The organism is Vibrio sp. QJM3NY_21, from assembly GCF_057785975.1.
In genome coordinates, this window is record NZ_CM173513.1 from 1,153,427 (window position 1) to 1,384,112 (window position 230,686).

The following is a 230,686-nucleotide window of genomic DNA, read 5'->3' on the forward strand; positions in this document are numbered from 1 at the left end:
CAAGCCTAACTAATTGAGTTAATTCACTCTATATTTTCAATTAACCCCTACACAGTAACGGCAATACCCGTTACATTAACCCGCATCTCCTTTAGATGGTTCAAAGTATGTTTCATCCTATTTCATTGTTTGTTGGCCTGCGTTATTTGAAAGGTCGTTCAGGTGATCGCTTTAGCCGTTTTGTTTCTTATATGTCGACGGCCGGAATCACCATTGGTGTGCTGTCTTTGGTTACTGTTTTATCGGTAATGAATGGATTCGAAGCGCAGTTAAAAGACCGAATTCTTGGTGTGCTTCCTCAAGCCGTTGTTTACGAGCAAGGAGGCACAACGTCACTTTCTGCTCAAGCGCCTAGCTTTGCGGAGCAAATGTCGCTCAATGGCCACGTTGAACCTATTGTTCGCAGTGAAGCGGTGATTCAAAGCCCTGCTCAGTTATCTGCGGGCCTGTTAATCGGTATTGAGCCCAATTCCGATGACCCCCTCCAGAATCATTTAATTGCTGGCAGACTGTCTTCACTCCAAGCCGGTCAGTATCAGCTTTTCCTTGGTCATACCTTGGCAAGAAACTTGAAAGTGTCTATAGGGGACAAAGTTCGCTTAATGGTCACCAGTGCCAGTCAATACACACCACTAGGTCGCATACCTAGCCAGCGAAATTTCACCGTAGCCGGTATTTTTAATACGGGTTCGGATATTGATGCTCAGTTGATGGTCACACACATTCAAGATGCAGGACGTTTGATGCGTTATAAGTCTGATACGATTTCAGGCTGGAGACTGTTTTTTGATGACCCATTTGAAGTCGCAGATTTATCGAACACCCCTTTACCGGAAGGTTGGGTGTGGAGTGATTGGCGTGACCAGCGTGGCGAGCTTTTCCAAGCTGTTCGTATGGAAAAAAATATGATGGGCTTGATGCTGGGGCTGATTATCGGTGTTGCGGCGTTTAATATTATTTCTGCGCTGATCATGGTGGTGATGGAGAAGCAATCCGAAGTCGCTATCTTAAAAACACAAGGCATGCGTGATGGCCAAGTCATGGGTATCTTCATGGTTCAAGGTGCAAGTAGCGGTGTGATCGGCGCCTTATCTGGCGGCATTCTTGGCGTGATCTTAGCTTCGAACCTCAATACTATTTTAGAGGCGATGGGTGTTGCTCTGTTCTCATTTGGTGGACAACTGCCAATATTGATTAACCCAATCCAAATTGCGGTTGTTGTGGTTTTGGCTATTGCACTTAGCCTTGTTGCGACTGTATTTCCTTCTTATCGTGCATCTTCTGTGAAACCTGCTGAGGCCCTTCGTTATGAGTAATTTTCTTCAATGTAATGATATCCGTAAAACGTACCGTGAAGGCTCGTTAGATACTGAGGTTCTCAAGGGGGTCAGCTTTGAAGTCGAAAAGGGTGAGCTAGTCGCTATCATTGGTACCTCTGGTTCCGGTAAGAGTACGTTATTGCATATTTTAGGGGCATTGGATGATGCGTCTGACGGCAGCGTGAGCTTTCTCGGGCAAGACTTAGCATCTTTGAGCTCGAATAAGCAGGCCAAGCTTCGTAATCAGCATCTTGGTTTTGTTTATCAATTTCATCATCTTCTTTCTGATTTCTCAGCGTTAGAAAACGTAGCGATGCCTCTGCTTATTGGCGGTGAAAAACCAGCGAAAGCAAAACAAGAAGCACAAAGTCTGTTGGATAAAGTTGGATTAAGTCATCGTGTTGACCACCGACCTTCAGAACTTTCAGGTGGTGAGAGGCAACGAGTGGCAATTGCTCGTGCATTGGTGAACAAGCCTGCGCTAGTGTTGGCGGATGAACCGACTGGTAACCTAGACCACAATACAGCACTGTCTATTTACGATTTAATGCGTGAACTAAACCGTGAGTACGATACCGCCTTTTTGGTTGTGACTCACGATGGTGAACTTGCAGGTAAGATGGATCGCCAGCTTCACATGCAAGACGGTTTGCTGGTTAACGTAGAAAAAGAGGAGAGCTAGGTGTTTTCTTCTTTATCTCTATTGATCGGTGGCCGATTTAGCCGAGCGAAACAACGAGACAAAATGGTGTCGTTCATCTCTTTGTCTTCGACGATCGGTATTGCCGTTGGTGTGGCCGTGATCATCATTGGTTTGTCTGCGATGAATGGCTTTGAGCGAGAGCTTGAGTCGCGTGTACTTTCCGTTATTCCACATGGTGAATTCGAGGGTGTCAATGAACCAGTTACTCGCTGGGAGCATGTGATTGAGCAATCGGTGAAAAATGACAAAGTCGTCGCGGCTGCGCCTTATGTCAAAATTACTGCGCTTGCTGAAAAGGGCAAAGAGCTAAAAGCGATTGAAGTCAGAGGCGTTGATCCTCAACTTGAGAAGCAGGTATCTAGCCTTTCTAGTTTCATAGACAAACAAGCTTGGAGTGAATTTAAAGCTGGGCAACAACAGATCATTTTGGGTTCTGGTGTGGCGAATGTGCTTGGCGCGAAAGTCGGTGACTATCTGACTTTGATGATTCCCACTGTTAATGGTTCAGTGAAGGTGCAAGCACCGAAGCGTGTACGCGTTAAAGTGGTCGGTTTGTTGACGCTTAATGGCCAGATAGACCACAGCTTGGCGCTAATCCCGATTGGCGATGCTCAAGCTTATGCAAACCTAGGCGAGGCAGTAACTGGAGTTTCTTTAAAAGTGACCGATGTGCTGAACGCGAACTCTATTGTGCGTGAAGTGGGTAACCAGCTTGATGTGTATGTGTATCTACGAAGCTGGCAACAGAAGTTTGGCTTCTTGTACCGAGATATTCAGTTGGTTCGCACCATTATGTATCTGGTGATGGTACTGGTTATTGGTGTTGCTTGTTTCAATATTGTCTCGACCTTAATGATGGCAGTAAAAGACAGAGCATCGGAGATCGCGATCTTAAGAACCATGGGCGCATCAGACGGCCTTGTTAAACGCATCTTTGTTTGGCAGGGCGTATTCTCGGGTGTGTTAGGCAGCTTAGTCGGGAGTGCGATAGGTGTCTTGGTGGCGCTTAATCTCACTACGCTTATCAAAGGGCTCGAAAAGTTGGTCGATCACCAGTTTTTGTCCGGTGATATCTACTTTGTCGACTTCTTGCCATCACAACTTGATATGACGGATGTTGTTGTGGTTTCCGGTACCGCGATTGTGTTGAGCTTACTGGCTACATGGTATCCAGCCTCACGAGCGGCTAAGCTAAACCCGGCCTCGGTGCTTAGCTCGAAGTGATTTTCGAAGTAATGCGCTAAGTAAACGTCACGTTGCGCGATAGACTAACGGCATAAACAAAAAAAGGATCCCTGATGGGATCCTTTTTTATTGAATTCAATTCGTGTTCTTTACGACTTTCGTTACATGTCAATCTTGCAGAGTTCAGTGGCTCATCTGATTTTAACTTGTGTACGTTTTAAGTGAAGCGCATACAAGGATAGATTGAATAACAGGGTACGGTCGTTCAGTACCTTGCTTGTCGCTTCTTCCAGCTTCTTACTACTGAGTAACGCCATAACCCGCGAATACCAAAGTAGCCAACCATTGCAGAAACCACACCACAAATCAGACAACCCAGCAGGAACGGAGGTCCTATGGTGCTCATTTGCGCCAAGATGAAATCCCAAGACAGTTCGAAATGAAAGGCTTGAGGCGGCACATGCATCACAAACGCGCCTACTTTATAAGCAAAGTAGAACAGCACCGGCATAGTCACAGGATTACTGATCCAAACCAGTGCGACAGACAGTGGTAGGTTAACACCACATGCGACCGCAAGACCTGCAGACATAATCATTTGACTTGGTAAAGGGACAAACGCCATGAATAACCCAACAGCGAACGCACCAGCCGCAGAGCGACGATTAAGGCACCATAAGTTGGGGTTGTACAAAACATTGCCAAAAACTTTCAATGCTTTCTGACGTTTGATTAGCTCATGGTCAGGCATAAATCGTTTGATAAACTTTCTTGGCATAGGAGGAAGCTACTCTCTTGTTTAACACTTGGTTCTTGATTTCATTTGCTGCGACAGTTGTGTCTGCCAGCTTCTGGCCTGTGATGCCACATTGGGTTTGGGCACCATTGATGCTGTTGTTACTGCTAGCATCAACAAAGTATAGCGTTTTCCGGAGAGCAAGAGGTCTAGCAACAGCATTGATACTAGTTATCTGCCTAGGGAATGCGATTGAAATACAAACGAGTCGCTTATTCCAATCAGGGCAGAATACTACCATAAATGCTTCGGTTGTTAGCCTTTTTAGTGAAAATAGCCACGGTTTTGAAAGCGTAATAGTAGCCAGATCAATTGGCGGCGAAAAATTAATCTTTCCCCAATTGATAAAATTGCGTTTGTTTACTCCTTTTAAGTTGACGCTCGGGGATGATGTCTATTTATCTGTCTCAATAAAACCAGTGTGGGGTAAACTTAATGAAGCAGGCTTTGATCTAGAAAAGTATTTGTTTAGCACCGGTGTGGTTGCCAATGCAACTTACAGGGCCGATACCAAATATCGAATTCACACCAATACTAACATGCGGTCTCATTGGTTTGAAAACCGTCTTGAAAGGTTAAGTGAGTTAGCAAATCAAGACCTCATTATGGCTTTGAGTTTTGGTTATCGAGACCTTATCCATCCTCAGCGTTGGGATTTGCTTAAAAGCAGTGGTTTGATTCACTTGATGGCTATCTCGGGGCTACATATTGGGATTGCCTTTGGTATCGGCTATCAGGTAGGAAAGATATTCAGGTTACTCTCACCTTCATTTCTTTGGTTTCCCACAATATTCGGTCTCGGCTTAGCCTATTTCTACAGTTGGTTTGCCGGATTCACGCTGCCAACCTTGAGAGCTTTAGTGATGTGTATTATCGCGAGCTATTTCTTGTGGCGTGGGCAAAATATTAGTGTGCTTCGGTATGTCGTCTTAAGCCTGTGCGTGGTTCTGCTGATTTGGCCGTTTTCAGCATTGTCGAGTAGCTTTTGGCTATCCTTTGGTGCGTTGGGTGCCGTTATTTATATCGCCTTGAATAGTCGGCCATCATCTTCAAATGCCACTCTTATCGATCGATGGCGGCAGCTCATCAAGATTCAGCTGATGCTGACATTTCTTATTGCTCCCTTTTCGATACTGTTTTTTAAAGGGGTGAGTCTAGTCTCTGTTCTCTACAACTTGATCCTTTTGCCTTGGGTATCAATGGTGACGATCCCGCTACTGTTTCTTGCGATGTTACTTAGCTTAATATTGGAGTCAGTGCCGGAGGTGATTAGTTTAACAGCGTTAAGTCATGGTTTTTCTGAACAGCTATGGATGTTGGTCGACTTGTCGCTTGATCCTCTCGTATTTAGCCTTCCTTTCTCTGAACGATTTTGGATTCAAGTTGATAATCACAGTATGGCGTTGTCTGTATTCCTCATCTTATTTTTCGGGTTCGTCAGTCGATATCTCAAACGAACACTATCAATATTGGTCATTGCAGTGTTTGTATTGTGGTGGGAGTTCGGTAAGCAGCAAAACAAATTAACAATCGATATCTTGGATGTAGGGCATGGGTTGTCTTTAGTTTTGGAAAAGAACAATCAGGTCGTTGTTTACGATCTCGGCAACGCGTGGCAGGGAGGTTCGATTGTTGAATCCTTGCTGATTCCCTCCTTGAGTCAGAGAGGAGTTCATGAGGTGGAAGGTGTGATAGTGAGTCATTTCGATTCTGACCATGCTGGTGGCTATCCGGCGTTACTTAAAAACTACAATCCTAAGTGGATAAGAGCCAGTCAGAACATCAATCAACAAACAAAATCTACTGTTCAAGTTCAGTCGAATATCCAAACATGTACTTTTGGAGAGGTGTGGAACTGGCAGGGTCTAGAGTTTGAGGTTTTATGGCCACCTCAAAGAGTAAAGAGGGCGTACAACCCACATTCGTGTGTGGTCAGGATTTTTGAGCCCAATTCTGAGTTCTCGATGTTGCTAACTGGTGATATTGAACGGGTAAGTGAGTGGCTACTTGCTCGTGAAGGTCAGCGGCTCAAGAGCGACGTGATGCTTGTCCCGCATCATGGTAGTAATTCGTCGTCGATTAAGCCGTTCATTGAGGCAGTTTCACCTCAGCTAGCAATTGCTTCTTTGGCCAAAGGTAATCAGTGGGGAATGCCCAGCAAATCTGTGATTGAACGTTATCATGAAACGGGTAGTGCTTGGCTTGATACCGGAGAAAGCGGACAAATAACCATCACTATCAGTAAGGAAGGTTGGAAATATCATACGATTAGAGAACAACAAGGCAGGCAGTGGTATAGGCAGATGCTTCGTAAGGGAGTAGAATAGATAGATTATTGTGAGAAAATTAAGCGATTCTATGTCAACACAAACAGATGAAACTACCTGGGTCACATTTAAAAGACTTTGGACTTATATTCGACTGTATAAGGCCGGCCTTGGTGTTGCGGTTATTGCGCTTATTATAAATGCCGTCTCTGATACCTATATGATTTCCTTACTAAAGCCTTTACTTGATGAAGGCTTTGGTAACGCTGAGTCTGATTTTTTACGCACTCTCCCTATTATTATTTTTGCCATGATGTTCATTCGTGGTGTGAGTGGCTTCGTCTCAACCTACTGCTTGAGTTGGGTCTCTGGCAACGTGGTGATGGAGATTCGTCGTAAAATATTCAGTCACTTTATGCACATGCCGGTATCTTTCTTTGATAAAGAGCAGACGGGCGCACTGCTATCTCGCATTACTTACGATTCAGAACAAGTTTCTGCAGCAACCAGTAAGGCTTTGGTCAGTATTGTGCGTGAAGGTGCCAGCATCATTGGCTTGTTGACGCTGATGTTCTGGAATAGCTGGCAGTTGTCTTTAGTTCTATTTGCTGTCGCTCCTTTTGTTGCTTGGGCAATTAGTATTGTATCAAAGCGATTCAGAAAAATTTCTAAGAACATGCAAACCAGCATGGGACATGTTGCTTCTTCAGCAGAACAAATGCTGAAAGGTCATAAAGTGGTTCTAACTTACGGTGGTCAAGAGCTAGAAAGAGGCCGTTTTGATACGGTTAGCAACCAGATGCGCCAACAAAGCATGAAGCTGGTGACGGCTCAAGCTGCCGCTAACCCAATTATTCAGATGATTGCCTCTATCGCGATTGTTGTTGTTCTTTATCTCGCGAGTGTTGATTCAATTAAAGCTGAGCTAACAGCAGGTACGTTTACCGTTGTGTTCTCCGCGATGTTTGGCTTACTACGTCCACTAAAAGCGTTAACCAATGTAACTTCGGAATTCCAACGAGGTATGGCGGCGAGTACCACTCTATTTGGTTTAATGGACTTAGATACTGAGCAAAACAAGGGTACGCTGAAACCTGAAACCGTAAATGGTGAAGTTGCGGTAAAAGATGTGACATTTACTTACCAAGGTGCTGAGAAACCAGCGCTTGATAAGGTCAGTTTTAATATACCGAAAGGCAAGACCGTTGCACTTGTCGGCCGATCAGGTTCGGGCAAGAGTACTATTGCGAACCTGTTTACTCGTTTTTATGATGTAGACTCAGGCTCTATCGAACTTGATGGCCACGACATTCGTGATTACGAATTGAGGAACCTACGTGAGCACTTTGCGCTTGTTTCTCAAAATGTACACCTGTTTAACGATACGGTAGCCAACAACATTGCTTACGCAGCAGAAGCTAAATATTCTCGCGAGCAGATCGAACACGCGGCTAAGCTTGCTCATGCTACTGAATTTATCGAAGGCATGGAAAACGGCATTGATACGATTGTTGGTGAGAATGGGGCAAGCCTATCTGGCGGCCAAAGACAACGTATCGCTATTGCAAGAGCGTTGTTAAGAGAGGCTCCAGTATTGATTCTTGATGAAGCTACATCGGCTTTGGATACTGAATCAGAGAGAGCGATCCAATCTGCGTTAGAAGAGCTGCAAAAGGACAAGACAGTATTGGTTATCGCGCACCGACTCTCTACTATTGAACAAGCCGATGAGATCTTAGTGGTTGATGATGGTCGTATTGTAGAAAGAGGTGCACACGCGGAGCTAATTGCGCATGATGGCGCTTATGCGCAACTACACCGAATTCAGTTCAGCGGATAAGATTAGGTCTTGTTGTGATCGAAAAGATTTGGTTTAACAATCATCCGTTAAAATACCTTCTTTGGCCGCTACTGTGGCCATTGAGTCTGCTTTTCAAAATGATCAGCGGTCAAAGACGTGACGCCTATCTATCCGGTAAAAAAGAGACCTACCGTCCGCCCTTACCAGTAATTGTTGTTGGTAATATTACCGCTGGTGGCAATGGTAAAACACCGGTTGTGATTTGGTTAGTTGAGGTGCTTCAAGCTAACGGCTTTAAACCTGGAGTGGTTTCTCGAGGTTATGGGGCAAAAGCGCCAAGCTACCCGTTAGTATTGGATAAAAACACGCCTGCTGAACACTCTGGCGATGAACCTCGTTTAATTCTAAAGCGAACTGGTGCACCTGTCGCAGTCGATCCTGTGCGTGCAAACGCGGTAAAGGCTTTGTTGAGCGAAGGGGTTGATGTCATCATCACGGATGATGGCCTTCAGCATTATGCACTTGAACGTGATATTGAATTTGCGGTTATCGACGGTGCAAGACGCTTTGGTAGCGAATGCCTAATTCCTTTAGGCCCGCTAAGAGAGCCTATATCTCGTTTAGATGACGTAGACTTTTTGGTTAACAATGGCGGTGAAGCGCAGGGGCGGGAATTCTCTATGTCTTTGCGACCAAGCCAAGCCGTTAACCTAAAGACTGGTCAGAAAATATCGGTAGCAGAACTACAGAAGTTGGTCGCTTTTGCTGGTATTGGTCATCCGCCACGCTTTTTTAAAACATTGGAAGATCTTGATGGTGATGTGGTTTTCACACAGGGCTTCGCCGACCATCAAGATTTCGATAAAGATGAACTTTATGCCTTAGCAAAGAAAGGCATGAATATGATTATGACAGAAAAAGACGCTGTAAAATGCGAAGAATATGCTCAAGACAACTGGTGGTATCTTCCAGTATCTGCGCAGTTTGATGAAGATTCGCAACAGCAAATTTTAAAAAGAATAAAAGAGGTTATGGAATACTATGGATCACCGTTTGCTTGAGATCGTTGCTTGCCCTGTATGTAAAGGTAAACTAACTTTTGACAAGGATAAGCAAGAGCTTGTTTGTAAAATTGATCGCCTTGCTTACCCAATTAAAGAGGGTATTCCTGTTCTTTTAGAACCTGAAGCTCGCACCGTTTCAATGGATGAGGGTAAGTAATGTCTTATACGGTTGTTATACCTGCGAGATACCAATCGAGCCGTTTACCTGGGAAGCCGCTTGCTGACATTGGTGGAAAGCCGATGATTCAATGGGTATACGAACAGTCAATGAAAGCGGGTGCCGATAACGTTATTATCGCTACCGACGACGCTCGAGTTGAAAAAGCGGCTAAAGCATTTGGCGCGACCGTTTGTATGACATCACCGAATCATGAGTCCGGTACCGAACGTCTAGCTGAAGTGATTAAAGCGATGAACATTCCTGATGACCATATTATCGTGAATGTTCAGGGGGACGAGCCACTTATTCCGCCTTCAATCATTAATCAGGTAGCAAATAACCTCGCGAACAGCACAGCACCAATGGCAACATTGGGTGTGGAAATCACTCATGCTGATGAAGTGTTTAATCCTAACGCCGTAAAAGTTGTGACGGACAAAGATGGGTATGCCCTGTACTTTAGCCGAGCTACTATTCCTTGGGATCGCGATGCTTACGCGAACAACGGTACAGCAGCGGAATCTCCACTGCTTCGTCACATTGGCATCTACGCTTACCGTGCGGGTTTTATCAATACCTACATCAATTGGGAACCAAGTACACTTGAGCGTATTGAGTGCCTAGAGCAGTTACGTGTACTTTGGTATGGTGAAAAAATCCATGTGGCAGTTGCAGAAGAGGCGCCTGCTGCTGGTGTTGATACGCCTGAAGACCTAGAAGCGGTTCGAGCTATTATTGGCTAAGCTTCTTGGAGCTACTTCTTCTTTGCTCTACAAAATGCAAATTCATGAGCCTTGCTAGTTGCAAGGCTTTTTTCTATCTATCGAAAAGTGCGCTATCGAAAAGCGCGTGCGTGTCTTATTGACCTAAGCAAACGGATATTGGGCTGGTTGCATTGGTTTATGCATCATCAACTCGGAATTATCTGAGATTTACCTCGCTCGACTTCCAATTTTTCTCTATAATATGCCGCCTATAAAGTAGTGGCGAATCGCTAGTACAGAATAAAACTTACGACAAAACGTGGAGTAAAAGATGCCTTCTCAAAGCCCAGTGATTACGGTTGATGGACCAAGTGGTGCAGGTAAAGGTACCCTGTGTATGTTGCTAGCAGATAAGCTAGGCTTTCATCTTCTAGACTCAGGCGCGATCTATCGCGTATTGGCTTTAGCGGCAATTCACCATGGTGTGGATACTGAATCAGAAGATGCTTTAGTACCGCTTGCGACACACTTAGACGTGCAGTTTATTGCTGAAGGCGACTTAGTTAAGGTTATCCTAGAAGGTGAAGATGTGTCTGGTGAACTTCGCAAAGAAGAAACCGGCATGGCAGCTTCAAAAGTAGCAGCTTTACCTCGCGTTCGTGAAGCACTGCTTCGTCGTCAACGCGCATTCAGCGCGGCACCTGGTTTGGTTGCTGATGGCCGTGACATGGGAACGGTTGTGTTTCCTGAAGCTGGAGCGAAAATATTTTTAGATGCAAGTGCTGAAGAGCGTGCGAGTCGCCGCCTTAAACAGTTGCAACAGAAGGGGTTAGATGTTAAATTTGACGACCTTTTGAGCGAGATCCAAGAGCGAGACGACCGAGATCGTAATCGTCCAGTGGCGCCACTTCGCCCTGCAGAGGATGCTCTAGTGCTTGATTCCACCTCAATGAATATTGAGCAGGTAGTAGAAAAAGCACTACACTATATTGAATCGAAACTGGCTGGGTAATTTCGCCGAGCTAGTACGAACGTTGGTCGCAAGGATGATGACCGGCGAATTTATCAACCCCATGCGGTAGGATACCCATGGACGTTTAATTATTGAAGATTAAATAATGACTGAATCTTTTGCTCAACTCTTTGAAGAGTTTCTATCTGAAACTGAATTCCAACAAGGCAGCATCGTTAAAGGTACTGTAGTAGCTATCGAGAACGGTTTCGTTCTTGTAGATGCTGGTCTTAAGTCTGAATCTGCTATCCCTGCTGAACAATTCAAGAACGCTGCTGGCGAACTTGAAGTTGAAGTTGGTGCTGAAGTAGACGTAGCTCTAGACGCTGTTGAAGATGGTTTCGGTGAGACTCAACTTTCTCGTGAGAAAGCTAAGCGTCATGAAGCTTGGATCGTACTTGAGAAAGCTTGTGAAGAAGCTGAAACTGTTGTTGGTATCATCAACGGTAAAGTTAAAGGCGGTTTCACTGTTGAACTTAACGGTATCCGTGCTTTCCTTCCTGGTTCTCTAGTAGACGTACGTCCTATCCGTGACACTGCTCACCTAGAAAACAAAGAGCTAGAGTTCAAAGTAATCAAGCTAGACCAGAAGCGTAACAACGTTGTTGTTTCTCGTCGTGCTGTTATCGAATCTGAAAACAGTGTTGAGCGTGACGAACTTCTTGAAACTCTACAAGAAGGTACTGAAGTTAAAGGTATCGTTAAGAACCTTACTGACTACGGTGCATTCGTTGATCTTGGCGGTGTTGACGGTCTTCTACATATCACAGATATGGCTTGGAAGCGTGTTAAGCACCCATCAGAGATCGTTAACGTTGGTGACGAAATCCTAGTTAAAGTTCTTAAGTTCGATCGTGAGCGCACTCGTGTTTCACTAGGTCTTAAGCAACTTGGCGAAGATCCATGGGTAGCAATCGCTAAGCGTTACCCAGAAGGTCACAAACTTTCTGGTCGTGTTACGAACCTAACTGACTACGGCTGCTTCGTTGAAATCGAAGAAGGCGTTGAAGGTCTAGTACACGTTTCTGAAATGGATTGGACTAACAAGAACATCCACCCTTCTAAAGTTGTTAATGTTGGCGACGAAGTTGAGGTTATGGTTCTTGATATCGACGAAGAACGTCGTCGTATCTCTCTAGGTCTGAAACAGTGTAAAGCTAACCCATGGCAGTCATTTGCAGAAATGCAAGCTAAGGGCGACAAAGTTACTGGTAAGATCAAGTCTATCACTGACTTTGGTATCTTCATCGGTCTAGAAGGCGGTATCGACGGTCTTGTACACCTATCTGACATTTCTTGGAACGCTGCCGGCGAAGAAGCTGTACGTGAATACAAGAAAGGCGACGAAATCTCTGCTGTTGTTCTAGCAGTAGATGCAGAGCGTGAGCGTATTTCTCTTGGCGTTAAGCAAATGGAAAACGACCCGTTCAACGCATACGTTGCTGACAACAAGAAAGGTGTTCTTGTAAACGGTACTGTAACTGCAGTTGACGCGAAAGGCGCTACTATCGAGCTAATCGAAGGCGTTGAGGGTTACCTACGCGCTTCTGAAGTTTCTCGTGACCGTATCGAAGATGCATCTCTAATCCTAAGCGTTGGCGACAGCGTTGAAGCGAAGTTCACTGGTGTAGACCGTAAGAACCGCGTAATCAACCTATCTATCAAAGCTAAAGATGAAGCTGATGAGCAAGAAGCAATGGCTTCACTGAACAAGTCTGATGAAGGCGCGTTCGGTAACGCAATGGCAGACGCATTCAAAGCTGCTAAAGGCGAATAATAGCTTCTCATTAAGAGAATTATAGCTATATAGCCAAGAAAGGAGCCGCAAGGCTCCTTTTTTTTTGCTTATTTTTCCGATAGGTCTATAATTTCTAAAAAGAAAACCAACGAGGGTAACTATGACTAAGTCTGAATTGATTGAAAGACTGTGCGCTGAGCAAACGCACCTTTCTGCAAAAGAAATTGAAGACGCTGTAAAAGACATTTTAGAGCACATGGCTTCAACACTAGAAAGTGGTGATCGAATCGAAATTCGCGGTTTTGGCAGTTTTTCTCTGCATTTCCGTGAACCTCGTGTTGGACGTAATCCTAAAACTGGTGACAAGGTTGAGTTGGAAGGCAAATACGTTCCTCACTTTAAACCAGGTAAAGAGCTACGCGAACGAGTAAACTCAGGACTGTAGACTACTTATCGGAATTAAGAAAAGCGGCATACTATAATGTATGCCGCTTTTTTATGACCATAATATGGTGGTCTGATTAGTAATTTTCCTGCATAATCGTACAGCTAACTAACCAATGAGTGATGAACTATGAAAATTATAAAAATAGTCGCCGTTATCGCACTTTTCCTAATTGCACTGGCTTTAGGCTCTCAAAACCAAACAAGTGTGAATTTCAACTATCTGCTAGCGCAAGGTGATTTCCACCTATCAAGCTTATTAGGTGTTGTCTTTGTTTCAGGTTTTGGTCTTGCTTGGTTAGTCTTCGGCAATATGCACATGCGATCTCAACTGAGAATTCATCGTTTGAAGAAACAACTCAATAAGCAATCAAAGCAGGTAGCTGCTGATACCAAAGCTTAAAGGTCTTATTTGATGTTAGAGTTACTGTTCTTGCTCTTACCTATTGCCGCCGCTTACGGTTGGTATATGGGTAATCGTAATGCTCAGCAAGAAAAACAGAAACAATCACACCAGATTTCCCGTCAATACGTGACGGGTTTGAACCTATTACTGTCAGATCAGTCTGACAAAGCGGTTGATCACTTCATTGAACTCCTTCAAGTCGACAATGAAACCATCGATACTCACTTAGCTTTGGGCAACTTGTTCCGCTCTAGAGGTGAAGTCGACCGTGCTATTCGTATCCACCAAAATCTTATCTCCCGTTCGGGGCTTACTCTCGATCAGAAAAACCTCGCACTACAACAATTAGCTAAAGATTATATGGTCTCTGGCTTTCTTGACCGCGCCGAAAAAATCTTTGAACAGCTTGTAGAAGAACCCGATCACAAAGAGGGTGCTCTACAGCAGTTGGTTGCTATTTATCAGCAAACTCGAGAGTGGAACAAGGCTATTCATTACGGAAATATCCTAGTTAAGCTCGGCAAGAAGAAAATGAAGATGCGCGCGACTGTTGCACATTTCTGGTGTGAACTTGCGATGCAAGAGCAAGCCGATGGTAATCGCTCTAAAGCGCTTCAGCATTTCAAAAAGGCACTTTCTGAAGACCCTAAATGTGTTCGTGCTAGCATTGCTCTAGGCAAGTTCCACTTAGCGAACGAAGACTACCAAAAGACAATCGATTGTTTGGAGTCGGTACTCGAGCAAGATATCGACTTTATTAGTGAGGTGTTGCCAACCCTTGCTGAGTGTTACCACAAGCTTGGGCAAGAGGCTCAATTGGTCGAGTTCCTTAAAGCTTGTATTCAGAATAAAGCTGGTGTATCCGCTGAACTGATGCTCGCTCAATTGGTTGCTCACCATGAAGATGTTGGTTCTGCTCAAGAGCTACTAACAAAGCAGCTAGTCAAAAATCCAACCATGAAGGGTTTTTATCGATTAATCGATTATCACCTAGCGGAAGCAGAAGAAGGTCGTGCGAAAGACAGCTTAACCACACTTCAATCTATGGTTGGTGAACAACTTAAGGTTAAGCCTCATTATCGTTGTCGTCAGTGTGGTTTCTCAACACACTCAATGTATTGGCACTGCCCTTCATGTAAGGGGTGGGGAACGATCAAGCCTATTCGTGGGCTTGATGGTGAATAGATTTGTGGTCATTTTAAGACCAAATTATTAATTGCAGCTTTCGGGCTGCATTTTTATGACTGTTATTTATGGCCTGATTGGTATAAATATTTTGTAGAAAGTTAACTGCGTTAGGAGATGAAATGAACGACCAAAAAATCATTGTAGCATTGGATTATGATAACCAAGCGGATGCGTTAGCCTTTGTTGATCGTATTGACCCAGCATCTTGCCGTCTAAAAGTGGGCAAAGAGATGTTTACCTTGTTTGGTCCTGAATTTGTTCGTGAATTGCATAAACGTGGTTTCTCAGTATTTTTGGATCTTAAATTCCACGACATCCCAAACACATGTTCAAAAGCTGTGAGAGCTGCCGCAGAACTAGGCGTTTGGATGGTGAACGTACATGCAAGTGGTGGTGAGCGCATGATGACGGCGTCTCGCGAAATTTTGGAACCGTATGGTAAAGATCGTCCATTGCTAATTGGCGTGACAGTACTGACCAGTATGGAGCAATCTGACTTGGCGGGTATTGGTTTGGATCTTGAGCCACAGCAGCAGGTGATGCGCTTGGCATCTCTGACTAAAAACTCTGGTTTAGACGGCGTTGTATGTTCGGCACAAGAGGCTTCTTTACTGAAAGGTGCACTTGGCCAAGAATTCAAGCTAGTAACTCCTGGTATTCGTCCTGTAGGTACTGATGTTGGTGACCAGAAGAGAATCATGACGCCTTCTAAAGCGATTGAGTCAGGTTCTGACTACCTTGTTATCGGTCGCCCTATCACTCAAGCGATAGACCCTGCCGCTGTACTTGCAGAGATCAACGGTACGCTAGCTTAGGTTTGCATCAGAAAGCTATGCGAATAAGAAGGCCAGCAAATTGCTGGCCTTCTTATTTGTGTACGAGATACCGAATTGGTCTGGACTTGAGTTATCTTGCCTAGTCTAAACCGGAGCGCCACTATGGAACTTAAAATCGCTGTCTTCTGAAGTAATAAGTTCCGCTTCTACTTGCGCGAAATGAGCAATACGCTCTGAGATATCTTTCCCTGCGATCTGCTCTGCTAACTCAAGGTAATCTTGGTAATGACGAGCCTCTGAGCGAAGCAGAGACACGTAAAACTTCTCCATATCTTCTTCCAAGAATGGAGCTAATTTAGCGAAACGCTCACAAGAGCGAGCTTCGATAAAAGCACCGATGATGAGCTTATCAACTAGAGCATCGGGTTCGTAAGTTTTGACTTGCTTGATTAAACCCTTAGCGTAGCGACCCGCTTCAATCGGTTGGTAAGTGACGCCTTTCTTTACCATCAATTCCATGACTTGGTAGAAATGATGCAGCTCTTCTTTGATCAGCAATACCATTTTATCGATCAGGTCAGCGCCGTAATTACAGCCTTCTTTCGCTGTAATTTGCTTTGATACGTTGCTTTTACCACGCAGAGACTCTAAGTCTCCGATACGACGGTAAGCAAATTGCTCGTAGGGCAAAATCCATTCATTCAGTTGTTTTGCGCTTTCTTTATCAACTGCGTACTTGCGAATAAGGAACAAAGCACTCTGTGCCGCCTTAAGTTCACAAAGCATGTGATCGCGTAGAATGATGTGAAGGTTTTCAGGCTTTTTGGCTTCATCGATCCATGAATCTGGCGTTTCAGCTTTAAGAAAAGAGTGGATTGGAGCTAATAATTCTTGATACATGGTCAGGGCAAGTTTGTTGATAATGCGGGATTTTATCACAGCTCAAGAGATCTCCCTATACAGAGAAAGGAAATTCAACAGCTACAAAAAAGGCCGCTAATTTAATGTAAATAGCAGCCTTTAAGTATTGCGTTAGACAGTTACCATTTCTTCTTCTGACCGAAGAGGGCGTCCATGTCTTCGTCACGCTCTTTAGATTCGATCTGTTGTAAATCTTGCGCGTTTTTATCTTGGCGCTTCTGATCAAGATCGTTAAGCATCTGCTGAAGCTTTTCTTTCGCTTGAGTAGAGTATGAATCGTTCTTAGTTGCTAATGCGTCGATACCTTTACGCAGTAACTGAATTGCTGTGCCTGGTTGTCCTCGAGAAATCGAGTCGTTTGCACGCTTGATAACATTTTCGATGTTGATACGAATTTGAATCGTCTCTAAACGAGCGTTTTCAACAACATAAGCTTGAGTCTCGAATCGGCCTTTATTGTGCTCGTTACGGACCGTATCACGTAGGCGCTTAACTAGCTTCAGCATCATGATCGCTTGTTTGTCACTGCTTGGAACGCGGAAGGTAGTACTTTCACCACCTTGGTAGTTCTCTTTAAGCTGAGTGATTTGTTGTTTTACGCTTTCAATACGTTGGGCAAGCTGCTTGTTTTTGGGATCGAGCTGATACATGTTTTCTAACGCATCAAGAATTCGATTGTTTAAGCATATAAGAAGATCTTGGCTAAACGGCATGTGATGAGCATTGCCAATCAACTCTTCTGTTCCGTCAATAATGGTTAGATAACGAGAAGCTTCCTGTTTCTTCGCTGTTTCTACCTTAACTTTGTATTGAAGCATGATGTTGTAGCCTAAAACCAACACCAAAAGAACGGCGACTAAGGCGATTATTAAACCAATATTCATATATTTGTGTCTGCTTGTTGTTTTCTATAGCTAACTTGAGAGGATACACGATTCCATTGTGTATCGGCACTCGTAAATTGCAATTTCTGATTATCTCTTGTTGAGCACAATCGGCAATCAAAACTTACCAACTAATGTATGAGAATGAGGTGTGGGTTGCAAAGCGTTAGTGATGTTTTTGTTTGTTAAGCTAGAAAAACTCATTATTTCTGTCATTTTGGTTCTCGAAGCGTTATAACTATTAATTATATTACACGAGACTATAAAGCTCTATTTGCAAATAAGTTAGCGCAGAAATGAGTAAAGGATTACGAGGTTAGATATGAAGTTACAGCAACTGAAGTACATTGTTGAGGTTCTAAACCATAACCTAAATGTTTCAGCGACAGCAGAGAGTTTGTATACATCTCAGCCCGGCATTAGTAAGCAAGTTAGGTTACTTGAAGACGAGCTAGGCATTCAGATTTTTGAACGTAGCGGTAAGCATTTAACCCAGGTTACACAAGCCGGTGAGGATATTATTCGTATCTCTCAAGAGATTTTAGCACGTGTAGAGAGTATTAAAGCAGTAGCGGGTGAGCATACTCATCCTGAGATGGGCACATTGAATATTTCAACCACTCATACTCAAGCTCGTTATGCGCTCCCTGATGTGATTAAAGGTTTCACGGCACGTTATCCAAAAGTGTCGCTTCACATGCACCAAGGTACACCAAGCCAGATGTCAGAAGCGGTCGCTAAAGGGACTGCGAACTTTGCGATTGCAACGGAAGCGCTGCACCTTTATCAAGATGCAATTATGCTGCCTTGTTATCACTGGAACCGTTCAATCGTTGTAACTAAAGATCATCCTCTTGCGCAAAAACGAACTATCTCGATTGAAGATCTTGCTGCTTATTCTCTCGTGACTTATGTATTTGGTTTTACTGGCCGTTCTGAGCTTGATACTGCATTCAACAAAGTAGGATTAACACCTCGAGTTGTGTTTACCGCAACGGATGCAGACGTAATTAAAACTTATGTTCGTATGGGGATCGGAGTTGGTGTAATCGCAAGTATGGCGATTGACCACGAGCAAGATACAGATTTGGTTGCTATTGATGCGAGTCACCTATTTGGTGCTAGCACCACAAGCATTGGCTTTAGAAAAGGCACTTTCCTGCGTTCTTACATGTTTGATTTTATGGAGCGTTTTGCACCACACCTAACTCGTCCTGTGGTTGAACAAGCTATTTCTTTGAAATCGAATGAAGAAATCGAAGAGATGTTTAAAGATATCGACCTACCTGTTCGCTAAGGGTCATAGTCTTACCTAGATTCCTAATTCGGCCTGTTTACAGGCCGTTTTCATTTAAGCTCATTTGTGGTTTGCTTGCTGGTGGGTTGTCTTTATACAACCTCAATTTGTATCCTTCCTTTCCATTTCGGCCTCTTACCCCTACAATCCTCGCACCATAGGGGGAAGCATGCATTCACGATTTACAATACTCGACTCATTCTTGTTAGAGCACCAAGTCTATTGGCGTTCGGAGCCTTTTCACCTATGCCAAACTCACCATCAACCATGGAAAGATGTGAATCGCCCACTTGTCGATTGGTTAGAAAGTTTGAGTATTGAGCGCATTCAAACGTTAAAAGAGCAGCCTCAGCTTTTGGTCGAGGAACTGACTCGCTTCCTCCCTCGATTAGATGCTGCTAACCAAAATATCCAGTTTGATAATACGGCTTTGGTTGGATTAGACCTCCCTCGTGGTGCTGCTGGTGGTATTCCCGGCAGAAAGCTGCAACAAATCGTGGCGATGGGAGAGGCTGCACTTGAACACCATCACGGTAAAGAGTGGCTTGAATGGTGCTCTGGCAAAGGCTTTCTCGGTCGAATCTTATCTCAGCAGTCAGATCAAAAGGTCACTAGCTTTGAGTGGCAACAGTCACTGTGTGAAAGCGGGCAAAAGATTGCAGATGCTCAACATCTAGATATGAACTTTGTTCAAGGTGACGCGTTTTCAAAAGATGCAGATCGGGTGTTTAACTCAAATCAACATGCTGTTGCTCTTCATGCTTGTGGCGACCTTCATGTTGAACTAGTGAAGAAATCTGTTTCACATGGGCTTCCTGCAGTGACCATTTCTCCTTGCTGCTACCATCTTATTCGTGGTGAAAACTACCAAGCCATGTCTTCCGTCGCGAAAAGCTCTGCATTAGCCCTAAGTAAAAGTGATTTAAGAATCCCGCTTCAAGAAACCGTCACTGGTGGTGAAAGAGTAAAGAGACACCGTCAGTTAGAAATGAGTTATCGTTTGGGCTTCAGCAAACTGCTCAAAGCTGAACGTCATATCGACGAATACATTCCGGTGCCAAGCATTAAAAAATCAGAGCTGTCTAAGGGTTTTGAATCATTCTGCCGCTGGGCATCTGAAGTTAAAAAAGTATCGCTGGGCTCAGACGTCGATTTTGATTTCTACTTAGCCCAAGGCAAGGCGCTTTTCTGGGAAATGGAGAAGTTGAGCTTAGTACAACAAGTCTTTAGACGCCCATTGGAGATATGGTTGGCCTTAGATCGTGTCATCTATCTGCAAGAACAAGGCTATGAAGCTTCGATTGAAGAGTTCTGTGAACGCAGTATTACGCCAAGAAACCTATTGATTCATGGGGTTAAAGTCGAGCGTTATCAGTAAACAGAACTGTGCGTGTTTTACGATCTAAACTCATAAACTCATAAACTCATAAACTCATAAACTCATAAAAGCAAAGCAAAGCCATAAATGAAAAATGAAGCTATAAATACAAGACGAAGCTATAAATGTAAAAAAGCCAGCGCGACATAATGTCGTACTGGCTTTTTGTTTAATGCGTATGAGTTAACTGAACGCTTCAACGAGAAGGTTATTGCGTTCAGTTAGCCATTACATCATTAGTTAAACATCGCGATTGCTTCTGCAGGCGCTACGTATTCTAGGTCAAAGCTTTCAGCAACTTCTTTACAAGTTACTTTACCGTGAATAACGTTAAGACCTTCTAGGAAGCCTTCATCAGATAGAAGTGCTTCGCGGTAGCCTTTGTTCGCTAGCTTAACAATGTAAGGAAGTGTTGCGTTGTTTAGCGCGTAAGTAGAAGTACGAGCAACGGCACCTGGCATGTTAGCAACACAGTAGTGAACGACATCATCAACAATGTAAGTTGGATCTGCGTGAGTGGTTGCGTGTGAAGTTTCGAAACAACCACCTTGGTCGATTGCAACGTCAACAACAGCTGAACCTGGCTTCATCTTAGCTATGTGATCTTTTGTAACCAATTTAGGCGCTGCTGCACCTGGGATCAGTACTGCACCAATCACTAGGTCTGCTTCTAGAACATGCTTCTCAATAGCGTCTTCAGTAGAATAAACCACTTTTGCGCGACCTTGGAATTCTTCATCCAGACGACGAAGTGTATCTACGTTGCGATCAAGAATGGTTACGTCTGCGCGAAGGCCAACAGCCATACGTGCTGCGTTAGCACCCACAACACCGCCGCCAACAACAACAACTTTCGCTGGTTCAACACCAGGAACGCCGCCAAGAAGAAGGCCACAACCACCGTTAGATTTTTCTAGTGTTTGTGCACCTGCTTGAATAGACATGCGACCAGCGACTTCAGACATTGGTGCTAATAGTGGCAAGCGACCCATATTATCTGTTACAGTCTCATAGGCTACGCAGACAGCTTTGCTCTTGATTAGCTCTTCCGTTTGTGGAAAATCTGGTGCAAGGTGTAAATAGGTAAATAATATTTGCCCTTCACGAAGCATAGCTCGCTCGACAGCTTGAGGTTCTTTAACCTTTACAATCATCTCTGCTTTCGCGAAAACGTCAGCAGCAGTAGGAAGAATGGATGCGCCTACAGCGATGTAATCATCGTCTGAAAAACCGATACCAGTACCGGCATTGGTTTCAACAAAAACTTGGTGGCTATGTGAGATTAGTTCTCTCACGCTAGCTGGGGTCATACCAACGCGGTATTCGTGGTTCTTGATTTCCTTCGGTACGCCAATGATCATCCTGACTCCTCATTATATTATGGTTGTTTTATCTATGTGTAGGGTAATTCTGTCGAATTAATATCTAGTATAGATAGGTTCAGATAGAATTTGATACCGAATATTAAAAAGTTGTAGTATATTTTTTTGCAAGGAAGTAATAAGGTGGAATAAAAAATGGCAGACAATTATAAGAAGCCGTCCAAGGAACTAGATCGTATTGACCGCAACATTCTTAATGAGTTGCAAAAAGACGGTCGTATCTCAAACGTTGAACTCTCAAAACGAGTAGGACTTTCTCCCACTCCATGTCTTGAGCGTGTTCGTCGTTTAGAACGTCAAGGTTACATTACTGGGTACACAGCGTTGCTGAACCCACAGTATCTTGATGCTTCACTTTTAGTGTTTGTTGAAATTACGTTGAACCGTGGTGCTCCAGATGTGTTCGAACAATTCAACACCGCTGTGCAGAAACTGGATGACATCCAAGAGTGTCATTTAGTGTCGGGTGATTTTGACTATCTTCTAAAAACACGTGTATCGGATATGGGTGCTTACCGTAAGCTACTGGGTGATACGTTACTTCGTCTACCGGGCGTAAACGACACTCGAACTTACGTTGTAATGGAAGAAGTTAAACAAACCAATCAACTTGTGATTAAAACTCGTTAGTCACAATTGGTGAAATGAAAGAAAGCGGACATTTGTTCCGCTTTCTTGCTTTCTGGAATTGGGTTTTTCTGTTTGATATGGTTAAATCAACAGTAGTTTCATTGAAACGGGCGACTTTGGTCGCTCGAGATGTTTTATTCCGTTTAATTATTAAGTTGGTTTATGTTCAAGCAGAGCAGTAATAAAGTAGAAACAATCATTAAAACGAGTGAAGAGCCTCAGTCTCCTCGTTTGAATGGTTCTCAACGTCTAAAAGAGTGCAGCCTAATTCTAGGTGTTCTCTTCTCTATTCTACTTGCCGTTGCGTTATTAACTTTTAGTCCTGCAGACCCATCATGGTCGCAAACGGCGTGGGGTGGTGACATTCAAAATGCGGGTGGCTACCTAGGTGCATGGTTGGCGGATACGCTTTTCTTTGTGTTTGGTTCTTTGGCTTACCCTTTACCTATCTTGGTAACGGTTGCTGCGTGGGTATTATTCCGTAAACGTAATGAAGACGAGCAGATCGATTTCATGCTGTGGGGTACTCGCTTACTTGGCCTTACTGTCCTTATTCTTACTAGTTGCGGTCTAGCAGATATCAACTTTGACGACATTTGGTACTTTTCGTCAGGTGGCGTCGTGGGTGACGTACTAACAAGCCTTGCGCTTCCCACGTTAAATGTTCTCGGTAGTACGCTAGTTCTTCTTTTCTTATGGGGAGCTGGCTTAACGCTATTAACCGGAATTTCTTGGTTAAGTATTGTGGAATGGCTAGGCGAATGTGCCATTAAATTTTTTACATCTGCTGTTAATAAGGCTCGTGGCCAAGATCAAGAGCTACTTGAGCCTGAATTGAAAGAATCGACAGACAGAGATTCTCTAACAGAACGTCATCAAAATCCGACTTTCCGTGATGTTCCTGCGTTAGAAGACAATCTTATCGAAGGTAAGGCTATAGAAGGGTATAAAGAAGTAGAACAAGATCAGCTCGACCCAGCGATGAGCTTCTCTGCGACCAACGACTCTTCAGACACTGGCGTCAATGCGTTGGACAACAGTGCAACGTCGAAGCGTCATTACAATATCCATATGCCAGTAGAGGCTCCTGCTAAGCCAGAGGTTTCTACTTATGAAGCACCGCAAGTTCAACCTGAAATTCAACCAGAGCAACCTATCTCTGTCGCTGCTGTTTACCACGCGCCAGAAGAACATTTAGAAGAAGGTATTGAGCGCTCGAAGCAGTTGAATGCGACGATAGAGCAGCTAGAAAATGCCGCTATGTATGAAGATGATCTTGCTGAGCAAGATCAGACTGATGCTCACGAATCTCAGGCTGCGTACCAACAATACATGCAGAACGACCAACCAGAAGTTGTCCCTACTGATATTGGCCTTGAAAGTGCTGAGTCAGTAGTCGATAGCACTTTAGAAGTTGATCGCACTCCAAAAGTTGAGAGCGAATTCGATACGGAAAATGTTCAACCTGAATCGTTATACGCTTCGCCAATGGGTGAACCAGAAGAACCAAGCGAAGACGATTTTTCTGTACAAGCATCACCGTTTGATGTGGCTGAAGAACAAAGTTATGAACAGTCTACAGAGTTCGAGTCTGTATCGGCTGAAGAAGATAATGCAGAGCAACCTGAGTCTTTAGTTAACCAACAAAATAATTCAGAATTTGAGCAATCAAACGAACAAACTCAAGAGCCAACGGTTGATCTTCCTTGGGAACAGGTAATAGAAGACGAGCCTCTTCACCCAGATCAAGATGTAGCAGCCTTCCAAAGCCTTGTCTCTGAAGCACAAGCGAACATGGCGGCGACACAAAACCCGTTCCTGGTACAGCAAGATGTTAACTTACCGAAACCGGCCGAACCATTGCCAACGCTTGAGTTGTTGTTCCACCCTGAAAAACGCGAAACCTTTATTGACCGCGATGCGCTAGAGGCGATCGCTCGTCTTGTTGAATCGAAGCTAGCGGACTACAAGATTAAAGCTGATGTGGTTGATATTTTCCCTGGTCCTGTCATCACTCGATTCGAACTCGATCTGGCTCCGGGCGTCAAAGTAAGCCGTATTTCTGGCCTTTCTATGGACTTAGCTCGTTCGCTTTCTGCATTGGCAGTGCGTGTCGTCGAGGTAATACCGGGTAAACCTTATGTTGGTTTAGAATTGCCGAACATGAGCCGTCAAACCGTATTCTTCTCCGATGTGGTGGGCAGCCCTCAGTTCCAAGAAGCGAAGTCACCAACGACCGTTGTTCTAGGGCAAGATATTGCTGGTGAAGCGGTTATCGCTGACCTATCGAAGATGCCACATGTTCTGGTTGCAGGTACAACCGGTTCTGGTAAGTCTGTCGGTGTAAACGTGATGATATTGAGTATGCTTTACAAGGCATCACCAGAAGATGTTCGCTTCATCATGATCGACCCGAAAATGTTGGAATTATCTATCTATGAAGGTATTCCACATCTGTTGTCTGAAGTTGTGACTGACATGAAAGATGCGTCTAACGCCCTTCGTTGGTGTGTAGGTGAAATGGAACGTCGTTACAAACTGATGTCGGCTCTAGGTGTTCGTAACATCAAAGGCTACAACGACAAATTGAAGATGGCCGCGGAAGCGGGTCACCCAATCCATGACCCACTATGGAAGCCGGGCGACAGCATGGACCCTGAAGCACCATTGTTGGAAAAACTGCCTTATATTGTGGTTGTCGTCGATGAATTCGCTGATTTAATTATGGTAGTCGGTAAGAAAGTGGAAGAACTGATTGCACGTTTGGCGCAGAAAGCGCGTGCGGCTGGTGTTCACTTGATCTTAGCCACTCAGCGTCCTTCGGTGGATGTTATTACTGGTCTTATTAAAGCAAACATCCCAACACGTGTTGCCTTTACGGTATCAACCAAAACAGATTCAAGAACTATTCTTGACCAAGGTGGTGCAGAATCATTATTGGGTATGGGTGATATGTTGTACTTACCACCGGGTTCAAGCCACACAACTCGTGTACACGGTGCGTTTGCATCTGATGATGATGTACACGCGGTAGTGAACAACTGGAAAGCTCGCGGTAAGCCAAACTATATTGAAGAGATTACGAACGGCGATCAAACCCCAGAAACACTATTGCCGGGTGAGAAGATGGAAGGAGATGAAGAAGTCGATCCTCTGTTTGATCAAGTGGTAGAACACGTTGTCCATTCACGTCGTGGTTCAGTTTCTGGCGTGCAACGTCGATTCAAGATTGGCTACAACCGCGCGGCACGGATTGTTGAGCAGCTTGAAGCTCAAGGCATTGTGAGTACTCCGGGCCATAACGGTAACCGCGAAGTCTTAGCGCCAGCGCCACCAAAAGATTAGTTCCATTCGGAACTCATAACTATTAAGTCGGTCAAATCGAAAATATGACCGACGTATGTTCTAACAGGATTATTGATGAAAAAAGTATTCGCACTTTTATTTATGAGCTTTTCAGTATTGGCTTCTCCGAAAGAAGAACTGAGTAGCCGCTTGTCATTGAATGCAGGTTTTAGCGCTGACTTTAAACAAGTCGTGACTAGCCCTGATGGTGATGTTGTTATGGAAGGCGAGGGCACGGTTGAGATTGCACGCCCAAGCTTATTCCGTTGGGAAACGACTTTCCCTGATGAAAACGTGTTGGTATCTGATGGTCAAAGTTTGTGGTACTACAGCCCGTTCATTGAGCAGGTTAGTATTTACTGGCAAGAGCAAGCAACATCACAAACACCTTTTGTCTTGCTAACTCGTAACCAAGAAAGCGATTGGGACAACTACAATGTCGCGCAAACGGGTAACCAATTTACGCTAACGCCGACAGCTGTGGATTCTAATCAGGGCGACTTCCAGATTAAGATCACTGAAAAGGGTATTGTTCAGGGCTTTAACGTGATTGAACAAGACGGTCAGAAAGGTGAGTTTACCTTTAGCAATGTTGATTTAGGTAAACCTGCAGCAGACCGCTTTACTTTTGTGGCACCGGAAGGTGTCGAGGTCGACGACCAAAGAAACTGATCTAATGAAGCAGATCATTTGGTAGTACGTCGATAGGCACAGATGCCATCAACGAATCAAGAGATTGCAATTGAGTAATTACAGCTTAGATTTTGCAGGGGACGAAGATTTTCGTCCCCTTGCTGCTCGTATGAGACCTGAAACTGTCGAACAGTACATCGGTCAGCAGCATATATTAGGCCCAGGTAAACCACTTCGTAGAGCGTTGGAAGCGGGCCATATTCACTCGATGATTTTATGGGGGCCTCCTGGCACCGGTAAAACCACGCTGGCGGAAGTGGCAGCAAACTATGCGAATGCTGAAGTTGAGCGCGTATCAGCGGTGACATCGGGTGTAAAAGACATTCGTATCGCCATTGAAAAAGCGCGTGAAAATAAACAAGCAGGGCGCAGAACGATCCTGTTTGTGGACGAAGTCCATCGCTTTAACAAAAGTCAGCAAGATGCGTTCTTACCTCATATCGAAGATGGCACCGTGACCTTTATTGGCGCGACCACAGAAAACCCATCCTTTGAACTGAACAACGCTTTGTTGTCACGTGCGCGTGTTTACAAGCTGACTTCGCTTAATACCGATGATATTTCCCTCGTCATCCGCCAAGCTATTGAAGATAAACAGCGCGGTCTGGGTGATGTGACGGCTGATTTTGCCGATAACGTCTTAGATCGCCTCGCTGAACTGGTCAACGGTGACGCACGTATGGCGCTCAACTATCTTGAGCTGCTGTATGACATGGCAGAAGACAACGACAAAGGCGAGAAAGCGATAACGTTACAGTTGCTGGCTGAGGTAGCAGGGGAGAAAGTCGCTCGCTTTGATAATAAGGGCGATATTTGGTACGACTTGATCTCCGCTGTTCACAAATCGATTCGCGGTTCAAACCCTGATGCAGCGTTGTATTGGTCAGCAAGAATGATTGCTGCGGGTTGTGATCCTTTGTATATCGTAAGACGTTTGCTGGCGATTGCTTCTGAAGATATTGGCAACGCTGACCCAAGAGCAATGCAGGTCGCAATGTCCGCTTGGGACTGCTTCACTCGAATTGGTCCTGCCGAAGGGGAGCGTGCTATTGCACAGGCGGTTGTTTATCTCGCGTGTGCACCAAAGAGTAACGCCGTTTACACCGCTTGGAAGCAAGCGTTAACGGATGCACACAATCTGCCTGAGTATGAAGTTCCTCATCACTTACGAAATGCACCCACAACTTTGATGAAGGACATGGGCTACGGGCAAGAATACCGTTATGCTCATGACGAACCTGGTGCCTACGCAGCTGGCGAAAAGTATTTGCCCCCTGAAATGGGAGAGAAGCAATACTATTTCCCAACAAAACGAGGCTTAGAGACTAAAATTGGCGAGAAGCTAGATTATCTGGCGGATTTGGACGCAAAAAGCCCACAAAAACGCTATGAAAAGTAGTCTTTTTTGGATATCGTTACCTAGTCATAAAAATTCAATTAAATCGTTTGAAATTGGTCGAAATAGCACCAATTTTAGGGGTTTAGCAGTGATTCAGTAGCAATCTACTGAATATTCAAATAACTAAAGCATAGGGTTAGCAATGCTGGATTCTAAATTACTTCGAGCTGAGCTGGATGAAACAGCGGCAAAATTAGCACGTCGAGGCTTCACCCTTGATGTAGAGACAATTCGTGAACTTGAAGAAAAACGTAAGTCCCTTCAGATGAAAACTGAAGAGCTGCAAGCGTTACGTAACTCTCGATCGAAGTCCATTGGTCAAGCGAAAGCAAAAGGCGACCATGAAGAAGCTGAGCGTATCCTTGCTGAAGTAGGCAACTTAGGCGCAGAACTAGACCAAGCTAAAGTAACATTGGCTGAGCTTCAATCTGAGCTAGAAACGATCACAATGTCGATTCCTAACTTACCTGACGCAGAAGTGCCAGACGGTAAAGATGAAGACGACAACGTAGAAGTTTCTCGTTGGGGTCAACCTAAGACTTACGACTTCGAAGTGAAAGATCACGTGGATCTAGGCGAAATGTCTGGCGGTCTTGATTTTGCTAGCGCAGTTAAAATTTCTGGTTCTCGTTTCATCGTGATGAAAGGCAAATTCGCACGTCTACACCGTGCTATTGCTCAGTTCATGCTGGACCTTCACACTGATGAACACGGCTACACAGAAATGTACGTACCGTACCTAGTGAACCACGATAGCCTATACGGTACTGGTCAACTTCCTAAGTTCGGCGAAGACTTGTTCCACACAAGCCCGCTAACTGAGCAAGTAAGTGATGTACCTCTTAAGACGCTATCGCTTATCCCTACTGCAGAAGTACCGGTAACGAACATGGTTCGTGACACGATTACTGATGAAGCTGAACTGCCACTTAAGATGACAGCTCACACTCCATGTTTCCGTTCTGAAGCGGGTTCTTACGGTCGTGACACTCGTGGTCTTATCCGTATGCACCAATTCGACAAAGTTGAATTAGTACAAATTACTAAGCCAGAAGACTCAATGGCAGCGCTTGAAGAGCTAACAGGTCACGCTGAGAAAGTACTTCAACTTCTAGAGCTTCCTTACCGTAAAGTGATTCTATGTACTGGTGACATGGGCTTCGGTTCTGCGAAAACTTACGACTTAGAAGTATGGGTTCCAGCACAAGAGACTTACCGTGAAATTTCTTCTTGTTCAAACATGTGGGATTTCCAAGCGCGTCGTATGCAAGCTCGTTTCCGTCGTAAAGGCGAGAAGAAACCTGAACTTGTACACACACTAAACGGTTCTGGTCTTGCTGTTGGTCGTACTATGGTTGCTATCCTTGAGAACAACCAAGAAGCTGACGGCCGTATTGCTATCCCAACAGTACTTCAACCATACATGGGCGGCGTAACGCACATCGGTTAATCAGTTAAACTGTTATACGAAAACCCAGTCAATCGGCTGGGTTTTTTATTATCTGTTGCACCGGAAAGTAGCGAGTCGAGGACCAATTTCATTACTCATTTGTAATAGTGTTTCTCTAATTTTGGTTATTATTACATCACTAAAAAATGGTTATAATGCGTTCTTACCGCGGTAGGTACAAATTTTCTCATGCAATTACAGAGGAGGACTTATGGCCGTAGGATGGGCAGGTGACGATAGCGTCAGTCAGCAAATTCAAAATACCATTGATGATGAGATCTCTCGTGTAAGAGGGAACATTCAAAGTGGGGAAAGCTTGCATTATTGTGACGAGTGCGGTGATGAGATATCAGAAAAGAGACGGCTAGCGATTAAAGGCGTGCGTTTCTGTATTGGATGCCAGTCCATGTTTGAACACGTTGCGCATCGTCACTCATTGTTCAATCGCAGAGCAAGTAAAGACAGCCAACTTCGTTAGAAGGCAGTCGCTCTCTATTGTCGATAATAATGAACCGACCTCTCCTTAACTTCAATATTGCAGATAGCAAATGAACCAGTAAGGAGAGGTAATAGCTTTGTCTTCTATTTAAAGCAGTGGCGATCTTTTAATGCGCAATTAATAGCGGAAACAAGTTTCTCGATGTGCTCAGGCTTGCTAATGAAGGGAGGCATCATATAAATCAATTTGCCAAACGGGCGTATCCAAACGCCTTGCTCTACAAAGTGAGCTTGGATGGTTTCCATATCCACAGGCGTGTGAGTCTCAACAACGCCAATAGCCCCTAACCAACGCACGTCTTTAACCAGTTCATGCTCTCGCAACGGTGGTAGCAACTCAGAAAAGAGTTGTTCAATCTGTTGAGTCTGAATTTTCCAATGGCCTTGCTCGATGATGGATAAACTTGCCGCACCGACTGCGCAAGCCAATGGGTTGCCCATAAAGGTTGGCCCATGCATAAAGCAACCTGCTTCACCGCCACATACGGTGTCTGCGACTTCTTTGCTCGCAAGCGTCGCTGACAGCGTCATATAGCCACCAGTTAGCGCTTTACCTACGCATAGAATGTCCGGTTGAACACCGGCATGCTCACAGGCAAACAGTTTCCCAGTGCGGCCAAACCCGGTCGCAATCTCATCCAAGATAAGTAATACGTTGAATTCATCACACAGTAAGCGAACCTGTTTTAAGAACTCAGGGTGGTATATGCGCATGCCGCCAGCACCTTGAACTATTGGCTCTAAGATCACGGCTGCAACCTCTTCATGATGGGTTGTGAGTTTCTCTCGAAAGCTATTGATGTCACTTGAATTCCACTCATCCCAAAAGCCAGTTTTTGGCGAATCAGCGAAAATATGCTCAGGCAAAAAGCCTTTGTAAAGGCTATGCATCGAGTTATCCGGATCGGTCACTGACATCGCCGCGAAGGTATCTCCGTGGTAACCATCTCTTAGCGTTAGGAACTTTGAACGAGGTTGCCCTTTAGCATGCCAGTACTGCAGTGCCATCTTAAGGCTAACTTCCACGGCCACTGAACCTGAATCGGCCAAGAATACGTGCTCTAGATTGCTTGGCGCTAAATTCAGCAGTTTCTTACATAAATCGATAGCGGGCTGGTGGGTGATACCGCCAAACATAACGTGTGAAACCTTATCGATTTGGCTGTGAGCCGCAGCATTGAGCTCTGGATGATTGTAGCCGTGGATGGTTGACCACCAAGATGACATACCATCAATAATTCGTTTTCCGCCTTCTAATTCTAAGTAAACACCGTCTGCGTTGGTGACTGGGTAGCAGGTCAGAGGTGTTAACGTTGATGTGTAAGGATGCCAGATATGCTGGCGATCAAAGGCGAGATCCATAGTAACTTCCATTTCAGGTGCGGTTAAAAAACAACCAGATGTAAACTTTTGATATTATCAATGTATTGACAGTCTAAAGCTTGTCGGTAGACTAGCCAAGCATAAATGCAATCTCTATTAATAGAGATGCAACATCAAATAATAAAAAAGGATCGACACGTGGAAGTTCGTCATGACTGGACAGTTGCTGAAGTAACAGCACTGCTTGAAAAACCGTTTATGGATTTAATGTTTGAAGCTCAAGTTGTTCATAGACGGTACCAAGAGCAAAACCACGTGCAAGTGAGTACGCTTTTATCGATAAAGACTGGTGCTTGTCCTGAAGATTGTAAGTACTGTCCTCAAAGTGCTCACTACCGAACGGATGTCGACAAAGAACGCTTAATGGAAGTTGAGCGTGTTTTGGATGCTGCGCTAAAAGCTAAGAATGCGGGCTCAACTCGCTTTTGTATGGGCGCTGCATGGAAAAACCCGAAAGAGCGCGATATGCCTCACCTAACTGACATGATCAAAGGTGTGAAAGGCATGGGTCTAGAAACGTGTATGACACTGGGTATGCTAACGCCAGATCAAGCAGGTGAGTTAGCGGACGCAGGTTTGGATTACTACAACCACAACCTTGATACGTCTCCTGAATTCTACGGCAGTATTATTACCACTCGTACTTACCAAGATCGTTTAGATACCTTATCTCACGTGCGTGATGCCGGTATGAAGATCTGTTCTGGTGGTATTATTGGTATGGGCGAAAGCACCAATGACCGTGCAGGTCTACTTGTCGAGCTAGCCAACCTTCCAGTACACCCTGAAAGTGTGCCAATCAACATGCTCGTAAAAGTGAAAGGCACACCGATGGAAAACGTCGATGATGTTGAATCTTTCGACTTTATTAAGTTGATTGCGATTGCTCGCATCATGATGCCAATGTCTGCGGTTCGTCTATCTGCAGGTCGTGAGAACATGAATGAACAGATGCAAGCGATGTGTTTCATGGCGGGTGCAAATTCTATCTTCTACGGCTGTAAGCTACTGACTACGCCAAACCCAGACGAAGACACGGATATGCAGTTGTTTAAGAAGCTGGGTATCAATAGCCAACAGGTGGCTCAAAAGCCTGACGAAATTCAAGAAAATGAACTGTTAGATCAAGTGGTGGAGCGCGTTGCTGCTCGTCCAACGAAAGATGACATGTTCTACGATGCCACTTTTTAAATCTCGCATCAAAAGTGCCCTTGCTCATCGTCGTGAGCAAGGGTTAACTCGTCAACTTAAGGTACTCGAAAACAGTAATAGCCCTTTGCTTAATAGTGAAGGTTCTCGCTTTATTAACTTTTCGAGTAATGATTACCTAGGCTTGGCAAACGATCCTGAACTGGTCGATGCATGGCAAACCGGACTTTCCCAATATGGTGCTGGCAGTGCGGCATCGCCATTGGTCACAGGTTTTAGTCCTGCTCATCGAAATTTAGAGGTTCAGTTGTGTGAATGGCTTGGCTTTGAACGCGCCATTCTCTTTAGTTCTGGTTTCAGTGCTAACCAAGCCTTGTTGTTTTCTCTGCTCGAGAAAGACGATTCTCTACTGCAAGACAAACTTAACCACGCCTCCTTGATGGAAGCGGGGATACTTTCACCTGCAACCATGAAACGCTTTAAGCACAACGACACGCAACACCTCGATTCTTTACTAAGCCGCTCTCCACAATCGTTAGTCGTGACTGAAGGTGTGTTTAGCATGGATGGCGACGAAGCGCCTCTTAGTCAGATATTTAACCTGACTAATCGATACGATAGTTGGTTGGCGGTTGATGATGCCCACGGTATTGGCGTATTAGGTGATAAAGGGGCTGGGAGCTGCAGTGCGGCACAAATCTCACCTGATATCTTGGTGGTGACTTTTGGTAAAGCATTTGGCCTTTCTGGTGCTGCGATTCTTTGTTCGTCAGAGGTGGGTGACTACTTAACTCAGTTTGCTCGTCATCATGTGTATTCGACAGCGATGCCACCTTCACAAGCGGTGGCTTTGTCTCATGCGTGTAAGATGATTCAGACGCAAGAGTGGCGTCGTGAGAAGTTGACAGAACTTGGCGCCCTTTATGCTGAGCAGGTGAGTGGCGTGAAAGGCTTTATTGATACTCAGACGCCGATCAAGCCATTTTTAATCGGCGAAGCCCAAGCTGCACTATCTATTGCTGAAGAGTTAAAGCGCAATCAAGTTTGGGTAACGGCAATAAGGCCACCAACGGTGCCTATTGGGACTGCTCGTTTACGAATTACGTTAACGGCCAATCACAGTCAGGAACAGATTCTTCAGTTAACTGACTCGTTGCTTCAAGCAATAGAGCGAAGCAACGACTCTGAAAGCCAACCAAGCATAGAATCAAGCTTTGAATTAAAGAAAGAGGCTCAGTAAATGTCACAAGAAGCAGTAGTGCATAATTACGTAGGCCAAGATAAGAGTGCTATTGCCGAAGCCTTCGGTAAAGCAGCGACAACGTATGACAAACACGCTGAATTTCAGCGCGATGTCGGCCACCGACTCCTAGACAAGCTACCGAGAGACCTCTCTGGCTTAAAGGTCCTTGATTTAGGTTGTGGCACTGGCTACTTCTCTGAACAGATGGTGAAGCGCGGTGCTGAAGTGGTGTGTGCTGATCTTTCTGTTGGAATGTTAGAAAGGGCAGAGCAGCGCTGTGGTGCATCGGTTTCTTTATATCAACAAGCCGATGCCGAACAATTGCCGTTTGAAGATGGGTGTTTTGACATCGTTTTTTCAAGCTTAGCGTTGCAATGGTGTGATGATTTATCCTCACCTTTAAAAGAGATGAAGCGCGTTGTAGCGGTTGGCGGACGTGTAATTTTCTCAACTTTGCTTGATGGGTCACTGTTTGAACTGGAAAAATCATGGTCCAAAATTGACGCACATCAACACGTTAACCATTTTATTACAATCAATCAGGTAAAAATTGCGTTAGCGCAATCTAGCTGTACTGCTCATCAACTAGACTTGCCCACCATCACCGTTTGGTACGACACTGCGTTTGAACTGATGCGCGACCTTAAAGGTATCGGCGCTAATCACGTAAGTGGTCGCTCACAAGGTTTAACAAGTCGCCGCATGTTGCAGCTTGTTGAACGGGAATATCGAGAGTTTAAAAACCATCAAGGTTTCTTACCAGCAACATATCAAGTTTGTTTAGGGGTTATTCAATTATGATTGATGCATTATTCATTGCAGGTACGGATACCGAAGTGGGAAAAACTGTGGTTTCAAAAGCGATTCTTCAAGCTTTGGCCGCACAGGATTTATCAACAATTGGTTATAAACCAGTTGCTGCAGGGTGTGAACAATACCCAGAAGGGTTACGTAACAGTGATGCATTGCACCTTCAGGAAGCTGCGACGCAAGATGTTGCTTACGAAGACGTTAACCCGTATGCATTGTTGCTACCATCATCGCCTCACATCGCGGCAAAGCATGACGGTGTCGTGGTTGATGAAGCGGTATTATCAGCGAAGCTAGAAGAGCATAAGCAAAACTCTGACATCGTTTTAGTTGAAGGTGCTGGTGGTTGGCGTGTACCCGTTTCAGATGACGAATATTTATCTAGTTGGGTTAAGAAAGAGCAGCTTCCAGTTGTCCTGACTGTTGGTATTAAGCTGGGTTGTTTGAGCCACGCTCTGTTAACTGCTGAAGCGATTCGTGCAGATGGTCTAAACCTAGTAGGTTGGGTAGCGAACCGCATTAATCCAGGCACTGAACATTATGCTGATATTATTGCGATGCTTGAAGACAAGCTAGGTGCGCCGAAGTTAGGTGAAATCCCTTACGTACCAAGAGCAAAGTCTAAGAACATTGGTAAGTACATTGATGTGCAGCCTTTGCTTGCGCTTTGATTCTCACCTTGTGTACTAAATAAGAAAAGGGCTGCGATTGCAGCCCTTTTGCTATGTTAAGCCTTTAGACCATACGTTTGTAAAAACGGGTCTTTTGAACAAGTTTGGGATTAATGTTCTTTTGTCAGTCCCATTAATGCTTGTTGCGTTTCTGTGATTTTTGTCTGTGCCGTTTGTGGTGTTAGGATCCCAATCTGCTTTTTTGCTTCTTCTTCAGTAATCCCTAGGTGACAGCACAGTAAATCGATAGCCATTTGAGTGTTAGTACCTTCAACCATGATCCTTCCCTTTTTGTACATGGACTAGCCAATAAATCATCTGAGGTCACTGTAAACGGATTGTTATATCGACACCATACGACTTAGGTCTAATAGACTGTGATTAACTCATCTACAATCTCGTAATCAAATGTTGCAATTTAATGCTTAACCTTGTTTTCTTAATCTAAGACTATATGTATAAGTAAGTATAAGTCTTCAAGGTTGGAATCTATTGCTGTCTGCCTTGTCTATAACAATAAGTTTTATAAAAACAGCTTTCATGCGGAGATAAGTAATGAAGCGAGTAATGTTGTTCCTTGCTACCAACCTTGCGGTTGTATTGGTACTAAGTGTTGTTCTTAATATTGTATATGCAGTCACAGGTATGCAACCAGGAAGCCTTTCAGGCTTGTTGTTAATGGCTGCGGTGTTTGGTTTTGGCGGCTCATTCATCTCATTAATGATGTCAAAGAAAATGGCGCTACGCTCAGTAGGCGGCATGGTAATTGAAAGCCCACGTAACGAAACAGAACATTGGTTGATGGAGACGGTAAACCGTCAATCTCAACAAGTTGGTATTGGTATGCCAACAGTGGCGATCTACGACTCGCCTGACATCAACGCATTCGCGACAGGTGCTAAGCGTGACGATTCATTGGTCGCAGTATCAACAGGCCTGCTGCACAACATGACGCGTGATGAAGCTGAAGCAGTATTAGCGCATGAAGTGAGCCACATCGCGAACGGTGATATGGTGACCATGACGTTAATGCAAGGTGTAGTGAACACGTTCGTTATCTTCCTATCTCGTTTCATCGCCAACATTGTTGCGTCGAATGACAACGAAGAAGAGGGTGGCAGCAACATGATGGTGTACTTCGGTGTGTCTATGGTGTTGGAATTGGTATTTGGTTTCTTAGCAAGCTTCATTACGATGTGGTACAGCCGTCATCGTGAATTCCATGCCGATGCAGGTGCAGCGAACCTAGTGGGTAAAGAGAAGATGATTGCAGCGCTAGAGCGTCTAAAGGTGAGCCATGAGCCACAACTAGAAGGTTCTATGATGGCATTTGGTATCAATGGTAAGAAGTCTCTAACAGAGCTTCTAATGAGCCACCCACCGCTAGATAAGCGTATTGCGTCTTTACGTAACATGTAATTTCTAGCACAAGCTGCTGTCGGTAAGCGGCAATATGTATTCTAAAGGCTTCCTTCGGGAGGTCTTTTTTGATCTTGGCGTTTAATACAGTAATACCAATTACAGTAAGTAAGTGTTCAGAAATAGCGCAGGAAAAAGGCTTGAGAACAAGGCGGCTCTTTTCAACAAGAAGTTTCGATAAGTAGTTATTCTACAATCAAAAATTATAACGCAGTTATCGAGCGTTTTAACCAGTTAGGGTCACCAGTTATTTACTACGATTGGTATCAGTATTCGAGGGGGATGTGTCTGGTGATAGAGGGTTACTGGTGATGAAGCGTTACGATATGGAATGGATTATATCGAACGGATTGAGATGAGTAGGGCAATGATACTGTGTTGCTTTGTATTATTTTGCTGACGACTCTTGTGCTCAATACACTTTGTTCCGTTCAACAAAAAGGCTTCCACATGGGAAGCCTTAGTCTATTCTGTGATTCGAATTTCGAATTCTACAGCTTGTCAGTTAGCTCGATTGCTTGACCGATGTAGTTCGCTGGCGTCATCTCTTTTAGACGTACTTTCTCGTCTTCAGGGATTTCAAGACCATCGATGAATGCACGCATGCCTTCGCCATCTACACGTTTACCACGAGTTAGCTCTTTTAGCTTCTCGTATGGCTTCTCGATGCCGTAACGACGCATTACTGTTTGTACTGGTTCAGCCAATACTTCCCAGTTCTTGTCTAGTTCAGCAAGTAGCGCAGCACGGTTAACTTCAAGCTTGCTAATACCTTTCAGAGTCGAAGTGTATGCAATGATTGCGTAGCCAACACCAACACCTAAGTTACGAAGAACTGTAGAGTCAGTAAGGTCACGCTGCCAGCGAGAAACTGGAAGTTTTTGTGCTAGGTGGCTAAATACTGCGTTCGCTAAACCAAGGTTGCCTTCAGAGTTTTCGAAGTCAATTGGGTTAACTTTATGCGGCATTGTAGAAGAACCGATTTCGCCAGCAATAGTCTTCTGCTTGAAGTGACCAAGAGCGATGTAGCCCCAAACGTCACGGTCGAAGTCAAGAAGGATAGTGTTGAAACGAGCAACAGCATCAAACAGCTCTGCGATGTAATCGTGAGGTTCGATTTGAGTTGTGTACGGGTTCCAAGTTACGCCAAGAGATTCAGTGATGAACTCTTCGCTGAACTGGTGCCATTCAACTTCTGGGTATGCAGAAAGGTGTGCGTTGTAGTTACCTACAGCACCGTTGATTTTCGCTAGGATTTCAACGTTTTCGATTTGCTTGTATTGACGTTCCATACGGTACGCAACGTTAGCCATCTCTTTACCCATAGTAGAAGGAGAAGCAGGCTGACCGTGTGTACGAGACAGTAATGGAATATCACGGTACTCGTTCGCAAGTGCTTTGATAGCATCAATTACGTTACGGATTTCTGGAAGAATCACTGTGTCACGAGCTTCTTTAAGCATAAGCGCGTGAGAGGTGTTGTTGATGTCTTCAGAAGTACATGCAAAGTGAATAAATTCGTTTACAGCGTGAAGTTCAGGAACGCCAGCAACTTTCTCTTTCAAGAAGTACTCAACCGCTTTAACGTCGTGGTTAGTCGTGCGCTCGATCTCTTTGATACGTAGAGCATCTTCTTCACTGAAGTTAGCTGCTAGTTCATCAAGAAACTGGTTAGCTTCTGCACTGAACGCTGGTACTTCTTTGATTGCATCTGTAGCTGCAAGCTTTTGTAACCAACGAACTTCAACGATAGAGCGGTACTTTAGTAGGCCAAACTCACTAAAGATGCTGCGTAATGCAACAGTCTTGCTTCCGTAACGGCCGTCTACTGGTGAAACAGCAGTCAATGCTGACAGTTCCATGGTGTTCTCCTGAATTGAGTTTTCTAAATTTTGAGAGGTTTATACCAGTAACAATCTCAATTGTCACGCATATTGCGCAATCGTTTGCGTGAGGATTGTATTGGTACAAAAAACAAGCTCGCGACGAGGCGCGAGCTAGTAAATTACATGCGAGCTAGCAGGATTTGAGCCTGCTCGATCATTTTTTTGCGACCGAAGATAAGGTGGCGACGTTTGCCGCCAACTTGACGCCATAACACAGCGCTTCGAATTCCTGATAGCAGCAGAGCACGAACCTTATGCTGGCTCGATGTCTGTTGAAGTACTGCTGGCGTACCAGAAACCTGAATACGAGGGCCAATAGGGCTCACTACATCTAAGTAGATGCTCGCAAGGTTGCTGATCATTTGCTCGTCAAACAGATCGAAGTGCTCAGTTTGACGCTCTGCAGTTTGAATACGATCGCCAAGCTGTGACATAGAGTCATTGCGAGCAGATAGTTTGCGTTCAAGCGCCATCAAGCTGATGATGTAGCGAGTAATGTCGCTACCAGCGGGAGTACTGTCGATACCTTTTACTAAGCACTCAAGGCCTAGCTTCAGGTTTGCCTCACGGCCAAATACACCCACAGTGTTCGCTGGGTTAGTATTTAAAATGGCATTGAGTGAAGCTTCGAAGGCATCTTTATCACAACGGCCGTCTTTCGCTACTTGTTGAACCAAAGCCACAGCTTGGCAAATTCCAGCGAAAGCAATAGTACGGTCATAAAGTGTATTAGCCACGTAGTAACTCCTAGTTGTTTTCTATCGTTTGTTGTTCGTTCGATTAGATTAGATGCGCTTTTCGATGATACCACCACCAAGACAGACTTCATCTAGGTAGAATACTGCCGATTGACCTGGGGTCACCGCAATTTGTGGTTCGTCAAAAATAACCTTAATGTTCTCATCATCAATTGGGATGATTGTACAAGGAATATCAGTCTGACGGTAACGTGTTTTTACCGTGCATGTCATAACTTCAGTAATTGGTGTGCGATTTACCCAATGAAGCTGAGAAGCGATCAAACCTTCTGATTTTAAAAGAGGGTGGTCTTTACCTTGTACCGCGATCAGAACATTACGCTTAAGGTCTTTTTCACCAACAAACCATGGGTCTTCATTACCGCCACCGCCTTTGGTGCCACCGATATGCAGGCCTTTACGTTGACCTAGCGTGTGGTACATCAAACCTTGGTGTTGACCAATAACTTGGCCTTCAGGTGTCTCGATGTTACCTGGTTGAGCCGGTAGATATTTGCCAAGGAATTCTGTGAACTTACGCTCACCAATAAAGCAGATACCTGTTGAGTCTTTTTTCTTCGCTGTGATCAAGTCTTGCTCTTCAGCAATGCGTCGCACTTCAGGCTTCTCTAACTCACCAACTGGGAATAGGCTGCGTGCCACTTGATCTGAACTTAGCGTGTATAGGAAATAGCTTTGGTCTTTGTTGCCGTCTAAGCCACGCAGCATTTCTGGTTTTACGCCAACATCGAGCTCTTCTTGTGTTGGGAAAGTACGACGAACATAGTGACCCATCGCGATGTAGTCTGCGTCTAATACTTCATCCGCAAACTCTAAGAATGCTTTGAATTTGATTTCTTTGTTACAAAGGATATCTGGGTTCGGTGTACGACCCGCTTTGTATTCTTCAAGAAAGTACTCGAATACATTATCCCAGTACTCTGCTGCAAAGTTGATAGTGTGAAGGTGGATACCTAGTTTGTCACATACCGCTTGAGCATCAGCAAGGTCTTCAGCTGCCGTGCAGTATTCTTCGTTATCGTCTTCTTCCCAGTTTTTCATGAAAAGGCCTTCTACCTGATAGCCTTGTTGCTGAAGAAGATACGCCGATACTGACGAATCTACACCGCCGGACATACCGACAATTACTTTCTTTTCGCTGTTTCCAGAGCTGATATCTGACATGTCTAAACACCGTTACTATTACTTGGTCGCAGATTCTAACAGAAAGAGAAACACCGCGACAGATCCGAGACCGGAATCACAGTTTCATTTGCACAAATATTGCGCTGAATTCGTTAGAGAATCGCATGAACGCGAGGAGACTCGCTAGGATGTCAGATCTATATGTGGCATAGTCGCTCGAAATCCAAGACCTGAGATGAAAAATGTCTGAACAAAATGAGTTTATGCAAGAAGAACAGTTGATCGAGATTATCGAGAACCAAATTGAAGATGGCCAACCTGTGAAAGTGAAAGAGACGCTGATGCGTTTAATGATGACAGGTACTCCTCGTGAAGAGGCGATTGCGGCTATGGCATGTGCACTGGCTATTGAAGTATTTGATGTAATGAAAAACGGCGCTGAGTTTAATCAAAAACGTTACGCCGAGCATTTGGGTATGCTACCTGACTTAAGCTTTATGGAAGGCGAATAAAAAAATAGCCTAGCAAACGTTTGCTATAGTTTGAAAGATTGCCGCGTTAAATATAGCGCGGTAGAATCCGCCACCTATTTCCCCTTGACTTAGACTAGCCTTATGAAATTCCCTGGACAACGTAAATCAAAGCACTATTTTCCGGTTCACGCTCGTGATCCTTTAGTAAGCCAAGCTCAAACTAGCAAAAGAATGTCACGTACTCATATTATCGGTATTGACCAAACTTTGGTGGATATTGAAGCGAAAGTGAGTTCTGAGCTAATCGAAAAATACGGGCTAAGTAAGGGACACTCACTGGTTATTGGTGATGAAGCTGCTGAATCCTTGTATCAAGAATTAAAAGAACAGTGCCTGATCACCAATGAATACGCTGGTGGCACTATTGGTAATACATTGCACAACTATTCAGTACTTGCGGATGACCGTTCAACGCTATTGGGTGTAATGAGCCAAGATATTAAAATTGGTAGTTACGGTTACCGCTATTTATGTAATACATCAAGCAGAATGGATCTGAACCATTTACAAGGGGTAGATGGCGCAATTGGTCGCTGCTTTGCATTAATTACAGAAGATGGTGAACGTACTTTCGCAATTAGCGAAGGACAAATGAACCAATTAAAACCAGAAAGCATCCCTGAGAAAATTTTCAAAAGTGCTTCTGCTTTAGTATTAACGGCATATTTAGTTCGTTGTAAACCAGGTGACCCTATGCCTGAAGCAACAATGAAAGCGATCGAATACGCGAAGAAATACGATGTGCCTGTTGTTTTAACACTTGGTACTAAATTCGTTATTCAAGATGATCCAGAGTTTTGGAAAGATTTCCTTGAACAGCACGTAACCGTTGTTGCAATGAATGAAGACGAAGCAGAAGCCTTAACAGGTGAAAGCGATCCTCTTGCTGCTTCAGACAAAGCATTAGAGTGGGTAGACTTGGTTCTGTGTACAGCAGGCCCTGTTGGCTTATTCATGGCGGGTTATACTGAAGACGCGGTGAAGCGTGAAACTTCATTGCCGTTGTTACCAGGCTCGATTGCAGAATTTAACCGCTATGAGTTTAGCCGTCCTGCACATAAAGAGTTATGTGACAACCCAACGAAAATCTATTCGCATATCGCGCCTTACATGGGTGGTCCAGAAAAGATCAAGAATACTAATGGTGCAGGGGATGCGGCGCTGTCGGCTTTATTACATGATATGGCAGCAAATAAATATCATAAAGAAAATGTACCGAATTCTAGCAAGCACCAACATGCATTTTTAACGTATTCATCTTTCTCACAAGTTTGTAAATATTCAAACCGTGCAAGTTATGAAGTGTTGGTTCAGCACTCTCCTCGCTTGTCTCGCGGCCTTCCTGAAAGAGAAGACAGTCTAGAAGAAGCATACTGGGAAAGATAAGATATTTTTATCTTTTTCATTTATATTTCTAATAGTGAAATATAAAAAAGGCTCCGAAAGGAGCCTTTTTTGTTTCTGAATATATTGAAGCCGTAAATAATACTTTAGTCGACTTAATATTAATTCTATTGCTTAGTGTTTTATTGATTATTCACTTAGCAAACAGGATGCCTTAAAGAGCAAACTCTTCTAGAGATTTACCAGCATCTAGTTGTTCTTGGATAGCTGAAGGCGTACGGCCTTGACCTGTCCAAGTTTTCTCGTCGCCGTTTGCGTCTACGTATTTGTATTTCGCTGGGCGAGGAGCACGTTTAGCTTTAGTTGTTTTAGATTTTGCTTCACCAGAAAGTGCAGCAATAAGATCTGCAACATCAATTCCGTCTTTTGCAATTTGTTCAGCAATAGCAGAAAGCTTAGCTTCTTGTTCTGCTTTAGCAGCGCGTTCTTCAGCTTCAGACTCTTGACGCTCTTGTACAACAATAGTCAGCTTGTCTAGCGCTTCTTCAAGTTGCTCAAGAGTTAATTCACGTGAGAACGCACGAAGGCTGCGGATATTTAATAGTGTTTTTGTTAATTCAGACATGATATTTCCCATCAAGGTAAACTAAATAATCCTCCTAATAATAAACAGTGCCTAGGAATAAAACAAATAGTATTTCTTGTATTGGTTATTTAAATATAAAAGTGAGATGAATAGTTGAAAAAGAAACGACTCACTTTTGATGAATTTATAATAATTATTAAGATTATCTTAAAAATCGATATGTGACTGGTGGAGTAATTGCTATATGTAGACTATTTTTTTATTGATTAGTTCATTAACAAAAAGACATTTTTGTCGGAATGATATGTTGCATTGTTGCTCTTGATGGGTACAATTGCGGCTACCTGATGCGATGCTTTGGTTAATTTGTTGTTAAACTCTGGTTTGCACAGTTAATAATGTTATCGCACGTAGAGGCGCAATTATAAAAAGTAGTTTTCGTTGGGGTGATGCCAATGAACGGGAATGAAAGGTGTAATTGCCGAAGTAAATTGTATATCTAAACAATTTGCTGGGGTTGTGCTCAATAGGTACAACACTGCCATAGTCTTAATTTTAAACTATGGAGCGCTACTGTAGGGTTGGGTGAAGTGTTCACTTCCCTTTCGCTTAGTTCAACATGAGCTTGATAAACCGTATCAAGTTTGTCTGCAGTAGATCTCTAGCCAAATAAAAAACTGGTTTTTGAAGATCATGAATTTAATAGATTTTGCAACATCGCCTTTATCGCTGCTTCCTCCTTTGGTTGCATTGACTCTAGCTATTGTTACCCGCCGTGTATTGGTTTCCTTAGGTGTTGGTATCGTTATGGGTGCGATTCTACTTGCTGACTACTCAGTAGGTAACGCAGCTAGTTACGTGTTCACTAAAGCATCTGGTGTTTTCATCGAAGATGGTGGCATTAACACTTGGAACATGAGCATCATCGCATTCCTAATTATTCTCGGAATGACAACTGCATTACTCACACTATCTGGTGGTACTCGCGCATTCGCTGAGTGGGCACAGTCTCGTGTGAAGAGCAAACGTGGTTCAAAACTACTTGCTGCCTTCTTAGGCGTATTCATCTTTGTCGATGATTACTTCAACAGCTTAGCGGTAGGTGCTATCTCTCGTCCTGTAACAGACCGCTTCTACGTATCTCGCGCTAAGCTAGCTTATATTCTAGATTCTACCGCTGCTCCAATGTGTGTGATTATGCCGGCTTCTAGTTGGGGTGCTTACATCATCACTATTATTGGTGGCATCTTAGTGACACACGGTGTGACTGAGTATTCTGCACTGGGTGCTTACGTTCGTCTTATCCCAATGAACTTCTACGCTGTGTTCGCACTATTAATGGTATTTGCCGTTGCATGGTTCGGTCTAGACGTTGGTAAGATGCGTGAACATGAGATCGAAGCCTCTCAAGGTCGTGGCTTTGAAGGCGACAACGATCAAAAGCAAGCTCACGATCTAAACGAAGAGCTAGACATTCAAGAGAGCGAAAACGGTTCTGTCTCTGATCTTGTTATGCCAATCGTATCGCTAATCGTAGCAACAGTTGCTGCTATGCTTTACACCGGTGGCCAAGCGCTGACTGCTGACGGTCAAGCATTTAACTTGCTTGGTGCGTTCGAAAATACAGATGTAGGTAAGTCTCTTGTTTACGGTGGCGTTCTAGGTCTGCTTGTTGCGCTAGCGACAGTGTTTAAGCAAAAGCTACCAATGTCTGATATCGCAAGAACAATGTGGATCGGTGCTAGCTCTATGTTTGGCGCTATCCTGATTCTTGTGTTCGCTTGGACTATCGGTTCTGTCATCGGTGACATGAAAACAGGTTCGTACCTATCATCTCTAGCAACTGGCAACATTGATTACCACTGGCTACCCGTTATTTTGTTCCTTCTTGCTGGCCTAATGGCGTTCTCGACAGGTACATCATGGGGTACGTTCGGTATCATGCTACCTATCGCGGGTGACATGGCTGCAGCCTCTGACATCGCGCTAATTCTGCCTATGTTAAGTGCGGTTCTTGCCGGTTCTGTATTTGGTGACCACTGTTCTCCAATCTCAGACACAACGATTCTGTCTTCTACCGGTGCTCGTTGTAACCACATTGACCACGTATCGACTCAGCTTCCTTATGCGCTGTCTGTGGCGTTCGTATCGTGTATCGGCTTCATCACTCTAGGTATGACATCATCAACTGGCATCGCGTTCGGCGCAGCGTCTCTAACGTTTGTGGCAGTATGTTTTGCATTGGCTTATTTCTCACGTTGTAAAATGTCGACGTGCAAAAGCTAATCATCACTTGATTGAATAATGAAAAGGGAGGCGTTTGCCTCCCTTTTTTTGTGCTCGTTAATTTAATTTTAAATTTCGTGAAAAAAGTTCGAATAAATGGTTGAAAAAGGGTGTCAGCTTAGTTAGTGTGGATACAAGACAGCAAACAACCTAAGAGCCGATAAGTATGCGTAAATTAGTAATGAACATTCATCACCATCATCACCCTATCTAGTCTTTCGGGGAGATTTACGTATACCCGGGAGCAAGAATTCTCCCGGAGGTTAAGTCAAAGAATTTAGATTTAAACCCTCGGGACGACAAAGTCTTCCGAGGGTTTTTTAGTTTTAGCACTTTTAAATAATCAATAAATTCAAATATTTGCACAGGGATACAGCAATGCAGACACAACGCCTAAGAATCGCAATTCAAAAGAAAGGTCGCTTAAGTAAAGAGTGCCAAGATCTACTTAAAAAATGTGGTGTTAAATTTAACATCATGGGTGAGCAGTTAGTTGTTCATTCACTAAATATGCCAATCGACTTGTTACTGGTTCGTGATGATGACATCCCAGGTCTTATCATGGACGGTGTAGTTGACCTAGGTTTCATTGGCGAGAATGAACTAGAAGAAGTTCGCCTAGACCGTATCGCTCTAAACGAGCCATCGCAATTCAGCACTCTACGCCGCTTAGATTTCGGTGGTTGCCGCCTTTCTATCGCTATCAACAAAGATCAAGAATACAACGGCCCACAAGATCTTGCGGGTAAACGTATTGCGACAACCTACCCACAACTACTTAAAGCCTACATGGACGAGCAGGGTGTTGAATTCAGCACTTGTATGCTAACAGGTTCGGTTGAAGTTGCTCCTCGTGCAGGTCTAGCTGACGCTATCGCAGATTTGGTTTCTACAGGCGCTACGCTAGAAGCGAACGGCCTGAAAGAAACGGAAGTTATCTTCCAATCTAAAGCAACTCTGATTCAACGCACTGGCGAATTTGATGCAGACAAAATAGCATTGATTGAAAAACTACTGACTCGTATGCAGGGTGTTCAACAAGCGAAAGAGTCTAAGTACATCATGCTTCACGCGCCAACGTCTCAGCTAGAGCAAATCAAAGCGCTATTACCTGGAGCTGAAGATCCTACTGTTCTTCCTCTATCTACAGACAAAGACAAAGTTGCCGTTCACCTAGTAAGTACTGAGAACTTGTTCTGGGAAACTATGGAACAGCTGAAGGAGTTGGGTGCAAGCTCGATTCTAGTATTACCAATCGAAAAAATGATGGGGTAGTGACGATGAGAACCGTTGTTTGGCAATCTTTAAGTGAATCACAGCAAGACTCGGTACTAGAGCGTCCAGCTATTACTGAAGGTGCAAACATCACTGCGACTGTTTCTGATGTTATTGCAAAAGTACGAAATGAAGGCGATACCGCACTTAAAGAGCTGACTGAAAAGTTCGATCGTGTGACTCCAGAATCCATTCGAGTCAGCTCGACTGAGATTGAAGAGGCATGTGCTCGTTTAACACCAGAAATGAAGCAAGCGTTAGAGCAAGCTTATAGCAATATTGCTAAGTTTCACGAAGCTCAGAAGCCGCAGCCAATTAAGGTTGAAACACAGCCAGGCGTTGTGTGTGAGCAAGTGACACGCGCTATTAATACTGTTGGGCTTTATATTCCGGGTGGCAGCGCGCCACTTCCGTCAACGGTTCTTATGTTAGGTGTACCCGCTCAAATCGCGGGTTGCCGCAAGGTTGTGCTTTGTTCACCTCCGCCAATCGCAGATGAAATCTTGTATGTCGCTAATCTTTGTAAAATCGATGAGGTTTACAATGTAGGTGGTGGTCAAGCCGTTGCTGCCATGGCTTACGGTACGGAGAGTGTCTCTAAAGTAGATAAAATTTTCGGTCCTGGTAATGCGTACGTAACGGAAGCTAAGCGCCAAGTGAGTAACGACTTCCGTGGTTCTGCGATTGATATGCCGGCAGGCCCATCGGAGGTGATGGTGATTGCAGACGAAACTGCGGATGCTGACTTCATTGCTGCGGATTTACTGAGCCAAGCTGAACACGGCCCAGATTCACAGGTTGTATTAGTAACACCATCGCCAGTTATTGCCGACCAAGTAACCGATGCGGTTCAGAAGCAACTGAAAGAACTGTCTCGTGCGAACATCGCTCAGCAAGCATTGGCTTCAAGCCTAATCATCATTGCTGAATCGATCACTCAAGCGATTGCGATTTCGAACTTCTACGGCCCGGAACACTTGATTGTTCAGACCAAGAATCCACGTGAACTGCTGCCATTGCTAGATAATGCAGGTTCAATTTTCCTTGGTGATTGGTCTCCTGAATCCGCGGGTGATTACGCTTCTGGTACAAACCACGTGTTACCGACTTACGGCTACACCAAAACCTATTCAAGTTTAGGTTTGGCTGATTTCTCTAAGCGCATGACGGTACAAGAGTTAACGGCTGATGGCTTGAAAGGTCTAGCGCCAACGGTAGTCACAATGGCGGAAGCCGAAGGTTTGGATGCGCACAAACGTGCTGTGACTATCCGAGTTGAAAAATTAAATCGATTTGAAAAGTTAAATAAAGCGAAATAAGGGTAGGGCATGGAAAAGTTAGCAAGAAAACAAGTTCAGGCTCTGACACCTTACTTGTCTGCAAGACGCATTGGTGGCAGCGGAGATGTGTGGTTAAACGCTAACGAGTCTCCGTTTGATAACGAGTACAACCTAAACTTGTCTCGTCTTAATCGCTACAGCGAGTGCCAGCCTAAAGAGCTGATCGATGCTTACGCTCAATATGCAGGCGTGAAATCAGAGCAAACGCTGACCACTCGTGGCGCTGACGAAGGTATCGAACTTTTGATTCGAGCTTTCTGCGAGCCGAACGAAGATTCGATTCTGTACTGCCCTCCGACTTACGGTATGTATGCTATCAGTGCCGAGACGATTGGTGTTGAGCGCAAGGTTGTGCCTTTAACGGCTGAATGGCAATTGGATCTTCCTGCTATTGAAGCTCAACTAGACAACGTGAAAGTAGTGTTTGTTTGTAGCCCAAACAACCCAACGGGTAACTTAGTTGATCGCAAAGACATCATCAAACTGCTTGAAATGACGCAAGACAAAGCGATTGTGGTGATGGATGAAGCGTATATCGATTTCTGTCCAGAAGCGTCAACTGTTGACTTGCTTGAGCAATACCCGAACCTTGCGATTCTGCGTACCTTGTCGAAAGCTTTTGCTCTGGCGGGTTTACGTTGTGGCTTTACGCTGGCGAACAAAGCGCTTATCGATGTACTGTTGAAAGTGATTGCGCCTTACCCGGTTCCAATTCCAGTTGCTGACATTGCCGTTCAAGCGCTTTCTGAACAAGGGCTTGCGCGAGCGAAGTTCCAAGTTCTGGATTTAAGTGCTAACCGAGCGTATTTGCAAGCTGGTTTGTTGGGTATGCCTCAAGTGACGGTATTTGATGGTTGGGGTAACTATCTGCTGGTCAAATTCCCGAACGGCGATGAGTTGTTTAAAGCGGCATGGGACACGGGCATCATCTTGCGTAATTCGCCAATTGAAGACTGTGTTCGTATTAGTATTGGTAACCGCGAAGAGTGCGAAAAGACACTTGGATTCATTCGTAACTTTTTTCAGTAACGAAAGGCTTACCATTAATAACATTTGTCAGTCTGAGTTGATTAAAAACAGACTGGCAAATGAAACCAATATTTTGGGTTAGCGTTTGATTTTAGCTAGGCCAGCAGATTTAAAATTAAAAGGAAGTTCAAGTGAGTAAACAACAGAAAATACTTTTTATAGACCGTGATGGCACCTTAATTGTTGAGCCGCCAGTCGACTTTCAAGTAGACCGTTTAGACAAACTAAAATTCGAACCGCTAGTGATCCCTAGCCTACTGGCATTGCAAGATGCGGGTTACCGTTTAGTGATGGTGACTAACCAAGATGGTCTAGGCACAGATAGCTACCCACAAGAAGAGTTCGATGCTCCACACAATATGATGATGGAGTTCTTTGAGTCTCAAGGCGTTAAGTTTGACGATGTGCTTATTTGCCCTCACTTTGACGAAGACAACTGCTCTTGCCGTAAGCCTAAACTGGGTATGGTTAAAGAATACCTACAAGGCGGCAAAGTCGACTTCCAACACTCTGTTGTGATTGGCGATCGAATGACGGATCTTCAACTTGCTGAGAACATGGCAATTCGTGGTATCCAATACGGCCCGGATGCAGAAACGGAAGGCACACTCAACTGGCCACAGATCGTTAAAGATTTAACGGTTAATGCTCGTGTTGCTGAAGTGGTTCGTACAACGAAAGAAACTGACATTAAGGTAGCCGTAAACCTTGATGAAACCGGTGGTAACAAGATCGATACTGGCATGGGTTTCTTCGATCACATGCTTGATCAAATCGCGACACACGGCGGTTTCCAAATGAACCTGACTGTGAAGGGCGACCTACACATTGATGATCACCACACAATCGAAGACACCGCTCTCGCTTTAGGCCAAGCACTTAAAGATGCATTAGGTGATAAACGTGGTATCGGCCGTTTCGGTTTCAGCCTGCCTATGGATGAGTGCTTAGCTCAGTGTGCTCTAGACCTATCTGGTCGTCCGTACCTAAAATTTGATGCTAAGTTTAGCCGCGAGCAAGTGGGTGACCTTTCTACGGAGATGGTGGTTCACTTCTTCCGTTCTTTAACCGATACACTGGCTTGTACATTGCATCTTTCTTCAGCTGGTAATAATGATCACCACATTATTGAGAGCCTGTTTAAAGCGTTTGGTCGTACTCTTCGCCAAGCAATCAAAGTTGAAGGTAATGAATTACCAAGCAGCAAAGGCGTTCTGTAAGGTTAACGTTAGCAAGGAAAAACAATGAAAGATCAAAAAGTTGTTATTATTGATACTGGTTGTGCCAACGTTTCCTCAGTGAAGTTTGCGATTGAACGTCTGGGCTACGCAGTTGAAATTTCGAAAGAACCAAAAGTTGTTCTAGCTGCGGACAAGCTGTTCCTACCCGGTGTAGGTACAGCAAGTGAGGCAATGAAGAACCTGCAAGAGCGTGACCTTGTTAGTCTTGTGAAGCAAGTAGAGAAGCCTCTGCTGGGTATCTGTTTAGGTATGCAGCTGTTAGGCAAACTGTCTCAAGAGAAAGGCCAAAAAGCTGACGAGTTAGTTGAATGCTTAGGATTGTGTGATGGTGAAGTTCGTTTACTTGAAACGGGTGATTTGCCATTACCACACATGGGTTGGAACACAGTTACCGCGACACCTAACCACCCTTTATTCAAAGACATTGAAGAGGGCGAGTACTTCTACTTTGTACACAGCTTCGCAATGCCAGTGGGTGACTACACAATTGCACAATGTGATTACGGAAATCCGTTCACTGCGGCAGTGCAAAGTGGCAATTATTATGGTGTTCAATTCCACCCAGAGCGATCTTCGAAAGCTGGCTCTAAGCTGATTCAGAACTTCTTGGAATTGTAATAAGGATTAGGCAGCGGCTACCGTTGCCAGATAAGGAATGTAAATGATTATTCCCGCGTTAGATTTAATTGAAGGCCAAGTTGTTCGCTTATTTCAAGGGGACTACGGGCAAGTAACAGAATACAAAGTCGATCCAGCAGAGCAGTTCAATCTGTATCACCAAGCTGGCGCAGGTTGGCTTCACCTTGTTGACTTAACGGGTGCAAAAGACACAACCGCTCGTCAACTTGACCTCATCGCCAAGCTACTTGCTAGTACGCCTGCCAATATCCAAATTGGTGGTGGCGTTCGTAATGAACAAGATGTCGTTGATCTGCTAGAAGCTGGCGCACAGCGCGTTGTGGTTGGTTCTACGGCAGTTAAGCAACCTGAGTTGGTTAAAGGTTGGATGGAGAAATACGGCGCTGAAAAAATCGTGCTGGCTCTGGACATCAATATTGACGAAAGCGGCACACGTAAAGTCGCGATTTCAGGTTGGCAAGAAGATTCAGGTGTGACGATTGAAGCGCTGATTGAAGACTACCTCACGGTTGGCCTTAAACACGTTCTGTGTACCGATATTTCACGTGATGGCACGCTAGAAGGATCAAACGTAGAGCTTTACGTTGATCTTTGTAAGCAGTACCCACAAGTACAATTCCAATCATCGGGCGGCATTGGCAGCTTAGCTGATATTGAAGCGCTTAAAGGCAGCGGTGTTGCTGGTGTGATTGTTGGTCGCGCACTGCTTGATGGCAAGTTCACAGCAGAGGAGGCATTTGCATGTTGGCAAAGCGAATAATCCCCTGTTTGGATGTCCGTGATGGGCAAGTGGTTAAGGGCGTTCAATTCCGCAACCACGAAATTATTGGTGACATTGTTCCGCTAGCACAACGCTACGCAGAAGAGGGCGCTGATGAATTAGTATTTTACGATATCACCGCATCAAGTGATGGCCGTGTGGTCGATAAAAGCTGGGTGAAACGCGTAGCAGAAGTGATTGATATTCCTTTCTGTGTGGCTGGTGGTATTAAGTCCGCGGAAGATGCAGCACGCATTCTTGAGTTTGGTGCAGATAAAGTATCAATCAACTCGCCTGCATTGGCTAACCCACAGCTGATCACTGACCTAGCTGATAAATTTGGCGTGCAGTGTATCGTTGTCGGTATCGATTCATACTTCGATAAAGAGACGGGTAAATATCAGGTTTACCAATTCACAGGCGATGAAGCGCGTACCAAAGCAACCAAGTGGGAAACCAAAGATTGGGTGCAGGAAGTACAGAAGCGTGGCGCAGGTGAGATTGTGTTGAACATGATGAACCAAGATGGCGTTCGCAACGGCTATGATATCGACCAGTTAAACATGGTACGTTCAGTGTGTAATGTACCCCTGATTGCATCAGGTGGCGCTGGTGCGATGGAGCACTTTGCTGAAGCCTATAAAAAAACCAACGTGGACGGAGCACTTGCGGCTTCGGTATTCCACAAGCAAGTCATCAATATTGGTGAACTTAAACAGTATTTGAAACAACAAGATGTAGAGGTGCGACTATGAGTTTTGAACCCGTAAGCTTATCAAAAACAGAAGTAGGCGCATTGTCAGAGCGTATTGATTGGGAAAAAGTAGATGGCTTAGTGCCGGCTATTGTTCAAGATTACCAATCTAGCCAAGTGCTGATGATGGGATACATGAACCCAGCAGCGCTCGAGAAAACAGGCGAAACTGGCCAAGTGACGTTTTTCTCTCGCACTAAAGAGCGCCTTTGGACCAAAGGTGAAACGTCGGGTAACGTATTGCAACTGCAAAACATGTCATTGGATTGTGACAACGACACCTTGCTGGTTAAGGTTAATCCCATTGGCCCAACGTGCCACACAGGTACAACAACGTGTTGGGATGGCGACAAGCAAGAAGAAACACAGATGGTGTGGCTTCATCAGCTTGAGCAGCTACTGGCTGCCCGCAAGGACGCAGACCCTGAGTCTTCTTATACTGCCAGTCTATATGCCCGTGGCACCAAGCGTATTTCGCAAAAAGTGGGCGAAGAAGGCGTTGAAGTCGCGCTTGCGGCGACGTCGGGCGATAAGGCGGAGTTAGTGTGTGAATCTGCGGATTTGATTTACCACTTGATGGTTCTTCTTCAAGACCAAGGCTTATCGATGAACGACGTGGTAAATAAACTAAAAGAGCGCCATAAGTAAGCCCTCTTTAGATTAATAAAACCACGTAAAAGACAAATAAAAGCCCCGTAAACAAACATGTTTACGGGGCTTTTTTAGCATTCAATTCTTGAGTACATCTCTTCACCTTTAGGCGTTGTCATTCCGAGGAGCCCAAGCGACATCAGGAATCTCTTCTCTTAATCTGACTTCCTAGATGTACGAGTTACCCACAGCACTTTTTATATTTCTTACCACTGCCACAAATGCATGGGTCGTTACGGCCAATTTTGAAGCTCTCAATGGTTTGGTTTAGACGCGGGTCAATCTCTGGCGCTGATCGTTCTTCTTGCTCAGGGAAGGTGCCATCAATGTAATACCAAAGACCGTCTTCACGAACAAAGCGCGAACGTTCTTGCATACAGAACTGCTCAGCCTCATCGTTGAAGTAAGCTTTAAACTCAACAAAGCCTTCGTTCTCATGTGAACCTGTGGCTGTACCGATGACTTCTAAACCCGCCCAATCACTATCTATGGATTCAGCAATACCTTCTCTCTGCGCTTCTGCATTACAAGTCGGGTGGTAAGTAGCAACCACATAATCAACTAAACCAAGTACATGTGCAGAATAACGTGAGCGCATTAATTGCTCGGGTGTTTCAACTGCACTGTGGTTAAGGTGTGCTGATTCGCAACATTGTTGGTAAGTATTTTTGCTACCGCATGGACATAAAGGCATAGTCAGATCCTGTAAAAATGGCCTCTATTAAGAGGCCATATATGAATGCGTTGGAGTTTACCAAGAAACGATCGCTCACCAAAGCTTAGTTTCTATTGAAGCAGCAATGTGAAGTGAATTATTTCAACGAAGGTGATAACAGCTCTTGAGCCCAAGTAGTCGCTTCATCATAAGCTTGACCAAGTTCCGCTTCACTTAGCTTGAGAAGTTTACGAATGCGCGTTGCTTCGTCCCAGCGAGCTTGTTCATAAGCGATAACCATCGCCAAAATTGCACCCAGCACACCTTTTCGTTGAATCAGAGCTTGCTTGATCTCTTCATCGATTGGTACTGAGTCCAAGACTTGCTGTAACGGTTGGTCAAAGAGTGAATCAAGTAGAGAGAACATACCGGTCAAAAAGGCTTGTCCGGGTTCTACTTTCACATTCATTTTTTCTACTAAGAGTTCACACTCACGTGCTCGTAACACGGCTAAACCATAGAGTGAATCCGGCTTATCTTCTTTCGCTGAGGCAATCGCTACCAGTGAAACGAACTTACGCAGCTTTTGCTCGCCAAGAAAAATAAGTGCTTGGCGGAATGAACGAATGGTCGTTGCTGAGCCGCCTGCGGAGTTCACGTAGGCAAGTAACTTGTAAGACAACGTGACATCTAGCGTAATTAAACGTTCTACTTCGCCAAAGTCGATAGGGTCGTGCGCAATCTCTTTTAACAGCTGAACAATCGTCAAAAACGCAGGGTTGAGAGCACGAGTTTGAATCATTTCCGGCTTGCTGAAGAAATAACCTTGGAAGTAGGTGAAGCCTGCTCGATTTGCTTCTTGATATTCATCGTAAGTCTCGACCTTTTCTGCGAGGAACTTAATATCCAACCCTTTGAGAGAGTTCATGAACATCGAAGCTTTCGCGATTGAGATCAAACGGATATCAAACTTGATAATTGAAACGTACGGTAAAAAGCGCTTCCATGCTTTGCTTGGGACAAAGTCGTCTAACGCGATGGTGTAACCCGCGTCATAGATAGCTTTTATTGCTTCAAGTAGTTCGTCTGTTGGTTCGCAGTCTTCAAGAACCTCAACAACGAGGCTTTCTTTGGGGAACAGAGTCGGGACTAAGTTGATTAGGCTTGCATAAGGGAAGTTCACGAACCCCAATTTATCACCCAACGTATTATAGTGAGTTGATAAAAAGTGATCGGAAAGCAAACGGCTAGTAGCGAGCTCCGGCTCTACTTCAGGGAAAGTGTTCTTAGGACCATCCCTGAATAGCAACTCGTAACCTATGGTTTTCTTGTCTGTATCGAGTATTGGTTGACGCGCTACGTATGAATATTTCAACTTGGTACTGTGTTCGGTTTATTTCTGGTAGAGAGATAATAGCTAATTCAGTAGAAATTACCATACACTTTCTATGAAAGTCTGACCGATAATAATAATCAAAGTGAAAGTTTAAGAGTGATGTTAAAAGCGGTTGCTAAACTCTCGATTCTGTAGTTCAAAACTTTGCGGAGTGAACACCAGCACTGAACCTTGCGTATACCAATCACCCAATACGATACGAGTTTTAGTGCAATCATTGACGTTAAAGGTGTGGATGTCAGGACGATGAGTATGGCCGTGGATCATAAGATCGACGCTGTTTCGTTCCATCACATCTTCCACTTCTTGTTGTGTCACATCCATGATGTCGAGAGATTTGGTCTGCTTGTCATCTTTGATGTCAGATTGAACCTTCGAGACAATTTTCTTCTTGATGAAAAATGGAATTCTGTTGAAGACCCATTGCAGCCATGGTTGATGCACTTTTTCACGGAAGGCGAGATATTTTACATCTTCGGTACACAGGGTATCACCATGCAACACCACCGCTTTTTGTCCGTAGATATCGATCGTTGATACTTCATCTAGAAGTTGCACGCCCGTTTGCTTGGCAAATTTCTTACCAACTAAAAAGTCGCGGTTACCTTGTGTGAAGTAGCAAGGTACGCCCGTTTTCACTAAGTCGATAAACGCTTGGCGGATAGAAGTCGCGAACTCACTCTTATCGTCGTCACCAATCCAGAACTCGAAAAGGTCGCCTAACACGTAAAGTGCATCCGCTTCTACGGCTTCTTTCTTCATAAAGGTTAAGAAGCAGTCAGTGATGTCTTGTCGTGACGGAGTAAGGTGCAGGTCTGATATAAAATATGTTTTCATAGGTCTAAAAAAAGGGAGCGATTCGCTCCCTATATCCTGATTTTATCGGCTCATCAATTATTAATACTAATCGAAAGCGATGAATTAAGCTTCGATTGTAGTACCAGTGATGATCACTTCTTCTAGAGGTACATCTTGGTGCATACCCATAGAACCAGTGCTAACACCTTTGATCTTGTTTACGATATCCATGCCTTCAACAACTTCTGCGAATACACAGTAGCCCCAACCGTCTAGGCTTTCGCTACGGAAGTTTAGGAAAGAGTTGTCGTTAACGTTGATGAAGAACTGAGAGCTCGCTGAATGCGGTTCCATAGTACGAGCCATTGCTAGCGTACCAACTTTGTTCGCTAGGCCGTTATTTGCTTCGTTCTTGATAGTTGCACGAGTTGTTTTTTCTTTAAGGCCAGAAGTCATGCCGCCGCCTTGAACCATGAAACCATCGATAACACGGTGGAATAGCGTGTTGTCGTAAAAACCGTCACGGCAATACTGTAGGAAGTTTGCGCTTGTTTCTGGTGCTTTTTCTTCGTTAAGTTGAACTTTGATGTCACCAAAATTTGTGTGAAGGATGATCATGATTGTTACCTTACTGTCTTTTTAATATGAAGTTCGAATTCTAGCGCATGTTGGCAGACTTTCAAATCACCAAATCATTAACTTAACTCGGATGTTTGAGGTAATACCAATCGTAGTAAATAACTGGCCATCCTAGCTTGTTAAAACACTTGATAACGTCGTTAGAAATTTTGAATGTAGAATAACTACTTATCGACAATTTCTTCCTTGTTCTCAAGCATTTTTTCTGCGCTATTTATGACCATCTACTTACTGTGATTGGTATAATTCCTGCTTTGGGGGATTACCTATTAAGGTATGACTTGTTATACTGCGAACTTATTTTTGATTAATCCATAAAATAGATAGAGATCATGCTGAAGATATATAACACGCTCACAAGACAGAAAGAGGAATTCAAACCAATTACAGCTGGCAAAGTCGGCATGTATGTCTGTGGGGTAACCATATACGATCTCTGTCACATTGGTCATGGCCGCACGTTTGTTTCTTTCGATGTAGTAACTCGTTACCTTCGTTACCTTGGTTACGATTTGAACTTCGTTCGTAACATCACTGATATCGATGATAAAATCATCAAGCGCGCCAATGAAAACGGTGAGTCTTGTGATTCTCTGACTGAGCGCCTGATTGGGGAAATGCACGCGGACTTCGATGCATTGAACATGAAGCGCCCTGATGTTGAGCCTCGTGCGACTGAATTCATTACTGAAATCGTTGAGCTTGTTGAAAAGTTAATTGAACGTGGTTTTGCTTATGTTGCAAGCAACGGCGACGTGATGTTCGAAGTTAAGAAATTTGACGAATACGGTAAGCTTTCAAAGCAAGACCTTGATCAGCTTCAAGCGGGTGCTCGTGTTGATGTCGATTCTGCAAAACGTAGCCCGTTAGATTTCGTTCTTTGGAAGATGTCTAAGCCCGGTGAACCTACGTGGGAATCACCATGGGGTCCAGGTCGTCCGGGTTGGCACATTGAGTGTTCAGCGATGAACTCTTCTATTCTTGGCAATCACTTCGATATCCACGGTGGCGGTTCAGATCTACAGTTCCCGCATCACGAGAACGAAATCGCACAATCTTGCTGCGCACACGGCACACAGTATGTGAATACTTGGATGCACAGTGGCATGGTGATGGTAGACAGAGAAAAAATGTCTAAGTCACTGGGTAACTTCTTCACTATCCGTGACGTGCTTCAGCATTACGATGCAGAAACAGTACGTTACTTCCTAATGTCTGGTCACTACCGCAGCCAACTGAACTACAGCGAAGATAACCTAAACCAAGCTCGTGCATCACTTGAGCGTCTCTACACATCACTTCGTGGCCTAGACGTTACAGCAGCTCCAGCTGGTGGTGAAGAGTACGTGACTCGTTTCTCTACAGCGATGAACGATGATTTCAACACTCCAGAAGCTTATTCAGTACTGTTTGAAATGGCTCGTGAAATCAACCGCATCAAAACTGAAAGTGTCGAAAAGGCAAGTGCACTAGGTGCATTGATGCGTGAACTAGCAGACATCATCGGTATTCTTCATCAAGATCCAGAGGCTTTCTTGCAAGGCGATGCGGCAGGCAACGATGACGAAGTGGCTGAAATCGAAGCGTTGATCAAACTGCGTAACGACTCTCGTGCTTCGAAAGATTGGGCGAATGCCGACCTTGCACGTGACAAGCTAAACGAGTTGGGTATTGTTCTGGAAGATGGTCCAGAAGGTACGACTTGGCGTCGTAAGTAAGTATTATAAAAAGGGCTGATTTTCAGCCCTTTTTTCTAGCAAAAATTCTCTAATTTCACCTTTTTATCTTCAACTTTTAATTAACAGGAATATTTCTGTGGCTCAGATGTATTTTTATTACTCGGCAATGAATGCGGGTAAATCAACAACGCTTCTTCAGTCTTCATTCAACTACCAAGAGCGTGGCATGACGCCAGTGATCTTCACGGCTGCATTGGATGATCGTTATGGTATCGGTAAAGTTAGCTCTCGAATTGGTTTGCAATCTGAAGCTCAACTTTTTAAAAATGACACCAATATGTTTGACGCAATCCAAAAACTCAATGAAGAAGAAAAGCGTCATTGCGTTTTGATTGATGAGTGTCAGTTCTTGTCGAAAGAGCAGGTGTACCAGTTAACAGAAGTGGTCGATAAACTGCATATCCCTGTACTTTGCTACGGTTTACGTACTGATTTCTTGGGTGAACTGTTTGAAGGTAGCCGTTACTTATTATCTTGGGCAGATAAACTGGTTGAGCTTAAAACCATTTGTCACTGCGGCCGTAAAGCTAATATGGTAATCCGTACCGACGAGCACGGTGTGGCGATTGCTGAAGGTGACCAAGTGGCTATTGGCGGTAATGATCAGTATGTTTCTGCTTGCCGTTTGCACTACAAAGAAGCGTTAGGTAAATAAGCCGATCTCAGAGTTCAGCTTGCTAAAACGAAAAACGGTGACCAAGTGTCACCGTTTTTGTTTATTGAGCCTGTGTTTTTGCTTTATTCCAAGTCGCGCCTTTGCTTTATTCGAAGTGGAGCTTTTGATTTATTCGAAGCCAAGCTGCTTCAAGGCTTGATAGGCATGATCAACGTCATCGGGGATTGGCATCTCAATTTGAAAGCCTTGGGCTGGGTAGAATTTGATTCGTTCATAATCAGCAATCAATGCGCCCAAAACCATGTCTAACGGCAACTCTTCATTAAAGTAATCATCCCAATTTTGCCATTGCGAAGTCACGGTAATTTCTACACTCTCTTCAGGCCATTGTTTACTAAACGTGGCGTAGGTACGTTTCTCCATAAAGGGCTTCTGTACTAAGGTTAGTTTTTTCGGTGACAACCCTTGCTCAGTCAGCAGCTCGTGGGTGAATCGTACATTTTCCCCAGTGTTTGTTGCGTGTTTCTCTATGATAATTGCAGAACCTGGCACACCACAATCTCGTGCGATAGAAGCGAAAGTCTCCGCTTCTGAACGCTCAAAGCTTCCTTCTGTAAAACGTCCTACACCACCAGAAAAAACGATGTATGGAGCAATCTTTTGATGATATAGCTCGGCAGCGTATTCAGCGACACGAGTATCATTACTGCACAGCACAAAGATGCAATCTGAAGGCGTAACCTTGTGGCCCATAGACATGAAGTTCCAAAGGATGTCGATCGAACGATGTAGCTTAGTCCTTGAGTTATTTGTTACAGATTGCTTAGCTATGGATTGATTAGTCATAAAGAGCGTCCAGCGTGGATTCAAATTTAAACGAGTAACCCAAGTCGAGAATCTTTTTCGAAGAGATCAGCTTGTCTGGTGTATCGACCACGAGGGGCAGCGGCTCACTGCTGTTGGCGCTTTTCAGTGCAGCGGCATAAAATTCCGCCTTACTCACCGTGTTCGGGGTCGTAACATTAACCACTTCGTTATGCAGTTGGTTGATAGCGAAGTTGACCGCGCCAATCGCGTCGTCAAGATGAAGCATGTTGGCAGGAGCTTGAGTGCTGACCTGTTTCAATTTACTTGCAAACCTAGATGGGTGGCGGCTAGGGCCGATTAACCCACTGAAGCGAAGGATGGTGTAGTCGATACCGGAATCAATGATGCACTGTTCTGCTTGTAGCATCACGCGTGCATTGTCCGAAAATGAGTTGGCTTGTTCATCACTCGACGTAGAAATCGCTAATGAGGCATCTTGCTCGTATAAGATCCCTGGCTTGGTCGGGTAGACCGTAGTCGAGCTAACCATGATCAGCTTTTTGACATTGGCTTTCTGACAAGCATTAGTTAGCTGTTGCCAGTATTCAGCATATTCTTGTCCCGCACCTTTTCTAAAGCCGGGAGGGAAGCTACCAATGACGATCTCTGCATTATTTTCGAGTAACAGTGAATAGAGTTGGCCGATAGTATGCTCAGGCTCCGATGAGTCAAAGCTGAAAACTTCACATGGGATACGTTTGTTACCAATGGTGTCTGCACCCGCTCGGGTCGTTTTTGTGACCACCACTTGGTTACCATGTTTTTCTAGATGTTTAGATAAAGGTGCACCGACCCATCCTGCACCAACAATAAATATAGAAGCCATGTGTTCCTCACAACTGCAAATGACGAATTTACAATAAGCCTAACAAACCTTTGCCCAAAAATGAAAAAACTCCACGGCCGAGGCGAGTGGAGTTTTTACTGGAACAATGGAGATTTAGTTTAGTACGCGAAGTAGTTTGTCTGCGCGCTCTGCCATCTGTATACCTTCATCTGTTAGGTAACCGCCGTCTGGCTGAGTACAAAGGTTCTTTTCGAATAGGCGCTTAACAGCGTCTTGAGTTTCTTGAGCTGCCTCTTGATGAACTTTAATTCCAGTAGCGGCACTACTTACATCAAATTGAAGAAGGAGGTTTAAATCAGCAATGTTTTCAGCGTTGTACTTCATAATTAACCTATATATTCATAACGTTCTCTACCTTCACCTTAGTGCGCATTCACGGCTCAGGCAATAGCAAATAAAGAGAATTGATAAGTGATACCAAATTGATTGATTAATCATCGAGTGATGAGTTTATTTTGGTTATATTGGGTGATTTGCATCCACTTAAATCATCAGTGATGTTTATTGCTAAGCGGTTGTAATATATTGTGACTAGAAATAATTTGCATTGAGCGAATATTGTATAAAAAGGATATGCATAAGTGAGAGCGAACAAAGTAGCATTAATGATCAGTATGCTATTTGCTATCGCAGGGTGTCAGAGTACACCTTCAGAGCAGACAGACGCGAACCAAACCACAAACAACAATAACCAATCTACAATCGAGGTCCGTTCATTTCAGTCTGTCCAAAGCGTTTACTCCGAATGGGAGGCTAAGCTCGCAGACCACGCTCAGTTGTCTCTCTATGCTCCAGAGAATTACAATGAACTATTAGACGCTTGGGACGACGCTGAAAGCATTTATGCGGATTTACTGAAAGACGAAACTCGGCTCACCAAGAGTTATTCAATTTTTTCGAGCCTGACTTACGCTGAAGCTTTTGATGAAAAAATTGCGTTGATCAAATCAAACTATGACTCGATATTAGTGCTAAAGAAGAAGGCTGACCGAGTACTAGCGGATTCGATTGTGCAAATGGATTACCTCAAGTTCCTTGGCGCAGATACCATGTTTACCTCGAGCTACAAACGCTTGTATTCAGAATACAGCGAGTTGTTTGAGTATGTGCTGGTCGATGAGCTTGAAGACGCTCAAGAAGCACAGGTGGAGTTTCTTAATAATGCTCGCTTATTGGAAGTTAAAGTGGCACATAAGAAATACATCGAACCATTGAAGGACGAGTTAGAGTTCTTGGAAGATGAAGATTTTGATGACGTTGCTCCACTGACTTTTGCTAAAGCAGCATCTCAAATTGCTTTGGCAGAAAGCCAAGTCAAAGCCAGTCCCCGTGAAAAGTCGATCATTGAAGATGCGGTCCACGCTGCGGAGTTTGAGTTGAACCACGTGCGCAGTGTCGCTCATGAAGTCAAAGTGCTCGCGAGTGTAAAGGGCGACAAATTCGAACAGTCGGTTTTGAATGCAGAGAATCAGTTGCTGAGCATTTCACAAGTCGTTAATGATGAAGATTACCGAGATGTTGGGTTGCGTCAGCAATCTCAGAAAATTGTATCGAGTGTGAAAGCGTTAAAAAGCTTAGATATGACAGCGTCATTAAAGTTAGAAATTGAAACTTTGACTGAACAACTCGCTAAGCTAGAGAGTGATAATCAGAAGCAGGCTCAACAATTGTCTGAGGCGACTAAGCATAGCAATCTTCTAGATGAGCAGATTACCAAGAGTGATGCGCATATTAAGAGTTTAGAAGAGCTAGTGGACAGTTTGAGAAATCTAGGTGGTAAAGTTGCCAATGAAAGTGATTCTGATGTAATCCCTTTGAGTACTGGATCGAATCTAGAGGGGTCTGCTCTAGAACAATCATCAGAAGAAGTGATTGAACCTTCGGTTTAGCATCACTAATTTCTTTATTTGTGATTCAGTTAAAAGCGCCTAAGGGCGCTTTTTTACGTTCTGTTGATCTATATCAAAATTTAGAGGCAACAGCGATCTGTGAGTCATTATAGTGTACGTTATTCCTTTGTTTTCTTTCTTAACTTATTGATATTTATAAGTGTGCCATTTTTTAAGTTGATAACCTTTCATTCAGCATAGTTTTCTTTTTACTACTAAAGTTGTATGAATTTTGAATAACTTGGGCTATTTCCTTTCCACAAGGTTGTGGGAGGTATTTTGAGTCTCAAATAGCTCTTGAATTCAGAAATGAAAGAGAGGATTATCTCGCTCCCGACAACATGTTTCAAAATGTAAATCATCATGAATCTGAACCAATTTGACTCATTATTACCGCCACAAATGGCTGAGCGCGCTGCAGATATTGGCGTAGGTAAAGCAACCAAAGATCCAACCAAATCTTTTCTCCTAGCGATTTCAGCTGGCATACATATCGGTATTGCGTTTGTGTTCTACACAATTGTAACCACTGGCGCTGGTGATTTACCTTGGGGTATTACTCGCGTCCTAGGTGGCCTTGCGTTTAGCTTGGGCTTAATCCTCGTTGTTGTTACTGGCGGCGAACTGTTTACCAGTTCGGTGCTCACTCTTGTTGCTCGCGCAAGTGGCAAGATTAGCTGGGGAACCCTAGTAAAGAACTGGGCGACCGTTTATATCGGTAACCTTATTGGTGCTTTATTGCTAGTGGCATGCATGCTTCTGACTAAACAGTACATGTTCGACCATGGGCAAGTGGGTTTGAATGCGATGGCCATCTCTCAGCACAAAATGCACCATGGTTTTATCCAAGCGGTCGCGCTTGGCATCATGTGTAACGTATTGGTTTGTATTGCGGTATGGATGACGTTTAGTGGACGAACATTGACTGACAAAATTGCAGTACTGATTTTACCTGTCGCGATGTTTGTATCATCGGGCTTTGAGCACTGTATTGCGAATATGTTCCAAGTTCCTTTAGCTATCGGTATAAAAACATTTGCTCCAGCTGAATTCTGGACAATGACAGGGGCTAATCCGGCAGACTATGTTGACCTAAACATGATGGACTTTCTGATGAACAACTTGCTGCCTGTTACTATCGGTAACATCATTGGCGGCGGTATCTTTGTTGGCATGTGGTATTGGTTGATTTATTTACGCGATTGATAAAGATGGCGGATCAACAAAGCTTGCGTGACAAGATTAGTTAAAACTCAGTGAAAACATTGAACTGACTTATGACATTTACAAGACGGCCTGCATTGCAGGCCGTTTTTTATTTGTGGAAAACTTACTCGTTGATTTCTTAAATTATCATCTGAACGCTTAACAACGCAGTTCTGCTCGTGTGTATATGTCTTTGAAATCACCCAAGGATCAATGGCGATGATCTTTGCTCGAGCCGAAATGGACAAAAAAGGATCTATATTGATTTGGTTATCCACAATTTCTGTGGATAACCTGTATCAAATTCAGTGAGTAACCAGATCTAAGAGGAGTCGGGAGGTTATTTTGAAGGCTGTATTTGAGCGAGAACTCGCCCTTCTTTGGTCAAAGAAGTCTTTAAAGAAAGGTGAAGTGCGAGCGCCAATGAACTACTCATCATCACGAAAATAGCCAACATGATCATCAGTTGATACTTAATTGCGATCATTGGTGAAGCTCCCCCTAAGATTTGTCCTGTCATCATTCCTGGTAGCGTTACCAAGCCTGTGGTTGCCATTGAGGCCATAATAGGAGACATCGCTTTCTGTATAGCATTACGTACAAAAGGCGCTGCAGCATAAGTAGGAGACGCGCCTAACGCGATTGCTGCTTCATATTCTGATTTCTGTGTTTCAAAAGCACCAAACAGGTTCTGCAATGCCACTATATTACTGCTTAAGCTATTACCCAATAACATCCCTGCGATCGGGATAAGGTACTGAGCGTTAAAAACCGGTGTTGGTTTAATGATAAATAAGCAGATGAACAAGACAATGGGTACACAGGTTACCGCTAGGCTCACAGCGACAGGCACTAACAAGAGGTTTCGGGGTAACTTGGACTTTTCAACAATCGAGCTTGCCCCAACGATAATCATCGTAAATAACCACAGTAAATTGACCCACAAGCTATTCAAAGTGAACAGGTATTCTAGGTAGAGGCCAACCAGAAACAGCTGAACAGTCATGCGAATGATGCTGATAGAAGCCTCTTTTCCAAGGCCAAGTTTTAGCTTGTGGTTGATTACAATTGGCAGCAAGAGAAGTGAACTGAAAAACAATAATTGCCACCAAGATATATCAATAACGTCTTGCATAATGCTTCCTTTTAATAAGGCTTCTATCATATCTGAAAGTGCCAAATGATGCATTTCGACTGCAAAATCATCGATTCTAAAAACGATCAATCATTTAACATTCAAAGTACAAAATAATGGTTATTTGAGGGTTTTTTGGCTACTACTTAGTAGGTAAAACGTTAAAATTGGTTACAATGTGGTTGCGCAAATGTTGGTTTTTAACATTTGTGAAATATACTTAATTCTTCACATTTGTTAATACTTTTTAATAACTTTGTTTAACTAAAAACAAGTTTGGATGACCTCAAAAAAGTATTGATTAGCAAGGGATATAACAGGAGATTTGATTGAACCCTACTTTGTGTATGGTCTAAAATTTGTTGTTAGATACTCAAGAACTTTAGCTCCTTAGAATGAGCTACTCGAAATTACTAAATACAAAATAGGCAAAATGTATGAGTGATGTTAATAAAATTGAAACTGGCGAAAAACGCTCGTTGGAGTGGAAGTCATTCCTCTTCATCGCAGTGGTTCTCTTTCCAATATTAAGTGTGGCTTTTGTAGGAGGCTACGGCTTTCTAGTTTGGGCACTGCAAGTGTTTGTATTAGGTCCTCCAGGTGCACACGGCGGCATGTAATGCCCTCTTGCTATCACATTTTTATTAGAACTAATTTTTAAGAGAGCTAAACATGAAATCATTTTTAGTTAAATTATGGCGCACAATGACTCGCCCAGCAGTACACATCAGTCTTGGTGTACTAACTATGGGTGGCTTTATCGCCGGTGTTATTTTCTGGGGCGGTTTTAATACAGCGCTAGAACATACAAACACAGAAGAGTTCTGTGTAAGCTGTCACACCATGCGTGACAACGTATACGTAGAACTACAAGAAACGGTTCACTGGAAAAACACTTCTGGTGTACGTGCTACTTGTCCTGACTGTCACGTTCCACATGAATGGACAGCAAAAATTGCTCGTAAGATGCAAGCATCTAAAGAAGTATTCGCTCAAGTATTTGGTGACCTAGATACGCCTGAGAAATTCGAAGCTCGTCGTATCGAGCTGGCTAAACACGAATGGGATCGTTTCTCTTCGAACAAATCTCTAGAGTGTAAAAACTGCCACAACTACGATTCAATGGATTTCGAAAACATGCGCCCAACAGCGCGTATCCAGATGAAGAATGCGGCAGAGCGTGATCAAAGCTGTGTTGACTGTCACAAAGGTATTGCTCACAACCTTCCATTAGATATGGCATCAGCGAGCGGCATTGTTGGCGAGCTAGAAAATGTAGCAAGCAGCACATCTTACGCAAATGGTTCTGACGTGATTTCTATTCGTCACCTACCAATGTACACAGATGAAACAGCAACAGTTGAAGCGGGTCTACTAAGCCCTGCAAGTAAAGTTGCGGTTATCGACGAAAAAGGCGACATGATCAAGATTCAAATCGACGGTTGGCGTAAAGCGAAAGGCTTCGGACGTGTAATCCAAGAAGACTTCGGTATGAACATCTCGACTGCAATCTTGACGAAAGAAGTATCTCAAAGTGACGTTATCACTGTTGGTGAGAAGAAAGAAGATGAGCTTACTGGCCTTCCATGGGAAGAAGTTAACCTAGCACTTTGGATGAAGAAAGAGTCTATGGTTGATAACTTCGATCCAATCTGGAACGCAGCGGGTCAAGCGTACCAATCTAACTGTTCAACGTGTCACTCACAGCCAGATGAAGCTCACTTCAGCGCCAACGGTTGGGTAGGCATGCTAGATGGTATGATTGCGTTTGTTAACTTCGATACAGATACAGAAGCACTTGTTCTTAAGTATCTACAGAAGCACTCATCAGATTTTTCTGAAGGCCATCACTAATAAGACGTCAATTGGAGTAACACAATGGCAATTACAAGAAGAAGTTTTCTGAAAGGTGTCGCTACTACAAGTGCGGCATCGGTTATCGGTCCAAGCTTATTGGCGTCGGCATCAGCGTCTGCTGCAGAAACAGACGGCGCGTGGAAAGTCTCTGGTTCTCACTGGGGTGCATTCCGAGCTCGCGTTTACGCGGGTAAAGTGCAAGAAATTAAACCTCTAGAAATCGATCAACACCCAACTGAGATGTTGAAAGGTATTAAAGGTATTATCTACAGCCCTTCACGTGTGCGTTACCCTATGGTTCGCCTAGATTGGTTGAAGAAGCATAAATACAGCGCAGACACGCGTGGTAACAACCGCTTTATTCGTGTGACTTGGGATGAGGCACTAGACCTTGTTTACCGCGAACTAGAGCGCGTACAGAAAGATTACGGTCCATGGGCACTTCACACCGGTCAAACTGGTTGGAGACAAACGGGTCAGTTCCACAGCTGTACTAACCATATGCAACGTGCAATGGCACTTCACGGTTACTCTGTGAAGAAAATCGGTGACTACTCAACAGGTGCTGGTCAAACGATCATGCCTTACGTGCTAGGTTCGACTGAAGTTTACGCACAAGGTACATCTTGGGAACTTATCCTAGAAAACAGTGACAACATTGTTCTTTGGGGTAACGATCCAGTTAAAAACCTTCAAGTAGGTTGGACATGTGAGACTCACGAGTCGTTCGCATACCTAGAACAGCTGAAAGAGAAAGTTGCTAAGAAAGAGATCAACGTTGTTTCTGTTGACCCTGTTCAAAACAAAACAGGCCGTTACCTAGAAAACGAGCAGATGTACATCAACCCACAAACTGATGTGGCGTTCATGCTTGGTGTTGCTCACGTTCTTTACAACGAAGGCCTGTACGACAAGAAGTTCATCGAAACTTACTGTCTAGGTTTTGAAGACTTCATCAAGTACGTTCAAGGTGAAACGAAAGATAAAGTTGAGAAGACACCAGAGTGGGCTTCGGCTATCTGTGGCGCAAGCGCGGACTCTATCCGTGAATTTGCTAAGATGCTGGTTAACGGTCGTACGCAGATTCTTGTTGGTTGGAGTATCCAACGTCAAGAACACGGTGAACAGCCTTACTGGATGTGCGCAGTTATCGCAGCAATGGTTGGCCAAATTGGTCTTCCGGGCGGTGGTATCTCTTACGGTCACCACTACTCAGGTATCGGTGTATCTTCAACTGGCTTCGCTGCTCCGGGTTCTTTCCCGTTGAACATCGACCAAGGTCAATCACCTAAACACACGAATACAGATTACAACGGTTACAGCCGCGTAATTCCAGTAGCTCGTTGGGTTGATAGCTTGCTTGAACCAGGTAAGAAGATCAAAGCGAACGGTTCTACTGTAACGCTACCAGACATTAAGATGATGGTATTCAGTGGTAACAACCCGTGGCACCACCACCAAGATCGCAACAAGATGCGTAAAGCATTCAAGAGTCTACAAACTGTAGTGGCTGTTGATTTCGCTTGGACTGCAACTTGTCGTCACTCTGATATCGTGCTTCCAGCATGTACTCAGTGGGAACGTAACGATATTGATGGCTATGGCGCGTACTCTGGCCGTGGTTTGATCGCAATGCACAAGCTAGTGGATCCTCTGTTCCAGTCTAAGACTGACTTCGAGATCATGTCTAGCCTAACTAAGCGTTGGGGTCGTTACGACGATTACACGCGTGGCATGGACGAAATGCAGTGGGTTAAATCTCTGTATGACGAATGTCGCGCATCAAACGAAGGCAGCTTCGAAATGCCTGAGTTTGCTGAGTTCTGGGAGAAAGGTTTCTTAGACTTCGGCAAAGGCAAGCCATGGACTCGTCACGCTTCATTCCGTGAAGATCCAGAGATCAACGCACTAGGTACACCTTCTGGTTTCATCGAAATCACAAGCCGTACTGTTGGCAACATGGGTTACGAGCACTGTCAAGAACACCCAATGTGGTTTGAGAAATCTGAACGTTCACATGGTGGTCCAGGCTCTGACAAACACCCGTACTGGCTACAATCTTGTCACCCAGACAAGCGTCTTCACTCTCAGATGTGTGAATCTGAAGAGTGGCGTGCGACTTACGCGGTACAAGGCCGTGAGCCTATCTACATCAACCCAGTCGATGCTAAGAAGAAAGGCATCAAAGATGGCGATGTAGTACGTGTGTTCAATGACCGTGGTCAACTACTAGCAGGTGCTGTTCTAATGGATAGCTACGCTCCTGGTGTTGTTCGTATCGAAGAAGGTGCTTGGTACGGCCCGATCAACGAGAAAGTGGGTGCGCTAGATACATACGGCGATCCAAACACACTAACTCAAGACATCGGTACGTCTGAACTTGCTCAAGCAACGTCAGCAAACACATGTTTGGTTAACTTCGAGAAGTTCCAAGGCAAACTGCCTCCAGTAACTTCATTCGGTGGCCCAATCGAAGTTTCTTAAGTCTTGTACTTAAGAACCAAGATTAAAGCTTAAATTAAAGCCCCTTTAAGTACTCTTACAGGGGCTTTTTGTTTTTCTAGTATACGTGTTGGGATTTCTAAATAAGCATTGTAACAGCGCCAGAGGAGCATTTTGGAGGCAGGCTGTAACGTGCTGTTTGAGGTAGGCTGTAGAAGAATGAAGAATGAAGCATGAAGAGAATGTACAAAGAACCTGTTATAAGGACTTAGGCAGACGGAAACAAAAAGGTCGATATAAAGTACCGACCTTACAGAAGCCTATGGAGTAAAGCTAAAACCTTGAATATAAACCTGAGCCTTGAATAAAAGCTTCAGCCTCGGATATAAACTTAAGCTTAAATTGTAAACCTAAGCTTCAATTATAAACCTAAGCTTCGAACGTAAGCCTAAAGTTCGAACATAAACCAGTAACCGTATGCACAAATCAAAGCGGGCACACTGGAATACAAGGTCGCGACAAGAGCGGCTTTCGGTGCCATCGCAATCGCAGGGAATAGCGCATCACCGTCATTAGAAATTGCGTTACCTACCTGAGCTGACAGTGGCAGAGCACCAGAAAGGTACAGGCTAGTGACCAGCAACTGCGGACCACACCCCGGTAGCAAGCCCATCAATACTCCCGCCAGGGGGAGCATCATGCCCCAGCTTGAGAATAGCGTCGCAAAATCGACATTTGCTATCACAGAGCCAAATTCGAAGAAAAGAAAAGCAACCACCACCCAAGCTGTCACGAAGTTAGTATCTTGAGCCGTTTTTTGTAGTGGATGAGAGCCTACACATTTCTCGTCTTCACTTACGGCTGATTTGTAATCTTCAATTTCACGGGTGAGACCCCATAGAAACATCGAGCTAATCAGCAAAATAGTGCCTGCCCATTCCATCGACATTTCGGGCAAAGCGAGCAACTCATTCACATCCACTTGAAAAGAGCCAAGTAGGGCAACCGCAGCACCTGGAATAATGAGTACAGACCATAGATAGCCTTGTAGGTTGATCGCTTTTTTCGATACTGCTTCTTTGTCTTGAGATTGAGAAGCACAGCTGCTCACCGCTTCATTTTTCTCTGCTTTTTTTGGGCGTAAGAAGTCGTCTGCGTGAAACAAGTTAATGATTCGACCTGACGCAGTTCCGACGATCACGCCCATCGCCATCATGGCTAAACCAGTCTTGGGTTCGCTTGCAATGAGCAGGAAGGCCGCATCACCCATGGTTGAGACGAGCACAGCAACAACTGCGCCGAATCCGAGTTTGCCCGAGATAAATTGTGTGGTAACCACGATCGCACCGCCACAGCCGGGTAGCGCCCCCATAAGTGCAGCGAATACAACTTGGTTTGAACGGGATTGATGGACGAGCTTGTTGAAGACGTTATCTTTGTTGATATACAGGCTTAACCCGTGGTAAATCGCTAAGGTCAAAGCAACATAACAAGACACTGCCCAAAAGGCGTCTGACAAGGTAGTGACCGTCAATTCTCGCGTGGCAGGCGCAATAACTAAAGCTGCAAGTGAGATAGGTAAAAGCAGGCGCTTAAATGACAGTGAAAACTGAGTTGTTTTCGCAGCGCTACTGCTTGGCAAAAAAGAGATTAGTCGATCCATAGGTGTTACTCAAAATTAGTGGCTTAAGATAAATATATACGAATGATAATAATTATCAATTGCATTTGTTGTTTTTTTATCTATTGTTACCATTGGCTAAACCTACGAAACATGACCAACCTGAAAAAATGAGGTAAAGTATGGCTAATAAAGAGAGACTCTAAAGGTAGAGTCATAATTGTTAGTGTAATAGGAAGAAACATGATTTTAGTTGTTGGTCACAAAAACCCTGATAGTGACAGTATTTGTAGTGCGTTAGTTGCAACAGAGCTTCTTAAAGCTCGTGGCGAGGAAGCGACACCAATTCGCCAAGGCGAGATCAACCGCGAAACTCAACACATTCTAGAAGTCGCTGGTGCTGAAAAACCAGAACTTCGTACTTCTGTTGCTGGTGAAAAAATCTGGCTAGTAGACTACTCAGATCTAGCACAAGCACCGGACGATGTTGCTGAAGCTGAGATCGTAGGTATTGTCGATCACCACCGTTTAGGTGACGCGATGACAGTTAACCCTATGGAAGCTTGGATCTGGCCTGTTGGTTGTACAAATACTGTACTTTTCAACATGTTCAAGATTGAAGGTCACGCTATCTCTCAACAAATCGCTAAACTTATGATGTCTGCAATTCTTTCAGACACGGTTGGTTTTGCTTCTCCAACATGTACTCAAAAAGACAAAGACGCGGTTGCTGAGCTTGCTGAAATCGCTGGCGTGACTGACATTGATGCATTCATCAAAGCGCTTCTAATCGCTAAGACAAACATCGAAGGCCTATCTGCTGCACAACTAGTAGAAAAAGACCTTAAAGGCTACCCATTCAACGGTCGTGATGTTGTTGTTGGTCAAGTTGAGCTTGCGACTCTTGAGCAAGTAGATGGCATGATTGAAGCGCTAGAAGCGGATCTTGAAGAACGTTGTAAGAAAGACGGTCTAGCATTTGCTGCGGTAATGCTAACAGACATCACTACTGCGCAAACTCACCTTCTATACAAAGGCGAGTGGGCTGATAAACTGGTTAAGCACGAGAAAGACGGCGTATTAATGATGGAAAATACATTAAGCCGTAAGAAGCAAGGCTGGCCTTGGTTACAGGGTGAGCTTGTTTAATCAAGTCGCTTAATTATAAACGCCTGCTAATTTAGCAGGCGTTTTTCTTTGAAGTGGATTTTCTTCTTCACCGAAAATGTTTGAAGTTAAAAGCTCTCGGCATAAAATAGCTTTAAGAGCAAAGTTACTGACTAAAGTAGGAAATTAAGATGACTACACAGCTAGACGATAAAAAAATCGCTGAAATCAATAAGTATACGGGTGAGCAACGCCTAAAGTACTGTGTGAAAGAAATCGTAGCGAACCGTGAAGTATGGATCTTAACCGATGAACACGGTTGTGTAATGCTGAACACAGAAGATGAAGACTGTGTTCCAGTATGGCCAAATCAAGAGTTTGCTGAATCTTGGGCTACGGGTGATTGGTCTGAGTGTAAAGCTGAGTCTATCTCGTTGAACAAATGGCACAGCCGTTGGACTAACGGTCTAGAAGACGACGAGCTTGCAGTGGTTGTGTTCCCGAACGAACAGGAAGAAGGTGTTATCTTGTTCCCGGATGAATTCGACTTCGAATTGAAAAAGCAAGCTGCTAAGCGCTAGTGCTTTCGTAACAGTGTTATATCGTTACATGGTAAGTCAGCGTTGCTTTTTTTAGGCAGCGCTATCATTCTATTTTCTCATCTAAGCTGTTCAGACAAACAAAGTAACGTCCCTACCTATTTCCGTTAGTACTCAATTCTTCCGTTAGCCCTCAATATTCCTGTTCGTGGTTAGTTATTCCGTTAGTACTCGATCATTCCGTTAGTATTCAATATTTCTGTTCGTAGCCAGTTATTCCATTAGTACCCAATTAACTGATACAACGGTGCTTGCTGCGCGGCTTTTGAAGCTTGTTGGAGCACGCCAGTTTCGCTGTATTGCTTTAGTATCTTTCGAACAATAGGTTTTACTTCAGATTTTGTCATTCCAGCTTTCAATTCCGGCTCATACAGTAGCTTTAGTAGCACTACATCTAAGGGTGACAATAAGTCTTCTGGCGTATGGTCATTAAAAATAGAAGGGTAGGCTTTATCTGAATCATTGGGCAGGCCTAGAACCTGTGTGATTTCTTCCACGATACAGGCGACGAGCTTACCTCGAGATCTTGCTTGATCAACGGGAATAACAATCCCAGCGTAAACAATCTCACCTTTAGAATTAGTTCGATAACCCGCCGTGCAAATAGCGTTGTTTAGATGCTGAGTTGATTTGAGTTTGAGCACCGATTTCGCCTCAGATACCCACTGACTTTGCCGCGTGTATATCCATTTTACGTTCGCTTCAGACTCTTTGTTGACGATTGTTATCGGGTGCTGAGTGACTTCGGATAAGTGTCGGATATGAAGCTCTGTGAGCTCTTGATGCAGTTCTTCATCACCCACTCGATGATCGATCCAAATCTTGATCGGTTGTTTCCATTTGGCTAGTGGCTTGTTGCCTTGGGAATATTCGTGTTGAAGTGCGACGTTATAAAAGGCAGTTTCGACGAAGCTTCTATCTAGCCAAGTGAGGGGTGTGCTTGCTGCGTTAAAGGAAAACAGCGCCAACAAAAGGGGAAGCATTGAAGCTCTTAATAACATACCTTTCCCCTTTGTTGAACGTAGCGTGATTCGAGGTTAGTGGTTCGGCGCTTTGGAGAAATGGCTCTCAACCAATCTTTGGGTGATTTGGTGAGTTGGATTGGTTAGCACTTGATCCGTTTCCCCACTCTCAACCACATTACCTTCGTGCATGACGATGATTTTGTCTGTAATGTGCTTAACAATACCGAGGTGTTGAGATACATAAACGAACGATACGCCCATCTCTTCTTGTAGCTCTAAGAACAAATTGATGATTTGCGAGCGCATTGCCATGTCCAAACCATTCAACGCTTCATCAGCAACGATGATCGATGGTTGAAGAATCAAGGCACGAGCCAAACAAACTCTTTGTTTCTGGCCAGCAGCCAGCATCTGCGGGTAGAAGTAAGCATGTTCCGGTAGAAGACCCACACGTAATAGGGTGTCTTTCACACGACGCATACGGGCTTCTGGTGGCATATTGGTGTTTCGCTTTAATGGACCTTCAAGAATTCGACCAATCTGAATGCGCGGGTTAAGCGATGTGTTCGGATCTTGGAAGATCATTCGAATCAGCTTACAGCGAGTCGAGTAGTCCTTGTGCTCTAGCTTTTCACCGTTCACGCGAATCTCGCCCGCAGTTGGCTCTACCATACCCGCTAGCATTCTTGCTAATGTCGACTTTCCTGAACCATTCTGACCGATAAAACCAATCGTCTGTCCCGCCTCAAGCGAAAAGCTTACTGGTTTCACTGCCTGATGAATCTTTTTACGGAAAAGACCAGAGCGAGTCGTAAAGTCTTTAGATAAATCAATGACTTCTAATAATGCACTCATGATTTCTTTTTCTTCTCCATATTAAGAGGGAAATGACAATTGAACTTATGGTTTTTGATTCGTTTGGTATAAGGAATCTCAACACATTGCCTTTGCGCATACGGGCAACGTGGTCCTAGTCGACAACCAATAGGAAGGTGCTGCAACGGAGGGATTGAACCTGGCAAAGACTGTAGCTTCTCTTTATGAGGAATCCAGTCGTTAAAGTCAGGCATCGCTTTCAGTAGAGCGACGGTATATGGGTGTTTAGGTGCATCTAACAGCTTCTGCGTATCCGCTGATTCTACAGACTGACCACAGTACATAACGGTAATGCGAGTTGCCCATTGGGTAATGGTGGTTAAGTCATGGCCGATCAGCACGATGGTCGTGTTATTGATCTGATTCATACGACTCAACAGACGCAATATTTGAGACTGTGTAATCGGATCTAGATCGTTGGTTGGTTCATCAGCGATCAAGACTTTTGGTTTGGCTGCGATCGCCATGGCGATCATAACTTTTTGACACTCACCATCGGTCAACTCATAAGAGTAACTGTCCATAAGACGAGAGTGATCTTTAATACCGACTTTGTGCAGTAGAGCGATGGCCTGCTTCTTACGCCATTTGAATCTCTGCCACCACCGACCTTCAAACGAATAGGAAGGAATCGCTTCAATCAGTTGATGGCCCACTTTTTCAGATGGATCAAGACAGGAGGATGGCTCTTGAAAGATCATCGCGATATCACGAGCAATAACTCGGCGTCGTTCTTTGGGTGTCAGTTGCAGGAGGTCGATATTGCCAAGGCGCATTCGGTCGGCAGATACTTTCCAGTTTTCTTTACAAACCCCAACGATCGCTTTTGCAACCAAGCTCTTGCCTGAGCCTGATTCACCTACTAAGCCGCGAATTTCCCCTTCATTGAGGGTAAGACTCATTCTGTCAACGGCTTTAACCATCCCTTGAGGGGTCTCAATCTCGATGGTTAGATGTCGAATATCAAGTAAAGGCATTATTCGATTCCTGCATTTAGCGCTTGGCGAACACCTTCACCGACGAGGTTAATCACGATCACTGTAAACATAATGGCTAAACCGGGTAGGGTTACTGTCCATGGTGCGAGGTAAATCAGCTCTACAGAGTCACCCAAGATTGAGCCCCATTCGGTACTTGGTGCTTGAGCGCCAAGCCCTAAGAAACCCAAAGCCGTGATATCAAGAATGGCGACTGACAATGCCAGTGTAATTTCAAGTGCCACCACGGTAAGAATATTAGGAAGGATTGAATTCCATAACAGGTAGAAGTCGTTCGCACCATCGAGGCGAGAAGCCAAAATATAGTCTTTTTCTACCTCAGCGTGCACGGCAATGTATACCGAACGAATAAAGCGTGGAATCAATGCTAAACATAAGGCAAGCAAGATATTAAACTCGCCAAAACCAAGAAACGCCACGAAGATAATGGCCAGTAACAGAGACGGAATCGACATAACGGTATCAAGCAGGTGGTTTAGCGTGCTTGATAGTAATCCACGAGTCATCCCCGCAAGTACGCCAATCAGGCAACCAATGACTGCTGCGATAAAGGTAATCACAACCGCGGCACCAAACGTCAGCTGAGAGCCGATAATCAGACGAGAAAGAATATCTCGGCCTAAGTCATCGGTACCTAAGAAATACTCAACTGTTCCTGAGGGATCCCAAGAGGGTGGGGTTAACAGGTGTCCCGTTTGTTCTTGAGCATCATGCGGAGCTAGCCATGGTGAAGTGACGGTGATTAGAATGATTAAGGCCAAACACCACAGTCCAAACATAGCGAGATTATTGCCACGGAAGCTGCGCCAGAAACGCTCGAACTGGGTTGGAATCTGCTCTTCTTGGTAGACGTTATTTGTTAGCATACCATTCCTTCCTTACCAGTGGATTGACCATCGCGCCCAATAGATCGGACAGAATGTTTGCGGTCAAAACCAAGGTTGCTACCACGATCACGCCCGCTTGAATTGAAACGTAATCTTGATTAGATAAAGCATCCAATAACCAGCGGCCAATACCCGGCCAGTTAAAGATAGACTCGGTAATAATAGCGAGCGTTAACATACTTGATAGTTGAACGCCGACCTTAGGAATAATCGGTGGTATCGCATTTCTTAACACGTGTTGCATCACGATCTCTCTGGTAGATAGACCTTTAATTCGCGCCGCGCGGATGTAGTTTTGCGTCATCACTTCAGCAACGGATGCTCTCATCAACCGGATAACTTGAGTCGTTGGGGCGAGTGCCAAAACTAGACAAGGCAACGCCATATGCTCGATGACACTTTGCAGTGCGTGTGCTCGGTATTTACCTTCAGCGAAAAAGGCATCAATGATGGCGAAACCAGTGACGTGTTCAATTTCGTAAAGCAGGTCGTATCTCCCACCAACTGGGAACATCTCAAAGTGCAACGAAAACACCATGATCATCAGTAGTGCGACCCAAAATATAGGTGCAGAGTAACCGGCCATTGAAGTAAACGATATGGTGGTATCGACAAACTTGCCCTGTCTCATGCCAGCAATAGTGCCGAAAGGGATGCCGATAAACAACGCAAGCACAAAAGCAAAGAAACACAGCTCTAACGTTGCAGGGAATACCACGACAAGCTCATCGATGATAGGCGCTCCGTGCTTGCTCAAGCCAAAGTTCAGCGTCGATAATTCTGTGATGTAGCTAAGCCAACCGGGCCAAAAATCTTGAATTGCCCAAGGTGAGGTTTGGTCTAGTCGAAGCAGAGCGAACCCCACTAACGTCAGGATCCCCAGTGTGATAATGAATAAGTTTACACGTCTTAATGTATACCAAAACATCACTGCACCTCTCTTCTGACTTGATCAAAAGGTTGAGCATTGAACGGGCTCTGCTTAAAGCCACTTAGCGAACGATCGTGCACGCGGAATTGCACGCCATGAGCGAGAGGAATCACAGGAACTTCTTCATTGAGAATGTTTTGGGCTTGTCGATACAAGTTCACACGGTGCCTTTGTTGATTGATCTCTAATGCTAAGTCGAGAAGGAAATCAAAGTCTGAATTACACCACATAGAGACGTTTAATCCTGCTCGTTCTGAGCTACATGAAAGAAGCGGACGTAAGAAGTTGTCCGGGTCGCCCGTATTGCCGATCCAACCTGTGAGCAACAAGTCTGTTGAGGAAATGGATGACAGCTGCGTACGATCAAATCGGTCGTCGGTATAGAGCTTAAGTTCGATACCAATATCAGCTAAATTTGCTTGGATTAATTCTGCCGTTTTCCTTGGGCTCGGATTGTAGGCTCTTGGCTCTAATGGCACCCACATTGAAAGCTCTAGCCCAGGTTCTACCCCGGCTTCTTTAAGAAGCGCAACTGCGTAGTTGCGGTCATAGCGAACTTGAACGCTGTCTTTTTGGTAAGCCCAAGAGGTCGGTGGCAAGAGAGTGTAGGCTTTCGTGCCCGTACCGTAATAAACAGAATCAAGAATGTTCTGACGATTGATAGCCAAGTTCAGTGCTTTGCGCACTCGTGAGTCACGCAGTGCAGGGTGCTCGGTGTTCAGTGCGATGAAAGAGACATTAACCGCAGGCGTGGCGGAAATCTTCAACTCTTCATGAGCTTGAATAATAGGAATCTGACTAGAAATCGGTGAGTTCAATACATCACACTCACTACGAAGTAGCTTGGCAAGAGTCCCTGTCCCACGTTGTGAAGTATCAAACACAACTTGGTCCATTTCTACGTCACCCTTCCAATAGTGCTTGTTCTTTTTCAAGCGAACTAGATCATTGATTTGGTATTCATCCAAGTAGAAAGGACCTGTGCCAACGGGCTTGGAGTCTATTTCATTCTTTTCATCCGTAGCAATGAGTTTATTGGCATATTCTTTAGAGTGAATGACCGCATAGCTGGTGGCGATATTGTTGAGGAATGAATTGTCTGGGCGACTTAATTGGAATTTCACTGTTAGGTCATCAACCGCAGTGATATTGACGATCAGGTTTTGGAAGTCGATACCAGCAAACCATGGGTATAGGCCGCCGCCCACATAATGAAATGGGTTTGAACTATCAATGATTCGCTCAAAACTAAAGACCACATCTTGTGCATTCATACTGCGAGTTGGGGTAAACCAGTCTGTGGTTTGAAACGCAACATTAGGGCGCAGTTTGAAAGTGTACTCTGTACCCGATTCATCGACAGACCAGCTTGTTGCCAAGTTCTGTTTTGGTCGATAAGTCATTGGATCAAGAGTGAGCAGTGTATCGAAAATTTGAGGGCTCAGCGATTCTGAGGTAATGCCACTATCAACCAGTTGTGGGTTGAAAGTACTAGGATTACCTTGGCCGCAATAAATGAAGCCTTTTTCACGGATTTGCTCGTGATTCACACTCTCACCACATCCAGCTAAAAAGCTCAGCGTGCAGATGCTCAGTGATAGTCTTATTAGTGCTTTCATAAAAAGAAATACTTTTCGAAACGAGGCGTTAGAGGAGCCTCAAGATCCGGACAATTTAACATTTTATTTATTCGGCTCCAAATAATAATCAAGTGCTGACAGCTATTTATCGTTAGCTTGTCCGACAATCGCGTACTTCCTCACCATTCCACGTAATTGGTTGTAGGTTAATCCAAGTAATTCTGCTGCTTGTTTCTGGTTGTACTTGCTTTGCTTTAGGGCTTGATTGAGCAGCTTGATGTCTTGCTGTTCTTGCCATGCTTTGTAATCAAGTGGCAAAGAAAACGAGCTCTCTGATGAAGTATGGCTGTTGGACGGCGCATTGCCAATTTCATGCGTGGAATCTTGATCTATTTTCCATGCGGGTTTGAATGGGTTAAACACCAAAGATTCAATAGGATATGGGTCTTTACCGTGCTGGTAGACTGCGCGCTCAATCACGTTCTTGAGTTCTCGCACATTCCCTGGCCATGAATAATCCAGTAGCGCCTCAACGGCAGACGGAGCAAAGCCAACAAACAACTCCAATTCTAATTCACGGCACATCTTAATGGCGTAGTATTCCGCCAGCAGCGTGATGTCTTCTTTTCGCTCTCGAAGAGGGGGAATAGTAATCACATCAAACGCTAGCCTGTCCAATAAGTCAGCTCTGAATTCGCCCCTTAATGCCATGTCTGGCAAGTCAGCGTTGGTCGCGCAAACCAGTCTTACGTTGGCACTTAAAGCTTTTTGTCCGCCGACACGTTCATACTGCCCGTATTCAATAACGCGCAATAGCTTCTCTTGAACGGCTAGGGGCGTAGTCGCGAGCTCATCAAGAAACAGTGTTCCACCTTCCGCTCTTTCAAATCGACCCTGATGACGACCTTTTGAACCAGTAAAGGAACCAGACTCATGACCAAACAACTCAGAATCAATCAAGCCTTCACTGAGCGTTGAGCAATTAAGTGAGATCAACGGCTGATCCCATCGCCTTGAAAGGTAATGCAGTCTTTGAGCTATGAGCTCTTTACCCGTACCACGCTCTCCAATGATCAGGATCGGTCTTTCGATTGGTGCGAGTTGAGATACTTTATCTAAAACGGAGAGAAAATTGGGTGATTCACCAATGAGGTTCTGCTGCATAGCGGGTCCTTGTGCGATTTGAGCGCCGATGGATGTGATTTAGAGAGCTTTATTTAAGTCACGTCATGTAAATAGCTTAAGTATAAGAGTCGTAGTGGTGAAAAATACCAATACTTGGCTAAATTCATCATAGCATGGTTCGGGTTAATCACCATTTTATTGTAAGTGTTTGATAATAAATGGCTTAAAAGTTGGCACGCTACTTGGATTACTTATGGTAGGTTTAACAACAAACGTAAATTTTTGAGCAAGTGGATTGAGAAATCGAATAACGCTTTAAAGCACATTTGCCATCATTGTAATTAAGGAGTTCCTCATGGGTATTTTTTCTCGCTTTGCAGACATTGTAAATTCGAACATCAGTGCACTTTTAGACAAGGCTGAAGATCCTGAAAAGATGATTCGCCTGATTATCCAAGAAATGGAAGATACGCTGGTTGAGGTTCGCACTAACTCCGCTAAAGCTATCGCAGATAAAAAAGAGTTAGCACGTAAAGTTGAAGCTATCGAAACTCAGATTCTAGATTGGCAAAACAAAGCGACACTAGCACTGACTAAACAACGTGAAGACTTAGCTAGAGCGGCGCTAATCGAAAAGCAAAAACTTGAAGATATCATCAAAAGCCTTCACACAGAGCAAACCTTGGTTCACGAAACCATCGAAAAACTGACCAGTGAAATTGGTAAGCTCGAAACTAAAATCGTAGAAACTCGCGCAAAGCAGCAAGCATTGATGATTCGTAATAATGCGGCAAGCAATCGTCGTGATGTTCAAAAACATCTGCATTCAAGCAAAACCAACGAAGCAATGGCGAAGTTTGAACAATTCTCGCGTAAAGTGGATGAATTAGAAGCCGAAGCGGACGTTTACGCGAAAACAGGTAACGCAAAATCTCTAGACCAAGAGTTTGCTGAGCTACAAGCTCAAGATGAAATTGAAAAAGAGCTGGCGAAACTGAAGCAACAAGTTGAAAACCGCGATAAATAATTTAGGAGTTGTCTATGTCAACATTTCTAATTGCAGGTCCACTGATTGTCTTTTTGATTTTCGTGGCACCGCTATGGTTATTCTTACATTACCGCAGCAAGAAGAAATCCAGTAATGGTCTTTCAGAAACCGATCTTGAGCGCTTGCATAAGCTTTCTGAGCAAGCTGAATCGATGCAAGACCGTGTAAAAACGCTAGAAAAAATACTGGATGCGGAGTCACCTAACTGGAGACGAAACTATGAGTAGAGAACTGTATCGCGATCCTATTAACGGTAAGCTGTCCGGTGTGTGTGCAGGGTTAGCGAACTACTTTGGCCTTGAAGTGTGGTTGGTTCGTATCTTGGTTATCTCTGCGGCCCTGCTTCTTGTTAGCTTTCCGGTGTTATTAGCGTATATAGCTTTGACATTTATGCTCGAAAAACAACCACCTCACTATGTTGATGAATTGAAAGCCAAGCAAGAGCACACGCTCAAGCAAAAGCCTTGGGAAAAAGGGCAAACAGCAGAGTCGTTACTGGGAACTATAGAGGGTGATTTCCAGAAGTTAGAGGCCAGTGTCCGCAACATGGAAGCTTATGTGACTTCGGATACTTTCAAAGTCGATCGCGCATTTAAGAACATGTAGTGGTAAACCTGAAAAACATTAGATAACGGTTTAGGGAAATTTATTCCAAGCCGTTATTTTTTTTAATAATTTTGTCTCAATAAATCTTACGATAACTGGTAAGTTACATGTGATTAATCTATGTTATAAAAATATTTATAGTTATGGATGATCACTAATGTATAGAGCCTCCGTTGTCCTATTGACAGCCTTAGCTGGGTTGTCTGGGTGTGGTAAGGAGCTTCCTCCCGTACCTGAACCTGATTCTAGACCCGCCAAACTCTTCACTGTCTCCGTCGGTAGTAATGCCTTTGAACGTAGCTTTCCAGCCACCACAGAAGCGGGTGACAAAGCAGTACTGGCATTTCGTGTTCCAGGGCTACTTCAGACTATCGATGTTACGTCTGGTCAACAGGTTACCAAAGGTGATGGGCTTGCAACGCTTAACCCTGACGAATATCAGTTGTTAGAGAAGCAAGCGAGAGCCAACTTTAAGCTTGCCGATGTTCAATACCAACGTTCAATTAAGTTGCGTAAAGATCGCGTCGTATCTGAGCAAGACTTCGACCAAGCGAAAGCTAATCATAATTCTGCTAAAGCGGTGCTTAACCAAGCAAAAGCCAACCTACGTTATACCACTTTGGTTGCGCCTTACGATGGTACTATCTCCATAATTCCTGCTGAAAATCATGAATATATCGCTGCCAAACAAGGCGTGATGAATATTCAAACTAATCAAATCCTCAAAGTCGTATTCTTATTACCCGACCAACTTATCACGCGCTTTTCTTCAGGGTTTGAGACGGATGCAACCATGGTTTTTGATGCTTTCCCGGGTAGCTCCTACGCTTTAGCATTCCAAGAAGTGGATACCGAAGCGGATCCCAAAACCGGGTCGTACAAAGTCACCATGGTAATGGAGAGACCAACCGATGTTGGTATTTTGCCGGGTATGTCAGGCACGGTTCATTTAGTTTCAGCGTTAGCGGCCGCCACAAAAATTCCCACATCAGCAATGATGACTGATGGGGATGATGTCTCTGTGTGGCGCGTGAATAGCGACGGTATTGTTGAAAATGTCGCAATCATCATCGATGAAAAACGCCATATTGTTTCAGGGTTGAACGATGGTGATCGCATCGTAACTTCTGGTGTTAATGGTCTTGAACCGGGCGTTAAAGTTCGAGAGTGGATCAAGGAAAGGGGGCTATAACATGAAAACACTTAAAGTGGCCGCTGGACTGTCGTGTTTGGCTTTACTTACGGCTTGTGAAGATAAACAAGTTGTAGAAGTGAATAACACACCCTTGGTTAAAGCTATCGAGATTTCAGTCATCGATTTTAGCGACAAACTCTATTTCCCTGCGGTTGCAAACGCTGCCGAGAAGGCTCACCTCAGCTTTCGAGTCGCTGGTGAAATCAATAAGCTTGATGTGAAAGAAGGTGAGCGTGTTTCACAAGGAGACATCATTGCAGAGCTTGACCCTACCGATTATCAACTGGATGTCGACAATGCTCAGGCACGTTACACGGTAATTAACAGCCAATACAGACGTTCAAGTCCGCTAGTGAAGAAAGGTTTATTGGCGAAGTCACAGTTTGATGAAATTGCTGCTCAACGCCAGATCGCTTATGCCGAGCTGGAACTCGCAAAACTGCGCTTGTCGTTCACTAAGCTTCGTGCCCCTGTTGATGGGATCATTTCTCGTGTCAGTGTCGATCAATATGAAAATATTCAGGTAGGCCAACAAGTGGTAAATATCCACAGTGTCGAAGATGTTGAGGTTGTTATTCAGCTGCCTGACCAAATCTACGTCAACCAACCGAGTGAACAACTGTTATCGAACGTTGAGGCTGTGGTTAGAGTGCCCAGTGGCAATGAATACACGGCGGCTATTAAGGAGTTCACCACTGAACCTGACCCAAGCACGGGCACGTTCACGGTTACGCTTGCTCTACCTATGCCGGAAGATGATTTGATTCTGGATGGTATGGCCGTTGAGGTGACGTCAAATGGGCGAGATATCGGCTTGGAGTTAAAAGCTGGGGTACTTATCCCAATCGAAGCTGTATTTAATGCGGATGGCGATGATTTAACGCGTCAGAACTCTTATGTATGGGTGCTCAATGACGACAATACCGTCTCGAAACAGCAAGTCGTATTAGGAAAAGCAAATCAGAAAACGTTGCAGGTCATGAAAGGATTGGAAATGGGGCAGCATGTCGTTGTTGCAGGCATATCGCGATTGCGAGATGGGATGACAGTGGAAGTATTGTCTCAGGAGACGAACAATGAGTGAAGTAAATAACAAGCCCCAGAATGACGATCAACAAGGTGATGATCAGATCACAGGTGTTGCTTCTTACTTTATACGTAACAAAGTCATTAGCTGGATGCTATCTCTGATCTTTCTTATTGGTGGTGTCTCTGCCTTTTTCGGCTTGGGTCGTTTAGAAGATCCTGCCTTTACCATCAAAGATGCGATGGTTGTGACCTCTTACCCAGGGGCCACACCTCAACAAGTCGAAGAAGAAGTTACTTACCCGCTAGAAAAAGCGATTCAACAACTTACCTATGTGGACGAAGTGAACTCTATCTCTAGCCGCGGCCTATCACAGGTAACGGTGACGATGAAGAACAACTACGGCCCAGATGATCTTCCGCAAATATGGGATGAACTTCGCCGAAAAGTGAATGATCTCAAGGTTGAACTGCCACCCGGCGTCAATGATCCTCAAGTCATCGATGACTTCGGTGATGTTTACGGTATTTTGCTGGCGGTGACGGGGGATGGCTATAGCTACAAAGAGTTGCTGGATTACATTGATTACCTAAGGCGAGAGCTAGAGTTGGTTGATGGGGTCAGTAAAGTCTCCGTTTCCGGCCAACAACAAGAGCAAGTGTTCATTGAGATATCGATGAAACGGATAAGCTCTCTGGGTCTGTCTCCAAGCACGGTATTTAACCTTTTATCGACTCAAAATATTGTATCCAGTGCAGGAGCGGTAAGGATTGGTGATGAATATATTCGAATCCATCCAACGGGTGAGTTCCAAAACGTTGAACAGCTTGGTGATTTGATTCTTACGGAAGGTGGTGCTCAAGGGCTTATCTATCTAAAAGATGTGGCGAATGTAACTCGTGGTTACGTTGAGGTACCGAGTAACATCATTGGTTATAACGGCGAACTCGCGCTTAACCTGGGTGTCTCTTTTGCGCAAGGCGTGAACGTGGTCGCAGTGGGTGAAGACTTTGATCGAAGACTCGCCGAGCTTAAATATCAACAACCCGTCGGTATCGACATCTCCGAGGTTTATAACCAACCTAAAGAGGTGAACAAGTCGGTAAGCGGATTTGTAGTGAGTTTAGGACAGGCGGTTGCGATCGTAATCGTGGTGTTACTGTTCTTCATGGGAGTACGATCGGGTCTGTTGATTGGTTTGATACTGCTATTGACCGTATTCGGCACCTTTATTTTCATGCAGTACTTCAAAATCGACCTTCAACGTATTTCACTGGGCGCGTTGGTTATTGCCTTGGGGATGCTGGTGGATAATGCCATTGTGGTGGTGGAGGGGATATTGATCGGCACGCAGAAGGGGCGAACCCGGATGCAGGCCGCCACTGATATCGTGACCCAAACCAAATGGCCACTGCTTGGCGCAACGGTGATTGCGGTCACCGCGTTTGCTCCAATAGGTTTGTCTGAAGATTCAACGGGCGAATACTGTGGCACCTTGTTTACGGTGCTATTGATTTCACTGATGCTGAGTTGGTTTACCGCCATCTCGATCACGCCGTTTTTTGCCGATATCTTCTTCAGAGGACAGAAAGTTGATCCCGATAACGAAGGTAAAGACCCATACAACGGGATGGTTTTTGTTATCTATAAAAACTTCCTTGAGTTCTGTATGAAACGCGCGTGGCTAACCATGATCGTTCTGGTGATTGGTTTAGGTGCGAGTGTGTACGGTTTTGGCTTTGTGAAACAAGCATTCTTCCCATCTTCAACTACTCCGATGTTCCAAGTGGATGTTTGGATGCCAGAAGGTACTGATATTCGAGCAACTAATACTAAGTTGAGAGTGCTTGAGAGTTGGTTGTCGGAACAAAGTGAAGTTGAACATATCACGACCACGGCCGGTAAAGGTCTGCAGCGTTTCATGTTGACCTACTCACCCGAGAAGAGTTATAGCGCGTATGGCGAAATTACGGTTCGTGTGAAAGATTATCAGGTACTTGAGGGGCTGATGCGTCGCTTCCGTGAACACGTTGACAGTCAGTTCCCTGAAATTGATTATAAACTTAAGCAAATTGAATTAGGCCCTGGTGGCGGTGCAAAAATTGAGGCTCGAATCGTCGGTTCAGATCCAACCGTGCTACGTTCAATCGCAGCTCAAGTTATGGACATCATGCGTGCCGATGACGGAGCGTTTAACGTTCGTCATGATTGGCGTGAAAGAACTAAGGTCTTAGAGCCTCAGTTCAATGAAAGCCAAGCGCGTCGTTATGGTATTACCAAGTCTGACGTTGATGATTTCCTAGCGATGTCTTTCTCTGGTAAGTCGATTGGTGTGTATCGTGATGGTACTACGCTGATGCCTATTGTGGCTCGTTTACCTGAAGATGAGCGAATTGATATTCGCAACATCGAAGGTATGAAGATTTGGAGCCCGGCATTAAGCGAATACATTCCGTTGCAACAAGTGACGCTTGGCTACGAATTGGAATGGGAAGATCCGCTTATCATCCGTAAGAACCGTAAGCGTATGCTGACGGTAATGGCCGACAACGACCTATTGGGTGAAGAAACGGCTTCGACGTTACAGAAACGCTTACAGCCACAAATTGAAGCGATTGAGATGCCACCGGGTTATTCGTTGGAGTGGGGTGGTGAATATGAGTCATCTGCTGATGCACAAGCGTCACTGTTTACCACTATGCCAATGGGTTACCTGTTCATGTTCTTGATTACCGTGTTCTTGTTCAACTCGGTCAAAGAGCCGCTGATAGTTTGGTTGACGGTTCCATTAGCACTAATTGGGGTAACGACAGGCTTATTAGCCTTGAATACACCATTTGGCTTTATGGCATTGCTAGGCTTCTTGAGTTTATCCGGGATGCTACTTAAGAACGGTATCGTATTACTTGATCAAATTGAGATTGAAATGAAATCAGGTAAAGACCCTTATGTTGCGGTAGTTGATGCAGCATTGAGTCGTGTTCGCCCAGTATGTATGGCAGCGATTACAACGATTCTAGGCATGATTCCGTTACTGCCTGACATCTTCTTCAAGCCAATGGCAGTAACCATTATGTTTGGTTTAGGCTTTGCGACTGTACTCACGCTAATCGTAGTACCTGTGCTGTATCGTTTATTCCATAAAATTGAAGTGGCTTAACGTCAACAAACCTTTGAAATAATGCCCCTATTTGGGGCATTATTTTTCTGTACGATTACTAAAAGAGACTATCGAAATGGAAGCGAATACAGTTGATAGAACGTGTGCATGGGCACTTAAGCACGAACTAGAAAGGGAATATCACGACGCAGAGTGGGGCGTGCCTGTTTATGATGACCAAGTTCTGTTTGAGTTCATTACTTTAGAAGGCGCTCAGGCTGGTCTTAGCTGGATTACTATCCTTAAAAAGCGCGAAGGCTATCGTGCTGCGTTTGATAACTATGATCTCAACAAGCTTGCAGCGATGAACGAAGACAACGTGCCTCATATCATTGAAAACTTCGATGTGGTTAAGCATAAGGGCAAGATCGCCTCTGTATACGGTAATGCTCGAGCAACGCTTGAACTCCAGAAAGAGTTTGGCTCTTTATCAAATGCTTTATGGCAATTTGCCGATAACAAGGTGATAGAGAACAACTGGACTGAGATGTCTCAAGTTCCCGCTTCTACCGAGCAATCTAAAGCGATGAGTAAGTTTTTGAAGAAGAGAGGCTTTAAGTTTGTAGGTGAAACAATCTGTTACGCGTTTATGCAAGCGACAGGTATGGTTAATGATCATCTAGAAGGTTGTCCACACAAATAAAAATGTCATTTCTCGTCGCGAAATAATTGCGTGAGAATTGGAAAATTTACTGGTCATTTGTAAACTATTCAATATCATATGCGACCGAATTCAAACCTAGAAGACGATAGTGAAACAACAAATCTACCAAATATGTGATGCTAGTTATGATCCCTTGCTTAGGCAGTTTGTGCGTGAAGATGGCCACGTAGAAACAATTGCGCCGTTAGAAGGTAAGGTGTTTCTATTCTTGCTTGAAAATGCTGGTGAGTGCATCGAGCGAGGTCTGATATTTGATAGGTGTTGGGGTAATGTAATTGTTTCAGAGCAAGCGCTGACTAACGTTATCTCAAAGATTCGAAAAACACTGTCTAGGGTAACTTGTGGTTGCGCGACGATTCGTACCGTTAGTAAGACGGGGTATTCTCTTGAAATCGACGAGTTGAGCCGGTCCACAGTAACTGAAGAGGTGCCTTCTCAAGCGAGTAAAGAAGTCTACGAACTAGGTGTCTCGCTTGCCGATTCTACGTTGAAGCAAAACGTACCTTTGTCCCAAGAAATGTCCCAAGAAATAACCCAAGACCCGTTAACAATAAATGAAGTCTTGATTGATGCAGATTCTGCGAAAGTTGTTTCTTCCGAGCTACCTAGTGACTCACATCTAGATCAGAGTGCAGTTAAGCAAGAACAGGCAAATGTTGTGTCTAATAGACACCTCGCTAAAGCCGGTTATTTACTCGCTTTGGCTTGTGTCGCAGTAACGGCGTTCAACCTTTTCCAAACCTACTATACGCCCCTGCCTTATTTTATTGATAAAGCGGAATATCGTGACAGTTACACCGACAATACCAACCACTACTTCTTCCATATTGCTCATAATGACTCCTATTCGTTGCCTGCGGTCACTCAAAAGCTTACAGCGGTGATACCGAGCCACTGTAACGTTGATGTCTTTGTCCGTATTTACTCATCAGTCGACCAACCCGAAGATGACGCGTTATACATGTTGATTCAAAGGAAAGATGGTGAGGCTCTGAATTATAGTGCTTCGGTTTTCAATGTAGAGTCGTCTTTTGATTCCTTTGCTCAGTATATGAAGAAGAGGAGTTACTTTTGCGACTAATTGGTTTACTCATTTTAGTGGTAATTGCTGCTGCAAGTTTTTTGCCAGAACAGAGCGTATTAGCGGGCACTCGATGGCATTGCAAAACGATTAAAACTGATTTTTTATCTCAGGCATTCCAACCATATCAATCGCTTTATGAGCGTATAAGCCTTACTTTTCAATCTGACCATACCTTTAGCATGAGAGAGTTTGTGACGATTACAGAGCAAGACGGTAAGGAGAGTACTATGGAAAATCTGTATTTCGGGCACTATGAGCTTGATGGGAATAATTTGTCGATGAGCATTATAGATGTGAGAACGGCGACCCCTTTCCATGATCCAATTATTAACAATGAATATAGTGAGTATAAAGGGGTGACGATTGATTACGCTATTGCAGTTAAGGATCAGTCTTTGTACTTGTTCAATGAACACCGCTCTGAAATTTTCAATTGGGTGTGCTTTGACGTTCAGTAGCTTTTTAAAGCGATGTGTCTAATGCGCTAATCTAAAAAAGGCAGGAATATCCTGCCTTTTTGGTCTGAGTCTGCTAACGCTTTAAATTAAACGAGCGCGTTGTAACGCTCCAATCCTGCCTCTAGGTCCGCAATCAGATCGTCAACGTCTTCTAAGCCGATATGAACACGTACCAAGGTTCCAGCGAAGTTAGGGTTCGCTGCTGTTCTTAGGCTATCAAAGCTGTTCGGTTCGTTCGCTAAAATCAAGCTTTCAAAACCACCCCATGAATAACCCATACTAAAGTGCGTCATACCATCAAGCAGCGCTGTGGTCGCTTTTGTATTTGAGTTCTTCAGCACGAAAGAGAACAAGCCATTACCACCAGTGAAATCTCGTTTGAAGAATTCATGGCCTGGGCAAGACTCAAGGGCAGGGTGACGAACATGATCAACCTCAGGTCGAGTCTCCAGCCATTTTGCGACTTTCAAGCTGCTCTCTGCATGTTGGCGTAGTCGAACGTCAAGAGTACGAATACCACGAAGGGCAAGGTAAGCGTCATCTGGTGATACACATTGCCCCATCAAATAGCTCTGTTCTCTTAGTTGATCCCAACACTTCTCGTTGGCAACAGCCGTACCTAACATCACATCAGAGTGACCAACAATGTATTTGGTCGCAGCTTGAATCGAGATATCAACGCCAAAATCAAACGGTGAGAAGTTCACACCAGCAGCCCATGTGTTATCGAGCATCACGATGATGTCGTGTTCATGAGCAATACGCGCTAGCGTTGGAATGTCTTGCACTTCCATGGTGACTGACCCAGGAGATTCGGTAAACAGCACCTTAGTGTTTGGCTTAATAAGGTCTTGGATGCCTTCACCGATCGTTGGCTCGTAGTAGGTCGTCTCTACACCCATCTTCTTCATGATGGTGTCACAGAAATCACGCGTCGGTTCGTAGCAGGTGTCGACCATCAGAATATGATCGCCTGTTTCTACAAAAGAAAGAATGGCATTTGAAATGGCCGCAGTACCACAAGGGTAAAGTGCACAGCCTGCGCCGCCCTCGACTTCAACCATGGCATCTTGGAAAGCGAAGTGAGTGTTGGTTCCACGGCGTCCGTAAAAAAGCGTTTTATTAGCGCGATTAATCGTAGCTTTACGCTTTTCTTCTACTGAGTTGAACACGACAGTAGAAGCGCGCTGTACTGGTGGGTTAACGACACCATTGGTCCACTTCTTATCACGACCTGCAGTGATCAGTTTAGTGGTTTTGTTCTCGGACATGCTGTGAATTCCTTATCAATCGGTTATGTCCTATTTAAAACATGCCAATAGCATTCAAAGCAAGAGCAGAGGGGGAGTTTTTATGCTTTTCTTTCGCTTTTTAACCTTTCACGTCGTTTATCGTGAAAGGTCAAAAATCTGATAAGCATAGAGATATGAGTCGCAGTGGGTCCATTGATTGGATTACAGCAGTGGATTGAACAAATAGAACAATCGTTCGAAGAAGCGGTTACGTAAATTTCTCTGCTCCCATTGCTCCAATTCCACTGGATGAGATGATTCAATATAGGATTGCTGTAAATCAAACAGTTGTTTGGTGAAGTGTACGTCATCAACGGCTAGTGTCACTTCGAAGTTTAGCCAAAGGCTACGCATGTCGATATTGACCGTTCCGATTAAGCAAAACTCTTCATCAATCACTACCGATTTGGTGTGAAGAAGGCCACCGTAAAACTCGTAAATCTTAACGCCAGCTTCAAGTAACTCTGTATAGAAAGCGCGAGAAGCCCATTTAACCATCAATGAATCGTTGTTGTGTGGAATGATCAGTTCGACGTTTACGCCCCTTTGCGCTGTCATTTTTAGCGTCTCTAACAAGTCGGCACTCGGGACAAAATAAGGTGTAGTGATGCGCACAGAACGATTGGCTTGATTAATGGCAATAGTCAGAACTTGTAGGATCAAATATTCCGGCATACCAGGACCAGACGGAACGACCTGAACCGGATGGTGCGTCATTATTTCTTCAATCGGGCATTCAGGTAAATCAGGAAGAATGCGCTCGCCTGTTTCTACTTCCCAATCCCAACCATGAATGGCCGAAAGCACGTTAACTGTTGGCCCAGTGACTCGAACCATTACGTCGATCCATTGACCAACGCCTGAACTCTGCTTGAAATACGCCGGATCCACCATGTTCATTGAACCGGTATAGGCGATGGATTCATCAATCACGATGATCTTACGGTGCTGTCTTAGATCTAGGCGACGTAAGAAAATACGCCATGGGCTTACTTCTAATGCTTGCACAACTTGCACACCAGCGTCTTTCATCATTGAACGCCAATGGCTTTTGAAAAAGCGTGGACTACCTGCTGAATCGAGTAAAACCTTAATATCTACGCCACGTTTGGCCGCTCGAATCAGTGCAGAGGCTACGGAGTCGGTTAGGCCACCTGGATGCCAAATGTAGAAAACCATTTTGATACTGGTTTGTGCGTTTTCTATATCTTCGATAATTGCGTGCAGGATCTCATTGGGTGAAGCTTGCAGTGAAAGTGTGTTTCCACTAAGTGCAGGAATACCCATTCGATTATTACAAAGCTCATCAATCTTGTGGATTGGGGAGCCAACTTTACCTGGAAGGTGAACCTGACAATCATTTAATTGGCGGAACCAATCACCGAACGGAGTAAACATGCGATGTGCGCGCTCAGCCCGCTTTCTACCTAGGTTTAGCTCGCCGAAAAGGAAGTAACAGGCCACGCCAACAATCGGGATAATGTAGATAACCATCAACCACGCGAGAGAAACGCTGACAGAGCGTCGTTTTAGTACGACACGAAAGGTCACACCGGCGACGAGAACCCAGTACAAAGCAACGGAAGCTAAAGTTAAAAAATGGTAGAGCTTTTCCACATTGAATACTCGAAAAAAGAGACACTTAGATAGTAATGCTATTTTGAGGATATGGGAATTTAAGGAATCAACTATTTACAAAATAGAGCAAAAGCTGTAAACAGGTTATAGTTGTTAAGTTTTGGTTAACTTAAGACGAAAACGATTGTTTTGTATAAAAAGACGGCATTTAACCATAAAAATTTACATTGGTAACGAAATATGTACGGTTCGGACTTCCAATTTTATTCTTAAACTGGTTTACTTGCCATACAACGAGCGTCAATCAAATCTTTTAAGTGTGTAAATCTTTTTATACACCTTATCTTTTAAAGACGCCACCCAAAGCAAAACACAACATCACACAACACAAAAGTTTGGAGTACACGTGGCTACTAGTAATACAACCACAACACCCCGTGATACCTGGGGTTCGAAGTTAGGATTCGTAATGGCTGCAGCAGGTTCTGCTGTTGGTCTAGGTAACATTTGGAAATTCCCTTACACAGCAGGCGAAAGTGGCGGCGGTGCATTCGTTGCAATTTACCTGTTTTTTGTAATCTTCATCGGTTTCAGTGTCATGCTGACTGAATTTGCGATTGGCCGTCATACGCAAAAATCAGCAGTAGGTGCATTTAAATCAACTGACCGTCGTTGGACGTTCGCCGGTGTTATCGGCGTAGTCAGTGGCCTACTTATCATGGGTTTCTATCCTGTAGTAGGTGGCTGGTCTATCGCATACATCGGTAAGATTGCTGGTGGTCTACTAGACGCACCTGAAGCAATCGGTGACAGCTTCGGTGGTTTTATCTCAAACCCAGTTCAACCACTTATGTGGATGGGCCTATACCTACTACTTAACGTTGTTATCGTTATGAAAGGTATCTCTGGCGGTATTGAGAAAGCGGGTAAGATCCTGATGCCACTTCTTTTCATTATCCTTATCGTGGTATCAATCAAAGGCATCATGCTTCCGGGCGCGATGGCTGGTCTTGAATTCCTATTCAGCCCTGACTTCTCTAAAGTAGATAGCAATGTAATCCTAGCAGCGCTAGGTCAAGCATTCTTCTCACTAAGTCTTGGTATGGGTTGTATGTTGACATACGGTTCTTACCTTAAGAAGAAAGAGAACCTAGTTCAAACTACGGCTATGGTTACGGCGATGGATACAGGCGTTGCTATCCTAGCTGGTGTAGCTATGTTCCCTGCAATGTTCGCATTCGGCATGGAGCCTGCCGCGGGTCCTGGTCTAGTATTCGTTGTTGTTCCTCAGCTATTCGCTGAAATGGGCGGCGTAGTTGGACTGCTATTTGCTCTAATGTTCTTCGTTGGTCTAAGTGTTGCGGCACTGACTTCTTCAGTATCTCTACTTGAAGTGGTGGTTTCGTACCTAATCGATGAGAAAGGCATGAAGCGTGTGACTGCAGTACTGTCTGCAAGTGTAGTAATGGCGATTCTATGCATCTTCGCTTCTCTATCACTTGGCGGCTTCGGTCCAACATTGTTTGGTACTGGTGCATTCGATATCTTCGACTTACTAACGGATAAAATCTTCCTAGCAGTTGGCGGTATGTTGGTATGTATCTTCGCTGGTTGGAGACTAAACCGTGCTGACCTAGAGAAAGAAATCACTAACGACGGTGAAGTATCTTTCCCACTATTCGGCCTATGGTACACACTTGTTAAGTACATCATCCCAGTAGCTATCGCTATTGTAGCGTTTATGGGTATCTCTTCTGGCTTCGACAGCGGTAAAGGTGCAATCATGCTACTAGGTATTGGTATTATTGCTGGCTCTGCGGTCATCTCTAAGAAGTTATAGTTCTAAGAAGCTATAGTTATTAGAAACCATAGCTCTTAGTAGCTACAATCGCGAGTTAAAGTAAGTTAAGAAACGGGAGCCATTGGCTCCCGTTTTTTTATGCTACTAACTTAATTATCAAAGAAAAATAAATACTTAAAGTTATTGGTCTGGTAGCCGATATAATGAAAAGTAATAGCTGATTGAGCTGTATTTTATTTAAGTAGGTGTTGTGTGAAATTGTCAGTTAGGAAGAAGTTGTACGCTGGGTTTGGCTCTATATTGGCGGTGCTTGTCACGTTAGTCGGTATTGTATGGATAGAAGTCATTGGAGCTCACAAGAGCGCTGATGAAATTAGAATGGATGATGTACCGGGAACGGTGACCTACCTTGTATTGATAGATGAAGCGGGGGATGTTTATCGCGATGCACTTGGTGCGATTACTCAGGCCGACAATGCGCTTAATGATTATCGAACCAACAAGAATGAATTTGCTCAGGCTATTAAAGAAGCAAAACGTTTAGAGAGTCGAGGCTCAGAAGACCATCGCCGTATTGAGCGAATTGAAGACCTGATGGGGCGCTTTACTCAAGAGTTTGAATCTAAGCTTGTACCTATGATCAACGACGAGTCTGCGCTGTTATCGAATATCCAGCAGCTTCGCTCCTTATATGAGAGCAATCTAATCTCGGTTGAAAACTTACTGGATCAAGCGTCTGCAAGTGAGCGTGCCGATACAGAACAATCGCTGCTTGTATTAACCGATTCGTTTACCACCATCGAACGCACTATCATGGTGTTGTCTGCCATTGCGATTGTGTTTGGTTGTGTGATTGCGTATGTATTGTCTAGCTCTATTACTAACCGTCTAACTCGTGTTGAACAAGTTGCGCGACGCGTGGCAAATGGCGACCTTACCGCTGGAGATATTGTTGATAATTCTGGCGATGAACTGGCCGATCTTGCTACGTCGATTAACCAGATGCAGAAATCTTTGGTCAACCTATTAGGTTCAATTTCTTCTGTGACGAACCAAGTTCAATCGGTGACAGGTGAGCTATCATCAATCAGTCAAGACATCGTTTCTGGTGCCTCTGCACAAGCTGATAAAGCTAACCTGATTGCGACTGCCGCAGAAGAGCTAAGCTTGACCATTTCTGAAGTCGCGCAACAAGGTACTTCTACTTATGAAGAGGCGCGTCGCTCAGAAACGTCAGCAGAAGATGGCCGTAACGTGATTGTTGAAATGGTGGCAAGTATCCAACAAGTGTCGACTCAAATGAGCGACATGTCGGTACAAATGAATACGCTAGGTTCACATGGCGAACAGATTGGCAGTGTTATTAAGGTAATCGAAGACATCGCTGGACAAACCAACCTACTGGCGCTGAATGCTGCGATTGAAGCGGCACGTGCTGGTGAGTTTGGACGTGGCTTTGCGGTGGTTGCTGATGAAGTACGAGCACTGGCAGAGAGAACGACCAAAGCGACTCAAGAAGTGTCTGGTATCATTCAGTCAATTCAATCTGGTACGCAAGAAGCGGTGACTTACACTCAAGATAACTGTCGTTTAGTTGAGATTGGTGTAGAGCAAAGCTCTGGCGCAGTTTCGGCGCTAGAAGCGATTGTAAGTGGTGCTGGCAATGTACAAAGCATGGTCAACTCTATCGCTACTGCGGCAGAAGAACAGACAGCGGTGACCAAAGAAATTGCAGCGGATATTACGGCGATCAGTGATATTTCTGAGCAGTCTTTGCAATTGGCGACTCGCAGCTCTGAAAATACCTCAGGCTTGAACGCTAAGGTTGCCGAGCTAGAAGCATTGGTGGGTAAGTTCAAACTTGCTTAGTGTGTGTGGCTTTGTTCTATTTGCCGAATGCTAATCGAGTAAAGACTAAGCACTGATCGCTACTTGCTGAAAAGAAGCCCAATGATTCAATATTTATTGAGTGAGTTGGGCTTTTTCGTAGCTGGAATCTGGGTTCAGACACGGTATACTCCACGTTCTACAATGGAGCTAGCCTTTAAATGTTCGACATTCTTCTGAACCACTCTGATTTTTTACTCATAAACAAACATCCTGGCGTCAGCGTCCATAAAGACGATGGCGATACCATGTTGTTGCAAGAAGTTGCTAAGGCAATCAACGAGCCGAAGTTATATCTCGTTCACCGCCTCGATAAAATGACCTCAGGTATTCTGCTGTTAGCAAAGAATGCCTCGGCAGCGAGTGAGCTTTCGCAGCTGTTCGCAAAGCGTGAAGTCGAGAAGTACTACCTTGCGATTGGTTCGAAGAAACCAAAGAAAAAGCAGGGGCTGATTTCAGGAGATATGGAGCGTTCACGACGCTCAAGCTGGAAGTTACTGACAAGCAAAGAAAATCCAGCGATTACCCAGTTTTTATCTGCAACGGCTGAACCCGGTGAGCGTCTATTTTTATGTAAACCCTATACGGGGCGAACTCACCAGATCCGTGTTGCGATGAAGTCGATCGGCTCAGCCATTGTTGGTGACCCTATTTATAATCCATCGAGTGAGGCCGACAGAGGTTATCTGCATGCCTTCGCGATTCGATTTACCTATCAATCACAAGCCTACGAATATGTCTGTGATCCAAGAAGCCTAAACTCCTTGGGCGAGAAGTGGCATCAAGAGATCGTGTCTAATGGTTTAGACAACTGGCTTGAACCTTGGTCATTAACTTGGCCAAAGCTAAACACTAAGTGAGTGAAATAATGGAAGCATCAGCTTTACCTCTGTTTTTTAGTCATATTGAACAGCAACTTAATGAAGTGCCGAATGAACTACGCCGTATTTTTCACGGTCGTGGTAAGTTTTGGCCTGGCCTAGATCAACTGACATGTGATTGGGTTGATGGGCAGTTATTGGTTAACGTATTCAAAGAAGTAGATGATGAGTTCTTATCATCTCTTAAAGCGGGACTGGTCGATCTCACCAATAAAGATATCTGGCAAGTAAAGCAGGGCACCAGTATTGTTCTGCAACATCGTTATGCCGATGGTGCGCCATCAGAGGTTTTATGGGGTGAACTTAATGACTCACCCATCGTGGTTGAGCACGGTCTTAAGTACCAACTAGACATTGGCCGTAATCAGAACTTTGGTTTGTTCCTCGACATGCGTAATGGTCGCCAGTGGGTACAAGACAATGCTAAGGATAAGAATGTTCTTAACCTGTTCGCATACACTTGTGGTTTCTCAGTAGCGGCTATAGCTGGTGGCGCTCGTCAATGCATGAACGTAGATATGTCGCGCGGCTCGCTAAACAAAGGCCGTGATAACCACCGTTTGAATGATCACGACATGCGCTCGGTTAACTTCCTTGGCTACGATATATTTAAGTCGTGGGGAAAAATCAAAAAGGGTGGCCCTTACGAGTTGGTTATCATCGACCCGCCTTCGTTCCAAAAAGGCAGCTTTGCTTTAACTAAAGATTACAAAAAGATCTTACGTCGCTTGCCTGATCTTCTGACAGAAGGCGGAGAAGTGATTGCTTGTGTTAACTCACCAGCAGTATCGCCAAACTTCCTAATTGAGACGATGGCAGAAGAAGCGCCTAGTGTTGAGTTTATCGAACGTTTAGACAACCCACCTGAGTTTGTCGATGTCGACCTTGATTCAAGCCTAAAGGTATTGAGATTTCAAATTAAAGCCTCTACTGACGCTTAATTGAATTTCAGAATCAGCTAAAAAACGCAGCTCATATGAGCTGCGTTTTTGTTTATGAGGAATGCAGAAATTCACATTAGTTGGTTTGATTCTTGAGTGTCTGAAACCCAAAATAAATACGCATAAACGTAGTCAGCCAACACGCAGCGCCAAAGGTATAAGCGATAACTGCAAAGTGTTGAGGCCAAATACAGAAAGCAATGAAACAAGCGATGGTTTCTGTGCCTTCGGTTAGTCCAGACATGTAATAGAGAGACTTATGTTTATAGACTGGGTTTTCAATGCCTCGCTTACCAGCCATAACCGCAAACGCTAGAAAGCTGCTGCCTGTGCCGATAAAAGAGAAAATCAAAAATGCACCGGCAATGGCGTTGTGTTCTGGGTTGGCGATAACAAAGCCAAAAGGGATTAACGAGTAGAAAAGAAAATCGAGGCTGATGTCTAGGAAACCGCCCGCATCACTAATGCCTTGAATTCGAGCTAAGGCTCCATCAAGCCCGTCGCAAACCCTGTTAAATACAATAAACCCTAACGCCCATTCGTATTGTTGAAATGCCAATGCTGGAAACGCTAAACATCCCACCACAAATCCGAATAACGTGGTTTGATTGGCCGTGATACCAAATTGGTTCAGTAACTTAGCCGACTGATTTAATGGCCACTTAATGACCTTGATGGAGTACTTATCCAGCATGGTTACTTCTCCACGGCCAAGACAGAACTTTTGCCCCTTGAGGCACATCAGCTTGGTCGTGCGTCACCATTAATGTCGGAATATTCGCTTTAGTGAGTTGCTCAAATACCCAGTCGCGAAACTGGGCTCTGAGTTCTTGGTCGAGCTTACTAAACGGCTCATCAAGCAACGCCAATTTCGGTTTCGCCAATAGCATACGAGTTAAGCTAATTCTCGCTCGCTGGCCGCCAGATATTTGGTCGGGAAACGACTCAGCCAAGCGGGTCAGTTCAATGTCTTTTAATGCTTCCATTGCTTGTTGTTGGCGATCTGAACCCTTAACCGAGTTTGGTAACGAAAAGGCCAAGTTCTCCCATACTTTTAGGTGTGGAAACAACAAGTCATCTTGAAACAGAATGCCGACTTCACGCTGATGTGATGGGATCTCGTCTAGCTGAATATCGTTCAAAATAACGGTGCCAGAGTATGAGAACTCGTCATTCAGGTGACCCGCGATGGCATCTAACAACGTCGATTTTCCGCAGCCGCTTGGCCCCATCAACGCCAATATTTGGCCTGATTCTAATGTTACGTTTAGCGCTGAAAACAGCGATTCGCCACCGTTTTTATGGATGGCGAGGTCGTTGAGGTGCAGACTCATTAGTAAGAAAACCTTTAAAAGTAAGACGGCGATATCTAAGTTGAAGTCGGCTGACTAATATCGCTAAAGAGAAAAAGAACAGAGGCAACAAGGCCTGCCAAATGGCATAAATTGCGGTTACCCTGCGGTCGAAACCACTGGTTAGGGCAACGGCTTCTGTGGTGATGGTGCTAATACGACCAGCACCGAGCATCAATGTCGGCAAGTACTGAGCCAAACTCACACTGATCCCAACCGCCCAAGCGAAGGCGATGGCGGGCAGTAATATAGGCAGCTTGATCGAATACCAGCTTTGAAATGGCGATTTACCCAAGCTCAGTGAAGCTTTTATCAGCCCATCGTTGAAGCTTTTCCATGGGCCGTCCAAAGACAAGTACACAAATGGAAAGGCGAAGAAAACATGCGCCCAAATAACCCAAAACTCATAGGCACTGCTGCCAATGTATAGGGTGGTGATTTGCATACCGAACAACACCGACAGTTGAGGTATCAACATTGGAATAGCGATAATAAAGCCTGGGACTTGCCACTTGTATTTGATTCTGTATTCGTGAGCAACCAGCGCAAGCAACAAAGCGATTGAAGCAGCAATCAGACCAATCCATAAGCTTTGACCAACGGTGCTCATGATGCCATCCCACTCGAACTCCCAGAAGCGCATGCTGTAGCGACTAGGCAGTAAGTCAGGGAAGCGCCAGCGCTGCGCAAAACTCCAGACAATCATCAATGGAATGATCATCAGTGACAAAGCTGCAAGAGCTGTGAATACCGTTTTCCCCGGAAGGTTTGCTCCTGTTCTTCCTGAATACTGCCAAGTTCGAAAGTACTTAAGAACTGCCCATTCAACTAAACGCGCCAAGGCGATGATCAACGAAGCCAAGCCAAACAAAACGATCGCACCAGCAGCAGCTCGTGGTAGTAGATTAAGATCTGGATCGTTGAACCATTGCCATACCAAAACGGCAAAGGTTGGTGGGTTGGTTGGGCCAATGATCAGAGCGATGTCGACAACCGATACGCTATAGGCGAGCACAGCCAGCATTGGGAAGCGAAGCTTAGTAAACCATTGCGGGAAAATACACTTCCACCAGATCTGAGCGCGGCTGTAACCGAGTGATGCACTCACCTTAGTGATACGTTCTACATCGATTTGTTGAAGTATCGATATGCTCATCAGCAACAAGAAAGGAACTTCTTTGAGTGCGAGCATAATGATTAGGCCAAACGCGTAAGGATCTTTTATCAGCAAAGCCAATTCAGAGCTTGTAGCCGATTCACCAAGTAAGTGATGCACGGCTCTTGCGCCAAGCCCTGTTGGGCTAAACAGAAAAGCAAAGCCGATAGCGAAAGCCACATGCGGAATGGCAAGCATTGGCGATAGCGTTAGCTCAATCTTTCTCCAAAACTTGTTTCCCCAAGAAGCCTGAAGAATACAAAAGGTCAGGAAGCAGGCAATGTAGCTGCTGGCGACCGCTGAACCTAGGCTTAAGCCAATAGAGTGCCAAGCCCCTTCCCATTGAAAGACTTGGCTAAACCCGTTGAGTGTTGGCTCCTCTAAACCTAGGGGCGGGATGAAACTCAGTGACGAAGCCACGACTCCTGCTACCCCAGGAATGGTTGGGATAATGCACACAGCTATAACAACAAAATATAGAGCGCGTAGCATGGAGGTTAGTTACCGTATCGCTTAAGCCACTCTTTCTCGAGCGCGTTTTGCCAGCTAGGGTGTGGTTCATCAACCGATTTAAATTGCTGGGTGTTTTTAGCGCTGCCAGTGAGGTACTTGCTGCTCAATACAGAAGGGTCACCCCAGACATTTAGGTCACCTTTGCGAGATTGTGCTTCTGGGCTCAGTAAGAAGTTAATGGTCACTTGAGCACCTGCGGTTGCATTGGCATTCCAAGGAATCGCAAGGAAGTGAATGTTAGATAGTGCGCCGCTTTCTAACGCATAAGCCTTGGTGGTTTCCGCTAGGCGGCCACTTGATTGTGCTGAATATACAGAGTTTGGATTGAACGTAATCGCGAGGTCGAGCTGTCCGTCATCCAGAAGTTGAATGCTTTCAGATGTACCTGCAGGAAATTGCTTTCCGCCTCTCCATGCCACTTTATGGAATTTATCTAAGTAAGCCCACAGTGGTTCCGTAACTTCTTGGAAGGTATCTTCTGAAACGGGTTTAGCAAGCGCAGGACTGTTGTTTGTCAGCTCAATCAGTAGAGACTTAATGAAGCTCGTACCGTGAAACTCTGGTGGGCGCGGGTAGCTTAAGCGATTCGGGAAAGCCTGAGCGTAGCTCAACATCTCTGAAAACGATTGTGGCGGATTGTGCAGTGTTTCTTGGTCGTGGATGAAGACAAGTTGCCCAACGCCCCAAGGTGCCTCCAAGCCTTCTGTTGGCTCCGAGAAATCGACATCGATCGGCAAAGACTTATCCACGTACTGCCAGTTTGGAAGTGTTTGAGTGAATGGTCCAAACAACAAGGCATTTTCTTTCATTGAACGGAAATTCTCGCCGTTAATCCAGACGATATCGACACTGCCTTCAGTGTTCTTTCCTGCCGCCTTTTCTGCGAGTAAGCGAGTGGTAGTTTCTGCAATATCGGTTACTTTCACATGTTTTAAGGTAACACCGTACTCACTTTGTAATTTCTTGCCCGCCCACTGTAGGTAACGATTGATTTCTTGGCTACCGCCCCAAGCGTGAAAGTAGACAGTTTGTCCCTCTGCCTGCTGTTCGATTTGGTTCCAGTTATTGGTTGATGTTGCTTCATCAGCATAAATGGTTGCGCTGTATGCAACGGTTGCCATGATTCCTAACGTACTTACTATCTTGTTCATAAACTTTTCCATTTGGTAGTGAACGGGTAAGAGCATTGTTATTTAGAACTTCCTAGGACGTGTTGACCTTTCGCGGCTAACAAAAGATCAACACGGCCTAATAGTTATTCTATCTGTTTCTGAAATAATTTCTAATTCAACAGTAAATTCAATCAATTACTAGGGCGTGCTGATCTTTTTTGGTTAAACTTTGTTCGATATGCGATCGTCTCGAAAGCTCGACAGACTCTAGGCTCTTACCATCCTAGCAATAGACCGATAAACCAGTGAATTTATTGCATCTAAATGAGAGATATTTGAGGTTTATTGGAGGTTGGTACGAAAAGTAGGCGATGAGTGTTAATTTTGAAGGTGTTGTGAGGGTAAGCAGGCAATAAAAAAGGAGCCATGAAGGCTCCTTTAATCAATATCTATTTCGAGAACGGATTAGTTTACCCAATCACGAATTGTGTACGTTAGCGTGTGTACATCGTTTTTCAGTACTAGCGTATCGTTTGTTAGGGTTACGTCGCTCCACTCGCTTAGAGTAGCTGAAACCGATTGTTCGATTTCCATTGCTGAACCGTGACACATTTTCATTGTCATGCCCATTTGCTTGATACGGAATTGACCGTCTTTCAGCTCGCCTTGACCGAAGAAGTTGTTACAACCAGCCATGCCGTTTGCAGTCATCTTTTCGCCGATCTCTAGACGAGGAGCTGCTTGGTCTTCGCTTTTCACAATGTCCTTGCCATCAATTTGCGCAAGTTCCCAATTATGGTGCTGTAGATCGGTTGGTGTTACTTGCATCGCGTTGTCACCTGTTGTTGTGCATGCTGCTAGCATCATAGGTAAAGCGGCTACTGCTAGTAATTTTTTTGAACTAAACTTCATATTATAAGGCTCCAAAGGAAAGAACGAAGTTACCGAATAAGTGTAACTTGATGGGTTCAAAGTATAGTTTACAAAACACTATATGTGTCAGTATAAGGTCATAGTTTAGTATGAATTTCACGAGCTAGGCGACAAATTAATCGCTTATTTTTTAATTAGTAAGCTCGATTTTGATGTGTAAGGAGGCATGGTGGAGCAGTTAGAGTTTTTCCAGGTTCCAAGCCCTTGCGTTGGGGTTTGCTCAAGCGATGATAAAGGCTATTGCAATGGTTGTATGCGCAAAAGAGAAGAACGCTTTAATTGGATGTCGATGACTCCGTCAGAACAATTGCACGTGATTAAGCTTTGTCGTCAGCGCTATCGAAGGAAGATAATGAAGCAAAAAAACTTGGTTGGTAAGTCGGTCGACGAAGAGGGAAATACAAGTCCCCAAAGAGATCTTTTCGGTTAAAGAGGAAGTATCAAGATTTTATTTAACTCCGAAGTAACTATTACTTTACATAATGGTTGGGGTGTAATATTAAGGTAGGTACCTTTGTACCAAAAGGAGTGATGTCGGTATGAATAAAAAGAGCGTAAAACTCAAAAAAGAACCGGTTAAAGCACTGGATCGAAAAAACATTGGGGCGAAAAATGACCCTGAAGAGAGCCCGCGTGATTGGCATTCGATGTCAGAAGAAGAACGAATGGAAATCCTTTCTCACCTTTCAGACATGCCTTTTCAATAACATCACTGATTCTTCAGAGTCTTTCTTAACCCCCTGTTTTCTTAAATAAACAGCTTTCTGAAATAAACATATTGCTAAACAAACATGTGATTCGCTTTCGTTACACCACGATGGTATGTACAAAATGTATCATCGGCCTCGGTGGTTTTACTATGAATCTTAATGTTGGTTATCACTTCTACAGCCCCAGCATCGTAACAAGCTTGCTCTGCCTTTTTAACGATATCGAGTAATTGATTGAGTTCACCTTTCATTGTGGTTTCCATCGCACCAACTTGGAAAGGCACATCGGCTGCTTTCACAACTTCAATGGCTTTATCAACTACTTCGAAGTTGTTGCCTTCTTTAACGCGAGGGATCACTTGGAAGGCAACCATCACTTCTTTTTCTCTTTTTAACTTAGACACTTTCTGCTTACTCAATGATAGGGATTTGTTGCAGATGATAGGTTAATGCGGAGATAAATTCTACAACGGTTACGCTGCTTTATTTATGACACGAGTGACTGGAGATATCGGACTACTTGCTACCCCAGTGGTCGCTAACCCAACCACCAATATGCTCATCAAAATGACTACCACTGAACCTCTGGTTGCGTTCCACCGAGGTATCACAGTCGTCTTTGTTGTCGATTAGGTTTTGTATGTAGTTTGCCATTGGGTCATTGGAACTCTGACGATCTCGGCGAGTAGCCACTTCCTTAATCAGTTGTAATCGATATGTAGAGCTTGCACGTTTCATTTCAATGACCTCCCGGTTTTTAGACACTAATAGAAAAATCTAGTTGCCAGATATAGGGGCGTCAACGTGATCAGAAAGTATTTTTTTTGAGCAACCAAGAATCAATACCTTGGCATCATAATTCACAAAAATGTCATTTAAATTGGCATTTTGTCTGAGTCGATAGGTTGCGATTTTACATCTGATTGCATATAAAAAGCCCAGTGCAAACTGGGCTAATCGATTTTCTATGGTTATTTTGAAGAACTGGTCATTTCGAAGAACTTGGCTTGCTCTTAAATTGCTTAGCACTTTTCTTCTTTGCGGTTCTTCGGTTAGCCATTTTGTCTTTAGGTGGACGTTTGCGAGCTGTCGCTTCAGATGCAGGTTTGTCTGTAACAGGGAAACCTTCTAATGCTTGTAGCACAAGAGGCTTATTGGTCAGAGTACGAATCGCATTCAGGTAGTCAGTTTCGCTATGGCTAACCAGAGAGATAGCGCAACCAGTGCTCCCTGCTCTTGCTGTGCGACCAACTCGGTGTACGTAAGTTGCGGAGTGTGTCGGTAAATCAAAGTTAATCACGACAGGCAGCTGATCAATATGGATGCCGCGAGCCATCACATCAGTCGCGATAAGCACACGGGTCTCGCCATTTTTGAAACTCTCTAATGCTTGCTCTCGTTCTTCTTGGCTCTTATTTCCGTGTAACGCACTCACATTGATTTTAGATTTATTCAATCGCTTGGTTAATGCGTCGGCATTGTCTTTCGCACCAATGAACACCAATACTTGCGGCCATGTGTGTTGGTTGAGTAGTGCGATGAGCGCTTGAGCCTTACTGCCTTTGTTCACTAAATACAGAGTTTCTTCAATAGTCGCGACCACGCTGTTTTCTTGGTGTGTCGTGACTTTAACTGGATTTGAAAGAAGCTCTTCAGCTTGCCCCACTAATTCGGGCGGAAGTGTCGCAGAGAACAACAGTGACTGACGTTTGCTTGGTAGTGCTGCGGTAATTGCTTGAATATCTGGCCAAAAGCCCATGTCGATTAGGCGATCGGCTTCATCAAGAACCAATGATGAACACTGAGCGACATCCAGTTCACCACTTTTGATTAAAGCAAGTAGACGCCCCGGAGTAGCGATTGCTAATTGTGGTTGGGTTAGTAATTGTTGCTGCTGATCATCAGTATTCACGCCACCGGTTAAGGTTACAAATTTGATATCGAGCGCTGTCGCCACCGGCTCTAAAGATTCAGTCACTTGAGATGCGAGTTCACGTGTCGGGACGATGATAAGCGCTTGAAGTCCATTCACATCATGGATGATGTTGTTCAGCAAGGGTAAGCCGAACGCCAATGTTTTTCCGCTACCCGTTTGAGCCAACGCAAGTACGTCTTTACCCGCAATAATTGATGGAATTACCGCTTGTTGTATCTCAGTCGGTTTGTCGAATTGAGAAGGGATCGCTGTGACGGTTTTTGCGTTAAGGGTGAGGATATCAAATGACATAAATGAACCAAGTATCAAAATAGAGGTGGAGTCTAACAGGGCTATAAATGTTAGAGAATGAGTTTTGCTGTGTTACAGGATAAACGGGTGAATTATACACGTTAAATTTAAGCGTTATCCATACAACTAAATTAAGGCAAGCGAACTAAACCAAGCTAATTAAACGTTTGGCATATTGTAATGGTATTGAATGGACGTACAATATCCGCCCTAAAACGATCAAGTATGATTAGGAAGCTTTAAGGAAATGAGAGCGAAATGAGTTGGGAAAGTATCTGGCTGTTTATTATCATCGTGTTTTTTATTGCCATCATTCCAGGCCCAAATGCTTTGTTGGTATTGAGTACGGCTTTAACTCAAAGAAAGTTGTTTGCGTTTATTAACGTGTTGGGTGTGTCATGCGGGTTCTTATTTCATGCGTTTGTTTCTGCGAATGGCATGAGCTTACTGTTATCTAAGACTCCAATGGCCTTTGAGGGACTGAAGTGGGCGGGTGTCTTGTACTTAGTCTGGCTTGGTTATAATCACTTTCGAGCGGCACTGCGAGCTCAAGAGGGCGTGCTTGCTATAGTGAGCGCATCGGGCAGTAAGCTTTATAACCAGTTTTTCAAAGGACTCTTCACTAACCTACTTAACCCTAAAATCGTTCTATTCTACCTTTCGATATTCCCTCAGTTTGTTTCTAAGGATCACATTGTGTCCGACAGTTTAATGCTGGGCGCGATACAGGCGACAGTGGTTGCTACATGGTTTTTGGTTGTCATTTTGATGGCTGATACGTTTAAGAAATTATTGACGCAAAAGCGCACGTCTCAATGGATGAACATTGTGTGCGGGTTGTTGTTTGTTGGCTTCAGTATTCAGTTGGCGCTGTTTCAGCTTTAGGGTTCATAGTTAATAATCGACCCCCTAGCATCTACGACTCATATCTCACTTTTTACTGAATACTCAACAATCCTTGTTTCTGTGCATAAATCTCTAAAGCATTAGCTCGTAAAGTCGATATAATGGTCAGATATCAATTCAGTGAATGTGTTCGTTCGAAATCCAATTGAAGCTAAAGGCTATTGCTTGACCGAATAAACAGAGACAGGGAGTCACAGATGAGTGAAGAGTCATTCACCCAGAAACGCAAATATTACCGCTTGAAGTACCCAAAAAAGGCACGTCCAGTGATGCGAATTAAGGATGAGCTTTTTCATGTGAGTGAAGTGTCTGAAAAGGGTGTGCGCTTGATGATGCGTAACATCATTCCTGTTTATCGAGGCTTCTCAATGGCGGGCAGTTTAAGACTGCACGATAACAACACCATTGATATTAGTGGTGCAGTGCTGCGACAAGAAGGCGATGAAGTGATCGTTCAGTTGTTAGAAGGACCAAGCTTCAAAGATATGGTGTCAGAACAAAGACACATTAGACAAAGATACCCAGTATTTTTTGCTAGCCTCAGAGTGGCTTAGAAAGCTTTTAAAGTTAGATGCCTTAAAGCCCAAGTCACTCATTTAGATCCGATATTAAAAAGCCCAGCACTTTCACAAGTGCTGGGCTTTGCTATATATGTAAGCAAACTAAATATACGGACAAACTAAGGCGCTTAGCCTGTCTATGGTTCGTTTTATAGCTCGTCTACTGTTGCCCAAACCGCTGCTAGCATGTCGTGACCAAATGCAACACTGCGCTCTGGAGACCAGCCGTAAAGTTCGTCAGCGTGGCTGATGTGATCTTTAAACGGCATCTCGACAGTGTAAGCCAGACATTTGAACTGCTCACCGATCCAGTTTGTGCCGACGGTCATATTTGCTTTGCCCGGTTCGTCTTTATCGTAACCAAATTCATCTTGGAATTCTGGCGTGATAGTCAGAAGCGCTTGCTTGAAGTGATTCTCCAGTTTTGCAATGCGCTCGTTGTATGAAGGTGTGCCTTCGCTACCTGCAACAAAGTTATATGGAATCGCTTCGTCGCCATGAATGTCTAGGCATAGATCAACGCCAGTTTGTAGCATGCGCTCGCGCACAAGGAAAACTTCAGGGCTGCGTTCTAGAGAAGGTGATTGCCATTCGCGGTTAAGGTTTACACCAATCGCATTAGTGCGCAGGTGACCACGGATGCTGCCATCTGGGTTCATGTTCGGTACAACACGGAACACAACGCTGTCTAGAAGAGAGCGACCGACCGTATCTGTTTCATCAAGCAGGCGTTGCAGCAAACCTTCGATCAACCATTCAGCCATAGTCTCGCCTGGGTGTTGGCGACCAATAACCCAGATGTTTTTCTTATCTTCACTTGGCTCACCAATGGTTAGCAAGGTGATGTCGTTGTTGTCTAGCGTGTGACCCAGAGTTTCAAGCTTACAAGCCGGGTGCGTTTGAGCACTGTGCAGAAGATCCTGGTGACGATCGTATGAGTACGGCGCGAAGTACGCGAAGTACATTGAATCGTGTTCAGGGATGATATCAAAGCTTAATGTATCGCCATCGAACTGAGATGGAATTCGGAACCACTCTTCACGGTCATAAGATGCTACAACATCATAATCTTTCCACCCATCAGGGTAAGCAGATGTTGCCAATTGGCCGATTTCAAAGTGGTGAGCTTGTTGAGCTTCGCTTTCTAAACGGAAGTGAAACCACTGAGAGATTTCAGTCTGGTTGTCTGCTGGGATAGTCAGTTGAATATTTTGTGGTGAATCTGCTGAAACGACGTGAATGTTGCCGCTTTCGAAATTGCTGAAAATTTTCATTGTAGTTTTTATCTCGTAGTTGAGTTGCCGTAAGACTAGCACACTTTTTTTCGAGCAAACCACTAACTAAATCGTAATGAGATGTTATTTCAATTCTCTATTTTTTGTTATCTACGTTTAAGCTTTCTGATTTTGAACTAGCGGCGTTGGCAAGTCGTACAGCCACGACAGGCTGATCGTGTGTAGCGATCCAGTTTACTGCGTTGAACCTTACAGTACGCGTTTTTCAGTGCTCTTCTTCCAGAAAACCAATCATCGGGTTTCGAGAGGATCAGATAACCATTAAAGCGCTTCACGAGCTCTATTCTATTTTGGTCGATAAACTTGCTATCAAAGCCAATTTCAAAGTAATCAAGCGCTTGTTCTATGGCGGTGAAACTCGCTATTTTTTGCTGGAATTCTGTTTGGTTCATGGGGATTAGTCTCTGAACTGGTGGCAGCTATTGTACCGAGTCTACGACTTGTTTTATTGACTTTAGTTATGACTTATCTGGATTTTAGTCGTGGGCTTTTTCAACTTAAAATGATCTTTTTAACTCTTTGAAGCTTATAGATAAAACATCAACCAACTGTGCAGGAAAGGATCATGAATCGAATTAACCCAACGAAACTGCTCCGCAGTAAATGGACCGCGGTTAGCCCAGTTAAGAAAGAAAAGCACTTTATGGTCACTGAGGTCGAGTTCGAAGAAGGGGAGGTGATTCGTTGCTTGATAGAAGCAGTGATGACCAAACGAGAGGAAGCCATTAATTGGCGAGATCTAACCGACAAGGAGCATTGGCTTCCAGGTTGGAAGTAAGGACGTGAAGTAACGAAGAGTATCTCAACTACACCCGTTTTAACTGCCCGCTACCGTTTGCAATTGCCAGTATTTGAGTCCTTCTAACACACCTTCAGCGTGTGTTGCTCTGCTAGTATACACATTGTCTCGATCAGACAAGTGAGCGACCTCAGGATAATGGTTAGCCACTAATATTGAGTTTACGCCCTTTATCGTCAGCATAGAGGTGTCGTTGGCAGAGTCACCGGCAACGCACACTTCTTCAACGCTCAACTCATGTTGTTTAAGTAGATGATGAATCGCTGTGGCCTTATTGACACCTTTAGGCGTGATATCTAGGTACCAATCGTGAGAGTAAGTGAGGTGTACATCTATCCCATGTAATTCTAAGCTCGATTCGATCAGTTCATGCTGAGGCTCTGAGAGCTTTCCTTCAAAAGTGATTTTGTAATCACCCTGATGGCTCTCTAAGCGTTCGCCCATGAAATCGAGTGGCGCCAGTGCTGACTCTACCTTTGATTTGTTCCAAGAAGCTTCTAATTGGTTGTGCCAAATATGATCAGGCTTTTGGGAGTGAACGTGATGAATTCTGGTACCCACATCGCTGATAATACTGTGTGGTTTCGGGTAGTTATTTGATGCCAAACCCACTCGGATTGAGGGCAGAGTTCTACCCGTCGCGATGATAAAGCGGATATCAGGTTGCTCCGCTAAGTAGTCAAATAACTGATTAACCCCATGAGATGAACCCCCATCAAGCGTACCGTCAAAGTCACACACCAGCATTTTTATCATTCGAGCGCCTTGTCCTTTTCTTTAATAATCGCGGAAAGTATGTCGATTTCTTCTATAAATAATGGCTCAGCAATGAGGACTCTACAAGTTGTCTTTCGGCTTAGATAATCGACACTCATTAGTTTGCAGTAAGCATCACACTTGGCGTTATGTTTTGGATACTGAAGATAATTCTATCAATTTGACCAGTGTCAAACTTGGTTTATTCCATCGGCTATTTCTATTTTCATATAGTGACCTTCTGGCCCTCTATTGGTTTAAATGAGCGGTTGTGAATACCTCTGCGTTCTTGCCGAAGCTATACCGATCTTCTTGTTACATCGATAAAGAAGAAGGGGGGAGGTTTTGCTCTCCGTAAAGCGCAAATTTCCAGTTTTTAGATATCGTTAAAACTACAATAAATAGTTTGTATTCGAATTATTTGTGCACGAAGTATTTGTGTTGAATCCTAGCCTGTTTCACCCATTAATTGTTTTAATGTGAAATAAATATTCAATAATCTATCAGTTAGTAATAGATAATCTCGAACGCATTTATATCTTTTTAATATCCTTTATTATCAGTGTTTTGGTGGTTTTCGTCTGGGTGTTGAAACTTAATTTTGGTTGGCGAAATGATTGTTTTTGATAATGGTTACCGAACGCAACCCCTTGATTTACAGCTCTACATTGCTTAGAGTGCTAATCGTTTTTCGAGCTTAAATAACCATTTTTAAGTTAAAATAGCTAAGAAAGGATTAGATTATATGGATCCCATACTGGAAGTTAAGGGACTGTACAAGGTGTTTGGTGAAGATACCGACCGTGCTTTTTCGATGATTAATGAAGGCGCGGATAAAGACAAAATTTTCGAAGAAACAGGGTTAACGATCGGTGTTAACGATGTTTCTCTTAGTATTCAAGAAGGCGAGATTTTCGTGATTATGGGATTGTCAGGATCTGGCAAATCAACCCTAGTACGCCTTCTTAACCGCTTAATCGAACCTACCAAAGGTAATGTGCTTCTTCGAGGCAAAGACATTGCCCACATCTCAGAAGATGAACTACGCGAAGTCCGCCGCAACAACATCTCCATGGTTTTCCAAAATTTCGCACTGATGCCACATATGACAGTTATCGAAAATGCTGCATTTGGCCTTGAGTTGGCAGGTGTTGAAGTAGATAAACGAAAACAGTCAGCATTTGAAGCGTTAGAGCGCGTAGGCCTTGGCGCATACTCAGAATCGTACCCAGATGAATTGTCTGGCGGTATGAAACAACGTGTTGGTCTAGCGCGAGCCTTGGCATGTGACCCAGATATCCTGTTAATGGACGAAGCGTTCTCGGCACTCGATCCTTTGATTCGTACTGAAATGCAAGATGAACTGATTCGTCTTCAAAATGACGATAAACGAACGATTGTATTCATCTCCCATGATTTGGATGAAGCGATGAGAATCGGTGACCGTATTGCCATTATGCAAAACGGTGAAGTGGTTCAAGTGGGCACACCAGACGAGATTCTTAACAACCCAGCGAACGACTATGTCGAAGCCTTTTTCCGTGGTGTGAATGTCGCAAGCGTACTTACTGTGAAAGACATTGCGCGTAAGAAACCGGCTGCGGTATTTAAAAAGTCAGAACACGACGGCCCAGCTTCCGCTCTGCAAATCCTAATGGATAACGACCGTGAATACGGCATCGTTGTTGAGAAGAGCAGTCTTTACTCCGGCATTGTTTCTATTGACTCTCTTCGCAAAGCTCACAAAGAGAACAAATCATTAGTGAGCGCGCAGCTCGATGATGGATTAACGCTGAACCCTGATTTACCAATCAATGACGTGCTTGGCCTTGTTGGTGGTGTGCCTTACTCAGTGCCTGTTGTGGATGAGCAAGGTAATTACTTTGGCGTGGTAACTAAGTCACGTTTGCTACAAACATTGGATAAGGGGTAGATCATGTCGTCTGAACAAACAAATAATGACCCATGGTCACAGTCTGCTCCTGCCGCTCAGCCATCAAGTGACCCTTGGGGTCAAGCCGCTGACACTTCACCATCGGCAGATTGGCTAAGCAGTGAAACCGTAGAAACCATTCCTTTTGATCCTCTTAATCCTTTTGCAGAGGCAGTTTTGCCTGTTGATACTTGGGTTGAGTCTGGATTGAATTGGCTAGTTGAACACGGACGACCATTGTTTCAAGCAATTCGTGTACCTATCGATTTCATTCTAAGTTCATTTGAAACGGCATTGGTGTCTACGCCAGCCCCATTTATGCTCATCATTTTGTTCTTGGTGGCATGGCAGTTTTCAAACCTGAAACTGGGTGTTGCTACGGCAGTATCTCTTACTATGATTGGTTTGATTGGCGCTTGGTCTGAAGCGATGACCACGCTTTCACTGGTGATGACATCTGTATTCTTCTGCCTGTTGATCGGTTTACCCATGGGGATATGGCTCGCCCGAAGTAACACGGCGGCTAAATTCGTTCGACCAATTCTGGACGCTATGCAAACCACGCCAGCCTTCGTTTACTTAGTACCCATCGTAATGTTGTTTGGTATCGGTAACGTTCCGGGTGTGGTGGTGACCATTATATTCGCACTGCCACCGGTGGTACGTTTAACTATCCTAGGTATTCAGCAAGTACCGGAAGATTTGATCGAAGCGGGTCATTCATTCGGTGCAAGCAAAAAGCAGATGCTTTACCGAATTCAACTGCCACTTGCATTACCAACCATTATGGCGGGCGTGAACCAAACACTGATGTTGTCGCTATCTATGGTGGTTATCGCATCAATGATCGCGGTAGGTGGTTTAGGTCAAATGGTACTGAGAGGTATCGGCCGTCTAGATATGGGACTGGCCGCTGTTGGTGGTCTCGGCATCGTTATTCTAGCAATACTGCTTGACCGCATTACCCAAGTTCTCGGGGTAAATGCAGGTAATACAAAATTACGCTGGTACCACATGGGCCCTGTTTCTCTTGTGCTCAATGCGATAAATCGCGGTAACAAATCAGAACTACAATTAAGGAAAAACACCAATGAATAATTCATGGAAGAGCAAACTTGCAGTTAGCATCGTTTCTACATTAGCAGTATCAACGAACGTGTGGGCAGCAAGCTTACCGGGTGAAGGTGTATCAGTTCAGCCAGTTCAATCGTCTGTAGCGGAAGAAACATTCCAAACGTTGATTGTTAATCGCGCCCTTGAAGAGCTTGGCTACGACGTGAAATCTACGCAAGAAGTGGACTACAACGTAGCTTACACCTCTATCGCAAAAGGTGACGCGACGTTCTTAACCGTAGGTTGGTTTCCGCTTCATGCTGATAAATACAAAATGGCGGGCGGCGATGATAAATTCTACCGTGAAGGCCAATATGTAAGCGGTGCCGCTCAAGGTTACCTAATTGATAAGAAAACGGCTGAGAAATACAACATTACTAACATTGGTCAACTGACGGATCCGAAAATCGCGAAGCTTTTTGATGCTGACGGTGATGGCAAAGCAGACCTTACAGGCTGTAACCCAGGTTGGGGTTGTGAGATGGTGATTGAACATCAACTTTCAGCGTTCAAACTGGACGATACGGTGACTCACAACCAAGGTAACTATGCGGCGATCATCGCAGATACCATTTCTCGTTACCAAAAGGGTGAATCAATTCTTTACTACACGTGGACACCTTACTGGGTAAGTGGCGTATTGGTGCCTAACGAAGATGTAGTTTGGTTAGAAGTACCTTTCTCAGCACTTCCTGGCGAGCGTTCGAATGTGGACACGACGTTATCTAACGGCAAAAACTACGGCTTCGAAATGAACTCAATGCGCATTATAGCGAACAAAGAGTTTGCTAAAAACAACCCAGCTGCGGCGAAGCTTTTCGAAATCATCAAACTTAACATCAACGATGTAAGTGCTCAGAACATGATGATGAGCAAAGGTAAAAACAGCTCTGCTGATATCGAAGCGCACGTAAACGGTTGGATCAAAGCGAACCAAAATACGTTTGATGCTTGGATTGCAGAATCGAAGAAAGCAGCACTTTAATAGCACCTATTTGTATTCGTCCAGGTAAGATCTGCACTTTAATTTGATATTATGAGCGTGTTCAGCGCCTGTGTAGAGTCGCTGAATCACTATCAAATTAAGTGAAGTGACGATAAGTGTTAATCACTAAAAAAAAGCCAGCAGTCTTATTTGGACTGTTGGCTTTTTGTTTTCTGTTTTTATTCTTGAGCTTCTAGCTTCTAGCTTCTAGCTTCTAATTATAGCTCTAGCGTTCGCCTTGAACTTCGAAGTCGTCGCTAACTAGGCGAGCGCAGCCATCAGCTTCTAATGCCCAATGTTCACGATGCACAACACCAAACGCTTTGTTCATTGTCCAGCTAGCCGTAAGAATGTAGCCACCTTCTGGGTGCTCTTCCCACTTAACATCGGTGTAATCAACGTCTTTGAAGCCTTGGTCGATGATGTTTTGCCAAAATGCTTGAATTGCTTCACGACCTTCAAAGGTACCAAATGGACGAGCTTCCATCACACATGCTTCAGTGTACTGATCTGCACAACCTTTCGCATCTTGGCTGTTGAATGCTTTCTGCCATGCGTTAATGCCTTGTTTACATGCTTCTAATACTTGGTTGTTTAACATTGTTTTTCTCCATAGCAGTCTTCTTTCAAACACTGTGTCTTTGATTTGGGTGTCTCGATAAGTTGGATTCAGTTTAGTCTTGGAAATTGATCTGAAAAACAGAGATAATAGAAAATACTGTATGTAAAAAGAGAACAATGGGATGAGCAAGCTAAAGCAGATGTCGATTTTCGCTCACATCGTAGAGCAGGGTTCAGTATCAGCTGCGGCTGAAAAGCTTGAGTTATCTAAATCTGTCGTCAGTCAGCACCTCAAAATTCTAGAACAAGAGTTAGGCGCTTCTCTTCTTAAGCGCACAACACGCAGGCAATCTCTTACCAGTATGGGTGAGCGTTTTTATTTGAGTTGCAAAGACATTAACGTGATTGCCGACTCGGCTTGGGATATGGCCAAAGCTGAGCTAGAAGAGCCACAAGGTCGGATTCGTATCACGGCTCCGAACGCGTTGATGGATTTATTGGTTGCGCCCGTTGTTGCGGAACTGATGAAGCAATACCCCAAGCTAAACCCGGAACTGATCAGCGATGATCAGCACTTAGATTTCATGGAACACGATATTGATCTCGCGGTACGTGTGGGAAGCTCGCGTGACAGTAATCTTAAGCAGAAACGCTTAGGTGAGTTTAAAGACGTGTTGTGTGGTGTTGAAAGCATGCGAGATAGAGAGCTTGAATCTATTCCTTATATTGCAAACTCTTGGCAGGGAAAACAGGTGACTCATCATTTTAGTTCTCAAAATGAGCAAGACTTTGTTTATCAACAACAAGCAAGCTGCACCACGAACTCTTTTCACAGTTGTCTTGCTTTGATCAAATCTGGCGTTGGTATCGGTGTGATTCCAGATTTTTGTCTTCCTCAGTTATCCAATGAAATTGTCGACGTGATGCCAACTTACCAATTACCGACCAATACGGTTTATGCGTTGAACCCATTCGCTTCAAATACACCCATCGCCATCAAACTTTGTGTTCAAGCGTTGGAAGATAAGCTGAAACAGAGCTTCATTTAGTTGATGTGAGGCTTTTAGCAAAAGAACCCGTCAACTAAGGCAATTAAGTCAACTAAGGTGAGATGGTCAATCGGCAATTTCATCTTCTCTCTCCCCACCTCTCATTTCTACCTTGTTGTGTTCGTTTAATTGTGTGGATATTGGCGAAAAATCAAACCCTTACTTATAGTTAGTCTTAGTGTCTAGTTGCTTATCAAACGCTAAGAGGTTTAGTTATTGTCTGATCTGTGTACCAAATCATGCATCGAGTGTGGGTTAGTCAGCCAGTTCCGTGAATTACCGCCGGGAAGTGAGGCATCGTGCCCTCGCTGTAAACATACTTTATGCAGTATTGGAGCGAGCAAAGGGCAGGGTGTGATGGCTTACGCATCGGCCAGTTTGATAACGCTGGTGATGAGCTTGATCTTCCCCTATATGTCTTTTAGCGTGCAAGGTATCAGTCAACAAATAACCCTGTATCAAGCCGTCGAAATGATGAATCGACTCGATAACACTTCGATTGCCGCGCTATTGTTTCTCGCTGTTATTTTCCTTCCTGCTTATTTTCTTATTAGTGTGTTCTGGTTTTATGCATTAACAGAAAGGAAATCAAAGCGCTCAAACGCGCCAAACCGTTTAGCTATCTTTGTATTAAAAACATTGAGCTGGGTTAAACCATGGTTGATGGTCGATGTATTTTTGATTTGTGTGCTTGTCAGTTTGATTAAAATTTCTGCTTTTGCCGATGTCTCGATGGGCATCTCTTTTTGGGCATTTGGCATCTACGCCATGTTAGTGGTTAAGACGATGTCATTAGTCGATTTTGATTGGATTTGGGATCAGTTAATACCACTAAAACCGTTGAATGGAACCGTCACTGGTAGCCTTTTCCAAAAGCATGAGCATTTGGTTTGTCATGTTTGTGGGCAGGTCCACTTGTATGATGACCAACTTAGTCAGTGCTCTCGTTGTCATGTTCACCTACACCGATTTAATCCAACCAAAAACCTTCAGATAGCGTGGGCTCTATTACTTACATCCATTATTTTTTACATCCCGGCAAACCTATACCCAATGATGTATACGTCTGCATTCGGGACGAGTGAAGGTTCAACCATCATCGAAGGTGTCATCATCCTGTGGAATATGGGGTCATACCCAGTCGCTTTTATCATCTTGCTTGCCAGTGTGTTTATACCGATGGCAAAAATGATTGCGCTCGCATACTTGTATTGGAATGCAAAAAGGGTTCAGGGTTTACCTGTTGATGAAGCGACTCGATTTCTCAAAATATACCGTGTTACTGAGTTTATTGGTCGGTGGTCCATGATAGATATTTTCGTTGTCGCTATTTTGGTTGCCTTGGTTCAACTCGACGGGATCATGGCCATTTACCCTGGTCCAGCCGCGTTGTCTTTCGCGTCGGTCGTCATCTTCACTATGTTGTCAGCGATGATTTTCGATTCTCGAATTATATGGAAATAATCTCTCGGTAGAGGTTTGGGGTATATGGAAAAACAAAGCGCGTCAGATGCGAAAGTATCAAAAAAAAATGAATTTTCTCCGGTCTGGATTGTGCCCATTATCGCGGTTCTGGTCGGCTGTTGGATGTTGTTTCAGTACTTCAATAATCGCGGGCCAGAGATCACTTTGATCTTGCCTGATGCTTCAGGTATCGAAGCGGGAAAGACAGCAATTAAGTCTAAAAATGTACATGTGGGCACTATTACGGATGTCGCGCTGAGTGAAAACTACGAATACATCATAGCCAAAGCTCAGATAGACAAGAAAGCTTCACGCATGATCAATAAAGAAACTCAATTTTGGGTGGTTGAGCCCCATGTCGGCACCGATGGCATTAGTGGGCTTGAGACCATTTTGTCGGGGTCGTACATTGAGTTGAAGCCGGGTAAATCGAGTGAGTCTCAATTGAAGTTCGATGTATTAGACACACCACCTGTCGCGGGACCAGATACCAAAGGAATACGGGTGGTTGTTTCACACAACAAGGCTAATCAACTCAATGTTGGTGAGCCTGTGTTGCACCATGGTTTTGTTGTAGGTCGTGTTGAAAAAACGAGTTTCGATTATCAAAAGAAAGAGGGCAAATACCAACTGTTTATCTTTGCGCCTTATGATGGACTGATTTTCGAAAAAACGCAGTTTTGGCTATCTTCTGGAATCGATGTGAAGTTTGGTGCGAATGGTTTAGACGTTAACTTTGCATCAATAGAAAGCATCCTGACTGGTGGTGTTAGCTTTGATGTAGCCGAGAGTATTAAGCCTGGATTGCAGATAAAAGAGAACCTTCAAGAGTATACACTGTACGACAATTACGACGCGGTTTTACAAGGTAAGTACACGACATCGATCGAGTATGTGTTGCTATTTGAAGAATCGGTTCGAGGTTTAAGGAAAGGGGCTCCAGTGGAGTATCGTGGTGTCAGGATTGGCACTGTGGGTACGGTGCCGTTACAAATTCGCATGGATAAAGATGGTAAGGTCTCGAACCGTATTCCTATCTTAATCAAGCTGGAAATAGAACGAGTTTCTGAAGTCTTTAGAGCCGTGAATGCCGAAGCCTTTGCTGAACGCGTCAAGCTGCAAATGGGCGAAGGGTTAAGAGCGACCTTGAAAACGGGTAACTTGCTTACAGGAGCACTGTTTGTCGACATTAATTTTTATGAAGATGAGGAGACTTATGAACCCAGAGAATTTGATGGTTACCCTGTGTTCCCGGTTGTCGCGGGTGGTCTAACCGAGATTCAAAATCAAATCACCGATTTCCTAACCAAGATTAACGAGCTACCGTTAGACGCGACTATCGCCAATTTAAACGGGTCGCTTGCATCATTAGACACTACCCTGAAGAGTGTCGATCAACTGATGGGTAGTGAGGGCGCAAAAGCGTTACCACAAGATCTGAGTGACACCATGAAGCAACTTGAGGCGACATTAGAAAGTTACGATGATGACTCCGACGCTTACAAGCAATTGATCAGTGCATCTGAAGAGTTAGAACATGTGTTAAAAGAGCTTCGCCCACTGATTAAAGTGCTGAATGACAAACCGAATGCGTTAGTGTTCGGTAGCGAAGTAGAAGAAGACCCGATTCCAGTTAAGGGAGTGGAATAATGAGAAAGCTATTTATATCACTGGTTGTGTCATTCGGGCTTTTGGGGTGCGCTGCGCCTACTGATGGTACTAACGCGTACCTCTTGCCTGAAAGTGCATTGGATAAGCCCATCTTTAAGGTCAAAACTAGTGTTGATTTGCCGGATTACCTCGACACGATAGGAATAGCTTATCGCAAGTCTGAAAATGAATTGGTATCTGCGCGTAAACACGTTTGGGCTGAGAACCTTGAAGGGTTGCTTGAAGAGCGGGTAAACAGTTCTAATGCTGCTGGCGCGGAAGATAAAGAATTAACACTCACTTTTGAACAGTTTAATGGTTCTTATACCGGAAACGCAGAAGTGAAAGGAACGTGGGTATTGAGCGACCAAGATACAGTACTTGCGCGTGCCGACTTCGAATCCAAAGTACCCTTGAAAGAAGCAGGTTATGAAGCACTTGTTGAAGCCCTAGGTGAGGGGTTAGATGAGGTTTTGTCTGAGATTCAGTCTAAGCTTCCTTAATGGACCATGTTTGTTTGAGGTGCGTAAGAAGAACATGAACCTTACCAGCTACTCCGCATTGATTTATAGCGGGTCCCGTAAAATATGGGCTTGATTATTAGTAAGCCCATATTAAGAGGGATCACTCAGAAGGCAGATTCTGTTTCAGTTCTAACAACATTTGATACGCACTTTCCCCAGACATTTCATATGGATTAAATTGATCAGAGGTTGAAAACTGTAAATTCAATAATGCGGTCAAACTAGATTGTGGAATGTCACCCATAGACCAATCACCAAACTGTCGGCTATCAATTTCTTTGTAATAAAGAATCGTCACGTTGCTGTGGCGTGGGTCATTGAGAATGTGATTATAGGTATTATTGACCGCATCTCTTGAACCTTCAATACACTGAAGAAAGTACTTTTGATTATGGCTCAGGAGCCCCGTTAGATGGCTTTGCTTATTGTGGTCACGGGAAATATCCAAAATATCGTCCAAAGCTTTAGAATCGCAACTTTCACAAAGCGTGCTGACATAAATCAACCGAGTTAGGAACATAAACACCACTTCACTTTTTGTTTAAAGGTTACTTACAAATATAAGCCAAGTTGATGGAATTGCTAATCTAACCCAAAATATTGAGCGTTCTGATGATTGATTAGTCAGTAATTATGAAAATCTAATTGGCATGTTACTGCGGAATTTTATGAGCAAGGAGCATTATAACAATACTCCTTGTTCACTTTTCACGATATTTAGACTGTATTTATTGTAATAGATACACTTATTGCGAAGGGGGATTTATTGCGATGGATAGACTAACGTTAATAGTGGTCAGGGAATGTCGGACTAAAAACAGGGTGGAGCGCTCTTAGCTCATCTTGGCTAAGGTAGCCACGTTGAGTCTTGATGACTTCTCCATTTTCTCGGTATACAGCCATTGCGCTTGAGTAGGTGCCTGTTTCTAACCAAGAGATCTTGAATTCAGCACAATAAGCGTCGATACAATTTCGTGGGTTTTGAGTAGCCCAACTGCCAAATCCAGTCTTCCAACCTAATAGTGTAGAGCCTTCACTTACGATTTTATCGTCATCTATATAATGAAAACTTGATGAAGAGTGTTCAATTTCGATTTCGGTATTTCCAATTAAATCACTGTAAAATACGTAAGTAGGCCATAAGTCAGCGTTGTTATGAGAAAGAGTGAAGGTCACTTTAGCTGAACCTTCCAATAATTGTGTTTCACGCTCTATAGTAAATGTGATTCTTTCTTGTATGTCCGCAAGGTTGCAGGTCCAAAGTTGACACGCATTGTACATCTCGTCGTAACTTGTTCCCCAGCGTTGGGCAGCTTCAACTATTAACGCGTCTCTAGATGGATTTAAGTCTGTATCTTCATCAGGATTGGTTTGATCGCCCGCAGAGCCATCGCCGCCTTCAGGTGGTAATATGGGTTTCTCAGGGTTATGAGGTGTTGAACCATCAATCGAATTAGAATCATTTGAGCTGTTGCATCCGGTCAGTAACGCCGCAATTAAAGTGGCAAATAAAGCTGTTCTTTTCATTTTGAAACTACTCTCTACTTTAGAAAAAAGTATCCTAACTATGTGACAAGCATTATCTTTCAATGATGGCTTATCGATAACTTTCCGTTGATAGAGGTATAGTATTTGCGATGTTTACAATTGGCTAACTAGTGGTTTGAATATGAATAATAAGTAGCGCTTATCACGAGAAGGCGGAAGCAGGTGAAGTGCAGAGTCATTCTTTTAGCTCCAATCAATAAACGGTGAGCTATATTATCTAAGCCCACCATCTAAGTAATTGAATCTAATATTTAGTTCTTCACTACCGAGATCGATTCAACGTTTGAAGACGCATCAAAACGAACATTGACCAACACACTCTCTCGTTCGAAAGTCACATCATCAAAGTCAGTAGCAGCGATCTTGAATCCATTTCTTGCGAATAAACTCGTCACTGTTGTTCGTTGTTTCTGTTCCATAGCGCATGTCAGTAGTTCATTCATCGTGATCTCCATTAGGTAACCGTGTGCATAACGCAAGCGTACAGTCTCTTTGTTATGAAATCAATTGCTTAATTGATAAGCTATGTTGATATGTTCAATTGAATGATTTTGGTATTCAAAAAATCAATGATCAAGAGGGAGGGTGGCTGTTCTGATTATGGAAGATGGAGCGTTATGTGACCGTGGTTCAGCATTCCTAGAGCGTGAGATTCATTGCAAAAATCTCTTTGAAATAAGTAGTTACAAAGCAGGGTGAACCATGCCCGCCGTTTAGTATGTTCGGTCGATTATCGGAATCACTATCGGCCTATATCTCACTTAACTAAAGTACACCGATTTATGATGAGTAGATTCCTTAATAAGCCTTCTTTGTATTGAAATTTGACATGTAAGATGGTGTTGTTATAAGTGTTATTAATTGCATAAGCTTGATTTTAATATTAGTTTGATTTATAAAATAAGCGCTCGTTCATTAACTTCATGATTATATTAGTTTTTACTAACCTTTAATAACATGGAGAAAGGCGATGAAAAAGAACCAAACACGCAACAGGTTAGCGAATTTAGTGCGACTCCGTAGGTCATACAAAGCATCAGATTTTCTGGTGAGCTCTAACGAACTCCGAGTGAAGAAAGATGTGTATAGCTTACGTAAAATCAAACAGTTAGAAATTCGTCAATTGGGTCTTAAAGAAAACGCAATCAATATTGTTTCGTTGGCTTTAGTTCTCTCGGCTGCGACTTGGGCATTTGTTCCTCAGTTCGGTTTACCGATGCTTGCACTGACCTTTATCTTGGCGTTTGTTACATGGCGAAGATATGAATTGCGTGCAGAGTTTAAAGGAGCCGATGAAACTGGCGACCATTGGGTTTCCGTGGCACGCGGTTGTACTCGCGAAGAGTTCAAAGTGTTGAAAAACGTTGAATTGGCTTTGCGCGATCAGGTGTCTTAATACTTTAGATTTCTTCGTATTTGGGCCTTGTTAATGCCAGGGTCTTATAACCGTTGAACTCCCATAATCAATAAAGCTCGTCATTGCATGGCGAGCTTTTTGTTTTCTGAAAAACACAGATAGTGCAGGTTACTTTGAGAGGCCAATGCTTATATGTGTAATGGTGATTGATATGAATCTTAAGTCACGGCATTTGTGATGCTTTTTGTGGTTTTGAATATAGGGAGAGGGTGGAAATGAATACACGAGTCAGTGAGAGTTCTTTTAAAAGGCTCATCCAGTTAGTTGGTTGTGTTTTGATTATAGTGTTGAGCAATAGTCGACTCTCCAATGCTCAAAGCATCGAGTTTCCTACTTGTGCACAGAGCGAGGTTTTGAATACAGAAATACACCTTTATGTTGATGAATCGGTGTTAGCCGAATATTCCAAAGCATTTATAGCCTCTAAGATAGCGACATGGGAAAGCTATTCGAATCTGGTATTGAAGAACTCCTGCATCCCTATGACGAGAAAAGTTACCAAGGTGACTTATACGCCAGAAATCGACAGCCTTTGGTTTCAAGATTTGGGCGCAGCAGAGAGGTTATTAAAACTCTCGATGGATGAGCCGATTCCAGAAACAACAGAAGACGGCGTCCCCATTTTTACTGGGATAGTATTTTCTAATTATAATTTTAGCTTTGAGTCTGATTATTGTGGTATGTCATCTTCAGTATCCTACTTTTTTTCTTTAGCGGTAAACTGCCCTGATTACTTAATGGAGCATGAAATTGGCCATTTAAGTGGTGCTAATCATGACTATAAAACGTTATTGAAAGATTTTGATAGTATCGAAAGTTACATTTCTGGAACGTATCCAAGAGCTCCTCAATATTCCTTCGGCGCAATTTGTGCTGACAGAGGGACTGTGATGTCTTATGAGAGAGATGTTATACCTGCTTATTCCAGCCCGGACATCAGAGTGGATGGCATAAAGTGCGGGGATAGCAAATACCACAACAATGCGAGAGTGCTTAGAGAGTTCGTACAAGCTTATTTAACCCCATGATTGCCTCGCTGCTAGCCTGTTGTTTTATCGAACTTTATAAGTCGTGGAGTTCAAAGTGGTCACCCTGTGATCTTTAAATCTAAGACGAGCGTATTTCTCCCAGTTTATAAAGGAAGAGTATGCATGATGTTATCTAAAGAGAATGAATCAAGAATTATTGAAATGGCGTGGGAAGACCGAACGCCGTTTGAAGCAATAGAACTGCAATTTGGTTTGAATGAATCGCAAGTGACTCGTTTTATGCGTAGCCATCTCAAGCTTGGCAGTTTTAAGCTGTGGCGCTCACGTGTTTCTGGGCGCTCGACCAAGCATGTAAAACTGCGCAGTTCGGACGTTTCGAGAGGTTATTGTCCGACTCAGTACAAGCATCGTTAAAAGATGGGATGCCCAGTCAGTATCCCAAATCAACACACAGATATGGGAAATGAAAGGAATGAAACAATTTTGCGCTCTACTTTTGGTGCTGCTTAGCTTCGGCATCAGTCATGTTCAAGCGAATGATACGCGACTTAAGCAAGCTTACGAAAATCATCAAAGCGACGTTCAGGTGCGCGGCTCGGGTACGGTGTATCGAGTACTTCCTGATGATAATAAAGGATCTCGACATCAGAAATTCATTTTGCGACTCGATAGCGGACAAACCTTGTTAGTCGCACATAATATTGACTTAGCGCCTCGTGTTCAGGGACTGGCAAAGGGCGATCGAATTGAATTTTATGGTGAATATGAGTGGAACAAGAAAGGTGGCGTAATGCACTGGACACACAAAGACCCTCGTAATCATCATACTCATGGTTGGTTAAAGCATAACGGGAAAGTATACGAGTAAACACCTTCGAGACTTTTCCCTTCAAGGCTATAAGATAAAAAGGAACTTTGATGTTTAAGCTGGAAACTGACAGGTTGATTCTTCGAGATATGAGTCTCGAAGACGAGTGTGCGTTTGTTGCGATGTCTCAAGACGTGAAGTATCAGCGTTTCTATGACGAAAGTGATTGTGAACCTAACAAATATCGAGAGCTAACTCAGTTGTTTGTTGCGCAGGCTTTGGAAGTTCCGCGCCGGTCTTTTCAATTAGTGGTTGAAAGCAAAGACTCGGGGAAGTTTATTGGAACCGTTTGTTTGCGCCTTGAGGGCGAGCGACAAGCTTCGATGGGCTGTGCTTTCTCAAGGGAAATTCAGGGAAAAGGGCTTTCTATAGAAGCTTCTGAAGCCCTCGCTGATTTTGGTTTCTCAGAGTTAGGCATACACCGTATCTACGCCGAAACCATCAGCAAGAACTTGGCTGCGATTAAATTATGTAAGTCAATGGGAATGAAACAAGAAGCGTGTTTTAAAGATCATCGATTCTTCAAAGGTCAATGGTGGGATACCGTTGTGTTGGCGGTTCTACGTTCTGATTGGAAAAAGGCTTGGTGATGGAAAGTGAAAGGCTCAAATTAACCCCTCCATCATTAAAATACAGCGAAGAGATGTTTGAGGTGATAAATGAGTGCAAGGCCGAGTTTTCCCCATTCTTACCTTGGGTTTCTGATTCTCTAACTAAAGAGCAGCTAGAACTTAACATTCAAGATGCTACCAATAATTTCGCCAACTTTACTGGCGAGTTCTGGTTCAATATTATTGAAAAGCAAACAGGGGTATTTATCGGGGCTATTGGTTTTATGATCAGAGACGATACTGTCCCTTACTTTGAAATCGGCTATTGGTTGCGAACATCAAAAACGGGCTTGGGTTACGTGAGTGAAGCTGTCCGAATTATCGAAGAATATGCATTCACTCAAAAAGGTGCGAAAAGAGTCGAAATTAGGATGGCAGGCTCGAATCTTAAAAGTCAGGCCGTGGCCAAACGATGTGGCTATCAACTTGAAGATCGCTTAGCCAATGATCGACGTTTGCCATCAGGAGATATGGACAGCACGCTTGTTTACGCCAAAATAAGTCAGTCTTAAATGTGTGCTGTTGATTCTTAATGTGTGGCACTTTTATTGAGAGAAACCGTAAATTCCCAAGTACTCTGAAAGACCAACATTTAGCGCTTAGTTATCTGGCTCATCGTCTACAGTGACGTCACCATTCATTGAGTTGTAGTTAATGGAAACTCCCGGCACGACTCGATAATGATAGATACACTGATCCGTCTGTATATATTCAGCAATGTAGTCGGTTTCTTCTGGTGAATTGAAACTTGAAATACTAGGTGGATCGAGGAGCAGTGCGCCCCATACCGAAATGCAGTCTTCAGCGTTATCTAATCTTGGGGACTCTTCGGGTAAGTGCCATTGTTGGGCCGGGTATCCCCATTCATTGAAATCGAGCTGACCTGTTGCAGAGTCATCATAGATAGGGACGTTCGTGGAAGCACCGCCACCGTTTGAGGTTAAATTTTTTGAATAGGCAAGATCGACCCCTGTTTTAAAAGAGGCTCCAGTGCCTTTTACAACTGCAATATGAGAATCAGTACTTACGTTGAGGAACCTTGGAGCAGCAGTTACGGCGAGTATTCCAAGGATCACAATAACGACAACAAGCTCAATAAGTGTAAAACCGTTCTTTTTCATTTAGCACCTCTTTTAAAGGCCGCTAGTATGCATTATAAGTTACTCTTACCAAAGGGAATATCCTTATTTTAGTGGTAATTTAAATGCTCAATAATGAATGTTGTGATTAAGGTAACTTATATTTTATAAATCCAATGCGTATGGTTTAAGTGCTGTGTATCTCACTTTGATATTAATTTTAGTTCTATGAAGGTTTGGCAATTAATGAATATCGTTGAAACGGTAAAGCTTCATCTTTCAGACGTTGGTTATCCAGAGGCTAGTGTTAAAACAGGGCAGGTTCGATCTATATCGGCGCTCGTTTTTAAAACCATCAAAAATAAAGATATCTCTAATGTTTTGTCCCTGTGTACTCAATTGCTTGAAGAAAGGGATTGGGCGTTAGGTGTTATTGCTTACGACTGGGCTTTTAGAGTAAGAAAACAATATTCTAAAGAAACGTTCTTCATATTTGAACATTGGTTACTCCACTACGTTACTGACTGGAATGATTGTGATGATTTCTGTACTCATGCGTTTGGTGAGTTACTGTCTCAGTACAATGATTTGTTCGAACTCACAACCAAATGGGTCGAGCATTCCAATTTTTCTGTACGTAGAGCTGCTGCTGTCACCTTAATTTATTCTATTAATAAGAATCGATATTCTGCGTTGGATCCGTTTCGTGTGTCGGATTTATTGTTAAAAGATGATCATGACCTCGTACAGAAAGGATATGGTTGGATGCTTAAAGTCCTCAGTAAAAAGGAACCTCAACAGGTTATTGGTTATTTAAACGCTAAGCATGCTGTAATACCAAGAGTTGCTTTTCGCTACGCGATTGAAAAGCTGGACGATAAAACTAAGCGAGAGTTAATGTTACTTTAACCACTGGCACTCCTCAAATCATCATCAGAATCCGGTGTGATTAATTATAACGATTAAAATAGGAACCCAAGGTGCAAGAACAAACTAGAGGACTCGATCGAGAAGGGTTCATTCAAAATCTTTATTCGCCAAAGAACATTGCGCCTGAATTTCAAGACGTGGTGTCAGCAGTCGTTGATTCGTTGCTAAGAGAGCTCCCAGGTCAAGTTGATGGTATCTACCTGTATGGGAGTGTGCCTAGAGGAACGGCCATTGTTGGTAGCTCTGATTTGGATGTTTCTATCGTACTGACTACGCCTATTGGCCCAAAAGAGAAGCGAGTATTTAAGCATCTCTCTGACACCATTCCCAAAGCATATTCTCAAGTGAGCAAGCTTGATATCGATCCTGGCTTCCTGCGGGATGTTCTGCTGCCTCAAGAAAAATACCATTGGCACTTTTGGCTCAAGCACTGTTGCAGTTGTGTTTGGGGTAATGATTTATCTGTTGAGTTTTCACGATACAAACCAAGCATTGAAATAGCTCAAGCTCTTAATGGTGATCTATCGATTTTTCTTGAACAAATGACCCCAAGCTTTGAAAGCCTGAGTGATGCAGACGTCGCCAAGGTTGTTGGCAAGAAGTTAGTAAGAGCAGCATATTACTTTGTTGCTGAGAAAGACGGCAGTTGGTACACAGATTTGTCTCAGTGCGCTGCAGTAGCCAAGTGCTATTACCCAAATCTAAACGATGATATTGAGTTAGCACATCAATACGCTCTCGGAAATTTGATATCGAAAACAGAAGCTTTTGAATTGTATGAAAGGCTGAGTAAAGAGCTTGTTGTAAATTAAGCATTAGCACAAGCTAGAACAGCAAACTTAACCACCGTGCAACGGTTCAAGGAAACCCCGATGGATGTATATGAGTGTGTCTCTTTTATCTTGTTGAACGAATCACAAGTATTGCTAGAAAAGCGTAGTGAGTCTAAGGAGACCGATCCCGGCTTAATCACTCTACCTGGCGGTCATATTGAACACGGTGAAAACCAAGTTCAGACACTATTTCGTGAGCTCGATGAAGAGCTTAATGTTGTTCCGATTGATTACCAATACTTGTGTTCGCTTTACCATCCTACGAAGGAACTTCAGTTGATTCATTATTTTATCGTGAGTGACTGGGAAGGAGATATCACCGCTCAAGAGGCTGATGATGTTAAGTGGTATTCACTAGGTTCAGCTCCTGTTGGTATAGCAGCCGATGGTATTGCTTTGAAAGAAGTAGAGCGCGTGGGTAGGTATCTTTAGTTTGGATTCGATAACATGTTTACGACGTTTTTGAGGGCTCAAAAACGGTGAAACCCCGATGTTGGTAGTAATCTTAGCTGTATGGTGTTGATTTATATGAATTTCATGTATTTAGAGCTGGTGGTTGAACTCTAATTGGCCTAAAAAACGGTTAAAAAGGCCAATGAAATAGTCAAATAAAATCAACAAATTAGCAACTCGGTACTACTGTATTAGTCCACCCTAAAGTGGGCTTGAAATCGATTCGTTGAATCGTTTTACGCTTCGGGAATCCTTTTCGTTAATTGCTGCGCAAATAGAATGTCACTGAAAAAATCGTGCATAGTTTTTCTACCAGTAGATGAAAAATCTTAATTTTCATGTAGTGAGAAAGGTAAGGAGAACGACATGGCGACGCGTAAAATCAGACCTAGACAATTTATTGATGAGTTTTACCCTGATTCAGGGATATGCAATACCACCATCATAAACTGGATTAAACATGGCAAGCTCGAGGGCACTAGAACGCCAACGGGCCGATATTTAGTCTGTGTTGACGACGAGATAGGGAACCCGGCAGACAGGGTGAGTGAACTTCTAAGATTCTTGGAGTCATAAATGGTTGGTAGAGCTAGAAGCAAAGAAACGGCTCATTACCCTCCATTCTTGGTGAAAATGAGCCATAGGGGTCAATCTCGGTTTCGGTTTACGACCGTAGATGGTGTGAAGAAGCTATTTCCTATCGGGACTGTAGAGCAAGAAGCGATACAAGCTGCGCATGTTTATAACTTGCAGTATCGTCCTGAGCTAGGAAGCGCATTTTCCCTTTCTGAGATGACCCCATTTCGCAAAGCTGTCTCCAAAGGCCGTAAGGACAAATTTAATCGGCCTTTAAAAGAGTGGCTTCCATTAGTGTTGTCTCGTGTGAAGAAAGAAGAACGGCTTTCCAAAGACGTTTATCGAAATTTGGAAAGGGACTGTTACCGCCTTGATGAGTTCATGGGGCGGTTGCCAACCAAATCGATCAAGTTACAGCACATCAATGAGTTCCTTTCGAAATACTATTCAGAGTTAAGTAATCGTCAGATCAACAATAAGATCAGTAACCTTAAAAAGGTATTTTCCTACCTTGCAGATGAGAGCGCTATTGAGAGTAATTTTGTACTCAATAAAAAACAGCGTCGATTGACCAGAGAAGATTACACAAAAGCTCGCCACGACCTAGATATCGAAAACTACCAAAAGGTCTACGATGCAGCGCCACTGTTTCTTAAGGTCGCAATGAGCTTAACACTTGAGACGACTCATGCTGTGAGAGAGATCTATAGGCTTCGTTATCGTATATACAAACCACGGGAAGGCGTTTGTGGGATTCTTTGGAACCCTGACAAAGAGGTGGAGTATGTGGATGGGCATGCAGTGTATGGAATGCTTTATGTTCATCGAGAAAAGGTGAAAAAGTCCGATGCTTCCACTGTAGCCATTCCTGTCACTCAGACGATTAAAGACATTGTCGATCTTTATAAAACATCGAGATTGATTTGTCCTTATATCGTTCATCGTAAACCCAAACAGCAGCAACGTGGCATTTCAAAAGAGACCGACCATCTTTACCAAGTGCATCACCACAATATAAGTAAAGAGTTCAGTAAGGTTCGAGACTCTTTAGGGCTTTATAGCCACCTAAAGAAATCGCTAAGGCCGACCTATCATGAAATTCGAGGGCTGGCTGCGCGAATGATTGAACAGCAAGGGCAGAGTGCTACCGAGCGAATGGCGCATGCGAACGCGAAAACAACAAAAATCTATACAGGCACAAGTGACATTGTTTGGCACCAAGTACCACCTGTTGAGGTTATGCCGAAAAGTGGCCAGAAGTGATTTGTGTTAGTTGTTTAGTTTGGAAGAATTCGGAATCCGAATCGCTTTAAACTGCGTTGTAATTCGGATTCCGAATTATTAGATTAAGGAAATATGACTTGAGTCCCTTCACCACAAGAGCATGCAATTGAGTACGTGTTCTTTTTCTTACTGACTTTAGCTGAATTAGATTGGCAAGAATGGCAACTAATACGCATTGCAGTATTCACCTTACATTGTGGGCAGTAGACGTAATACCCATACTTTCCATACCTCGGCTCGGTCTGCGGGCTTTGACACTTCTTACAATTAAAACCATGCCTTATTTGTGGAACTTTGGCCTCTTCTATTATTTCTTCGGCCGGAACCAAGTCTACCTTTTCAGTTTCGCTCAATTCTGCGATATGTACTTTGGGAGCCGGAGAGGACGTAGGCACATGTTGTTCGTTTAGAAAGTGAACTAGGCGGTACAGTTCATCACGATTAAACGTAGGATTCGGATTTAGTATTGAACCTACGCGGTGCTTTTTGATGAGACTCTTAACGCAGCTACCAATAGATTCGGCTTTAATGAGCTTCTTCGTTATATCTTTAGGGATAGAAGTTCGGTCGATTAGAGCGTCATTTGATGCGGCACAGAGTTGATCCCAACAGCGACCACCAAAGTACCCTTGTAAAAATGCAATCCGGTCTAGTAACGACTTAGCGTTGTCATTTAAAAGTGCTTTCAATAGTTTGGTTTGTAACTTAGCTTGTTCGATAGGCGAGGGCATTCCTGTCCATTTCCCTCGTACGGTTCGACTCCATTCGAGTTGATTGTTGACCTTAACCTCACCACGAATCGATTTCGACTCAATAATGATAAACCCTTTGTTATAAAGGACTAAGTGATCGATCTGAGCAGTTTCATTTTTAAACTGTATGCGTAGGTCATTAATAATGAAAACGTCATTTGTATCTCCAAACTCTCTGCGTAAGTAAAACGCGACATCTTGCTCTACTTTTGCACCAGCTTTCTGTTGAAGACTGTTGTCGATTTTTGAATCTCTATCCTTAGTAATCATTCTTTATTCCTGCTTTTTTATAAAAGCAGTTTACCATGCAGCCTTATTCATATTGATGGTGTGTATGTTTTTGAGACCTATGTTCTTTTTCGAACACTGTTATTGATGAAAATTGTGAAATATCTCTTTTCGAAAGCTCGAAGTAGAGAGTAGGAAACCTGCAACTCGCTGTTTAATAATGTGTTTGTTAGGCATCCCGTTATTGTGCGTGTTAGGGCGTTGTGAGCGCCATGAAAGTTGTAAATAGGTAATGGTGGCGCAACAATAAGAGGTGATACGTAGCCATTGCTGCAGAGAAAAACACACACATAAATTGTTATTGAGCTTTTGGAGTGACTAGAGGCCTCAGCCTTAAGAGCAGGTGATAGTGCCCTGTTTCGTGATTATGAAGTCATTTCAGAATTCGGAATCCGAATTTCATTTATTGGGAGCTTATTAGAGAAAGCCGGTAATAAGACATGGGTTGTGTACAGTAAACCTGTACTCCACGAGCCTACAGCAGTAGTGGGTTATCTATCTCGGTATTGCAAGCGTATTGGGTTAAATCCCAACCAATTAAGTTATAACGTGGATGGCCGTATCACGATGAGTTACAAAGACTACCGAACCAATGGGACGCAAAGAATGTGTTGTAATGCGGGCGAGTTACTTCGACGCTTACTTTTACATGTGTTGCCTAAAGGGCTAATGCGAATACGCTACTATGGCTTTTTAGCTAATGCTGTACGGGTAAAAGCGATAGCGGAAATTAGGCAAAGCTTACGAAAGCGACCCGCAGAGAAATCGGAAATGCTGAAAGAGAAACCTTGTTGTCCGAACTGCCATAGCAACAGCATGGTACTCGTGTGCATCAATATTAGACCTAGGATAGTCGTTTCAGAGCACCGACTGACCTAGTTGTCTGATTATAATGAATAAAATTATCGTTGTGTTATTACGAGAGAGGGGCATTGTTCGCTTTTAAAAAGATTATGCAACGGGTATAGTCGCTGTAGATAAATTGGCGGCTAGAAGTGGAAAATGGACGGCTGACGGGGTACCGGTCTTAATGATAAGAGTAGAACGCAAGTCAGTCCTAAAAAGCAAATTCCATAGATAGAAGCGGCCAAGTCCAACAGGTATTTATCCATTGTGCTACGACAACGGATAAATACTTAAGCGTTATGTTTTTTTGAGTTTAGAGGTTAGTAGTGGGATTTGTTTACATATTAACGAATGACAGTATGCCAGGGTTGATTAAAGTTGGTTTGACAACTAGAAGCCCAAAAGAACGGGCAAAAGAGTTGAATTCTACGGGCGTACCAACTTCATTTGAGGTGGCAGCATACTGGCGTGTAGACAAAAATCTAGGTTATATGGAAACTAAATGTCACCAGCTACTTAAAGAATTTCGCGTATCTTCAAATCGTGAGTTCTTTAGAATTCAGGCTGAGGATGCTAAAAAAATCTTGTCACCTATGTTTCTAACCGCTGAAGAAATAGACAGCGAAAAGTATAAAAAAGGTGCTCAACAAGAAAAAGAAATAGTACAAAGGCAAGAAGCTAATAAACAAAGAGAAAAACAAAACGAACAAGCATCTAAAGAACGATTGCTGAATAAAATTGAATGCCTTGAATACGATATAAACTCTGTTAGATCTCGGATAAAGCAAGCTCATGACCAACTGTTAAAGCCAGAGAGTACTACTTCACTAGCGATTTCGAAGCTTACTACAGCTTTTACATCGTTAGTTGCGCTTTTCTTTGCCAGAATAGCTCCGTTTGCACTTGCTCTCTTGGGACTAGTATCAGGTGAGGGGGCTTTGCAAAGTATACTGTTCACAGGTGGTTTTTATGTTATTGGTATCTTCGTATCTATGCTCTTGAGTGGTGTTTCAATGGTGTTAATCGCACAGATAGAAAACCTTAGAAGAGTAATTTATGGGGATAGCCATAAAGATATACGTGAGCAAGTTCTTGTTCTAGAAAACGATTTGACAGCAAAACTCTCTGAACTCAATCGTCTAAAATCATAACAAAGCGTTTAAGACAGATTCTGTAGTTGACCCGATCTAGTGGACACCTTCAATTGTAATTGGAGGTGTTTATGCCAGCTTATAAATCAGGTAAAAAAACTCAACAATATCTCACGGAATTTAAGGTAACTGCCGTCCGACTTTCGCTTCGAGAAGGAGCTACAGTTAAAAGCGTGGCGCTATCATTGGATATCCATCCTTATATGCTTTCTAAATGGCGAAAGGACTATAGAGAAGGGGTTATTTTGGAAGATAAACGTAAGAAAAGGACTAAGATCCCGAGTCAGAAAACTGAGTCTAGTCGGATTGCAGAGCTTGAACGTCAGAACGAACAACTTAAGCTCGAGAATGACTTGCTAAAAAAGTGGCAACGATTCGTTGCCCAAGAAAATCGACAAAATTCCGATTCATAGCCCATCACAAAACGCGTTATTCCATTGTATTGATGTGTCGTTTTTTATCTGTTTCTAAGTCGGGTTATTACGCATGGCTTGATAGAGAGCCAAGCCGCTACGATCAAGAAGAGCAGGCTTTGAAGAAGCGGATAACTAAAGTGTTTACCCAGAGTCGAGAGACTTACGGTAGTCCACGAGTTCATGCAGAGCTGAGGCGGCAAGGAGTTTTGGTTAGCCGCAAGCGTGTGGCTCGGATCATGAGAGAGCAAGGGCTAAGAGCGCGAAGTTATCGCATTTACATGAAAATGGCCAAGCTACATCGGTTCTATCAATCGATTAAGAATATTAAAAAAGACACACCAAAACCAACGGCAGTTAATCAACAATGGTCTGGAGATCTAACGTATATAAAGCAAGGTAAACGTTGGATGTATCTAGCGGTCGTTATCGATCTTTACTCGCGTAAAATCGTCGGTTGGTCGGTTGGTCGCTTGGTAGTAAGAAGAGTACACAGCTAACGATGAGTTCGTTGAGAATGGCAATTAGAAATCGAAAGCCACAAGAGCGCTTATTGTTTCATACCGACAGAGGCTCTGAATATCGAGCCCATGAAGTTCAAGCTTTATTATCAAAAAATGGAATTGTCCCAAGCATGAATCGTCCAGGTCACTGCACTGATAATGCGGAGGTGGAGTCGTTCTTCCATACGCTCAAAGGCGACATAATTAGGAAAAATAGTTTAAAAAGTGAGAAGCAGCTTAGAGATAAACTTGCCGGTTATATCCAGCATTTTTATAACCGTTATAGACTGCACTCAAGTCTTGGATATCGAACCCCGCATGAATATGAAGTAGCGACGGGTTAAAGATAATAGGGTGTCCATTTTATCGGGTGAAGATCATTCTCAACGCTTGGCGATTTCAGTCTAAGTCGGCTTTAGTGCTGAATGTGGCAAGGTTTAGGCTTGGGTGGTCGCGTTGTTCACCACTTAATGCGGCGTTAAATTGCAGGAGGAAGTATGGCATTTCAAAAAATGATGACTGACCATATAAAAGTTATCAAAACAAATGGTGAAGAGCATTCGGACTTGAAAGCCAGTGTTCAAGATAAGGGCATTTATCTAATGCAGTCAAATGTGCTAATCGAGCCAAATGATCTTATCCAAAGGATTATGTCTAACGGTGGTGAGGAAACGTTCAAGGTTATCGATCCTGGTTTCCACGAAAAGTTTCACAGTATACCTGCGCATTATCAAATGAAAGTTCAGAAATTAGGTATTCCAGAAGCTAAAAAAGCGGTACAAAGTATCACTTATAACTTCAACGGCGATAACGCTCGAGTGAACAACAACTCTGTAGATAACTCGACAAATATCGTTAATCATAATTCTGAAGTTACAGAGCATATTGAGCTACTTCGCAGCGAAATAGAAAGGCTGGTCAAAGACGTATCTGAAAAGCAAGAGGCACTTGAGGTTGTTGATGCAGTAGAAGCTCAATTCCAATCTGAAAAGCCTAGTAAAGCTGTAGTTAAGACACTATTGGGAGCTTTGCCTCATGCAGGAAGTATCGCATCTGTTGCTTCTTTCTTACTTTCGGCTATTGGTGGCTAGCAATTTAACAATCTGTTTAAGAGTGATTCGCAACGCGTGGCATTTTTACTATGCGTTAAGTTTAGTGTTTAAGGTGGTATGCGGCGGCTATTGTATTGCGTTGCTCACACCTTAACAGGGCGTTATGCCTACAAATCAAATTTTCAGATAATAGTAATGACTAAAGAAAACTATAAATTAATTGTGAGAGCATCAAAAATTGAAGATATTGGTGCGCCTTATATTTGGGGTGTAGGCTTTGACTACCCACATAAGGAAATTATTCGCATTAAAAACCCCGTTAGTGGTCGAAAAGTGTGGGTAGAATTTATGTTTGGCGATGAAAATTTCCGTAAAAGCTACAATGAACGGAAAACAAGAACCATTAACTTTAATGAACAAACTTTGATCATAAGCCAATGGTATCGAGAAATAATAGAAGTTCACAAGAATGAAAGTATTGAGTTAGAAGTAAAAAAGAGCCGGCTACCGCTATGGATTAAAACGATGCTTGCGGCAAGGAAGCATCCTGACTCTACAGTACGCTTAGCTACCTATTTAGCGGTTTTGTCAGTTGTATTGGGTGTTATAGGCTGTGCTCCGATAATTAGTGATATTATTCGAGCTATTGTTTCTTTGCCTGATTGGGTTGTAGCTCTTTGGAATTGTCTAAACAAGTAGGCATAACAAACTGTTTAAGAGTGATTCGCAACGCGTGGCATTTTTACTATGCGTTGTGTTTAGTGTTTAAGGTGGCATGCAGAAGCACCGGCATTGCGTTGCTCACACCTTAACAGGGCGTTATGTGCTTACCCAAAAACATATAGTATAATGTTCACTTTGTTGCTTAACTAAATTTACGATGAATATTGTTGTACATGTGCATGATGGTGTAGCAAATCACGGCTACGAAATGGGAACTCGACAAGCATGGAAATGTGGAGATAAAGCTCACGAAGTGTATCGAGTTCTAGGTGTCATCAAAGGTCAGGTAGTAAGTGTTATCGAGGACGTTACCGCTGAATTGTCTACGTTCGACAACAACCCAGAACACCATTCAGGTAGTGATGGTCGCTATATATTTTTAGGTGGGAAGTGCTGGAACGAAAAGGAAATCTTTGCTCCAGATATGCCAAAGTTTATGTTCAAAAAGATTAAAGGCTTAAACCAAGGACACCGTTATTTGAGTGATGCTGAACTTGAAGCGAGTTTGTCATAACTGGTTAGTACGCACATAACAAACTGCTTAAGAATGATTCGCAACGCGTGGCATTTTTACTATGCGTAGCGTTCAGTGTTTAAGGTGGTATGCGGCGGCTTTAGTATTGCGTTACTCACACCTTAACAGGGCGTTAACCCTCTCCTCAAAATACTGTATAAATACTCAACTAATTCCTTATCATTTAAATGGGATAAAATACGTAACAGTATGTTTTTTATGAGTCTATAAATGTCTAAGCTACAGCGCAGAGAGAGCGATCTCTGTATTAAAATTGATTTTGAGAAAAACTCTCGTAACCCTCAACGTGTCTTCAACTCTATGAGTCATTTGATTTCGTCAGTTGAAGAGTTTCATTCATGTTTACTCAACTCGGTTTCTGCTGAAACTAAATCAAGCTTCCTCCTTTCTGATATTAACGAGGGCTCTATAAAGTCATGGTTATGCCCTGAAATTGAGGGGGATGTGACAGAAGAGCAGAAAGGTCGTTTAACTAAATTCCTTAATTACTGTACTGATTTAGTTATATCGTTTATCGCTGAAAGAGACACGATTGAATCATTAGAGGTTTTAGTTGATTTAGAAGACGAAATAGCAACAGCAGCAGTGGAGTTCGAAGTTGAAGAGTTTCCTAATGTTTTCTCTCTGGATCGCTACAGGTTGTTAAAAGGTTACACGGAATTATCGCAGTCAACTACTGAGTTGAACGATGTTGATCAGGTTTACTTTAATTCTCGTGGTGAACCAAAAGTAATCAATAAGAAGTTTCACCTTACAAAAGATGATGTAGAAGCAATTCTAATCGAGAGAGTTGAAAAGAATACGACAACGGAAACTCTAGTAATTAAAAAAGCAGACTTTATTGGTAAATCAATGTGGGACTTCTTGCGCAAGAAATCTGCGATTTCTGCGCGTATCACTCACGAGGAGTGGTTAGATAAATTCCATTCTCGGATAGAAACTGTGGCTCCAGGTGATGGTTTACTATGTAATCTTGTAACAACAGCATATTTTGATAAATCTGATAGGCTAATTGATACTAAATATGAAGTGGTATTTGTGCATAAGAAAGTAGATGTATTGAACTTGCAGCAAGAGTTAAAGTATGACAACGAGTAAATCTAATCAAAATGCTTTGTTGATTTTACTGTCTGAGTACCTTTTTATTTTCTTACCTTTTCTCGTCATAGGGATTATAAAAATATACAAGGCTGACTTTTCGACTTTTTTCCAAGCTGCAGACTGGAGTTTTGCTGCCTCAATTCTATTTGGGCAGGTCATTGTTAAGTTAGTTTCTGGATCGGTTATTCATTCCAAAGCTAAGTGGCAACGGGTTGTTGTCTTGCTCTCATTTATTCTCGTACTGGGTCTAGTTCCAAGCTTGGTTGTGTTGGCTCTGATTCTTATCGACGGTGGTGTCTCAAGTTTCTTGGTGAAGACACAGCTCGTGCTTTTCTCGTTGGCATCCGTGGTCTTCTTTTGGGTGGGTTCAGCTGCACACGCGATGATAGAAGAGGGTTAACAATCTGTTTAAGAGTGATTCGCAACGCTTGGCATTTTTGCTATGCGTTGCGTTTAGTGTTTAAGGTGGTATGCGGGAGCTTCGGTACTGCGTTGCTCACACCTTAACAGGGCGTTAGGTTTTATAGGAAGTACAATGATAAATAATAGTGAAAACGGTACAAAAATAGTTACATATGGTGCATTGGGCACCTTTTTTGAAACAGTTTTAGATCAATATAAAACGTATTGTGATTTTGCATCTAAAAAATTTAGTACTGAGGGGTTAGAGGCAGAAGAAATTATAAGGCTTGGTAAGCGTCAAAGTGACACGATCGAAATTTCTAATATTTTTACAGGTATGTTTCTCGAAGCTTTTATATTTGACTATGCGGCTCGCAAGGAGAGTATCAACTATGCAGAGACATATTTAGATAAACTAGATCCAGTTTCAAAATGGGTTGTCATTACTAGACTGTTCAATAGTCAAGGTTTAAATGTTGGTGGAAAAGCTGTCCAAGGAATCAAGAAAGCTTTTAAAATAAGGAATAACCTTGCTCACAACAAAAGTAAAAAATTTCCTGATAGCACTGACGTAGATAAGGTTATGGAGTTTTTTGAGAAGCAAGCTCCGGAAAGATTAACTCCAACTGAGTGCGTCGAGATTATTAAATCAGTATTGGAAGAACTGGTTAATATTGATAAAAACGAAGTTTACGCATTACAACTATTGGATAAAATTAAAAAAACTTTGAAGTCTTATCCTATGCCAGCCCAAACCTAACAAAGCATTTAAGAGTGATTCTGTAGTTGACCCGATCTAATGGACACCTTCAATTGTAATTGGAGGTGTTTATGCCAGCTTATAAATCAGGTAAAAAAACTCAACAATATCTTACGGAATTTAAGGTAACTGCTGTCCGACTTTCGCTTCGAGAAGGAGCTACAGTTAAAAGCGTGGCGCTATCATTAGATATCCACCCTTATATGCTTTCTAAATGGCGAAAGGACTATAGAGAAGGGGGTATTATGGAAGATAAACGTAAGAAAAGGACTCAGATCCCGAGCCAGAAAACTGAGTCTAGTCGTATTGCAGAGCTTGAACGTCAGAACGAACAACTTAAGCTCGAGAATGACTTGCTAAAAAAGTGGCAACGATTCGTTGCCCAAGAAAATCGACAAAATTCCGATTCATAGCCCATTACAAAACGCGTTATTCCATTGTCTTGATGTGTCGTTTTCTATCTGTTTCTAAGTCGGGTTACTACGCATGGCTTGATAGAGAGCCAAGCCGCTACGATCAAGAAGAGCAGGCTTTGAAGAAGCGCATAATTAAAGTGTTTACCCAGAGTCGAGAGACTTACGGTAGTCCACGAGTTCATGCAGAGCTGAGGCGCCAAGGAGTTTTGGTTAGCCGCAAGCGTGTAGCTCGGATCATGAGAGAGCAAGGGCTAAGAGCGCGAAGTTATCGCATTTACATGAAAATGGCCAAGCTACATCGGTTCTATCAATCGATTAAGAATATTAAAAAAGACACACCAAAACCAACGGCAGTTAATCAACAATGGTCTGGAGATCTAACGTATATAAAGCAAGGTAAACGTTGGATGTATCTAGCGGTCGTTATCGATCTTTACTCGCGTAAAATCGTCGGTTGGTCGCTTGGTAGTAAGAAGAGTACACAACTAACGATGAGTTCGTTGAGAATGGCCATTAGAAATCGAAAGCCACAAGAGCGCTTATTGTTTCATACCGACAGAGGCTCTGAATATCGAGCACATGAAGTTCAAGCTTTATTATCAAAAAATGGAATTGTCCCAAGTATGAATTGTCCAGGTCATTGCACTGATAATGCGGAGGTGGAGTCATTCTTCCATACGCTCAAAGGCGACATAATTAGGAAAAATAGTTTTAAAAGTGAGAAGCAGCTTAGAGATAAACTTGCCGGTTATATCCAGCATTTTTATAACCGTTATAGACTGCACTCAAGTCTTGGATATCGAACCCCGCATGAATATGAAGGAGCGACGGGTTAAAGAGAGTAGGGTGTCTATTTTATCGGGTGAAGATCATTCACAACGCTTGGCACACTTTTGCTTCTACTTCAAATTTAGTGTTTATGGCACAATGCTTTAGGTTGGGTAGAGGCGTTGTTCACCCCTTAATTGGGCGTTATGTTTATAAATTACAGTATGGAGTATTAAGTGAAGATTACAGGAACGGGTGTAGTTGCAGTGTTTTCCATCGTATTGACCTGTTTTGGTTTTTTGCTGGGTACTACATCATTCGGTGAGTTCTTTTCAGGTATTAAGTGGACAGATATTGTTTCAGCTGTTGGCTCAATTTTAGCCGGTGTAGGTACTATAACTGGTGTTTTTGTCGCGTTTTATGTTGGTGGGCAGTGGCGCAAGCAAAATAAGGTTATCTCATTTACAGCTTACTACGAAACACTACTTAAGTTGCTAGATTGCACTGTAGAACAGAGTACGATTTTGACGAATCGAGTAATGGAAGATTATCCGCATGATCCTGAGTTTAGTGATTATGAGCGTGAGAGAATGTCGTACCTTCACCGTACGTTTGATGAATTGATGTCTGGAATAATTAATGAATATGCAAAATTAGAATTGTTATACCCAGCAGATGATGTCGCTCCTCTCAATCCAATACTACTACGAGAACAAATTGGTAAGTATCGCGCAGTGCAATATGTATATCGCCCGCATGAAGTTGACCACGCTGAATATGAACAAAACGTCACTCGAGAATTTCAAGCTTTGAAGTCTGTATTCAATAAATACAAACTTCAGGTGAAAACAGTGATAAATAAAACATAACAAACAATTTAAGAGTGATTCAGTATGCTTGGCATTTTTGGTTTGAGTTATGTTTAGTGATTACGGTGGTCAAGTTAAGTGTCGTGGTAGCGTGCTTCACACCTTAATTGGGCGTTAGCCCTAAAGCACATAATCTAACCTTGAATTCCTAGCCATGTGTCCTCATGTTCATATTAACTGTCGAAATTGAAAGGAATCGAAAAATGTATCAACTAGGACAAGTATTAAAAATCCAATACACAGGCTTTAAACATTACGGAATTTATGTTGGTAACAATACTGTTATCCATAATTCAAAAAAATTTCATCGTGTCGAAGAGATAGGCCTGGAGGCATTTGCTGATAACAGAACTGTACAAACGAGCTCAATTAAAGCTGAGAATCCAGCTTTAGCAGTGCAAACAGCAGGAAAATATCTTGGTATTCCTTACAGTTTGTTTTCTGAAAATTGTGAGCACTTTGTACGAACGGCGTGTGGGCTGGTAAAAGAAAGTACTCAGGTACAGAAATACTTAATTTCTGCTGTTGGTGTCGGGGCTTTGCTCAAGTCTGACAACACTGTGGTTCAAGCTGCAGGAGGTGCTGCTGCGGTTGCATCTATGCTGACTCCTACAGAGCAAAGTCCAGTTAAAAATGCAGCTGTAGCTGCCTGTCTAGTAGCAGGCATTGCGTTCTTGGCATCAAAATAGGGCTAACAAAGCATTTAAGAGTGATTCGCAACGCTTGGCAGTTTCGCTTCGCTCAAGTATAGCCAAGCGCCGCTCACACCTTAATGCGGCGTTAGGCTTTCTTATAGATTCGGTGTAATTATGGACAAAATAAAAGTTTTAGATTTAGACCCTAAACGTTTCAATGCACTTGCTGCTCAATCAAGGAGTCCAGCCGCTGCATATATGAGTGAAGAACTAGCATACTTTACTGATGAAAATGAAATTGTCTTAGGACTTGTTCTAAGAGATACGATAGATAACGATTTTGTTGGAGTCTTGTTCGGTAGAGATGAAGGGGGTAGGTTTAGGGCATTCGATGTTGAAGCGTCAATTGAAACTCAAGAAGAAGCAACCAATTGGGTGAAAGGTGGAATTAAATGGCACGTTGGAAAAGGTAATAAAGAGTTTCCTCAAGGAGATAAGCAAAAAAACGTAGATTTGTTTACTCCTGTTGTTCCTTTCCACAAACAACATTTATATTTCTCAAAATTATTGCAAGAAGAAGCATTTGTACCTGCTAAAACGGTTATTAATGAGCTGATGTCACATTTTGTTGATATTGATGGTAACTTTGTCGAACAATTTCAAAGTACAGGCTTTGATGCGAGATTGTGGGAGCTTTACCTAAATACTTACCTAAATGAGGAGCAGTTATTCTTTAATAGAGAATATAATGCGCCAGATTTCATTGTTGAGAAATATGGGAAAAAGGTAGCAATTGAAGCTGTCATAGTAGGTAGAAAGCCAGACAATCCAGTGTCTGCTTTTAAAGTCGAGCCTAAGTATCTAGATCCATCAGAGGTTAAAGAAAAACATAAAAATGAAATGCCAATTAAATTTGGAAGCCCTCTATACTCTAAACTAAAAAAGGAATATTGGAATCTTGAGCAGGTTAAAGGTCACCCTCTAGTTTTCGCTATCGCGGATTTTCATGATGATCAATCAATGCAGTGGAGTTCAACTGCGTTGATTAACTACCTTTATGGTGTTAAACATGACTTTGATTATGATGAAAACGGAAAGTTGGTAATTTCAGCTTTAAAAATTGATAAACATGAGCTTAATGGTAAAGAGATACCTTCTGGCTATTTCTTTCAACCAGATTCCGAAAATGTCAGTGCAATTATATTTTCTGCAAGTGGCACAATCTCAAAATTTAACCGTATCGGTAAACAGGCGGGCTTTGGTGATGATAACATAATCATGCATCGTTTCGGGACGTGCCATGATCATAACCCTAATGCTTCATTGCCAAAAACGTTCATGTATCAGGTGACTACTAAATCAACAGAAACATGGGCGGAAGGCTTATCAATGTTTCACAACCCAAATGCAAAATTTCCAGTGCCGGAAGAGCTTTTCCCCTCGATCGCCCACCATCACTTCGATGATGGACAAATAGTAAGTTTGTTACCTGAGTTTCACCCGTATTCTTCTACAACAATGAATATGAAATTGACGAAATAAAAGCCTAACAATCTGTTTAAGAGTGATTCGCAACGCTTGTCATTTTTGCTGTGCGTTGCGTTTAGTGTTTAGGTAGTATGCGGCGGCTTTGGTATTGCGTTGCTCACACCTTAACAGGGCGTTATAGCGCAGGACAGAATTTAGAGTATGAATGAGAAACTTATCCAAAAAGTTCTAGCTATGATTTGTAAAGACTTCAAGGCTAGAAAAAAGACAGAAGCTTTAACGATAGAGTCTTATCGTTTTGATGCTTTTTTGTTCGCTCAAGGCGAATTAGCCAGTTTCTTTGAAAAAAATGGTTTGCTAATGGAAATGGATTCGATTCTTCGGATTTTGGAAGGTAATCGTTATATTGCATATTCAAATCAGGAATTTTCATTAACTGAACTCGGTTATGACGTTGGAACTCAATCACGATTGGGGCGTTTGCTTAAGTGGCTAAATAGAAACCCAGGTTTGGCAATTATTATCTCAATGCTTTCATTAGTAGTGTCGGTAATTGCACTGATAGTTAGTATTAAATCTTAGGCTATAGCGCTATAACAAGAGACTATGGCGTCAATAGTTAATTTTTGACGCTATCTTTATCCCACATTGCGCCGTCTCTTAGCATTGAATTGAGTGTCACAACCATTTTTCTCATGCAGGCAACTATCGCTACTTTTTTAGGTTTTCCTGCCGCAAGTAATCGTTCATAAGTAGCCTTAAATACAGGGTTGCATTGTATGGCAGACATCATTGCCATATACATGACTGTTCTAACTTGAGGTCGACCTCCTTTTATCATCCGTTTGCCTTTGAAGCGTCCGCTCTCTCTTGTTATAGGTGCGACGCCAATGAGAGAAGAGGCTTGCTTGTTAGTGATAAAACCGAGTTCGGGTACATTGCTAATCAGGGAGGCGGCTAGGATCTTTCCTACGCCAGGCATGCTTTGAAGGATGGTGTTCTTAGCTTGATACTCAGGGCAGCTCTCAATCAGCTTTTCTATCTTTGCCTCTACTTTTTCAAGCTGATTTTTTAGAGCGGTTAGAATCGGAGTAATAGTCGATGAGATGTTTTTGGGTAATATTTGTAGTCGGTTTCTTTCCATGGTTTGCATGGTGAGTAGTTGGTTCCGCCTCGTGACTAAGTCACTCATAAGGCGTATGTTTTCGCTTTTTAGCATGGTAAGTTCGGGCTGAACTCGTTCGGCATAATGTGCGATGAGTTCGGCATCTAAACGGTCGTTCTTAGCTCGTTGACCAATGGCTTCAGCAAACCTTTTAATACGTAGTGGATTGGCAACGACATAAGGCAATTTGGCTTTGTCACAGGCGAGTATGAAGGGCATTTCTAATCTACCTGTAGCCTCGATGACGACGCGTTGAGGTTTGTGTTTCTTAATGATTTTAATGGCATCGCTGATGCCTTTATCGGTGTTTGGTACGGTGAAGTAAATGTTGAGTGGACGGACATAGATGTCTAATTGTGACTTACCAGTATCAACGCCAACATTAATGTTTTGAAGTGTGTTTGTATTCATAATAAGCTAACTCTTGCTTGCAAATGCGGGCTCGAGACCCAGAAGACTATTCGAGTGTGGTGCTTGGAGTTCTACCTGACGTTCGTACTTGTTATCGGTCTCTCAATAGAGGAGCCATCGTTTAATCGAACTATCAGATAGAAGAATTTTAGTTGCAGCTAAAGTCTGGGTCTCACCTTACCCGATTGGAGTGCTTATTATCCATACAAACTGTTTAAGAGTGATTCGCAACGCGTGGCATTTTTACTATGCGTTGGTTTTAGTGTTTAAGGTAGTATGCGGTGGCTTTTGTATTGCGTTACTCACACCTTGACAGGGCGTTATGTGCCTGATTAATCGCAATAAAATCTATTAAATAGAGAGTTCAATTTGAAATTTATAATTTTCATTGTGTTAACAGTGTTGCTTCTGTTTTTTGCAGGTAGTGCTGATCTTGAAAAGATAACCCCTTGGCTTATTGGAGTGAGCTTTACAGTATCGATTTTCTCAATAAACTTTACGTTTTTTGGATACCAGTTATCTAAATATAAGCCGATTTACGATCAAATTAGCAAAAGGCAGTGGTTTCATATTGTTTTTCTCATGGTCATCCCGTTTGCGCCACTACTAGCTTATTTAGCTACTCCCGACCTGTTTGCTTATGTTTCTTTGGGTAGCCTCCCGTTGCTGTTTTTATCATCATTAGACAATGCGGCTTTGACAATCAACTGTCTCAACCCAATCAAGTTTATAAGTGATAGAACGACGTCTTCTCAGGTAAATGCTTACAATAGTAAATTGGCAAATTGTATTAAACGAGAAGTAAAGGAACATGAAGAATTCCTTTTAAACAAAGATAAATTTCAAATTCCAATGCATGGATTTACATTTGAGTCAACGATATTGGGCTTAGAGGAAAGTGATATTTGGGATTCTTTATCATTGGTTAATGGCTTATCACTAGAAAACTCTGACCATCCAACTTTCAAATACAACCTTAATGTAGCACTTAAGACATTGCTAAAATCTTACGAATTTAAGAGTGGCAAAGATTCTGATTACAGAGTTGATTTCGGCATTAACCATGTTTCTCGGCAAAGATTCCGAGCGATCATCAGTCATGTAGTAGAAGAAGATAAGCAAGGTGTGTTTTTACATACTTTAGCCGGTGAGTTATGTAGCTATCTTATGCAACCTGAAATATTGAATAAACCATGTTCAGAGCTTACAAGAGCAATTGCATCTGAAGCCGTTTGGGTTGCTCAACGTCTGTTGACGGATACTTCGGTTGTTGAGCCAACAAAGGTACTAAATACTTTACATAGGGTAGCTGAACTAGGTATTTACAGGCTCGAAAATAATAAGCCGTCTGACACTGAAACAGATTTAGATAAACACAATATTGCGGTGTACGCACATGATATAAAATCCTTAGCAGTTAGTGCGTTAGAAAATGGTAATAATCATTTTGCATACCGTTGTATGGAGACTTTATCGTATCTAGGCTGTAATTCCGCGAAATTGCAAGCGAGAGAAATGGTGACGTCTGTATTTGAAGGAATTATCCATATTGGAAGGGTATCTCGTAATTTAAATATTGGGTGCTTTTGGTCACGTTGTTTAATACCAGCAGAGAGCCATGCAGAAGAGTTTTTAGGTCATATCGTTACGTGGTTAGTTTCGGATATCAAAGAAGATGGTTCTTTCTTTATGAAAGAATTTGCCGAACAAGCTTACTCAAGGTTAAGAGGTGTTCAATGTATACTCGAACCAAAGGGCGGGCGTCATCCCAAGTTTTGGGTGACAGAATTACAATGTGAATCAAAGGCGATTCCACATATAGAGCATGAGTCAGGGATGTTTGGTTATTGTGGAGAACTGGATTACTCAGATTTTAACAACTTGAAAGAATACAAATTGTATGGCATTAGCCCCAAGAGTTCAGGTGGAATTATTCGTTCCGATCCTATTCCCCTTGCTCTCTAGTCGGTTCAACGCGCAAGGCACATAACAAACTGTTTAAGAGTGATTCGCAACGCGTGGCATTTTTACTGTGCGTTGCGTTTAGCGTTTAAGGTGGTATGCGGAAACATCGGTATTGCGTAGCTCACACCTTAACAGGGCGTTATATGCTATTGACATAATAAACATTAATTCTGGTTGATTATTTGATCTTTCCCTCAACGCTCAGGATCTCGTTTGCATACTAGATATTATTGATAACTAATGAACTAGTTTGTATTGAACTACGTTAAGGGAACAATCTTGAACTTATACAATATATTATGGGTATTAGGTCTAGTTTTTAGTTATGCATTGTTTGAACTTGTTTGGGTGAAACATCCCCAAATGACTCAACGACTAAAGCTAATGACTCGTGTTCTTTTTGGTGTTGTGACACTGATTTATCTTAAGCAATGGATTTGACGGTTTCCTTGACCACGCATATAACAAAGCGTTTAAGGCAGATTTTCAACGCTTGGTATTTTCAATTCAAGTCAGTTTTTGTGTTCACGGGGCAATGGTTTAGGCTAGGTGGTATCGTTGCTCACTACTTAACGCGGCGTTATATGAATAAGGAGGATATATGTATATGTCTCAAGCAAGAAAGGAATTTGAGTTAGCCCTTTCAGATTCAGAAGAGTTAATAGCCTGTTATGACTCGATGAATCACTGTGATAGTGGTATGCGTCCACCAGAGGTGCTAAAACGAGCAACTTTGATCATGACTTTGACTGCTTGGGAGACGTATGTTGAAGATATAGCTTCCGAATTAATTAATGCTAAATATGGAATGGTTATGGGTTCTCAGGTTGGCAGCATAATAACAGGGCGATTGCATGATCATCTTAAAGTTTTCAATAATCCAGACTCTAAGAAAACTAAGGATCTATTCCAAGAGTTTTTCGGTATAGACGTTACTGAAAGTTGGGTTTGGGGTAACTTTCACACAGCAAAAGATTCAAGAACTGCGTTAAACTCTTGGCTTAGAAAGCGTGGTGAAGCGGTCCATAGAGCACAAATTGATAAACAGTCTTCTCATATAGTGAAGCGTGAGGAGCTAGACAAGTGCATACGTTTTTTTCGAGAGTTAGTTGAAGTAACCGATAGGAAACTATTGGCGATATAATTCATATAACAAACGACTATGGCGCCATGTCCTACCCTAAGAAGTAACACTTTATGGAGGTTGGTATGAATATCAAAGAGTCTGATTGGAAAATCTTTTGTGAAATAAAGAGTGAAGCAGCGAAAGTGTTTTGTGCTCGTCAACTAGATGAAGCTATCAAAACGATTACTGATGAATCAGTACCTGTAGGGGAAAGGTTCAACTTTATGTGTCAGCATTCCCAAGAATCTCAAAAGCAAATGAAGTCTATCTTTGATGGCCACTCTCGAAGCCGTGCATTTATCCAGCTCATGCAAATGTGTGCGGAAGGCTTGGTTGCACCAGAACAATTCGAACGTCTTTCAGACGAACTCAAAAAAGACATTACGAGTATTCTAGAAAGAAGAGCCTAAGGAAAGTTGGCTAATCAGGCCGCTTCTTTTTCATAGCTGCAACCATCTCAATATTCCTCCTTTTTATTCGCGAATTCGGATATCCGCTACAATTTGCCTCGGCAACCTCACTTATACGAGTTTTATTATACGAGTTGTATTGAAAATCGTAGAGTTACTCGTTTTTTTCTCCTTCAAAACGCCGTTGATTTTTAAGAATTAGCACTAGAATCTGGATTGAGGTTTCTTCCAAAAAAGTGTCAACATTACTTGGTCAATAAAATCTCTCGTTAGCCCTTTAAATCCGTGCGCTCTAGGTGAACTGAAAGTGTCACCTAGAGTGCGCGAGGGTGGGGGTTGCGGGAGTTTATGCTTGTGATGCGACCAGAGCCCCACCATCACAAATTCTTGGCCCCAAATGCTTTAATATTTATGGTTTTGTATGTGTGTTCGAGTTGTTATTCGGATTCCGAATTCGTGATTTGAGCCAGGGAAGTAGAGTGTCGTGTTTTGAAAAGTGAGTGTTGGGCTATGTGAATGCCTTTGAATTTTTTAATCTCTCAATACTGGATTAGTCGGTTATTTGCAGGATAGGAGTTTGGGTTTCTTATGGAGAGTTGCAGTGATTAGGTTGGAAGATGGTGTTAAGAATGAACGAAAGGCTAGAAGTGTTTTCTTGATCGCCTTTCAGTGTTGTTTGATTAGCCTGGAGTGTATTACGTGGTGGTAAAGCCCAATCCAATATACATGAATGTAAGTAGACGGCTCTCTGCGCTAGCGAGTTATGCCAAAGGAGTAGTTCTTATACTTGATTGCTCTATTCGTTTAGAAGTGCGTACAAAGCCATACAAGTAATATTCTAGATGCTAGTCGGTTTTGTTTTTTGTTTGATTCGTGTGTTGAACCTAGCGAAAAAGCGGTCTAGTCTTACTGTTAGAAAAACTACTGTATAAGTCCACCTTTCGTCCACCCTTAATCCACCCAAGCAAGAACGGGATAAAGTGGGGAAGAGGAAAGTTGATTATTTTCAGTGTATTGCGCGAGATTTACGACGTTTTTGAGGGCTCAAAAACGGTGAAACCCCGATGTTGGTAGCATCGGGGTTTCGAATTTCTAGATTTCTCGACTGGTAAGATCGATTATCTTTTCTATGCAGAAGGCTTGGATTAATCCAATCTTATTCCTTGGTAGGGAATTAGATACGGATGAAGTCCATGTGCTCAACTTTAGGCTTGAACGCGTGACGTTGAACGTCTTGCGGCTTAACCTTAACTTCTGCGCCGTCAATCAGTAGAGTGATTGCTTCGTAGAATTCAGGCTTATCCATTTGGTTGATCACTTCAGCGTGAACAAGTTCGATAGCTACAGCTGCTGCTTCGCCACCGTAGATTACAGCTGGGAATTTACCAGCGTGACGTAGGCGGCGGCTCGCACCTTTACCTAGTTCAGTACGTACTACTGCTTCAAATTTCATAGTTTTACTCTCAAATTAGTAAAAATTAACTTCACACCTCAATGCGACCTTGAGTATGTGGTAAAGCTTATGCATAAACGAGTTCATGCTTAAGCGAGCGCGGATACTAACATCACATTCAAATCTGAGCAAGTCAGAAGCCCATCTCAAAGTGAATTTCCTTCGATAAATGATTCGTTTGGAGATAAAACGTTCACTAACTCTTATTTACTCCATTTTATCGTCTTTTACATTACCAATAATATCTATTTATAGCGCTGCTAAATCATCAAGTTAATGAACGGAAAATGAATGTTTGCCTAAGACTTGGTTAAGGCTTGGTTGGTTAATCTTAGTGTTAATTAAACAACAGAATGAATAGGTGAAAATATGGAACCGGTAAGCATTGTCGTAATTACTCTAAACGAAGAGAAACGCATTAGCCGCTTAATGGAAGAGTTGAGTGTGCAAACCCACCAAGAGTTTGAAGTGATTGTTGTTGACTCCAACAGTGAAGACAACACAAGAGAAGTGGCACAAGCTTATGAAAACGCGTTACCAAAATTGACTGTTCATCATATGGAAAACCGTGGTGTGAGCTTGGGCAGAAATACGGGTGCTTCTTTGGCTCAGTACAACAGAATCCTTTTCTTGGATGCTGATGTGAGCTTACCTCGAAACTTCCTTGCGAAAGCACTTTATGAGTTGGACGAGAAGAAACTTGAAGTTGCAGGCGTATACATGAGCTCGAAAGGTTTGCCACTCGTGCACAAGTTTGGCTACGGGTTGTTTAACGCAGGCTTGTTCACTACACAGTTCTTTTTCCCGACGGCGATTGGTGCCTGTATTTTCTCGACTAAACGTGCGCATGATGAAATCGGCGGTTTCGATGAAGATATCGTCCTGTGTGAAGACTGTGACTACGTAAAACGTGCGAGCAAGACATGGCGATTTAGATTTCTGAATATGACCTTTGGCTTTGACCCACGCCGATTAGATCAAGATGGCGTTGTGAAGACAGGCTCAACTTACCTTAAGGCGAATATAAGACGTTTCTTTAAAGGCGAAATGCGTAACAACGAGATGAACTACAAGTTTGGTCACTACAAAGAACAGTAAGTATTGAGGTTGTTATGTTTGATGGACTAGGGCTGTTTCTGGGGGCATTGGGTGATGCTCTCATTGGTCCAAACCTATTTGTACCGGGAGAGCCCTTCTTTATCGCTGCGGGCTTTCAACTGTATTCAGGTGCATGGATGGCATTGGTTTTGGTGATGCTAGGTGGTTTTCTTGGTGACCAACTCAGTTATTTCATTGGTTATAAATACGGTGCTAAGGCGCAACGAAGGCTCATTAAGTTTCGTCCTAAAACCAAAAGATTAATTGCGCGCTGCCGCTATCTGGTTGCTCGCAAAGGCACATACATCATTCTTTTTGCTCGCTTATTAGGGCCTATCGCTTGGGTTGTGCCATTTATAGCTGGCTCGCATCGTGTACCGTGGCGTAATTTTAGTGTGTTGGCGTTGTTCGGCTTGGCTCTTGGTGGTGGACAGTTCATTGCTTGGGGCATGTTACTGGCGCACGGCGTTGAAAACTTTCCGTGGCTTAATCGTCTTAATATATTTATCTCTGAGCATAATAGCTTGATCGCCGGTGTGTTCACGGTATTGGTCTTCACCATTATTGGTTATCGAATGAAGTGGCGACGCTTGGTGCTTAAATCCAGTGCGCTGTTGTTGGCGTGGATATTGTTTGCAAACTACGCTCACTTTTTCTGGAAGGCCGATGATTTTCAGAATCAGCAAGAGACGGTTCAAATTGAAAAAGTCGACTGGAATTCGGTGACCTATAAAGCATTCCCAGGCAAATCTTCATTCTACTCGGCACAAGCGATCAACGTAATTTATGTTGGAGTCACTCCCAGAGATTTAATGAAGCAATTAGGCTGGATAGAGAATCAAACGTTCTCTCGAAACGAGATTGAATGGGCAGGTTACCTCGCATTGCTTAGAGACAAAACGCCACCAGTGTCTGATTTGTATTGGCGAGACAAGCCACAAGATATGGCGTTTCAATTGCCGGGTAACTTGATGAAGCGCAGCCATATTCGCTGGTGGCGTGCTGGTGTTGATATTAAAACTAACCAGTCTCAGTGGTTAGGCGCAATTAGCTATGATGATGGCCTTAAAGTCACCCCTTACTCGGGTATTGTTACCATACTTCATAACATCGACCCTAATGTTGATGAAGAACGAGATAGGCTCGCTAATCAGATACGAACGTCACTGCCAGACATCGAGTTAGTTAAACACCCATTAGCAACGGTGGAAGTGATCGATGAAGATCATGATTACTATACAGACGGCAATATTCTTGCGATTGGTTGGCAGAGTTAGGTTTTAATAATGCGTGCAAGTTTAAAACAATATATTAACTAGCATCGTTTAAGTATGCGATTTGTCCGAGCCATTGTTTTGCTGAACTATCAAACTCCCCACCGACTAAAGACGTCAGCAACGGTTTGGCTTCGTTATATTCGTGTAGTTCAAAGTGAGCGATGGCTTTTAATAGTTGCCATCGTTGATTTTCCGGTTGCTGAGTGATCAGTTCTGCTATCAGTGAAATCGCACGTTCCCATTTCTGCTCTGAATAGGCTAACTGAGCTCTTGTCGCCAATACATTTGTGTTAGAAAGTGATTTCAGAAGCAGCATTGCTTTATTTCGCTGTCGTGATCGCAGTAAAGCATGAAGCCTTAATTGATCAACCTTATCTCGGTATTCAGGTGAGGGTATGAAGTTATTGAGTGTTTGGTATGCGAGTGCTGGCGTCTCTGAACCGATCTGCAATTGTGCTAAAAGAATACGCTGTTGCTCCGTAAGTTTTCCTAACCTTTTTACGACAGAAAGTGCAGTGATCGCCTGTTGCTTTTCTCCGTGCTGCACACTTGCTTGAGCCAAGCGGGACCAATAGATATCTCTGCTGGGAAAAAGTTCGGTAACTTTAAGCAATAATGCGTGTTCTTTGTCAAAATCTTCCAAGCGTTGATAACTAGCAAGTAGAAGCTGATAACGTTGCTCTGTTCCATCCAATGCTATCGCCTCTTTTATAATCGATGCAGTTTGTTGCCATTGCTCAATTTGATAAGCACTGTGTCCGGCAATGGTGTAAACCTCAGAGGTTTGTGAGGCTGTGAGTTTGCTTTTTTTTATAAAGTTCTCAGATAAATGTAAGTCTCGCCATTCATTGAATTTATTTAACGCACTAAGGTGACGCTGGTTTTGATAGTTGAGCTGTACCGCGAGGCGTAAAAGTTGTTCTTTGTTAGCAAGGTTTTCTGTGAGCATCAATAGCTCATTAGTTCTATCAAGCGCACACTTGACCATTTCAAGCTTCAAACAAGCTTGTAAATAAAGACTCTTGGTGAGCACTTTAGTTTCTGAATTGGCAGCTTGATGATTGTCGTGAAATCGAGCAAAACTATCAATGCTGATGTCATTGCGCTCCAGAAAACGGCTGAGTTTTTGATAGCGTTCAAAAGTTTCTACGCTTACTTGAGCGTGTGTCATGCAGCTAAATAAAGCCAAGCAGAGCAGAGCGACTTTTTTCATGATGTTTAATCCTCTAGGCTGTAATTTACAGTGACTTGCTGCCATTGCTCTCCAGACTTTGGAGGCACAAACTTCCAACGCATGACAGAGCGTAGTGATGAACGCAGGAAGACGCCTTTCGGGGTTTCTTCAACAATCTCATACTGGGTTGGTTCGCCTTGTTGATTTATTAATAAGGAGAAGATGATGTGGCCTTCTATGCCGTTGCGTTTTGCTTTGGCTGGGTATGTCGGTGAGATTTGGTAAGTTGGCTTAGCTACGACCACTTTTGTTTGAAAGTCGCTTCCTTGTTGCACACCTTGTCCGGAGTACGAAAAATCAAACGTCAAGTGGACATCTAGCTCATCACTCGGCTTAAACGTTACTTCTGGTAGCGTCACTAAGCTCTCCATATCGGGTATAGAGAAGTCCACCAAAGCTGGGCGGCTAGGAGCTGATGTGGGTGCTGAGGCGGCAACAATTGGCTTGCTCACCTCTAGGTCCTCTTGTTTTTTATGAGCGGAAATCGTTTGAATATACGTTGGGTGTTTGATCCGAGCTGGACTCACATCATGTGTTGAGATCAGCAAGTGTAAAAGTGCAACCAGCAAAAGATTGATGATCATAGCCGCCAGCAAGATACCAACCCACTTAGGTTTACTGGTCTTGGGTAGCGATAGCAACATTGGTGATTCCTGATAAGCGCAGTGTGTCAATAATAGAGATAAGTGTACCGGTATCTAAACTTCGGTCGGCATTAACTATTGCATTGATTGTTTGGCTATTCGTTACTTGTGCTTTCACCTGGAACTGCAATTGACTTAGGCTGATGTTTTGTCCGTTAAACCAAATATTTTGGTCACGATCGACACTTACGGTCAGAATTTTTGACTCGGATTTTAGTGTAGAGCTGGATGCGCTGGGTCTATCCACTTCTATGGTAGACTCTTTTTGAAAATTGGCGGACAAAATGAAAAAGATAAGAAGAATAAACACCACGTCAATCAACGGAGTCAAGTCTACTTGAGGTGATTCTTCTCTGTCTGTGAAGGGTTTAATTTTCATAAAATTTCCATTGATGTGTGTAGTGGTCAATGAGTTTTTGTTGTTGTCTTTTTAGATTGTAAGCTAGGTACATGCCTGAGAGCGCCGCGAGTAAGCCTGCCAACGTTGTTAACATCGCCTGGCTAATACCATTAGATACTGCGCTTAATACGTCGTCACTATTAAGTTGTTTGAAACAGTCCATCATGCCGTCGACGGTACCAAGCAGCCCAAGCATAGGAAGAATACGGACAAATAGATGGATTTGACTTAGCCCTGTATTTAGGTGGAGTCTAATTTGACTTGTCCATCCTTGCTTCAAGTAGCGGCGCTGCGTCGAACTAATGTTGGTGTAATGAGCCAACATTAGTTCAATTTTTGAGGCTAAGTCCATACGTCTAAGTACATGGAAGCGTGAGTAGCATTGAATGATTAGCCCCCACATGATCAGCGATATCAAACCGATAGACCACATAATAGGATGGTCTATTGGTAGGCGAGCACTCAATAATTGTTCTAACATGCTTTGCGTTTTCCATAGCGTATATCGACAACTAAACTGATGACTTGATGCTCTAAAATTTCGGCAAGTTGCATTGCTTGGTTTTTAACTAAGCAATGAATTATCAATAAAGGAATAGCAACAAGGAGCCCAAGCTTGGTTGTGAGTAGCGCCTCTGCAATTCCACCAGAGAGTAAGTCACCATTTGTTACACCTTGAGCTGTGATCACTGAAAATGTTTCAATCATGCCGCCAACGGTACCTAGTAAACCCATGAGAGGCGCAATTGCAGCTAATACGGCGATTGTTCCCACCCCTTTATGTAGCCAAGGCATCTCGCGACTAATGTTTGCATCTACCACATCTTCCATTTCTTGGTCGGTAGCGCATTCTTTAAGTTGAATGAGGACACGACCTAAAATATTCTGATCAGAAAGATTATTTAGCTTGGCGGTTTGGTGAGTAACGGCTCTTTTTTCTTTGGTCAGTGTGACTAAACGAGTGAAACCGATTGTAAAACCAACCACAGCAAGCAAAGCGATGAGTAAGCCAATAATCCCAGCAGCCATATAGGACTCATACCACCTAGGTTGTTTTGCGATAGCCTCAAAGCCTAAACCAAAGTTTGGGTCGATGATCCACTGATTCGGGGTTAAGTCAATTTGGGGCGGGGGAGTAATTTGTCGCCATTGCTTACGGGCGCCATCAAAGGTCAGCCAACCATACTCCACAGAATATTGACTAAACGCTCCTGTTTGCTGAATGTTTACACGTTCTACTTTACCGCTAGGCATTAATAGTTCGCCAACATATTCTCTAGGTTGACTGGCCTCTGAGAATTGTTGAACCATGATGAGCCAAAGCGTTTTGATGTTCGTGATATTGAATTGACTTTCTTGTATCGGCTTTGGTTCCTTAACATCAAACCAAGTCGCTAGGGGGGTGTTGTTTGCAACAAAGTTCCTTTGTTGAGCTGCAGTGAGGTCGATGACTTCAACAATACCTGCTCGTGCTGCTTCAACTTGTTTTTGTTTGTCGCGTAGTTTTTGTTGAAGTTTAAGAAGTTCTTCTTCAAGTTGTCCATTGCTCTGATTGAGCATTTTAAGCTGATACCGCTGCGCGTTGACTTGGTCACTAACTTCAGACAACTTGCTTTGTTTACGTGACTTTAGCTGTTGATAGCGTTGCACATCATTTTTGTTATCGCGTTCGACACGTTCAAAGATAGCTTGGAGTGTATCATACTGAGCTGGCTTATCTGATGTAGTCGCTCCCGCCGCTGGTTCAATACCCAACACTGTCATTAAGCTGACTATTAACATCACATAACAATGAGTTTTCCAGCTGCTTTGTTTCATGATTCGTTCATTTTTCATGACTATAGCGCCTTTGGAAGTGTTAGGAGTGGATATGCACTACCACCATTAAGGGCAGTGATTGCTTGGCGAAGTTGCTCAGTTTCGTTGTTTGTTAAAATTACCCATCGGTGCTCTTTCGAGTGCCATACGCCTGCTTTTGAAGCATCGAGAGACAGATAGTAGTACCCCAAACGTCCTACTCTTAGGTATTGAACCTCTTGAATAGGGGATAATCGGCCAAACCATGATTTTACTTGAGTGCCGTATTGGATCTCTGTTTGATACGCGATCAGAATACGCTCAAGTTTTTCGGCGTCGCTCAATTGCGGGTTATCTAAATCAGAGTTGATTTGTGTAATTCGCTCAAGTCTTCGTTGTTTATCGAAAGGAAGGTCCGCCTTTACAAGCGCTTGGAGTGTGTTGGTCATTCGCTCCAATAGGGGGTATAGGTTGACCTTTGTTTGACGAATATTATCCATTTCTTGGTCTAACTCATCGACAACATCCTTTAGCTGCAGCAACTGTTTGCGCAGTTGCTGATCATATCGTATTTGTAATCGTATCTCGTGATCTAAGTTTCTCGTTATTTCGCGCTGAAGCTGAGTTTGATCGTCGATGGCTTCAATATGCTTCTGAGTAGTGGAAGATGATTCAATATAATCAATTTGCTTTTGAAGGTTTTGATTAGTGATTGATGCTGCAAAAGATGTGTTTTGTAGAAATATTAAGCAGATTGCTAATGGCGTAAATCGGATTTGAATCATCAGTATTCTTATTGTCTTTGGTTGCTGTTATTTAAAATAACGATGTTTAAACGAGGGGAATGATAATTGTTTTTATTTATAAGGGAAGGGTTATTTTTCCTTGTTTTCTTGGTTTTTTAATTTAAATATTTGATTTTAAATGAAAATAAATTTTATTTTATTAGATAAATCGGAATGTCTGATAGAAGAGGTACTAAGTTTTAATCTTTTCTATTTTATCGATTGCCTTAACAAAATTAGATTTCTATAAAAATAATTATGTTAAAAAATTGTATGCCATTAGAGATTTAGTAGAGTTTTATTCTAAATGGTATTAATTATCATCTTCGTTTGGTCATATAAAGGTTTCAGAAAGGTTCGGCAGGTTTTATAAGCTTGGTGAATGTTAATGTTTTGCTAACAAAAAACGTGTAGCAGTGAATTCTTCTTTGCTTATAGGTATGTGTAGTGGGATTTACTTACTGAATAACTTATTGTTAGTATTAATGATAATTATTATCACTTAGAACTTTTGAAATGCACCCTTTTAATAAAACCATACTTGCCGCGACCATTGCGTCACTCTGTTCTGTGTCCAGCGTTTATGCGGAAACAGAACAAACATCGAATACTCAAGCTGATCTTACCGTTAGTGTCACTGATACAAGAGATGATGATCTTTCAACTAAACAGACGCTTGATGCTGATGATATTAAAGATACACCGTCATCAAACGGGAACTTGGCCGATTATCTTAAAGACAATCCAAATGTACGATTTGCTGGCGGTGATTTGGATGGTTTCCAAGGTGGAGAAATTAAACCTGCTTCTGTGTCTATTCATGGCGCAGATCCATCACAAACGGCTTATCTTGTTGATGGCGTAAACGTCAATAATGATCTTGATCCAAGCGGTATTTTATCTGGTTTGTTTGATGGAACGGCTGGCACTATTCCTAGCGTTAGTTCTGGGCAGGCGTATTACTTTGATGCGAATTTATTAGGTGGCGTAGAGGTTTACACATCTAATGTTCCAGCACATTTAGGAGGCTTTACGGGTGGTGCTATTGATGCTCAAACGCGCAAGTATAGCGGTGAAGATCGTGTAAGGTTGAGCTATCGCACTACTCAATCAGATTGGGCTGAAATGCAAGTTGATAGCAATATTAAATCTGATTTAGAAAATGCGGCTCCAAATGGATATGGCGCAGATTATCAACCTGATTACAAGAAAGACTTCTTCAGCGTTATGGCTGAACAGTCTCTAACAGACGATATCGGCATGGTTGTTGGTTTTAGTCGTCGTGAGTCAGACATTAATCAGAAGCGTTTAATTAACAAAGCCGGAGAAACTGATTTTAGGGATCATACTCGTCAGTCAGATAACTTCCTCGCTAATTTTAATTGGATACCAAGTGTTGACCGCAGCCTTGAAGTTGGATTTCGTCTATCTGATTATGAAGAAGGGAAATACTATGCAACTAACTTGGACGGAAACGTAAAAGATACGCATTTGGCTTATGGTTCAACTATCAAGTGGAATCAACGTCTTGATTCTGGGGCAATATCAGCGACGGTTATCTACGATAAGTTTCAAGATGAGCGCGAATCAAATTCTACTTATGCTGTTGTAACAAGTGACTTAGATAATGAAATGGACTACGAGGAAGGTGGCTATGGAGATAGTCAACTGACTCAACAGAATGTCGAGTTGAAACTGGATTACGATTTCGATCGTATGGAGTTAGCTGGTACTTCTCACTTGCCTTCTATTGGTGCTAGCTATCGAAAAACGGACTTTGATTTTAACCGTGATGAGGATGCAACTCAGAGAATTGTGACTTACTTCTACGGTATGGTAATCGACGATCGCACGAGTACTGCGAGTAAAGGTACTGTCTCTACCGACTATCAAGATTACGCATTTTATGCTCAAGATATTATTAAATGGAATGACTTTACATTCCGACCTGGTATTCGTGTAGATCAAGATGACTACCTTGAAAATACCAATATTGCCTATCGCTTCAGCAGCTCTTGGACTGCAACAAAGGATACAACGGTGAATTTGGGAGCTAACCGTTACTATGGCCGCTCGTTTGCAATGATGAAACTTGCTGGCGAAATCTTAAAGTTGAATGGCGATGAAACGCGAGATTACGAGTCGATTAAAAATCTAGATACTCAGTATTCAGATGAAATCAGCTTTAGTGTTGATCAGGTGGCCGGGAATTTCCTTGTGTCAGCAGGCTATGTGTATCGAAACTTTAGAAACACGATAGAACATAATGAAACTAGGGACGGTAATAAGAGAATTTATTCTTATTACAACGGCTCAAGCTTCGCAACCGATACGTATACACTTCAAGCCACCAATATCCTTCCATGGGTACTTGGTCCTACCCAATGGTCCACAACCGTGGGCATTGATTATTTGGTTACAGATAGATCTGACATCGAGGATCCTAACCAAACGGTTATCTTTGATGGCAAGTTAACGACCAAAGCTCAAATGGAAAAAGAGGTAAATAGCAACACAGAAGAGTGGGTTGCCCGTTTTGGTCTTGATATGAGGATCCCTAGCTATGATGTGACTTGGGCGAACAAAGTCTACATAAAAGCACCTGTTGATAAATATGAGTATATGTCTACTGATAGCAACAATATTGATGCGTATCGTCACTATGAATATGGCACTCATACTCAATGGGATACCCGACTACGCTACCAACCAAGCCTATTTGGTACACACTCTGCGTACGTGCAAGTGGACGTACTAAATGTACTTAACCAAGTTCGTAAAGATGAAATAAAAGCGAATCGACAGGGCGATTACGGCATGTACTCCCCAGGTCGTGAGTTCTGGCTTGAGTTAGGTTACGAATTCTAATCACTTCTTTTTAATTTTTTTGATAATAAGTGACCAGTGGTTTTCAGCTACTGGTTGCCTTGTCATTTTTGGTGAAATATGTCTAACCCATCACCCTTGTCTCTAAAAGACAAATCCTTCCTTTCTCAAGTATGGTCGCTAGCACATCCATACTGGCGCAGCGACGAGAAACGTATTGCTTGGTTGCTGCTCAGCCTTGTTGTTGGCCTGAACTATTTGATTGTTGAAGTCGCGGTTCTATACAGCAACTGGAACCGTGATTTTTTTAACCTAATGCAAAATGAAGAGTGGAATAACTTCTGGAATATGCTCGGTCAGTTTGTGTTGATCATGATGGTTTACACAGTGGTTGACTTGGCTGAGGAATACTTGAGAAGAGCACTGCGTATCCGCTGGCGCCGTTGGCTTACCCATACGTTTTTGCAAGAGTGGTTGGGTGGTAAACGTTTATACCGCCACCAACTTAGCTATCCCGATAGTGACAACCCAGATCAGCGTATCTCTCAGGATGTGAAAGACTTCTGTGACAAGACACTATCCATGGGGCTAGGTTTACTTCGCACTGTCACCAGTTTATTTTCATTTGTGGTCATTCTTTGGAACCTCTCAGGCAGCCTAACTCTCGAGTTTGCAGGCAGTGAATGGGTTATTCCTGGGTACATGGTATGGGTTGCGATTGTTTATTCCATCATTGGCACTTGGTTGACACACAAAATTGCCAAACGTTTGGTACCACTGAACTTTGAACAAGAAAAAAGTGAAGCCGACTTTCGTTTCCATTTAATGCGAGTACGAGAGCATGCCGAATCTATTGCGCTGCAGCGTGGCGAATCCGCTGAAAACCACCGCACCCAAAATCTGTTTGGTAAGGTATGGGATAACTGGCAGCAACTTACTGGCATGAAGCTAAAATATGGCGCTTTTACCAGTGGTTATAACGAGGTTGCGCGAATTTTCCCTTACTTGGTTGCCTCACCGAGATTGATGAGTGGTGCGTTACAACTTGGCGATATGATGCAAACTGCGACCGGTTTTTATCGCGTTCAAGAAGCCTTCAGTTGGTTCGTCGACTCTTATGAATCACTTGCCGATTGGCGCGCAGTGACTGACCGTTTAATCACGTTTCACACTCAATTAGAAGCACTGCCGGCAGCGAATGTTATGCCGCATTCGCACCAACCTGAGTGGCGCGATCTCAATTTGTATTCACCGGAACAGCAGCCACTACTTACAGAGCAAAGCGGAAATATTTCGCAGAGTATTACCATTAAAGGCTTATCTGGTGGGGGTAAGAGTACTTTCATTCGTTCTTTGGCAGGGTTATGGCCTTATCAAAATGGTGAAGTCAGTATGCCAGATGACAGAGAATGCATGTTCATTCCTCAGAAGCCTTATCTGCCGAATGCTAGTTTGCGCGACATCTTGTTGTATCCAAACAGCGAATCGACGTCTGATTCAGATCTAGTGGATGCATTAACGCTTGCTGGAGTATGCAAGTTTGGCGATAAGCTCGATTTCAATAGCAACTGGCAACAGAGTGTGTCAGGCGGTGAGCTTCAGAAAATCATGCTGGCACGCAGTTTGGTTCAAAAACCTCAATGGCTTTTCTTGGATGAAGCTATGTCGGCACTCGATCCTGAAAGTTATCGTTCAATTCGAGAAGTATTGAAGGTGCAACTCCCGGGTTGCTATATCGTCGAAGTATCACATCGCGAGAGTCACGAAGAAGAGCAAAACCAACTTATTTTATGCACACAAACACAATCGTTTAAATATTTATGAAGATTAACAAAATACTGATACTGGCAAGCGCGGCACTTTTGGGTGCTTGTCAGGTGATTACACCGACCAAAAATGTAGATGCGCCTTTGGACCTATCACAGACGTTGAATTTTGACAGTAATGTAGAAGTCGGCGAGCTTGAAAATGGCTTGAGCTATTACATTGCTGAAAACACCAATCCTGAATCGCGAGTTTATGTCCGCTTGGTCGTTAATGCAGGTTCAATGAGCGAAGACGATGATCAAAGAGGTGTCGCTCATATCGTTGAACATATGGCATTTAATGGCACAAAACATTATCCCGGGAATGAAGTCATTAAAGTGCTGGAAGAAGCGGGAATGAAATTTGGTGTCGACATCAATGCGTTTACCGACTTTGAAAATACGGTTTACACCCTTAACTTACCGAGTAACGATCCTGAAACTCTTGAATTGGTGATGGATGTACTTTCTGATTGGGCAAGCAATGTGACGATGCTTAAAGGGGATTTAGATGCAGAACGTGGCATTGTTTTGGAGGAGTGGCGTGCTCGATTAGGTCCAATGTTAAGGTTGGGTGATAAGAAAAGTGCGATTGAAATGGCTGGATCACGCTATGTTATGCGTGACCCAATTGGTGACCCTCACACCATTAAAAATGTATCAAAGTATCGAGTTGCGGACTTTTATACAAAATGGTATCGCCCAGACAATATGTCGGTTGTGGTCGTTGGAGATGTTCAAACTGAACAAATCAAACAGCTAATTACTCGTAAATTAGGTGATGCCAAAGCGCCTGATTCACCGTTAGAGACAGTTGATTACAGCATCCCACTAGTGGAAGGCTGGCGTAGTGAAGTGGTATCAGAGGAGGGGTACTCATCACCATCTGTGGAGGTCAGCTTTTTCTCAACTTTCCAACCAGATCTTAGCTACGCTCGCTATCAAAAGGATCTTGCCCATCAAATAGCGACGCGTCTGCTCAATGTTCGTCTTCAACGTTGGGAGCAAGATGAAGGTAACGTGGTCAACGCAGCTAACTTTTACTCGTCAAATGTAGGTAGAGAAACATCACAGGCGGTCTTCTCTCTACAACTTGTTGAAGGGCAATATGAGCAAGCAACACAAGCATTGTTTCAGTTTGTTGCACAGCTTACCCAGCACGGCTTTTCTAAACAGGAAGTACATGGAGAAATCCGTCGTCTAAAAGGCGTTATTGACCGAAACCAAGACAAAAAAAATTACAGCATCGACCTTGCTGGGGATCTTATGGTATCAGCAGCCAGCAAACAAATATTGATAGATAAAGAGCAAGCTTATCAACTTAATAAATACTTTTTAGACCGCATCAACGTTGATCAAGTGAATGAGGCTTTCCGACGAGTTATAGAACCTAAATCGCGTTTAGTTTTGTTAACGCAGCCAACCAATAAGCGACAACCTAAACTGGAGACTGAGTGGATTGAGAGTGAATGGCATTCGAATATGCTTAGCAAACAGCCACGATGGGCTATCGATGATAGCCAAGCTGTGTTGCCAGTTGTTGAACCAAAATTGGGGACACTCAAACAAGAGAAAAAGTGGGCGGAACATCGAATTACTGAATATCGCTTGAGCAATGGAAGTAAACTTGTATATCGCTATAGCGACAGCAACCCTGGCCAAGTCCACTTTAAGGCGTTAACTGAAGGCGGTTTACGCTCAGTTCCTCAACAAGATTATCAAGCCCTAAAAACGGCGGTCAGTCTGGTGGATGATACGGGTGTGGGTGTAGTCCCACAGGCTGATATTCAAACTATCTTCCGTGGCAACCCTGTTGTGATGTCGACATTGGTAGGAGATTACCAACAAGGCTTCTCTGGTTGGGCTAAGACCGACAGTTTTGAAAGGATGTTAAAGCTATTTCATTTAAAATTGGCGGTAAGTCCAGTATCGGAAAAGTCACTAAAAGAATATCAAGTTGAGATGGAGCAGCGTTTAAGTGGCAACCAATTTGACGGTGCAGACCGCTTTGTTAGAAAGGTCTCTGAGTTACGCTTCCCAGACGTCCCAACAGTGTATAGTGATAATGGTGAACAAGCGACACTCTATACAGCACAAGGGCTTAGCGATATTTATCAAGAATACATCGCGGGTAAAACAGATTACACCTATTTTGTTGTGGGTGATATATCTGCTCATCAACTTGAGCAACTTGCCGCGCGCTATTTGTCCTCGGTCGAGGTGAAAGAGTCTGCGAGAAATTACTACGAGCTTAGAGCGTCGTCGCCAGAAGTACGTTACAGCAAAGCTGATTCCAAAGAGCCGAGAGCAGAGGTCGAAATTTACTTAGTTCAAGACTCTCAGTGGCGACCAGATAATGCTTATTACTTGGAACTGAGCGGCGAGTTGGTTCAAGAGCAATTACGCTTGAAGCTTCGAGAGCAGGCCTCGGGAGTTTATGGTGTGGCAAGTTGGTTTTGGCAAGACAATTACAGCCCGCAAGCAGAAGGAAGAATCCTGTTTACTTGTGCTCCTGAGCGAGTGGATGAATTGATATCACTGACACATTCGGTGTTGAGTTCAGTCGCAATGCAAGGAGCCGATGAACAAGTGCTTGAGAATAAATTAGTTCAACGCGACGACCAAATTGATCGTTATCTGCACTCAGATTTAGGCATGTTAAATGCGATGGAACAATCCTATGTACTGACTGATAGCCCACGCTTGATTCAAGCACAGCGCCGAGCGAATAGTGAAGCAAACAAGTCGAAAGTTGATGGAATTATGCGTCAGTTTTTAGCTCGTGCAGACCGCTTTGAAGCTGTGTTGCTGCCAGAGTCTGTGACCAATTAGATTAACTAATCATTCAACAATCATTTAAGCTGCGCACACTTGTCACTCACTTGAACTTAGTGGGAATTGATAATGATAAGTGATAAAGCGCGGCTTCTTAATTGGATCAGAAATATGAAAAAATACGTATTATTCGGATTGCTATCCATTTGCACTTTTAACGTAGCAGCTGGTTTGGAGTTAGCGAAGACCTATCAAGATTGGGAACATTACGAGTCTAAGAGTTTTGATTCTGGAGAGGCTGTGATTCTTGGAGTATCGAGTGTTAAAAGTGATGGTAATGCAGAAACGGTCGCGTTGCGATGTACCACAGAAGGCGTGAATCTATTGTTTTTTAATGGAGTTTCAAGGCAAGAACCTGGCTATTCAGCAAAAGCTTCACTAAACAATGGTTCAGTATTCGATATGGATGTCTGGATTAAAGGTACAACACACTGGGCGACGGTACCGATAGGCCAACTTGAATCTTTTTACAGTGCTGACTCTTTAAGTGTTGAACTACAAGGGGATGAGCAAGAGGTAGAAAAGATCAATGTATCACTGAAAGGATTTAAAACCATGTATATGACATTGGTTCAAAGTTGCAAATAGCCAATCATTTCAGATAAATAGGCATATCAATACGCTTGGCATGCCTATTCAAAATTCAATGTTATCAACTCAAGTTCGATGAAGGCTAGCTTTGGGCCAGCTGTAAAATAAGCGTGGCTTTTAATCCGCCCATTGAGCTTTTTTCTAAGTTGAGCTCTCCTCGGTAGCTATGTGCCATTTCGTTAACTATGTTCAACCCCAACCCCGTACCCGGAGTCGTTTCATCTAAACGGACTCCCCGCTTAACTGCTTGGCTGAGTTTCTTTTGAGGGATACCCGGACCATCATCTTCTACTATAAGCTCGATTCGTCCCTCATTTAGCTGATTCGAATGGACTCGGATAATGCTGCTCGCCCATTTGTAACTGTTCTCGAGTAGGTTGCCGACCATTTCATCAAGGTCGGTTTTCTCTACCGCTACTTCAATCTCTGAGTCTAACTCGTTAATCATGGTGACTTCGTTAGCTGCGTAGACTTTATCAAACGCCATTGAGATAGCTTCAACACGCTCACAAGGTGAAGACTTCACCGAAAGAATGTTCATTGCACCAGCCATGCGCGCACGGCCAAGGTGATAATCTATTTGGTTCTGAATCTGATGAATGGGTTGTTGTAACAATGTTTTGTCATCGTCTGGAAGTCGCTCGATCTCATTTTTCAGAACTGAAAGCGGTGTTTTCAACGCGTGAGATAAGTTACCCGCGTGGTTACGAGCTCGCTCCAATAACTCTTGATAGTGGAAGAGCAGGGCATTGAGGTCAGAAACTAATGGAGAAACCTCTTTCGGGTAGTTGTCGCTTAACCCTTGTTGCTCGCCGTTTCTTAACATCACCAGTTCACGTTGCATCTTACTGAGTGGCAATAGCGACCAACTGACTTGAATACCAATCAACATCAGCACGCCCACAAACAACAGCATCAGAATCAACCAGACTTGACCTGTAAGCTCAGTCAGTGTGGATTCTAGTGGGTCTTCATCAATACCTATGGTGATCGTGACAGGATCGTTCAGTTCAGGCAGATAGATACCCTGCTCGATGTAAATCAGCTTTTCTTTCTCAGGCCCTTTGATTGAAGTATGAATCGGCGAACGCTTGATGGTGAGGTCTTTGTCCCATAGAGATCGAGATCGAATAATCTGGTCTTGGGTAGCAGCTCGCCAATAAATACCACTGTAGGGTTGGTTAAACCTAGGATCAGACAGGCGCTCTGCCATGATGAGGTTACCACTGTCATTGGTTTCGATATTGGCGGTTAACTCGTCCATGGTTAGGCTGAGCTGTTGCTTGACGTCATCGACCAAGTAATCGTTAACCAACTTAGGTATTCCGACGCCTGCCGCTAATATCATCGCACCTAGCCAAAAAGCCGCGGCGAGGAGCAAGCGGCTTTTTAGACTGACGTTTTTAAGTGTTCGTTTTTTTAGATTCATACGTTACCAGCCCGTCTTTGCTCATCTTGCTATGAGAACAACGACGATCAGCACAGGCTGTCCACTTAATTGATGGTTGTGCTTAAATTGACGATTGCTCTTAGCTTAATTAAATACAGCATTATTCAGCATTCAGTTGGTAGCCAAGGCCACGAACGGTTTTGATGATCTTTGGTGCGATTTTCTTACGAATACGACCGATGAAAACTTCAACCGTGTTTGAGTCGCGGTCGAAGTCTTGCTTGTAGATATGCTCAACCAACTCAGTGCGCGAGATAACTTTGTTTTGGTTATGCATGAAGTACGCGACAACTTTATATTCTAGCGCCGTGAGGCTAACTGCTTGACCTTGCCACAACACTTTAGAGCTGCGTGTGTCTAGGCTTAAATCACCAATTTGAAGTATAGGAGCAGCACTGCCTGACGCTCGGCGCAGTTGAGCTCGAATGCGGGCAATCAGCTCGACCATCTCAAATGGCTTAGTTAGGTAGTCATCAGCGCCTGCATTCAAACCTTCTACACGCTGCGTCAGCGTATCTCTAGCGCTCAAAATTACGACCGGTGTATTGATGTTTTCGTCTCGAATACCTTTCAATACGGTTAAGCCGTCCAGCTTAGGTAGACCTAAATCGAGAACAATAGCATCCCATTCTTCTGATGTTGCACGGTAGAGTGCGTCGATACCGTCTTGAGAAAGTTCTGGAACCCAGTCGGCTCCCTCAAGAGTTTCTAGAATTTGTTGGCCCAAGCGAGGTTCGTCTTCAACGACTAAAATTTTCATAATTGTTCTTCTTAATTCTTGTAATGACTGTTCGTTGTGCTTAATTGCTCGTCGTGATCAATGGTGTCTTTAAAGTTGCGGCTCTTATTTATTCACCGTGCTTAATGGCGTCTTTAAAGTTGCGGCCTTTAATCATGAGCATTTCTAACGTCTCAGCGTTGTATTCGACTTTGATGATGTTGTTTTGGTAATTGATTTTTAGTTCATACACCCAAATGTCGTCATCTTCTTCTAGCTCTACTTTAATAATTCGACCATGAAGATCGTTCTCAACGGCCGCATACATTTCCGAGAAAGGGCGAATATAGCCTTCGCGTACGGCTTCGTAGACTTCGTCTTGATCTTCTTCAAATTCGATACGGGTTCCCGCTTTATGGACATCTTGTACAAGATCATGACCGTTATGATCTGAGTCAGCCCACGCACTAGCGGCGACACATAAGCCTAAGCTTAAAGAAAACATAGAAATCATAACTTTACTAAACATAGCGAATCCTAGAGAAGGTTGATAGCGTTCAGTATAAAAAAGTAATTCTGAACAGAAAGTGAACCTGATGAATAATGAGATTTAGGTTCTCAAAAAGTGAGATGTTAACGTTGTTGAAGCTCGTCTTCGAATATCTTGTCTCTCATTTTCCAAAAACGCCCGACTTTACGCGCAATCACGAATTGAGGTGGGCGGAATCTATGTTGGTGAGCAACCACTTTCGTTGGTGAGGCTTCCTCAAAAGGGCGGTGTCTGTCTGCAAGGTGAGGGCGAACAAACTGGTCTTTGAAGTTCTGCTTCTGCTTTTTGGTGGTTAGTGACCAAAACTCATGCACTTGCGCTTGGTTTTCACCACGGTAAGTGACTTTAAGTTGCGACTTACCTTTGTCGTCCTTGAGAACGTTAAGATCCATCTCTAAACACTCAAACACCAACGCATCCTTTAGGTTTAACGCTTCCTTAAGTTTTTTATCTGGGTCGACTAAGGTGGCATCGCACTCATGACAAATACGTGCGGCAATGTCGTTGTCAGCGCCGCATTCACCGCAGTATTTGGCTCGGAAGCGATAATTACAGTGTTCGCGTTCGCCCGTGTCTTCATCGGTAAAGTAGCCTTGGCATTTACGGCCAAAATGCTCGAGCAAGAAGCCATTGCTGTCTAGCTTGCCCCAGAAGTTATTGTTGAAGCCGCATGCAGGGCAGGGGATGGTGATGATTTCACTGTCTGAGTCGGGTTTAGGGTCGCCCACTTCAGGTTGGTAAAGATCGTAACTGTTGCCAGCATAGTCGAGCACCAAACACTCTTTTTTACCCGGGGATAGGCGTAAGCCACGGCCAACGATTTGTTGATACAAACTGATGGACTCTGTCGGGCGCAAAATCGCGATTAAATCCACATGAGGCGCATCAAAACCTGTGGTTAATACCGATACGTTAACCAAGAACTTGATTTTACGTTCTTTGAAGTCACTGATGATTTGATCACGTTCGAGAGTTGGTGTGTCGCCGATTACGATCGATGATTCACCTTCGGGCAGTAAGCCAAGGATCTCTTGTGCGTGTCTAACAGTGGCAGCAAATACCATTATCCCTAACTTGTCTTTGGCCAGTTCAATGATCTGGTCGACAATTTGTGGGGTCGCACGTTTAGATTGCTCAATCACCATATCGAGTTCGGCTTCTTTGTAACGACCTGTACTTGCAGGTTTTAGCTGTGAGAAGTCATAGCTCAATACTGGCGCATCGATCATGCGTGCTGGTGTTAGAAAGCCTTCGTCCAACAAGTAGCGAATCGGCAACTCGAAAATACAATCTCTGAAAAACCTAGGCTCTTCAGATCGTACTTGTCCACGCGTGTGATACTGATAAAGCCAACCCATACCAAGACGATAAGGGGTCGCGGTTAGCCCAAGCACCTTGATCCCCGAATTATTCTCGCGTAAGTGAGTGATCACTTTTTGGTAGCTACTGGTCTTTTCATCGGGAACACGGTGGCATTCGTCGATAACCAACAGTGAAAATTGGTTAGAGAATGAATCGAGGTTGCGAACCACAGATTGAACCGAAGCGAACACCACTTGTTGGTCTGTCTCTTTTCGCCCTAAACCCGCAGAGAAAATTGAGCCTTTCAGCCCATAACCTTCATACTTTTCATGGTTTTGTTCGACCAACTCTTTAACGTGAGCGAGTACCAGCACTCGACCTTTTGCAAGCCTTGCTAGCTCTGCAATCACAAGGCTTTTTCCTGCGCCTGTAGGCAACACAAGAACAGCTGGAGTTTGGTGTTTTCTGAAGTAATGAATCACTGATTTTACAGAATCAGCTTGGTACGGGCGGAGTGTATACATATCGCGTCTTGTAGGGTAGAAAACAAATAGTGTGAAATAGCTCAACTAATTGAGCAAAGGTGACTATAATACCCGACTTAGATTAGTTGAGGTATTCATGCGTTTAGATAAATTTCTGTGCGATGCATTAGGCGTCACTCGAAGAGAAGCAACACACTTATTAAAATCCAAGGCAGTGACAGTAAATGATGTCATTCAAAAAAGCGGTTCACTCAAGGTAACTGAAGAGTGCATTGTGGAATGGCAAGGCAATGAACTGAATGTTCACGGCCCACGTTACATCATGCTTTATAAGCCAGAAGGCTTTGTTTGTTCGCATGAAGATGGCGCAAATCGTATCGCCTTTGAATTACTCGATGAAATCAAAATGGACAAGCTGCACTTTGCTGGTCGTCTAGATATTGATACGACGGGTCTTGTGTTGATTACCGATGATGGTAAGTGGTCTCACCGCATTACATCACCAAAGCACAAGTGCGAGAAGACGTACCGTGTGTGGTTGGTTGAACCTGTTGAAGACGATTACGTTGAAAAATTCAAAGAGGGCATCCAGCTTAAGAGCGAAGATGGCCTAACACTTCCAGCACACTTAGAAGTTCGTGCTGAGCGTGAAGTACTATTAACGATTCACGAAGGCAAATACCACCAAGTAAAACGTATGTTTGCGGCACTTGGTAATAAAGTTGAAGGGTTACACCGTGAGCGTATCGGTGAAATCGAGATGGATGAATCTTTGGAGTTGGGTGAATACCGTTACCTAACACAAGAAGAAGTCGACTCTATCTGGAAGTAATCTTTTCTGCCGTAGATGTGGCCGACCAAGGATAGCGTCGGCTGATTATTTTGACTGGTACTAGGACAGTTTCAGCCATTATTACTATATGTTCATGTATGTGTGCGCATATTCGTGTATCACCGTGCGTATTCGTATATTGCTGCGTGCATGCTCGTGCTCACATAGAACTTAGTACTTAGTCGGAGAGTTATGCAAACGTCTACCCAACAGACCCCAAGCTCACAACCACAAACTCCTCAGTTAGGTTGGATGCTATTTTTGGTTCTGGGTGCGATTGGTGCACTGACACCACTCGCCATCGATATGTACCTGCCTGCTATGCCAACGATCGCCAAAGATCTTGGCGTTACAGCGGGTGAAGTACAAATAACACTCACAGCGTACACCGCAGGTTTTGCATTAGGTCAGTTGTTACATGGTCCGTTAGCCGACAGTTATGGTCGCAAGCCTGTTCTACTGATTGGTGTATTCTTTTTTGCGGTCGCGTCTGTTGTGAGTGCGACGACTCATGGCATTGAAGCGTTAACGTTAGTTCGTACGGCTCAAGGTTTTGCAGGTGCTGCGGCAGCGGTTATTATCCAAGCGGTTGTGCGTGATATGTTCGACCGTGAAGATTTCGCAAGAACCATGTCGTTCGTTACCTTAGTGATGACGGTTGCACCACTTATCGCGCCGATGATTGGTGGTTACTTAGCATTGTGGTTCGGTTGGCGTTCAATCTTTTGGGTATTGGCTATTTTTGCGGTGATTGTCATTCTCGCGGTGATAATCAAAATTCCTGAGACATTGCCTGTCGATAATCGTCAACCATTGCGCTTTAAAACCACGATTCGTAATTACGCTCGTTTATGTAAAAACCCGACCGCTATGGGCTTGATTTTCTCGGGTGCGTTTTCGTTCTCTGGGATGTTTGCATTCTTAACCGCAGGCTCTTTTGTCTACATTGATGTCTATGGCGTACGTCCTGACCTGTTTGGTTACCTATTTGGTCTGAACATTGTTGCGATGATTCTGATGACGACAATCAATGGTCGAATCGTTAAGAAGGTCGGCTCTCATACCATGCTGAGAGCAGCGCTGGTCATCCAATTACTGGCTGGCGTAGGTTTACTTGTCGGTTGGGCATTGGATCTCGGGCTTTGGGGAATTGTGCCGTTTGTGATGCTATTTATTGGCACCATCTCTACTATTGGCAGTAACTCTATGGGTCTATTGCTCAGTGGTTATCCAAACATGGCAGGTACGGCTTCATCGCTTGCGGGAACATTAAGATTTGGTACTGGTTCTGTTGTTGGGGCTATCGTTGCGATGCTGCCAAGTGACAGTGCTGGGTCTATGGCTATGGTAATGGCTGCATGTGCAGTAATGTCAGCATTACTATATTGGACATTAGGAAAGAAGGCATAATGTCAAAATACTATATTGAAATTCAGAAGTTAGTGAATGATGCGCTAGGCGAGCTATACGCTCTACATAAGTCTGGCAAGGCCATTGATGCACCTATCGCGAACAATCTTTACCTTGTTCGATGGGTAACAAAGGCGATTAAATCTCAAGCTTATGATCGCGTGATTGTGCCTGACTTGGTTCGTTGGCAGAAACAGGGTCGCTCAAAAGGCAATAACTCTGATTTAACTTTTACCTTTAAACGTATTTCTGCGTTTTACGGGCGTTTTTTCCCTGAAGGCGAAGATCCTAAAGCGCTTAAAGACAGCGATGTTGAAGCGTTCATGGACAAAATGTACGAGATGGGTTGGAGCGTATCGAGTGAAGATGAGCTAACGACTGGCGGCAAGATTCAATTCTTCACCGATGGTGAGCACTCTTTTGCTTTGTGTGGAAAACAGTGTGACGACTCTTTCGACGGTGAGTTGATGGTTAAGCCGATGAACTGGTTTGTTCGTGGAAACCACGCAGAGTTCATTCAAGCGGCGATGGAAGCGGGTTTCATGCTTCACAAAGTAACGGACTATAAGTCTGCGGTGAAGTATCACGGTGAATACATCGTGTATCCTGCTAACCAAGGTAACCAGCTGGCTGAGATCCCAATTAGCGTTATTGGCTAGTAGCAGATTCGGGATACGAGATGAGAGATACGAAGAGCGGAATTATCCGCTCTTTTTTTGCTTCTCATAGCGCGTGTCGCAAATTTGCTGTTAAGTCTTTTCGCATCTCGACACTCGAATCTCGCATCTGCTTTTAATCTTTTCGCATCTCGACACCCGCATCTCGCATCTGCTCTTTAGCCTGCTTCTCAATCGCTTTAACCATGCCTTTAAAGATAAACAGGTGGGCTGGCATCATCGCAAACCAATACAGTAACCCTAGAAAGCCTTTTGGATGCCACCAAGCTGATATGTTCAGTTCACGTGAATCACCGTGGTCAGAGACGGTAATCTCGAGTCGCCCCAACCCTGGGCCTTTCATACCGAAAAGCAGGGATAAAAACTGATTCTCTTCACAGCGAATAACCTTCCAAGAGTCAATTTTGTCACCGACTTTTAGGGTCGGTCCTTCAGGCATTTGTCGAACCGGTACACCACCGCCAAAGAGAAGATCTAACCATTCGCGTGTGCGCCATAGAGCATTAGCAAAGAAGTAACCTTGCTTCGGGCTTCCTATTTGCTGAGCCACCTGCCAAAGGGATTCTAAAGATGCGCTTGAGGTAATACTTGCGCCAGTTTTCTTAGGATAATAGCCGTACCCAGCTTGCCAGCGTTTGAAGGCGGTCTTATCAAAGCCCCAAACATTACTTTTCACGAAGTTTCCTTCAGCGTGGATCGCTTGCTCAACCATATTTTCGAACGAGATAAGCTTCTGAGGGTACTTTTCTCTAATGATGGTCGAACTGGCAATAAAGTCATGCTTTAAGCCCGCAAGAAGCGCTCTGCCTATGTTGGACGGAACAGAAGTCACAACACCTAGCCAATATGACGCGATTGAGGGCGTGAGGAGTGACGTCGCCCAAAGCCTGAGTGGGCGATCGGCTGTTTTGGCAATGTGAGCAAATTGATTTCGATAAGAGACAATGTCTGGCCCGCCAACTTCGAAGGTTTGGCTTTCGCTAGGCGTGTCCTGTGCGAGTTTTAGCAGATAGTGGTTCAGGTTCTGCAAGGCAATAGGGTTGGCTTTAGAGTCGACCCATTTGGGTGCAATCATGATAGGTAAGTTGTACACGAAGTCTCGCATGATCTCGAACGCTGCAGAGCCTGGACCAATGATCACGCCTGCTTGCAGTTCAGTGACGGGGACTGGTCCTTTGCGTAGCAGTTCTCCGGTTTTCTTTCTCGCTTGAAGGTGTTCTGAATCACCCGTTTGCGGCTGAAGCGAACTCAGGTAGATGACGTGTTGATTCTTTGGCCCAAGAGCTGAAACAAAGTTACGTGCCAAATTCAGTTCATAATCAATAAAGTCGTGGCCTTCTGCCATCCCATGAACTAGAAAGAAGACAAGATCAAAGTCGGGGACTAATGCTTGTGTTGCGGCTTGATCTGCAAGATCAAGATACTCTAGTGACAAGTTGTCATGAGGTTCGGTTCGTGCCTTTAAATAGTCGATATGCCTTGCTGCAGCAGTGACTTGATAGCCTTGCTCGAGCAGGAGAGGGAGGAGCTGCGAACCAACATATCCAGAAGCGCCTAAAACCAGTACTTTCTTCATTGTTACTCCATTTATATCTGTGGTTAAAAACCGAACATTGATATAATAGCGCGATATTTATCTTTATTCATCAATACGTTCCGTTTAGGTATCTCTATGTTGCTCTCTTCAATTATTCATCACACTCGAGGTGATTTTGTTCGTAGGCTTATTGCGATTGCTTTGCCTATTGCTTTGCAGAGCATTATGTTTTCAAGCCGAGGCTTAGTCGATGTGTTGATGTTAGGTCAGCTTGGGGAAGCAGACATTGCGGCAGTGGGGGTTGCGAGCCGTGCAATGTTTGTGACGACCATTATGCTGGTGGGTGTCACTACGGGTGGCGCTTTGCTAACGGCTCAATATTGGGGCGCGGGTAACAAACAAGGTGTCAGAGAAAGTACCGCACTGACGTGGCTGGTTTCGACCCTGTTTGCGTTGCTGACCATTGTTTTCTTTGTTTCTTTCCCTGCGCAAATCATGGGTGTGACGACCGACTCTCAAGAAGTCATCAGCCTCGGCGTTGAATACATCGTCATCACCTCATTCAGCATGCTGGCGGTGTCGTGCGTCAGCAGTATGGCGGTAGGTTTGAGAGCGATGCATAAACCTGGGTTAAGCACTTTCTTCAGCGGTATCGGCATTCTGTCTAATGTGTTCTTAAACTGGGTGCTGATCTTCGGTAACTTGGGCTTTCCATCGCTTGGAATCAAAGGAGCAGCGATTGCGACGGTATTGAGCGGTGCCATTGAAGTGGCGACTTTATATGGCTACCTCTATTTCTCTAAACACCTATTAGCTTTTAAACTTTGTGATATCAAAGCGGCTGCAACCGTTGAGAAAGTCGTTCGCTTCTTGAAGTTGTCTTTGCCAACCACGTTTAATTTCTTAGCGTGGGCGGGTGGCTTGTTTGCTTACCACGCGATCATGGGACAATCGGGTGTTCAAGGTTTGGCTGCGCTTTCAGTCATGACGCCGGTTGAATCTATTTCATTGAGTTTATTGATTGGTCTATCTAATGCAGCAGCTGTTTTGGTGGGTAACCAACTTGGCGCGAAGAACAATGAAGCGGTTTATTATCAAGCATTAGGCTTAACGATTCTGTGCTTCTTAACCAGTATTGTTGTGGCGATTTTTCTCTATTTCGTCCAAATGCCAATATTGAATGCGTTCAGTGCGTTGACTGAAGAGACCAGAGCCCTCTCAGAGAAATTCATTCTAATTCTCAGCGTGGGTATTATTATTCGCTCGGTACCGTTGACTGTGATCGTTGGTGTGTTGAGAGCGGGTGGTGATGTGAAGTTCTGTCTCTATCAAGATTTGATTGCTCAGTGGGTGATTGGTATTCCACTGGCTGCGATTGCGGCTGTCTATTTAAAGTTTCCACCTGAGTGGGTGTATCTGCTTTTCCTCACCGAAGAAGTGATTAAGTGGGGTGGGTCGCTCTATCGCATGAAAACAAGAAAATGGATCAAAAACTTGATAGGAAGTTGAAGTAAGGCGCATCGATCGCATCACTTTATCGTTGGTGTGTGATCTATCTTTCAAAATACTTCCTCCTAACAGGGAATTAGTGTAGATTCTCCTTCCAAATTCTAACTAATGTGAGCTGTTTAATGTTAAAGCTGTCAGACCTATGTAAAGGCTATGTCGACGGGGGGGAATTTCACCCTGTTTTGCAAGGTGCTGAACTAACATTAAACCAAGGTGACCAGCTTGCACTAATGGGCGAAAGTGGCTCAGGTAAAAGTACATTACTGAATCTTATCGCGGGTTTAGACCTAGTAGACTCTGGCGAAATTGCTTTCCCAAACTTCAATATGCACGATTCGACAGAACGTAATCGCACCGCATATCGCCGAAATAATATTGGTCACATCTTCCAGCAATTCAACCTACTTCCAACGCTTAATATTGCTGACAATATTCGTTTTTGTCGCCAGTTAAAAGGCTTGCCTGAAGACAAAGGCCTCTGGCGACAGATTCTTTCTGCTTTAGACCTTATGCCTTTACTTGGACGTTACCCTGAAGAAGCGTCTGGTGGTCAACAACAACGCGCAGCGATTGCTCGTGCTCTGTACATGGAACCTAAAATTCTGTTAGCCGATGAACCGACGGGAAGTTTAGATGAGCGTAATGCAGAAGCGGTAATGCGTTTGCTGACCTCTTTGGCTCGCCAATTAGAATGCACTTTGTTGTTGGTGACACACAGTGAAAAAGTAGCACAGCACATGGACGGCAGAATCCGTCTACAAGGAGGGCAACTGCATGTTATGGCCCGTAGTTAAGGCACTACTCGGTCACTATCGACGCTACCCACTTCAGATTATTTTGGTATGGCTTGGTTTAACCCTTGGCGTATCACTTTTGGTTGGTGTTACTGCTATCAACCAACACGCCAAGCAAAGCTATGCGCATGGCGAAAAACTCTTTTCGAATCCTCTTCCTTATCGTATTCGACCAAAACACAACGCCAATAAAATCCCGCAAGGTTTTTATATCCAGCTTCGCCGTGAAGGCTTTCAACAGTGTTCTCCTTTTGACCACCATCGTATCACTGATGAAAATGGCGCGAACTTCATGCTTATCGGCATCGACCCTGTGTCTATGCTTCAGCTTCAGCCGGGTGTTGCGTTAAAAGATCTCACTACGTTAAACCTTATGAAGCCGCCATACCCAATCCTTGTGAGTGATGATCTCGCAGAACACATGGAATGGAATAACGGTGACTACATTCCTCTCATGGATGGTTCTGAGCTTGGTCCTATCGCTGTTGATCAAAAAAACCTGATTGATGGTACAAGGCTGATTGCAGATATCTCTTTGCTCAGAATGCTCAAACGCAGTGCTGGGCTGTCTGTGATTGCGTGTTCAGATATGTCACCTGAGAAGTTTGAGCGTCTTAAAAACATGCTGCCTAATGGTTTGACGATCTCTCGCAGCTCTAAAGCTGAGCTTGAGTCGCTGACCAGCGCGTTTCACTTAAATCTAAAAGCGATGGGTATGCTGTCGTTTGTGGTTGGCTTATTCATTTTCTATCAAGCGATGTCGCTGTCGTTTATTCAGCGCCAACCGTTAGTTGGAATCTTAAGACAGACGGGTGTGTCGGGTTGGCAACTGGCTAAAGCGCTTTGTTTAGAATTACTGTTATTGGTGGTATTGAGCTGGATCTGCGGCAATGTATTCGGTGTCATGTTGGCAAACCAACTGTTACCAGCGGTATCTTCAAGTTTAGGTGACTTATATGACGCCAACGTTGGATTAACTATCGACTGGAATTGGCGATGGAGCGGTTACAGCTTATTAATGGCATTGCTTGGTGCATTCCTAGCGTGTGCTTGGCCATTGGTTCGTCTGCTTCGTTCACAACCGATTCGTTTGACCTCTCGTTTATCTTTGATGCGCTTTGCTGGTACTGAATTCACTTGGCAGGCTTTGATTGGTTGTGGTTTCTTGGTTGCAGCTGTCGCTGTGTATCAAGCGCCTCAGACTCAAGAAACGGGTTTTGCGATTATCGCGCTGATGCTTGTTAGTGTGGCTCTTTTTACGCCGTTCTTGATGTGGAAGTTATTTAACAGCCTGTCTTATTCATTACGCTGGGTTCGTGCTCGTTGGTTCTTCGCGGATGCCGCTTCAAGCATGAGTTACCGTGGTGTGGCGACAATGGCGTTTATGTTGGCGCTAACCGCGAATATTGGTGTCGAAACCATGGTCGGTAGCTTTAGAGATACCACAGATAAATGGTTAACACAGCGCTTGGCGGCAGACCTTTACATCTACCCAACCAACAATGGTGCTGCTCGTATGAGTAACTGGCTGTCAGAACAGCCTGAAGTGGATTCTGTTTGGTGGCGTTGGGAGAAAGATGTTGCATCTCCAGTTGGCAGTATTCAAGTGGTCAGTACTGGGCCTTCTGAAGGTGAGCTAGAAGCGCTGACGATCAAATTAGGTATTCCTAATTACTGGTATCACTTACATCATTCTAAAGGTGTGTTGATCAGCGAATCGATGTCTCTCAAGTTGGGTATTCGCCCTGGTGACTACATTGATCTCTATGACAATCTTGGCTCTGGTTGGCAGGTTGTCGGTGTGTATTACGATTACGGTAACCCTTACCATCAAGTCATGATGTCGCATCGAAACTGGCTGTATGGATTTGCAGGGCGGGGCAATGTGGGCCTTGGCGTAATACTCAAAGATGATGTGAATTCAGTAGGGCTTCGAAGCCGCTTAGAAAGCGTATTCAGGCTTGGCTCGGAGCGTATTTTCGATAACAACAATATTCACAGCCAAGCGATGCGTGTGTTCGATAGAACGTTCGCGATTGCAGATACATTGGGCAACATCACACTAGTCATTGCAGTCTTCGGCATCTTCTTCGCAACGGTTGCGGGTGAAGTGTCTCGACAAAGGCATATTTCGTTACAGCGCTGTTTAGGTGTCTCAGCGAAAGAACTGATTCTGACCGGTAGCTTACAACTGTTTGTGTTCGGGCTTATTTCCTCCTTAATTGCTATTCCGCTCGGCTTAGCGTTGGCTAGTTTGATCGTTGATATCGTGATCAAGCAGTCTTTTGGGTGGTCACTCGAGTTGCAAGTGATTCCCTGGGACTATTTACAGACATTTGCGTGGGCTATGGCAGCATTGATGTTAGCTGGTGCTTTGCCAGTGATGAGAATGATTCGGAACACTCCGATGAAATCACTGAGGGATGCGCTTTAATATGCTTCAACGAAATGGCTTAACGAAATTCAGACACCGATTTGTCTCCTCTCTATTATTGATAGGTTTCTTTGGCACGATTTTAGGCGTCTGGGCATACTACTCTTACTTTGTTGATGTTGGCGAGAAAGGCGTGAACGAGGTCAACTCAGTGCTTGTAAGCGAGCACTTTAATGTATTCGAGCCTGTGTTACCTGACCGCAGCGTTTCGTTACCTCGAGACTTCCAATTCCACCCAGAATTTCAACACGAGTGGTGGCATTACTTTGCTTCTCTAAAAGGGGATGATGGCAAAAAGTACTCGGTTCAATGGAGCTTTTTCCGAATCGCGACTGACGAACGCGAGACGCCGGGGTGGCAAAGCCCACAGGTCTATATCTCAAATGTCGTGATCTCTTCTGATTCTAAGATTTGGAAAGAGCAACGCTTAGCGCGTGGCGGTATTGGCCAAGCGGGAATGACCAGTCGTCCATTTAGAATTTGGATTGATAACTGGAACTGGCGCGCCCTTGGCAACACACCATTTCCTGGTCGCCTTCAAGTGAAAACGGATACGTTTGGTCTTGAACTCGACACCATTGCGAAAGGGCCATATGTGCTCAACGGCGATAATGGTTACCAGAAAAAGCACGATTTATTGCCTGTCGCGTCTTATAACTTCAGCGCTCCATTTTTATCCCTAAGCGGTGTATTGAATCTGGACGGCGTTACCAAGGAAGTAGAAGGCACGGCTTGGGTGCATAAAGAGTGGGGCAGTGGCTTGCTCGGAGTGGGTCAACAAGGCTGGGATTGGTTCGTGTTTAATCTCGATGATGGTACAGCGTTGAGCATTAACCGTTACCGCCATAATCAACAACTGCCTTATGTTTTTGGAACATTGGCCACTCGTTCGGGCAAGGTGTATCAGTTAACGGACTCCGATATTTCTATCAAGCCTTTACAGAATACGACGCTACAGAATGGTAGAAGAATGCCGCTCCAATGGATTATTAACGTGCCACAGCACAATATTAACCTCACGACACGCATTAAACGCCGAGATATGTGGTTGCCATTTGTCATACCATATTGGGAAGGGCCAATTATGGCGAGCGGAAGTCATGAAGCGACAGGCTTTATGCAGTTAACTGGTTACTAAAAACACCTAAGGCTATCATTTGATAGCCTTTTTTGTGCTCATGATTTTTGTGAGCCCCTGATTAATTGTGCATACAGCCTTTGTGATCTCATCTATACTTATTTTATGGTGCATAACAACATTATGGAATATACGACGTATTGTTTAGTATTTGTAGGAAAAACCGAAGTTAAACATCCGAAGAAGTGATTATCTATCGATTACGCTTGGATATAAACTCATGGTTATTCTTTGTTATTCGTTTATTTAAATAATAAATATAAGGGCGAAATCATGACCGACGTCATCCGTGACTTCTTTAAAATGGAATCTGCTGGCGGCATCATACTAGTCATCGCTGCGGCGATCGCAATGTTTGTAGCAAACTCACCACTGAACGAAATGTACCAAGGCGTATTGCATAGTTACGTTCTTGGTATGTCTGTGTCTCACTGGATTAACGATGGCTTAATGGCTGTCTTCTTCCTTCTAATCGGCTTAGAAGTTAAGCGTGAACTTTTAGAAGGCGCATTAAAGTCTAAAGAGACAGCAATCTTCCCAGCTATTGCAGCTGTGGGTGGTATGCTAGCTCCTGCACTTATTTACGTGCTATTCAATTCAAGTAACCCTGAAGCGCTTCAGGGCTGGGCTATTCCAGCAGCAACAGATATCGCATTCGCATTGGGTATCATGGCTCTTCTTGGTAACCGAGTGCCGGTAAGCTTGAAGGTATTCTTACTAGCATTAGCAATTATCGATGACCTAGGTGTTGTTGTTATCATTGCACTGTTCTACTCAGGCGATCTATCGACGCTTGCACTAACGGTTGGCTTCATCGCAACGGGTGTGCTGTTCATGCTAAACAACAAGCATGTGACTAAGCTAAGTATTTACCTCATTGTCGGTGCAATTCTGTGGTTCGCAGTATTGAAGTCTGGTGTTCATGCAACATTGGCTGGTGTAGTTATTGGTTTTGCTATCCCACTGAAAGGCAATAAAGGGGAGCGTTCTCCACTGAAACATCTAGAACATGCTCTGCACCCATACGTCGCTTTTGCAATTTTGCCAATCTTCGCATTTGCAAACGCAGGTATCTCACTTGAAGGCATCTCAATTTCAAACCTTACAGGCATGTTACCGCTTGGTATCGCTATGGGTCTATTGGTTGGTAAGCCGCTGGGTATCTTCCTATTCAGCTGGGGCGCAGTGAAAACGGGTGTAGCTAAACTTCCTGAAGGTGTGAATTTCATGAACATCTTCGCGGTATCTGTGTTGTGTGGTATTGGCTTTACGATGTCTATCTTTATTTCATCACTAGCATTTGGTCCAACGAACGCAGACTTTGATACGCTCGCTCGATTAGGTATCCTGATGGGATCAACGACTGCAGCTATCTTAGGTTACTGCCTGCTAAGTATTTCTCTACCGAAGACTAAGCAACAAGAAGTAAAGCTATAATTGGTAAGTAAAAGCATAGTTGGTAAGTAAAACTATATTCGGTAGTAGGTTCACTTGATAGCGAGCCTACTCACTGAGTAACAAGTCAACTCCTGAGTAGCAAGAAGAGTCACAGAGTCATCCCTCGACTCATGTGACAACAAAGAACAAAAAAGCCGTGATGGGCAACCCCATCACGGCTTTCTTGATCTTGCTGTTAAGCTGTCTTTGTAAGATAACCCGTCTTATAGATTTAGTGACAATGTCACGTTATTTTTCTAGCGTGGTAAAAATGGTCCACTCTTCAACGATTTGTTCACTTAACCCAACCACGGTTGCCGTTACCTTACGGTTTAGTGCATGAGAAGTAGCATCATCCCCCTCGTTTTCTAGGCGTTCTTCACCATAACCGACAATTCTCACCCGATCTGGCTCTATACCATTCGACAGTAACTCATCTTGAACATTGTTCGCTCGTTTTTTTGATAAATCTAAGTTGTATTCGTTGGAACCCACTTTACTCGCGTAACCTTGTATTTCAATCGACGCACTTTTGTAAGTCTCAAGGAATTCAGCCATCGTGCTGATTTGATCAGAAAATATTGGGTTCACTTCAAATGAGTCATGAGCAAAGAGTATTTTTAACTGTCTGACTTCTTCTGCTCGAATCGTTTCACCACAACCGTCATTGTCGACTTGTGACGCTTCAGGCGTTCCTGGGCAGGTGTCTCGAGCGTTTACCACACCATCGTTGTCGTCGTCTTGCAGGTCTGCAATCTGTTCTGCTTCAGGTGTCTCGATGTAAGCCTCTTCCTGTTGGCTAGAACAGGCAAATAAAGTCATCGTTAATACGGGAAGTAATAAGTAAGTTACTTTCATCATTAATACTCCATAGCCGTTGTCCACTCTTCTGGAATATCAACCAGTAGAGCATTCAATAAAGAACCTGTTGCGTTCATTACACGGTATTTAGCGTACTGCTCAGAGTAATGGGCATCCAGATAATCTTTGCGGGCTTCAAATAGTTCGTTCTCAGTGTTGAGCAAGTCAAGCAGAGTACGTTTGCCTATTCGGTATTGTTTTTCATATGCGATAACGGTTTCCGAAGCTGAATCAACATGATCAGATAGGAAGTTCTTTTGTTGTAGCGTGAGATCTAAGGCGCTCCATGAAAGGCGAAGGCCTTCTTCTACTTGGCGATAAGCACGATCTCTCAGATCTTTTGCCTTGTTCAATTGGTAAGCAGCAGCTTCAGAATTAGCACTGTCAGTTCCACCGTTGTACAAGTTATATCGCATTCTCAGCATCGCGAGCGTTTCTTGACTTGAGCCTTCATCGCCACCTGCATCGTCACGCCATGACTGTGATGCCTCAATGGAGAAGGTAGGGTAGTTCACGCCTTTCGATTGTTTGTATTGGAAGTGCGCAGCGTCAACATCAGCTGCCGCGATTTTGATCACGGGGTGTTTGTCTAAGGCATCAACAATGGCGTCCGTTAACGACAAAGGAATTCTAGAAATATCAGCTCTTGGGTAAATTAAACCTAGGGGTTCTTGACCTACCACACGTCTAAATTGGGTATGTGTATCGATCAAATTATTCTGTGCAGCCAATAAGTTACCATGAGCTTTTGCAATCCTAGCTTCTACTTGTGACACATCCGCTGTTGAACCTATACCAGAATTAGCTCGTTTCTTAATATCTTTATAGATTTTTTTGTGTATTGAAAGGTTGCTTTCTGACAGTGCCAACACCTCAGTGGCTTTCACCGCGTCTAGATAGATTTGTGTCACCTCCAGCGCTTTGTCTTCGGCATCTGCGATCAATTGTAGACGAACCGACTCGGCTTCTGCGGCGGTACGATCAATGTCGTATAGAGTCGCGGAACCATCCCACAGCAATTGCGTGAGGGAAATCGTCGCTTCCTTTCTTGTTAGATCGGTATCGGGGCCGTTATTTGGTGCAGGATTTATGCCTTCGTAACCAATACCAGCATCAAGGTCGATACTGGGCTTGTACGCTCCTCCAGATGCATCATTACGTTTTTTCACGCTCGCATATTCGTTGAAGATGCTTTTTATCTCTGGATTCGTTGCCAAGGTAATAGCGACAGACTGTTCTAGAGTTTGAGCGGTGAGTGGTGGTGCAGCAACTAAGCAACACATGATGGATAATTTAAACAATTTCAAAGTAGCTCTCCTTCTACTTTCAATGTCTCATCCGTTTCCCAACCTACGTTTCCCGTTAGATTGAGAGAAGGGTATTAAACGAAGCTTAGGACATTTGCAAAAAAATGCGAAGTTTGTTGGTTTTTTTTTGAATGTAAGTCGCTATTGCTATTGACTAATTTGAAAATCGCCAGATTTACACGCTTCTAGTGAGTTGATTATCAATAGTGGCGCTACTAAATTTAGTGTAGGAAATAGCCACAGCGCAGAGTGGGATTGAATCCGCGTTTGGCATGTTCTGGGCAGAAGTGGGAATATGGATATGGGAAACATCAACCTAAATATACTAGGTCTTGCTAGCGGGAGTGTTGTGCTCGACGCTCAAGGCCAAGTTAGACGTTTGTCTCCGGGCGAACAACCAGCGGCTAGCGACGTAATTATCAGTTTTGATACTAGTGAAGAAAATGTGCCAAGTGTTTCTGCACGTTTTGTAGATAACCAGGGCCAACAAAATGCACTAGATACTGATGATGCGATCGCTCAAGTTCAGCGTGCTATTGAAGAAGGATTTGATCCAACGGAACTAGGAGATGAGTTTGACACTGCAGCTGGTGAGGAAGGCTCGAGTTTGACCAACAGCGGTAGGATTGAACGTACTGGGGCTGAAACTCAAGCTGCCACGAATTTTGAAACTGACGGGTTTGAGTCTCAAGGATTGTCAGAAACTCAAAGTATTGCTCTTTTTGATATCATCGCTTTTGCGCTTATTTCAGGTGAAACTAACGTTATTGAGTTTGAGCAGGATGAACCAATTGAAACCGGTGGCGCTTTAACCAGCGACGACCCGGACGTTACCTTTATTGGCAAAGAGGTCGCTGGAGACAATGACCTCGGTACCTTTGTCGTCAATGAGGATGGTACTTGGACCTTCGTAGCCAACAGTCCTTATGATGAACTTGCTGACGGAGAGCAAATTCAAGATACAACCACAGTACAAACTTCTGATGGAGGTGAGCAAGTCATTACAGTCACAATTATTGGTACTGATGATGCGGCTGTAGCCACTGATGATTCAGGCAGTGTGACTGAGGACATTGATGTCGATGACATCACCAACCAATTAGTGACGTCTGGTCAGATCGTGATTATAGACGTAGATAGCGACACTCCTACCTTTTCAGCTGATGGTGAGTTTAACCTCGTAGGTTCAACAAACGACTCACAACTTGGCGTATTGAGCATCGAACCTGATGGCGCTTGGACTTACGTAGTCAATAACGATGACGTGCAGTACCTAGACGACGATGAATTCGTGACAGAGGTTTATACCGTTACAGCCAGTGACGGTACCACGAGCGAAGTAACTATCACGATTAACGGTGCCGATGATCCATCGGATATAACCGTTGGCGAAGGTGATTCAGACACAGGTGAGGTGACGGAAGATGTCGATGTCGATCCAGAAAACAACGACTTGATGGCGACGGGAACACTGACGATTACCGATGTTGATGCTAACGATGTCGCGGCTTTTCAACCTAACGGAACGTTTAATCCTGAAGGTTCGACCAATGATACCGCGTTGGGTATGTTGACGATTACCGACGATGGCGAATGGACTTACGTGGTAGACAACGACAATGTGCAATATCTTGATGACGATGAGTTTGTCACCGAGGTTTATACCGTTACAGCCAGTGACGGTGCCACGAGCGAAGTAACCATCACCATCAACGGTGCCGATGACCCATCTGATATAACCGTTGGCGAAGGTGATTCAGACACAGGTGAAGTGACTGAGGATGTGGATGTTGACCAAGAGAGCAACAACTTAACAACCTCCGGAACGCTCACCATCACCGATGTAGACGACAACGACGTTGCTGCTTTTGAACCAAATGGTACGTTTAATCCAGAAGGTTCGACCAATGATACCGCGTTGGGTATGTTGACTATTACCGACGATGGTGAATGGACGTATATCGTCAACAACGATCTTGTGCAGTATTTAGATGACGACGAGACAGTCACCGAGGTTTACACGGTTACTGCGATTGACGGAACTACAAGTGAAGTGACTATCACCATCAATGGTGCCGATGATCCATCTGAGATCACCGTTGGTGAAGGTGACTCTGACATGGGTGAGGTGACGGAAGATGTCGATGTCGATCCAGAGAGCAACGACTTGATGGCGACGGGAACACTGACGATTACCGATGTTGATGCTAACGATGTCGCGGCTTTTGAACCAAATGGTACGTTGAATCCAGAAGGTTCGACCAATGATACCGCGTTGGGTATGTTGACGATTACCGACGATGGCGAATGGACGTATATCGTCAATAACGATGACGTGCAGTACTTAGACGACGATGAATTTGTCACCGAGGTTTACACGGTTACTGCGATTGATGGAACCACAAGTGAAGTGACCATCACCATTAACGGTGCTGATGATCCATCCGAAATTACTGTCGGGGAAGGTGACTCAGACATGAGTGAGGTGACGGAAGATGTCGATGTTGATCCGGAGAGTAACGACTTGATGGCGACGGGAACACTGACGATTACCGATGTTGATGCTAACGATGTTGCGGCTTTTCAACCTAACGGAACGTTTAATCCTGAAGGTTCGACCAATGATACTGCGTTGGGTATGTTGACGATTACCGACGATGGCGAATGGACTTACGTCGTAGACAACGACGATGTGCAATATCTTGATGACGATGAATTCGTCACCGAGGTTTACACTGTTACTGCGATTGACGGAACCACCAGCGAAGTAACCATCACCATCAACGGTGCTGATGATCCATCTGAGATCACCGTTGGTGAAGGTGACTCTGACATGGGTGAGGTGACGGAAGATGTCGATGTCGATCCAGAAAGCAACGACTTGATGGCGACGGGAACACTGACGATTACCGATGTTGATGCTAACGATGTCGCGGCTTTTCAACCTAACGGAACGTTTAATCCAGAAGGTTCGACCAATGACACCGCGTTGGGGATGTTGACCATTACCGACGATGGTGAATGGACGTATGTCGTCAACAACGATCTTGTGCAGTATTTAGATGACGACGAGACAGTCACAGAGGTTTACACGGTTACTGCGATTGATGGAACCACCAGTGAAGTGACTATTACCGTCAACGGCGCTGATGATCCATCCGAGATTACCGTTGGTGAAGGTGACTCTGACATGGGTGAGGTGACGGAAGATGTCGATGTCGATCCAGAAAGCAACGACTTGATGGCGACGGGAACACTGACGATTACCGATGTTGATGCTAACGATGTCGCGGCTTTTCAACCTAACGGAACGTTTAATCCTGAAGGTTCGACCAATGATACCGCGTTGGGTATGTTGACGATTACCGACGATGGCGAATGGACTTACGTCGTAGACAACGACGATGTGCAATATCTTGATGACGATGAATTCGTCACCGAGGTTTACACTGTTACTGCGATTGACGGAACCACCAGTGAAGTGACTATTACCATCAACGGTGCCGATGATCCATCCGAAATTACTGTCGGGGAAGGTGACTCAGACATAGGTGAGGTGACGGAAGATGTTAATGTCAATCCTGATACCAACGAACTCTCGGTTTCTGGTACTTTAACGATTACTGATGTCGATACCAGTGATATGCCGGCCTTTAAGCCTAATGGTGTGTTTAGCCCTATTGGGTCTACTTATGCACTTGCTTTGGGGATGTTAACGATTACTCCCGAGGGGGCATGGAGTTATGTCGTTGATAATGATGCCGTTCAATATCTCGGTGACGACGATACCGTTATTGAGAACTATGTGGTCACTGCAATTGATGGTGTTGAACATGTCATCGAAATAACGATCAATGGTGTCAACGATGCCCCTGAAGCAACAAGCTTTGTGGTGGTTAATGATGACGATGCCGTGATCCCAATTCTGTTCGACTCTGAAGATGGTGGCATGCCTGATTACATCTCAGATATAGAAGATGATCACAATGAGATACCTCTAAATGTTCGCATTAACACCTTGCCAACCAGTGGCACCCTTCTTTATACCGATGAAAATGGAGACACCAGGGAAATAGTGCAGTCCGATGTGGATAGTGGTGTGCTGTTTGTTCCAAACAATATTAGCTTTGTTGCTGGGCCTGGAGATCTGTTTGAAATGGGCTTCAGTGGCGATCCTGAGGACATGCCTGACCTTGTTGATGGCTTCTATAACTGGGGAGTGGCGGTATCTCCAACGGAAAGGCTGATCACCTTAGCTAACGGCAATACCATTACGATATCGATTGATGACAATAATGACAAACCCCTACAACAGTATCAAGGTGAGCAGCCTCATGTTGGTTATGGGATTGGTGATACTGATGGTAAAGGTATGAACATGCAGGAGACCTTGATCATCGACTTTACCAACAACCCACTTGAAGTTGTTCATTTTGGATTAGATGGTATGGGAGGAGAGTTCAATACCAATAGCAGTGTACATATTGAAGTTACTTACACCTTTGCTGACGGGACTACAGCTAGCGAGCAATACCAAAAAGACGAAGGCGATACAGGCAACCAGCAGATTCTGTACGAGTTCAGCTACTCGTCACCAAGTAATCCGATTGTTGGTATGGAGCTTTCATCTTCTGGTGGTAATTGGGAGCTGCGTTATGTCCAAGGCAACGAGGCAGTAACCGATGATCCTCAGTTTGACTATGTCGCAGTAGATTCAAGTGGCGCTGAAAGTACGGTCGAAACGGTGACAGTTGATACTGAAGAACCACAGCTATACAACGTGATCAGTGCTGCGAGTAACGAACCGCTGTTTGCTGCTGCTGGCAATGATTTATTGATTGGTGATAGTGAGGACAATATCTTTACTTGGTTAGACTCAGCGCTCGACAACGGTACAGACATCATTAAAGACTTTGAGCTTTATACCAATGGCTCTGGTGATTTGATCGACCTAAATGATCTGATTGAAGATCCACAAGACGAAACGCAAATGGCCGAGCTTCTTGATATGATCGAAGTGTCGGTCGATGGCGAAGACATCGCTTTGTCTATTCCAATCAATGGTGGAGGCGACGTTCAAACAATCGTGGTAGAAGGAATCACTACGGAAATGGGTGCTTCAGTTGACCTTGGTAATGATCTCGCAATATTGGGAGAGCTTATTAAAAACGATGCAGCCTAATGGGCATCGTGGAATGCTCCATGGCTTGACGTAATGAAAGCCCTCAGTTTCGGGGGCTTTTGCGCTCAGGAGTAGCCGAAGAAAAATCACCTGAATCATAGGCAAAAAAAAAGCCCAAACCAATGCGGTTTGGGCGGATACAAGTATAGGAGTTAATAAGGAAAATGCAGTAATTAAGAAAGCAGGGAGAGAAACAAGTTTGACGGCCTGTTAAACTTCTAAATACTCTGTTTTCTACTTAATTTATGACCCTCCATTTCTAATTCAGTTCCCAGAAAATTCAATAATTTTTCCTTTTTTATTAAACGTATATCGATTCAATCAGTTAGAGCTGATTCTTGCTAACTGGTACGACCAATTGGTGAAAATGTGATGTTGCTTGCTTGTTAAATAAATGTTCTAAGCGTATATTTCAAACAGTTGTTTAATACGAGTGATTGAAATGGCACCAAGAAGTACAACCAAAGACAAAATCTTAGATGTGGCTGAAGGCTTATTTGCTGAGCATGGTTTTAATGACACCTCTTTACGCACTATTACGGGTAAAGCCAATGTCAATCTTGCTTCAGTGAACTACCACTTTGGCGATAAGAAGACTCTGGTTCGTGCGGTACTCAATCGATACTTAGAAGCATTTATGCCTGTACTGCAAGACGCTTTAGTGAACTTAAACTTGAACGAAACGTATTCTATGAGTGATGTGTTTGAGTCTTTAAGACAACCGCTAAGAGCACTGAATGATGTAAGGCCAAACGGTACCAGCCGATTTATGTTACTCATCGGTCGAGGTTATACGGATGTGCAAGGTCACTTGCGTTGGTTCATTACCACTCGCTACAGCGAAGTACTGACTCTGTTTACGACTTCAGTAATGAAAGCGAATCCGAACCTCACTCAAGAGCAGTTATTTTGGCGTTTACACTTCACCTTAGGGACTTGTGTTTTTACCATGGCGTCTAGCCAAGCTCTAATAGAAATTGCGGAGAATGACTACGACAGAAAGATAGATGCGAAGGCAGTGGTCGATATTCTCATTCCATTTTTGGCCGCTGGCATGTCAGCAAAAGAATAAAACAATAAAAAGCAAAATATTCACAAACAATATAGTGAACAAAAGGATCTGAACTATGAGCTCTCTAAGACAAAAATGGGTAAGTGACCCAGCTTTTAAACTCTTTAAAAAAGTACTACCACCACTATCTAGCACCGAGAAAGAAGCGATGGAAGCGGGTAGCGTGTGGTGGGACGGAGAGCTGTTTTCTGGTAAACCAGATTTCACTAAGCTTCACCAGTACCCAAAACCTCAGCTGACAGCAGAAGAGCAATCGTTCATGGACAATGAACTTGAAACATTGCTCGCTATGCTAGATGACCACAAAATTGTGAAAGAAGACCGAGACCTTCCTGAGGAAGTTTGGAACTTTTTACGCAAAGAGCGTTTCTTCTCGCTAATTATCGCGAAAGGGTACGGCGGCCGTGAATTTTCAGCGCACGCAAACTCTACCATAGTAACCAAGATTGCGACGCGTAGTATTAGTACTGCGGTTTCGGTAATGGTTCCAAACTCTCTTGGCCCTGGTGAGCTGCTGTCTCACTACGGTACTCAAGATCAAAAAGACTACTGGTTACCTCGTCTTGCTGACGGTACAGATATCCCATGTTTCGCATTAACAGGCCCTGAAGCGGGTTCTGATGCGGGTGGTATCCCTGATGTCGGTACAGTGTGTATGGGCATGCACGAAGGTAAAGAGACACTAGGCATCAAGCTTAACTGGAACAAGCGTTACATTACGCTAGCACCAGTGGCAACGGTACTTGGTCTGGCTTTCAAACTTCACGATCCAGAAAAGCTACTGGGTGACAAAGAAGACATCGGTATCACTTGTGCGCTTATCCCCGCTGACCACGAAGGCGTTGTGATTGGTGAGCGTCATGATCCACTTGGTCTTGCATTTATGAATGGTCCAACACGCGGTCACGATGTATTTATTCCTATGGAGTGGCTAATCGGTGGTGCAGATTACGCAGGTAAAGGCTGGCGTATGCTGGTGGAATGTCTGTCTGCGGGTCGTGGTATCTCATTACCGGCACTTGGCACGGCGATGGGCCACCTAACAGCGAAAACGACTGGTGCGTATGCTTATGTTCGTAAGCAGTTCGGTATGTCGATTGGTAAATTTGAAGGTGTTGCAGAGAGCCTAGGCCGTATCGGTGGCTTAACGTATCTATTAGAAGCGACTCGTACACTGACAACTACTTCACTGGATATGAAAGAGAAGCCGGGTATCGTAACGGCTATCGCGAAATATCACATGACAGAGATGGCACGTACTATTCTGAATGACTCAATGGATATCCATTCAGGTCGTGCAATTCAAGATGGCCCAATGAATTACTTGGCTGCGCCTTACCTAGGTATTCCAGTTGCCATCACAGTAGAAGGTGCGAACATCCTAACTCGTAACCTGATGATCTTCGGTCAAGGTGCGACACGCTGTCACCCATACGTATTGAGCGAAATGGAAGCGGCAGCGAACCCAGACGAGAAGCAAGGTGCAAAAGACTTTGATAGCTTGTTGTTCAAGCACATCTCACACGCAACTAAGAACACGTTTGGCGCGTTTGGTGCAGCACTTACGGGCTCTAAATTTATTAAAGCCGACATGAGTGGTCCAACAAAACCTTACTACCAAGACCTAACTCGTTTGAGCCGTGCGCTTGCAGTCAGTGCGGATTTCGCAATGCTGACGCTAGGTGGTGAACTGAAACGTAAAGAGCTTATTTCTGCGCGTTTGGGAGATGGTCTAAGTTACCTATACATGGCGTCTGCTGCGCTTAAGAAGTATGAAGACGAAGGTCGTCAACAAGCTGACCTAGATTACGTACATTACGCGGTTCAACACTGTTTCCATAATGCGGCTAAGTCGCTGCAGGAAGCGTACAGAAACTTCCCGAACAAGATGGTTGGGAAAGTGCTGAAAGGACTAGTTTTCCCTGTCGGTAACCATTTCGAAAAACCGAGTGATAACCTAACAGTTCAACTAGCAGAGAGCTTGATGACTCCGGGTGCACACCGTGAACGTCTGACTCACCTTTGTTACATTGGCAAAGAGGAAGATGATAGTGTTGGCCTTATGGAGAATGCTTTCAATGCTATGTACAGCATTAAACCTTTGGAGCGTAAGATCTTCAAAGCAGTGAAAGAGGGCAAAGTGGCTCGTAAAGGCTTGCTGGCAGATAAACTGGCTCAAGCACTTGCTGCCGATGTTCTAACGCAAGAAGAAGTCGACCAAATTGTTGCTGCTGATAAACTTCGTTACACAGCGATTCAAGTTGACCACTTCAGTCATGACTTTAGTGAAACTTTGACGCGAAAAGAGTTAAAACCTAAGCTAAATAGCGTTGCTTAGATAAAGAAATGATAAAAGGCACCTAATAAGGTGCCTTTTTTTGTTTTTGTCGTAGAAGTCGCAATAGATGCGTTAACAAATGGTGACTTAGTCAGCAAATATCCGCTGAGTGCTCCAACCACTTGCATTTTCACCACATTTTTACAGAAATTAGATGCCATTTGCGTACGAAACTTTTATCCTTACCCTGATTTTTTAAGGAAGTTGAATATGATCATCAAACCTCGAATTCGCGGATTCATCTGTACTACAACACATCCAGTCGGTTGTGAAGCTAATGTAAAAGAACAAATTGCTTACACAAAAGCTCAAGGCCCAATCGCAAACGCACCTAAACGTGTACTCGTTGTTGGCTCTTCAAGTGGCTACGGCTTGTCTTCACGTATTGCGGCTGCATTTGGTGGCGGTGCTTCAACTATCGGTGTTTTCTTCGAGAAAGCCGGTACTGAGAAAAAGCCGGGCACAGCTGGCTTTTACAACTCAGCAGCGTTCGACAAGTTAGCTAAAGAAGAAGGCCTGTATTCAAAAAGCCTTAACGGCGATGCTTTCTCTAACGAAGCGAAACAGAAAACAATTGATCTGATCAAAGAAGACCTAGGTCAGATCGATATGGTTGTGTACTCACTGGCGTCTCCAGTGCGTAAAATGCCAGAGACTGGCGAAGTAATTCGTTCAGCTCTTAAGCCTATCGGCGAAACGTACACATCTACAGCGGTAGATACAAACAAAGATGCGATCATCGAAGCAAGCGTTGAGCCTGCTACTGAAGAAGAGATCAAAGACACTGTTACTGTAATGGGCGGTGAAGATTGGGAACTTTGGATCAACGCACTTTCTGAAGCGGGTGTTCTGGCTGACGGTTGTAAGACTGTTGCTTACAGCTACATCGGTACTGAGCTAACGTGGCCAATCTACTGGGATGGCGCGCTAGGTAAAGCTAAGATGGATCTAGATCGTGCAGCATCAGCGCTGAACGAAAAACTAGGCCAAACTGGCGGTACTGCAAACGTTGCTGTTCTTAAGTCTGTTGTGACTCAAGCAAGCTCTGCGATTCCTGTTATGCCTCTTTACATCGCTATGGTGTTCAAGAAGATGCGTGAAGAAGGTATTCACGAAGGTTGTATGGAACAGATCTTCCGTATGTTCAGCCAACGTCTATACAAAGAAGATGGCAGCGCAGCAGAAGTTGACGAAGTGAACCGTCTACGTCTAGACGACCTAGAACTTCGTGACGACATTCAAGAGCATTGTCGTAACCTATGGCCTCAAATCACAACTGAAAACCTGAAAGAACTGACTGACTACGTAGAGTACAAAGAAGAGTTCTTGAAGCTGTTCGGTTTTGGTGTTGAAGGCGTTGATTACGAAGCTGACGTTGATACTGCTGTTGAATTTGATGTAGCTGACATCTAATTCAAACAATCGAATTAAAACGAAATAGGCGCTCATTGAGCGCCTATTTTTTTGTCTGTCGTTTGAGGAAAGAGATTAAAAGCAGACATGGAAAAATAAAAGCAGATGCGGGATTCGAGTGGCGAGATGCGAAAAGATTTAAGAGCAGATGCGGGATACGAGTGGCGAGATACGAAGAGGTTTAAAGAGCAGGTGCGGGATACGAGTAGCGAAGAGATTTAAGAGCAGATGCGGGATACAAGTATCGGGATATGAAGAGCTTAAAGAACAGATATGAGATACGAAGAGTTCTAAGATCAAGTGAGAGAAACAAGAACTAAAAAATGCACTAATCCAAAGATGAATTAGTGCATTCGAAATATCTAAGCTGTGCTGCTTTTAAAGCAGCAGGCGCTAGCTAATTATGATGATGAAAGTACCTGCTAAGGTCATCAATATATTGGCTATCGCGTACGTACCCGCGTAACCCAGTGCTGGAATGGTTGAGCGAGCGTGGTCATTTACGATGTCCATCGCCGGAGCACAAGTCCTCGCGCCAATGATGGCACCAAATAGTAGAGCTCGGTTCATCTTCAATACATAAGCACCAACCAAGTAAGCGAAGAATACCGGCAGAACACTCACGACTAGGGCGATACCGATGACCTGAGGGCCTACTTGCGTTAAGTGTTCAAACATCTTACCGCCGGCACTTAAGCCTATACCCACCATGAAGAACATCAAACCGAGGTCTTTGACCATGTTCAATGCCCCTTGAGGCACGTAACCGAAAGTAGGGTGGTTCGCTCGTAAGAAGCCAAGCATGATGCCCGATAGAAGCAGCCCGACCGCATTACCTAAGCCAAATGAAACCTGACCGAATGTCATGGTGATCAAACCAAACAAAATGCCCAGAATGAAGAAGCTACAGAAGGCCATCAAATCCGCCATTTGGCTGTGGATAGAGATGAAACCAATTTTCTCAGCTAGGCCGTGAACACGACTCTTTTCACCACTGACCTGCAGTACATCACCTTTAGAAAGCACGATGTTCAAGTCCATCGGCATTTCAATCTGAGCTCTGACTACGCGGTTAAGGAAACAACCATATTCAGACAGGTTTAAGTCTGAAAGGCGCTTACCTGCGATGCTGTCACTTTTAACGACGATCTCTTCTTCCACGATACGTAGATCGAGAAGGTTACGGTCGAAAACCTCTTTACCGTTACGGAAGCTCGGGTCAAGACGCGCGTGGCTATCAGGGAAGCCTACCAATGCGATTTCATCACCTTCTTGCAGGATCGCATCACCATCAGGGTGGGCAAGAATACCGTTACGACGAATACGTTCGATGTAACAACCCGTTTGGCGATAGATACCCAGTTCACGTAGGTTCTTACCGTCAGTCCAAGAGATAAGTTCTTGTCCTACGCGGTAAGCCCGTATGATTGGAAGGTAAACCTTACGTTGTCCTGAAGCACCTAAGCCACGCTCTTGAGCGATTTGTTCAGCTGAATCGTGCAGGTTAACTTTCTGAAGTTTTGGAATCAGGCGAGCGAACATAATCATGCTGATTAAGCCAACTAAGTAAGCCATCGCATAACCCACTGATAGGTTTTCGATGATCAGGCCTATATCCATGTTTCTTGGTAATTCTGCAAGCCCAGAATTCAGAGCATCTTGAGCACCTACTAATATCGGAGTTGCTGTCAAGGCTCCCGCCATCATACCTGCGGATAAACCAAAGCCCAGCCCAAGGTAATGACTGCTGAAATACGTTAAAGCAATTGCGGTAGAGAGCACCACAAGGCTCAGAATGAGATAATGCTTACCGTCTCTAAAGAAGATACCGAAGAAGTTGGGTCCAGCTTCAATACCCACACAGTAGATGAAAAGCATGAAGCCAATCGTGAGCGCATCAGCGTTAAATGAAAAACCAAGATGTCCCATGATAAGGGAAGTAATCAGAACACCGATTGAATTGCCGAGTTGGAGGCTGCCGAAACGAATTTTACCAATGGCTAATCCAATCGATAAAACAACAAAGATGAGGAGAATGGGGTTTTGTTCTAACAGAAAAACAACGTCGATATTCACAGTGGTCGCTCAATAATTGGCGTGAAACACAGGGTAAGTTTGAGAGGTGAATTGTATCTAAATATAAATAAATTATAAGCGATATTTTGCTATTTTACTTGATTTTGACCTGATTCTTATTCCGTACGAAAACTGGTCATAAAAAAAGCCCGCTACAGAGAGCGGGCTTCATATAAATCGCACAGTCTAACTCTAAAATTGGTTAGCTGTTTAAGGCTTTAGCCTTGGATCTCGTAAGAGAAGTCTTAGCTTAGTCGAAAAGACCTAGGTTTTCTTTTGCGTATGCTTCAAATTCTGTGCAGCCGCCGATGTGGTCTTGGTCGATGAAGATTTGTGGCACTGTGTCTACAGGCTTACCAACAGTCTTCTCTAGGTCAGCTTTGCTGATGCCTTCAGCGTGGATGTCAACGTAACGGTAGTTGAAGTCATCGCGTTTAGCTTTAAGAGTTTCAGCATGCTCTTTTGCACGAACACAGAATGGGCAAGCAGGGCGACCAAAAATAACTACAAACATTTAATTTCTCCTAAATACGGGATGAGGCTCGTTAACTCAATTATGTTAACTATTCTTTAATGAATGCCACTCAAAATTTCTTAAAACCAACTATGCCTCAATGCCATGGGGAAATAAAGATGGAATTGCCTCTTAATACGATAGGTTTTGCCTATCAGCGCAAATATTAATCATAAAAAGGCAGGGTCGCGTTCACTGGCCTCTACCATTGTTAAGTACCCTTAATATTAGAATGTGAATTACCCCTAAGATTGCGACTTTAATCCATCTTTAGTGTGACAAGTTGCACCTCGTCAAAAAAATCAAACACAGAACGAGGCATCTTATCATTGGGTATAGAACCATATTCGGTAAGCTGCCTGATGTAACCCCATTTTAGTCTGCTTGTGTTTAAGATGCAGGCATTGTGTTGTAAGTACAAAGGTTACATTTCGAAGGTTGTATTCCGAAGATTAAATGCCAAAAAACAAGAATTTCAAAAAACCAAGAGTTCGTAGTTTTGTTTAGTCATAGGCGCAGGAGGCTCCATGTTTCAATTTATGACATCTACAAAGATCATCTTTGGTGATGGGGCACTTCCCGCTTCATTGTCTCTCTTTAATCAATACGGCTACAGCGTGTTATTGGTTACTGGTAATACATTAGAACGCACCTCACTTGTTACTGATTATCTAGATGCGCAGAGTATGCGTTACCAGCACATTGCCGTTTCCGGTGAACCCAATATCAAAATGGTTGAAGAGGCTGCCACGTCTGCTCGGCGATTTAAACCTGATATGGTGGTGGCAATGGGGGGAGGCAGTGCGATTGATATGGGGAAAGCGTTAGCTGCGGTTTTACCTAATCAAGGTAATTTATACGACTATGTTGAAGTGGTTGGGCGTAATGTTCCTCTTAAAACTAAACCACTACCGTTCATTGCGATTCCTACAACGGCCAGTACAGGTGCCGAAGTCACTAAAAATGCGGTGCTTAAGTCTGGACAAGATCAAGTCAAAATCAGCCTTCGAAGCCCCGATATGTTAGCCGACGTGGCGATTGTCGACCCGACCTTAACGTACGGCACCAATTTGTACTTGTCAGGACGTGGAGCGATGGATGCCTTTACGCATCTCATGGAAGCCTATGTGTGTGGTGAGCCTAATTCGCTCACCGATATGATCTGCGAGGAAGGGTTGCGTAAGCTGAGTCGCTCTGTCATTCAGGCGTGTATCTATGATGAACCTCAAGCGCGTTCTGATCTTGCCTTCGCTTCTATGCTCGGAGGAATGGCGATAACCAATGCTAAGCTCGGTGCTGCGCACGGGTTAGCTTCTGCGTTAGGAGGTAAAATTTCTGCGCCGCACAGTGTGATTACAGCGCGCTTGGCGCCATTTGTGATGTTAGAAAACATAGCAGTAGCGAAAGAGCAGCAAAGAAACGACATATTAGCGCGTTATCAGCGAATCGCTCAGATAGTGACGGGTAACGCAGAAGCAAAAGAAGAAGAGGCGATTACTTGGTTATCTGAAGTGTTGGATACACTCAAGCTACCAAGCTTACTTGAATTTGGTGTCTGCGAAGCTCAGTTTGATGAGGTGTCTGCCGATGCGCTCAAATCAGTGGCGATTAAAGGAAACCCTTTACCGTTGAATCAAGAGAGGCTTGTACATATTCTGAAGCAGGTTTGCGAGGAGTGCAGTTGTGGAGAGGGGGATCATGAGGAAGCTTCAATGAATCAAGTTGTGCAAGAACAGGCTGCCGAGTCGAGTTTTACCATTATTAACTCTTATGCGTCTGAGAATAATGTTGTAGAGAAAGGCAATAGCTGGACGATCTAACGGTCTTCGAACAGTTCACGGCATAAACCATTATAAACAGATAAATAAAAACGGAGCACTAGGCTCCGTTTTTTAATTCAACTTGTTCTCAGTTTATGCCTTAACAGATTAAAACTGAGAATACTTCTCGTAACGTGAATCACGAAGTGACTCTTTCACTCGCTTTAGGTTCTCTCTGAAACCAGAACCACGACGAAGCGTAAAGCCTGTCGCTAGCACATCGATAACCGTCATCTGAACAACGCGACTTGCCATTGGCATGTAAACGTCAGTGTCTTCCGGTACATCCAATGAGATAGACAGCGAGCTCGCTTTATCTAATGGAGAGTCTTTCGCTGTGATAGCGATAACTGTTGCGCCGTTCTCGCGAGCTAAGTTCGCAATCTCAACTTGGCTTTTTGTGCGGCCAGTGTGAGAGATAAGAACAATAACGTCGTTGTCACTGCAGTTAATGCAGCTCATGCGTTGCATCACGATGTCTTCGAAACAAGTGATTGGGATATTGAAACGAATGAACTTGTTTTGAGCATCTTTGGCTACAGCAGAAGAGGCACCCAGTCCGAAGAATGAAATGCGTTTTGCTTGAGTTAGCAGGTCAACCGCACGGTTAACTTGCATCGCGTCTAGACTGTTTTTAGCAACGTCTAGACAAGCCATAGTTGATTCGAAAATCTTATGCGTGTAAGCATCTGGACCATCATCTTCTTCAACATTACGGTTCACGTAAGGTGTACCGTTCGCCAAGCTTTGAGCTAGGTGAAGTTTGAAGTCAGGAAAGCCCTTTGTGTCTAAACGACGACAGAAGCGGTTAACTGTAGGCTCACTCACGTCAGCCATTTTAGCTAAGGTAGCAATGCTAGAATGAATTGCAGTTTGAGGGGAAGCCATGATTACTTCGGCTACCTTACGCTCAGACTTGCTGAAATTTTCCAGGTTTTTTTGTATTTTTTCTAATGTATTCATAGTGTTCACAAGGGTATAGAGAACAACTTGCTAGTTAATATCTTTTACCAGGGGGTATGGCTGAAGCAAATATCAGTAAACACAAAGCCAAAGTTATATTCGGTCTTGTAAATACTGCTGCATCAAATAGATATCAAGCTAACTAGCACCATAGAGTCAGTATAAACCCAACATACTATTTACTAATACAAAAACACGGCATGAATGCTTAAGAATATGACAAACCTCAACAAAATTTTAGAAAACTACAGAATTGGAAGAGAGTTTGAGCAAAAAGAATGCAAATTGAGTATGAACTGACAGCTTAGTTACATCAAAAAGAAAGAAATTTTCAATTTGATGCAACTAAAATTGAATGACTATGCGTTGACTTGCGTAACCAGTTTAGTGATTTTACTCATCAAGTTAGGTGCTAGTTTAGAGATTTCACGCTGTTCTTCAAGCACTGAAGAAAGAATATCATTACCTGTCAGTGGATTTGCTAACACCACCCGGAAAACGATGATTGGTTGATGCGCCCATGCTTCGGGATTTAAGCGCGTTCGCGATACGAAAGACTTGCCTGTTTCACGCTGCTTCTTTTGAATAAACTTGGTCAGTTCATTCAGTAGCTCATTCAGTTCAACGCGTTTTGTTGCGTCAGCTTTAAGCAGCGCCGCTTTAACTGGTTCAGGCACGTAGCGATAAGTCAGTAGGCACAGCTCAGGCTCTGAAACCAGTTCGAAATCGCTTTGATTTTTAATCAGGTCGGCAAAGTAGCGCGCTTTGTTGATGCTTTGGTCGATTAGCAGTTCGTAGCCAGGTCGGCTGATGATGTGCATCGACGCATAAACAAGCATTGCCATACCGGAACGAGAGCCTTCTAACGTATGGCTACCTAGGTCTTTCGAACCCTTACGCAATATGTATTGAGCATGATGTTCGATCGCTGTCATCGCATCTGGTTTCTTAAACAGCACCATACCCGCACCCATAGGGATATAAAGTTGTTTATGAGCGTCAATCGTGACTGAATCTGCTAGCTCGATGCCATCAAGCAGGTGACGATGATTGTTCGACATCAGAGTCGCACCGCCCCAAGCTGCATCTACGTGGAAATGACAATCTGTTTCGGCACACACCTCAGCAATGTCTCTTAGCGGGTCGATATTACCAGTTTCGGTTGTACCAGCCACACCAATGACGGCGAAAGGTTTGATCTTGTTCTGCTTAAGTTGCTCGATCTTGAGTCTTAGATCGTCAGTGCAAATGCGGTTGTCGTTATCCGTCTTAACAGATACTAGACCTTCTTGACCAATACCAAGGACATCTGCGGCTTTTTTCAGAGAGTAGTGACCACGTTCAGAAACTAAGATGGCTAGGCCTTCGTAGTCGTAGTGCTTCATGGCTTTAAATAAGCCTTCTTTTTCTACACCTTTGAACGAGCCTTGTGCCTTCAGCGCATTGTTGCGCGCAACCCAAAGCGCAGTAATGTTCGCGATGGTACCACCAGAACAAAACGCACCCAAAGAGTGGTTCGCACTGTGCATCCAGCGTGAATAAAACTGATCGTCATCTTGGTAGATCAAGCGATGTAGCATACCCAGAACTTGACGCTCTAGGGGCGTGAAAGCTTTGGAGGTCTCAATTTTTACTAGATTCTGATTCAACGCAATCATGATCTTAGAAAGCGGCATCAGAAAGTACGGCAGAGCAGACGTCATGTGGCCAATAAAACTTGGCGAAGACGTATGAACCGAGTGAGACACGAGAGAATCGAGGAGATGCTCAGTATGTTCAGAAACAAACTCAGGCTGCTCAGGGATATGAGCATTTGAAAAATCTTTCTCAATTTCACGCAGCGGCTTTTCTTCAGCCACAATGTGTTCACGTAAGAATTGATTCAGGTTTCGTGAAAGTTTGTCTTCAATTTGAGTGAGTGTTGAATCTGGGCCTTCAGGTACCGTGAAGATACGTAAAAGACTGTCGAAGCTAACATCTGCTGTTTTTTGTTCCGTAACCATAGCAAGCGATTTATTGTTTTTTATATTGACGCGAGCGGGACAATCTAAACGAAAACGGGAACAATGTCCCGTCTTAATTATGAAATCCAACTTCTCAAAAAAGCATATTAAATGAGGGGTTATTTACACTTAATCGCTTCAAGTTTAGTAATTGACTGATTGTAGCGTTGCAGTGCCGTATCGATTTGCTTAGGGTGGCTAAGCAATTCTGCAAAGGCTGAGCGTAGCTCGTAGTTTTGAGCATGAGGCGTTGACTGGCGGTCGTCGAACGTTGTTTTCGCGATTTTACCTAGCTCATCATCACGTGTTGATAGCGTTTTAATGTCGTGTTGCTCTAGTTGTAGCCAACCTTCGACAGGTTGTTCTGTAGCCACTTTGCTTGAGTCGTTCACAAGGTAGTAGTTTACTGCAGCACGATTAAGCTCAAAGTGGTGCTTACGACCTTCTAGGAACCACTCACTGACTTCTGTTAGCTCTGGGTATTGCTCAGAGGTCAATGCAGCAAGGTCGGCATACCAATTCAAAGAGGCGTCGATGTACGCATCATATTTTTTTGCTTGGCACTGGTTTGTTTCAGACATTGAATCTGCTGCAAAAGAGAAAGTAGAAGTTGAAGCTAGCAGTAATGCGACGCAAAGGCGTTTCATAGTGGTTCCTTTTGTAAGTTTATTCTTTTTATAACTTTGTCGTTACAGGTTACCGTGATCGTTATTTGTTGAGCAATGACACTTAGTGTCTTTTTATTTCGGTAACTGTATCGGTGTCTTGGGCATGGGTATTCGAGTTGCATTCTAATCTAAAACAAACGCTATTCCTGCGATCTAGTTAGCAAGAGATACAAAGAACAACATCAAAATCGGGACAAGCAAGCTTAGGATAAAGCCACTGACGATAGCGATAGGCACACATCGCACACCGCCTGTTGTTTGAATGACAGGTAGAGTGAAGTCCATCGCCGTAGCACCTGCATAGCCTATAGAGGTACACGGATAGCTGCGAATCAGCACTGGAATCAGTACTAAGGCAACTAACTCTCTTAAAAGCTCAAGCATGAAAGAAGCACCGCCATAAACAGGGCCAAAGGCGTCACCCATCAAGATACCAGCCAGAGAATACCAACCAAATCCAGAAGACATAGCCAAGGCTTTGAACAGAGGGATATCCAGAATGTAAGCCGCGATAACGCCACCTAGCATTGAGGTGATGATAATCGTGATTGCGATGACCATGCCGTGTTTGTTCAGCAAAATTTGTCGAAGTGTTAAACCGCTATTACGCAGTTGAATGCCAATAAAGAAGAGAAGTACAAACAAAATCCACTCACTGGCGGTATCAACCCAATCAAGGCCAATAGGGAGCACTAAGCCAGCGATAAGGCCTGAACCCACAACTAGGATCAGTTTGGCAGACTCCATCGCCATCGAAGAGAGGGGAAGCTTCTTTTTGCTGCTGTCGGTTTTGAGTGGCAGTAACTTATCAATAGCGGGTAGCGCCATCAGATTACAGACGCTTAAGCAGACAAAGAAAGTGACGGTGTAAAGAAGGATTGTCTGCAGATTACTGCCTAGGTTATCGAGGGCGGCTAAGCTTAGCCCCATTAACGCGAGAATCACGTAGATCAACCGCGATGTCGAGCGGTTGATAAATTCTAGCGTCTGATCGTTCGAAATAGAAAAAAGATACCCCACGACGAGTGGTGCAAATATAAAGATCATCCCTGTAAACATGCTTTCCCCATTGCATTTACTTCATATTACATTTACTTGTCACTTAACAGTGACTTAGAAGCCACTAGTATTGATCACGTCGCTCAGCTTTGCATTAAAATCATGTTTGCTCAAGTTGCTTAATTTATAAAGTACCTCTGCACCTGTCACGTTAAGTTCAACTTCGTGATCATCGATGTTCTCATCCTTGTTTCTGAACATCAGCAGATGATTAGCGATTCGAGCAATATCCAAATAAGACACTTCGCGTTCTTCGTGGCTATTAATGGTATTACTGCACACATCAATAAAGTCGCTGTCGAAGCCCCAACGGTTAAGCACCAGTTTACTGGTTGCAGAACATTGGCCTTGGAATATTTGTAGAGCGATATCGTGGTCTAGGTAATTGCCATTTTCGAGGTAGAGGTGGTATTCGCTAACCAAACAGAACAAACCAATGTCAGCCAGTAATCCGACAAGCAGTGATTTCTCATGTTCAAGGTAGCGGTATTCAATAGGGGAGAGTTCTTTGAAGCCGTTGGTCACCAGTACCATAGTGGCGCCGAGTTCTTTGGAGACAGAAGCGCTCTGAACCAGTAACTCATTACACTCTTTGCTCAGGTTGACTGAATGCTTGAGTTGTTCAATAGCCTGAGCTGTAACGATGTCACGCACTCTTAATATGCCAAGGCGCGACACAGCCGTCATCATATCGACGCAAGTAATGTTGCGTCTGTTGAATACGACAGAGTTAGCCACTCGAATGACGACAGCAGTGAGGCCTGGGTCTTCAAGTAAGCATTCGGCAACTTCGGCAATCCCGGTTGATTCGAGAGTGCAAAGCTTTTGAATTTTCAGTACAACGTTAGGGATAGGAGGAAGTGTTATTTTTCCCGCTGAAATAGAATGGCCAACAAGTTGGGCAAACTCTGATTCTAGACCCTTTAAGAGAAGAGCCTTATTTTGTGGTAGCCAGAAAAACGATAAATGATTCATAAAAAAAGTAACAACATGTATGTTCTGCCATTTTACAAGCCGCGATGCTGTGAAGCAATACTCATCCGACGACATAACCTTGAATAATTTGAACGGGTGTATCACTGGGTGTCGAAATTTAAGCATGGTTTGATAGTTTACTGTGATATCAATCATGAAAAATCATAATACTCAATTGATTGATGTGAACTAAGCCCAGACTTATTTTTCTTTTCGAAGTATCATTTATTTAAAGGTGGAAAACGAAATCATAATATTCACCTAAAGAATAAAAAAATAGATTAAAAATTTTTCGCATAAAAAGCTGCTTGTCTGGTAATGAACCTAATCGGGGTAATTTGATTAAGGATCAACGGATATGACCGAGACAGCATTTATTAATTACGTGAATCAATTTGGTGAGCATCAAAAACGTTCTATGTTTGGAGGTATTGGCCTCTTTCAAAATGACGCTATGTTCGCTTTATTGAGTGAAGGTTGTTTATTCATCAGAGGTGGAAAGTCATTAGATAAAAAACTGACGGATCTTGACTGTGAAAAGTATCGTCATGTAAAAAAACAGACAACAGCTACCGTAAATTATTACGATATTACTGATCTTTTTACATGCGAACATCCTGAATTGGATAGTATTATTCGTACTTCAATCGATAATTCAATTCAGCAACGTAGCTTTAAGAAATCATCCGCTAGCCGTCGATTGAGAGATCTACCAAACATGCAACTTACGTTAGAGCGCATGGTTAAAAAGGCGGGTGTGGACGATGTTTCAATGTTTATGCAGTTGGGCGCGCCTGAAGTGTTTAATAAGGTTCGTAAAGCGTACGGAAACGATGTTGACCTAAAACTACTTTGGAAATTTGCGGGTGCAATTGATGGTATTCACTGGAAACTATTACAAGAGCCACGCAAGCAGCAATTATTAAAGGGCTGCCACTAAAGAAGTTTACCTTATATGCTTAAGATTATTACTAATAAATAAAAACCGAGGAATGTCCTCGGTTTTTTTGTTTCTGTCTTAGCCGGATTTCTTAAAAGACTAAGTATCAAAAGGCTAAGTGCTCATGGAGAGCTTATTTGCTAGGGCTTGAGCGTTAAGTATTAGTACTTGAAACGAGCCGTGAACATTAGCTGATCACCGTAGAAGTCGTTAATACGAGCTTCAGCACCTAAAGAGAAAAGCTCTGTAGAGTGGAAACGCGCGTAAACAGAACCCGTCCAATCATCGTTGTCATCGATAGAAACGTAACCACCTTTACCACCAACTTCTAGTTGTGGGCCAAGCCATTGGCGAACACCAACGTTGATTTCCATACCGATATCAGTAGAGCTTGAGTTTTCAGGCTGAACGATACGAGCTAGCATTTCACCTGTTAGGTCTGCCCAGTTGTTTAATGGAGCGTGGAAACCAAGACCTACAGCTGAGTCGTAATCGCCTTCAAATTCTGAATCGATACGTGCTATAGCGTGAGCATTCGGGTGAATTGACTTACTGAACGCGCCACCAAATGTTACTGGGCTAGCACCGATACGTGCTTCAAAGTAATCGTAGTTAAAGTTGCTCATTACTTGTGGTTGTTCATCAACAGCTAGTGCTTGGCTAGAAGCCAATAGCATAGCGGTAGTAAGTAGAATTTTGCGCATAACGACCGTAAACCTTTATTTAGTGTTAATTCCTTTGGCTTGAGAAAAATCAGGCAAACCATAAACATTAAGACAGTTTAATCTAACTCGTGGAAAAGTAATCCATAAAAATGCCAATCCTTTGCCATTTAGCTAAAAAATATACAATTTAGGCGCTGCTCTGCAACTGAGATCCCATGTTTATGGGACTATTCACCAAAACTTAAGGTCGATTCACAATGCATTAGCTTATTCACCAAAGCTTGTTCGCTTGTTTGCCATTGACGTGAGGATGCGCTCGGTATCTAAAATGGAAGTCCAGTTTAGCAATTGCTTGTCGTTTGCAATGACATAGTCGGTCAGTTGTTGAGTAATCGTGTCTCTGAGTTGACCACCTTGCCAAGGCTTAGAAATATAGAAATCAAGCGCAGCGTTGTTAATCGCGGTCACCGTATCTTCCAGGCCTGCTTGCCCTGTGAGCAGTAGTTTGCGTGTCGGCTTAGTGTAATCGTTCTGATTGAGCTCTATGAGAAAGTCGATACCGGTTTTGTCAGGCATGATGTGGTCGCACAATATTAAGGCGAGTTTAATGCCATCTTGTCCCATTTCTTTGATTACCTGCTTGGCTTCATCGACCGATTCGGCCCCTTCAACAATAAAGCTTTCTTCAAATGGTGCTAAGTCTTGAAGGACACTGTTGAGGACTTCAGGCTCATCATCGACACATAAAATTAGGTACTTATTCATGAGGTGCTCCTTCTTGTTTGAATGGAAGCCACACTTGCATGTGTGTATGGCTGCCTACCTCAGACTCCACCAAAATAAACCCTTGATGAGCCGAAACAATTTGTTGAGAAATAGATAAACCAATTCCTAAACCAAAGTTGCCTTCTTTTTTGGTCGTGAAATTTGGGTTGAAAATGGTGCTGATGTCTTCTTTCGCAATGCCATGGCCGGTGTCGGAGATTTCCACTACAAGAAATGTGTCGTCACCTTGCGTCTGTTGAGAAGTAGTGATTGACACTTTTCCTCGTTCAGAAAGGGCATCGAGTGCGTTAGAGATCAGGTTTGTCCATACTTGTTGTAGCGAGAGCGACTGGCACAATAAAGGCGGTAATTCGGTGTCGTAATGTTTTTCGAGTTGGTGATGTTTGAGTCTGTTTTCAAAGATCACTAAGGTATCTTCAAGCCCTTCGTGAATGTCTGCGTAGTGGCGAACCTCTTCATCTTCTCGGGCATAGCTTTTTAGGCTTTTAACCATATCGGCAATACGCTTGCTGCACACTTGAATTGAGCGAATAGAGTTTCCAACATAGTGGTAATGCTCTAAGTCATTGAGCAGCTCTTTGCCTGCGACAGGTGAGTCTTTCAAGGTGTCTAGAACCGCCGAGTCTTGGCTTAGGTTTAGTCTCACTGCTTTTTTGGCTAGCGCACGATCATCGATAGTAGAGGTGAGGTGCTTTACGAGTTGTCTTTCTTGAGCCGTTGATAGTGGCTTGGCTAACTTTGAATGCGCCAGCACGTCAGTCCCTTTATTCGATTCTGGGAGTGACGAGTTTTCGAGTATCTGGTCGAGATGTTCAGACAAGGTTTCAATACTTCGTAAGATCGCGGCAATAGGGTTGTTCAACTCATGAGCAACGCCCGCGACAAGTTGCCCGAGCATCGCCATCTTCTCTTTCTCGACCAATTGTTGATGTGCAGACTCTAGTGACTCCAACGTTTGTTGCAGCTTGATTTTATTAGTGATACTTCTTTGCAAGCGGCGGTTAAAGTGACGGAGCAATAGATTGGTGAATAACGGCAGCAGGGTATTGTTTGAGTGCATTACCTGAGCAAAGCTATCTTTATCCAGTTTGATGACCCGTGTTTGAGTTAGGGTTATCGCGGTTGAGAACGAAGGTTCACCCGTCACAAACGACATCCCGCCGACAATGTTGCCCTTAGAGTGTCGTACCACTTCCCGCTGTTGCCCCAACTCGTCTTTTTTATAGAGAGCGGCTTCACCCTCAATGATCAGCCATAAAAAGCGATTGTCTTCACCTTCTACAGTGAGGAGATGTTCGGGTGAGTAGTCTCGAATAGCCTTGGTTTTGTCATCTTTTGAAAACACATCTTGTAATGCACTAACGACACGCTCTGCAAGGGCATTGTCAGAAAGCTGGTGGTAGTCGTGAATGAACCCCGATTGAAAAGAATGAATCTTTTGCTCGATGTGCGCTCTGAATAAGCGCTGTTGATCCAACGCATCACTGTAAGATAACAGGTTTTCTGAGTCGTATTGGATAACAAAAGAGGTCAGTTCTTTTTGCGCCGATTTGAATAGAACTTGATCTTGAACGGGTTTGGTTAGGCAGTGATTGAGCCGGCCTTCATTCACCGCGGTAAGAATGGATTGAATGTCTGACGAAGCGCTGACTAATATCGTTCTTGCGGTATTACTATGGGGCAGCTGTTCCAGTTCAATAAGAAATTGCACACCATTAAATCCAGAATGATGATGAGTGATCACTAAAGCAACGGTTTGGTGGTGATCATGGATATCTTCTAATGCGTGATGCGCGTCTTCTATGTTCTCGGCAGTATAAATATCGAATACAGAAGCTAACGGAGCCAGCTCCGAACGTATTCTTTCAATGCTAACCGGATTATTGTCCAAACAGATAACAGCGTATTGATTCACAGCTCAACCTTAATAGTAGCGACGTCTCTAGCCTAGCAAGAACCACTGAATAAGGATGAGAGCTAGCCGTTAATTTATTGAGGCAATCGAAGTATCGAGCAATAGACTGATTTAACTCAATGTTTCTTGTTTGCTACTGATGGGTTAGACTAAAAAAAACAGACTAGTGTAGAAAGAGAACTCATGGAACAGTTAAGAAAAATTGGTGCAATTGGCGGAGCAATCTCATTGGCACTTTGTTGGCCATTAGCGGTTGGGCAAATTGGACAAAATGCGATTACTGATGGCGTTGCAAAGCTTAACAATTCAAGCATTCAAGCTGAGATCGTGGAATACGATAGAGGTTACCTTTCTTCTACTGTAACCACTCGCGTAACTGTGACGGATGAGAGCTTGAAAGAGCAGCTTGCGCTCGATGGCTTACCAAGTGAGTTTGTCATTAATAGTGCGGTGAGCCATGGCTTAGTGAGCTTAAACGCGCTGTCGACGTTTGAGAATACTGACATTCTGCCTCTTACTCTGACTACCAGCACTGAACTAAACGGCAACACGGATTTCAACTTCGAGTTAAGCCAGTTCAATCACCAAGGCTCAGAAGAAAATGGTACCTCGGTATCTATCACGAAGTCGAATCTGTCTGGCCATGCCACTGTATTAGGGCAGGTTGATTACCAGCTTTCTATCCCATCTGTTCAAATTGATTTTGAAACGGGTGAAGAGGTGACACTCTCAAACCTAAAAGGTATTGGTTCAGGCCAGCAAGCAAAAGGTTACTGGTTAGGCACGCAGAATTTTACTATTGATAGCTTCTTGATTTCAGATTCTGCAAGGCAGCCATTCATGACCATCGAAAACTCTAAGTACGATTTTGAATCGCATCTAGATGAAGCGACTAAGCGCTTGAGCAGCAGTCTTAAGTTGGATGTCGCCAATATTGAGACCAACGAAGGCCAGTTGAACAATCTAAACGTCGATTTTGAAATGTCGAAACTGGACAGCCAGTCGTTTGAGAAAATCTTTGAAATTTACCAGGCGAACCCTGTTCTGACACAAGAAGATGTGGCTGAGATCATTCCGTTCATCGACGTACTGTTTGCTAAAGGCTTCGACCTTTCAATGAACAATATGTCGTTAGAATTAGGTAAAGGTCAGTTTGAATCTAAATGGTTGGTGAGCGTACCGGAAGGCACAGAAAACATCAGCAGTAACCCTTCAATGATTGTTCCTGCATTAACAGGTAATGTTCAATCTAGCTTCTCAAATGAGCTTGTTGAAGAATACCCTTTTATCCGTGAAGGTATCGACGAATTGATCGTGATGGAAATGATCAAGCAAACAGAAAGTGGTTATGAAATCACGGCTGACCTAGAGAATGGAAATCTAGTGTTTGAAAATGGACAAGAAATTCCATTAATTGCACTGCTTATGCCGGCTTTTGTTCAATAAAAAGAGTCGGGCTTAATACTGATAGGGCGATCTAACGGGTTAAGTTAAACATTTTGTACGGTACGAAACAAAAGAGGTCTTAAGACCTCTTTTGTTGTTTTTATGTTGGGTAAAACATGGTATTACTTTCATAGTTATTATTTAGCAGGAGCAATTATCCCCATGGAACTTACATTAGATAACGTATTCAACTTTAGTGCTGGCCCAGCGGCACTGCCTAAACCGGTAATGAAACAAGCGCAAGCAGACTTCATTGATTGGAATGGTTTAGGCACTTCCGTTATGGAAATCAGCCATCGCAGCAAAGAGTTTATTCAAGTTGCCGATGAGTCTGAGCAAGACCTACGTGATCTTCTGAACATCCCAGACAACTATAAAGTTCTTTTCTGTCAGGGGGGAGCTCGTGCTCAATTCGCTGCTGTTCCTCTAAACCTTCTAGGTGACGCGACGAAAGCAACTTACATTGATGCGGGTTACTGGGCAGAAAGCGCAGTGACTGAAGCGAGCAAATATTGCGAAATCGATGTATTTAACGCGAAGACATCTCTTGATGGCAAAGCGGCGGTTGTTCCGGCTAAAGATTGGAAAATCGACCCAGAAGCGGCGTACGTACATTTCTGTCCAAACGAAACCATCGATGGCATTGAAATCAGTGAGCTTCCTCAAACGGATAAGCCAATCGTCGCGGATATGTCATCTAACATTCTGTCTCGTAAGATCGATGTGTCTCAGTACGGTGTTATCTACGCGGGTGCTCAAAAGAATATCGGCCCTGCGGGTATCTGCATTGCTATCGTACGTGATGATCTACTAGAACTAGCAAACGAAGTATTGCCGAGTATTCTGAACTACAAAGTACTTGCTGAAAAAGACTCAATGTTCAACACACCGCCAACGTACGCTTGGTACCTATCAGGCCTTGTATTCAAGTGGCTTAAAGCTCAAGGTGGCGTTGAAGCGATGGAGTTGGTGAACAAAGAGAAAGCGGCGTTGCTTTATAATGCGATTGATAGCTCTGCTTTCTACAAAAACGATGTTCACACCGCAAACCGTTCAAGAATGAACGTACCTTTCCAGTTGGCGAAACCCGAGCTAGACAGCAAGTTCTTAGAGCTGGCTGATACTGCAGGTCTGAAATCGTTAAAAGGTCACCGAGCGGTGGGTGGAATGAGAGCTTCACTTTACAATGCGATGTCTCTGGAAGGCGTTCAGGCACTAGTTAGCTTTATGAAAGACTTCGAAGAGAAATACGCTTAATAAGCGACCTAGATGTTTACCAGTGAAAAGAGGAGCTTAGGCTCCTCTTTTTGTTTCCTATAGAAGGTGAAAATATAGAGGCCTAATTACCTTCTTCGACCACTAAAGCGAAACTGCTGCGGGGTTACATCAAAAGATGCCTTGAAAGCTTTAATGTAAGACGAGTCGTTTTGATAACCGACTTGATCAGCAATATTCTGGATTGAGAACTCTTCATCCAACAAAGACAACGAGTAAATCAGGCGGATTTGTTGTCGCCATAACTGAAATGACGTGTTGAACTCTTTTGAGAATAAGCGCGATAAGGTTCGCTCTGATGCACCGACTTTACCTCCCCATTCCTTCAACGAAAAGTCCAACGTTGGTGCCTCTGTCAGCGCTTCAAAGATAAGCTTCAATCGTCGGTCTTCGGGTAGCAACAATTGATAGGTCTGAACGTTGTCTTTCATGATCTGATCGTGCAATACCGAGAGCAATCGCGATACCTCTTCATCACTCACTAATCCTTCGCACTGTCTGCGAATTTCCTGCAATAACTCATTCAAAAACGGCGTCAGGGTAATGGTTCGCACTTGAGGCTCATACTCAATACCAAAGGCTGGATTAAGGTAAATACCGACAAACGTCGTATGGTTCAATGCGATAGATTCATGTTGAATCCCTGCAGGCACAAACAAAGCAGAAGTATGGGGCACAAGATGCTGGTAGTGATCGGTTTTCGTTTGCAATAGGCCTTTGAGCGGGAAGATCACTTGATGCCATGTATGTTGGTGCATTGCATCGACGTAGCCCTTGGGCATATCGATGGTCTTCACTAACGCTGGTGAATTAGGATTAGCGACCATCATCTCATTTGAGGTGATGATTCCGGAGTGAGAATCTATTTGGCGGGTTAGCATGGTTAAGTGTCTTTATGTCCCTATTGTGACATTGGTTTGTTAGATTATCATGCTTGCCGTAGTGAATGAAATCGAGTTATCGTGTCGTTTGTCTCACGCAGTTCAGAAAATAAGTTTAGGTAAAAGGAAAAGATATGAAGAAGTTAGGCTTAGTTAATAGCGTATTGGTAGGCAAAACCGTTGCTTTTGCACACGGTGCAAACAGTGCCATCAACAAGCAGGTTTTACCTGAGCGTCAGCATGCCACAGAACTTGGTTTTACCAATGACGAACAAGGTGACCCTCGCTTTCACGGTGGTATTCAAAAAGCCCTTCATATCTACCCAAGCGAGCACTACCCAGTTTGGCAGGAAGAGTTAGGTGACAAAATCATCTTTCAATCTGCAGGCGCATTTGGCGAGAACCTAAGCTCAAGCGGCGTCACGGAGCATTCCATTTGCTTGAAAGATAAGATTCGTATTGGTTCAACATTGTTGGAAGTCTCGCAAGGGCGTATGCCGTGCTGGAAGCTGAACGTGAGATTCGATCAAAATGATATGGCAAGAAGGCTGCAAGATACGCTAAGAACTGGCTGGTATTTCCGTGTATTGGAAGAGGGTGATATCGGCGCTGGAGATGAGATCATTCTATGTGAAAGACCTTATCCAGAATGGCCGTTAACTCGCATCATGGGGGCGGTGTTTACAGGTTGTTTGGATAAACAAGAGCTCAAAGAATTGGCGGAGCTACCTTTAGTCGAATCTTGGGGAGCACTTATAGATCGTCGCCTTGAAACTGGCAAAGTCGAAGATTGGGAAATGCGATTAGTTGGTCCGACAGCGAAGTAAGCTTTTCCTAATACGCAAAAACAAAACGCTCACTATTTAGATAATGTGAGCGTTATGAGTATTAAGGTGTAAAACGGCTAATGGCTAATGGCTAATGGCTAATGGCTAATGGCTAGTCGCTTCACGTACGATTTAAACAGTATTTAAATCTAGCTATAACCAGAAATCTTTAACCGGCATGTCAGGGCTAAAATGATGCGCAATCTGCGCTTGTAGTAACTCTGCGGTTGCAATTGCATCCGTTAATGCATGATGCGGCGTGTAGTCCGGCAAGTGGTATCGACGGCGACTCTGACCAAGCCTTACTGATGCTGGTTTCTTTCCTTTGAGCTTATTCCATAAGCCGCCAGCCAGTTTGTTCTGGATTTGAGATTCAATCTCGAGTGTGTCGAGGACTGGAAATTCGATCCCTTCACCTAATCTCACTTTCAGTGCGTTATCCAAGAAATCACGCTCGATACGACGGTAATGAACCACTGGGATGTGACCCGCCAGTGATTCTAATATCTCATCTAACACCTCGCTAAGGTCTGGCGCGTCAATGATGTCGTTGTGAGTGATGCCATGAATAACCACAGAGTCTTCTTCTAATTTCTGCTTTGGTCTCAGTGTCCAGTGTTTGGCTTGTCGTAAGTAAATACGATTTAGCGTAAACGGGACAAGGCCAATGGTAATGATGCCATCTTTGTTTGGGTTTAAACCCGTAGTCTCAAAGTCGACAGCTAAGAAGGTTACTTCTGATAATGGCGTATCAGGTACAGGAAGAGGTTGGCTATAAAATTGCTTTAAACGCTCGTCTCTCGCTCGTTCCAGCTTTTGAGCAAACTTAAATGGCCAGTCGACCGCAGGTGATCTGAATAGTTTGTTCATAGGCCCTACTTAAACTTATTGCTGGCTTGATAACGGAACTTAAGGAAGTTCTGCGCATTACTTAATATTTGGAATGCGTCCTTTAGGTTGCGTCGCTCGAAGTCAGATAGGTTCTCTGGCTCAATGTTGTTATCCGGTTCTATGTTGTTGTCGACATCGTGTGCCTGGTGGCGAATACGAACTAAGGAGATAAACTCCATCGCATCTTTCAAATCTTGAGCTCGGCCTTTTGGCAGAATACCTGCGTCGATAATGTCATCCAAACGTTCGAATGAGTTCTTCGAACGAGAGGCTACCGCCAAAGAGTGAACACGAATTAGATCGGCAAGTGGTGCGGTACCACGACGTTTAAGGTTGATCGAGTTGTTATGACGACCATCTTTTTCCATAACGAAATCTTTGAAGAACCCGAGTGGCGGTGTGCGGTTAAGCGCATTACGAGCAAGACATGCTAAGAAACGGTTGTTCTTACGTGCTCGGCGAACAATAAAACTGTTCAGTTGTTCCGCCCATTTCAAGCGGCCGTAGACACCGTCTAAATCAAAGAAGATAGAAGCGTTCAATAGCGCTTTCGGGTTTGGATCATCAATCCAATCGGCAAAGCACTCTTCCCATTGGCGACGAGTCATACGCCACGTTGGGTTGGTGGCCATGATGTCACCAGTACAATACACGTAGCCACACTGATCTAAGCCATCACAAATGAAGGTTGATAACTCTTCAAAGTATTTACCGTGCTTTTTCTCGTCGTAGGTGTCATCAAGAATAATGGCGTTGTCTTGGTCAGTAACGAGCAACTGCTCATCACGTCCCATCGAGCCGAGTGCAAGGAAACAATAAGGAATGGGCGCTTTACCTAATTTCTCTTCACCTAGCTCAATAATACGTTGCTTAAAGCTACGGCCGATTACCGACATTGCGGTACCCACCATGTGGGCGTTGGCATCTTCGTTAACCAAGCGCACAAAGCTGTCTTTTACTTGTTCAGAAAGTACTTTAAGATCTTCAATGCTTTGTTGCTGGAAGATGCTGCTTACCAATAACAGCGAGTTTTGAGACTCGTAGCGAACAATATCGGTCGCTTCGATAATACCGATAGGTTTCTTATCTTTAAGCACTGGCAAGTGGTGCACGTTGTAGCGAAGCATGGTCATCATTGCTTCATATACATAGGCATTGTGGTCGAGTGAGATAACCTCTGGTGTCATCACACTGGATACTTCATCCGACGGGTCAAGGCCTTCGGCTAGAACGCGAGTACATAAGTCTCGATCGGTAATGATGCCGATAACTGGTGTTGAATCGTCTTCATCATCTTCAACAATATCAGGGTCGATGATCAGTAGAGAAGAGACATTGTCTTCTGCCATCATGGTTGCAGCTTGTTGGATGGTGCGCGTTTTCTCGATCATCGGTGCTTCGCTGGTCAATAGCGTTTTGACCTTAGATGTCGATAAATCGTTGGCGTCGTTGCTGTCTGAGTTTGCTTGGCGAAGTCGCGCGTTATCTTCCACCTCGACAAAGTCGGCGAATGAATCATAGTTGTCGTAGAGCTCTTGGAAAATCGGCTCAGGGATGCAATAGAGAAGGGTATCTTCGGTCGCTTTAACTGGGAAGCGAACTTTGTTGTTGGTCAGCAGTCCCATTTGTCCAAACACATGCCCTTCATCAAGGCGATTATAGAGTTCGCCCTTACGACGATAGACTTCAACTTCACCACTTCGAACGATATAGAGGTCATGAATTTGATCACCAAAGTGAATGATAGGGGTATCTTGGCGGTAATAAGAAATTTCCACACTACTGGTCACTTTCACCAATATCTCTTCAGGAAGTTCAGAGAAAGGGGGGTATTGTGCCAGAAAGTTTTGAATCTCTAATAACTCAGCATCCATAATGATCATCCATTGGTTTGTATGATTTCATGGTACAACATTTGATAATAATTTTCCGGCACAAATCAATCTGTGAGCTAAAACCTTTTTAAAGTCTTATGGATAGACTAATCTTTCAGTTAATGGAGTGACAGTTGAAGGATGATAGGAATGTCGAAGTGGAAGCTTAGTTTGGTATCTGCAGTTTTTATTTTTTCTCCAAGTTCGTGGGCGGACACTAACGCGGTGGATATTCTTGATTATGACCATGTTTATGCCACCGCGCATTCGGGCAGTTTAAATGAAGATGCAGGTGGCAATAATAATGCCTCATCGTATGGATTAGGCGTCAGTTACGTGATGACGGATGATTGGTTGTTGTTGGGCGACTACAGTGCGCGCTTTATTCACCCGGATGACACGACAACTCGAATTGATACGCTTATGCCAGGTGTTGGTTACCGTTACAGCATTAAGAAAGATTTAGATATAGTGGCTTACTACCTGCTTGGTATCACTAAGGGGGAGGTGGAAGATAACGATACCAACCGAACTGAGTCTTCAGATACCGAGTTTATCCAAGGGATTAAAGCCGAACTTAACTATGGCTTCGCCAAACGCTGGATTGCGAACGGTAGTGTGCAAGTAAATCGCAGTGACCTGTTTGATGAAGAGATCTATCACCTAGGTTTACGCTATCTGGTGACCAACAAGTTTGCGATTGGTGGCTCTTATCAACACCGAGATGGCGAAGGTAAGATTCGTAGTGAGCGTACTAACGAGCTAGGTGTAGAGTTCTTCTTAGAGTACTAACCAGTAACGCAGAGACTAAGTGCCTTAATAGCTTTTATATATAGCTCTTATATACAAAGAGACAGACACAAAAAAGCCAGCTTAATTGCTGGCTTTTGCATATCTATAGGTCGACAGATACAGGTTTCGCTTTTCGATTAAAGAACCGCAGCAAGACCTTTACATAGAGGACCCATGTTTGACTTAGTCATGCCAGCAACACTGATACGGCCAGAACCAACAATGTAGATAGCGAATTCGTCTTTCAGGCGAGTTACTTGCTCTTTGCTTAGGCCAGAGAACGAGAACATGCCGTTTTGGCGCTCGATGAATGTAAAGTCTGCATCAACACCTTCAGATTTCAATGTTGTTACGAATAGCTCACGCATCTCTTGGATACGGTCACGCATTTCTGCCACTTCCGCTTCCCATTCAGCACGTAGATCAGCATCACCAAGGATGTGAGTTACTACAGCACTACCGTGCGCTGGTGGGTTAGAGTAGATAGAGCGGATGATGCTCTTAACTTGAGAGAACGCTGTCGTTGCTACGTCTGCAGATTCTGCAACTAGAGTGAATGCGCCCACACGCTCGTTGTACAAGCCGAAGTTCTTAGAGAATGAGCTAGCAACAAGGATCTCTTTGTTGTATTGAGCAAAAATACGTAGACCAGCTGCATCTTCTTCAACGCCTTTTGCAAAACCTTGGTAAGCAAAATCGAATAAAGGAAGCAGTTTCTTTTCAGCAACCAGTTTAGCCAGCACTTCCCACTCGTCAGTTGTTGGGTCGATACCTGTTGGGTTGTGACAGCAGCCGTGAAGAAGAACGATATCACCTTCAGAAGCTTTCTCTAGGTCAGCAACCATGCCTGCGAAGTCTTTGTCTTTTGTTTCAGCATTGTAGTAGCTGTATTGAGCTGTCTCGATACCCGCGGCAGCGAAAACGCCGTTATGGTTTGCCCAAGTTGGGTTACTGATCCAGATTTTAGCATCGCCTAGTTGGCGCTTGATGAATTCGCCAGCAACGCGAAGTGCACCAGTACCACCAGGAGCTTGTGCAGTTTTCGCGCGTTGAGACGTTACGATCTCTGCGTCTGAACCGAAAAGAAGCTTCTGAACAGCTAGGCCGTACTCAGCTGTACCTTCAATTGTCAGATAAGATTTGGTTTTTTCGCTTTCAAGAAGTGCAGCTTCTGCTTTCTTTACTGTTTTAAGTACAGGCGTTTGGCCAGCTTCATTTTTGTAGATGCCAACACCAAGGTTGATTTTCTCTGCACGAGAGTCTTTTTTAAACTCTTCAGTAAGGCCGAGGATAGGATCGGCGGGAGCAGCTAACACTTTTTCAAACATAATCTTCATCCATGTCAATTGAGAGGGGATAGTATCTATGGGTAGTTATACCTGTATGGAATTTTTAAGACAATACGAAGTGAACAGAAAGGCCAAAAAAAATCCATTTCAATCAGATTTATTGACTAAAGAGGGTATTTGATAACAAAACACCCTACGGATTAACCTATAGGGTGCAAGAAGTTAGTGGTTTTTATATAGATTAGGCTGGTTGAGCAATAAAGCTTTCACGCTCGAGTTCACTTGGTACATTTTTGCCATCTTTGTAGGTCGCGGCAATCGAAACAAATTCTTGTTCGACAGCCAGAAAAGCTTGGACAACTTGCGGATCAAAATGCGTCCCATTGCCCTCTAAGATAATCTGCTTAGCTTGTTCATGAGTAAAGGCTGGCTTGTAGACTCGTTTTGATATTAACGCGTCATAAACATCGGCTAATGCCATCAAGCGACCGGATAATGGAATGTCCTCACCAGACAGCTGATTTGGATAACCGCAGCCATTCCATTTTTCATGGTGAGTCAGTGATATTTCTTTTGCGACTTTTAAGAAAGAGCAGCTTCCCAACTGCTTTTCTGCGATAGACAAGGCTTCAGCGCCAATTGCAGGGTGGCCCTTCATTATTTCAAATTCTTCGTCGGTTAATTTCCCCGGCTTTAGTAAAACATTGTCAGGGATACCCACCTTGCCGACGTCATGCAGGGGAGCCGACTTATAAAGCAACTCGATATAATTTGGTGTTAACAAAGTAGAGTGCGTTTCAGATTTGCTGAGTTCTTGTGCGAGTACCTTAACGTATTCTTGGGTTCTTAGAATATGGGCGCCAGTTTCATTGTCTCGAGATTCTGCGAGTGCAGACAGGCTTACAATTGCAACATCACGGGTAGTTTTGACTTCGTTTTGTGCGGTTTCGAGGCTATCAAGCATGGTGTTGGTCATTGACGCCATAGAACCCAGTTCGTTATAGCCAAAAATAGGCAAACGAACGCCGTGCTCGCCTTTAGTTACCTTGTTCAACGCGTGTTCTTGGCTCAAGAGAATGCGTTTAATCAACTTGCTCCACAATGTCATGATGGTTATTGCGTATCCACCAAGCACCAACGCAAGGTAGATGAACTCTTTAATCACGCTGACTTTACCTGTGCCGTCCAGTAAGCGACCTGGGTTATGTTCTAACCAAAAGATATCTTTAACGGCAACCATCGTCAGCATGGTGGTCAGCGTGATCAGAAGTACGATTACTAAACCGACCATTTGTTTAACTAATGAACTTCGTTCGCCAATCAGTTGGAAGTCAAACTGCCCAGAATGTTCCATTTTGTCCATTTGCGTAAGTTTCGCTTTCAACTGAAGAATGCTTCCAGTAAAGAAGCCAAATAACGTCATTCCAAAGAGCACTTTTAAATTGCTATCGATGGTGAAGTTATAACTTAAGTTGTAATAAAGCGCAAAAGGGACACTAGCAGCAAAAAACAACAAGGTGTCGAGCTGCGCAAACCGACCTTGTTTAACTAAAGCATGGCGGGCTAATAGATAATGGCGCACAAACCAGACTAAGGCAAAAACGACACTCACTTGAGTGAAAATTTCTAACGTCGTTAAGGTGTCGAGCATAGGGCATACCCGACTGCCATAGGTGCCAAAAAGCACACCAGCGATGGCATATAGCTGGGTTGTTAGCGATTGATTATAGTTTGATGTATCCATCGATAAGCCTTTGTTCAGTTTCGTTTCTGGTCTGTATAATTCTTACTAGATTCACGAGTTTTAAGTACGCATATTTTACTTTGCAAGACGCATTGCTTGCTTTGAAATATACATAACTTGAATGACTTGCGTAAATAGGACCAGAAATTCTATCGATAGCTTTCGCTGAATGATACAAGAAATTGGTGTGTGTAAGTGATTTGTTAACTAAGTGGGGATTATTACAGCATTACTATGCGTATATGTGAATAGCCTCGATAGAGATTCGAGGCTATTCAGTGATCGATCTTGGCTTGCTTGTTTGTGAAAACAGTCAAAGCCGATACGCCTCATTGCGTATTATTTTTTCAGGTTGATTTCAGCTTCGATAGAACCTGTTTCAATCTCAGGGTGAGATGCTAGTTTGTCTGATGCCCATTGGTTAAGGTGTTTCAGAATAGCAGACACCGCGTGTTTCTCAGTTGGTGCTTGGTTTTGATCGACGTCGATCTTCTGCTTTGGATGTGAGCCTGTTGCATCTTCAGCGATATGTAGCCAATCTGGGTGCCAGTAATATGGCTGGCCACTCGGTGTTGTCCAACTATGAACACCGTTTGACTCTCCTTTATAACTTAACTGGTCTGCTTCTATTTTTTTCATTGTTATCTCGCATGTTTTTTGGGTTACATCAAATTATAGAGGCGTAGAGCGAACTTGGCTCCCGCCTTGGTTACAAACTTAGCAAAGCATACAAAGTTATCTGTGAACCAATTCACACTATTATAGAAATTAGGTCCAATCATATGGATAGCAGCAATAGTTGTTAACGTTAGTGATAAAATCTCCGGCTTATTAGAATTTATCTAGGTAGTACAATTAGATGGCGCGTTATGAAGAGCTTGCAAAGGATATTCGAACTCAGATCGCTAATAACACTTGGCGATCCGGAGAGAAGATCCCTTCGGTACGCATGAGTTGTCGAAATTACAACGTCAGTAATAGTACTGTCTTACAAGCCTACCAATTGTTAGAAGGCGAAGGGTGGATCATCGCTAAGCCTCAGTCGGGCTACTTTGTTGCACCACGTGTGGACGGCGTTGATTATGAACTGCCGTTAGTACACCAAAAGAAAGCCATTAATGATCGCTTATTCGACTTTTTGAAGTCGAGTTCCGCAGAAGGTGTGATTCCTTTTGGCTCAGCATTCCCAGACCCTGATCTGTTTCCTTTACCTACCTTGACCCGAAATCTCGCGAGTGCTGGCAGAAAAATGACTGGCGCGAGTGTCATTAATAATCTGCCACCGGGCAGTGAGTCCTTAAGAAGACAAATCGCGCAGCGTTACCTGCAACAAGGCATTACGGTTAACCATCAAGATATCGTGATTACCTCTGGCGCAATGGAAGCGCTTAACTTAAGCCTGCAAACGGTTACTAAGTCGGGTGATAATGTTGTGATTGAATCTCCTGCTTTCTATGGTGCTTTACAGGCCGTAGAGAGGTTAGGACTCAATCCTATCGAAGTGGATGTTTGTCCAATCAATGGATTGAATATTGAGCAGTTTGAAAGCGTACTACAAAACCAAGATGTAAAAGCGTGTTGGTTGATGACGACGTTTCAAAACCCGACAGGGACAAGTTTGTCTGAAGAAGCGAAGCGCCGTGTGGTTGAGATTGCAGAACAACACGAAACCTACATTATTGAAGATGACGTATATGGTGACCTCTACTTCGAAGGGCATAAGCCCAAGCCACTAAAAGCCTTCGATAAGACCGATTCTGTTCTGCTTTGTGGTTCGTATTCAAAAAGTTTATGCCCAGGTTATCGTGTGGGGTGGGTTGTTAATACTCGTTTCAACGATGCCATTCAAAAGCTTCAGCTCCTTTCTACGTTATCAAGCAGTGCGCCTGTTCAGCTTGGTGTCGCACACTTTTTAACGCATGAAAGCTATGACAATCATCTTCGTAAATTGCGTAAAAATCTTCTAGTGAGAAAAGAGCGATTCATTGAGGTCATCAAGCAGTACTTCCCGCATTCCGTCGAGATTGAAGAACCGGCTGGTGGATACTTCATATGGATTCGTCTTTCCACCAAATTCGACAGTCAACAATTTTACCAACTAGCGATTGCTCAGGGGATCAGTGTCGCTTCAGGCGATCTGTTTAGTGAGCAGGGCAGAGTAGATAACGCGATCAGATTGAACTTCTCTTATGAACTCACAGAAGAGAAAGAACAAGCACTAATCTTGCTTGGCAAACTGGCACATCAACTTACGCATTCGTAAAACCTTAAGTCACTCATAAAACAGACCATGATTTCAACTGTACGGATTGTTTCTGGCGCAACTGTACGCCTTGTACAACAAAGAGTTGTGATTCAATACAGTTAGACCAAATATTGGAGATACCGTTATGTTGAAAATGACTATGGGAAATGAAGTTAAGCTGATTATTGTCGCGATTGTGTGTGCACTTCTGCTTATTCTCGGCCACGTATTGCTGGCAAAAGCCTTCGCTGATATGGCTTGGGCTGAATATACAACAGCGGCTATCCCGTTCGTTATGATGGCAATCTGCGGTCTCGCGATAAAATACGCTATCGACCAAGATGTCGATTAAGCCGATTATTCAGTCGAATTATTTTAAGCCCTGCCAGAATTTGGCAGGGCTTTTTCGTTTTAAATGACCTGAACTTTTGAATAATTGCATTAAACCTGAGCTCTGAAGGCTATCTCATACTTTAATGCCACAGGCTTTGTAAGTCTGTGTAAGCGAGAAATGGTGATTATTTGGAATATGCATCACCTTTAGTCAAAAACTTGTCTTATTGGTTGTGCTAGGAAATAACCAGAGCCTACCTTTCGCCGCTATATATTCACGTCAATTATTGGTCGCTATGCGATAAAAGTGACCAGAGTAAAGGCTTACAGTACCTTACAGGTTTAAATTTCCCATTTATTACAATTGGTTATGACTAATTGAGATGCGGGATTATCAGATTGAAATATACAAAAACAAACCTGTGCATGTTGGCTTTGTTAGCCACCAATGCTTCAGCAAGCGAACTCCATGTTGATTTGAATCGACTAACCAATTTTTCGGAAGTTGGAACTAATAGATTGTCTATTACCAGTGAATTTATCGGCTATGAGCTTGATGAGGGAAAGTATCGTTACGCAAGAGATGTTGACTTAAACGGCTTAGATTGGGCTTTTCTTTATGGAGAGCATCAAAGAAAAGATAAACCCAATAGCGCCTTAATTGGTGATGTGAAGGTTATTGGTGATTTAAAACAAGTCGCTAATTCAGAGACTAAAAATGCAGTTGGCAATCGTTACTACTGGCAAGACGGCGACTCTACGGATTATAACCAAGAGCAGGCTTTTTCAGGTTTACTTGTTGGTTCTAGTGGTTTTTCTTTTGACGTTCAGCCGAGTAAAGAAGGGCGATTTTCTGTAGAGCTTTATACACATAATTGGCTGTCTTCTGCTGATGTGACGGCATGTATTAACAAGCAGTGCATCACAATTAAAAATGACATTTCATTTCACATGACCAGTGTCAAAAATACGATTGTTTTCGAATCTCAATCGCCAGATGACATCGTAGAAATCTCATATTCACGCCAATATAGGCAGTTTGATTTTGAATCGAGACAAGGCTATCACGCTATTGAGGCTATCCAGTTGAGAGAGGTTGAGTAACATGAAAAGAATCATTCTAGCATCAGCAATTGTAGCGACTTTTTCTGCTCACTCAGGTCTCGGGAAAATGGATCGTTCGGTCACTCAACACAAAACGTTCGCTCTACAAACTCAGTTCGATTTTGCATGTCATATGAATGCAGGCTCGGCAACGTTGATTGACCCTTACTGGGTGATAACGGCAAATCACGTATCAGGCTCTAAAAGTGAAGGGTATGAAAATGCAGTAACTTGTTCTTCTTATGAAAAAGATGAGAACGGTAAGTACAACGTTATTCATACATCACGTGCGACTACTGACCCTGATGGTGAGTGGGGGGAGTATGAATTTACCGATGGCATTTATGATTTCGCTCTGGTGCGCTTAGACACGCCAATAACCGGTATTAAACCTGCGAAGTTACCAGAGAAAGGGATGTTCGATCATTCAGAGGTTTATGAAGTAAATAGCGTTGGCTTTGGCAACTACAACGGCCGTAATGGCGGAAAGAAATTTGTTAAGTACAATGACACAGATAAGAAATGGTTAGCTGAATATAAATATAACCCGGTGATCATGCCTCAAAGTGATTTGCAGTGGCTGATCATCCATGGCGACTCAGGTTCAGGCATTACGATTGAACGAGACGACGAGTTTTACATTATTGGAGAAATTGGCCTTCAATATTATGGCGAGCTTGGTTGGCAAGATACCTTTGATGATGTTTTGGGGAGATTAGATTCCTTAAACAAGGATATGAGAACGCATGGGTTTAGTTACTCGAAGCCAGTAAATCTTGGTGACGTAAGATGGACGCCAACGACCCAGAACAGTATCGAAGATCTTCATGCCTTTTACAGCTACTGGAAAGCTGGAAGTATGGACTTTAATGGTACTTATTGGACGAAGGATGGCGGTATTTACAACACCGCTTATGCGCAAGAAGGTGAAACGTACACTTTTGAAACTGTCATTCCTGCAAACCCAAAAGCGCCCGCTTTTGATGTGTTTGTAAATGGTCGTCAGGTTGCTCATAACATTAGGGCGGATAAGGATAGTTTATTCTTTAAAGTGAATGCTTTTGAGCAAAAGGGTGATCAGATGGTGATTGAATTTAAGCCGCTAGAACAGACGGGCGAGAAGATACTTTTAGATCACTTTTTGGTTCGTACTGTCGAGTAGATTTAGCTGTTAAGCTTTTATCAGTAGGCGCTTATCAATGGCGCTTATGAACATGCCCTTATAAATGAGCGCGTATAAAAAAACCTCCGTATATACGGAGGTTTTTATCTATTTAATTATCTATACTGACTTTTCTGAAAGAAGAAAGCTGAGATTAGAAGTTAGCAGAGCGTGGCGTACGTGGGAATGGAATCACGTCACGAACGTTGCCCATACCTGTTACGTAAGATACTAGACGCTCGAAGCCAAGACCGAAGCCTGCGTGTGGCACGGTGCCGTATTTACGTAGGTCGCGGTACCAGCTCATGTGTTCTGGGTCGATACCCATACCAATCATGCGCTCGTCTAGAATGTCTAGACGTTCTTCACGTTGTGCACCACCGATGATTTCACCGATGCCTGGTGCAAGTACGTCCATTGCTGCAACTGTTTTACCGTCGTCGTTTAAGCGCATGTAGAAAGCTTTGATGTCTTTCGGGTAGTTCTTAACGATAACAGGCGCTTTAAAGTGCTCTTCAGCTAGGTAACGCTCATGCTCTGAAGACATGTCGATGCCCCACTCAACGTCGAATTCAAATTTCTTACCAGAATCTAGTAGGATTTGGATTGCGTCAGTGTAGTCAACTTGTGCGAAATCAGCGTCTACGAATTGCTCTAGACGAGTGATTGCTTGCTTGTCGATGCGAGAAGCGAAGAACTCAAGGTCGTCACGGCGCTCTTCAAGAACCGCTGCGAAAACGTACTTAAGCATGTCTTCAGCCAGTTTTGCTACATCGTCAAGGTCTGCAAACGCAACTTCAGGCTCAACCATCCAGAACTCAGCTAGGTGGCGGCTTGTGTTTGAGTTTTCAGCACGGAACGTAGGACCGAACGTGTAAACTTTGCTTAATGCACAAGCGTAAGCTTCAGCATTAAGTTGGCCAGATACTGTTAGGAAAGTTTCTTTACCGAAGAAATCTTCGTTGAAGTCAACTTTGCCTTCGTCAGTGCGAGGTAGGTTTTCCATGTCTAGCGTAGATACGCGGAACATTTCACCAGCGCCTTCTGCATCAGATGCAGTGATAAGCGGAGCTGAAGTCCAGAAGAAACCTTGCTCGTGGTAGAAACGGTGAATCGCTTGCGATAAACAGTTACGTACACGTGCTACTGCGCCGATCACGTTAGTACGTGGGCGTAGGTGAGCAACTTCACGAAGGTATTCGATAGAGTGACGTGTCTTAGCCATTGGGTAAGTGTCAGCGTCTTCAACCCAGCCTACAACTTTAACGTCAGTTGCTGCTAGTTCGAAGTCTTGACCTTTCGCAGGAGACTCAACAATCTTACCAGTTACTTCAACAGAGCAGCCAGTTGTTAGCTTTAATACTTCGTCTTCGTAATTATTAAGATTATTAGGAACCACGGCCTGAATCGGGTCGAAACAAGAGCCGTCATAAATGGCAAGGAAAGAGATTCCAGCTTTGGAATCACGACGTGAACGGATCCAGCCGCGAACAGTTACTTCACTGTCTACCGCTAGCTTGCCGCCAAGTACGTCTGTTACAGGCGCGTAAGTCATGTTGATTTCATTCTCCATTGAGGGACAAATTCAACTCAAAGGTACTGGCATTAATACAAACAAATAGACATTTGCATAATAATTAGCCGAAACATTGAGTTGTATAAACTTTTTAAATCGATTGAACATATTACCTGTCATACAGACAGCTTCAACCTTTATTCTTGCTCGACGAAAGAAATATTGTGTCTACAGACAAGAAAAACCACTAAGGGTTGTTTTTTTGTTCGATTTCATGCGGTGTAATTGCCGTTAGACGTTTATAAACGTCATGCCGAAGTTAGGTTATTAAACTAGGTTAGTAACGGTTTTAGTGAATAGCAGTAACCGTTGACGAGCTGGTATAGGTTTGGAATCTTTGTTTGCAATAATGAATGTGTGATTGCATCAAGACTCACTTTATATTGGCGCGGCTCAAGCTAGCTCAATGCTTACGATCCAACTGAATACTTACGATCTAGTCTAATGTTTACTCGCTAGCTTAATTTTTACGGTTTACCTTAGTGCCTATTATTAATCGGCTTGAGCTTACTTAATCAATAGCAAACCAATCACAAACCAGAGGAGTTTAATATTCACGTGTTAATTACGCCGCCTTAGCCCCTGCATTCTCTCTACACCCGCACTTTTCGAGCGCTCGCTCATTCAAGAAAAACAGTCGATCAAATTATGTCTGAACAAGGCAGGACTGGCTGTACAAGTAAAAGAGAATTACATGCTTAATTATTTAAAAAAACACTGGTTATCAAACGTTAAAGGAGATTCATTATCTGGGATTGTGGTTGCACTCGCATTAATCCCTGAAGCTATCGCATTTTCAATTATCGCAGGCGTCGACCCTAAAGTAGGGCTTTATGCTTCTTTCTGTATCTGTGTTGTAACCGCTTTGGTTGGCAGTCGTCCGGGGATGATCTCTGGGGCAACGGGCGCAATGGCGCTGTTGATGGTCACCTTAGTGAGAGAGCACGGGTTAGAGTATCTGCTCGCCGCTTCATTTCTTGCAGGCGTGATTCAAATTGCCGCGGGTTATCTCAAGCTGGGTAACTTAATGAACTTTGTTTCAAAATCAGTCATAACGGGTTTTGTTAACGCACTCGCGATTCTTATCTTCATGGCGCAACTCCCCGAACTCATCAATGTGCCATCAAGCGTTTACCTGTTAGTCGCTCTTGGTTTAGCGATCATTTATCTGCTTCCTTATTTCCCTAAATTAGGCAGTGCGATACCGTCTCCATTGATTGCCATCGTAGTACTTACTATCGTCAGTCTGCTCTTTGGTTTGGATGTCAGAACAATTGGCGATATGGGTAAGCTTCCCGATTCACTCCCGGTATTTTTGATTCCTAATATTCCATTCACGTTTGATACGCTGGCGACCATACTTCCTTATTCTATTGCTCTGTCCCTCGTAGGCTTATTAGAGTCCTTAATGACAGCGACGATCGTCGATGATCTGACTGATACAGAAAGTAATAAGAACAATGAATGCAAAGGGCAGGGCGTAGCGAACATCGTGGCATCTTTATTTGGTGGTATGGCGGGATGTGCGATGATCGGCCAGTCGATCATTAACATCAAATCTGGCGGCTTAACCCGATTATCCAGTCTGATCGCCGGGGTTGTTTTACTGCTAATGGTGGTGTTTGTTTCTGATTGGTTGAAGCTGATACCGATGGCCGCTTTAGTGTCTGTGATGATCATGGTTTCAATCGGCACGTTTTCATGGCGTTCTGTTGTTGAGCTTAAAGACCACACACTCCCAACTAACGTAACCATGCTAGCAACCGTGGCGGTGGTGGTGTTTACTCACAATCTCGCAATAGGTGTTGCGGTTGGCGTGGTGCTATCGGCTCTATTTTATGCACATGCTAGCAAGTCGATGGTCTTTATATCCGATGAAGTGGTGACTAACGAAATGCACACTACCCACCGAGTAAAAGGTCATGTCTTCTTTGCTTCTTCAGATGCGTTTGTCGATCTATTTGATTATGACAATGCCACGTCTTTAGTGACCATCGATATTTCGGATGCGTCTTTCCTAGATAACACGTCGGTTGAGGCGCTTGATAAGGTCGTATTTAAGTTCCGTAAAAAGGGCGCTTATGTAGAAGTCGCAGGAATGGATACCGTGAGTGCGAATCTGATATTCAAACACGCGATGTACCACAAGCATAAAGATTTAACTGCGGTTTCCATTACGCACTAATCGTGGTTTAAGGTACTTTGAAAGCCTGAACTAGGCATTGTTATGAAGATAAAGCGCTCATCTTTGAGCGCTTTTTTTGTTGATGTCGGTCGGGGAGTTCTAACGACCTATGACTGACCTTTATCGTTGGTGTTTGAGTTCGATAAGGTGAATTGGTTGATAAGAGATTCAAGGTGATCAGACAGCTCTTCTAAATCATTACTGATTCCACGAGTCTCAGCCGCAGACTGCGATGTGTTGTCGGCGTGAGAAGTGATGGTTTCAACTTTTTGTTGAACATCTTCAGTTGCGTGTGTAGTGGATTGCGTCTGTTGTTGAATATTTTTCGCATGAGCCAGCACTTGTTTCATTTCTTCAACGACACCATTCATTTCAACGGACAGAGCGTCGATATCTGTTGAGCTTTGATGTGCTTGTTCGCAAACACGGTCGGCCGAAGTTAACGACTCTTCGCTACCTTTTTGGAACTGATGGATAATCGATTCAATACTGCCTGTCGCTTCAGCCGTTCGTGATGCAAGATTACGAACTTCATCTGCCACTACCGCAAAGCCCCGACCTTGTTCTCCCGCGCGAGCAGCTTCAATCGCTGCATTCAAGGCGAGCAGGTTAGTTTGATCGGCAATGCCTCGAATAACGCTCAATATTGAAGAGACCTCTCCGGTTTGCTCATTGAGTGTCAGTATCTTGTGTTTCACTTCTTCTATGCTGCTGACTAGGTTCTTTATCTCACTGCTTGCATCATGTGCTTGGTTAGCACTTTTACAGGCCACATCAGCGGTATGATTGATGAGTTCTGAGGCGGTTAAAGTGGCTTGTTCTACATTGACTTGCTGCGCCTGTATCCCTTCTATATTGTTTTGTACTTCAGCGGTTTCGTTTTGTTGATCGCTGGCGGCTTGCTCGGTAATTTGTGCAACACTGGTCAGTTGGTTGGCTGAAGCATTCAGTTTGTGTGAGGTGTCTTGTACCCTCTCTAAGCTGTTGGAAACAGTGCCCATGAACGAGTTGATGGAGTTAGCAAGCGTACCAATTTCATCTTTGCTTTGCTCTGGCAGCCGAGTGGATAAGTTTTTATCGCTGCTGACTTGGGTCATAAAGCGAGAGGTTTGTTGAAGCGGGCGGACGATTATCTTGCGAATCAATCCCATAGTAAGAACGAATCCGGCAAAGGAGATCACCGCCATGATACCGATCGCTGTCATCGTTTGAGTATTGATCAGCGAGTTGACATGGCTAAGGTTATATTCAAGTCGAATTGCACCTAATACTTCCCCTTCTGGCGCCATATGACATGCCACACAATTGGTGCCGCGATAGTTCTCGCTCGATTTCATGGGCAGAGCAATAACCAAGCCTTTTCCCCAATCGGCAGAAAAGGGTTCGATAACGGTTTCACCCGCTAGCGCTCGTTTATCAATATCATCAACAGGCGTTTGGTTGTCATTACCAGGCCCGTATAACTTACTCACCGCATCAGCGCGCAATACACGAACATTTTCAATGCCTTCTTGAGCTAACGCTTTCTGACGAAGGGTCTCTTTTTGTGCCATAGTGCCAGTGAGCATCATCATATTGAGGCTATCGAAATAGTTGCTCGCTTTATCGTGAAGCTGCTCACTTAACACTGAGTTTACAAGTTGCTTTTGCTGCGAATATTGAAAGTAGGTCGATATTGCTAATAGAAAAGTGAACACAATGGCGAGGGCCACTAGGATTTTAAAGGTGATTGTTGAGCGCATAAGGTGTTTGTTTTTATTAATTATAATGACGCGCATACTTTACGTGTAAGAGACTCTACCACCTATGAGGTATAACTGATTGTGTGACCACACTCCGGTTGTGGTTATGTTTCTGTGATGTAGCGAGTTTGTGATGATGTTCTTTGGGCGAATGAAAGGGAGTTTATCGTTAAATTTTAAGGGTATGAAAAGCCCAATAAACGTACATGACTTAAATAAACATGTTCAGCGGACTGTATTGATACTGGCCAAGCGTCACTATTAAAATCCACCTGTTAAAACAGGTGGATTTTTACTTTTACTTTTACTTTTACTTTTACTTTTACTTTCAATTGCCGACTGCCAGTTAACTGACGGTTGAAAGGGGAATGGCGTCAGAGATTGATTTCTCTAATCTGATGGCGATAAATTTCGAGGTAGGAGTAAAGGTTCGTTCACCATAGCTGTCTAGAGGAACCAAAGGGTTGGTTTCAGGATAGTAAGCCGCCGCCTGACCCTGTGGAACGTCATAAGCCACCAAGGTAAACCCTTTCACTTTTCTCGTTACACCATCTTCCCAAAGCGACACCATATCGACCTTGTCACCCGGGTTAAAACCGAGCTTCAATATATCGGCTTCATTGATAAACAAAACTTCGCGCATACCAAAGACACCGCGGTAACGATCATTCAAGCCATATAACGTGGTGTTGTATTGGTCATGGGAACGCATGGTTTGCAAGATCAGATCGGGTTTAATATCACCCTGCAACACCGCTTCATTAATCAGTTGTTGTGGTAGTTCATTGGAGCCAAATTGCGCTTTGCCGCTGAGGGTGTTCCATTGACGATTTGCGGCAGGATTGACTAAATGAAATCCACCCGGATTTTCCAGTTTCTGATTGAAGTCAGTAAAGCCCGGAATCGTATCTGCAATGAGATCTCGAATATGCCCATAATCTTGAATGACCCAATTCCAATCTATTGGATGGCTGCCCAGTGTGGCGTTGGCAATCCCCGCAACAATGGCTGGTTCAGAACGTAAATGCTCTGATCGAGGTTCGAGCTGTCCGTAAGAAATGTGAACCATGCTGAAGGTATCTTCAACGGTGATGCCTTGTGGCCCATTAGCTTGTGTATCGATTTCCGTACGTCCCAAACATGGCAGAATCAGGGCATCTTGACCGGTAACAAGGTGAGAGCGATTGAGTTTGGTTGAGATATGAACGGTTAGGTCACAATTTTTCATCGCCAGATGCGTGCGAGGAGTATCGGGTGTGGCTTGCGCAAAATTACCACCTAAACCAATAAAGACTTTAGAGCGTTTTTCTTCCATCGCTTTAATCGCTTGTATGGTGTTGTGGCCTACATCACGTGGGACATTGAAGTTAAAGCGGCGTTCAATGCTATCAAGCAATTGGTCTGAGGGTTTTTCATCGATACCCATCGTACGATCGCCTTGGACATTACTATGTCCCCTAACCGGTGATAGCCCAGCACCCGGCTTACCGACGTTGCCGCGCAACAATTGCACATTGGCTACTTCTTTGATGGTTTGTACTGAATGACGATGTTGTGTTAGCCCCATCGCCCAACACATGATCACTTTTTCTGAACGGCGGTACATGTCTGCGACCATTTCTATTTCGCTTAAAGCTAACCCCGATTGTTCAGCGATATGCTCCCATGTTGTCGCATCAACTTCTGCTAAGTATTCATCAATACCTGTGGTGTGTTCGTTGATGAATTTACGATCAAATATGGCTTTTCCTTCGGTTGCGAGCGCATCACGTTCCCATTGCAGCAAATATTTAGCCATCCCACGAAAGACCGCCATATCGCCACCTAATGCTGGTCTTAAATAAGCGGTATTGGTTGGTTTTGAACCATTGCTTAACATTTCAACCGGAACTTGAGGATTTTGGAAACGTTCAAGTCCACGTTCTTTCAATGGATTGAAACAGATCACTTGAGCGCCGCGTTTTACCGCTTCACGCAATGGTTCAAGCATGCGAGGGTGATTAGTACCTGGGTTTTGCCCGAGCACAAAGATCGCGTCTGCTTGTTCAAAGTCGTCAAAAATCACGGTTCCTTTGCCCACACCGACCGTATCTTTCATGCCAATTGCACTGGCTTCGTGGCACATGTTTGAACAGTCAGGGAAGTTATTTGTTCCAAACGCACGGACGAAGAGTTGGTACAAAAACGCCGCTTCATTACTGGCTCGACCCGAAGTGTAAAATTCGGCTTGATGTGGCGAGTCGAGTTGCTTCAAATGGTTGGCTACGAGCGAAAAGGCTTCGTCCCACTCGATAGGAATATAGTGGTCGGATGCTGCGTCGTACTTCATCGGATGGGTTATTCGGCCTTGGTATTCCAGCCAGTAGTCTGTTTGTGATGACAAGGATGTTACGCTGTGTTCGGCGAAAAACTCAGGATCCACAAATCGATTTGTGGCTTCCCAGTTCACGGCTTTTGCACCGTTCTCACAGAAGTTCACTTTACTGCTGTGTGGAGATTCCCCCCATGCGCATCCCGGACAATCAAAACCACCGTTTTGATTCGTTTTAAGCATTGTTCGAATGTTTTTGATGGCGTTTTCGCTGCCCCACCAACTCTTAGTGACGGCTTTTAACGCCCCCCAACCACCAGCAGGACCTTTATATTTTTTTATCTGTTCTTTTTGGCTCACAACTGCACTCCTCACACACGGGAACGGCAGTAAACAAGGGAACCGGTAAAAACAGGCGCGTTATAAAAATAAGGCGGGAGTAAAACGGTTTTGATTATTTGGTATCGATACCTGTTTACTGCTTTGAATATTTAGAAATAGACTGGCTAATTGTTTGCCATGATCTAAATCAAAGGTTATGCCGTTAAGGGGCGGTGCGTCCAATTGATATTGCCGACTAAGTGATAAATAGAATCTATCATGGCGAGTAAATATGGAAAGTGTCGCTTTTGTCACAGTGATAAATAGATTCTTCATAGTGATAAATAAAATTTATTAGCCAGTGCGATGTGAGCTCTATTTTACGAGAGATTTGTTAATCAGCCTTGATATAGCTGAGTCTCCCATGAT

At 43.6% G+C, this 230,686-nt stretch carries 206 protein-coding genes, 2 pseudogenes, 1 riboswitch and 1 other annotated feature; of the genes and pseudogenes, 129 read left to right on the forward strand and 79 right to left on the reverse strand.

The window, feature by feature from the left end:
* Positions 1 to 107 precede the first annotated feature (107 nt).
* From lolC to lolE, 3 genes are read left to right on the forward strand one after another with little or no spacing between them, the layout of a single operon-like run.
* Positions 108 to 1,316, forward strand: coding sequence for a lipoprotein-releasing ABC transporter permease subunit LolC (gene lolC, locus AC3CID_RS05250; protein WP_488527040.1), 1,209 nt, complete (start codon positions 108 to 110; stop codon positions 1,314 to 1,316).
* Entirely contained in the window at positions 1,309 to 2,001 is a 693-nt protein-coding gene (lolD, locus tag AC3CID_RS05255) for a lipoprotein-releasing ABC transporter ATP-binding protein LolD (protein WP_488527041.1), read from the forward strand. The genes lolC and lolD overlap by 8 nt, the downstream gene beginning before the upstream one ends.
* Positions 2,002 to 3,246, forward strand: coding sequence for a lipoprotein-releasing ABC transporter permease subunit LolE (lolE, locus tag AC3CID_RS05260; protein WP_146457267.1), 1,245 nt, complete (start codon positions 2,002 to 2,004; stop codon positions 3,244 to 3,246).
* A 226-nt stretch (positions 3,247 to 3,472) separates the two neighbouring features.
* Here lolE and AC3CID_RS05265 read toward each other — a convergent pair whose 3' ends face one another.
* The gene (locus AC3CID_RS05265; protein ID WP_017078948.1) at positions 3,473 to 3,985 is read right to left on the reverse strand and encodes a DUF2062 domain-containing protein; all 513 of its coding nucleotides are present in this window, start codon (positions 3,983 to 3,985) and stop codon (positions 3,473 to 3,475) included.
* A gap of 17 nt (positions 3,986 to 4,002) precedes the next feature.
* Here AC3CID_RS05265 and AC3CID_RS05270 point away from each other — a divergent pair, with 17 nt between their 5' ends.
* The 11 genes from AC3CID_RS05270 (at position 4,003) to pyrF (ending at position 15,602) form a co-directional block, all read left to right on the forward strand.
* Positions 4,003 to 6,330 (forward strand): DNA internalization-related competence protein ComEC/Rec2, encoded by a 2,328-nt coding sequence (locus AC3CID_RS05270; protein ID WP_488527042.1) that lies wholly within the window; start codon positions 4,003 to 4,005, stop codon positions 6,328 to 6,330.
* A 31-nt stretch (positions 6,331 to 6,361) separates the two neighbouring features.
* A complete protein-coding gene (gene msbA / locus AC3CID_RS05275) occupies positions 6,362 to 8,110 on the forward strand; it encodes a lipid A ABC transporter ATP-binding protein/permease MsbA (protein ID WP_171314742.1) in 1,749 nt (582 codons plus the stop codon).
* Between the two features lie 14 nt (positions 8,111 to 8,124).
* Positions 8,125 to 9,132 carry a tetraacyldisaccharide 4'-kinase gene (gene lpxK / locus AC3CID_RS05280; protein ID WP_488527043.1) on the forward strand — a complete coding sequence of 336 codons (1,008 nt, stop codon included), beginning with the start codon at positions 8,125 to 8,127 and terminating at the stop codon, positions 9,130 to 9,132.
* Entirely contained in the window at positions 9,113 to 9,292 is a 180-nt protein-coding gene (locus tag AC3CID_RS05285) for a Trm112 family protein (protein ID WP_004736429.1), read from the forward strand. The genes lpxK and AC3CID_RS05285 overlap by 20 nt, the downstream gene beginning before the upstream one ends.
* Positions 9,292 to 10,038 (forward strand): 3-deoxy-manno-octulosonate cytidylyltransferase, encoded by a 747-nt coding sequence (gene kdsB / locus AC3CID_RS05290; protein WP_054546669.1) that lies wholly within the window; start codon positions 9,292 to 9,294, stop codon positions 10,036 to 10,038. Before AC3CID_RS05285 ends, kdsB begins: the two co-directional genes overlap by 1 nt.
* A 292-nt stretch (positions 10,039 to 10,330) precedes the next feature.
* Positions 10,331 to 11,011: a (d)CMP kinase gene (gene cmk, locus AC3CID_RS05295; protein WP_171314744.1), complete on the forward strand. Its 681-nt coding sequence runs from the start codon at positions 10,331 to 10,333 to the stop codon at positions 11,009 to 11,011.
* A gap of 106 nt (positions 11,012 to 11,117) precedes the next feature.
* The gene (rpsA, locus tag AC3CID_RS05300; RefSeq protein WP_017057038.1) at positions 11,118 to 12,788 is read left to right on the forward strand and encodes a 30S ribosomal protein S1; all 1,671 of its coding nucleotides are present in this window, start codon (positions 11,118 to 11,120) and stop codon (positions 12,786 to 12,788) included.
* Positions 12,789 to 12,909: 121 nt separating this feature from the next.
* Positions 12,910 to 13,194, forward strand: a complete 285-nt coding sequence (ihfB, locus tag AC3CID_RS05305; RefSeq protein ID WP_017073307.1) for an integration host factor subunit beta — start codon at positions 12,910 to 12,912, stop codon at positions 13,192 to 13,194.
* A 129-nt stretch (positions 13,195 to 13,323) separates the two neighbouring features.
* The gene (locus AC3CID_RS05310) at positions 13,324 to 13,596 is read left to right on the forward strand and encodes a LapA family protein (RefSeq protein ID WP_004734544.1); all 273 of its coding nucleotides are present in this window, start codon (positions 13,324 to 13,326) and stop codon (positions 13,594 to 13,596) included.
* Between the two features lie 12 nt (positions 13,597 to 13,608).
* Positions 13,609 to 14,784, forward strand: a complete 1,176-nt coding sequence (gene lapB, locus AC3CID_RS05315; protein ID WP_004734543.1) for a lipopolysaccharide assembly protein LapB — start codon at positions 13,609 to 13,611, stop codon at positions 14,782 to 14,784.
* Positions 14,785 to 14,906: 122 nt separating this feature from the next.
* The gene (gene pyrF, locus AC3CID_RS05320) at positions 14,907 to 15,602 is read left to right on the forward strand and encodes an orotidine-5'-phosphate decarboxylase (RefSeq protein WP_146457277.1); all 696 of its coding nucleotides are present in this window, start codon (positions 14,907 to 14,909) and stop codon (positions 15,600 to 15,602) included.
* 105 nt (positions 15,603 to 15,707) lie between these two features.
* Here pyrF and miaE read toward each other — a convergent pair whose 3' ends face one another.
* Entirely contained in the window at positions 15,708 to 16,502 is a 795-nt protein-coding gene (gene miaE / locus AC3CID_RS05325) for a tRNA isopentenyl-2-thiomethyl-A-37 hydroxylase MiaE (protein WP_012604394.1), read from the reverse strand.
* A gap of 101 nt (positions 16,503 to 16,603) precedes the next feature.
* Positions 16,604 to 17,368 carry a hypothetical protein gene (locus AC3CID_RS05330; protein ID WP_004734562.1) on the reverse strand — a complete coding sequence of 255 codons (765 nt, stop codon included), beginning with the start codon at positions 17,366 to 17,368 and terminating at the stop codon, positions 16,604 to 16,606.
* Between the two features lie 322 nt (positions 17,369 to 17,690).
* Between AC3CID_RS05330 and cysB the strand changes: the two genes are divergently transcribed.
* Both cysB and AC3CID_RS05340 read left to right on the forward strand, forming a co-directional pair.
* Positions 17,691 to 18,665, forward strand: a complete 975-nt coding sequence (gene cysB, locus AC3CID_RS05335) for an HTH-type transcriptional regulator CysB (protein WP_004734561.1) — start codon at positions 17,691 to 17,693, stop codon at positions 18,663 to 18,665.
* A 169-nt stretch (positions 18,666 to 18,834) separates the two neighbouring features.
* Positions 18,835 to 20,043 carry a methyltransferase gene (locus AC3CID_RS05340; protein WP_488527044.1) on the forward strand — a complete coding sequence of 403 codons (1,209 nt, stop codon included), beginning with the start codon at positions 18,835 to 18,837 and terminating at the stop codon, positions 20,041 to 20,043.
* Between the two features lie 236 nt (positions 20,044 to 20,279).
* On the opposite strand, the gene ald is transcribed toward AC3CID_RS05340, so the two are convergent.
* Positions 20,280 to 21,404 carry an alanine dehydrogenase gene (gene ald, locus AC3CID_RS05345; protein WP_017107652.1) on the reverse strand — a complete coding sequence of 375 codons (1,125 nt, stop codon included), beginning with the start codon at positions 21,402 to 21,404 and terminating at the stop codon, positions 20,280 to 20,282.
* A 156-nt stretch (positions 21,405 to 21,560) separates the two neighbouring features.
* Between ald and lrp the strand changes: the two genes are divergently transcribed.
* The 6 genes from lrp to AC3CID_RS05375 all read left to right on the forward strand — a co-directional run bounded on the left by lrp (position 21,561) and on the right by AC3CID_RS05375 (position 29,420).
* The gene (gene lrp / locus AC3CID_RS05350; protein WP_004734558.1) at positions 21,561 to 22,055 is read left to right on the forward strand and encodes a leucine-responsive transcriptional regulator Lrp; all 495 of its coding nucleotides are present in this window, start codon (positions 21,561 to 21,563) and stop codon (positions 22,053 to 22,055) included.
* A gap of 162 nt (positions 22,056 to 22,217) precedes the next feature.
* Entirely contained in the window at positions 22,218 to 25,400 is a 3,183-nt protein-coding gene (locus AC3CID_RS05355; protein ID WP_488527045.1) for a DNA translocase FtsK 4TM domain-containing protein, read from the forward strand.
* 75 nt (positions 25,401 to 25,475) lie between these two features.
* Positions 25,476 to 26,072 (forward strand): outer membrane lipoprotein periplasmic chaperone LolA, encoded by a 597-nt coding sequence (lolA, locus tag AC3CID_RS05360; protein ID WP_004734556.1) that lies wholly within the window; start codon positions 25,476 to 25,478, stop codon positions 26,070 to 26,072.
* 64 nt (positions 26,073 to 26,136) lie between these two features.
* On the forward strand, positions 26,137 to 27,492 hold the full coding sequence (locus tag AC3CID_RS05365) for a replication-associated recombination protein A (RefSeq protein WP_488527046.1): 1,356 nt from the start codon (positions 26,137 to 26,139) through the stop codon (positions 27,490 to 27,492).
* Between the two features lie 142 nt (positions 27,493 to 27,634).
* Positions 27,635 to 28,942: a serine--tRNA ligase gene (gene serS, locus AC3CID_RS05370; protein ID WP_004734554.1), complete on the forward strand. Its 1,308-nt coding sequence runs from the start codon at positions 27,635 to 27,637 to the stop codon at positions 28,940 to 28,942.
* A gap of 211 nt (positions 28,943 to 29,153) precedes the next feature.
* Positions 29,154 to 29,420, forward strand: coding sequence for a DksA/TraR family C4-type zinc finger protein (locus AC3CID_RS05375; RefSeq protein WP_004734553.1), 267 nt, complete (start codon positions 29,154 to 29,156; stop codon positions 29,418 to 29,420).
* A gap of 104 nt (positions 29,421 to 29,524) precedes the next feature.
* Here the strand turns inward: AC3CID_RS05375 and bioA are convergent, their stop codons facing one another.
* Positions 29,525 to 30,802 (reverse strand): adenosylmethionine--8-amino-7-oxononanoate transaminase, encoded by a 1,278-nt coding sequence (gene bioA, locus AC3CID_RS05380; protein ID WP_488527047.1) that lies wholly within the window; start codon positions 30,800 to 30,802, stop codon positions 29,525 to 29,527.
* Positions 30,803 to 30,961: 159 nt separating this feature from the next.
* Between bioA and bioB the strand changes: the two genes are divergently transcribed.
* From bioB to bioD, 4 genes are read left to right on the forward strand one after another with little or no spacing between them, the layout of a single operon-like run.
* On the forward strand, positions 30,962 to 32,014 hold the full coding sequence (gene bioB, locus AC3CID_RS05385; protein ID WP_488527048.1) for a biotin synthase BioB: 1,053 nt from the start codon (positions 30,962 to 30,964) through the stop codon (positions 32,012 to 32,014).
* Positions 32,001 to 33,212 carry an 8-amino-7-oxononanoate synthase gene (gene bioF, locus AC3CID_RS05390; protein WP_488527049.1) on the forward strand — a complete coding sequence of 404 codons (1,212 nt, stop codon included), beginning with the start codon at positions 32,001 to 32,003 and terminating at the stop codon, positions 33,210 to 33,212. The genes bioB and bioF overlap by 14 nt, the downstream gene beginning before the upstream one ends.
* Positions 33,213 to 34,016 (forward strand): malonyl-ACP O-methyltransferase BioC, encoded by an 804-nt coding sequence (gene bioC, locus AC3CID_RS05395; RefSeq protein WP_054541048.1) that lies wholly within the window; start codon positions 33,213 to 33,215, stop codon positions 34,014 to 34,016.
* Positions 34,013 to 34,696 carry a dethiobiotin synthase gene (gene bioD, locus AC3CID_RS05400; protein ID WP_004734548.1) on the forward strand — a complete coding sequence of 228 codons (684 nt, stop codon included), beginning with the start codon at positions 34,013 to 34,015 and terminating at the stop codon, positions 34,694 to 34,696. The genes bioC and bioD overlap by 4 nt, the downstream gene beginning before the upstream one ends.
* A 110-nt stretch (positions 34,697 to 34,806) precedes the next feature.
* On the opposite strand, the gene AC3CID_RS05405 is transcribed toward bioD, so the two are convergent.
* A complete protein-coding gene (locus AC3CID_RS05405) occupies positions 34,807 to 34,974 on the reverse strand; it encodes a hypothetical protein (protein ID WP_017078977.1) in 168 nt (55 codons plus the stop codon).
* A gap of 277 nt (positions 34,975 to 35,251) precedes the next feature.
* Between AC3CID_RS05405 and htpX the strand changes: the two genes are divergently transcribed.
* Positions 35,252 to 36,115: a protease HtpX gene (gene htpX, locus AC3CID_RS05410; protein ID WP_488527050.1), complete on the forward strand. Its 864-nt coding sequence runs from the start codon at positions 35,252 to 35,254 to the stop codon at positions 36,113 to 36,115.
* Positions 36,116 to 36,606: 491 nt separating this feature from the next.
* On the opposite strand, the gene purB is transcribed toward htpX, so the two are convergent.
* The 3 genes from purB to mnmA form a co-directional block, all read right to left on the reverse strand.
* Positions 36,607 to 37,977, reverse strand: coding sequence for an adenylosuccinate lyase (gene purB, locus AC3CID_RS05415; protein WP_065103839.1), 1,371 nt, complete (start codon positions 37,975 to 37,977; stop codon positions 36,607 to 36,609).
* Positions 37,978 to 38,120: 143 nt separating this feature from the next.
* Positions 38,121 to 38,738 carry a high frequency lysogenization protein HflD gene (gene hflD / locus AC3CID_RS05420; RefSeq protein ID WP_004734565.1) on the reverse strand — a complete coding sequence of 206 codons (618 nt, stop codon included), beginning with the start codon at positions 38,736 to 38,738 and terminating at the stop codon, positions 38,121 to 38,123.
* Between the two features lie 48 nt (positions 38,739 to 38,786).
* Entirely contained in the window at positions 38,787 to 39,923 is a 1,137-nt protein-coding gene (gene mnmA / locus AC3CID_RS05425; protein ID WP_065205551.1) for a tRNA 2-thiouridine(34) synthase MnmA, read from the reverse strand.
* A 203-nt stretch (positions 39,924 to 40,126) separates the two neighbouring features.
* Between mnmA and AC3CID_RS05430 the strand changes: the two genes are divergently transcribed.
* The gene (locus AC3CID_RS05430) at positions 40,127 to 40,396 is read left to right on the forward strand and encodes a hypothetical protein (RefSeq protein ID WP_488527051.1); all 270 of its coding nucleotides are present in this window, start codon (positions 40,127 to 40,129) and stop codon (positions 40,394 to 40,396) included.
* A 102-nt stretch (positions 40,397 to 40,498) separates the two neighbouring features.
* Positions 40,499 to 41,803: an inosine/guanosine kinase gene (locus tag AC3CID_RS05435; protein WP_004734568.1), complete on the forward strand. Its 1,305-nt coding sequence runs from the start codon at positions 40,499 to 40,501 to the stop codon at positions 41,801 to 41,803.
* A 172-nt stretch (positions 41,804 to 41,975) separates the two neighbouring features.
* Here AC3CID_RS05435 and AC3CID_RS05440 read toward each other — a convergent pair whose 3' ends face one another.
* A complete protein-coding gene (locus AC3CID_RS05440; protein ID WP_004734569.1) occupies positions 41,976 to 42,386 on the reverse strand; it encodes an H-NS family histone-like protein in 411 nt (136 codons plus the stop codon).
* Positions 42,387 to 42,750: 364 nt separating this feature from the next.
* Positions 42,751 to 42,928: riboswitch (Lysine riboswitch) on the forward strand.
* 112 nt (positions 42,929 to 43,040) lie between these two features.
* On the opposite strand from AC3CID_RS05440, the gene AC3CID_RS05445 reads away from it, so the two are divergent.
* The 9 genes from AC3CID_RS05445 to hisIE all read left to right on the forward strand — a co-directional run bounded on the left by AC3CID_RS05445 (position 43,041) and on the right by hisIE (position 52,319).
* Positions 43,041 to 44,633, forward strand: coding sequence for a Na+/H+ antiporter NhaC family protein (locus tag AC3CID_RS05445; protein ID WP_102557357.1), 1,593 nt, complete (start codon positions 43,041 to 43,043; stop codon positions 44,631 to 44,633).
* Between the two features lie 189 nt (positions 44,634 to 44,822).
* Positions 44,823 to 44,958: a sequence feature (His leader region), on the forward strand.
* A gap of 53 nt (positions 44,959 to 45,011) precedes the next feature.
* Positions 45,012 to 45,908 carry an ATP phosphoribosyltransferase gene (hisG, locus tag AC3CID_RS05450; RefSeq protein WP_065205548.1) on the forward strand — a complete coding sequence of 299 codons (897 nt, stop codon included), beginning with the start codon at positions 45,012 to 45,014 and terminating at the stop codon, positions 45,906 to 45,908.
* On the forward strand, positions 45,908 to 47,227 hold the full coding sequence (gene hisD, locus AC3CID_RS05455) for a histidinol dehydrogenase (RefSeq protein WP_488527052.1): 1,320 nt from the start codon (positions 45,908 to 45,910) through the stop codon (positions 47,225 to 47,227). Before hisG ends, hisD begins: the two co-directional genes overlap by 1 nt.
* Before the next feature lie 9 nt (positions 47,228 to 47,236).
* Complete coding sequence (gene hisC / locus AC3CID_RS05460) at positions 47,237 to 48,277, forward strand: histidinol-phosphate transaminase (protein WP_017086080.1); 1,041 nt, start codon at positions 47,237 to 47,239, stop codon at positions 48,275 to 48,277.
* 131 nt (positions 48,278 to 48,408) lie between these two features.
* A complete protein-coding gene (gene hisB / locus AC3CID_RS05465) occupies positions 48,409 to 49,497 on the forward strand; it encodes a bifunctional histidinol-phosphatase/imidazoleglycerol-phosphate dehydratase HisB (RefSeq protein ID WP_004734574.1) in 1,089 nt (362 codons plus the stop codon).
* A gap of 24 nt (positions 49,498 to 49,521) precedes the next feature.
* Positions 49,522 to 50,136: an imidazole glycerol phosphate synthase subunit HisH gene (gene hisH / locus AC3CID_RS05470; RefSeq protein ID WP_004734575.1), complete on the forward strand. Its 615-nt coding sequence runs from the start codon at positions 49,522 to 49,524 to the stop codon at positions 50,134 to 50,136.
* 43 nt (positions 50,137 to 50,179) lie between these two features.
* Positions 50,180 to 50,917, forward strand: coding sequence for a 1-(5-phosphoribosyl)-5-[(5-phosphoribosylamino)methylideneamino]imidazole-4-carboxamide isomerase (gene hisA, locus AC3CID_RS05475; RefSeq protein WP_012604374.1), 738 nt, complete (start codon positions 50,180 to 50,182; stop codon positions 50,915 to 50,917).
* Positions 50,899 to 51,672, forward strand: coding sequence for an imidazole glycerol phosphate synthase subunit HisF (gene hisF / locus AC3CID_RS05480; protein ID WP_004734577.1), 774 nt, complete (start codon positions 50,899 to 50,901; stop codon positions 51,670 to 51,672). The genes hisA and hisF overlap by 19 nt, the downstream gene beginning before the upstream one ends.
* Positions 51,669 to 52,319 carry a bifunctional phosphoribosyl-AMP cyclohydrolase/phosphoribosyl-ATP diphosphatase HisIE gene (gene hisIE / locus AC3CID_RS05485; protein WP_004734578.1) on the forward strand — a complete coding sequence of 217 codons (651 nt, stop codon included), beginning with the start codon at positions 51,669 to 51,671 and terminating at the stop codon, positions 52,317 to 52,319. The genes hisF and hisIE overlap by 4 nt, the downstream gene beginning before the upstream one ends.
* Before the next feature lie 184 nt (positions 52,320 to 52,503).
* Here hisIE and AC3CID_RS05490 read toward each other — a convergent pair whose 3' ends face one another.
* The 4 genes from AC3CID_RS05490 to AC3CID_RS05505 form a co-directional block, all read right to left on the reverse strand.
* Positions 52,504 to 53,016 carry a YchJ family protein gene (locus AC3CID_RS05490; RefSeq protein WP_488527053.1) on the reverse strand — a complete coding sequence of 171 codons (513 nt, stop codon included), beginning with the start codon at positions 53,014 to 53,016 and terminating at the stop codon, positions 52,504 to 52,506.
* 118 nt (positions 53,017 to 53,134) lie between these two features.
* Positions 53,135 to 54,352, reverse strand: coding sequence for an EAL and HDOD domain-containing protein (locus AC3CID_RS05495; RefSeq protein ID WP_017093549.1), 1,218 nt, complete (start codon positions 54,350 to 54,352; stop codon positions 53,135 to 53,137).
* 123 nt (positions 54,353 to 54,475) lie between these two features.
* Positions 54,476 to 55,210, reverse strand: a complete 735-nt coding sequence (lpxH, locus tag AC3CID_RS05500) for a UDP-2,3-diacylglucosamine diphosphatase (protein ID WP_017078987.1) — start codon at positions 55,208 to 55,210, stop codon at positions 54,476 to 54,478.
* Between the two features lie 84 nt (positions 55,211 to 55,294).
* Positions 55,295 to 55,789 carry a peptidylprolyl isomerase gene (locus AC3CID_RS05505; RefSeq protein ID WP_004734582.1) on the reverse strand — a complete coding sequence of 165 codons (495 nt, stop codon included), beginning with the start codon at positions 55,787 to 55,789 and terminating at the stop codon, positions 55,295 to 55,297.
* A 353-nt stretch (positions 55,790 to 56,142) separates the two neighbouring features.
* Between AC3CID_RS05505 and cysS the strand changes: the two genes are divergently transcribed.
* Together cysS and AC3CID_RS05515 are read left to right on the forward strand one after the other, a co-directional pair.
* Positions 56,143 to 57,528, forward strand: a complete 1,386-nt coding sequence (cysS, locus tag AC3CID_RS05510) for a cysteine--tRNA ligase (RefSeq protein ID WP_004734583.1) — start codon at positions 56,143 to 56,145, stop codon at positions 57,526 to 57,528.
* Positions 57,529 to 57,625: 97 nt separating this feature from the next.
* Entirely contained in the window at positions 57,626 to 58,204 is a 579-nt protein-coding gene (locus AC3CID_RS05515) for a thymidine kinase (protein ID WP_004734584.1), read from the forward strand.
* 129 nt (positions 58,205 to 58,333) lie between these two features.
* Here AC3CID_RS05515 and AC3CID_RS05520 read toward each other — a convergent pair whose 3' ends face one another.
* The 3 genes from AC3CID_RS05520 to AC3CID_RS05530 all read right to left on the reverse strand — a co-directional run bounded on the left by AC3CID_RS05520 (position 58,334) and on the right by AC3CID_RS05530 (position 60,203).
* Positions 58,334 to 59,011, reverse strand: a complete 678-nt coding sequence (locus tag AC3CID_RS05520) for a YdcF family protein (protein ID WP_171327522.1) — start codon at positions 59,009 to 59,011, stop codon at positions 58,334 to 58,336.
* The gene (locus AC3CID_RS05525) at positions 59,004 to 59,858 is read right to left on the reverse strand and encodes an NAD(P)H-binding protein (RefSeq protein ID WP_171307778.1); all 855 of its coding nucleotides are present in this window, start codon (positions 59,856 to 59,858) and stop codon (positions 59,004 to 59,006) included. Before AC3CID_RS05525 ends, AC3CID_RS05520 begins: the two co-directional genes overlap by 8 nt.
* A gap of 114 nt (positions 59,859 to 59,972) precedes the next feature.
* Entirely contained in the window at positions 59,973 to 60,203 is a 231-nt protein-coding gene (locus AC3CID_RS05530; protein WP_004734587.1) for a TIGR02647 family protein, read from the reverse strand.
* 257 nt (positions 60,204 to 60,460) lie between these two features.
* Between AC3CID_RS05530 and AC3CID_RS05535 the strand changes: the two genes are divergently transcribed.
* Complete coding sequence (locus tag AC3CID_RS05535) at positions 60,461 to 61,768, forward strand: ATPase (protein ID WP_488527054.1); 1,308 nt, start codon at positions 60,461 to 60,463, stop codon at positions 61,766 to 61,768.
* Positions 61,769 to 62,131: 363 nt separating this feature from the next.
* The gene (gene focA / locus AC3CID_RS05540) at positions 62,132 to 62,974 is read left to right on the forward strand and encodes a formate transporter FocA (RefSeq protein ID WP_488524479.1); all 843 of its coding nucleotides are present in this window, start codon (positions 62,132 to 62,134) and stop codon (positions 62,972 to 62,974) included.
* Between the two features lie 340 nt (positions 62,975 to 63,314).
* Here the strand turns inward: focA and AC3CID_RS05545 are convergent, their stop codons facing one another.
* Positions 63,315 to 64,109, reverse strand: coding sequence for an ABC transporter permease (locus AC3CID_RS05545; RefSeq protein ID WP_237299476.1), 795 nt, complete (start codon positions 64,107 to 64,109; stop codon positions 63,315 to 63,317).
* Between the two features lie 437 nt (positions 64,110 to 64,546).
* Here AC3CID_RS05545 and torE point away from each other — a divergent pair, with 437 nt between their 5' ends.
* Genes torE through torA form a run of 3 tightly spaced genes read left to right on the forward strand, consistent with a single transcriptional unit; the run spans position 64,547 to position 68,450 of the window.
* Positions 64,547 to 64,729, forward strand: coding sequence for a trimethylamine N-oxide reductase system protein TorE (gene torE, locus AC3CID_RS05550; RefSeq protein ID WP_004734591.1), 183 nt, complete (start codon positions 64,547 to 64,549; stop codon positions 64,727 to 64,729).
* A gap of 52 nt (positions 64,730 to 64,781) precedes the next feature.
* The gene (gene torC / locus AC3CID_RS05555) at positions 64,782 to 65,963 is read left to right on the forward strand and encodes a pentaheme c-type cytochrome TorC (protein WP_004734592.1); all 1,182 of its coding nucleotides are present in this window, start codon (positions 64,782 to 64,784) and stop codon (positions 65,961 to 65,963) included.
* A gap of 24 nt (positions 65,964 to 65,987) precedes the next feature.
* Positions 65,988 to 68,450, forward strand: coding sequence for a trimethylamine-N-oxide reductase TorA (gene torA / locus AC3CID_RS05560; RefSeq protein WP_054546648.1), 2,463 nt, complete (start codon positions 65,988 to 65,990; stop codon positions 68,448 to 68,450).
* 406 nt (positions 68,451 to 68,856) lie between these two features.
* On the opposite strand, the gene AC3CID_RS05565 is transcribed toward torA, so the two are convergent.
* A complete protein-coding gene (locus tag AC3CID_RS05565; protein WP_146457316.1) occupies positions 68,857 to 70,071 on the reverse strand; it encodes a putative manganese transporter in 1,215 nt (404 codons plus the stop codon).
* Between the two features lie 201 nt (positions 70,072 to 70,272).
* Here AC3CID_RS05565 and AC3CID_RS05570 point away from each other — a divergent pair, with 201 nt between their 5' ends.
* On the forward strand, positions 70,273 to 71,178 hold the full coding sequence (locus AC3CID_RS05570) for a manganese-dependent inorganic pyrophosphatase (RefSeq protein ID WP_488527055.1): 906 nt from the start codon (positions 70,273 to 70,275) through the stop codon (positions 71,176 to 71,178).
* 149 nt (positions 71,179 to 71,327) lie between these two features.
* A complete protein-coding gene (locus tag AC3CID_RS05575; protein WP_004734596.1) occupies positions 71,328 to 71,717 on the forward strand; it encodes a DUF2750 domain-containing protein in 390 nt (129 codons plus the stop codon).
* Positions 71,718 to 71,956: 239 nt separating this feature from the next.
* Here AC3CID_RS05575 and AC3CID_RS05580 read toward each other — a convergent pair whose 3' ends face one another.
* The 7 genes from AC3CID_RS05580 to pspF form a co-directional block, all read right to left on the reverse strand.
* Positions 71,957 to 72,736 (reverse strand): DUF2927 domain-containing protein, encoded by a 780-nt coding sequence (locus AC3CID_RS05580; protein ID WP_372268163.1) that lies wholly within the window; start codon positions 72,734 to 72,736, stop codon positions 71,957 to 71,959.
* A gap of 36 nt (positions 72,737 to 72,772) precedes the next feature.
* Entirely contained in the window at positions 72,773 to 73,555 is a 783-nt protein-coding gene (locus AC3CID_RS05585; protein WP_004734598.1) for a peptide ABC transporter ATP-binding protein, read from the reverse strand.
* Positions 73,552 to 74,553, reverse strand: a complete 1,002-nt coding sequence (locus AC3CID_RS05590) for a peptide ABC transporter ATP-binding protein (protein WP_017078997.1) — start codon at positions 74,551 to 74,553, stop codon at positions 73,552 to 73,554. The genes AC3CID_RS05585 and AC3CID_RS05590 overlap by 4 nt, the downstream gene beginning before the upstream one ends.
* A complete protein-coding gene (gene sapC, locus AC3CID_RS05595; RefSeq protein WP_017078998.1) occupies positions 74,553 to 75,440 on the reverse strand; it encodes a putrescine export ABC transporter permease SapC in 888 nt (295 codons plus the stop codon). The genes AC3CID_RS05590 and sapC overlap by 1 nt, the downstream gene beginning before the upstream one ends.
* Positions 75,427 to 76,389: an ABC transporter permease gene (locus AC3CID_RS05600; RefSeq protein ID WP_171307773.1), complete on the reverse strand. Its 963-nt coding sequence runs from the start codon at positions 76,387 to 76,389 to the stop codon at positions 75,427 to 75,429. Before AC3CID_RS05600 ends, sapC begins: the two co-directional genes overlap by 14 nt.
* Positions 76,389 to 78,011 carry an ABC transporter substrate-binding protein SapA gene (sapA, locus tag AC3CID_RS05605; protein WP_054546643.1) on the reverse strand — a complete coding sequence of 541 codons (1,623 nt, stop codon included), beginning with the start codon at positions 78,009 to 78,011 and terminating at the stop codon, positions 76,389 to 76,391. Before sapA ends, AC3CID_RS05600 begins: the two co-directional genes overlap by 1 nt.
* A gap of 102 nt (positions 78,012 to 78,113) precedes the next feature.
* Entirely contained in the window at positions 78,114 to 79,136 is a 1,023-nt protein-coding gene (gene pspF, locus AC3CID_RS05610) for a phage shock protein operon transcriptional activator (protein ID WP_372282247.1), read from the reverse strand.
* A gap of 316 nt (positions 79,137 to 79,452) precedes the next feature.
* Between pspF and pspA the strand changes: the two genes are divergently transcribed.
* The 9 genes from pspA to AC3CID_RS05655 all read left to right on the forward strand — a co-directional run bounded on the left by pspA (position 79,453) and on the right by AC3CID_RS05655 (position 88,339).
* Positions 79,453 to 80,124, forward strand: a complete 672-nt coding sequence (pspA, locus tag AC3CID_RS05615) for a phage shock protein PspA (protein ID WP_076676587.1) — start codon at positions 79,453 to 79,455, stop codon at positions 80,122 to 80,124.
* Positions 80,125 to 80,138: 14 nt separating this feature from the next.
* The gene (pspB, locus tag AC3CID_RS05620; protein ID WP_076676585.1) at positions 80,139 to 80,372 is read left to right on the forward strand and encodes an envelope stress response membrane protein PspB; all 234 of its coding nucleotides are present in this window, start codon (positions 80,139 to 80,141) and stop codon (positions 80,370 to 80,372) included.
* Positions 80,365 to 80,751, forward strand: a complete 387-nt coding sequence (gene pspC, locus AC3CID_RS05625; protein WP_171327515.1) for an envelope stress response membrane protein PspC — start codon at positions 80,365 to 80,367, stop codon at positions 80,749 to 80,751. Before pspB ends, pspC begins: the two co-directional genes overlap by 8 nt.
* A 157-nt stretch (positions 80,752 to 80,908) precedes the next feature.
* The gene (locus AC3CID_RS05630; protein WP_017086192.1) at positions 80,909 to 81,943 is read left to right on the forward strand and encodes an efflux RND transporter periplasmic adaptor subunit; all 1,035 of its coding nucleotides are present in this window, start codon (positions 80,909 to 80,911) and stop codon (positions 81,941 to 81,943) included.
* Between the two features lies 1 nt (position 81,944).
* Positions 81,945 to 83,030 carry an efflux RND transporter periplasmic adaptor subunit gene (locus AC3CID_RS05635; RefSeq protein WP_488524471.1) on the forward strand — a complete coding sequence of 362 codons (1,086 nt, stop codon included), beginning with the start codon at positions 81,945 to 81,947 and terminating at the stop codon, positions 83,028 to 83,030.
* Positions 83,023 to 86,133, forward strand: coding sequence for an efflux RND transporter permease subunit (locus tag AC3CID_RS05640; RefSeq protein ID WP_017083278.1), 3,111 nt, complete (start codon positions 83,023 to 83,025; stop codon positions 86,131 to 86,133). Before AC3CID_RS05635 ends, AC3CID_RS05640 begins: the two co-directional genes overlap by 8 nt.
* 76 nt (positions 86,134 to 86,209) lie before the next feature.
* Positions 86,210 to 86,776, forward strand: coding sequence for a DNA-3-methyladenine glycosylase I (locus AC3CID_RS05645; protein WP_488527056.1), 567 nt, complete (start codon positions 86,210 to 86,212; stop codon positions 86,774 to 86,776).
* Between the two features lie 109 nt (positions 86,777 to 86,885).
* Positions 86,886 to 87,878, forward strand: a complete 993-nt coding sequence (locus AC3CID_RS05650; protein ID WP_428786395.1) for a winged helix-turn-helix domain-containing protein — start codon at positions 86,886 to 86,888, stop codon at positions 87,876 to 87,878.
* On the forward strand, positions 87,869 to 88,339 hold the full coding sequence (locus AC3CID_RS05655) for a hypothetical protein (protein ID WP_488527057.1): 471 nt from the start codon (positions 87,869 to 87,871) through the stop codon (positions 88,337 to 88,339). Before AC3CID_RS05650 ends, AC3CID_RS05655 begins: the two co-directional genes overlap by 10 nt.
* 86 nt (positions 88,340 to 88,425) lie before the next feature.
* Here AC3CID_RS05655 and AC3CID_RS05660 read toward each other — a convergent pair whose 3' ends face one another.
* On the reverse strand, positions 88,426 to 89,610 hold the full coding sequence (locus AC3CID_RS05660; protein WP_488527058.1) for a cystathionine beta-lyase: 1,185 nt from the start codon (positions 89,608 to 89,610) through the stop codon (positions 88,426 to 88,428).
* 183 nt (positions 89,611 to 89,793) lie between these two features.
* Entirely contained in the window at positions 89,794 to 91,248 is a 1,455-nt protein-coding gene (gene cls / locus AC3CID_RS05665; RefSeq protein ID WP_488527059.1) for a cardiolipin synthase, read from the reverse strand.
* Between the two features lie 367 nt (positions 91,249 to 91,615).
* Here cls and AC3CID_RS05670 point away from each other — a divergent pair, with 367 nt between their 5' ends.
* From AC3CID_RS05670 to AC3CID_RS05685, 4 genes are all read left to right on the forward strand, one after another.
* On the forward strand, positions 91,616 to 93,049 hold the full coding sequence (locus tag AC3CID_RS05670; protein ID WP_146457335.1) for a sodium-dependent transporter: 1,434 nt from the start codon (positions 91,616 to 91,618) through the stop codon (positions 93,047 to 93,049).
* Positions 93,050 to 93,262: 213 nt separating this feature from the next.
* Positions 93,263 to 94,879 carry a methyl-accepting chemotaxis protein gene (locus tag AC3CID_RS05675; protein ID WP_488527060.1) on the forward strand — a complete coding sequence of 539 codons (1,617 nt, stop codon included), beginning with the start codon at positions 93,263 to 93,265 and terminating at the stop codon, positions 94,877 to 94,879.
* 179 nt (positions 94,880 to 95,058) lie between these two features.
* Entirely contained in the window at positions 95,059 to 95,757 is a 699-nt protein-coding gene (locus tag AC3CID_RS05680; RefSeq protein WP_004734618.1) for a TIGR01621 family pseudouridine synthase, read from the forward strand.
* 8 nt (positions 95,758 to 95,765) lie between these two features.
* Positions 95,766 to 96,719, forward strand: a complete 954-nt coding sequence (locus tag AC3CID_RS05685) for a class I SAM-dependent methyltransferase (protein ID WP_488527061.1) — start codon at positions 95,766 to 95,768, stop codon at positions 96,717 to 96,719.
* Between the two features lie 76 nt (positions 96,720 to 96,795).
* Here AC3CID_RS05685 and AC3CID_RS05690 read toward each other — a convergent pair whose 3' ends face one another.
* The 5 genes from AC3CID_RS05690 to AC3CID_RS05710 all read right to left on the reverse strand — a co-directional run bounded on the left by AC3CID_RS05690 (position 96,796) and on the right by AC3CID_RS05710 (position 101,764).
* A complete protein-coding gene (locus tag AC3CID_RS05690) occupies positions 96,796 to 97,413 on the reverse strand; it encodes a CDP-alcohol phosphatidyltransferase family protein (protein WP_017083285.1) in 618 nt (205 codons plus the stop codon).
* The gene (locus tag AC3CID_RS05695; RefSeq protein WP_102557723.1) at positions 97,403 to 98,053 is read right to left on the reverse strand and encodes an ATP-binding cassette domain-containing protein; all 651 of its coding nucleotides are present in this window, start codon (positions 98,051 to 98,053) and stop codon (positions 97,403 to 97,405) included. The genes AC3CID_RS05690 and AC3CID_RS05695 overlap by 11 nt, the downstream gene beginning before the upstream one ends.
* Entirely contained in the window at positions 98,019 to 99,719 is a 1,701-nt protein-coding gene (locus tag AC3CID_RS05700; protein WP_488527062.1) for an ABC transporter permease, read from the reverse strand. The genes AC3CID_RS05695 and AC3CID_RS05700 overlap by 35 nt, the downstream gene beginning before the upstream one ends.
* 5 nt (positions 99,720 to 99,724) lie before the next feature.
* Positions 99,725 to 100,891, reverse strand: coding sequence for an ABC transporter substrate-binding protein (locus AC3CID_RS05705; RefSeq protein ID WP_488527063.1), 1,167 nt, complete (start codon positions 100,889 to 100,891; stop codon positions 99,725 to 99,727).
* 426 nt (positions 100,892 to 101,317) lie between these two features.
* On the reverse strand, positions 101,318 to 101,764 hold the full coding sequence (locus AC3CID_RS05710) for an META domain-containing protein (protein ID WP_004734625.1): 447 nt from the start codon (positions 101,762 to 101,764) through the stop codon (positions 101,318 to 101,320).
* A gap of 187 nt (positions 101,765 to 101,951) precedes the next feature.
* On the opposite strand from AC3CID_RS05710, the gene AC3CID_RS05715 reads away from it, so the two are divergent.
* Entirely contained in the window at positions 101,952 to 102,215 is a 264-nt protein-coding gene (locus AC3CID_RS05715; RefSeq protein ID WP_017079017.1) for a DUF1289 domain-containing protein, read from the forward strand.
* A 109-nt stretch (positions 102,216 to 102,324) separates the two neighbouring features.
* The gene (locus AC3CID_RS05720) at positions 102,325 to 102,492 is read left to right on the forward strand and encodes a hypothetical protein (RefSeq protein ID WP_488527064.1); all 168 of its coding nucleotides are present in this window, start codon (positions 102,325 to 102,327) and stop codon (positions 102,490 to 102,492) included.
* A 74-nt stretch (positions 102,493 to 102,566) separates the two neighbouring features.
* Here AC3CID_RS05720 and AC3CID_RS05725 read toward each other — a convergent pair whose 3' ends face one another.
* From AC3CID_RS05725 to AC3CID_RS05735, 3 genes are all read right to left on the reverse strand, one after another.
* Positions 102,567 to 102,869, reverse strand: coding sequence for a thiamine-binding protein (locus tag AC3CID_RS05725; RefSeq protein WP_017065764.1), 303 nt, complete (start codon positions 102,867 to 102,869; stop codon positions 102,567 to 102,569).
* 142 nt (positions 102,870 to 103,011) lie between these two features.
* A complete protein-coding gene (locus AC3CID_RS05730; RefSeq protein ID WP_004734659.1) occupies positions 103,012 to 103,233 on the reverse strand; it encodes a hypothetical protein in 222 nt (73 codons plus the stop codon).
* Between the two features lie 250 nt (positions 103,234 to 103,483).
* Positions 103,484 to 104,722, reverse strand: a complete 1,239-nt coding sequence (locus tag AC3CID_RS05735; RefSeq protein WP_488527065.1) for a DEAD/DEAH box helicase — start codon at positions 104,720 to 104,722, stop codon at positions 103,484 to 103,486.
* Between the two features lie 258 nt (positions 104,723 to 104,980).
* Here AC3CID_RS05735 and AC3CID_RS05740 point away from each other — a divergent pair, with 258 nt between their 5' ends.
* Positions 104,981 to 105,607 (forward strand): LysE family translocator, encoded by a 627-nt coding sequence (locus AC3CID_RS05740; protein ID WP_488527066.1) that lies wholly within the window; start codon positions 104,981 to 104,983, stop codon positions 105,605 to 105,607.
* A gap of 218 nt (positions 105,608 to 105,825) precedes the next feature.
* Complete coding sequence (locus tag AC3CID_RS05745) at positions 105,826 to 106,182, forward strand: hypothetical protein (protein WP_054546628.1); 357 nt, start codon at positions 105,826 to 105,828, stop codon at positions 106,180 to 106,182.
* A 155-nt stretch (positions 106,183 to 106,337) separates the two neighbouring features.
* Here the strand turns inward: AC3CID_RS05745 and AC3CID_RS05750 are convergent, their stop codons facing one another.
* Together AC3CID_RS05750 and AC3CID_RS05755 are read right to left on the reverse strand one after the other, a co-directional pair.
* Positions 106,338 to 107,462 (reverse strand): M14 family metallopeptidase, encoded by a 1,125-nt coding sequence (locus tag AC3CID_RS05750; RefSeq protein ID WP_488527067.1) that lies wholly within the window; start codon positions 107,460 to 107,462, stop codon positions 106,338 to 106,340.
* Positions 107,463 to 107,599: 137 nt separating this feature from the next.
* Positions 107,600 to 107,875 (reverse strand): nitrogenase-stabilizing/protective protein NifW, encoded by a 276-nt coding sequence (locus tag AC3CID_RS05755; RefSeq protein ID WP_004734654.1) that lies wholly within the window; start codon positions 107,873 to 107,875, stop codon positions 107,600 to 107,602.
* Positions 107,876 to 108,048: 173 nt separating this feature from the next.
* Between AC3CID_RS05755 and AC3CID_RS05760 the strand changes: the two genes are divergently transcribed.
* The gene (locus AC3CID_RS05760) at positions 108,049 to 108,261 is read left to right on the forward strand and encodes a TIGR02450 family Trp-rich protein (protein ID WP_146457346.1); all 213 of its coding nucleotides are present in this window, start codon (positions 108,049 to 108,051) and stop codon (positions 108,259 to 108,261) included.
* Positions 108,262 to 108,300: 39 nt separating this feature from the next.
* Here AC3CID_RS05760 and AC3CID_RS05765 read toward each other — a convergent pair whose 3' ends face one another.
* Positions 108,301 to 109,038, reverse strand: coding sequence for an HAD-IIB family hydrolase (locus tag AC3CID_RS05765; RefSeq protein ID WP_428786631.1), 738 nt, complete (start codon positions 109,036 to 109,038; stop codon positions 108,301 to 108,303).
* Positions 109,039 to 109,783: 745 nt separating this feature from the next.
* On the opposite strand from AC3CID_RS05765, the gene proV reads away from it, so the two are divergent.
* The 3 genes from proV to proX are packed head-to-tail and all read left to right on the forward strand — an operon-like array spanning position 109,784 to position 113,069.
* Complete coding sequence (gene proV / locus AC3CID_RS05770; protein WP_017079026.1) at positions 109,784 to 110,971, forward strand: glycine betaine/L-proline ABC transporter ATP-binding protein ProV; 1,188 nt, start codon at positions 109,784 to 109,786, stop codon at positions 110,969 to 110,971.
* Positions 110,972 to 110,974: 3 nt separating this feature from the next.
* Entirely contained in the window at positions 110,975 to 112,069 is a 1,095-nt protein-coding gene (gene proW, locus AC3CID_RS05775) for a glycine betaine/L-proline ABC transporter permease ProW (protein ID WP_004734649.1), read from the forward strand.
* Positions 112,062 to 113,069, forward strand: a complete 1,008-nt coding sequence (gene proX, locus AC3CID_RS05780; RefSeq protein WP_488527068.1) for a glycine betaine/L-proline ABC transporter substrate-binding protein ProX — start codon at positions 112,062 to 112,064, stop codon at positions 113,067 to 113,069. Before proW ends, proX begins: the two co-directional genes overlap by 8 nt.
* A gap of 226 nt (positions 113,070 to 113,295) precedes the next feature.
* On the opposite strand, the gene AC3CID_RS05785 is transcribed toward proX, so the two are convergent.
* Entirely contained in the window at positions 113,296 to 113,670 is a 375-nt protein-coding gene (locus AC3CID_RS05785) for a YybH family protein (protein WP_017633307.1), read from the reverse strand.
* 142 nt (positions 113,671 to 113,812) lie between these two features.
* On the opposite strand from AC3CID_RS05785, the gene AC3CID_RS05790 reads away from it, so the two are divergent.
* The 4 genes from AC3CID_RS05790 to AC3CID_RS05805 all read left to right on the forward strand — a co-directional run bounded on the left by AC3CID_RS05790 (position 113,813) and on the right by AC3CID_RS05805 (position 118,296).
* Entirely contained in the window at positions 113,813 to 114,679 is an 867-nt protein-coding gene (locus AC3CID_RS05790; RefSeq protein WP_488527069.1) for a LysR family transcriptional regulator, read from the forward strand.
* A gap of 216 nt (positions 114,680 to 114,895) precedes the next feature.
* Positions 114,896 to 116,143: a PqiA/YebS family transporter subunit gene (locus AC3CID_RS05795; protein ID WP_488527070.1), complete on the forward strand. Its 1,248-nt coding sequence runs from the start codon at positions 114,896 to 114,898 to the stop codon at positions 116,141 to 116,143.
* Between the two features lie 24 nt (positions 116,144 to 116,167).
* Entirely contained in the window at positions 116,168 to 117,793 is a 1,626-nt protein-coding gene (pqiB, locus tag AC3CID_RS05800) for an intermembrane transport protein PqiB (protein WP_488527071.1), read from the forward strand.
* Positions 117,793 to 118,296 carry a PqiC family protein gene (locus tag AC3CID_RS05805; protein ID WP_065205510.1) on the forward strand — a complete coding sequence of 168 codons (504 nt, stop codon included), beginning with the start codon at positions 117,793 to 117,795 and terminating at the stop codon, positions 118,294 to 118,296. The genes pqiB and AC3CID_RS05805 overlap by 1 nt, the downstream gene beginning before the upstream one ends.
* A gap of 121 nt (positions 118,297 to 118,417) precedes the next feature.
* On the opposite strand, the gene AC3CID_RS05810 is transcribed toward AC3CID_RS05805, so the two are convergent.
* From AC3CID_RS05810 to AC3CID_RS05820, 3 genes are all read right to left on the reverse strand, one after another.
* Entirely contained in the window at positions 118,418 to 118,837 is a 420-nt protein-coding gene (locus tag AC3CID_RS05810; protein WP_065205509.1) for a BLUF domain-containing protein, read from the reverse strand.
* Positions 118,838 to 119,103: 266 nt separating this feature from the next.
* Positions 119,104 to 119,844, reverse strand: a complete 741-nt coding sequence (locus AC3CID_RS05815; protein ID WP_146457366.1) for a lipoprotein — start codon at positions 119,842 to 119,844, stop codon at positions 119,104 to 119,106.
* Positions 119,845 to 120,116: 272 nt separating this feature from the next.
* Positions 120,117 to 120,308 carry a hypothetical protein gene (locus AC3CID_RS05820; RefSeq protein ID WP_237290660.1) on the reverse strand — a complete coding sequence of 64 codons (192 nt, stop codon included), beginning with the start codon at positions 120,306 to 120,308 and terminating at the stop codon, positions 120,117 to 120,119.
* A gap of 527 nt (positions 120,309 to 120,835) precedes the next feature.
* Here AC3CID_RS05820 and AC3CID_RS05825 point away from each other — a divergent pair.
* The 6 genes from AC3CID_RS05825 to AC3CID_RS05850 all read left to right on the forward strand — a co-directional run bounded on the left by AC3CID_RS05825 (position 120,836) and on the right by AC3CID_RS05850 (position 124,262).
* On the forward strand, positions 120,836 to 121,261 hold the full coding sequence (locus AC3CID_RS05825; RefSeq protein WP_004734639.1) for a hypothetical protein: 426 nt from the start codon (positions 120,836 to 120,838) through the stop codon (positions 121,259 to 121,261).
* Between the two features lie 236 nt (positions 121,262 to 121,497).
* Positions 121,498 to 122,310 carry a zinc metalloprotease gene (locus tag AC3CID_RS05830; RefSeq protein WP_237299459.1) on the forward strand — a complete coding sequence of 271 codons (813 nt, stop codon included), beginning with the start codon at positions 121,498 to 121,500 and terminating at the stop codon, positions 122,308 to 122,310.
* Positions 122,311 to 122,433: 123 nt separating this feature from the next.
* Entirely contained in the window at positions 122,434 to 122,685 is a 252-nt protein-coding gene (locus tag AC3CID_RS05835) for a TIGR03643 family protein (RefSeq protein ID WP_237299458.1), read from the forward strand.
* A gap of 58 nt (positions 122,686 to 122,743) precedes the next feature.
* Complete coding sequence (locus AC3CID_RS05840) at positions 122,744 to 123,139, forward strand: DUF3465 domain-containing protein (RefSeq protein ID WP_054546616.1); 396 nt, start codon at positions 122,744 to 122,746, stop codon at positions 123,137 to 123,139.
* A 50-nt stretch (positions 123,140 to 123,189) separates the two neighbouring features.
* Entirely contained in the window at positions 123,190 to 123,729 is a 540-nt protein-coding gene (locus AC3CID_RS05845) for a GNAT family N-acetyltransferase (RefSeq protein ID WP_065205505.1), read from the forward strand.
* Entirely contained in the window at positions 123,729 to 124,262 is a 534-nt protein-coding gene (locus AC3CID_RS05850) for a GNAT family N-acetyltransferase (protein ID WP_146457375.1), read from the forward strand. The genes AC3CID_RS05845 and AC3CID_RS05850 overlap by 1 nt, the downstream gene beginning before the upstream one ends.
* Before the next feature lie 87 nt (positions 124,263 to 124,349).
* Here AC3CID_RS05850 and AC3CID_RS05855 read toward each other — a convergent pair whose 3' ends face one another.
* Entirely contained in the window at positions 124,350 to 124,871 is a 522-nt protein-coding gene (locus AC3CID_RS05855; protein WP_017083309.1) for a type II secretion system protein, read from the reverse strand.
* Between the two features lie 204 nt (positions 124,872 to 125,075).
* Between AC3CID_RS05855 and AC3CID_RS05860 the strand changes: the two genes are divergently transcribed.
* The 5 genes from AC3CID_RS05860 to AC3CID_RS05880 all read left to right on the forward strand — a co-directional run bounded on the left by AC3CID_RS05860 (position 125,076) and on the right by AC3CID_RS05880 (position 128,884).
* Positions 125,076 to 125,738, forward strand: a complete 663-nt coding sequence (locus tag AC3CID_RS05860; protein WP_237299456.1) for a DNA alkylation repair protein — start codon at positions 125,076 to 125,078, stop codon at positions 125,736 to 125,738.
* 71 nt (positions 125,739 to 125,809) lie between these two features.
* On the forward strand, positions 125,810 to 126,571 hold the full coding sequence (locus AC3CID_RS05865; RefSeq protein WP_488527072.1) for a nucleotidyltransferase domain-containing protein: 762 nt from the start codon (positions 125,810 to 125,812) through the stop codon (positions 126,569 to 126,571).
* Positions 126,572 to 126,631: 60 nt separating this feature from the next.
* Positions 126,632 to 127,024 (forward strand): NUDIX hydrolase, encoded by a 393-nt coding sequence (locus tag AC3CID_RS05870; protein ID WP_488527073.1) that lies wholly within the window; start codon positions 126,632 to 126,634, stop codon positions 127,022 to 127,024.
* Between the two features lie 387 nt (positions 127,025 to 127,411).
* Positions 127,412 to 127,621, forward strand: a complete 210-nt coding sequence (locus AC3CID_RS05875; protein WP_010434910.1) for a MerR family transcriptional regulator — start codon at positions 127,412 to 127,414, stop codon at positions 127,619 to 127,621.
* Positions 127,622 to 128,884, forward strand: a complete 1,263-nt coding sequence (locus AC3CID_RS05880) for an integrase (RefSeq protein WP_488527074.1) — start codon at positions 127,622 to 127,624, stop codon at positions 128,882 to 128,884.
* Positions 128,885 to 128,967: 83 nt separating this feature from the next.
* On the opposite strand, the gene AC3CID_RS05885 is transcribed toward AC3CID_RS05880, so the two are convergent.
* On the reverse strand, positions 128,968 to 129,927 hold the full coding sequence (locus AC3CID_RS05885) for a nuclease-related domain-containing protein (protein WP_488527075.1): 960 nt from the start codon (positions 129,925 to 129,927) through the stop codon (positions 128,968 to 128,970).
* 429 nt (positions 129,928 to 130,356) lie between these two features.
* Between AC3CID_RS05885 and AC3CID_RS05890 the strand changes: the two are divergent.
* From AC3CID_RS05890 to AC3CID_RS05955, 14 genes and pseudogenes are all read left to right on the forward strand, one after another.
* A pseudogene (locus AC3CID_RS05890) lies at positions 130,357 to 130,824 on the forward strand (transposase); the annotation flags it as partial.
* A 326-nt stretch (positions 130,825 to 131,150) separates the two neighbouring features.
* On the forward strand, positions 131,151 to 131,942 hold the full coding sequence (locus AC3CID_RS05895; RefSeq protein ID WP_488527076.1) for a GIY-YIG nuclease family protein: 792 nt from the start codon (positions 131,151 to 131,153) through the stop codon (positions 131,940 to 131,942).
* 71 nt (positions 131,943 to 132,013) lie between these two features.
* Positions 132,014 to 133,202 (forward strand): annotated as a pseudogene (locus AC3CID_RS05900) (IS3 family transposase).
* A gap of 153 nt (positions 133,203 to 133,355) precedes the next feature.
* Positions 133,356 to 133,949: a hypothetical protein gene (locus AC3CID_RS05905; RefSeq protein ID WP_488527077.1), complete on the forward strand. Its 594-nt coding sequence runs from the start codon at positions 133,356 to 133,358 to the stop codon at positions 133,947 to 133,949.
* Positions 133,950 to 134,105: 156 nt separating this feature from the next.
* Positions 134,106 to 134,609, forward strand: a complete 504-nt coding sequence (locus tag AC3CID_RS05910; protein ID WP_488527078.1) for a hypothetical protein — start codon at positions 134,106 to 134,108, stop codon at positions 134,607 to 134,609.
* Positions 134,610 to 134,790: 181 nt separating this feature from the next.
* Positions 134,791 to 135,147, forward strand: coding sequence for an acyl-CoA synthetase (locus tag AC3CID_RS05915; protein ID WP_488527079.1), 357 nt, complete (start codon positions 134,791 to 134,793; stop codon positions 135,145 to 135,147).
* Positions 135,148 to 135,378: 231 nt separating this feature from the next.
* On the forward strand, positions 135,379 to 136,266 hold the full coding sequence (locus AC3CID_RS05920) for an LAPAL motif-containing putative phage structural protein (RefSeq protein ID WP_488527080.1): 888 nt from the start codon (positions 135,379 to 135,381) through the stop codon (positions 136,264 to 136,266).
* Positions 136,253 to 136,669, forward strand: coding sequence for a hypothetical protein (locus AC3CID_RS05925; protein ID WP_020840768.1), 417 nt, complete (start codon positions 136,253 to 136,255; stop codon positions 136,667 to 136,669). Before AC3CID_RS05920 ends, AC3CID_RS05925 begins: the two co-directional genes overlap by 14 nt.
* Before the next feature lie 135 nt (positions 136,670 to 136,804).
* Positions 136,805 to 137,431, forward strand: a complete 627-nt coding sequence (locus tag AC3CID_RS05930) for a hypothetical protein (RefSeq protein WP_488527081.1) — start codon at positions 136,805 to 136,807, stop codon at positions 137,429 to 137,431.
* A 71-nt stretch (positions 137,432 to 137,502) separates the two neighbouring features.
* Positions 137,503 to 138,683 (forward strand): IS3-like element ISVisp1 family transposase gene (locus AC3CID_RS05935; RefSeq protein WP_488527082.1). Its coding sequence is split into 2 segments (ribosomal slippage): positions 137,503 to 137,788 and positions 137,788 to 138,683, totalling 1,182 coding nucleotides; the frame shifts between segments, so codons are not numbered across the junction.
* A 168-nt stretch (positions 138,684 to 138,851) separates the two neighbouring features.
* Positions 138,852 to 139,484 carry a hypothetical protein gene (locus tag AC3CID_RS05940; RefSeq protein ID WP_132787528.1) on the forward strand — a complete coding sequence of 211 codons (633 nt, stop codon included), beginning with the start codon at positions 138,852 to 138,854 and terminating at the stop codon, positions 139,482 to 139,484.
* 203 nt (positions 139,485 to 139,687) lie between these two features.
* Positions 139,688 to 140,173 carry a lecithin retinol acyltransferase family protein gene (locus AC3CID_RS05945; protein WP_488527083.1) on the forward strand — a complete coding sequence of 162 codons (486 nt, stop codon included), beginning with the start codon at positions 139,688 to 139,690 and terminating at the stop codon, positions 140,171 to 140,173.
* A 120-nt stretch (positions 140,174 to 140,293) separates the two neighbouring features.
* Positions 140,294 to 141,661 (forward strand): glycosaminoglycan attachment protein, encoded by a 1,368-nt coding sequence (locus AC3CID_RS05950; protein WP_132787532.1) that lies wholly within the window; start codon positions 140,294 to 140,296, stop codon positions 141,659 to 141,661.
* A 147-nt stretch (positions 141,662 to 141,808) separates the two neighbouring features.
* The gene (locus AC3CID_RS05955) at positions 141,809 to 142,189 is read left to right on the forward strand and encodes a hypothetical protein (protein ID WP_488527084.1); all 381 of its coding nucleotides are present in this window, start codon (positions 141,809 to 141,811) and stop codon (positions 142,187 to 142,189) included.
* A gap of 37 nt (positions 142,190 to 142,226) precedes the next feature.
* On the opposite strand, the gene AC3CID_RS05960 is transcribed toward AC3CID_RS05955, so the two are convergent.
* A complete protein-coding gene (locus tag AC3CID_RS05960) occupies positions 142,227 to 143,183 on the reverse strand; it encodes an IS110 family RNA-guided transposase (protein ID WP_488527085.1) in 957 nt (318 codons plus the stop codon).
* Positions 143,184 to 143,552: 369 nt separating this feature from the next.
* Here AC3CID_RS05960 and AC3CID_RS05965 point away from each other — a divergent pair, with 369 nt between their 5' ends.
* The 3 genes from AC3CID_RS05965 to AC3CID_RS05975 all read left to right on the forward strand — a co-directional run bounded on the left by AC3CID_RS05965 (position 143,553) and on the right by AC3CID_RS05975 (position 146,684).
* Positions 143,553 to 145,148 carry a hypothetical protein gene (locus tag AC3CID_RS05965; protein ID WP_488527086.1) on the forward strand — a complete coding sequence of 532 codons (1,596 nt, stop codon included), beginning with the start codon at positions 143,553 to 143,555 and terminating at the stop codon, positions 145,146 to 145,148.
* A 601-nt stretch (positions 145,149 to 145,749) separates the two neighbouring features.
* On the forward strand, positions 145,750 to 146,292 hold the full coding sequence (locus tag AC3CID_RS05970) for a HEPN domain-containing protein (protein ID WP_016788809.1): 543 nt from the start codon (positions 145,750 to 145,752) through the stop codon (positions 146,290 to 146,292).
* A 65-nt stretch (positions 146,293 to 146,357) separates the two neighbouring features.
* Positions 146,358 to 146,684, forward strand: a complete 327-nt coding sequence (locus AC3CID_RS05975) for a hypothetical protein (protein ID WP_488527087.1) — start codon at positions 146,358 to 146,360, stop codon at positions 146,682 to 146,684.
* A 1,174-nt stretch (positions 146,685 to 147,858) separates the two neighbouring features.
* Here the strand turns inward: AC3CID_RS05975 and rplY are convergent.
* A complete protein-coding gene (gene rplY / locus AC3CID_RS05980) occupies positions 147,859 to 148,137 on the reverse strand; it encodes a 50S ribosomal protein L25 (RefSeq protein ID WP_017079048.1) in 279 nt (92 codons plus the stop codon).
* 369 nt (positions 148,138 to 148,506) lie between these two features.
* On the opposite strand from rplY, the gene AC3CID_RS05985 reads away from it, so the two are divergent.
* Together AC3CID_RS05985 and AC3CID_RS05990 are read left to right on the forward strand one after the other, a co-directional pair.
* Complete coding sequence (locus AC3CID_RS05985; RefSeq protein WP_146458232.1) at positions 148,507 to 149,235, forward strand: glycosyltransferase family 2 protein; 729 nt, start codon at positions 148,507 to 148,509, stop codon at positions 149,233 to 149,235.
* A gap of 14 nt (positions 149,236 to 149,249) precedes the next feature.
* Positions 149,250 to 150,512, forward strand: coding sequence for an LssY C-terminal domain-containing protein (locus AC3CID_RS05990; RefSeq protein ID WP_488527088.1), 1,263 nt, complete (start codon positions 149,250 to 149,252; stop codon positions 150,510 to 150,512).
* 34 nt (positions 150,513 to 150,546) lie between these two features.
* On the opposite strand, the gene AC3CID_RS05995 is transcribed toward AC3CID_RS05990, so the two are convergent.
* The 6 genes from AC3CID_RS05995 to AC3CID_RS06020 form a co-directional block, all read right to left on the reverse strand.
* A complete protein-coding gene (locus AC3CID_RS05995) occupies positions 150,547 to 151,725 on the reverse strand; it encodes a tetratricopeptide repeat protein (protein ID WP_488527089.1) in 1,179 nt (392 codons plus the stop codon).
* Between the two features lie 5 nt (positions 151,726 to 151,730).
* Positions 151,731 to 152,390: an energy transducer TonB gene (locus AC3CID_RS06000; protein ID WP_146458225.1), complete on the reverse strand. Its 660-nt coding sequence runs from the start codon at positions 152,388 to 152,390 to the stop codon at positions 151,731 to 151,733.
* Positions 152,362 to 152,769 carry an ExbD/TolR family protein gene (locus tag AC3CID_RS06005; protein WP_146458223.1) on the reverse strand — a complete coding sequence of 136 codons (408 nt, stop codon included), beginning with the start codon at positions 152,767 to 152,769 and terminating at the stop codon, positions 152,362 to 152,364. Before AC3CID_RS06005 ends, AC3CID_RS06000 begins: the two co-directional genes overlap by 29 nt.
* Positions 152,759 to 153,271, reverse strand: coding sequence for a MotA/TolQ/ExbB proton channel family protein (locus tag AC3CID_RS06010; protein WP_171327487.1), 513 nt, complete (start codon positions 153,269 to 153,271; stop codon positions 152,759 to 152,761). Before AC3CID_RS06010 ends, AC3CID_RS06005 begins: the two co-directional genes overlap by 11 nt.
* Positions 153,265 to 154,554 carry a MotA/TolQ/ExbB proton channel family protein gene (locus tag AC3CID_RS06015; protein ID WP_488527272.1) on the reverse strand — a complete coding sequence of 430 codons (1,290 nt, stop codon included), beginning with the start codon at positions 154,552 to 154,554 and terminating at the stop codon, positions 153,265 to 153,267. Before AC3CID_RS06015 ends, AC3CID_RS06010 begins: the two co-directional genes overlap by 7 nt.
* A 74-nt stretch (positions 154,555 to 154,628) precedes the next feature.
* The gene (locus AC3CID_RS06020; protein ID WP_488527090.1) at positions 154,629 to 155,372 is read right to left on the reverse strand and encodes a DUF3450 domain-containing protein; all 744 of its coding nucleotides are present in this window, start codon (positions 155,370 to 155,372) and stop codon (positions 154,629 to 154,631) included.
* Positions 155,373 to 155,888: 516 nt separating this feature from the next.
* On the opposite strand from AC3CID_RS06020, the gene AC3CID_RS06025 reads away from it, so the two are divergent.
* From AC3CID_RS06025 to AC3CID_RS06040, 4 genes are all read left to right on the forward strand, one after another.
* Positions 155,889 to 158,240, forward strand: a complete 2,352-nt coding sequence (locus AC3CID_RS06025; protein WP_488527091.1) for a TonB-dependent receptor plug domain-containing protein — start codon at positions 155,889 to 155,891, stop codon at positions 158,238 to 158,240.
* A 78-nt stretch (positions 158,241 to 158,318) separates the two neighbouring features.
* A complete protein-coding gene (locus AC3CID_RS06030) occupies positions 158,319 to 160,022 on the forward strand; it encodes an ABC transporter ATP-binding protein/permease (protein ID WP_171313501.1) in 1,704 nt (567 codons plus the stop codon).
* On the forward strand, positions 160,019 to 162,835 hold the full coding sequence (locus tag AC3CID_RS06035; protein ID WP_237290642.1) for a M16 family metallopeptidase: 2,817 nt from the start codon (positions 160,019 to 160,021) through the stop codon (positions 162,833 to 162,835). The genes AC3CID_RS06030 and AC3CID_RS06035 overlap by 4 nt, the downstream gene beginning before the upstream one ends.
* A gap of 114 nt (positions 162,836 to 162,949) precedes the next feature.
* Complete coding sequence (locus AC3CID_RS06040; protein ID WP_171313499.1) at positions 162,950 to 163,426, forward strand: hypothetical protein; 477 nt, start codon at positions 162,950 to 162,952, stop codon at positions 163,424 to 163,426.
* A gap of 85 nt (positions 163,427 to 163,511) precedes the next feature.
* Here AC3CID_RS06040 and AC3CID_RS06045 read toward each other — a convergent pair whose 3' ends face one another.
* From AC3CID_RS06045 to radD, 4 genes are all read right to left on the reverse strand, one after another.
* Positions 163,512 to 164,858 carry an ATP-binding protein gene (locus AC3CID_RS06045; protein ID WP_146458207.1) on the reverse strand — a complete coding sequence of 449 codons (1,347 nt, stop codon included), beginning with the start codon at positions 164,856 to 164,858 and terminating at the stop codon, positions 163,512 to 163,514.
* A 121-nt stretch (positions 164,859 to 164,979) separates the two neighbouring features.
* The gene (locus AC3CID_RS06050; RefSeq protein WP_065112242.1) at positions 164,980 to 165,639 is read right to left on the reverse strand and encodes a response regulator transcription factor; all 660 of its coding nucleotides are present in this window, start codon (positions 165,637 to 165,639) and stop codon (positions 164,980 to 164,982) included.
* 88 nt (positions 165,640 to 165,727) lie between these two features.
* Positions 165,728 to 166,126: a PepSY domain-containing protein gene (locus tag AC3CID_RS06055; protein ID WP_004734667.1), complete on the reverse strand. Its 399-nt coding sequence runs from the start codon at positions 166,124 to 166,126 to the stop codon at positions 165,728 to 165,730.
* Between the two features lie 104 nt (positions 166,127 to 166,230).
* Positions 166,231 to 167,973: a DNA repair helicase RadD gene (radD, locus tag AC3CID_RS06060; RefSeq protein ID WP_004734668.1), complete on the reverse strand. Its 1,743-nt coding sequence runs from the start codon at positions 167,971 to 167,973 to the stop codon at positions 166,231 to 166,233.
* 97 nt (positions 167,974 to 168,070) lie between these two features.
* Here radD and rsuA point away from each other — a divergent pair, with 97 nt between their 5' ends.
* The 3 genes from rsuA (at position 168,071) to AC3CID_RS06075 (ending at position 170,835) form a co-directional block, all read left to right on the forward strand.
* Complete coding sequence (gene rsuA / locus AC3CID_RS06065) at positions 168,071 to 168,766, forward strand: 16S rRNA pseudouridine(516) synthase RsuA (RefSeq protein WP_171307737.1); 696 nt, start codon at positions 168,071 to 168,073, stop codon at positions 168,764 to 168,766.
* Positions 168,767 to 168,958: 192 nt separating this feature from the next.
* Positions 168,959 to 170,176, forward strand: coding sequence for a Bcr/CflA family multidrug efflux MFS transporter (locus AC3CID_RS06070; protein WP_017079054.1), 1,218 nt, complete (start codon positions 168,959 to 168,961; stop codon positions 170,174 to 170,176).
* Positions 170,176 to 170,835, forward strand: coding sequence for a DUF2913 family protein (locus AC3CID_RS06075; RefSeq protein ID WP_004734671.1), 660 nt, complete (start codon positions 170,176 to 170,178; stop codon positions 170,833 to 170,835). Before AC3CID_RS06070 ends, AC3CID_RS06075 begins: the two co-directional genes overlap by 1 nt.
* Positions 170,836 to 170,968: 133 nt before the next feature.
* On the opposite strand, the gene AC3CID_RS06080 is transcribed toward AC3CID_RS06075, so the two are convergent.
* Positions 170,969 to 172,429 (reverse strand): DUF2867 domain-containing protein, encoded by a 1,461-nt coding sequence (locus AC3CID_RS06080; RefSeq protein ID WP_171327479.1) that lies wholly within the window; start codon positions 172,427 to 172,429, stop codon positions 170,969 to 170,971.
* 96 nt (positions 172,430 to 172,525) lie between these two features.
* Between AC3CID_RS06080 and AC3CID_RS06085 the strand changes: the two genes are divergently transcribed.
* From AC3CID_RS06085 to nhaA, 5 genes are all read left to right on the forward strand, one after another.
* Positions 172,526 to 173,899, forward strand: a complete 1,374-nt coding sequence (locus AC3CID_RS06085) for an MATE family efflux transporter (RefSeq protein WP_488527092.1) — start codon at positions 172,526 to 172,528, stop codon at positions 173,897 to 173,899.
* A gap of 122 nt (positions 173,900 to 174,021) precedes the next feature.
* The gene (locus tag AC3CID_RS06090) at positions 174,022 to 174,693 is read left to right on the forward strand and encodes an ABC transporter ATP-binding protein (protein ID WP_004734674.1); all 672 of its coding nucleotides are present in this window, start codon (positions 174,022 to 174,024) and stop codon (positions 174,691 to 174,693) included.
* Positions 174,674 to 177,127, forward strand: a complete 2,454-nt coding sequence (locus AC3CID_RS06095; protein WP_065205488.1) for an ABC transporter permease — start codon at positions 174,674 to 174,676, stop codon at positions 177,125 to 177,127. Before AC3CID_RS06090 ends, AC3CID_RS06095 begins: the two co-directional genes overlap by 20 nt.
* On the forward strand, positions 177,117 to 178,265 hold the full coding sequence (locus AC3CID_RS06100) for a lipocalin-like domain-containing protein (protein WP_488527093.1): 1,149 nt from the start codon (positions 177,117 to 177,119) through the stop codon (positions 178,263 to 178,265). Before AC3CID_RS06095 ends, AC3CID_RS06100 begins: the two co-directional genes overlap by 11 nt.
* Positions 178,266 to 178,538: 273 nt before the next feature.
* Positions 178,539 to 179,702, forward strand: coding sequence for a Na+/H+ antiporter NhaA (gene nhaA, locus AC3CID_RS06105; protein WP_054546583.1), 1,164 nt, complete (start codon positions 178,539 to 178,541; stop codon positions 179,700 to 179,702).
* Between the two features lie 249 nt (positions 179,703 to 179,951).
* Here nhaA and AC3CID_RS06110 read toward each other — a convergent pair whose 3' ends face one another.
* Both AC3CID_RS06110 and AC3CID_RS06115 read right to left on the reverse strand, forming a co-directional pair.
* Positions 179,952 to 180,563 carry an OmpA family protein gene (locus tag AC3CID_RS06110; protein ID WP_065205487.1) on the reverse strand — a complete coding sequence of 204 codons (612 nt, stop codon included), beginning with the start codon at positions 180,561 to 180,563 and terminating at the stop codon, positions 179,952 to 179,954.
* Complete coding sequence (locus AC3CID_RS06115) at positions 180,563 to 181,870, reverse strand: TolC family outer membrane protein (RefSeq protein WP_114633277.1); 1,308 nt, start codon at positions 181,868 to 181,870, stop codon at positions 180,563 to 180,565. The genes AC3CID_RS06110 and AC3CID_RS06115 overlap by 1 nt, the downstream gene beginning before the upstream one ends.
* Before the next feature lie 301 nt (positions 181,871 to 182,171).
* On the opposite strand from AC3CID_RS06115, the gene AC3CID_RS06120 reads away from it, so the two are divergent.
* The 4 genes from AC3CID_RS06120 (at position 182,172) to fabV (ending at position 191,875) form a co-directional block, all read left to right on the forward strand.
* Positions 182,172 to 187,052, forward strand: coding sequence for a VCBS domain-containing protein (locus tag AC3CID_RS06120; RefSeq protein ID WP_488527094.1), 4,881 nt, complete (start codon positions 182,172 to 182,174; stop codon positions 187,050 to 187,052).
* 442 nt (positions 187,053 to 187,494) lie between these two features.
* Complete coding sequence (psrA, locus tag AC3CID_RS06125; RefSeq protein WP_488527095.1) at positions 187,495 to 188,124, forward strand: TetR family transcriptional repressor PsrA; 630 nt, start codon at positions 187,495 to 187,497, stop codon at positions 188,122 to 188,124.
* A gap of 55 nt (positions 188,125 to 188,179) precedes the next feature.
* Positions 188,180 to 190,462 (forward strand): acyl-CoA dehydrogenase, encoded by a 2,283-nt coding sequence (locus tag AC3CID_RS06130; protein WP_004734682.1) that lies wholly within the window; start codon positions 188,180 to 188,182, stop codon positions 190,460 to 190,462.
* A 210-nt stretch (positions 190,463 to 190,672) separates the two neighbouring features.
* Positions 190,673 to 191,875 (forward strand): enoyl-ACP reductase FabV, encoded by a 1,203-nt coding sequence (gene fabV, locus AC3CID_RS06135; RefSeq protein ID WP_029224510.1) that lies wholly within the window; start codon positions 190,673 to 190,675, stop codon positions 191,873 to 191,875.
* 393 nt (positions 191,876 to 192,268) lie between these two features.
* Here fabV and AC3CID_RS06140 read toward each other — a convergent pair whose 3' ends face one another.
* The gene (locus AC3CID_RS06140) at positions 192,269 to 193,951 is read right to left on the reverse strand and encodes an aspartate:alanine antiporter (protein WP_017077841.1); all 1,683 of its coding nucleotides are present in this window, start codon (positions 193,949 to 193,951) and stop codon (positions 192,269 to 192,271) included.
* Positions 193,952 to 194,201: 250 nt separating this feature from the next.
* A complete protein-coding gene (locus tag AC3CID_RS06145) occupies positions 194,202 to 194,465 on the reverse strand; it encodes a GrxA family glutaredoxin (protein WP_009847069.1) in 264 nt (87 codons plus the stop codon).
* Between the two features lie 527 nt (positions 194,466 to 194,992).
* Here AC3CID_RS06145 and AC3CID_RS06150 point away from each other — a divergent pair.
* Positions 194,993 to 196,285 carry an iron-containing alcohol dehydrogenase gene (locus AC3CID_RS06150; protein ID WP_488527096.1) on the forward strand — a complete coding sequence of 431 codons (1,293 nt, stop codon included), beginning with the start codon at positions 194,993 to 194,995 and terminating at the stop codon, positions 196,283 to 196,285.
* A gap of 108 nt (positions 196,286 to 196,393) precedes the next feature.
* On the opposite strand, the gene AC3CID_RS06155 is transcribed toward AC3CID_RS06150, so the two are convergent.
* The 5 genes from AC3CID_RS06155 to AC3CID_RS06175 all read right to left on the reverse strand — a co-directional run bounded on the left by AC3CID_RS06155 (position 196,394) and on the right by AC3CID_RS06175 (position 201,953).
* Entirely contained in the window at positions 196,394 to 197,248 is an 855-nt protein-coding gene (locus AC3CID_RS06155; protein ID WP_004734686.1) for a MurR/RpiR family transcriptional regulator, read from the reverse strand.
* Positions 197,249 to 197,607: 359 nt separating this feature from the next.
* A complete protein-coding gene (gene panP, locus AC3CID_RS06160; protein WP_488527097.1) occupies positions 197,608 to 199,251 on the reverse strand; it encodes a pyridoxal-dependent aspartate 1-decarboxylase PanP in 1,644 nt (547 codons plus the stop codon).
* Positions 199,252 to 199,370: 119 nt separating this feature from the next.
* Complete coding sequence (locus tag AC3CID_RS06165) at positions 199,371 to 199,898, reverse strand: hypothetical protein (RefSeq protein WP_004734688.1); 528 nt, start codon at positions 199,896 to 199,898, stop codon at positions 199,371 to 199,373.
* Between the two features lie 174 nt (positions 199,899 to 200,072).
* Positions 200,073 to 200,978 (reverse strand): LysO family transporter, encoded by a 906-nt coding sequence (locus tag AC3CID_RS06170; RefSeq protein WP_372243773.1) that lies wholly within the window; start codon positions 200,976 to 200,978, stop codon positions 200,073 to 200,075.
* A 54-nt stretch (positions 200,979 to 201,032) separates the two neighbouring features.
* The gene (locus AC3CID_RS06175) at positions 201,033 to 201,953 is read right to left on the reverse strand and encodes an HDOD domain-containing protein (RefSeq protein ID WP_004734690.1); all 921 of its coding nucleotides are present in this window, start codon (positions 201,951 to 201,953) and stop codon (positions 201,033 to 201,035) included.
* 358 nt (positions 201,954 to 202,311) lie between these two features.
* Between AC3CID_RS06175 and AC3CID_RS06180 the strand changes: the two genes are divergently transcribed.
* A complete protein-coding gene (locus AC3CID_RS06180; protein WP_004734691.1) occupies positions 202,312 to 202,893 on the forward strand; it encodes a TfoX/Sxy family DNA transformation protein in 582 nt (193 codons plus the stop codon).
* A 161-nt stretch (positions 202,894 to 203,054) separates the two neighbouring features.
* Here the strand turns inward: AC3CID_RS06180 and AC3CID_RS06185 are convergent, their stop codons facing one another.
* From AC3CID_RS06185 to AC3CID_RS06195, 3 genes are all read right to left on the reverse strand, one after another.
* On the reverse strand, positions 203,055 to 203,597 hold the full coding sequence (locus AC3CID_RS06185) for a hypothetical protein (protein WP_004734692.1): 543 nt from the start codon (positions 203,595 to 203,597) through the stop codon (positions 203,055 to 203,057).
* A 228-nt stretch (positions 203,598 to 203,825) separates the two neighbouring features.
* Positions 203,826 to 204,323: a response regulator gene (locus AC3CID_RS06190; protein ID WP_488527098.1), complete on the reverse strand. Its 498-nt coding sequence runs from the start codon at positions 204,321 to 204,323 to the stop codon at positions 203,826 to 203,828.
* Positions 204,316 to 206,259, reverse strand: a complete 1,944-nt coding sequence (locus tag AC3CID_RS06195) for an ATP-binding protein (RefSeq protein WP_488527099.1) — start codon at positions 206,257 to 206,259, stop codon at positions 204,316 to 204,318. Before AC3CID_RS06195 ends, AC3CID_RS06190 begins: the two co-directional genes overlap by 8 nt.
* Before the next feature lie 183 nt (positions 206,260 to 206,442).
* Between AC3CID_RS06195 and AC3CID_RS06200 the strand changes: the two genes are divergently transcribed.
* Positions 206,443 to 207,705, forward strand: coding sequence for a DUF945 family protein (locus tag AC3CID_RS06200; RefSeq protein WP_171314653.1), 1,263 nt, complete (start codon positions 206,443 to 206,445; stop codon positions 207,703 to 207,705).
* Positions 207,706 to 207,867: 162 nt separating this feature from the next.
* A complete protein-coding gene (serC, locus tag AC3CID_RS06205; protein WP_171307729.1) occupies positions 207,868 to 208,962 on the forward strand; it encodes a 3-phosphoserine/phosphohydroxythreonine transaminase in 1,095 nt (364 codons plus the stop codon).
* An 86-nt stretch (positions 208,963 to 209,048) separates the two neighbouring features.
* Here the strand turns inward: serC and AC3CID_RS06210 are convergent, their stop codons facing one another.
* On the reverse strand, positions 209,049 to 209,861 hold the full coding sequence (locus AC3CID_RS06210; protein ID WP_488527100.1) for an AraC family transcriptional regulator: 813 nt from the start codon (positions 209,859 to 209,861) through the stop codon (positions 209,049 to 209,051).
* Positions 209,862 to 209,995: 134 nt separating this feature from the next.
* Between AC3CID_RS06210 and AC3CID_RS06215 the strand changes: the two genes are divergently transcribed.
* Positions 209,996 to 210,688, forward strand: a complete 693-nt coding sequence (locus AC3CID_RS06215) for an MOSC domain-containing protein (protein WP_488527101.1) — start codon at positions 209,996 to 209,998, stop codon at positions 210,686 to 210,688.
* Positions 210,689 to 210,841: 153 nt separating this feature from the next.
* On the opposite strand, the gene AC3CID_RS06220 is transcribed toward AC3CID_RS06215, so the two are convergent.
* Together AC3CID_RS06220 and AC3CID_RS06225 are read right to left on the reverse strand one after the other, a co-directional pair.
* On the reverse strand, positions 210,842 to 211,558 hold the full coding sequence (locus AC3CID_RS06220) for a 3'-5' exonuclease (protein ID WP_237290631.1): 717 nt from the start codon (positions 211,556 to 211,558) through the stop codon (positions 210,842 to 210,844).
* Between the two features lie 5 nt (positions 211,559 to 211,563).
* Positions 211,564 to 213,453: a DUF294 nucleotidyltransferase-like domain-containing protein gene (locus tag AC3CID_RS06225; protein ID WP_004734701.1), complete on the reverse strand. Its 1,890-nt coding sequence runs from the start codon at positions 213,451 to 213,453 to the stop codon at positions 211,564 to 211,566.
* 150 nt (positions 213,454 to 213,603) lie between these two features.
* Here AC3CID_RS06225 and AC3CID_RS06230 point away from each other — a divergent pair, with 150 nt between their 5' ends.
* Positions 213,604 to 214,245, forward strand: coding sequence for an outer membrane beta-barrel protein (locus tag AC3CID_RS06230; protein WP_171312056.1), 642 nt, complete (start codon positions 213,604 to 213,606; stop codon positions 214,243 to 214,245).
* Positions 214,246 to 214,382: 137 nt separating this feature from the next.
* Here AC3CID_RS06230 and AC3CID_RS06235 read toward each other — a convergent pair whose 3' ends face one another.
* From AC3CID_RS06235 to AC3CID_RS06245, 3 genes are all read right to left on the reverse strand, one after another.
* Positions 214,383 to 215,573: an amino acid aminotransferase gene (locus tag AC3CID_RS06235; RefSeq protein ID WP_017086475.1), complete on the reverse strand. Its 1,191-nt coding sequence runs from the start codon at positions 215,571 to 215,573 to the stop codon at positions 214,383 to 214,385.
* Positions 215,574 to 215,775: 202 nt separating this feature from the next.
* Positions 215,776 to 217,278 (reverse strand): HD-GYP domain-containing protein, encoded by a 1,503-nt coding sequence (locus AC3CID_RS06240; protein ID WP_488527102.1) that lies wholly within the window; start codon positions 217,276 to 217,278, stop codon positions 215,776 to 215,778.
* A gap of 339 nt (positions 217,279 to 217,617) precedes the next feature.
* Entirely contained in the window at positions 217,618 to 217,917 is a 300-nt protein-coding gene (locus AC3CID_RS06245) for a hypothetical protein (protein ID WP_145563824.1), read from the reverse strand.
* Between the two features lie 220 nt (positions 217,918 to 218,137).
* Between AC3CID_RS06245 and AC3CID_RS06250 the strand changes: the two genes are divergently transcribed.
* The 4 genes from AC3CID_RS06250 to AC3CID_RS06265 all read left to right on the forward strand — a co-directional run bounded on the left by AC3CID_RS06250 (position 218,138) and on the right by AC3CID_RS06265 (position 222,122).
* The gene (locus AC3CID_RS06250) at positions 218,138 to 219,541 is read left to right on the forward strand and encodes an aminotransferase-like domain-containing protein (protein ID WP_488527103.1); all 1,404 of its coding nucleotides are present in this window, start codon (positions 218,138 to 218,140) and stop codon (positions 219,539 to 219,541) included.
* A 127-nt stretch (positions 219,542 to 219,668) separates the two neighbouring features.
* Positions 219,669 to 219,875: a hypothetical protein gene (locus tag AC3CID_RS06255; protein ID WP_004734707.1), complete on the forward strand. Its 207-nt coding sequence runs from the start codon at positions 219,669 to 219,671 to the stop codon at positions 219,873 to 219,875.
* Positions 219,876 to 220,282: 407 nt separating this feature from the next.
* Positions 220,283 to 220,960 (forward strand): hypothetical protein, encoded by a 678-nt coding sequence (locus tag AC3CID_RS06260; RefSeq protein WP_488527273.1) that lies wholly within the window; start codon positions 220,283 to 220,285, stop codon positions 220,958 to 220,960.
* Between the two features lies 1 nt (position 220,961).
* Positions 220,962 to 222,122: a trypsin-like serine peptidase gene (locus tag AC3CID_RS06265; protein ID WP_146458110.1), complete on the forward strand. Its 1,161-nt coding sequence runs from the start codon at positions 220,962 to 220,964 to the stop codon at positions 222,120 to 222,122.
* 154 nt (positions 222,123 to 222,276) lie between these two features.
* Here the strand turns inward: AC3CID_RS06265 and asnS are convergent, their stop codons facing one another.
* Positions 222,277 to 223,677, reverse strand: a complete 1,401-nt coding sequence (asnS, locus tag AC3CID_RS06270) for an asparagine--tRNA ligase (RefSeq protein WP_065678729.1) — start codon at positions 223,675 to 223,677, stop codon at positions 222,277 to 222,279.
* A gap of 715 nt (positions 223,678 to 224,392) precedes the next feature.
* On the opposite strand from asnS, the gene AC3CID_RS06275 reads away from it, so the two are divergent.
* Positions 224,393 to 225,883 (forward strand): SulP family inorganic anion transporter, encoded by a 1,491-nt coding sequence (locus AC3CID_RS06275; RefSeq protein ID WP_237290627.1) that lies wholly within the window; start codon positions 224,393 to 224,395, stop codon positions 225,881 to 225,883.
* Between the two features lie 107 nt (positions 225,884 to 225,990).
* Here the strand turns inward: AC3CID_RS06275 and AC3CID_RS06280 are convergent, their stop codons facing one another.
* A complete protein-coding gene (locus AC3CID_RS06280; RefSeq protein ID WP_488527104.1) occupies positions 225,991 to 227,625 on the reverse strand; it encodes a methyl-accepting chemotaxis protein in 1,635 nt (544 codons plus the stop codon).
* A 346-nt stretch (positions 227,626 to 227,971) separates the two neighbouring features.
* Positions 227,972 to 230,296: an FdhF/YdeP family oxidoreductase gene (locus AC3CID_RS06285; RefSeq protein WP_488527105.1), complete on the reverse strand. Its 2,325-nt coding sequence runs from the start codon at positions 230,294 to 230,296 to the stop codon at positions 227,972 to 227,974.
* Positions 230,297 to 230,686: the final 390 nt, after the last annotated feature.

Bases quoted from the DNA above. Each gene is read 5' to 3' on its own strand.
- lolC (WP_488527040.1), top strand. From the start codon at position 108: ATGTTTCATCCTATTTCATTGTTTGTTGGCCTGCGTTATTTGAAAGGT.
- lolD (WP_488527041.1), top strand. From the start codon at position 1,309: ATGAGTAATTTTCTTCAATGTAATGATATCCGTAAAACGTACCGTGAA.
- AC3CID_RS05265 (WP_017078948.1), bottom strand. From the start codon at position 3,985: ATGCCAAGAAAGTTTATCAAACGATTTATGCCTGACCATGAGCTAATC.
- msbA (WP_171314742.1), top strand. From the start codon at position 6,362: ATGTCAACACAAACAGATGAAACTACCTGGGTCACATTTAAAAGACTT.
- AC3CID_RS05285 (WP_004736429.1), top strand. From the start codon at position 9,113: ATGGATCACCGTTTGCTTGAGATCGTTGCTTGCCCTGTATGTAAAGGT.
- kdsB (WP_054546669.1), top strand. From the start codon at position 9,292: ATGTCTTATACGGTTGTTATACCTGCGAGATACCAATCGAGCCGTTTA.
- cmk (WP_171314744.1), top strand. From the start codon at position 10,331: ATGCCTTCTCAAAGCCCAGTGATTACGGTTGATGGACCAAGTGGTGCA.
- rpsA (WP_017057038.1), top strand. From the start codon at position 11,118: ATGACTGAATCTTTTGCTCAACTCTTTGAAGAGTTTCTATCTGAAACT.
- ihfB (WP_017073307.1), top strand. From the start codon at position 12,910: ATGACTAAGTCTGAATTGATTGAAAGACTGTGCGCTGAGCAAACGCAC.
- AC3CID_RS05310 (WP_004734544.1), top strand. From the start codon at position 13,324: ATGAAAATTATAAAAATAGTCGCCGTTATCGCACTTTTCCTAATTGCA.
- lapB (WP_004734543.1), top strand. From the start codon at position 13,609: ATGTTAGAGTTACTGTTCTTGCTCTTACCTATTGCCGCCGCTTACGGT.
- pyrF (WP_146457277.1), top strand. From the start codon at position 14,907: ATGAACGACCAAAAAATCATTGTAGCATTGGATTATGATAACCAAGCG.
- AC3CID_RS05330 (WP_004734562.1), bottom strand. From the start codon at position 17,368: ATGAATATTGGTTTAATAATCGCCTTAGTCGCCGTTCTTTTGGTGTTG.
- cysB (WP_004734561.1), top strand. From the start codon at position 17,691: ATGAAGTTACAGCAACTGAAGTACATTGTTGAGGTTCTAAACCATAAC.
- AC3CID_RS05340 (WP_488527044.1), top strand. From the start codon at position 18,835: ATGCATTCACGATTTACAATACTCGACTCATTCTTGTTAGAGCACCAA.
- ald (WP_017107652.1), bottom strand. From the start codon at position 21,404: ATGATCATTGGCGTACCGAAGGAAATCAAGAACCACGAATACCGCGTT.
- lrp (WP_004734558.1), top strand. From the start codon at position 21,561: ATGGCAGACAATTATAAGAAGCCGTCCAAGGAACTAGATCGTATTGAC.
- AC3CID_RS05355 (WP_488527045.1), top strand. From the start codon at position 22,218: ATGTTCAAGCAGAGCAGTAATAAAGTAGAAACAATCATTAAAACGAGT.
- lolA (WP_004734556.1), top strand. From the start codon at position 25,476: ATGAAAAAAGTATTCGCACTTTTATTTATGAGCTTTTCAGTATTGGCT.
- serS (WP_004734554.1), top strand. From the start codon at position 27,635: ATGCTGGATTCTAAATTACTTCGAGCTGAGCTGGATGAAACAGCGGCA.
- AC3CID_RS05375 (WP_004734553.1), top strand. From the start codon at position 29,154: ATGGCCGTAGGATGGGCAGGTGACGATAGCGTCAGTCAGCAAATTCAA.
- bioA (WP_488527047.1), bottom strand. From the start codon at position 30,802: ATGGATCTCGCCTTTGATCGCCAGCATATCTGGCATCCTTACACATCA.
- bioF (WP_488527049.1), top strand. From the start codon at position 32,001: ATGCCACTTTTTAAATCTCGCATCAAAAGTGCCCTTGCTCATCGTCGT.
- bioC (WP_054541048.1), top strand. From the start codon at position 33,213: ATGTCACAAGAAGCAGTAGTGCATAATTACGTAGGCCAAGATAAGAGT.
- bioD (WP_004734548.1), top strand. From the start codon at position 34,013: ATGATTGATGCATTATTCATTGCAGGTACGGATACCGAAGTGGGAAAA.
- AC3CID_RS05405 (WP_017078977.1), bottom strand. From the start codon at position 34,974: ATGGTTGAAGGTACTAACACTCAAATGGCTATCGATTTACTGTGCTGT.
- htpX (WP_488527050.1), top strand. From the start codon at position 35,252: ATGAAGCGAGTAATGTTGTTCCTTGCTACCAACCTTGCGGTTGTATTG.
- purB (WP_065103839.1), bottom strand. From the start codon at position 37,977: ATGGAACTGTCAGCATTGACTGCTGTTTCACCAGTAGACGGCCGTTAC.
- mnmA (WP_065205551.1), bottom strand. From the start codon at position 39,923: ATGTCAGATATCAGCTCTGGAAACAGCGAAAAGAAAGTAATTGTCGGT.
- AC3CID_RS05430 (WP_488527051.1), top strand. From the start codon at position 40,127: ATGTCTGAACAAAATGAGTTTATGCAAGAAGAACAGTTGATCGAGATT.
- AC3CID_RS05435 (WP_004734568.1), top strand. From the start codon at position 40,499: ATGAAATTCCCTGGACAACGTAAATCAAAGCACTATTTTCCGGTTCAC.
- AC3CID_RS05440 (WP_004734569.1), bottom strand. From the start codon at position 42,386: ATGTCTGAATTAACAAAAACACTATTAAATATCCGCAGCCTTCGTGCG.
- AC3CID_RS05445 (WP_102557357.1), top strand. From the start codon at position 43,041: ATGAATTTAATAGATTTTGCAACATCGCCTTTATCGCTGCTTCCTCCT.
- hisG (WP_065205548.1), top strand. From the start codon at position 45,012: ATGCAGACACAACGCCTAAGAATCGCAATTCAAAAGAAAGGTCGCTTA.
- hisC (WP_017086080.1), top strand. From the start codon at position 47,237: ATGGAAAAGTTAGCAAGAAAACAAGTTCAGGCTCTGACACCTTACTTG.
- hisH (WP_004734575.1), top strand. From the start codon at position 49,522: ATGAAAGATCAAAAAGTTGTTATTATTGATACTGGTTGTGCCAACGTT.
- hisA (WP_012604374.1), top strand. From the start codon at position 50,180: ATGATTATTCCCGCGTTAGATTTAATTGAAGGCCAAGTTGTTCGCTTA.
- hisF (WP_004734577.1), top strand. From the start codon at position 50,899: ATGTTGGCAAAGCGAATAATCCCCTGTTTGGATGTCCGTGATGGGCAA.
- hisIE (WP_004734578.1), top strand. From the start codon at position 51,669: ATGAGTTTTGAACCCGTAAGCTTATCAAAAACAGAAGTAGGCGCATTG.
- AC3CID_RS05490 (WP_488527053.1), bottom strand. From the start codon at position 53,016: ATGCCTTTATGTCCATGCGGTAGCAAAAATACTTACCAACAATGTTGC.
- lpxH (WP_017078987.1), bottom strand. From the start codon at position 55,210: ATGAAAACATATTTTATATCAGACCTGCACCTTACTCCGTCACGACAA.
- AC3CID_RS05505 (WP_004734582.1), bottom strand. From the start codon at position 55,789: ATGATCATCCTTCACACAAATTTTGGTGACATCAAAGTTCAACTTAAC.
- cysS (WP_004734583.1), top strand. From the start codon at position 56,143: ATGCTGAAGATATATAACACGCTCACAAGACAGAAAGAGGAATTCAAA.
- AC3CID_RS05520 (WP_171327522.1), bottom strand. From the start codon at position 59,011: ATGACTAATCAATCCATAGCTAAGCAATCTGTAACAAATAACTCAAGG.
- AC3CID_RS05525 (WP_171307778.1), bottom strand. From the start codon at position 59,858: ATGGCTTCTATATTTATTGTTGGTGCAGGATGGGTCGGTGCACCTTTA.
- AC3CID_RS05530 (WP_004734587.1), bottom strand. From the start codon at position 60,203: ATGAAGTACAACGCTGAAAACATTGCTGATTTAAACCTCCTTCTTCAA.
- focA (WP_488524479.1), top strand. From the start codon at position 62,132: ATGAATCTGAACCAATTTGACTCATTATTACCGCCACAAATGGCTGAG.
- AC3CID_RS05545 (WP_237299476.1), bottom strand. From the start codon at position 64,109: ATGCAAGACGTTATTGATATATCTTGGTGGCAATTATTGTTTTTCAGT.
- torE (WP_004734591.1), top strand. From the start codon at position 64,547: ATGAGTGATGTTAATAAAATTGAAACTGGCGAAAAACGCTCGTTGGAG.
- torC (WP_004734592.1), top strand. From the start codon at position 64,782: ATGAAATCATTTTTAGTTAAATTATGGCGCACAATGACTCGCCCAGCA.
- torA (WP_054546648.1), top strand. From the start codon at position 65,988: ATGGCAATTACAAGAAGAAGTTTTCTGAAAGGTGTCGCTACTACAAGT.
- AC3CID_RS05565 (WP_146457316.1), bottom strand. From the start codon at position 70,071: ATGGATCGACTAATCTCTTTTTTGCCAAGCAGTAGCGCTGCGAAAACA.
- AC3CID_RS05570 (WP_488527055.1), top strand. From the start codon at position 70,273: ATGATTTTAGTTGTTGGTCACAAAAACCCTGATAGTGACAGTATTTGT.
- AC3CID_RS05575 (WP_004734596.1), top strand. From the start codon at position 71,328: ATGACTACACAGCTAGACGATAAAAAAATCGCTGAAATCAATAAGTAT.
- AC3CID_RS05580 (WP_372268163.1), bottom strand. From the start codon at position 72,736: ATGTTATTAAGAGCTTCAATGCTTCCCCTTTTGTTGGCGCTGTTTTCC.
- AC3CID_RS05585 (WP_004734598.1), bottom strand. From the start codon at position 73,555: ATGAGTGCATTATTAGAAGTCATTGATTTATCTAAAGACTTTACGACT.
- AC3CID_RS05590 (WP_017078997.1), bottom strand. From the start codon at position 74,553: ATGCCTTTACTTGATATTCGACATCTAACCATCGAGATTGAGACCCCT.
- sapC (WP_017078998.1), bottom strand. From the start codon at position 75,440: ATGCTAACAAATAACGTCTACCAAGAAGAGCAGATTCCAACCCAGTTC.
- AC3CID_RS05600 (WP_171307773.1), bottom strand. From the start codon at position 76,389: ATGTTTTGGTATACATTAAGACGTGTAAACTTATTCATTATCACACTG.
- sapA (WP_054546643.1), bottom strand. From the start codon at position 78,011: ATGAAAGCACTAATAAGACTATCACTGAGCATCTGCACGCTGAGCTTT.
- pspF (WP_372282247.1), bottom strand. From the start codon at position 79,136: ATGCAGCAGAACCTCATTGGTGAATCACCCAATTTTCTCTCCGTTTTA.
- pspA (WP_076676587.1), top strand. From the start codon at position 79,453: ATGGGTATTTTTTCTCGCTTTGCAGACATTGTAAATTCGAACATCAGT.
- pspB (WP_076676585.1), top strand. From the start codon at position 80,139: ATGTCAACATTTCTAATTGCAGGTCCACTGATTGTCTTTTTGATTTTC.
- pspC (WP_171327515.1), top strand. From the start codon at position 80,365: ATGAGTAGAGAACTGTATCGCGATCCTATTAACGGTAAGCTGTCCGGT.
- AC3CID_RS05630 (WP_017086192.1), top strand. From the start codon at position 80,909: ATGTATAGAGCCTCCGTTGTCCTATTGACAGCCTTAGCTGGGTTGTCT.
- AC3CID_RS05635 (WP_488524471.1), top strand. From the start codon at position 81,945: ATGAAAACACTTAAAGTGGCCGCTGGACTGTCGTGTTTGGCTTTACTT.
- AC3CID_RS05640 (WP_017083278.1), top strand. From the start codon at position 83,023: ATGAGTGAAGTAAATAACAAGCCCCAGAATGACGATCAACAAGGTGAT.
- AC3CID_RS05645 (WP_488527056.1), top strand. From the start codon at position 86,210: ATGGAAGCGAATACAGTTGATAGAACGTGTGCATGGGCACTTAAGCAC.
- AC3CID_RS05660 (WP_488527058.1), bottom strand. From the start codon at position 89,610: ATGTCCGAGAACAAAACCACTAAACTGATCACTGCAGGTCGTGATAAG.
- AC3CID_RS05680 (WP_004734618.1), top strand. From the start codon at position 95,059: ATGTTCGACATTCTTCTGAACCACTCTGATTTTTTACTCATAAACAAA.
- AC3CID_RS05685 (WP_488527061.1), top strand. From the start codon at position 95,766: ATGGAAGCATCAGCTTTACCTCTGTTTTTTAGTCATATTGAACAGCAA.
- AC3CID_RS05690 (WP_017083285.1), bottom strand. From the start codon at position 97,413: ATGCTGGATAAGTACTCCATCAAGGTCATTAAGTGGCCATTAAATCAG.
- AC3CID_RS05695 (WP_102557723.1), bottom strand. From the start codon at position 98,053: ATGAGTCTGCACCTCAACGACCTCGCCATCCATAAAAACGGTGGCGAA.
- AC3CID_RS05700 (WP_488527062.1), bottom strand. From the start codon at position 99,719: ATGCTACGCGCTCTATATTTTGTTGTTATAGCTGTGTGCATTATCCCA.
- AC3CID_RS05705 (WP_488527063.1), bottom strand. From the start codon at position 100,891: ATGAACAAGATAGTAAGTACGTTAGGAATCATGGCAACCGTTGCATAC.
- AC3CID_RS05710 (WP_004734625.1), bottom strand. From the start codon at position 101,764: ATGAAGTTTAGTTCAAAAAAATTACTAGCAGTAGCCGCTTTACCTATG.
- AC3CID_RS05715 (WP_017079017.1), top strand. From the start codon at position 101,952: ATGGTGGAGCAGTTAGAGTTTTTCCAGGTTCCAAGCCCTTGCGTTGGG.
- AC3CID_RS05720 (WP_488527064.1), top strand. From the start codon at position 102,325: ATGAATAAAAAGAGCGTAAAACTCAAAAAAGAACCGGTTAAAGCACTG.
- AC3CID_RS05725 (WP_017065764.1), bottom strand. From the start codon at position 102,869: ATGGTTGCCTTCCAAGTGATCCCTCGCGTTAAAGAAGGCAACAACTTC.
- AC3CID_RS05730 (WP_004734659.1), bottom strand. From the start codon at position 103,233: ATGAAACGTGCAAGCTCTACATATCGATTACAACTGATTAAGGAAGTG.
- AC3CID_RS05735 (WP_488527065.1), bottom strand. From the start codon at position 104,722: ATGTCATTTGATATCCTCACCCTTAACGCAAAAACCGTCACAGCGATC.
- AC3CID_RS05740 (WP_488527066.1), top strand. From the start codon at position 104,981: ATGAGTTGGGAAAGTATCTGGCTGTTTATTATCATCGTGTTTTTTATT.
- AC3CID_RS05745 (WP_054546628.1), top strand. From the start codon at position 105,826: ATGAGTGAAGAGTCATTCACCCAGAAACGCAAATATTACCGCTTGAAG.
- AC3CID_RS05750 (WP_488527067.1), bottom strand. From the start codon at position 107,462: ATGAAAATTTTCAGCAATTTCGAAAGCGGCAACATTCACGTCGTTTCA.
- AC3CID_RS05755 (WP_004734654.1), bottom strand. From the start codon at position 107,875: ATGAACCAAACAGAATTCCAGCAAAAAATAGCGAGTTTCACCGCCATA.
- AC3CID_RS05760 (WP_146457346.1), top strand. From the start codon at position 108,049: ATGAATCGAATTAACCCAACGAAACTGCTCCGCAGTAAATGGACCGCG.
- AC3CID_RS05765 (WP_428786631.1), bottom strand. From the start codon at position 109,038: ATGATAAAAATGCTGGTGTGTGACTTTGACGGTACGCTTGATGGGGGT.
- proV (WP_017079026.1), top strand. From the start codon at position 109,784: ATGGATCCCATACTGGAAGTTAAGGGACTGTACAAGGTGTTTGGTGAA.
- proW (WP_004734649.1), top strand. From the start codon at position 110,975: ATGTCGTCTGAACAAACAAATAATGACCCATGGTCACAGTCTGCTCCT.
- proX (WP_488527068.1), top strand. From the start codon at position 112,062: ATGAATAATTCATGGAAGAGCAAACTTGCAGTTAGCATCGTTTCTACA.
- AC3CID_RS05785 (WP_017633307.1), bottom strand. From the start codon at position 113,670: ATGTTAAACAACCAAGTATTAGAAGCATGTAAACAAGGCATTAACGCA.
- AC3CID_RS05790 (WP_488527069.1), top strand. From the start codon at position 113,813: ATGAGCAAGCTAAAGCAGATGTCGATTTTCGCTCACATCGTAGAGCAG.
- pqiB (WP_488527071.1), top strand. From the start codon at position 116,168: ATGGAAAAACAAAGCGCGTCAGATGCGAAAGTATCAAAAAAAAATGAA.
- AC3CID_RS05805 (WP_065205510.1), top strand. From the start codon at position 117,793: ATGAGAAAGCTATTTATATCACTGGTTGTGTCATTCGGGCTTTTGGGG.
- AC3CID_RS05810 (WP_065205509.1), bottom strand. From the start codon at position 118,837: ATGTTCCTAACTCGGTTGATTTATGTCAGCACGCTTTGTGAAAGTTGC.
- AC3CID_RS05815 (WP_146457366.1), bottom strand. From the start codon at position 119,844: ATGAAAAGAACAGCTTTATTTGCCACTTTAATTGCGGCGTTACTGACC.
- AC3CID_RS05820 (WP_237290660.1), bottom strand. From the start codon at position 120,308: ATGAATGAACTACTGACATGCGCTATGGAACAGAAACAACGAACAACA.
- AC3CID_RS05825 (WP_004734639.1), top strand. From the start codon at position 120,836: ATGAAAAAGAACCAAACACGCAACAGGTTAGCGAATTTAGTGCGACTC.
- AC3CID_RS05830 (WP_237299459.1), top strand. From the start codon at position 121,498: ATGAATACACGAGTCAGTGAGAGTTCTTTTAAAAGGCTCATCCAGTTA.
- AC3CID_RS05835 (WP_237299458.1), top strand. From the start codon at position 122,434: ATGATGTTATCTAAAGAGAATGAATCAAGAATTATTGAAATGGCGTGG.
- AC3CID_RS05840 (WP_054546616.1), top strand. From the start codon at position 122,744: ATGAAACAATTTTGCGCTCTACTTTTGGTGCTGCTTAGCTTCGGCATC.
- AC3CID_RS05845 (WP_065205505.1), top strand. From the start codon at position 123,190: ATGTTTAAGCTGGAAACTGACAGGTTGATTCTTCGAGATATGAGTCTC.
- AC3CID_RS05850 (WP_146457375.1), top strand. From the start codon at position 123,729: ATGGAAAGTGAAAGGCTCAAATTAACCCCTCCATCATTAAAATACAGC.
- AC3CID_RS05855 (WP_017083309.1), bottom strand. From the start codon at position 124,871: ATGAAAAAGAACGGTTTTACACTTATTGAGCTTGTTGTCGTTATTGTG.
- AC3CID_RS05860 (WP_237299456.1), top strand. From the start codon at position 125,076: ATGAATATCGTTGAAACGGTAAAGCTTCATCTTTCAGACGTTGGTTAT.
- AC3CID_RS05870 (WP_488527073.1), top strand. From the start codon at position 126,632: ATGGATGTATATGAGTGTGTCTCTTTTATCTTGTTGAACGAATCACAA.
- AC3CID_RS05875 (WP_010434910.1), top strand. From the start codon at position 127,412: ATGGCGACGCGTAAAATCAGACCTAGACAATTTATTGATGAGTTTTAC.
- AC3CID_RS05880 (WP_488527074.1), top strand. From the start codon at position 127,622: ATGGTTGGTAGAGCTAGAAGCAAAGAAACGGCTCATTACCCTCCATTC.
- AC3CID_RS05885 (WP_488527075.1), bottom strand. From the start codon at position 129,927: ATGATTACTAAGGATAGAGATTCAAAAATCGACAACAGTCTTCAACAG.
- AC3CID_RS05895 (WP_488527076.1), top strand. From the start codon at position 131,151: ATGCCAGGGTTGATTAAAGTTGGTTTGACAACTAGAAGCCCAAAAGAA.
- AC3CID_RS05905 (WP_488527077.1), top strand. From the start codon at position 133,356: ATGGCATTTCAAAAAATGATGACTGACCATATAAAAGTTATCAAAACA.
- AC3CID_RS05910 (WP_488527078.1), top strand. From the start codon at position 134,106: ATGACTAAAGAAAACTATAAATTAATTGTGAGAGCATCAAAAATTGAA.
- AC3CID_RS05915 (WP_488527079.1), top strand. From the start codon at position 134,791: ATGAATATTGTTGTACATGTGCATGATGGTGTAGCAAATCACGGCTAC.
- AC3CID_RS05920 (WP_488527080.1), top strand. From the start codon at position 135,379: ATGTCTAAGCTACAGCGCAGAGAGAGCGATCTCTGTATTAAAATTGAT.
- AC3CID_RS05925 (WP_020840768.1), top strand. From the start codon at position 136,253: ATGACAACGAGTAAATCTAATCAAAATGCTTTGTTGATTTTACTGTCT.
- AC3CID_RS05930 (WP_488527081.1), top strand. From the start codon at position 136,805: ATGATAAATAATAGTGAAAACGGTACAAAAATAGTTACATATGGTGCA.
- AC3CID_RS05945 (WP_488527083.1), top strand. From the start codon at position 139,688: ATGTATCAACTAGGACAAGTATTAAAAATCCAATACACAGGCTTTAAA.
- AC3CID_RS05950 (WP_132787532.1), top strand. From the start codon at position 140,294: ATGGACAAAATAAAAGTTTTAGATTTAGACCCTAAACGTTTCAATGCA.
- AC3CID_RS05955 (WP_488527084.1), top strand. From the start codon at position 141,809: ATGAATGAGAAACTTATCCAAAAAGTTCTAGCTATGATTTGTAAAGAC.
- AC3CID_RS05960 (WP_488527085.1), bottom strand. From the start codon at position 143,183: ATGAATACAAACACACTTCAAAACATTAATGTTGGCGTTGATACTGGT.
- AC3CID_RS05970 (WP_016788809.1), top strand. From the start codon at position 145,750: ATGTATATGTCTCAAGCAAGAAAGGAATTTGAGTTAGCCCTTTCAGAT.
- AC3CID_RS05975 (WP_488527087.1), top strand. From the start codon at position 146,358: ATGAATATCAAAGAGTCTGATTGGAAAATCTTTTGTGAAATAAAGAGT.
- rplY (WP_017079048.1), bottom strand. From the start codon at position 148,137: ATGAAATTTGAAGCAGTAGTACGTACTGAACTAGGTAAAGGTGCGAGC.
- AC3CID_RS05985 (WP_146458232.1), top strand. From the start codon at position 148,507: ATGGAACCGGTAAGCATTGTCGTAATTACTCTAAACGAAGAGAAACGC.
- AC3CID_RS05990 (WP_488527088.1), top strand. From the start codon at position 149,250: ATGTTTGATGGACTAGGGCTGTTTCTGGGGGCATTGGGTGATGCTCTC.
- AC3CID_RS05995 (WP_488527089.1), bottom strand. From the start codon at position 151,725: ATGAAAAAAGTCGCTCTGCTCTGCTTGGCTTTATTTAGCTGCATGACA.
- AC3CID_RS06000 (WP_146458225.1), bottom strand. From the start codon at position 152,390: ATGTTGCTATCGCTACCCAAGACCAGTAAACCTAAGTGGGTTGGTATC.
- AC3CID_RS06005 (WP_146458223.1), bottom strand. From the start codon at position 152,769: ATGAAAATTAAACCCTTCACAGACAGAGAAGAATCACCTCAAGTAGAC.
- AC3CID_RS06010 (WP_171327487.1), bottom strand. From the start codon at position 153,271: ATGTTAGAACAATTATTGAGTGCTCGCCTACCAATAGACCATCCTATT.
- AC3CID_RS06015 (WP_488527272.1), bottom strand. From the start codon at position 154,554: ATGACAGTGTTGGGTATTGAACCAGCGGCGGGAGCGACTACATCAGAT.
- AC3CID_RS06020 (WP_488527090.1), bottom strand. From the start codon at position 155,372: ATGATTCAAATCCGATTTACGCCATTAGCAATCTGCTTAATATTTCTA.
- AC3CID_RS06025 (WP_488527091.1), top strand. From the start codon at position 155,889: ATGCACCCTTTTAATAAAACCATACTTGCCGCGACCATTGCGTCACTC.
- AC3CID_RS06030 (WP_171313501.1), top strand. From the start codon at position 158,319: ATGTCTAACCCATCACCCTTGTCTCTAAAAGACAAATCCTTCCTTTCT.
- AC3CID_RS06035 (WP_237290642.1), top strand. From the start codon at position 160,019: ATGAAGATTAACAAAATACTGATACTGGCAAGCGCGGCACTTTTGGGT.
- AC3CID_RS06040 (WP_171313499.1), top strand. From the start codon at position 162,950: ATGAAAAAATACGTATTATTCGGATTGCTATCCATTTGCACTTTTAAC.
- AC3CID_RS06045 (WP_146458207.1), bottom strand. From the start codon at position 164,858: ATGAATCTAAAAAAACGAACACTTAAAAACGTCAGTCTAAAAAGCCGC.
- AC3CID_RS06050 (WP_065112242.1), bottom strand. From the start codon at position 165,639: ATGAAAATTTTAGTCGTTGAAGACGAACCTCGCTTGGGCCAACAAATT.
- AC3CID_RS06055 (WP_004734667.1), bottom strand. From the start codon at position 166,126: ATGTTTAGTAAAGTTATGATTTCTATGTTTTCTTTAAGCTTAGGCTTA.
- radD (WP_004734668.1), bottom strand. From the start codon at position 167,973: ATGTATACACTCCGCCCGTACCAAGCTGATTCTGTAAAATCAGTGATT.
- rsuA (WP_171307737.1), top strand. From the start codon at position 168,071: ATGCGTTTAGATAAATTTCTGTGCGATGCATTAGGCGTCACTCGAAGA.
- AC3CID_RS06070 (WP_017079054.1), top strand. From the start codon at position 168,959: ATGCAAACGTCTACCCAACAGACCCCAAGCTCACAACCACAAACTCCT.
- AC3CID_RS06075 (WP_004734671.1), top strand. From the start codon at position 170,176: ATGTCAAAATACTATATTGAAATTCAGAAGTTAGTGAATGATGCGCTA.
- AC3CID_RS06080 (WP_171327479.1), bottom strand. From the start codon at position 172,429: ATGAAGAAAGTACTGGTTTTAGGCGCTTCTGGATATGTTGGTTCGCAG.
- AC3CID_RS06085 (WP_488527092.1), top strand. From the start codon at position 172,526: ATGTTGCTCTCTTCAATTATTCATCACACTCGAGGTGATTTTGTTCGT.
- AC3CID_RS06090 (WP_004734674.1), top strand. From the start codon at position 174,022: ATGTTAAAGCTGTCAGACCTATGTAAAGGCTATGTCGACGGGGGGGAA.
- AC3CID_RS06095 (WP_065205488.1), top strand. From the start codon at position 174,674: ATGTTATGGCCCGTAGTTAAGGCACTACTCGGTCACTATCGACGCTAC.
- AC3CID_RS06100 (WP_488527093.1), top strand. From the start codon at position 177,117: ATGCGCTTTAATATGCTTCAACGAAATGGCTTAACGAAATTCAGACAC.
- nhaA (WP_054546583.1), top strand. From the start codon at position 178,539: ATGACCGACGTCATCCGTGACTTCTTTAAAATGGAATCTGCTGGCGGC.
- AC3CID_RS06110 (WP_065205487.1), bottom strand. From the start codon at position 180,563: ATGATGAAAGTAACTTACTTATTACTTCCCGTATTAACGATGACTTTA.
- AC3CID_RS06120 (WP_488527094.1), top strand. From the start codon at position 182,172: ATGGGAAACATCAACCTAAATATACTAGGTCTTGCTAGCGGGAGTGTT.
- psrA (WP_488527095.1), top strand. From the start codon at position 187,495: ATGGCACCAAGAAGTACAACCAAAGACAAAATCTTAGATGTGGCTGAA.
- AC3CID_RS06130 (WP_004734682.1), top strand. From the start codon at position 188,180: ATGAGCTCTCTAAGACAAAAATGGGTAAGTGACCCAGCTTTTAAACTC.
- fabV (WP_029224510.1), top strand. From the start codon at position 190,673: ATGATCATCAAACCTCGAATTCGCGGATTCATCTGTACTACAACACAT.
- AC3CID_RS06145 (WP_009847069.1), bottom strand. From the start codon at position 194,465: ATGTTTGTAGTTATTTTTGGTCGCCCTGCTTGCCCATTCTGTGTTCGT.
- AC3CID_RS06150 (WP_488527096.1), top strand. From the start codon at position 194,993: ATGTTTCAATTTATGACATCTACAAAGATCATCTTTGGTGATGGGGCA.
- AC3CID_RS06155 (WP_004734686.1), bottom strand. From the start codon at position 197,248: ATGAATACATTAGAAAAAATACAAAAAAACCTGGAAAATTTCAGCAAG.
- panP (WP_488527097.1), bottom strand. From the start codon at position 199,251: ATGGTTACGGAACAAAAAACAGCAGATGTTAGCTTCGACAGTCTTTTA.
- AC3CID_RS06165 (WP_004734688.1), bottom strand. From the start codon at position 199,898: ATGAAACGCCTTTGCGTCGCATTACTGCTAGCTTCAACTTCTACTTTC.
- AC3CID_RS06170 (WP_372243773.1), bottom strand. From the start codon at position 200,978: ATGTTTACAGGGATGATCTTTATATTTGCACCACTCGTCGTGGGGTAT.
- AC3CID_RS06175 (WP_004734690.1), bottom strand. From the start codon at position 201,953: ATGAATCATTTATCGTTTTTCTGGCTACCACAAAATAAGGCTCTTCTC.
- AC3CID_RS06180 (WP_004734691.1), top strand. From the start codon at position 202,312: ATGACCGAGACAGCATTTATTAATTACGTGAATCAATTTGGTGAGCAT.
- AC3CID_RS06185 (WP_004734692.1), bottom strand. From the start codon at position 203,597: ATGCGCAAAATTCTACTTACTACCGCTATGCTATTGGCTTCTAGCCAA.
- AC3CID_RS06190 (WP_488527098.1), bottom strand. From the start codon at position 204,323: ATGAATAAGTACCTAATTTTATGTGTCGATGATGAGCCTGAAGTCCTC.
- AC3CID_RS06200 (WP_171314653.1), top strand. From the start codon at position 206,443: ATGGAACAGTTAAGAAAAATTGGTGCAATTGGCGGAGCAATCTCATTG.
- serC (WP_171307729.1), top strand. From the start codon at position 207,868: ATGGAACTTACATTAGATAACGTATTCAACTTTAGTGCTGGCCCAGCG.
- AC3CID_RS06210 (WP_488527100.1), bottom strand. From the start codon at position 209,861: ATGCTAACCCGCCAAATAGATTCTCACTCCGGAATCATCACCTCAAAT.
- AC3CID_RS06215 (WP_488527101.1), top strand. From the start codon at position 209,996: ATGAAGAAGTTAGGCTTAGTTAATAGCGTATTGGTAGGCAAAACCGTT.
- AC3CID_RS06220 (WP_237290631.1), bottom strand. From the start codon at position 211,558: ATGAACAAACTATTCAGATCACCTGCGGTCGACTGGCCATTTAAGTTT.
- AC3CID_RS06225 (WP_004734701.1), bottom strand. From the start codon at position 213,453: ATGGATGCTGAGTTATTAGAGATTCAAAACTTTCTGGCACAATACCCC.
- AC3CID_RS06230 (WP_171312056.1), top strand. From the start codon at position 213,604: ATGTCGAAGTGGAAGCTTAGTTTGGTATCTGCAGTTTTTATTTTTTCT.
- AC3CID_RS06235 (WP_017086475.1), bottom strand. From the start codon at position 215,573: ATGTTTGAAAAAGTGTTAGCTGCTCCCGCCGATCCTATCCTCGGCCTT.
- AC3CID_RS06240 (WP_488527102.1), bottom strand. From the start codon at position 217,278: ATGGATACATCAAACTATAATCAATCGCTAACAACCCAGCTATATGCC.
- AC3CID_RS06245 (WP_145563824.1), bottom strand. From the start codon at position 217,917: ATGAAAAAAATAGAAGCAGACCAGTTAAGTTATAAAGGAGAGTCAAAC.
- AC3CID_RS06250 (WP_488527103.1), top strand. From the start codon at position 218,138: ATGGCGCGTTATGAAGAGCTTGCAAAGGATATTCGAACTCAGATCGCT.
- AC3CID_RS06255 (WP_004734707.1), top strand. From the start codon at position 219,669: ATGTTGAAAATGACTATGGGAAATGAAGTTAAGCTGATTATTGTCGCG.
- AC3CID_RS06260 (WP_488527273.1), top strand. From the start codon at position 220,283: ATGTTGGCTTTGTTAGCCACCAATGCTTCAGCAAGCGAACTCCATGTT.
- AC3CID_RS06265 (WP_146458110.1), top strand. From the start codon at position 220,962: ATGAAAAGAATCATTCTAGCATCAGCAATTGTAGCGACTTTTTCTGCT.
- asnS (WP_065678729.1), bottom strand. From the start codon at position 223,677: ATGACTTACGCGCCTGTAACAGACGTACTTGGCGGCAAGCTAGCGGTA.
- AC3CID_RS06275 (WP_237290627.1), top strand. From the start codon at position 224,393: ATGCTTAATTATTTAAAAAAACACTGGTTATCAAACGTTAAAGGAGAT.
- AC3CID_RS06280 (WP_488527104.1), bottom strand. From the start codon at position 227,625: ATGCGCTCAACAATCACCTTTAAAATCCTAGTGGCCCTCGCCATTGTG.